Source organism: Metabacillus indicus LMG 22858 (assembly GCF_000708755.2).
GTDB lineage: Bacteria > Bacillota > Bacilli > Bacillales > Bacillaceae > Bacillus_P > Bacillus_P indicus.
Window position 1 is genome coordinate 170738 of sequence record NZ_JGVU02000001.1, and the last position, 230686, is coordinate 401423.

At 44.3% G+C, this 230686-nt stretch carries 219 protein-coding genes, 1 tRNA gene and 2 pseudogenes (1 of these 222 only partly in view); 167 read left to right on the forward strand and 55 right to left on the reverse strand.

The genetic code is table 11. The features are described 5' to 3' along the window. The first annotated feature begins 17 nt into the window (after positions 1-17). The 3 genes from AZ46_RS00865 to AZ46_RS20875 all read left to right on the forward strand — a co-directional run bounded on the left by AZ46_RS00865 (position 18) and on the right by AZ46_RS20875 (position 2803). Positions 18-941, forward strand: a complete 924-nt coding sequence (locus AZ46_RS00865) for an ABC transporter ATP-binding protein (RefSeq protein WP_051826973.1) — start codon at positions 18-20, stop codon at positions 939-941. After that, a complete protein-coding gene (locus tag AZ46_RS00870; RefSeq protein WP_029282405.1) occupies positions 910-1737 on the forward strand; it encodes an ABC transporter permease subunit in 828 nt (275 codons plus the stop codon). Before AZ46_RS00865 ends, AZ46_RS00870 begins: the two co-directional genes overlap by 32 nt. Before the next feature lie 502 nt (positions 1738-2239). After that, positions 2240-2803, forward strand: a complete 564-nt coding sequence (locus AZ46_RS20875; RefSeq protein ID WP_029282403.1) for a cysteine hydrolase family protein — start codon at positions 2240-2242, stop codon at positions 2801-2803. 102 nt (positions 2804-2905) lie between these two features. Here the strand turns inward: AZ46_RS20875 and AZ46_RS00880 are convergent, their stop codons facing one another. Continuing rightward, entirely contained in the window at positions 2906-3673 is a 768-nt protein-coding gene (locus tag AZ46_RS00880) for a SurA N-terminal domain-containing protein (RefSeq protein ID WP_029282401.1), read from the reverse strand. A 202-nt stretch (positions 3674-3875) separates the two neighbouring features. On the opposite strand from AZ46_RS00880, the gene AZ46_RS00885 reads away from it, so the two are divergent. The 5 genes from AZ46_RS00885 (at position 3876) to AZ46_RS00905 (ending at position 9051) form a co-directional block, all read left to right on the forward strand. Continuing rightward, on the forward strand, positions 3876-4244 hold the full coding sequence (locus AZ46_RS00885; RefSeq protein ID WP_029282399.1) for a VOC family protein: 369 nt from the start codon (positions 3876-3878) through the stop codon (positions 4242-4244). Positions 4245-4247: 3 nt separating this feature from the next. Further along, positions 4248-4757: an acyl-CoA thioesterase gene (locus tag AZ46_RS00890; RefSeq protein WP_029282397.1), complete on the forward strand. Its 510-nt coding sequence runs from the start codon at positions 4248-4250 to the stop codon at positions 4755-4757. Positions 4758-4767: 10 nt separating this feature from the next. Then, positions 4768-5310 carry a GNAT family N-acetyltransferase gene (locus AZ46_RS00895; protein ID WP_029282395.1) on the forward strand — a complete coding sequence of 181 codons (543 nt, stop codon included), beginning with the start codon at positions 4768-4770 and terminating at the stop codon, positions 5308-5310. 145 nt (positions 5311-5455) lie between these two features. Beyond that, positions 5456-5923 (forward strand): MarR family winged helix-turn-helix transcriptional regulator, encoded by a 468-nt coding sequence (locus AZ46_RS00900; RefSeq protein ID WP_029282394.1) that lies wholly within the window; start codon positions 5456-5458, stop codon positions 5921-5923. Continuing rightward, positions 5920-9051 (forward strand): MMPL family transporter, encoded by a 3132-nt coding sequence (locus tag AZ46_RS00905; RefSeq protein ID WP_029282392.1) that lies wholly within the window; start codon positions 5920-5922, stop codon positions 9049-9051. Before AZ46_RS00900 ends, AZ46_RS00905 begins: the two co-directional genes overlap by 4 nt. A gap of 56 nt (positions 9052-9107) precedes the next feature. Here AZ46_RS00905 and AZ46_RS00910 read toward each other — a convergent pair whose 3' ends face one another. Then, positions 9108-9449 (reverse strand): YflT domain-containing protein, encoded by a 342-nt coding sequence (locus AZ46_RS00910; RefSeq protein ID WP_029282390.1) that lies wholly within the window; start codon positions 9447-9449, stop codon positions 9108-9110. Positions 9450-9617: 168 nt separating this feature from the next. On the opposite strand from AZ46_RS00910, the gene AZ46_RS00915 reads away from it, so the two are divergent. The 6 genes from AZ46_RS00915 (at position 9618) to AZ46_RS00940 (ending at position 15123) form a co-directional block, all read left to right on the forward strand. Beyond that, positions 9618-10334, forward strand: coding sequence for a YebC/PmpR family DNA-binding transcriptional regulator (locus AZ46_RS00915; protein WP_029282388.1), 717 nt, complete (start codon positions 9618-9620; stop codon positions 10332-10334). 144 nt (positions 10335-10478) lie between these two features. Continuing rightward, the gene (locus AZ46_RS00920) at positions 10479-11828 is read left to right on the forward strand and encodes a hypothetical protein (RefSeq protein WP_029282387.1); all 1350 of its coding nucleotides are present in this window, start codon (positions 10479-10481) and stop codon (positions 11826-11828) included. 84 nt (positions 11829-11912) lie between these two features. Beyond that, on the forward strand, positions 11913-12875 hold the full coding sequence (locus tag AZ46_RS00925) for a class F sortase (protein ID WP_029282385.1): 963 nt from the start codon (positions 11913-11915) through the stop codon (positions 12873-12875). Between the two features lie 184 nt (positions 12876-13059). Next, entirely contained in the window at positions 13060-13383 is a 324-nt protein-coding gene (locus tag AZ46_RS00930) for a DUF6054 family protein (protein ID WP_029282383.1), read from the forward strand. A gap of 73 nt (positions 13384-13456) precedes the next feature. Then, entirely contained in the window at positions 13457-14920 is a 1464-nt protein-coding gene (locus tag AZ46_RS00935) for a phospholipase D family protein (RefSeq protein ID WP_051865058.1), read from the forward strand. After that, positions 14920-15123, forward strand: a complete 204-nt coding sequence (locus AZ46_RS00940) for a hypothetical protein (protein WP_029282379.1) — start codon at positions 14920-14922, stop codon at positions 15121-15123. The genes AZ46_RS00935 and AZ46_RS00940 overlap by 1 nt, the downstream gene beginning before the upstream one ends. A 171-nt stretch (positions 15124-15294) precedes the next feature. Here AZ46_RS00940 and AZ46_RS00945 read toward each other — a convergent pair whose 3' ends face one another. Continuing rightward, positions 15295-15561: a YiaA/YiaB family inner membrane protein gene (locus AZ46_RS00945; protein WP_029282377.1), complete on the reverse strand. Its 267-nt coding sequence runs from the start codon at positions 15559-15561 to the stop codon at positions 15295-15297. 120 nt (positions 15562-15681) lie between these two features. Continuing rightward, positions 15682-16074, reverse strand: coding sequence for a DUF948 domain-containing protein (locus AZ46_RS00950; RefSeq protein ID WP_051826979.1), 393 nt, complete (start codon positions 16072-16074; stop codon positions 15682-15684). A gap of 354 nt (positions 16075-16428) precedes the next feature. Here AZ46_RS00950 and AZ46_RS21670 point away from each other — a divergent pair, with 354 nt between their 5' ends. The 4 genes from AZ46_RS21670 to AZ46_RS00965 all read left to right on the forward strand — a co-directional run bounded on the left by AZ46_RS21670 (position 16429) and on the right by AZ46_RS00965 (position 18455). Further along, a complete protein-coding gene (locus tag AZ46_RS21670) occupies positions 16429-16563 on the forward strand; it encodes an FbpB family small basic protein (protein WP_087946291.1) in 135 nt (44 codons plus the stop codon). Positions 16564-16574: 11 nt separating this feature from the next. Next, positions 16575-16970: a sporulation protein gene (locus tag AZ46_RS00955; RefSeq protein ID WP_029282373.1), complete on the forward strand. Its 396-nt coding sequence runs from the start codon at positions 16575-16577 to the stop codon at positions 16968-16970. Positions 16971-16973: 3 nt separating this feature from the next. Continuing rightward, the gene (locus tag AZ46_RS00960) at positions 16974-17747 is read left to right on the forward strand and encodes a TerC family protein (RefSeq protein WP_029282371.1); all 774 of its coding nucleotides are present in this window, start codon (positions 16974-16976) and stop codon (positions 17745-17747) included. 123 nt (positions 17748-17870) lie between these two features. Next, positions 17871-18455: a YdcF family protein gene (locus AZ46_RS00965; protein ID WP_407656349.1), complete on the forward strand. Its 585-nt coding sequence runs from the start codon at positions 17871-17873 to the stop codon at positions 18453-18455. Here AZ46_RS00965 and AZ46_RS00970 read toward each other — a convergent pair. Beyond that, on the reverse strand, positions 18440-18643 hold the full coding sequence (locus AZ46_RS00970; RefSeq protein ID WP_029282367.1) for a hypothetical protein: 204 nt from the start codon (positions 18641-18643) through the stop codon (positions 18440-18442). The genes AZ46_RS00965 and AZ46_RS00970 overlap by 16 nt on opposite strands. A gap of 177 nt (positions 18644-18820) precedes the next feature. On the opposite strand from AZ46_RS00970, the gene AZ46_RS00975 reads away from it, so the two are divergent. The 6 genes from AZ46_RS00975 (at position 18821) to AZ46_RS01000 (ending at position 25012) form a co-directional block, all read left to right on the forward strand. Further along, positions 18821-19672 carry a DUF1206 domain-containing protein gene (locus tag AZ46_RS00975; protein WP_029282365.1) on the forward strand — a complete coding sequence of 284 codons (852 nt, stop codon included), beginning with the start codon at positions 18821-18823 and terminating at the stop codon, positions 19670-19672. Between the two features lie 159 nt (positions 19673-19831). Beyond that, the gene (locus tag AZ46_RS00980) at positions 19832-20566 is read left to right on the forward strand and encodes a ring-infected erythrocyte surface antigen domain-containing protein (RefSeq protein ID WP_029282363.1); all 735 of its coding nucleotides are present in this window, start codon (positions 19832-19834) and stop codon (positions 20564-20566) included. 84 nt (positions 20567-20650) lie between these two features. Continuing rightward, positions 20651-22162, forward strand: a complete 1512-nt coding sequence (locus tag AZ46_RS00985; protein ID WP_029282361.1) for a spore germination protein — start codon at positions 20651-20653, stop codon at positions 22160-22162. A gap of 12 nt (positions 22163-22174) precedes the next feature. Then, entirely contained in the window at positions 22175-23269 is a 1095-nt protein-coding gene (locus tag AZ46_RS00990) for a GerAB/ArcD/ProY family transporter (protein WP_029282359.1), read from the forward strand. Further along, entirely contained in the window at positions 23266-24336 is a 1071-nt protein-coding gene (locus tag AZ46_RS00995) for a Ger(x)C family spore germination protein (protein ID WP_029282357.1), read from the forward strand. Before AZ46_RS00990 ends, AZ46_RS00995 begins: the two co-directional genes overlap by 4 nt. Positions 24337-24394: 58 nt before the next feature. Beyond that, on the forward strand, positions 24395-25012 hold the full coding sequence (locus AZ46_RS01000) for a spore coat protein (RefSeq protein ID WP_029282355.1): 618 nt from the start codon (positions 24395-24397) through the stop codon (positions 25010-25012). Positions 25013-25523: 511 nt separating this feature from the next. Here the strand turns inward: AZ46_RS01000 and AZ46_RS01005 are convergent. Both AZ46_RS01005 and katG read right to left on the reverse strand, forming a co-directional pair. Next, the gene (locus tag AZ46_RS01005) at positions 25524-26663 is read right to left on the reverse strand and encodes a zinc-dependent alcohol dehydrogenase (RefSeq protein ID WP_029282354.1); all 1140 of its coding nucleotides are present in this window, start codon (positions 26661-26663) and stop codon (positions 25524-25526) included. A 155-nt stretch (positions 26664-26818) separates the two neighbouring features. After that, entirely contained in the window at positions 26819-29047 is a 2229-nt protein-coding gene (katG, locus tag AZ46_RS01010) for a catalase/peroxidase HPI (protein ID WP_029282352.1), read from the reverse strand. A 277-nt stretch (positions 29048-29324) separates the two neighbouring features. Here katG and AZ46_RS01015 point away from each other — a divergent pair, with 277 nt between their 5' ends. The 9 genes from AZ46_RS01015 to AZ46_RS01050 all read left to right on the forward strand — a co-directional run bounded on the left by AZ46_RS01015 (position 29325) and on the right by AZ46_RS01050 (position 36818). Continuing rightward, positions 29325-30308, forward strand: a complete 984-nt coding sequence (locus tag AZ46_RS01015) for a TAXI family TRAP transporter solute-binding subunit (protein WP_029282350.1) — start codon at positions 29325-29327, stop codon at positions 30306-30308. Between the two features lie 61 nt (positions 30309-30369). Further along, entirely contained in the window at positions 30370-30876 is a 507-nt protein-coding gene (locus AZ46_RS01020; protein ID WP_029282348.1) for a DUF1850 domain-containing protein, read from the forward strand. Continuing rightward, entirely contained in the window at positions 30869-32833 is a 1965-nt protein-coding gene (locus tag AZ46_RS01025) for a TRAP transporter permease (protein ID WP_029282346.1), read from the forward strand. Before AZ46_RS01020 ends, AZ46_RS01025 begins: the two co-directional genes overlap by 8 nt. A gap of 62 nt (positions 32834-32895) precedes the next feature. Then, positions 32896-33057 (forward strand): hypothetical protein, encoded by a 162-nt coding sequence (locus AZ46_RS21825; RefSeq protein ID WP_158001591.1) that lies wholly within the window; start codon positions 32896-32898, stop codon positions 33055-33057. A 119-nt stretch (positions 33058-33176) separates the two neighbouring features. Beyond that, on the forward strand, positions 33177-33584 hold the full coding sequence (locus AZ46_RS01030) for a hypothetical protein (RefSeq protein ID WP_029282344.1): 408 nt from the start codon (positions 33177-33179) through the stop codon (positions 33582-33584). 110 nt (positions 33585-33694) lie between these two features. Next, positions 33695-33766 (forward strand) — tRNA-Val (locus AZ46_RS01035). 146 nt (positions 33767-33912) lie between these two features. After that, the gene (locus AZ46_RS01040) at positions 33913-34503 is read left to right on the forward strand and encodes an Imm64 family immunity protein (RefSeq protein ID WP_152554695.1); all 591 of its coding nucleotides are present in this window, start codon (positions 33913-33915) and stop codon (positions 34501-34503) included. A 304-nt stretch (positions 34504-34807) separates the two neighbouring features. Continuing rightward, positions 34808-36181: a VWA domain-containing protein gene (locus tag AZ46_RS01045; protein WP_029282340.1), complete on the forward strand. Its 1374-nt coding sequence runs from the start codon at positions 34808-34810 to the stop codon at positions 36179-36181. A 340-nt stretch (positions 36182-36521) separates the two neighbouring features. Beyond that, a complete protein-coding gene (locus tag AZ46_RS01050; RefSeq protein ID WP_051865061.1) occupies positions 36522-36818 on the forward strand; it encodes a hypothetical protein in 297 nt (98 codons plus the stop codon). Here AZ46_RS01050 and AZ46_RS01055 read toward each other — a convergent pair whose 3' ends face one another. Continuing rightward, the gene (locus AZ46_RS01055) at positions 36819-37814 is read right to left on the reverse strand and encodes a LacI family DNA-binding transcriptional regulator (protein WP_029282336.1); all 996 of its coding nucleotides are present in this window, start codon (positions 37812-37814) and stop codon (positions 36819-36821) included. 215 nt (positions 37815-38029) lie between these two features. Between AZ46_RS01055 and AZ46_RS01060 the strand changes: the two genes are divergently transcribed. The 7 genes from AZ46_RS01060 to AZ46_RS01090 are packed head-to-tail and all read left to right on the forward strand — an operon-like array spanning position 38030 to position 46631. Next, on the forward strand, positions 38030-39031 hold the full coding sequence (locus AZ46_RS01060; RefSeq protein WP_051865065.1) for a TRAP transporter substrate-binding protein: 1002 nt from the start codon (positions 38030-38032) through the stop codon (positions 39029-39031). Between the two features lie 15 nt (positions 39032-39046). Continuing rightward, positions 39047-39568 (forward strand): TRAP transporter small permease, encoded by a 522-nt coding sequence (locus AZ46_RS01065; RefSeq protein ID WP_029282333.1) that lies wholly within the window; start codon positions 39047-39049, stop codon positions 39566-39568. A gap of 18 nt (positions 39569-39586) precedes the next feature. After that, on the forward strand, positions 39587-40882 hold the full coding sequence (locus tag AZ46_RS01070) for a TRAP transporter large permease (RefSeq protein ID WP_029282331.1): 1296 nt from the start codon (positions 39587-39589) through the stop codon (positions 40880-40882). A gap of 24 nt (positions 40883-40906) precedes the next feature. Further along, complete coding sequence (locus tag AZ46_RS01075) at positions 40907-43306, forward strand: glycoside hydrolase family 31 protein (protein ID WP_051865068.1); 2400 nt, start codon at positions 40907-40909, stop codon at positions 43304-43306. Between the two features lie 4 nt (positions 43307-43310). Then, the gene (gene uxaC, locus AZ46_RS01080; protein WP_029282325.1) at positions 43311-44720 is read left to right on the forward strand and encodes a glucuronate isomerase; all 1410 of its coding nucleotides are present in this window, start codon (positions 43311-43313) and stop codon (positions 44718-44720) included. A gap of 5 nt (positions 44721-44725) precedes the next feature. Beyond that, positions 44726-45808, forward strand: a complete 1083-nt coding sequence (gene uxuA / locus AZ46_RS01085) for a mannonate dehydratase (RefSeq protein WP_029282323.1) — start codon at positions 44726-44728, stop codon at positions 45806-45808. Then, on the forward strand, positions 45786-46631 hold the full coding sequence (locus tag AZ46_RS01090) for an SDR family oxidoreductase (RefSeq protein WP_029282321.1): 846 nt from the start codon (positions 45786-45788) through the stop codon (positions 46629-46631). The genes uxuA and AZ46_RS01090 overlap by 23 nt, the downstream gene beginning before the upstream one ends. 128 nt (positions 46632-46759) lie before the next feature. Here the strand turns inward: AZ46_RS01090 and AZ46_RS20880 are convergent, their stop codons facing one another. Together AZ46_RS20880 and AZ46_RS01100 are read right to left on the reverse strand one after the other, a co-directional pair. Further along, positions 46760-47632, reverse strand: a complete 873-nt coding sequence (locus AZ46_RS20880) for an NTTRR-F1 domain (protein WP_051865071.1) — start codon at positions 47630-47632, stop codon at positions 46760-46762. A 115-nt stretch (positions 47633-47747) separates the two neighbouring features. Beyond that, on the reverse strand, positions 47748-48176 hold the full coding sequence (locus tag AZ46_RS01100) for a hypothetical protein (RefSeq protein WP_029282313.1): 429 nt from the start codon (positions 48174-48176) through the stop codon (positions 47748-47750). 244 nt (positions 48177-48420) lie between these two features. Between AZ46_RS01100 and AZ46_RS01105 the strand changes: the two genes are divergently transcribed. From AZ46_RS01105 to AZ46_RS01140, 8 genes are all read left to right on the forward strand, one after another. Continuing rightward, positions 48421-49392, forward strand: a complete 972-nt coding sequence (locus AZ46_RS01105; protein WP_029282311.1) for an ABC transporter permease — start codon at positions 48421-48423, stop codon at positions 49390-49392. Positions 49393-49416: 24 nt separating this feature from the next. Continuing rightward, positions 49417-50307, forward strand: a complete 891-nt coding sequence (locus AZ46_RS01110; RefSeq protein WP_029282310.1) for a carbohydrate ABC transporter permease — start codon at positions 49417-49419, stop codon at positions 50305-50307. Between the two features lie 51 nt (positions 50308-50358). Then, on the forward strand, positions 50359-51999 hold the full coding sequence (locus AZ46_RS01115; protein WP_029282309.1) for a type 2 periplasmic-binding domain-containing protein: 1641 nt from the start codon (positions 50359-50361) through the stop codon (positions 51997-51999). A 97-nt stretch (positions 52000-52096) separates the two neighbouring features. Continuing rightward, positions 52097-53965, forward strand: coding sequence for a sensor histidine kinase (locus AZ46_RS01120; protein WP_051826985.1), 1869 nt, complete (start codon positions 52097-52099; stop codon positions 53963-53965). Continuing rightward, entirely contained in the window at positions 53940-55436 is a 1497-nt protein-coding gene (locus tag AZ46_RS01125) for a response regulator (RefSeq protein WP_029282307.1), read from the forward strand. Before AZ46_RS01120 ends, AZ46_RS01125 begins: the two co-directional genes overlap by 26 nt. 36 nt (positions 55437-55472) lie before the next feature. Next, positions 55473-56486 (forward strand): S66 family peptidase, encoded by a 1014-nt coding sequence (locus tag AZ46_RS01130; RefSeq protein ID WP_029282305.1) that lies wholly within the window; start codon positions 55473-55475, stop codon positions 56484-56486. Next, positions 56486-57049 carry an SMI1/KNR4 family protein gene (locus AZ46_RS20885; protein ID WP_051865072.1) on the forward strand — a complete coding sequence of 188 codons (564 nt, stop codon included), beginning with the start codon at positions 56486-56488 and terminating at the stop codon, positions 57047-57049. The genes AZ46_RS01130 and AZ46_RS20885 overlap by 1 nt, the downstream gene beginning before the upstream one ends. A 100-nt stretch (positions 57050-57149) precedes the next feature. Continuing rightward, entirely contained in the window at positions 57150-57455 is a 306-nt protein-coding gene (locus AZ46_RS01140) for a DUF3784 domain-containing protein (RefSeq protein WP_029282301.1), read from the forward strand. A gap of 6 nt (positions 57456-57461) precedes the next feature. Here the strand turns inward: AZ46_RS01140 and AZ46_RS01145 are convergent, their stop codons facing one another. Beyond that, on the reverse strand, positions 57462-57779 hold the full coding sequence (locus AZ46_RS01145) for a membrane lipoprotein lipid attachment site-containing protein (protein WP_035318963.1): 318 nt from the start codon (positions 57777-57779) through the stop codon (positions 57462-57464). A gap of 114 nt (positions 57780-57893) precedes the next feature. Further along, entirely contained in the window at positions 57894-58076 is a 183-nt protein-coding gene (locus AZ46_RS01150; protein ID WP_029282294.1) for a YolD-like family protein, read from the reverse strand. Between the two features lie 204 nt (positions 58077-58280). Between AZ46_RS01150 and AZ46_RS01155 the strand changes: the two genes are divergently transcribed. The 4 genes from AZ46_RS01155 to AZ46_RS01170 all read left to right on the forward strand — a co-directional run bounded on the left by AZ46_RS01155 (position 58281) and on the right by AZ46_RS01170 (position 62761). Continuing rightward, the gene (locus tag AZ46_RS01155; protein WP_029282292.1) at positions 58281-59093 is read left to right on the forward strand and encodes a uroporphyrinogen-III synthase; all 813 of its coding nucleotides are present in this window, start codon (positions 58281-58283) and stop codon (positions 59091-59093) included. 839 nt (positions 59094-59932) lie between these two features. Further along, a complete protein-coding gene (proB, locus tag AZ46_RS01160) occupies positions 59933-61018 on the forward strand; it encodes a glutamate 5-kinase (protein WP_029282290.1) in 1086 nt (361 codons plus the stop codon). A gap of 15 nt (positions 61019-61033) precedes the next feature. Then, the gene (locus AZ46_RS01165; RefSeq protein WP_029282282.1) at positions 61034-62281 is read left to right on the forward strand and encodes a glutamate-5-semialdehyde dehydrogenase; all 1248 of its coding nucleotides are present in this window, start codon (positions 61034-61036) and stop codon (positions 62279-62281) included. 54 nt (positions 62282-62335) lie between these two features. Continuing rightward, positions 62336-62761, forward strand: coding sequence for an OsmC family protein (locus AZ46_RS01170; RefSeq protein ID WP_029282280.1), 426 nt, complete (start codon positions 62336-62338; stop codon positions 62759-62761). 38 nt (positions 62762-62799) lie between these two features. Here the strand turns inward: AZ46_RS01170 and AZ46_RS01175 are convergent, their stop codons facing one another. Together AZ46_RS01175 and AZ46_RS01180 are read right to left on the reverse strand one after the other, a co-directional pair. Further along, the gene (locus tag AZ46_RS01175; RefSeq protein WP_029282278.1) at positions 62800-63141 is read right to left on the reverse strand and encodes a DUF805 domain-containing protein; all 342 of its coding nucleotides are present in this window, start codon (positions 63139-63141) and stop codon (positions 62800-62802) included. A 102-nt stretch (positions 63142-63243) separates the two neighbouring features. After that, a complete protein-coding gene (locus AZ46_RS01180; protein WP_029282277.1) occupies positions 63244-63603 on the reverse strand; it encodes a winged helix-turn-helix transcriptional regulator in 360 nt (119 codons plus the stop codon). 174 nt (positions 63604-63777) lie between these two features. Between AZ46_RS01180 and AZ46_RS01185 the strand changes: the two genes are divergently transcribed. After that, positions 63778-64986, forward strand: a complete 1209-nt coding sequence (locus tag AZ46_RS01185; protein WP_029282274.1) for an MFS transporter — start codon at positions 63778-63780, stop codon at positions 64984-64986. 96 nt (positions 64987-65082) lie between these two features. Continuing rightward, on the forward strand, positions 65083-65433 hold the full coding sequence (locus AZ46_RS01190) for a DUF4181 domain-containing protein (RefSeq protein WP_029282273.1): 351 nt from the start codon (positions 65083-65085) through the stop codon (positions 65431-65433). A gap of 66 nt (positions 65434-65499) precedes the next feature. Here the strand turns inward: AZ46_RS01190 and AZ46_RS01195 are convergent, their stop codons facing one another. Continuing rightward, positions 65500-66057, reverse strand: a complete 558-nt coding sequence (locus tag AZ46_RS01195) for a hypothetical protein (protein ID WP_029282271.1) — start codon at positions 66055-66057, stop codon at positions 65500-65502. Between the two features lie 82 nt (positions 66058-66139). Between AZ46_RS01195 and AZ46_RS01200 the strand changes: the two genes are divergently transcribed. The 7 genes and pseudogenes from AZ46_RS01200 to AZ46_RS01230 all read left to right on the forward strand — a co-directional run bounded on the left by AZ46_RS01200 (position 66140) and on the right by AZ46_RS01230 (position 71882). After that, positions 66140-66469, forward strand: coding sequence for a hypothetical protein (locus AZ46_RS01200; protein ID WP_029282269.1), 330 nt, complete (start codon positions 66140-66142; stop codon positions 66467-66469). 184 nt (positions 66470-66653) lie between these two features. Then, a complete protein-coding gene (locus AZ46_RS01205) occupies positions 66654-67025 on the forward strand; it encodes a MerR family transcriptional regulator (protein WP_035206464.1) in 372 nt (123 codons plus the stop codon). A 187-nt stretch (positions 67026-67212) separates the two neighbouring features. Further along, positions 67213-68514 carry a hemolysin family protein gene (locus AZ46_RS01210; RefSeq protein ID WP_029282266.1) on the forward strand — a complete coding sequence of 434 codons (1302 nt, stop codon included), beginning with the start codon at positions 67213-67215 and terminating at the stop codon, positions 68512-68514. A gap of 229 nt (positions 68515-68743) precedes the next feature. Continuing rightward, a complete protein-coding gene (locus tag AZ46_RS01215; protein WP_029282258.1) occupies positions 68744-69490 on the forward strand; it encodes a class I SAM-dependent methyltransferase in 747 nt (248 codons plus the stop codon). A 103-nt stretch (positions 69491-69593) separates the two neighbouring features. Beyond that, positions 69594-70661: a bifunctional transcriptional activator/DNA repair enzyme AdaA gene (locus AZ46_RS01220; RefSeq protein ID WP_029282257.1), complete on the forward strand. Its 1068-nt coding sequence runs from the start codon at positions 69594-69596 to the stop codon at positions 70659-70661. 268 nt (positions 70662-70929) lie between these two features. Further along, positions 70930-71307 (forward strand): annotated as a pseudogene (locus AZ46_RS01225) (VOC family protein). Between the two features lie 110 nt (positions 71308-71417). Then, positions 71418-71882, forward strand: coding sequence for a hypothetical protein (locus AZ46_RS01230; protein WP_029282255.1), 465 nt, complete (start codon positions 71418-71420; stop codon positions 71880-71882). 8 nt (positions 71883-71890) lie between these two features. Here AZ46_RS01230 and AZ46_RS01235 read toward each other — a convergent pair whose 3' ends face one another. After that, entirely contained in the window at positions 71891-72484 is a 594-nt protein-coding gene (locus AZ46_RS01235) for a TetR/AcrR family transcriptional regulator (protein WP_029282253.1), read from the reverse strand. 84 nt (positions 72485-72568) lie between these two features. On the opposite strand from AZ46_RS01235, the gene AZ46_RS01240 reads away from it, so the two are divergent. From AZ46_RS01240 to AZ46_RS01265, 7 genes are all read left to right on the forward strand, one after another. Next, positions 72569-73120 (forward strand): hypothetical protein, encoded by a 552-nt coding sequence (locus AZ46_RS01240; RefSeq protein WP_029282251.1) that lies wholly within the window; start codon positions 72569-72571, stop codon positions 73118-73120. A gap of 101 nt (positions 73121-73221) precedes the next feature. Then, the gene (locus tag AZ46_RS01245; protein ID WP_029282249.1) at positions 73222-73413 is read left to right on the forward strand and encodes a hypothetical protein; all 192 of its coding nucleotides are present in this window, start codon (positions 73222-73224) and stop codon (positions 73411-73413) included. Positions 73414-73486: 73 nt separating this feature from the next. Next, the gene (locus tag AZ46_RS21830) at positions 73487-73654 is read left to right on the forward strand and encodes a hypothetical protein (protein WP_161781189.1); all 168 of its coding nucleotides are present in this window, start codon (positions 73487-73489) and stop codon (positions 73652-73654) included. Positions 73655-73909: 255 nt separating this feature from the next. Then, a complete protein-coding gene (locus tag AZ46_RS01250) occupies positions 73910-74278 on the forward strand; it encodes a YwqH-like family protein (protein ID WP_029282247.1) in 369 nt (122 codons plus the stop codon). A 15-nt stretch (positions 74279-74293) separates the two neighbouring features. Beyond that, positions 74294-74575: a YwqI/YxiC family protein gene (locus AZ46_RS01255; RefSeq protein WP_029282245.1), complete on the forward strand. Its 282-nt coding sequence runs from the start codon at positions 74294-74296 to the stop codon at positions 74573-74575. A 7-nt stretch (positions 74576-74582) separates the two neighbouring features. Next, on the forward strand, positions 74583-76598 hold the full coding sequence (locus AZ46_RS21145; RefSeq protein ID WP_081870105.1) for a T7SS effector LXG polymorphic toxin: 2016 nt from the start codon (positions 74583-74585) through the stop codon (positions 76596-76598). A gap of 26 nt (positions 76599-76624) precedes the next feature. Next, complete coding sequence (locus AZ46_RS01265) at positions 76625-77095, forward strand: SMI1/KNR4 family protein (RefSeq protein ID WP_029282241.1); 471 nt, start codon at positions 76625-76627, stop codon at positions 77093-77095. A 330-nt stretch (positions 77096-77425) separates the two neighbouring features. Here the strand turns inward: AZ46_RS01265 and AZ46_RS21150 are convergent, their stop codons facing one another. Together AZ46_RS21150 and AZ46_RS22610 are read right to left on the reverse strand one after the other, a co-directional pair. Continuing rightward, positions 77426-77593 (reverse strand): DUF3934 family protein, encoded by a 168-nt coding sequence (locus AZ46_RS21150; RefSeq protein WP_081870106.1) that lies wholly within the window; start codon positions 77591-77593, stop codon positions 77426-77428. A 304-nt stretch (positions 77594-77897) separates the two neighbouring features. Beyond that, a complete protein-coding gene (locus AZ46_RS22610; RefSeq protein ID WP_459560743.1) occupies positions 77898-78077 on the reverse strand; it encodes a DHHA1 domain-containing protein in 180 nt (59 codons plus the stop codon). A 257-nt stretch (positions 78078-78334) separates the two neighbouring features. On the opposite strand from AZ46_RS22610, the gene AZ46_RS01270 reads away from it, so the two are divergent. The 10 genes from AZ46_RS01270 to AZ46_RS01315 all read left to right on the forward strand — a co-directional run bounded on the left by AZ46_RS01270 (position 78335) and on the right by AZ46_RS01315 (position 90469). Further along, positions 78335-79045, forward strand: coding sequence for a GntR family transcriptional regulator (locus tag AZ46_RS01270; protein WP_029282239.1), 711 nt, complete (start codon positions 78335-78337; stop codon positions 79043-79045). A gap of 58 nt (positions 79046-79103) precedes the next feature. Next, positions 79104-80450, forward strand: coding sequence for a GntP family permease (locus AZ46_RS01275; protein WP_029282236.1), 1347 nt, complete (start codon positions 79104-79106; stop codon positions 80448-80450). Positions 80451-80782: 332 nt separating this feature from the next. Next, positions 80783-81130 (forward strand): hypothetical protein, encoded by a 348-nt coding sequence (locus tag AZ46_RS01280; RefSeq protein WP_029282234.1) that lies wholly within the window; start codon positions 80783-80785, stop codon positions 81128-81130. Positions 81131-81360: 230 nt separating this feature from the next. Further along, entirely contained in the window at positions 81361-83022 is a 1662-nt protein-coding gene (locus AZ46_RS01285; RefSeq protein WP_051865076.1) for a sensor histidine kinase, read from the forward strand. Beyond that, a complete protein-coding gene (locus AZ46_RS01290; RefSeq protein WP_029282230.1) occupies positions 83019-84410 on the forward strand; it encodes a response regulator transcription factor in 1392 nt (463 codons plus the stop codon). Before AZ46_RS01285 ends, AZ46_RS01290 begins: the two co-directional genes overlap by 4 nt. 157 nt (positions 84411-84567) lie before the next feature. After that, positions 84568-86223: an extracellular solute-binding protein gene (locus AZ46_RS01295; protein ID WP_029282228.1), complete on the forward strand. Its 1656-nt coding sequence runs from the start codon at positions 84568-84570 to the stop codon at positions 86221-86223. A 137-nt stretch (positions 86224-86360) separates the two neighbouring features. Next, positions 86361-87245: an ABC transporter permease gene (locus tag AZ46_RS01300; protein WP_029282226.1), complete on the forward strand. Its 885-nt coding sequence runs from the start codon at positions 86361-86363 to the stop codon at positions 87243-87245. 18 nt (positions 87246-87263) lie between these two features. Further along, positions 87264-88148 carry a carbohydrate ABC transporter permease gene (locus AZ46_RS01305; RefSeq protein ID WP_029282224.1) on the forward strand — a complete coding sequence of 295 codons (885 nt, stop codon included), beginning with the start codon at positions 87264-87266 and terminating at the stop codon, positions 88146-88148. 22 nt (positions 88149-88170) lie between these two features. Beyond that, positions 88171-89877, forward strand: coding sequence for an alpha-amylase family glycosyl hydrolase (locus AZ46_RS01310; protein ID WP_051865079.1), 1707 nt, complete (start codon positions 88171-88173; stop codon positions 89875-89877). 157 nt (positions 89878-90034) lie between these two features. Further along, positions 90035-90469 (forward strand): hypothetical protein, encoded by a 435-nt coding sequence (locus AZ46_RS01315; protein WP_029282220.1) that lies wholly within the window; start codon positions 90035-90037, stop codon positions 90467-90469. A 59-nt stretch (positions 90470-90528) separates the two neighbouring features. Here the strand turns inward: AZ46_RS01315 and AZ46_RS01320 are convergent, their stop codons facing one another. Then, positions 90529-91464: a DHH family phosphoesterase gene (locus AZ46_RS01320; RefSeq protein ID WP_029282218.1), complete on the reverse strand. Its 936-nt coding sequence runs from the start codon at positions 91462-91464 to the stop codon at positions 90529-90531. 117 nt (positions 91465-91581) lie between these two features. Between AZ46_RS01320 and AZ46_RS01325 the strand changes: the two genes are divergently transcribed. Then, on the forward strand, positions 91582-91905 hold the full coding sequence (locus AZ46_RS01325) for a nucleoside triphosphate pyrophosphohydrolase (protein ID WP_029282216.1): 324 nt from the start codon (positions 91582-91584) through the stop codon (positions 91903-91905). Positions 91906-92023: 118 nt separating this feature from the next. Here the strand turns inward: AZ46_RS01325 and AZ46_RS01330 are convergent, their stop codons facing one another. From AZ46_RS01330 to AZ46_RS01340, 3 genes are all read right to left on the reverse strand, one after another. Next, entirely contained in the window at positions 92024-92800 is a 777-nt protein-coding gene (locus AZ46_RS01330; RefSeq protein WP_029282215.1) for a YibE/F family protein, read from the reverse strand. Further along, entirely contained in the window at positions 92797-93879 is a 1083-nt protein-coding gene (locus AZ46_RS01335) for a YibE/F family protein (protein WP_051865167.1), read from the reverse strand. The genes AZ46_RS01330 and AZ46_RS01335 overlap by 4 nt, the downstream gene beginning before the upstream one ends. 249 nt (positions 93880-94128) lie before the next feature. Then, entirely contained in the window at positions 94129-94686 is a 558-nt protein-coding gene (locus AZ46_RS01340; RefSeq protein ID WP_029282211.1) for a GNAT family N-acetyltransferase, read from the reverse strand. Positions 94687-94794: 108 nt separating this feature from the next. Between AZ46_RS01340 and AZ46_RS01345 the strand changes: the two genes are divergently transcribed. Further along, positions 94795-95778 (forward strand): DUF3231 family protein, encoded by a 984-nt coding sequence (locus tag AZ46_RS01345; protein WP_029282208.1) that lies wholly within the window; start codon positions 94795-94797, stop codon positions 95776-95778. A 63-nt stretch (positions 95779-95841) separates the two neighbouring features. Here AZ46_RS01345 and AZ46_RS01350 read toward each other — a convergent pair whose 3' ends face one another. Then, the gene (locus AZ46_RS01350) at positions 95842-96195 is read right to left on the reverse strand and encodes a YciI family protein (protein ID WP_029282206.1); all 354 of its coding nucleotides are present in this window, start codon (positions 96193-96195) and stop codon (positions 95842-95844) included. 105 nt (positions 96196-96300) lie between these two features. Next, the gene (locus tag AZ46_RS01355; protein ID WP_029282203.1) at positions 96301-96891 is read right to left on the reverse strand and encodes an MEDS domain-containing protein; all 591 of its coding nucleotides are present in this window, start codon (positions 96889-96891) and stop codon (positions 96301-96303) included. Positions 96892-97047: 156 nt separating this feature from the next. Between AZ46_RS01355 and AZ46_RS20890 the strand changes: the two genes are divergently transcribed. The 7 genes from AZ46_RS20890 to AZ46_RS01395 all read left to right on the forward strand — a co-directional run bounded on the left by AZ46_RS20890 (position 97048) and on the right by AZ46_RS01395 (position 102293). After that, entirely contained in the window at positions 97048-98370 is a 1323-nt protein-coding gene (locus AZ46_RS20890) for a hypothetical protein (protein ID WP_051865082.1), read from the forward strand. Between the two features lie 54 nt (positions 98371-98424). Then, positions 98425-99189, forward strand: a complete 765-nt coding sequence (locus tag AZ46_RS01370; RefSeq protein ID WP_029282201.1) for an aminoglycoside phosphotransferase family protein — start codon at positions 98425-98427, stop codon at positions 99187-99189. 12 nt (positions 99190-99201) lie between these two features. Next, the gene (locus tag AZ46_RS01375; protein WP_029282199.1) at positions 99202-99975 is read left to right on the forward strand and encodes a Cof-type HAD-IIB family hydrolase; all 774 of its coding nucleotides are present in this window, start codon (positions 99202-99204) and stop codon (positions 99973-99975) included. A 21-nt stretch (positions 99976-99996) separates the two neighbouring features. Beyond that, complete coding sequence (locus AZ46_RS01380) at positions 99997-100386, forward strand: YunG family protein (protein ID WP_051865085.1); 390 nt, start codon at positions 99997-99999, stop codon at positions 100384-100386. Between the two features lie 442 nt (positions 100387-100828). Beyond that, positions 100829-101317: an NUDIX domain-containing protein gene (locus AZ46_RS01385; RefSeq protein WP_029282195.1), complete on the forward strand. Its 489-nt coding sequence runs from the start codon at positions 100829-100831 to the stop codon at positions 101315-101317. Positions 101318-101336: 19 nt separating this feature from the next. Continuing rightward, complete coding sequence (locus AZ46_RS01390; RefSeq protein ID WP_029282193.1) at positions 101337-101846, forward strand: GNAT family N-acetyltransferase; 510 nt, start codon at positions 101337-101339, stop codon at positions 101844-101846. Between the two features lie 30 nt (positions 101847-101876). Further along, positions 101877-102293: a hypothetical protein gene (locus tag AZ46_RS01395; RefSeq protein ID WP_029282191.1), complete on the forward strand. Its 417-nt coding sequence runs from the start codon at positions 101877-101879 to the stop codon at positions 102291-102293. Between the two features lie 45 nt (positions 102294-102338). Here AZ46_RS01395 and AZ46_RS01400 read toward each other — a convergent pair whose 3' ends face one another. Beyond that, positions 102339-103364: an NAD-dependent epimerase/dehydratase family protein gene (locus AZ46_RS01400; RefSeq protein WP_029282189.1), complete on the reverse strand. Its 1026-nt coding sequence runs from the start codon at positions 103362-103364 to the stop codon at positions 102339-102341. A 148-nt stretch (positions 103365-103512) separates the two neighbouring features. Here AZ46_RS01400 and AZ46_RS01405 point away from each other — a divergent pair, with 148 nt between their 5' ends. Beyond that, the gene (locus tag AZ46_RS01405; RefSeq protein WP_029282187.1) at positions 103513-104013 is read left to right on the forward strand and encodes a DinB family protein; all 501 of its coding nucleotides are present in this window, start codon (positions 103513-103515) and stop codon (positions 104011-104013) included. Between the two features lie 62 nt (positions 104014-104075). Here AZ46_RS01405 and AZ46_RS22415 read toward each other — a convergent pair whose 3' ends face one another. Beyond that, positions 104076-104204 carry a hypothetical protein gene (locus AZ46_RS22415; protein ID WP_087946292.1) on the reverse strand — a complete coding sequence of 43 codons (129 nt, stop codon included), beginning with the start codon at positions 104202-104204 and terminating at the stop codon, positions 104076-104078. Positions 104205-104316: 112 nt separating this feature from the next. Here AZ46_RS22415 and AZ46_RS01410 point away from each other — a divergent pair, with 112 nt between their 5' ends. Genes AZ46_RS01410 through AZ46_RS01420 form a run of 3 tightly spaced genes read left to right on the forward strand, consistent with a single transcriptional unit; the run spans position 104317 to position 106798 of the window. Continuing rightward, a complete protein-coding gene (locus tag AZ46_RS01410; RefSeq protein WP_029282185.1) occupies positions 104317-105114 on the forward strand; it encodes a GNAT family N-acetyltransferase in 798 nt (265 codons plus the stop codon). A gap of 23 nt (positions 105115-105137) precedes the next feature. Continuing rightward, a complete protein-coding gene (locus AZ46_RS01415) occupies positions 105138-106136 on the forward strand; it encodes an HD domain-containing protein (protein WP_029282182.1) in 999 nt (332 codons plus the stop codon). Continuing rightward, positions 106133-106798 (forward strand): HAD family hydrolase, encoded by a 666-nt coding sequence (locus AZ46_RS01420; RefSeq protein ID WP_029282180.1) that lies wholly within the window; start codon positions 106133-106135, stop codon positions 106796-106798. The genes AZ46_RS01415 and AZ46_RS01420 overlap by 4 nt, the downstream gene beginning before the upstream one ends. Before the next feature lie 125 nt (positions 106799-106923). On the opposite strand, the gene AZ46_RS01425 is transcribed toward AZ46_RS01420, so the two are convergent. Together AZ46_RS01425 and AZ46_RS01430 are read right to left on the reverse strand one after the other, a co-directional pair. Continuing rightward, complete coding sequence (locus AZ46_RS01425) at positions 106924-110094, reverse strand: bifunctional cytochrome P450/NADPH--P450 reductase (protein ID WP_029282179.1); 3171 nt, start codon at positions 110092-110094, stop codon at positions 106924-106926. A 78-nt stretch (positions 110095-110172) separates the two neighbouring features. Beyond that, the gene (locus tag AZ46_RS01430) at positions 110173-110748 is read right to left on the reverse strand and encodes a TetR/AcrR family transcriptional regulator (protein ID WP_029282177.1); all 576 of its coding nucleotides are present in this window, start codon (positions 110746-110748) and stop codon (positions 110173-110175) included. Positions 110749-111236: 488 nt separating this feature from the next. On the opposite strand from AZ46_RS01430, the gene AZ46_RS01435 reads away from it, so the two are divergent. The 7 genes and pseudogenes from AZ46_RS01435 (at position 111237) to AZ46_RS01465 (ending at position 115015) form a co-directional block, all read left to right on the forward strand. Beyond that, on the forward strand, positions 111237-112088 hold the full coding sequence (locus AZ46_RS01435) for a hypothetical protein (RefSeq protein WP_029282175.1): 852 nt from the start codon (positions 111237-111239) through the stop codon (positions 112086-112088). A 29-nt stretch (positions 112089-112117) separates the two neighbouring features. After that, the gene (locus AZ46_RS01440) at positions 112118-112654 is read left to right on the forward strand and encodes a GNAT family N-acetyltransferase (RefSeq protein ID WP_152554697.1); all 537 of its coding nucleotides are present in this window, start codon (positions 112118-112120) and stop codon (positions 112652-112654) included. 25 nt (positions 112655-112679) lie between these two features. Further along, positions 112680-113177, forward strand: a pseudogene (locus AZ46_RS01445) (GyrI-like domain-containing protein); the annotation flags it as partial. Continuing rightward, positions 113174-113578: a VOC family protein gene (locus AZ46_RS01450; RefSeq protein ID WP_029282170.1), complete on the forward strand. Its 405-nt coding sequence runs from the start codon at positions 113174-113176 to the stop codon at positions 113576-113578. The pseudogene AZ46_RS01445 and the gene AZ46_RS01450, both read left to right, overlap by 4 nt. Before the next feature lies 1 nt (position 113579). After that, a complete protein-coding gene (locus AZ46_RS01455) occupies positions 113580-114296 on the forward strand; it encodes a hypothetical protein (RefSeq protein WP_029282168.1) in 717 nt (238 codons plus the stop codon). A gap of 42 nt (positions 114297-114338) precedes the next feature. Next, positions 114339-114713 carry a VOC family protein gene (locus AZ46_RS01460; RefSeq protein WP_029282166.1) on the forward strand — a complete coding sequence of 125 codons (375 nt, stop codon included), beginning with the start codon at positions 114339-114341 and terminating at the stop codon, positions 114711-114713. Positions 114714-114736: 23 nt separating this feature from the next. Further along, positions 114737-115015 (forward strand): hypothetical protein, encoded by a 279-nt coding sequence (locus tag AZ46_RS01465; protein ID WP_029282164.1) that lies wholly within the window; start codon positions 114737-114739, stop codon positions 115013-115015. 122 nt (positions 115016-115137) lie between these two features. Here the strand turns inward: AZ46_RS01465 and AZ46_RS01470 are convergent, their stop codons facing one another. Then, positions 115138-115845, reverse strand: coding sequence for a CPBP family intramembrane glutamic endopeptidase (locus AZ46_RS01470; RefSeq protein ID WP_029282162.1), 708 nt, complete (start codon positions 115843-115845; stop codon positions 115138-115140). A gap of 85 nt (positions 115846-115930) precedes the next feature. Between AZ46_RS01470 and AZ46_RS01475 the strand changes: the two genes are divergently transcribed. After that, complete coding sequence (locus AZ46_RS01475) at positions 115931-116677, forward strand: MerR family transcriptional regulator (RefSeq protein ID WP_029282160.1); 747 nt, start codon at positions 115931-115933, stop codon at positions 116675-116677. A 31-nt stretch (positions 116678-116708) separates the two neighbouring features. Here AZ46_RS01475 and AZ46_RS01480 read toward each other — a convergent pair whose 3' ends face one another. After that, positions 116709-116906, reverse strand: a complete 198-nt coding sequence (locus AZ46_RS01480; RefSeq protein ID WP_161781190.1) for a helix-turn-helix domain-containing protein — start codon at positions 116904-116906, stop codon at positions 116709-116711. 136 nt (positions 116907-117042) lie between these two features. Here AZ46_RS01480 and AZ46_RS01485 point away from each other — a divergent pair, with 136 nt between their 5' ends. Then, positions 117043-117420, forward strand: coding sequence for a DUF2283 domain-containing protein (locus AZ46_RS01485; RefSeq protein ID WP_029282156.1), 378 nt, complete (start codon positions 117043-117045; stop codon positions 117418-117420). 102 nt (positions 117421-117522) lie between these two features. Here the strand turns inward: AZ46_RS01485 and AZ46_RS01490 are convergent, their stop codons facing one another. Then, positions 117523-117765 (reverse strand): hypothetical protein, encoded by a 243-nt coding sequence (locus AZ46_RS01490; RefSeq protein WP_029282154.1) that lies wholly within the window; start codon positions 117763-117765, stop codon positions 117523-117525. Positions 117766-117876: 111 nt separating this feature from the next. On the opposite strand from AZ46_RS01490, the gene AZ46_RS01495 reads away from it, so the two are divergent. Then, positions 117877-118500: a class I SAM-dependent methyltransferase gene (locus AZ46_RS01495; protein WP_029282152.1), complete on the forward strand. Its 624-nt coding sequence runs from the start codon at positions 117877-117879 to the stop codon at positions 118498-118500. Positions 118501-118585: 85 nt separating this feature from the next. Here AZ46_RS01495 and AZ46_RS01500 read toward each other — a convergent pair whose 3' ends face one another. Continuing rightward, positions 118586-119194 (reverse strand): TetR/AcrR family transcriptional regulator, encoded by a 609-nt coding sequence (locus AZ46_RS01500; protein ID WP_029282150.1) that lies wholly within the window; start codon positions 119192-119194, stop codon positions 118586-118588. 198 nt (positions 119195-119392) lie between these two features. On the opposite strand from AZ46_RS01500, the gene AZ46_RS01505 reads away from it, so the two are divergent. From AZ46_RS01505 to AZ46_RS01515, 3 genes are all read left to right on the forward strand, one after another. Continuing rightward, positions 119393-121816: an efflux RND transporter permease subunit gene (locus AZ46_RS01505; protein WP_029282148.1), complete on the forward strand. Its 2424-nt coding sequence runs from the start codon at positions 119393-119395 to the stop codon at positions 121814-121816. A gap of 156 nt (positions 121817-121972) precedes the next feature. Then, the gene (locus AZ46_RS01510) at positions 121973-122602 is read left to right on the forward strand and encodes a GNAT family N-acetyltransferase (RefSeq protein ID WP_029282146.1); all 630 of its coding nucleotides are present in this window, start codon (positions 121973-121975) and stop codon (positions 122600-122602) included. A 36-nt stretch (positions 122603-122638) separates the two neighbouring features. Further along, a complete protein-coding gene (locus AZ46_RS01515; protein ID WP_081870109.1) occupies positions 122639-122923 on the forward strand; it encodes a hypothetical protein in 285 nt (94 codons plus the stop codon). Positions 122924-123613: 690 nt separating this feature from the next. Here AZ46_RS01515 and AZ46_RS01520 read toward each other — a convergent pair. From AZ46_RS01520 to AZ46_RS21675, 4 genes are all read right to left on the reverse strand, one after another. After that, positions 123614-124936: a (Fe-S)-binding protein gene (locus AZ46_RS01520; protein ID WP_029282144.1), complete on the reverse strand. Its 1323-nt coding sequence runs from the start codon at positions 124934-124936 to the stop codon at positions 123614-123616. Continuing rightward, the gene (gene glcD / locus AZ46_RS01525) at positions 124933-126345 is read right to left on the reverse strand and encodes a glycolate oxidase subunit GlcD (RefSeq protein WP_029282142.1); all 1413 of its coding nucleotides are present in this window, start codon (positions 126343-126345) and stop codon (positions 124933-124935) included. Before glcD ends, AZ46_RS01520 begins: the two co-directional genes overlap by 4 nt. Positions 126346-126444: 99 nt before the next feature. After that, positions 126445-127560, reverse strand: coding sequence for a CdaR family transcriptional regulator (locus AZ46_RS01530; protein ID WP_029282140.1), 1116 nt, complete (start codon positions 127558-127560; stop codon positions 126445-126447). Positions 127561-127677: 117 nt separating this feature from the next. Beyond that, positions 127678-147975 carry a carboxypeptidase regulatory-like domain-containing protein gene (locus tag AZ46_RS21675; RefSeq protein WP_035318973.1) on the reverse strand — a complete coding sequence of 6766 codons (20298 nt, stop codon included), beginning with the start codon at positions 147973-147975 and terminating at the stop codon, positions 127678-127680. Between the two features lie 377 nt (positions 147976-148352). Here AZ46_RS21675 and AZ46_RS01540 point away from each other — a divergent pair, with 377 nt between their 5' ends. Beyond that, on the forward strand, positions 148353-151415 hold the full coding sequence (locus AZ46_RS01540) for a pullulanase (protein WP_051865088.1): 3063 nt from the start codon (positions 148353-148355) through the stop codon (positions 151413-151415). 29 nt (positions 151416-151444) lie between these two features. Here AZ46_RS01540 and AZ46_RS21345 read toward each other — a convergent pair whose 3' ends face one another. Continuing rightward, positions 151445-151603, reverse strand: coding sequence for a YozQ family protein (locus tag AZ46_RS21345; protein ID WP_081414040.1), 159 nt, complete (start codon positions 151601-151603; stop codon positions 151445-151447). Positions 151604-151753: 150 nt separating this feature from the next. On the opposite strand from AZ46_RS21345, the gene AZ46_RS01545 reads away from it, so the two are divergent. Continuing rightward, a complete protein-coding gene (locus AZ46_RS01545) occupies positions 151754-152986 on the forward strand; it encodes an MFS transporter (protein ID WP_029282136.1) in 1233 nt (410 codons plus the stop codon). Between the two features lie 511 nt (positions 152987-153497). On the opposite strand, the gene AZ46_RS01550 is transcribed toward AZ46_RS01545, so the two are convergent. Beyond that, positions 153498-153911 carry a hypothetical protein gene (locus AZ46_RS01550; RefSeq protein ID WP_029282134.1) on the reverse strand — a complete coding sequence of 138 codons (414 nt, stop codon included), beginning with the start codon at positions 153909-153911 and terminating at the stop codon, positions 153498-153500. A gap of 14 nt (positions 153912-153925) precedes the next feature. Beyond that, a complete protein-coding gene (locus tag AZ46_RS01555) occupies positions 153926-155287 on the reverse strand; it encodes an amino acid permease (protein WP_029282132.1) in 1362 nt (453 codons plus the stop codon). Between the two features lie 138 nt (positions 155288-155425). Between AZ46_RS01555 and AZ46_RS01560 the strand changes: the two genes are divergently transcribed. Then, positions 155426-156163, forward strand: coding sequence for a ZIP family metal transporter (locus AZ46_RS01560; RefSeq protein ID WP_152554707.1), 738 nt, complete (start codon positions 155426-155428; stop codon positions 156161-156163). 29 nt (positions 156164-156192) lie between these two features. Here AZ46_RS01560 and AZ46_RS01565 read toward each other — a convergent pair whose 3' ends face one another. The 4 genes from AZ46_RS01565 to AZ46_RS01580 all read right to left on the reverse strand — a co-directional run bounded on the left by AZ46_RS01565 (position 156193) and on the right by AZ46_RS01580 (position 158903). Then, positions 156193-157041, reverse strand: coding sequence for a dimethylarginine dimethylaminohydrolase family protein (locus AZ46_RS01565; protein ID WP_029282128.1), 849 nt, complete (start codon positions 157039-157041; stop codon positions 156193-156195). 14 nt (positions 157042-157055) lie between these two features. After that, a complete protein-coding gene (locus AZ46_RS01570) occupies positions 157056-157304 on the reverse strand; it encodes a hypothetical protein (protein ID WP_029282126.1) in 249 nt (82 codons plus the stop codon). Between the two features lie 65 nt (positions 157305-157369). Continuing rightward, positions 157370-157999, reverse strand: coding sequence for a LysE family transporter (locus tag AZ46_RS01575; protein ID WP_029282124.1), 630 nt, complete (start codon positions 157997-157999; stop codon positions 157370-157372). Positions 158000-158339: 340 nt separating this feature from the next. Continuing rightward, complete coding sequence (locus AZ46_RS01580; RefSeq protein ID WP_029282123.1) at positions 158340-158903, reverse strand: DUF2179 domain-containing protein; 564 nt, start codon at positions 158901-158903, stop codon at positions 158340-158342. A 208-nt stretch (positions 158904-159111) separates the two neighbouring features. Between AZ46_RS01580 and AZ46_RS01585 the strand changes: the two genes are divergently transcribed. The 6 genes from AZ46_RS01585 to AZ46_RS01610 all read left to right on the forward strand — a co-directional run bounded on the left by AZ46_RS01585 (position 159112) and on the right by AZ46_RS01610 (position 163998). Then, positions 159112-159795: a sigma factor-like helix-turn-helix DNA-binding protein gene (locus AZ46_RS01585; RefSeq protein ID WP_081870110.1), complete on the forward strand. Its 684-nt coding sequence runs from the start codon at positions 159112-159114 to the stop codon at positions 159793-159795. A 21-nt stretch (positions 159796-159816) separates the two neighbouring features. After that, on the forward strand, positions 159817-160398 hold the full coding sequence (gene clpP / locus AZ46_RS01590) for an ATP-dependent Clp endopeptidase proteolytic subunit ClpP (RefSeq protein WP_029282119.1): 582 nt from the start codon (positions 159817-159819) through the stop codon (positions 160396-160398). Between the two features lie 106 nt (positions 160399-160504). After that, positions 160505-160966 carry a GNAT family N-acetyltransferase gene (locus AZ46_RS01595; protein WP_206539100.1) on the forward strand — a complete coding sequence of 154 codons (462 nt, stop codon included), beginning with the start codon at positions 160505-160507 and terminating at the stop codon, positions 160964-160966. A 1-nt stretch (position 160967) separates the two neighbouring features. Next, positions 160968-161528, forward strand: coding sequence for a DEAD/DEAH box helicase family protein (locus AZ46_RS01600; RefSeq protein WP_029282115.1), 561 nt, complete (start codon positions 160968-160970; stop codon positions 161526-161528). A 120-nt stretch (positions 161529-161648) separates the two neighbouring features. Beyond that, complete coding sequence (locus AZ46_RS01605) at positions 161649-162158, forward strand: RNA polymerase sigma factor (protein WP_051865090.1); 510 nt, start codon at positions 161649-161651, stop codon at positions 162156-162158. A 157-nt stretch (positions 162159-162315) separates the two neighbouring features. Next, entirely contained in the window at positions 162316-163998 is a 1683-nt protein-coding gene (locus tag AZ46_RS01610; RefSeq protein ID WP_152554698.1) for a choice-of-anchor I family protein, read from the forward strand. A 49-nt stretch (positions 163999-164047) separates the two neighbouring features. Here the strand turns inward: AZ46_RS01610 and AZ46_RS01615 are convergent, their stop codons facing one another. After that, positions 164048-165583, reverse strand: a complete 1536-nt coding sequence (locus tag AZ46_RS01615) for a glycine betaine uptake BCCT transporter (RefSeq protein ID WP_029282109.1) — start codon at positions 165581-165583, stop codon at positions 164048-164050. Positions 165584-166110: 527 nt separating this feature from the next. Here AZ46_RS01615 and AZ46_RS01620 point away from each other — a divergent pair. The 12 genes from AZ46_RS01620 (at position 166111) to AZ46_RS21355 (ending at position 175284) form a co-directional block, all read left to right on the forward strand. Further along, entirely contained in the window at positions 166111-166389 is a 279-nt protein-coding gene (locus tag AZ46_RS01620; RefSeq protein ID WP_029282107.1) for a YhdT family protein, read from the forward strand. Beyond that, positions 166386-167816: a sodium/pantothenate symporter gene (gene panF, locus AZ46_RS01625; protein WP_029282105.1), complete on the forward strand. Its 1431-nt coding sequence runs from the start codon at positions 166386-166388 to the stop codon at positions 167814-167816. Before AZ46_RS01620 ends, panF begins: the two co-directional genes overlap by 4 nt. 136 nt (positions 167817-167952) lie before the next feature. After that, positions 167953-168351, forward strand: coding sequence for a peptidoglycan-binding domain-containing protein (locus AZ46_RS20895; protein WP_029282103.1), 399 nt, complete (start codon positions 167953-167955; stop codon positions 168349-168351). Between the two features lie 206 nt (positions 168352-168557). Beyond that, positions 168558-169112: an NADPH-dependent FMN reductase gene (gene ssuE / locus AZ46_RS01635; RefSeq protein ID WP_029282101.1), complete on the forward strand. Its 555-nt coding sequence runs from the start codon at positions 168558-168560 to the stop codon at positions 169110-169112. Positions 169113-169124: 12 nt separating this feature from the next. Further along, positions 169125-169283, forward strand: coding sequence for a YezD family protein (locus AZ46_RS21350; protein WP_081414043.1), 159 nt, complete (start codon positions 169125-169127; stop codon positions 169281-169283). 96 nt (positions 169284-169379) lie between these two features. Then, positions 169380-170564, forward strand: a complete 1185-nt coding sequence (locus tag AZ46_RS01640; RefSeq protein WP_029282099.1) for an LLM class flavin-dependent oxidoreductase — start codon at positions 169380-169382, stop codon at positions 170562-170564. Continuing rightward, positions 170561-171331, forward strand: a complete 771-nt coding sequence (locus AZ46_RS01645) for an ABC transporter ATP-binding protein (RefSeq protein WP_029282097.1) — start codon at positions 170561-170563, stop codon at positions 171329-171331. Before AZ46_RS01640 ends, AZ46_RS01645 begins: the two co-directional genes overlap by 4 nt. A 13-nt stretch (positions 171332-171344) precedes the next feature. Further along, entirely contained in the window at positions 171345-172190 is an 846-nt protein-coding gene (locus AZ46_RS01650) for an ABC transporter permease (protein WP_029282095.1), read from the forward strand. Positions 172191-172201: 11 nt separating this feature from the next. Beyond that, the gene (locus tag AZ46_RS01655; RefSeq protein WP_051865097.1) at positions 172202-173536 is read left to right on the forward strand and encodes an LLM class flavin-dependent oxidoreductase; all 1335 of its coding nucleotides are present in this window, start codon (positions 172202-172204) and stop codon (positions 173534-173536) included. A gap of 26 nt (positions 173537-173562) precedes the next feature. Continuing rightward, on the forward strand, positions 173563-174573 hold the full coding sequence (locus AZ46_RS01660) for an aliphatic sulfonate ABC transporter substrate-binding protein (RefSeq protein WP_029282091.1): 1011 nt from the start codon (positions 173563-173565) through the stop codon (positions 174571-174573). 62 nt (positions 174574-174635) lie between these two features. Then, positions 174636-174923 carry a DUF2325 domain-containing protein gene (locus AZ46_RS01665; RefSeq protein ID WP_029282089.1) on the forward strand — a complete coding sequence of 96 codons (288 nt, stop codon included), beginning with the start codon at positions 174636-174638 and terminating at the stop codon, positions 174921-174923. Between the two features lie 208 nt (positions 174924-175131). Beyond that, the gene (locus AZ46_RS21355; protein ID WP_081414044.1) at positions 175132-175284 is read left to right on the forward strand and encodes a Fur-regulated basic protein FbpA; all 153 of its coding nucleotides are present in this window, start codon (positions 175132-175134) and stop codon (positions 175282-175284) included. Positions 175285-175330: 46 nt separating this feature from the next. Here the strand turns inward: AZ46_RS21355 and AZ46_RS01670 are convergent, their stop codons facing one another. After that, the gene (locus AZ46_RS01670) at positions 175331-176239 is read right to left on the reverse strand and encodes an anti-sigma factor family protein (RefSeq protein ID WP_029282087.1); all 909 of its coding nucleotides are present in this window, start codon (positions 176237-176239) and stop codon (positions 175331-175333) included. Continuing rightward, on the reverse strand, positions 176240-176752 hold the full coding sequence (locus AZ46_RS01675; RefSeq protein ID WP_029282085.1) for an RNA polymerase sigma factor: 513 nt from the start codon (positions 176750-176752) through the stop codon (positions 176240-176242). It lies immediately after the preceding gene. A gap of 311 nt (positions 176753-177063) precedes the next feature. Here AZ46_RS01675 and AZ46_RS01680 point away from each other — a divergent pair, with 311 nt between their 5' ends. Then, complete coding sequence (locus AZ46_RS01680) at positions 177064-177900, forward strand: STAS domain-containing protein (protein ID WP_029282083.1); 837 nt, start codon at positions 177064-177066, stop codon at positions 177898-177900. A gap of 26 nt (positions 177901-177926) precedes the next feature. Here the strand turns inward: AZ46_RS01680 and AZ46_RS01685 are convergent, their stop codons facing one another. After that, positions 177927-178325: a hypothetical protein gene (locus tag AZ46_RS01685; RefSeq protein WP_029282081.1), complete on the reverse strand. Its 399-nt coding sequence runs from the start codon at positions 178323-178325 to the stop codon at positions 177927-177929. A 151-nt stretch (positions 178326-178476) separates the two neighbouring features. On the opposite strand from AZ46_RS01685, the gene AZ46_RS01690 reads away from it, so the two are divergent. Together AZ46_RS01690 and AZ46_RS01695 are read left to right on the forward strand one after the other, a co-directional pair. Then, entirely contained in the window at positions 178477-179481 is a 1005-nt protein-coding gene (locus tag AZ46_RS01690) for an LLM class flavin-dependent oxidoreductase (RefSeq protein WP_029282080.1), read from the forward strand. Continuing rightward, positions 179478-180101, forward strand: a complete 624-nt coding sequence (locus AZ46_RS01695) for a peptidylprolyl isomerase (RefSeq protein WP_029282078.1) — start codon at positions 179478-179480, stop codon at positions 180099-180101. Before AZ46_RS01690 ends, AZ46_RS01695 begins: the two co-directional genes overlap by 4 nt. Positions 180102-180134: 33 nt before the next feature. On the opposite strand, the gene AZ46_RS01700 is transcribed toward AZ46_RS01695, so the two are convergent. From AZ46_RS01700 to AZ46_RS01710, 3 genes are all read right to left on the reverse strand, one after another. Beyond that, positions 180135-180425 carry an AbrB/MazE/SpoVT family DNA-binding domain-containing protein gene (locus tag AZ46_RS01700; protein ID WP_029282076.1) on the reverse strand — a complete coding sequence of 97 codons (291 nt, stop codon included), beginning with the start codon at positions 180423-180425 and terminating at the stop codon, positions 180135-180137. Between the two features lie 224 nt (positions 180426-180649). Continuing rightward, positions 180650-181099, reverse strand: coding sequence for a hypothetical protein (locus AZ46_RS01705; RefSeq protein WP_029282074.1), 450 nt, complete (start codon positions 181097-181099; stop codon positions 180650-180652). 52 nt (positions 181100-181151) lie between these two features. Next, entirely contained in the window at positions 181152-181358 is a 207-nt protein-coding gene (locus tag AZ46_RS01710; protein WP_029282071.1) for a hypothetical protein, read from the reverse strand. 145 nt (positions 181359-181503) lie between these two features. Between AZ46_RS01710 and AZ46_RS01715 the strand changes: the two genes are divergently transcribed. Genes AZ46_RS01715 through AZ46_RS01725 form a run of 3 tightly spaced genes read left to right on the forward strand, consistent with a single transcriptional unit; the run spans position 181504 to position 182665 of the window. Then, positions 181504-181824 (forward strand): ArsR/SmtB family transcription factor, encoded by a 321-nt coding sequence (locus tag AZ46_RS01715; protein WP_029282069.1) that lies wholly within the window; start codon positions 181504-181506, stop codon positions 181822-181824. Between the two features lie 27 nt (positions 181825-181851). Then, entirely contained in the window at positions 181852-182079 is a 228-nt protein-coding gene (locus tag AZ46_RS01720) for a hypothetical protein (RefSeq protein ID WP_029282067.1), read from the forward strand. A gap of 16 nt (positions 182080-182095) precedes the next feature. Further along, positions 182096-182665: a GNAT family N-acetyltransferase gene (locus tag AZ46_RS01725; RefSeq protein ID WP_029282065.1), complete on the forward strand. Its 570-nt coding sequence runs from the start codon at positions 182096-182098 to the stop codon at positions 182663-182665. A 6-nt stretch (positions 182666-182671) separates the two neighbouring features. Here the strand turns inward: AZ46_RS01725 and AZ46_RS01730 are convergent, their stop codons facing one another. Further along, on the reverse strand, positions 182672-183718 hold the full coding sequence (locus AZ46_RS01730; RefSeq protein ID WP_029282063.1) for a lactonase family protein: 1047 nt from the start codon (positions 183716-183718) through the stop codon (positions 182672-182674). 202 nt (positions 183719-183920) lie between these two features. On the opposite strand from AZ46_RS01730, the gene AZ46_RS01735 reads away from it, so the two are divergent. Next, positions 183921-184694: an SDR family oxidoreductase gene (locus AZ46_RS01735; RefSeq protein WP_029282061.1), complete on the forward strand. Its 774-nt coding sequence runs from the start codon at positions 183921-183923 to the stop codon at positions 184692-184694. A gap of 294 nt (positions 184695-184988) precedes the next feature. Here the strand turns inward: AZ46_RS01735 and AZ46_RS01740 are convergent, their stop codons facing one another. Next, complete coding sequence (locus AZ46_RS01740) at positions 184989-185819, reverse strand: STAS domain-containing protein (RefSeq protein ID WP_029282059.1); 831 nt, start codon at positions 185817-185819, stop codon at positions 184989-184991. A 104-nt stretch (positions 185820-185923) separates the two neighbouring features. After that, complete coding sequence (locus AZ46_RS01745; RefSeq protein WP_029282056.1) at positions 185924-186991, reverse strand: DUF3900 domain-containing protein; 1068 nt, start codon at positions 186989-186991, stop codon at positions 185924-185926. A 355-nt stretch (positions 186992-187346) separates the two neighbouring features. Between AZ46_RS01745 and AZ46_RS01750 the strand changes: the two genes are divergently transcribed. Continuing rightward, positions 187347-188561, forward strand: a complete 1215-nt coding sequence (locus tag AZ46_RS01750; RefSeq protein WP_029282054.1) for an acyl-CoA dehydrogenase family protein — start codon at positions 187347-187349, stop codon at positions 188559-188561. Between the two features lie 69 nt (positions 188562-188630). Here AZ46_RS01750 and AZ46_RS01755 read toward each other — a convergent pair whose 3' ends face one another. Further along, on the reverse strand, positions 188631-189515 hold the full coding sequence (locus AZ46_RS01755; RefSeq protein ID WP_029282052.1) for a MerR family transcriptional regulator: 885 nt from the start codon (positions 189513-189515) through the stop codon (positions 188631-188633). Positions 189516-189616: 101 nt separating this feature from the next. On the opposite strand from AZ46_RS01755, the gene AZ46_RS01760 reads away from it, so the two are divergent. The 26 genes from AZ46_RS01760 to AZ46_RS01885 all read left to right on the forward strand — a co-directional run bounded on the left by AZ46_RS01760 (position 189617) and on the right by AZ46_RS01885 (position 216781). Then, positions 189617-190732 carry a serine hydrolase domain-containing protein gene (locus AZ46_RS01760; RefSeq protein WP_051827018.1) on the forward strand — a complete coding sequence of 372 codons (1116 nt, stop codon included), beginning with the start codon at positions 189617-189619 and terminating at the stop codon, positions 190730-190732. A gap of 164 nt (positions 190733-190896) precedes the next feature. Further along, complete coding sequence (locus tag AZ46_RS01765; protein ID WP_029282048.1) at positions 190897-191217, forward strand: DUF3870 domain-containing protein; 321 nt, start codon at positions 190897-190899, stop codon at positions 191215-191217. Between the two features lie 4 nt (positions 191218-191221). Further along, positions 191222-192904, forward strand: coding sequence for a sigma-54 interaction domain-containing protein (locus AZ46_RS01770; RefSeq protein WP_035206596.1), 1683 nt, complete (start codon positions 191222-191224; stop codon positions 192902-192904). A gap of 109 nt (positions 192905-193013) precedes the next feature. Next, positions 193014-193556 (forward strand): DUF420 domain-containing protein, encoded by a 543-nt coding sequence (locus tag AZ46_RS01775; protein WP_029282044.1) that lies wholly within the window; start codon positions 193014-193016, stop codon positions 193554-193556. Between the two features lie 164 nt (positions 193557-193720). Further along, the gene (locus AZ46_RS01780; protein ID WP_029282043.1) at positions 193721-194221 is read left to right on the forward strand and encodes a sigma-70 family RNA polymerase sigma factor; all 501 of its coding nucleotides are present in this window, start codon (positions 193721-193723) and stop codon (positions 194219-194221) included. Further along, the gene (locus tag AZ46_RS01785) at positions 194202-195536 is read left to right on the forward strand and encodes a DUF4179 domain-containing protein (protein WP_029282041.1); all 1335 of its coding nucleotides are present in this window, start codon (positions 194202-194204) and stop codon (positions 195534-195536) included. Before AZ46_RS01780 ends, AZ46_RS01785 begins: the two co-directional genes overlap by 20 nt. A 916-nt stretch (positions 195537-196452) precedes the next feature. Continuing rightward, complete coding sequence (locus tag AZ46_RS01790) at positions 196453-197601, forward strand: acyl-CoA dehydrogenase family protein (RefSeq protein WP_029282039.1); 1149 nt, start codon at positions 196453-196455, stop codon at positions 197599-197601. An 18-nt stretch (positions 197602-197619) separates the two neighbouring features. Beyond that, entirely contained in the window at positions 197620-198885 is a 1266-nt protein-coding gene (locus AZ46_RS01795) for an MFS transporter (RefSeq protein WP_051827020.1), read from the forward strand. A gap of 12 nt (positions 198886-198897) precedes the next feature. Beyond that, positions 198898-200517, forward strand: a complete 1620-nt coding sequence (locus AZ46_RS01800; protein WP_051865100.1) for a long-chain-fatty-acid--CoA ligase — start codon at positions 198898-198900, stop codon at positions 200515-200517. Continuing rightward, positions 200504-201376 (forward strand): 3-hydroxyacyl-CoA dehydrogenase family protein, encoded by an 873-nt coding sequence (locus AZ46_RS01805; protein WP_412768593.1) that lies wholly within the window; start codon positions 200504-200506, stop codon positions 201374-201376. Before AZ46_RS01800 ends, AZ46_RS01805 begins: the two co-directional genes overlap by 14 nt. A 1-nt stretch (position 201377) precedes the next feature. Beyond that, the gene (locus AZ46_RS01810) at positions 201378-202196 is read left to right on the forward strand and encodes a 3-hydroxyacyl-CoA dehydrogenase family protein (RefSeq protein WP_029282031.1); all 819 of its coding nucleotides are present in this window, start codon (positions 201378-201380) and stop codon (positions 202194-202196) included. 12 nt (positions 202197-202208) lie between these two features. Next, positions 202209-203363: an acyl-CoA dehydrogenase family protein gene (locus AZ46_RS01815; protein WP_029282029.1), complete on the forward strand. Its 1155-nt coding sequence runs from the start codon at positions 202209-202211 to the stop codon at positions 203361-203363. 13 nt (positions 203364-203376) lie between these two features. Continuing rightward, positions 203377-204558, forward strand: coding sequence for a thiolase family protein (locus AZ46_RS01820; protein WP_029282027.1), 1182 nt, complete (start codon positions 203377-203379; stop codon positions 204556-204558). Continuing rightward, on the forward strand, positions 204559-204948 hold the full coding sequence (locus AZ46_RS01825) for a PaaI family thioesterase (protein WP_029282025.1): 390 nt from the start codon (positions 204559-204561) through the stop codon (positions 204946-204948). A gap of 5 nt (positions 204949-204953) precedes the next feature. Beyond that, the gene (locus tag AZ46_RS01830; protein ID WP_029282023.1) at positions 204954-205736 is read left to right on the forward strand and encodes an enoyl-CoA hydratase/isomerase family protein; all 783 of its coding nucleotides are present in this window, start codon (positions 204954-204956) and stop codon (positions 205734-205736) included. Between the two features lie 15 nt (positions 205737-205751). Then, positions 205752-206171: a PaaI family thioesterase gene (locus tag AZ46_RS01835; protein WP_029282021.1), complete on the forward strand. Its 420-nt coding sequence runs from the start codon at positions 205752-205754 to the stop codon at positions 206169-206171. A gap of 431 nt (positions 206172-206602) precedes the next feature. After that, entirely contained in the window at positions 206603-207427 is an 825-nt protein-coding gene (locus tag AZ46_RS01840) for a M55 family metallopeptidase (protein WP_029282019.1), read from the forward strand. 13 nt (positions 207428-207440) lie between these two features. Next, on the forward strand, positions 207441-208373 hold the full coding sequence (locus AZ46_RS01845) for an ABC transporter permease (RefSeq protein WP_029282017.1): 933 nt from the start codon (positions 207441-207443) through the stop codon (positions 208371-208373). Continuing rightward, on the forward strand, positions 208373-209326 hold the full coding sequence (locus AZ46_RS01850) for an ABC transporter permease (protein WP_029282015.1): 954 nt from the start codon (positions 208373-208375) through the stop codon (positions 209324-209326). The genes AZ46_RS01845 and AZ46_RS01850 overlap by 1 nt, the downstream gene beginning before the upstream one ends. Before the next feature lie 4 nt (positions 209327-209330). Beyond that, positions 209331-210326: an ABC transporter ATP-binding protein gene (locus AZ46_RS01855; protein ID WP_029282013.1), complete on the forward strand. Its 996-nt coding sequence runs from the start codon at positions 209331-209333 to the stop codon at positions 210324-210326. Positions 210327-210358: 32 nt separating this feature from the next. Beyond that, positions 210359-211975, forward strand: a complete 1617-nt coding sequence (locus AZ46_RS01860; RefSeq protein WP_029282011.1) for a peptide ABC transporter substrate-binding protein — start codon at positions 210359-210361, stop codon at positions 211973-211975. A gap of 58 nt (positions 211976-212033) precedes the next feature. Continuing rightward, a complete protein-coding gene (locus AZ46_RS01865) occupies positions 212034-212963 on the forward strand; it encodes a S66 peptidase family protein (protein WP_029282009.1) in 930 nt (309 codons plus the stop codon). A 5-nt stretch (positions 212964-212968) separates the two neighbouring features. After that, a complete protein-coding gene (locus AZ46_RS01870) occupies positions 212969-214072 on the forward strand; it encodes a dipeptide epimerase (protein ID WP_029282007.1) in 1104 nt (367 codons plus the stop codon). Beyond that, a complete protein-coding gene (locus tag AZ46_RS01875) occupies positions 214069-214989 on the forward strand; it encodes a C40 family peptidase (protein ID WP_029282005.1) in 921 nt (306 codons plus the stop codon). The genes AZ46_RS01870 and AZ46_RS01875 overlap by 4 nt, the downstream gene beginning before the upstream one ends. Next, positions 214986-215999, forward strand: coding sequence for an ABC transporter ATP-binding protein (locus AZ46_RS01880; protein WP_029282003.1), 1014 nt, complete (start codon positions 214986-214988; stop codon positions 215997-215999). The genes AZ46_RS01875 and AZ46_RS01880 overlap by 4 nt, the downstream gene beginning before the upstream one ends. After that, positions 215996-216781: a serine hydrolase gene (locus AZ46_RS01885; RefSeq protein WP_051865101.1), complete on the forward strand. Its 786-nt coding sequence runs from the start codon at positions 215996-215998 to the stop codon at positions 216779-216781. Before AZ46_RS01880 ends, AZ46_RS01885 begins: the two co-directional genes overlap by 4 nt. 499 nt (positions 216782-217280) lie before the next feature. Here the strand turns inward: AZ46_RS01885 and AZ46_RS01890 are convergent, their stop codons facing one another. Next, positions 217281-218531 (reverse strand): ATP-binding protein, encoded by a 1251-nt coding sequence (locus tag AZ46_RS01890; RefSeq protein WP_029281999.1) that lies wholly within the window; start codon positions 218529-218531, stop codon positions 217281-217283. A 178-nt stretch (positions 218532-218709) separates the two neighbouring features. Here AZ46_RS01890 and AZ46_RS01895 point away from each other — a divergent pair, with 178 nt between their 5' ends. From AZ46_RS01895 to AZ46_RS20905, 8 genes are all read left to right on the forward strand, one after another. Further along, positions 218710-219573, forward strand: a complete 864-nt coding sequence (locus tag AZ46_RS01895; protein ID WP_411335075.1) for a dimethylarginine dimethylaminohydrolase family protein — start codon at positions 218710-218712, stop codon at positions 219571-219573. 130 nt (positions 219574-219703) lie between these two features. Further along, positions 219704-220162, forward strand: a complete 459-nt coding sequence (locus AZ46_RS01900; RefSeq protein ID WP_051865105.1) for an RDD family protein — start codon at positions 219704-219706, stop codon at positions 220160-220162. A gap of 113 nt (positions 220163-220275) precedes the next feature. Beyond that, on the forward strand, positions 220276-221190 hold the full coding sequence (locus AZ46_RS01905; protein WP_051865106.1) for a LacI family DNA-binding transcriptional regulator: 915 nt from the start codon (positions 220276-220278) through the stop codon (positions 221188-221190). A gap of 59 nt (positions 221191-221249) precedes the next feature. Next, complete coding sequence (locus tag AZ46_RS01910; protein WP_029281991.1) at positions 221250-223010, forward strand: glycoside hydrolase family 13 protein; 1761 nt, start codon at positions 221250-221252, stop codon at positions 223008-223010. 127 nt (positions 223011-223137) lie between these two features. After that, on the forward strand, positions 223138-224160 hold the full coding sequence (locus tag AZ46_RS01915; RefSeq protein WP_029281989.1) for a M42 family metallopeptidase: 1023 nt from the start codon (positions 223138-223140) through the stop codon (positions 224158-224160). Positions 224161-224313: 153 nt separating this feature from the next. Beyond that, entirely contained in the window at positions 224314-227391 is a 3078-nt protein-coding gene (locus AZ46_RS01920) for a cell wall-binding repeat-containing protein (RefSeq protein ID WP_051865108.1), read from the forward strand. A 152-nt stretch (positions 227392-227543) separates the two neighbouring features. Continuing rightward, on the forward strand, positions 227544-228938 hold the full coding sequence (locus tag AZ46_RS20900; RefSeq protein WP_051865110.1) for a cell wall-binding repeat-containing protein: 1395 nt from the start codon (positions 227544-227546) through the stop codon (positions 228936-228938). 362 nt (positions 228939-229300) lie between these two features. Further along, positions 229301-230686 carry the 5' portion of a cell wall-binding repeat-containing protein gene (locus tag AZ46_RS20905; protein WP_051865112.1) on the forward strand. The gene runs 45 nt beyond the window's last position, so the window shows 1386 of its 1431 coding nt (coding positions 1-1386); it begins with the start codon at positions 229301-229303; its stop codon lies off the right edge, out of view.

The window sequence follows — 230686 nt, forward strand, 5'->3', positions numbered from 1 at the left end:
AAAGGAGATTTACAAATATGATTAACGTCACGGGTGCATCAAAATCGTTCGGCAGTCACTCAGTGCTGAATGATGTGAATTTTAAAGCGGAAGAAGGGAGGATTATCGGGCTGCTCGGTCCGAACGGTGCGGGAAAGACAACGTTTATCCGGATCCTGAACGGCGTCATCAAACCTGACAGCGGCGAAATCTCCATTTTTGGTCATGATCCTGCCACAAGCGGAGATGAGATCAGGAAACTGTCAGGTGTTGTGACAGAAAGTGCCGGCCTATATCACCAGTTAAGCGGACAGGAGAATCTCTCTTTTTTTGCTGATTTATACGGCGTAAAAGAAAAAGCGAGAACGGCAGAGCTGCTTGAGCTTTTTGATCTTGCCGAACATAAAGACAAACCGGCCGGAACCTACAGCACAGGCATGAAAAAACGCCTTGCTCTCGCGAAAGCACTGCTGCATAAACCAAAGCTTCTTTACTTAGATGAGCCGACAAACGGACTGGACCCGGACGGCATCAAGATGGTCCTTTCCTATTTAAAAAAATATAACAAAGAAACAGGTACAACCATCATTATCTGTTCCCATGTTCTTCATCAGCTGGAACCTGTCTGTGACTCTTTTGCGTTCCTTGAAAACCGGACGATTGTTGAACAGGGCACGGTATTTGAGCTTTCAGATAAATACTTGAAGGATGTCAAAGTAAGGGTGTTAACGGAGCCGGCTATGATACAAAGGGATGCAGCCAGTTTTCCTTTTGACCAGCTGAAACCGGGAGAAGCGGTATTTACTCTGCCTTCTAAAGAACACATTTCAGGACTGCTGAAGGAACTATTAAAAAAGCATTCTATTTATTCCGCTGAGATGGTAAACAGCGGACTTGAGGCCATCTATTTTAAAGTAAGGGAGAAGCACAATGAACAGCACAATCATGAAGGCCATCATTAAAAAAGACTTGAGAGACATTATCCGCAGCAAGAATCTGTTTGCCGTACTGATCATTATCCCTGTTCTTTTTTCAAGCGTCATCCCTGCAGCCATTCTTTCTGCCGCTCTCTTTTTAGATCTTGAGGAACTTGCCGGGAGTGACGCGGAGAGGATGATCTCGAGCTTCATGACCCAGCTGAACCGGGAAAGCATTGCTTTTGAGACAGTTGAACAGCAGTTTGTCTTTTTATTTTTAAATTACATGCTTCCATCTCTTTTTCTTCTCGTTCCCATTATCACAGCAAGCGTAGTCGCTGCGAACAGCTTTGTTGGCGAAAAAGAGCGGAGAACACTTGAGAGCCTGCTGTTTTCGCCAGTGTCTGTCAAAACGCTGTTTGTAAGCAAAATCATTGGATCGTTTCTGCCATCGCTGCTTGTATCGTTAGCAAGTTTTGTTCTAAGCGGGATAATTATCAACAGTCTCGGGTATCAGCTGTACGGACAAATGATCTTCCCGTCCGCCAACTGGCTAGTTCTTATTTTCTGGCTGTCTCCGATGGTTTCCCTGCTGACAGTCCTGCTGAACGTGCTGATCTCTTCACGGGTGAAGACGTATCAGGAAGCGCAGAACATCGGAGGGGTTATCGTCCTGCCGGTGGTGGCAATGATGGCCGGCCAGGCAAGCGGACTCTTTCTCGTCGGAGCTGGTGTTACCTTTTTAATCGGGCTTGGCCTGCTCCTTGTTAATCTGCTGCTGGTAAGCAGAATGGCAAAGTTCAGCGACCGGTATATGCTGTTTGAGAAGCAGATTCATTGATATTGAAAATTGGAGAGTTGAATAGTGCCATCAAGCAGGGAGATTTGGAGGTTGATGGCACTTATCCGGAAGAATAGAACCCTCAAACAGAGTAATCTCAGAGTTGATGGCACTTATCCGGGAGAAAGGGACCATCAAGCGGAGCAAACACAGACTTGATGGCACTTATCCGGGAGAATAGAACCCTCAAACAGAGTAATCTCAGAGTTAATGGCACTTATCCAGAAGAATATAACCCCCAAGCAGAGAAATCTCAGAGTTGATGGCACTTATCCAGCAGAAAGGAACCCCCAAGCAGAGAAATCTCAGAGTTGATGGCACTTATCCGGCATAATAGAACCCTCAAGTGGAGAAATCCGAGAGTTGATGGCACTTATCCGGCAGAATGGAACCCTCAAGCGGAGAGAACTCAGAATTGATGGCACTTATCCGGCATAATAGAACCCTCAAGCGGGGAGATTTCAGAGTTGATGACACTAATCAAACAAGGGAGAGCGAATAAATGGATACAGCTATACTTGTACTTGATATTCAAAAGGGCTTTATCAGCCAAAAAGCTCGAATGCCCGCAGCAGCACATCAAATAGAACCGATGCTGGAGAATGTAAATGACATTGTGAAGAAAGCTGATCATAAAAAAATACCTGTAGTTTATATTGGCAATGAATATGAACCAAGACAATTCATGGCCAATTTTTTAACGAAAAAATCAGCATTAAAAGGGAGCGAGGGTGCTGAGCTGGATGAGAGGCTTCTGAGGGTGAATGATTGTTATTTTTCAAAAAGCAAATCAAGTGCATTAAGCAATCCGGAGCTTGTTTCCTATTTAACGGCTAACAGAGTTAAACACTTAGTGATTGTTGGTTTATTTGCAGAAGCCTGTGTGGCTGCAACTGCACTCGATGCCATCCGCAGGCGATTCACTGCAGCAGTTGTAAAAGATGCAATAGCAAGCATGAGTGATGCAAGGAAAGAGAAGTCTTTAAAGTACATGCATTCAAAAGGGGCTGCAATCATTGATTCCTCTCAGTTATTCAAGAATACCTTCATGGAAAACTTGGGATAGTTCTTTAAAGTTTCTGTCAATCAAATCGTACCGGGCGAACTGGTCCTCAGACTGTATAACTATAAAACAACCCCCGCTGATAGATCAGCGGGGGTCTTTACATTAAATCTTTAGATCAATCTTTGCATTTTTCTTAAGTTCTTCCACTTTTTGAGCCAGAAGCTCCTGTTGTTTTTGCTGTTTGAGCGATTGCTCGATTTGCGGTTTTACTTCCTCAAGCTTAGGTACTTCCTGTTTTGCTGCTTTTCCTTGCTCTGCGTACTGGTCATACGTTTTTTGGATCTCTTCATCAGAGATTTCACCTGCAGGCACTTCTTTTTCGATATATTGTCTGAATTTAATGTCATCGGCAATCTGCGACTCAAGAGTTTTCATGTCCATGCCTGATTTTTTGAGTGCTGCTTCAAATTCTTTTTCTGTTTTGAATTGTTTTTTCGTTTCATCAAGCTGTTTTTTTACGTCTTCATCAGATGCTTTGTAGCCTTTTTTGTCGGCTTCCTGCATAAGAAGGGTTTGTCCTACCAAGCTGTCAAGCGTCTGCTTTTTCACTTGTTCGGCAGCTTCCTTGGACGTTGGATCCTGGCCCATTTGCTGCATTTGTCCTTGAGTTGCCTGAAGGACGCTGTTGTAGTCTTTTCCAAGAATCTTTTCATCATTAACGAGAGCGACCGTCTTCTTTTCATCCACTTGCTGTTTTTCTAATTTTTTCTGCATTTCTTCCATTTGCTTTTGCTGTTCCTTCTGCTGATCGGTTTCGGCTGTTTTTGCTTTATTTTCCGTTTTAGCCTCTTTGCTTTCTTCGTTGCCTCCGCATGCGGCTAAAACAACGGCCATCAGACCTGTTATGAGTGAAAACATTATTTTTTTCATCATCGATCTCCTTCCTTTAAGCTAGAAGTATAATTTTTTCTAAAAAAAATCATCTAGTGCGCATTATAAAGGAAATGAATTGAAAAAGAAACCTTATGGGGCAGTTGTAACGAGATGTAATAAGATTGAAACCTTTTTTACGGGCAATATGATGCCGGAAGATATGTTAGAATATGGGTATTGAAAAGGGGGAATCAATCATATGGGAAAAGTGGTCGGTTTTGAATTAAGCAGCCAACATCCGGAAAAAGCGGCAGCATTTTATGAAGCGGTATTCGGATGGGAATCAGGGGAACCGGTTTGGGACTATAGAGAAGTAAAGACTGGACAGGTTGCAGCTGAAATTACCGGGGGAATCAGCAAAGGACCGGAGGATTTTCCTCATGGAACTAGAATCCAGATAGAAGTAGATTCTATTGATCAGACACTTGCCGCTGCAAAAAGGAATGGAGCTGTTATCGTCAGAGAGAAAATGGAATTTGACGATTTTTATCTTGCTTATGCAACAGACCCTGCAGGTATTGGGTTTGGTCTGATTGAAAGAAAGAATTCTTTACATAAAGGAGATTGACCAATGGCTAAACTGCCTCCAAAACCATGCTCAGAATCACGCGTTTTTCAAACAAACCGCGTGCTGCCTCCTGATACAAATAATCATCAGACCCTGTTTGGAGGAAAGCTGATGGCCTATATCGATGTTGTCGCATCCATTTCAGCATCCAAGCACTGCAGAACAGAATGCGTCACTGCCTCAATGGATTCGGTTGATTTCCTGCACCCGATCCGTCCGGCAGATGCGGTCCATCTTGAATCATTTGTGACATTCACTGGAAGGTCGTCAATGGAAGTGTTTGTAAAAGTAACAGCAGAGGATTTAAAAAGCGGGAAATCAAAGGTCGCAGCAACAAGCTTCATCACGTTCGTCTCACTTGACGAAAATGGCCGGCCAAAAGAAGTTCCTGCTGTCTTTCCGGAATCTGATGAGGAAAAATACTTATTTGCAACAGGTGATGAGCGCTCGCAGATCAGAAAATCAAGAAGAAAAGCAAGCATTGCCTTCTCTGAACAAATTAAACAATATTGAGGAATCATTCATGTCTATTCTATACAGAAGACTTCTTGCAGAAGAGGTAAAACCAGGCATGCTCGACCATTTTGTCAGGGATCAGAAAACAGTTCGGGTATGGTATGCGGAAAATGGCCAGTTCAGGGAAAAGGAAGATTCTTTTACCGATGATTGGGACCGTGAAAAGAAGAATGAAGTCATTCAATCCCTCAGGCAATGCATGCGGGCTGGAGGAACTGTCATTGGCGCCTTCCTGGGAGAGCACCTGATAGGTTTTGCCGCGGTTGAAGGAAAGAAGTTCTGGAGAAGCCTGCACTATCTTGAACTGTCATACATTCATGTCTCAAAAGATACGCGGGGGAGAGGGACAGGTCTTGAGCTTTTTAAACTTGCCTGCACAAATGCCAAACAAATGGGTGCTGAAAAACTGTACATTGGCGCACATCCATCCGTGGAAACACAGCATTTTTACCGGAAAGCGGGCTGCGTCCCTGCTAAAGAAATTAATGGGGAGATTTACAGCCGCGAGCCGCTGGATCTCCAGCTTGAAGTGTCACTTGATCCTTTTTAAGGATCTTTTTTTGTTTGAATTCTTAACAGAATCTTCATTGACTTTTTCACTACTGCGCCATATAGTTAAATACGTTAAAAGTTAAATTGTTGAACTATTAATTTTTTGATAGTTGGCGCACAAGACACCAAAGGAGGTATTGAGCATGTCATGCAGCAAAATTACGGAGCTTGTTGACCGGTACATAGCGGTTTCCTATTCTGTGACGAATAACGCGGAAACGCTTGTAAAAGAACAAATCGGCAGTGATCTGACAAATGATCAGCACTATATGCTGAGATATATGAGTCAGGCAAAGACCTGCACATCGACTGAACTGGCAGCTGCTTTTAATGTGAAAAAAAGTGCCATAACGGCCATCATTACACGTCTTCATGAAAAGGGACTGATTGAACGCGACCGGGATGAAAATGACCGCCGAGTGGTTTACTTAACCCTGTCTGATAAGGGGCATGAGCTGTTTGAAAAAGCGGAAAACCGCATACATACGCTCGTGGAATCATTTATTAATAAATTTGATCCCGAAGAAATCACGCAGTTTATTGAAACCTATGAAAAGCTGAACAGACTTCTGCTTGAAAACAAAGAACATCATACGGGGGAATCTGAGTGAATACGATTATTAAACAAAAATGGCTTGTCCTGATTCTTTGGATTGCTGTGGTTGCCGGACTGCTGTTTACAGCTCCGAACATGGCGGACCTGGTCCGGGAGAAGGGCCAGATTGATGTTCCGGAGGGCTATTCCTCTTCCTATGCATCTGAAATTCTTGATGAGGTGCAAAAAGAAGAAGGCGGGGAAGATTCAAGTTCGGTGGCTCTTGTCTTTTACAGTGAGAAAAAGCTGACGAAATCAGAGATTTCCGAAGCTGAAAAGGCAATCCGCACGCTTGAAATGGAAGAAGATAAACTCGGTATAACCGAAATTCTCACCCATTTTAACGAAGAAAGCCTCAAAGAACAGCTTGTCTCAAAAGACGGCAAAGCCATTCTTGCATCTGTCAACGTTGCATGGAACGACCGCGAACCGGAAGAAGTGAGAGATGCTCTCTATGAAGCAATCAGCGATGTGAACGTTGATTATGACTACACCGGCAACTGGATGATCAATGAAGATTTGATCAAGAGCTCTGAAGAAGGGTTGAAAAAGACAGAGGGCATCACGGTGATCTTTATACTCGCAGTGCTACTTCTCGTCTTCAGATCGATCATCGCGCCTATTATCCCGCTTCTTGCGGTAGGCTTTACGTATCTTGCTTCACAGTCTATCGTTTCGTTTTTAGTAGATTCATTGGATTTTCCTATTTCTAATTACACACAAATTTTCCTTGTAGCCGTTCTCTTTGGAATCGGAACAGACTACTGTATTTTGATTCTGAGCAGGTTTAAAGAAGAACTTGCCACAAGTGAGACGGTGACTGATGCCATTGTGGCTACGTATAAAAATGCCGGTCGGACGGTCTTTTTCAGCGGCGTTGCCGTCATGATCGGCTTTGCTGCCATCGGATTTTCACAGTTTAAACTCTACCAGTCTGCATCGGCGGTTGCAGTCGGTGTGGCTGTGCTGCTTATCGCGTTATTTACGATCGTGCCGTTTTTCATGGCCGTGCTTGGCGGGAAGATTTTCTGGCCGTCCAAAAGCAAAGCAGAACACGGGGAAAGCAGACTTTGGAGCATCCTCGGCAGATTCTCGCTTGCCCGCCCGCTGCTCTCCCTGCTAATCGTTGCAGCGATTTGCGTGCCGTTTTTGGCCGTTTATGACGGCGAACTGTCATTTGATTCTCTGGAAGAAATCAGCGGGGATGTATCCTCGATCAAGGCATTTAATGCCATCGCTGACAGCTTCGGCCCGGGTGAATCAATGCCCACACAGATCGTGATGCAAAATGACGAGGAAATGGATTCAGCAGAATATGCAGCATTGGCCGAAAAAATCAGTCAGGAGGTCGAAAAAGTCGACCTTGTTGATAATGTCCGGTCTGTTACCCGCCCAGCGGGAGAGCCGATTGAAGATTTCTTTGTAGCCAAACAGGCGGAAAACCTGAGTGATGGACTTGGCGACGGCAAAGAAGGAATTGATGAAATCAGCAAAGGATTAAACGAAGCCGGCAGTGAACTGTCAAAATCACAGCCGCAGCTGAATGACGCAACAGAAGGAATTAACGGATTGATCTCGGGAACGTCTGAACTCCAGTCGGGCATTAATGAGGTTCAGTCAAATCTCGTAAAAATTGAAGACGGTATCCGCCAAGGCAGTGCCGGCTCGGCGCAAATCAAAGATGGGCTTTTGAAAACGAAGTCAGAGCTGGAAAAGCTTTCGGCAGGGTATGATTCGCTGTTGAAAGGGTACAATGAAGCTGGCACAGGGATAGGAACACTGTTAGCAGAATACGCTAAAATTGAAAATGGACTTGCGGCTGTAAACAGTGCCGTGGCTCAGATTCAGCCTGAAGATTTTGCTGATTTAGAAGGTAAATATCTTGGAATAAAAGATGAACCTCAATACAAGGAGATAAAAGGGGGCGCTCTTACTGCAGCAGATGCACTTCCTGATCTTTCTGCAGGTGTTGCAGAGCTTAACAAAGGTTTAGCTGGTGCATCAGCAGGAATATCCAAGGCAAACACAGGCTTCACCCAGGCAAACAACGGCCTTGCCCAGTTCCCGGGGGGTATCGATGCTCTTATAAAAGGAATCGATCAGCAGCTTGCAGGACTCAATCAGCTTGCTGACGGGCAGGGGCAAATTGCCGGAAACATGCCGAAGCTTGCAAACGGTCTTGGAGAAGTCAATTCCGGTCAAAAGCAGCTGCTTGACGGGTTTGGTGATCTTGGCGGCCAGCTGGGTCAGCTGACGGACGGCTTAAATCAGAGTGCCGACGGGCTTAACCAAGTATCAGACGGAATCGGCTCTGCTCAGGATTACTTGACCGGCCTTTCAAAGTCCTCGGACCAAAATGGTTTCTATCTCCCTGAGGAGGTTCTTGACAGCAAGGAATTTGCACAGGCGCTTGACGCCTATATGTCTGAGGACAGGAAAACGATGACGCTTGATGTGGTGTTTGAAGCAAGCCCGTATTCCAATGAAGCGATTGAACAAGTACCGGAGATTAAAGAGGCTGTAAGCCGTGCTGTAAAAGATACAAAGCTTGAGAATGCAGATGTGGCGGTAGGCGGCATTACAAGCACGAACGCAGATTTGAGTGCTGTTTCTGCACAGGATTACTCGCGTACAGTTATTCTGATGCTTGTGGGAATCTCTATTATTCTCATCTTTATGTTCCGCTCTCTGATTATGCCAATCTACATTATTGGCTCACTCGTGTTAGCCTACTTTACATCCATGGCGATCAACGAAGTGATTTTTGTAGACATTCTTCAGTACACAGGCATAAGCTGGGCAGTTCCGTTTTTTGGATTTGTTATTCTTGTTGCGCTTGGCGTCGACTACAGTATTTTCCTGATGGACCGTTTCAATGAATACCGCGATCTGTCAGTCGGCGAAGCAATGCTGATGTCTATGAAAAAGATGGGGACAGTTATCATTTCAGCAGCCGTTATACTAGGGGGCACGTTCGCCGCAATGATGCCTTCCGGAATGCTTTCTCTGCTGCAGATTGCCTCCATCATTTTAATCGGTTTGTTCTTATACGCATTAGTGATCCTGCCGCTGTTTATACCGGTTATGGTTAAAACATTCGGATCAGCGAACTGGTGGCCGTTTAAGAGAGTGTCGAACGAATAACAACAGACGCAAAAAAGCTCCGGCTGTTATGCCGGAGCTTTTAATGTATTTAAATATTAGAATGTCACTTCATCCTGATTTCTTACCACAAGAAGCGTCTTTCCTTTATCAAGTTCTTCTTCAAGCTTTTCGGCCATTTCAGTATCAAACCCGATTTCTTCCATTTTCACGACGAGTTTGTCATCTTTGCTTCTGAACACATTTTTGATGGCCGTTCCGACTCCGGTAACACCTACGCCGATTTTATTGGCGTCTGTTTCTTTGCGGTCGCGTCTGACGTGATCATTGTCGTGTGAGAGTATGTAAATATCCTCGTCCCTGATGCCGTCATGGCGCAATCTGTCAATCGATTCCTTCAGCTGTTCATCATCGTGAAAAACTTTGAATTTCGGTTTCATCTTTATCGCCTCCATGGTAAAAAGGTACCCGCTCTATGAAAGATTGAAACAAGGAAACAAGTACTCGAAAAAAACGGGAGGAATTTGCTATAATAGATTGAATGTCAATCATACACGTGCTTGTTTAAACAGGCATTTTTATAAGAATGGAAAGAGAGTGAAAAAAATATGGGCCGTAAATGGAACAATATTAAAGAGAAAAAGGCGTCTAAAGATGCAAATACAAGCCGGATTTATGCTAAGTTCGGCAGGGAAATCTATGTAGCAGCAAAACAGGGGGAGCCGAATCCTGAGTCCAATCAGGCGCTCCGTATGGTTCTTGAACGTGCAAAAACATACAGCGTCCCAAAAAACATCGTTGACCGTGCGATTGAAAAAGCAAAAGGCGGCTCTGAGGAAAGCTATGATGATCTGCGCTATGAAGGATTTGGACCAAACGGCTCCATGGTGATTGTCGACGCATTGACAAACAACGTTAACCGCACAGCGTCCGATGTTCGTGCTGCATTCGGCAAAAATGGCGGCAACATGGGAGTGAACGGTTCTGTCGCGTACATGTTTGATGCAACGGCTGTTATCGGTATTGAAGGCAAGAACGAAGAGGATGTTCTTGAACTTTTGATGGAAGCAGACCTTGATGTGCGGGATATTCTTGAAGAAGAAGATTCTGTGATTGTCTATGCTGAACCCGAGCAATTTCATGCCGTTCAGGAAGCATTTAAAAATGCCGGCATTAAAGAATTTACAGTAGCTGAACTTACGATGCTTGCTCAAAATGATGTTGAGCTCCCTGAAGATGCACAGGCACAATTTGAAAAAATGATTGATGCGCTTGAAGATTTAGAGGATGTTCAGCAGGTATACCACAACGTGGACCTGGGATAATAGATGAAAACAGGCGGAAAATCCGTCTGTTTTTTTATACCCAGAAAAAAAATGAATAAAAAAGTGATCCATTTAAAAAATCCTGTCGTTTCCTGTACAAGAAGTTCAAAACGAACTTTAAAAAACGACAGGGAGCGTGTAATCATGAAAATCAGAAAATTGTTAGCACCTGCACTTGGCTTATCCTTACTTGTACCAGCTTTCGGAACGACCGTCCAGGCAGAGGAAATGAAGCCGACAGTCAACACACCTGCAGCGCAGCTCAGAGCAGACCTTGACTACCTATTGTCAGAGCATTTTGTTTTAGCGGTAACAGCCATGACAAAATCCTATGATGGAGCAAAAGATGCAGAGGCAGCAAACAAAGCTCTAGATCAGAACGCAGCTGACATGACTCCTGCCATTGCTTCAGTATACGGGGAAGAAGGGGCAGCTGAATTCGAGCGAATCTTCCGGGAACATAATAATTACACGGCCGATCTTGTAAATGCGGCAAAAGGAAATGACGAAAATGCCCGTGCAGAAGCAGAAAAAGAAGTCGCGGCATTTGTTGAAGAATTTTCAACCTTCCTTGGAACTGCAACAGAAGGAAAGCTTCCTAAAGAAGCAGCTGAAGAGGCAGTGAAAGTTCACGAAGCCCAGGTGCTTGAAGTTTTTGATAACTACGTAGAAGGCGACTACAAGGAAGCAAATGAAACATTCCGAGAAGGATATAAGCATATGTATGTGATCAGTGACGCATTAGCGGGAGCCATCACGACTCAAATGCCTGAAAAATTCGAAAATACAAAATCCGATACACCTGCAGCTGACCTTCGTTCTGCTTTAAACAGCCTTGCAGCCGAACACTTTGCACTGGCAGCAACAGGCATGCAAAAAGGATTTGACCAAACAGAAGATTATGACTTTGTCAGCTGGTCAGAAGATGCCAACACAGCAGACTTTAAAGCGGCCATCGGCTCTGTATATGGAGAAGAGGGTGCGGCACAGTTTGAAAAAGTATGGCAGGGCAACCACATCAATGCACAAGCTGAAATCGTAGCAGCTACGCTTGAAGGCGATGATACGAAAATTTCGGAAGCAAAAGCAAAGCTTGATCAATTTGCAATGGACTTCGGCACATTCCTTGGTGCTGCAACAGCTGAAAATCTTCCGGCCAAAGATGCACAGGCAGCAATTAAACAGCACGAAGCCCTTGTCACACAAACGTTTGACCAGTATGTTGCCGGCGACTACGATGCAGCTTACCAGTCATTCCGCGAAGGGTACAAGTTCATGTTTGGGGTAGGACAGAATCTGGGTAATGCCATCGTGACGCAAATGCCTGATAAGTTTGAAGCTTCAGCTATGCCTGGTGACATGCCTAAAACAGGTATGGGAGGAACAAGCGAATCTCTTCCGGTATCAGCGATGACATTTGCTGGATTGGGTTCACTTCTTGCCTTGACAGCTGTTGTTCTTTTCAGAAGAAAAGCGGCTAACCAGCAGCAATAATGAATGCTTTGGAGTGAAGAGGGGGATAACCTCTCTTCTTTCTCCATATTTACGACAGAGTTCCTAAAAGAGGTGTATGAAATCATGAAAAAAATTATCTTCCTTATCAGCAGCAGCATCATCTGCTTTATCCTCGCAGGCTACAGTTACGGCCTTTTTCCAAGTGCATCTTCCACTCCATCAAATCCCTCACAAAAAAATGAGCAGAAAGAAAAACCTGCCGCTGATTCAGCATCCTCTGAGTCAGAAAAGGCAGAATTCACCTTACTGAAAGCAGAAGTGAAAAAGCTGGTTGAAGCACAAAAAAGAGAAGCAGCACAGATGAAGGGCATTACACCGTCAACTATTGAAATTCCGGCCATCGGAGTGAAGGCAAACATTGAGCAGGTCGGGATACTTGAAAACGGGCAAATGGGCGTGCCGGAAGAGATCAATAACGTCGGATGGTTTGAGCCGGGGGTAAAGCCCGGAGGCAAAGGCAGTGCCGTTCTTGCTGGGCATGTGGACAGCAAAACCGGACCGGCCATCTTTTTCGATTTAAAAAAACTGAAGCAGGGAGACGAAATAATAGTAAAGGACCAGGACGGAACAGCTTTAACCTTTACAGTGAAAAAACAAGAGAGCTACGGGAGGACTTCCGCTCCTATTGAAGACATCTTTCAGACCTCAGAAGGACAGTATTTGAATCTGATTACCTGCAGCGGAACGTTTAACCGTGAAGAAGGAACTCACGAGGAAAGACTTGTTGTGTTCGCAGAGCTGAAGACGGAAAAAGAAATTGAAAAAGAAGAGCCGCCGCAAGCTCCTGAGAATGTTAAAGTAACAGGAACCTTCGTAACCTGGCATGCAGTGCGCAAAGAGACGGTTGTCGGATACCGGATTTACAGAGGAGATAAAGACGGAGGCTTCAAGCAGGTAGGCAGCATATCCGTGCACGAAAGAAAGAGCTTTACTGATAACGAGGCAGAGAAGTATGCCTATTATATAACGGCAGTTGATGCTTTCGGACAGGAATCAGAGCCATCTGAAATTGCAGGTGCTAAATAACGTGTATCATGCCGGCCGTGCCATAGGCCGGTTTTTTATTATGACTGTGAAGCTTCAAAGGATATGCCTGTCTAAATGAGGGGCTGATGGAGACTGCAGGATGCAGAATTATGAACGGCCTGAAACTTTTTCAATCTTCAAACGTATTATCAATGAGACGGCACGAAAGAAAGGAGCCGGGAGAATGAAAGAATTCCGCACCTCGATTCCCCCATATGAAAGTGCATCTATCCTTTTAAAAGAAATTGACAAAGATGATGTCAAACACCAGGAATATCATGATATTGGAGAAGGAAAGCAAATGTGTGTCCTTGTATTTGAACGTTATTACTTCCGCACAAGCGGAAATGCATCTTTAACAGTCATCATGGAGAATATGAACGGAATAACCAATGTAAGATGCATTTCCTCAGGCAGTGCTGAGCAGATGGTATTCAAGTTTGATCTCGGAGCAGGAAAGAATTTTGCGGCCTGGGCTGAACGCGTCCTTTCAGAATATCTTATCTGACAGGAAGGAAAATGGTCCCTGTTTAAAGAAAAACAGATACTGCAGCCAGTATAGGCAAAGGAGTGCCCTTTTGATGAGTCGACCAGTTATCAATGAAAAGACCCAGATTGTAAAAAGAAAAAGAACAATGATTCTTTTGGCCGTGGTGTTTCTTTTTTTGCTGTCATCAGGCGCGGCAGTTTACCACCACACAAAGCCGCTTCCGGAAGGCATTTCCCATGAAGGGGAGATTTATGCCGGCGAGGTGGATTTTTTGTACGACCTGACCTATGAAAAAGGGGAGAACATCAAGCATGATCAGGTGATCTTTGACCAAGTCGGCAAAATGATTGATGAGGCAGATGACTTTATCATGATGGATATGTTCTTGTTTAACGATGAATACGATCGCTCTGCAAGCTATCCAGCCCTGTCCCGAAGCCTTAAAGACGCTTTAATAGAAAAGAAACAGAAGGATAAAGAAGTAAGGATAACGGTGATCACCGACCGCATTAATACCTTTTATGGATCATACCCCTCTCAGATCGCAGAAGAGCTGAAAGAAAACGGCATTGAAGTTGTCTTTACGAATTTATTGCCCCTCAGAGACTCGAATCCCTTTTTCTCCGGGGGCCACAGGGCGTTTTTGCAGTGGTTTGGAACCGGAGGAAGCGGCTGGATTCCGAATGCCTTCAGTCCCGATTCTCCTGATGTAACACTCAGATCTTATTTGGACTTATTAAACTTTAAGGCAAACCACAGGAAGGTCGTTGTAACGGAAAAAGAAGGAATTGTCACGTCCGCCAATCCTCACGACGGAAGCGCGCTTCACTCGAATATCGCCTTTGTCGTAAAGGGAGGGATTTTAAGGGAACTGGTACAAACGGAAAAATCAGTGGCTTCCCTGTCTGGAGCGGATGTGAAAATGAATGAAAGCACAGTTGTGTTTGAGCAGCCGGAGTCGGGCAATTATGATGTTCAGCTGCTGACGGAAGGTAAAATTAAGAAGCATTTAGTAAATGAAATGAAGCAGACTGGAACAGGCGAGAAGATTAAAGTAGGGGCGTTTTATTTATCTGACCGCGATATCATTAAGGAGCTACTGGCAGCCTCAGAAAGAGGAGCAGAGGTGAGACTGATACTTGATGCAAACAAAGACGCCTTTGGCCGGGAGAAGAACGGTGTTCCAAACAGGCCTGCTGCACATGAGCTGGTATCAAAATCAAACGGAAACATTCAGGTGCGGTGGTATAAAACAAACGGTGAACAGTATCATACGAAGCTGATGTTTTTTGAGGGTGAGGAAGAGGATACGGTCATTGGCGGATCAGCCAACTTTACAAAACGCAATCTTGGAGATTTTAACCTTGAGACAGACCTGAAAATTACCGGCCCTTCCAATACTGGAATGATGGCTGAAATGGAAGCGTACTTCGATGAGCTCTGGTCAAATCAGTCAGGAACATACACAGAGGATTACAAGGTATTTGCGGATGATTCCCTCTTTTTGACATTCATGTACCGCTTTCAGGAATGGAGCGGGATCTCAAGTTTTTGATGGGAAACGGCAGCGCAGTGCTGCCGTTTTTTAATGCATTTATAAAAGAGCTTTGGACAAAACGTCTTTATACAATAAATCAGGTTTTAATAGAAAATCTGGAAAAATGGCGCCACAACTGCGCCTCCGATTCTGGTAAAAGTGGCGGCACTAAGCGGCATGACGCCAGCAAGTTGGGATTCATTTTTAGCACTTTAACATAAAAAAACCGGACTAACTATAACCCTAGTCCGGTTTTTGCAAAGTTGCCACCGTCCAGCTGCAGCGCCTAAATCCTCCGTCAGAACAAATCAGAGGGAAAAGTCAAGTTCGGACTTTTCCCTCTGATTCTTTTCTGCCTGTCGGATCTGAGCAAGGCGCTTCCGCTTTTGTTCTTATGAATCCATCGATTTCCCCAGACTCTGCTTGCGCTCCTGCTCAGCAATCAATTCATCGTCTTCGGCATTGTCGCGTGTAACTTTCTGCGTTAGAATCGCTCCAACGGCAACGAGCATCATGACAGCGATGTAGTAGCCTTTTTCATTCAGCTGAAGGTTGTCGGCATTGTACAGTCCGATACAAAACAGCGCGACTCCTGCAAAGAATGTAAAGTAAGCAAGGAATGTAAAGGCCGGTGTATTTCTTCTTCGGTATTTTTGCATGGCAGATCGCCTCCTTTTAATAGGTAATATGGCAGTAATGACTCTGATATCATACCATAATTTCCCTAAAGTGAAACGTGTTATTTGTCATATTTACAGTTTCATTGTGAGGCGGTGAACTTATTTTACATTTATATTGAGAGGTCCTTTAATCCGCACAGGGGGTTCATTGACCGAAATCTCTGTCCGCTGCTGTCGTTTGGCTCCGAAAACAGCTCCTACCTGCTTGATGGAGGATGTGACGTTGTGGAGCATTTCACCTACGTCATGGGCAGATTCAAGGAGCGGATCGACATTGCGGATTTTGCCTTTGACATCTGATGTTAGCTGGTTGGCTGTATGAATCAGCTGCTCGGCTTCTTCTGACAGTCCGTTTACTGCGTTTCTGACTTCTGCAAGCGTCTTGTTGGTTTCATCCAGCGTAACCATCCCTTTTTTTAACGTTCCAATCAGATGGACAGCAAGGCAGATAAACGCACCTGATGCGCCCGCAACACTTAATTTGATTAACATGTTTTCCCTCCTTTTTATATCAATCTATGTTTTCTTTTTTGCGGAAATGCCTTTAACGGACAACCGCCTAATTATTAAAAAATTTAGATTAGTTGTTGACATCATAGCCGCTTTCTTATAAAATAGCAGTATACAAATCGAATAAATGAACCTCCTAAAGGGGAGTAGCTTTTACAATAGAGTCGTCACTTCGAAGCAGAGATGCTTCCGGCCCTATTGGCAACCATGACGTTGTTAGCAAGACCTTTACCTATTACCGGTAAAGGTCTTTATTGTTTTCAGAACAAAAAACCTTTGCCGAATGCAGGCAAAGGTTTTTTTATTCGAAATTTCCTGAATGAGGTGTGAGAGCGAATGAAAAAGATTCGATGGTCCATTGAAAAATTAACCCGTGAAAACAAAGAGGAGCTGCTGAAAGATAAAAACAAGCTTGAACTAATAGAGCAGCGCATTGATGACAAGCACACGAAAAAAATAGGAATGAAATAGGAGGAATGAAGATGATTCTAAGAAAATATATGTCTATTCTAGGTATTGGTTCTGCTCAAATTGATTTAATCCTCAACAAGGAAGAGTTCAGTCCCGGTGAGTGCGTGAAAGGATACTTTTTAATAAAAGGCGGTGTGATTGAGCAGCAGCTTAAGCGGATTGACTGTGATTTGGTTGCGGCAGATCTGTCTGCAGGAAGTGAGGGTGTTCTTGAAACGGCCAATATTTTAACATCAAAGCAAATACAGGCTGATGAACAGAACCGGATTGATTTCGTGTTCCGGCTTCCTTTAAACCTTACGGAGTCAAACGAGGAGAGGTCATACTTCTTTAATACCAGGCTGGTTTTTGATGAAGGTGTCATCAGCAAAGATCAAGACTTTATCACAGTAGTAAAGGGGGACTAACAGATGGAATTAACATTGCTGATGGAATACGGATGGGTATTGCTGCTTTTGATTGCGATTGAAGGACTGCTTGCTGCAGATAACGCGCTTGTGCTTGCCATTATGGTCAAACACCTGCCGGAAGAACAGCGGAAAAAGGCTCTATTCTATGGACTCGCAGGTGCCTTTGTTTTCAGGTTCGGATCCTTGTTTGCAATCTCCTTCCTGGTGGACGTCTGGCAGGTTCAGGCAATTGGGGCTCTTTACTTGCTGTTTATTGCTGCAAATCATATCTTAAGAAAACTTGTTTTTAAAAAGCAGGAGAAAGAAGAAGATCCAAATAAGAAAAAATCAGGATTCTGGGCGACTGTACTGAAGATCGAGCTTGCGGATATTGCATTTGCGGTAGATTCTATTTTGGCTGCTGTGGCACTCGCCGTCACGCTTCCAAATACGAACCTGCCTCCAATCGGAGGTCTTGATGGCGGAAAGTTCCTCGTCATCTTTGCAGGGGGAATTATTGGCCTTGTCATTATGAGGTTTGCGGCAAACTTCTTTGTCGACTTGCTTCATAAACGTCCTGGCCTTGAAATTGCAGCATTCGGAATTGTCGGATGGGTTGGAGTAAAGCTTTCCATCTACACCCTGTCGCATCCTGAACTCGCTGTGCTGCCTGAAGGATTTGCAAAATCCCTGGAGTGGAAAATCACATTCTATGTTGTACTCGTCGGAATTGCAGCAGCGGGATGGTTCTTGTCGAAAGAGAAAAAAGAAGAACATTCTGAAGTCAGTCAATAGGTTTGAGAAGCATCCATTTCATTATGGATGTTTTTTTGCGTTTTTTTTAGAATTCCTTTACCTTTTTCCAAAATTTATCATGTATAGTTAAGGTAGATGACACATGAGAAACGGATGATTATAATGAAAAAATTAATCAAGTACAGTTTGATCGGCTTGCTTCTTTCAGGATTAATCTACACGGCATTTCTCCATTACAGCATTCATACAGCAGCCTCCGGGCAGCCGGAAGATGGAGCGGATTACATCATTATCCTAGGTGCTAAAGTAAATGGCACGGTGCCTTCTCTCGCTCTGCAGTACCGGGCGGATGCAGCAGCTGAGTATATGAAGAGAAATCCGGAGACAATTGCCGTCGCATCGGGCGGTCAAGGACCGGGGGAAGAGATCACGGAAGCTGAGGCGATCAGCAGGATCTTGCGCGGGCATGGTATTGATGAAAAAAGAATTATAAAAGAATCTGCTTCAACGAGCACAATTGAGAACCTGTCTCTTTCAAAAAAAGTACTGCCTGGAAACGCCAAACAGGGACTGATTGCCACAAATGACTTTCATATTTACCGCTCATTGCTTGCAGCAGAGCAGCTTGGCCTAGATGTGGAGGGACTGCCGGCAAAGACTCCGGGTGTCGCCGTTTTGAAATCTTTTTCAAGAGAGTACTTAGCGATAACAAATTACTATGTAAGAGGACGCTATGAGGCAAAATAAAAAGAACCATCTTTTCCGCCGTCCCGGGAATGGTTCTTATGTTTTTCTCTATAAAGCTGTTCTTTTTTCGTTTTCGTCCGTTTCGTGCTCAAATCCTGAAGGGCAAATGGACTTCTGCTGCTTTCGGGATTCCGGTTTCCTTCGCGGATCATTTTGAGGCGCTGTTTTTTTGCTTTTGATAAACCCATTTCATTCACACTCCTGTATTTATTTCTATCAGTATACGCGGAATCAAGTCATTTTGTACAGATGAAGAGACCACTTTTGTTTCGTTGATATGTATTTTTTTCCAGAAGGTTTCTTTTCGCTTGCCAATGGGAAATGTATAGTCAGATAACAACGACTAAAGTGAGGGAGAGATAGATATGGAGTATTCTGCAAAGGTGGAAGCCAAGGCAAAGGCGAATGATGCAGGTGAAGAAACAAAGCCCTGGATCAGGCGGTTCGGACGGTTTGGCTATATGGCAAAAGGACTTGTCTATTTTCTGATTGGCGTTCTTGCGCTGCTTGCTGCTCTTGGACTGGGAGGAAAGATGACCGGAACGAGCGGTATGTTTGAAACCGTCGCAGGAAAGCCATTCGGTGAGATTTTGCTGTGGGTGATCGGCATCGGACTTATTGGTTATGTCTTATGGGAACTCATAAAAGCTTTTCTTGATCCTGAAAGAAAAGGAAAGAAGACAAAAGGCATCCTGGTGAGAACAGGCTATGCCGTCAGTGCAGTCATCTATGGAGCTATAGCTTATAAAGCAATAACGATTGCTATGCACGCAAGCTCAGGCGGGGGCGGATCTGAAAAAACAATCTCTGCAAAGCTGCTCCAGCAGCCCTTTGGCCAGTGGATGATTGGCCTGATAGGCGCCATCATTATCGGATATGGACTGTATGAACTCTATAACGGCTATACCGAGCGTTTCATGAATAAGTTCAGAGTAAGCGAAATGAATGAGCATGAACGCAAGGTTGCCAGAAAATCAGGGAAATCAGGCTTAATTGCAAGGGGAATCGTGCTTGCTATGATTGGCTATTTCTTTATTCAAACGGCCATTACAGCAAACCCGGAGCAATCTAAAGGAATTGACGGCGCTTTGGCTGAGCTTGCCTCTAAACCTTACGGCGGGTGGTTGCTGGGCCTTGCCGCTGCAGGCCTGATGCTTTACGGCATTTACGAAATGATTCGCGGCCGCTATGAGCATATGAGTTTTGGCGGGAAATAAAGCAATCATTTCTAGGGAACATGATTCATGTACAGGAAACCATCTGCTAAGCGGGTGGTTTTTTTTTGCAGTGACAGTTTACTGTCTATGGCCGCTTGGGATAAACACACAGTCACTCCTGCCTCAGCCTGCATAGGTTATGATAAGGGAGTGATACAGGTGTCTAAAAAATCAAATCGGAAATTGAGGGACAGAGTAAGGGTTGTTTTTTTGAATGAAAACGAAGAGGCTGCAGAATTCGGATTGGAGAGCGTAGTGGAAGCTGCAAATGAAGCAGTTGAGGATACGCTTGAAAAAGTGGCGGAAACAATTGAGGATGTACTTGAAGAAGTGGCGGAAACAGTATGGGATACAGTTGAAGAAGTAGCGGAAACCGTTGCAGGTACGATTGAAGCAGTCGCAGAAAAAAAAGAACAAACAGCAAAAATGCGTCCGATTATCAAAAAAGTCGTGAAGAAAGTAAAGCCGCCTATTGCTTTCGGTTCACTGTACAATGCTGATATTGGCGGTTTTGCTGTTCCGGGGGTAAAACTGAATTTCACCTCTGAGGGACCGGAATATAAAACGAGATCCAGTATTTCAGATGATACGATTAGAATCAAAAAAGACGGCGTTTATGAAATCATTTTCTTAACCGATGTCATGACTTTAAATGGAGAAGCGGATTTTGGGATCTTCAGAAATAATACTCTTATCAATGAAGCTAAATTTTCGGTTAAATCAGGTGATCTGCTGCAGACAACGGTAGGCAAAGTTGTACAGCTTGAGCTTGAAAAAGGGGATGAAATTTCTGTTCGAACGATCTTCACTAATACACCGGACACAGGGTATGATTTCCCTGACATCCGTTATATGAATTCTTCCCTCACCGTCAAACTTCTTATGAAGGATTAACTATCATATTTTTCCTGAAACAAGGCACCTTAAGAATGTCTTGTTTTTTTTATGTTTCCTAAAAAAGCGGGAGGAGGCCAGCACATGTTCACTTTTTTCAAAAAGAAACCGCCGCAAAGATCGTCTGATGACCAAAAGCAGGACAGCAGCATGGAAGGCCTGCTGAAAAAGTGCAAGCTTTCTTCAGATTTCACCTCGTACCGCTATTCAGAGGAATGTCCTTATTATATTCATTACTATAAGACGCTTGTTGATGGAAAAGTGCTGCATGATCACGTTCTTCCACATATTATCGAAGGGGAAAAAGGCGCAACATTGTTTGATTTGCAAAAAACGGTTCCAATTGATGATTCAGAGATTATTAAAGATGCCGAAGATGCACAAGGCAAGCTGTTGGCTGGAAATATCGGCATTCAGTGTACATCGAACATGAATGAAATTCTTTTAATCCCTGCCATTACACTTGAGAAAAGGGCAGTCAGTCTGCCTGAAGTGGAATACAGTGTTGTCGGTCCGAAAGAAGCGTTTGTAGAATCGCTTGATGCCAATTTGAATCTCATACGAAAACGGCTTCCGATCCCCGAATTAATTGCTGAAGAAATCAAAGTAGGAAGACTTTCAAAAACGAGAGTGGCTGTTCTTTACATAAAAGATATTGCAGATGATACAAATGTTCAGACTATCATCCAGAGAATCAGTGATATCGACTACGATAATGTCCTGGACAGTTCAGTAATTGCCCAGATTATTGCAGATAACCATCATTCTGTTTTTCCGCAAATGATCGATACGGAAAGGCCGGATCGGGTGGCTGGTGTTCTTACAGAGGGGAAAATTACGATACTTGTTGACGGATCACCGCATGCGCTGACAGGCCCGACAACGCTGATAGAATTTTTCTCGGCATTCGAGGATTATTTCTTATCTTATCCGATTGCTTCAGTCTTCAGGCTAGTGCGTCTGTTTGCCGTTTTTTTCTCGGTTATTTCAACAGCTATGTATGTAGGCGTACTGACGTATCACTATGAAATGATTCCACAGAATCTGCTGAATCCTCTTGTTGCTTCAAGAAGCGGTGTGCCGTTTCCACCCATTTGGGAAGCGATTATTCTGGAACTGACCATTGAGCTGCTGAGGGAAGCGGGAGCAAGACTGCCGACGAAAATCGGCCAGACCATCGGTATCGTAGGCGGGATTGTTATTGGTACAGCAGCTGTTCAGGCAGGCCTGACGAGCAATGTGCTGCTTATTATTGTAGCCCTTGCAGCGCTTGCCTCCTTTACCACTCCCGTATATCAAATGGGCAACGTCATCCGTTTGATCAGGTTTCCATTCATCTTTTCTGCTCAGCTGTTTGGCCTGATGGGGATCGCTTTTTGCTTTGCCTATTTCCTTGGCCACCTGCTGAAGCTTTCTTCTCTCGGCAGACCGTACTTGGCACCCGTTTATCCTCTGAGAATGAAGGATTTGAAAGATTCCCTCTTCAGGCTGCCGATTTATATGCAGACTACAAGGCCGATGCAGATGAGAACAGCTTCACCTGTGCGGTTTGAAACGAAAAAACATAAGCAAAAAAAGCCTGACATTGAAGAATAAGGAGGTGCTGTGATGTTTCCGCTGCCGAAAGAGGATAAAAAAGTCTCAAACTATTTTGTGTTTTATTTAATTCATGCCATGCAAGTAGGGGTTGGGATATTAGGCTTTGAACGGTACATTGCAAAGTCAGCGGGTCACAGCTCCTGGCTTGCAATTATCTTGTCGGGTGTCACAATTCTCGCACTCATCTGGATTTCCTATCAGATTCTGAACAGGGGGAGAAATGATCTGACCGCCATCCATCATGACCTCTTCGGTAAATGGATTGGAGGACTGTTCAGCCTCTATTTTGTTGCCTATTATACGATGTTTGTCATTGTGCTGATCCGGACATATGTGGAGGTTATTCAAGTCTGGGTGTTTCCGGATGTTTACCACTGGGTGTTTGCCGGAATTATTGTATTGATTGCCTATTCGTACGTAACAGGAGGCTTCCGTATTGTAACAGGCATTGCCTTTCTCGGAGTAATTTATGGATTGCCTTTGCTTTTTGTGAAATATTTCCCGATTCGGGAATCATACTGGGGGAGCCTGCTGCCTGTCATTGATTTATCGTTTAAGGAACTCCTGAGCGCCACGAAAACGATGACACTGAATTTCCTTGGTTTTGAGGTCCTATTTATGTTTTACCCCTTCTTAAAAGATCCTCCAAAGTCTCAGAAATGGGCCCATTTTGGTGTCCTGTTCAGTATATTAATTTATCTAATCACAGCCCTGGTATCTTTCGCTTATTTTGATCAAGATCAGCTTAAAACAACGATTTGGGCTACATTGACTCTATGGAAAATTGTCGATTTGACCGTCATTGAACGTTTTGAATATATTGGAATTTCCGTTTGGTTCTTTATTGTTCTTCCAAATATCTGCATTGGACTCTGGAGTGCGAGCAGAGGAATGAACCGTGTACTGCCTTTCATCAAACAAAGAACGGCCCTGTTTTTCATTTGCGCGGCAGTGTTTGCTGCCTCCTATTTCCTGAAGGACAGAGGCCAGATCGACTGGCTGAATAACAAGATGTCACAGATTGGATTTTACACGATATATGGATACATACCGCTCCTTTTTATTCTGCAGTTGATCATCATGAAAGTGAGGAAGCAAATTTGAATGCATTAAAAGCGGCAGGACTTGTTTTTCTCATAGTGATTACCGGAGGCTGCGTGCCTGCTTCAAAAGTGCTCGAGGATGTACAGCTTATTCAGGCGGTTGGATACGATTATATAGGAGAAGATGAATTCCAGGTAACAGACGGTGCAACCTATACACCGCCTGGAATTCAGTCTAAACCAGAAAATGTTGTGCTCACAGCTGTAGGAAAAACGAGCAAGAGCATCAGGCAGAAAATCCAGGCTCAGTCTCCAAGGCCGGTTGAAGTGGGCCGGGTGGGAATCATTATTTTTGATCAGGAAATAGCGAAATACGGAATTGGTCCAATCGTTGATAACCTCCAGCGGGATCCGAATATCGGGAGAGACATCAGCCTTTGTGTTTCTGAAGGGAAAGCCTTTGAAATTCTTTCTTCCGATATTCAGCAGGAAGAATCTGTGTCTCAATATGTGACAGACATTGTATCTCAAAACATGGACCGTACCATTCCAAGCATGAACCTGCATCATTTCCTTTTTCAATACAGGGGAGATGGCTTCGATCCGTTCCTTCCGTTAATAAAAAATAAAAATCAGGCAGTCGAAGTAATTGGAGTAGCCCTTTTAAAAGATGATAAGCTCGCAGGCACACTGGATCTTCAAGAAAGCTACATGATGAAAGTCCTTTATGAAAAAGCGAATAAAGGTATTATCGAAGTGGATTCGAAAAAAAAAAACCCGGTCAGCATTCAAAATCTCTCCTCAAAAGCTAAGTTTCATCCGCGAAAAGAGCTGACTGGATTCACGATGTCTGTATCAGTCAAAATAGATGGGCGGGTAATGGAAGCCGGAGGGCTTGATTTAACAAAACAGCCAAACATAAAAAAACTTGAAAAGAAAACAGAAAAAATGCTCGAGGAGGAAGTGCTTTCACTGCTGAAAAAACTTCAGGAGCTCGATGTCGATCCTCTTGGTATTAAAGAACAGTTTCGCCAGGAGGGATACAAAGACTGGAAAAAAATTGGGCAAAACGTCCAATTTGACGTGCGTGCAGATGTAAGGCTGATCCAGGCTGGGATCATGGAATAAGTGAATAGAATCTGTTTCCTGATAGAGAATAGAAAGGTAAAAAAAAGGAGGATGAAATATGACTCAGCAAATAAATGGAGATCCAAACGAAAATATGCAGACAGGGATGGTAACGCCGCAGCATAATCATGGCGGACATGAAATGTTTGATGTATCAGAAATATTGTCGGGAGCGGTGAATGCTTTAAATCTTTATGCCCTTTTAAAACCGCATGTTAAAGAACCGGAATTGCTTGATTTGATGAACAGGCAGGAGCAATTTATGATGACGGAATATAACACGATTGTAGAATGCTTTCAGACGGGAGTTAAGCCTTCTGTTTCGACACAAGTCTATAACATGAAACAGGGCAATGACTTTTTTTACGGCCTGAAACAAACTCCCCCAGTGAAGCCAATCGGGATGCCGGGTGAAATTACGGATCAGGTAATTACAAGTTTAATGCTGAATATGGTGAAATCAAATGCTTCCCTTAAAGGAATGGCGACTACAGAGGTAACCAATCCGACAGTCAGGCGTGTATTGGCAGACACAATTCCAAACTGTATAGAGATGGCCTATGAGATTTCCATTTATCAGAATAAGCACCACTATTACCAGGTGCCGCAGCTTCCGGAAGGGGACATGCAGCAAATGGTAAATGCGTATGCTCCTGTTCAGATGAAACAGCATTAAAAAAGGATGTAGGCATAGATTGTTTAGAACCATTAAGGGGCAAGAAGAGGATGCTTGAGGGAACTTATCGGCTTTATAGTAACCATCAAAGGACGGAAGTAGCAAGCTTGAAGGTACTTATCGCCTTGATTAGAACCACCAAGGAAAGTAAGAAGCGTGCTTGGGGGTATTTATCGGCTTTATTAGAACCATAAAGGAAAGGCAGAAGCATGCTTGAGGGAACTTATCGGCTTGATTAGAACCATCAAGGAAAGGCAGAAGCATGCTTGAGGGTACTTATCGGCTAAATTAGAACCACCAAGGAAGCGAAGAAGCATGCTTGGGGGTATTTATCGGCTTGATTAAAACCATCAAGAAAAGGCAGAAGCATGCTTGAGGGAACTTATCGGCTTGATTAGAACCATCAGGCAACCGAAAAAACCTGATTGAAAGTACCTGTTCGTTAAAAACTCAATCGCACAATAAAAGGGTGAATGTGACCGTGCTCACATTCACCCTTTTTGCTGTATGCTTAAGGCTTCAATACAACCTTCACACACTCATCTTCATGATCATTAAAGATTTTATAAGCTTCACTTGCTTTGCTTAAAGGCACTTTGTGTGAAACAATTTCGGTCGGATCGAGCTTTCCTGAGGCAATCATATCAAAAAGCATTGGCATGTAATGGATAACCGGTGCCTGTCCCATTTTTAGATTGATGTTTCGTTCAAAGATATTTCCCAGGGGGAACATGTTGTATTTTGAACCATAAACTCCGGTAAGTTGAATAGTTCCGAATTTTCTGACGGAATTCATGGCAATTTCAAACGGGCTTAACGTTCCTCCCTGAAGCTTCAGCTTTTGGCCGATTTCTTCAAGGGCTGATTTTTTGCCGTCCATTCCGACACAGTCAATCACAGCATCTGCGCCTCCGCTTGTCAGTTCTTTTATGTGGGAGCCCGTGTCTTTAAAATCATCAAAATTAAGTATTTCAACATTGTTCATTCGTTTTGCCTTCTCAAGCCTGTACGGCAGATTATCTACAGCAATAACCCGTTTGGCGCCTTTCATCCAGGCAAACTTCTGTGCCATTAGTCCAACCGGGCCGCATCCGAGGACAACAACCGTATCGTCAGCTTTCACGCCGGCATTTTCAATGCTCCAGTAGGCTGTAGGAAGGACATCAGACATAAATAGGAGAGCTTCATCCTCAAGTTCAACCGATTCAGGAATAACAAACGGCATAAAATTTCCGAAAGGAACTCTCAAATACTCCGCCTGACCTCCGGGATGATTGCCATAACGTTCGGTAAATCCAAAATACCCGCCTGTATCAATTTCAGGATTTCCATTTGAATTGTCACACTGGCTCTCGAGATCATGTTTACAGTAGTAGCATTCTCCGCAGGAAATGTTAAATGGGATAACCACGCGGTCACCCTTTTTAACTTTTGTTACTTCGGGTCCGACCTCTTCGACAATTCCCATCGGCTCATGCCCGACCACATAGTCTTTCTCAGCAGGCAGTGCGCCTTGGTAGATATGCAGATCGGAGCCGCAGATGGCAGTCGATGTAATGCGGACAATGATATCATCATTTTTCTGAAGCACCGCATCCGGGACCTCTTTCACTTCCATGTCTTTTGCACCCTGAAACGTCACAGCTTTCATCATTACAGCCTCCCAAATAGTGATAGTGGTGTTATACCCTTCTTTCCTCTAAATAATGGACTTATTGGAAAAATGAGACTTTGGTAGGGGGCGCTTTTGTATGAAAAACATAAATAACCCGGTGGACTTAAAATCCACCGGGTTTAATCCTGTCGTTATTGTTTTACATCAAATCGGTCAGCATCCATTACCTTCACCCAGGCAGCAACAAAGTCATTCACAAATTTCTCTTTGTTGTCGTCTTGAGCATACACTTCCGCAAGTGCGCGGAGGATGGAGTTGGAGCCGAAGACAAGGTCAAAGCGGGAGGCGGTGCGCACCACTTCGCCTGTTTTGCGGTCACGGCCTTCATACTGGTTAAAGCCGGCCGGTTTCCATTCAATGCCCATGTCTAAAAGATTGACGAAGAAGTCATTTGTTAATTGACCGACGCGATCTGTGAACACGCCATGCTTTGTGCCGCCATGGTTTGTCCCAAGAACACGCATGCCTCCAAGAAGAACGGTCATCTCCGGTGCTGTCAGACCAAGAAGCTGTGCTTTATCAACAAGCATTTCTTCAGGGCTGATGGAGTATTCCGCTTTCTGATAGTTGCGGAATCCGTCCGATACCGGCTCGAGCACTTCAAAACCTTCAACGTCTGTTTGTTCTGCAGTGGCATCTCCGCGGCCAGGTGTAAACGGAACGACAACATCAAAGCCTGCATCCTTCGCTGCCTTTTCAATGGCGGCACTTCCACCGAGAACAATCAGGTCGGCAAGGCTGACTTTTTTGTCAAGCTGGCTCTGGAGGCTTTCATAGGCATCAAGAGCTCTTGCCAGTTCGGCAGGCTCATTTGCTTCCCAGTCTTTTTGAGGAGCGAGGCGCACGCGGGCACCATTTGCTCCGCCGCGCATATCGGAACCGCGGTATGTGCTGGCAGAAGCCCAAGCCGTTTTAATAAGCTCACTCACGGAAAGACCTGAGTCTAAGATTTTTTCTTTTAAGTCTAGAATTTCAGCGTCAGACAATGTGTAATCAGCTGCCGGAACCGGATCCTGCCAAATAAGATCTTCCTGCGGCACTTCAGGACCCCAGTAGCGAACTTTTGGTCCCATGTCACGGTGAAGCAGCTTGAACCATGCGCGTGAAAATGCATCTTCAAACTCTGCCGGATTTTCATAAAAACGGCGTGAAATTTTCTCGTAGTCCGGATCAGTACGGAGTGCCATATCTGCTGTTGTCATCATCGTTTTCACTTTGATGGATGCATCTTCCGCATCAGGTGCCATGTGATCTTCTGGAAGATCCACTGCCTCCCACTGATAGGCACCGGCCGGGCTCTTAGTCAGCTTCCACTCATAGCCTAACAGCTGCTCGAAATAACCGTTGTCCCATTTCGTCGGATTAGCTGTCCAAGCGCCTTCAACTCCGCTTGAAATTGTATCGCGGCCTTTTCCTTTGCCGTGTTCACTCAGCCAGCCGAAGCCTTGCGTTTCAAGTGTTGCTGCTTCAGGATCATCTCCGACAAGAGACGGATCACCTGCGCCGTGAGCTTTACCGAATGTATGACCGCCGGCAATCAGGGCGACGGTTTCTTCGTCATTCATACCCATGCGGTAGAATGTATCGCGAATGTCACGGGCACTTCCCTGTGGATCCGGCTTGCCGTTCGGGCCTTCAGGGTTTACATAGATAAGTCCCATCTGAACGGCTGCAAGAGGATTTTCCAGCTCCCGGTCTCCTGAATAGCGGTTATCTGCGAGCCATTCCTTTTCATTTCCCCAGTATACGTCTTCTTCAGGATGCCAGATGTCCTCACGGCCGGCACCAAATCCGAAGGTTTTCAGTCCCATAGACTCAAGTGCCACGTTTCCAGTCAGAACAAGCAAATCTGCCCAGGAAATTTTGTTCCCGTACTTCTGTTTGATCGGCCACAGAAGGCGGCGGGCTTTGTCCAGGTTTACGTTATCAGGCCAGCTGTTCAGCGGAGCGAAACGCTGAGAGCCGAAAGCACCGCCTCCGCGGCCGTCAGCTGTCCGGTATGTACCGGCTGCGTGCCAGGACATGCGGATGAAGAAAGGACCGTAGTGACCGTAATCAGCCGGCCACCAGTCCTGGCTGTCTGTCATCAGATTATGAAGATCTTGCTTTAAAGCATCATAGTCGAGTTTTGAGAACTCTTCTTTATAATTAAAGTCCTCTCCGAACGGATTAGATTTTTTATCATGCTGGCGAAGGATGCCAAGGTTCAGCATATTCGGCCACCAGTCTTTGTTCGTTGTACCGTGCGGACTTCTTGAAGTCGTGATCGCGCTGTCTGCGTGACCTCCCTGAGCTCCAGTAAAAGGGCACTGGCCTGCAGCTGTGTGGCTCTTTTGATCTTGGCTGTTGTTTGATTCCATTTTCATTTCCCTCCCGATAAAGTCATTTAAGAGTACTTGCTTTTAATGATTGTGACTATTCAGATGAATATAATCATTATCAGTTTATAATTATACTAAATAAAAAAATAATAAGAAAGCAATATGACTCTCAGAAGTGAACTATTTTTAATTCATGCAAAATGTATAATCCTGTTGTTTTAATTTTAAGAATTAATTGACAATTATCTTTCCTGCTATGTTAATATAAAAATGGTAATATTACAAATTTATGACAAATAGAGGGGGAGAGAAAGACATGAAAAAATATTTGCTCGTTGTAATGATGCTTGCCGTTGCCATGATTGCAGCTGCCTGTGGAGGCAGTGAGGGTACAAGCGGCTCGGGTGGAGGTTCAGGAGAATCAAAACCTAAGACGCTCCGTATTCTGACAGGAGGAACAGGCGGTACATATTATCCTCTCGGCGGATCTTTCGGTGATATTATCTCTGACAGCACAGACTATAAAGCTACGGTTCAATCATCCGGGGCTTCTGTTGAAAACATGCAGACATTAAAAAGCGGCGACGCTGAAATGGCATTCTCTCAAACGGACATTGCCACTTATGCCCTTACAGGCGAAAGCATGTTCAAAGACAACAAAATTGACAACGTTCTTGGCATTGGAACACTTTACAATGAGACAGTTCAGCTGATCACAACAGATAAAAGCGGTATCAAATCTGTTGAAGATTTAAAAGGCAAAAAAGTTTCAGTAGGAGCAATCGGATCTGGAGCTTATCTTAACGCCGTTCAAATTCTTGAAGTACACGGCTTGACGGTAGAGGATATTCAGGCGCAGAACCTCTCATTTGATGAGTCTACTGAAGGCATTCAGGGCGGAAGCATCGATGCGGCGTTCGTTACGGCAGGAACTCCGACTGCTGCAGTTGAAACCCTTTCAGCTCAAAACAAAGTAGTTGTTGTACCGCTTGAAGAAGATAAAGTGAAAGCGCTGATTGAAAAATATCCTTTCTACTCTGAGGATGTTGTTCCAAGCGGCACATATAAAATTGGTGAAGACGTGAACACAGTAGCTGTCAAGGCGATGCTTGTTGTACAGGATGAGCTTGATGAAGAGCTCGTTTACGAGATCACAAAATCCATTTTTGAGAACACAGACAAAATTGCCCATGCAAAAGGAAAGCTGATCAAAGCAGAAACAGCGCTTGACGGTATTGGCGATTTGAAACTGCATCCTGGTGCAGAGAAATACTTTAAAGAAAAAGGCGTATTGAAATAAGAGGATGTGAGATAGGCCGCAGATTTCTGCGGTCTATCACTTCATTATGGAGGAATAAGGGATGAAAAGAGTGCTTATATCCGTCCTTGTCTCAATCATCGTGCTCATTTTCATCAGCTTGTTGCCTTTTTTTAAGGCCGTTGTCTTTCAATATGAAGATACTGGCCGTCTGCTCGCATATCTTATGATGGAAGATGAGGATCACTTTCAGATGAAATACACCCATTCTATTCATCTGACCGATGTTATTGAGACTTACAAAGTATCTGAAGGGGAAATCAGACAAACTGAACTTTCCTATGAAACGTTTGCTGTCGGCATGCCTTCAGGACCAGAAGGCAATGAAACATTCGAGAGAAAAGACGGAAAATACATTCTGTCAAATATGGACAGAAGGTTTCCGTTCATCGATCTTGCCACAGGACAAGTTGTCGCAAACCACAGAGTCATCCTGAATGGGAAGGAATATGAACTGAACGATTACATAAGACCGGGAACATGGGTCAGAATCAGCTGCAGCAAAATGAGTCTTTTTCAGCTTTTGAAAGGAGTGAAAATCAATGAGTGAGGAAAACAAAACGTTATCAGCAGAAGAACAGCAGGCGATTCTGGAAAAGTATGACCCGGAATCTGCTACCAGAAAGCTCACAGGCATCGTAGCATGGATTGTCTTTTTTGGGCTGCTTGCTTTTTCACTCTTCCAGCTATACACAGCCATTGTTTCTGTCTTTACCGCGCAAATCCAGCGCTCTGTTCATTTAGGCTTTGCTTTATCACTAATCTTTCTCTTATTCCCGATGACGAAATCTAAAAAAAGAACGGGAAGGTGGCAGGTCAGTCCCCTTGATATTGTTCTTTCGCTCCTGAGCATTGCGGTAGGTGCGTATTGGCCATTATTTATGGGGGATATCGCCATGAGGGTCGGCATCCTGACATCTACCGATTTTGCCATCGGCCTGATCGCCATTCTGCTCGTACTTGAAGCGACAAGACGTGCCGTTGGACTGCCGATTACGATCATTGCCGTTATTTTCATGCTTTACGGATTGTTCGGACAATATATGCCGGGCTTCCTGCAGCATGGCGGACTGAGCCTTGAGCGCCTTGTGCAGACCATGTTTTTTACAACCGAAGGGATTCTTGGAACACCTCTTGGCGTGTCTGCCACATTTATCTTTTTATTTCTTCTGTTTGGTTCGTTTTTAATCCAGACAGGTGTCGGTCAGTATTTTAACGATTTATCTGCAGCAATTGCAGGCAAGCGCGTCGGCGGACCTGCGAAAGTGGCGATTTTCTCAAGCGCCCTGCAGGGGACGATCAGCGGAAGCTCTGTTGCGAACGTTGTAACATCGGGTTCATTTACTATTCCGATGATGAAAAAGCTTGGCTACAAAAAAGAGTTTGCCGGAGCAGTTGAAGCGGCCGCATCTACTGGCGGACAGCTGATGCCGCCAATTATGGGAGCAGCTGCGTTCCTGATGGTCGAATTTATCGGCAACGGTATTACTTACTGGGACATTGCAAAAGCGGCAGCCATACCAGCAGTTCTTTACTTCACCGGCGTCTGGATCATGACCCACTTTGAAGCGAAAAGACTCGGTCTTAGAGGATTAAAAGACGAGGAAATGCCAAACCGGAAGGAAGTCGCAAAGAAAATCTACCTGCTGCTTCCGATTGTGGCAATTGTCGTACTCTTAATGAGCGGAGTACCCGTTATGCATGCGGCGCTTTATTCCATCCTCATAGCTATTGCAGCAGGGATGTTCAACAAAGATACCCGAATGGGACCTAAAGCGATTGTGCTGGCACTTGTAGATGGAGCAAGATCTGCGCTTTCTGTTGCCGCTGCAACTGCTGCAGCTGGAATCATTGTGGGAATTGTCACAAAAACAGGACTCGGGCTAACACTCGCCAACGGCCTCATTGATTTGGCAGGAGGCGCTATTATTCCAACGCTGTTCCTCACAATGATTGCAGCCCTTATACTCGGGATGGGCTCACCTACAACAGCAAACTATGTCATCACATCAACGATAGCGGCCCCGGCGATAATCTTCCTTGGATATCCGGACCTGTCAGCTCATTTATTTGTATTCTACTTCGGAATTATTGCTGATATTACGCCGCCGGTTGCACTAGCTGCAATCGCTGCAGCAGGAGTATCAGGGGGAGAACCGATTCGTACCGGAGTACAATCTGCAAAACTGGCCATCGCAGCATTCATCATTCCGTACATTTTCGTTCTCCAGCCGCAGATGCTGCTGATTGATACAACGCTCCCTGAAATTGCGTGGGTAGTCTTCACGGCTGTTTCAGGAATGATCGCGATCGGAGCCGGGATGATCGGTTTCTGGATGAGAAAACTGCACTGGATTGAAAGACTGCTTGCAATTGCAGCAGGTCTGCTCCTGATTTATCCGGAAGGTGTGTCTGATACAATCGGATTAATTATTTTTGGCGGATTGTTTGCTGTGCAGGTGTTTTATAAGAAAGACAAGGATCAGAGTATAGCAGGGCAAGCATAAATGAATTAGTTATTAGATTGGTTCTAAAAAAAGGACATAGAGCAATAATAGGTGGTGCTATCTTGAACTGGTTTCTTCCAATCGGCTTATCTATCGGAACTTTCATAGGGCTGTATTTATCAACTCAATCGTTTCTACGCTCCTTAACCGGAGCACTGGCAGCATGGGCAGCCGGCTTCATCCTTTCTCTGATTTTAAGAAAACAGAAGGGTGCAGGGAAGTAATAGGGGAAATTTTTCACACCGACTGCATCGCCACCGACCTTTTAAACATTTAGATGTGAAGTTGGTCATGTAAATTATTGTCTGGGAAATAAGTCGAAAGATGGAAGAGGAAATCCTACATGCATTATACTCAAGAAGACTTTACGGAAGAACTATTACAGACAATATCTTCAATTGAAAAAGAACTGCTGGACTTTTCAGAAGACTTTCTGGATAAATATGATCCTGAGCTGGTGCGTAAATACAAAATGGAAGCAGAGTTTGAACTGAGCGGGACTCACCCATTTAAACCTGGCTATCACTCAGCTGTTTCAGTTCTAATTGCTGATGTAGAAGATTCTATGCTCATCCGCACAATATCCATTTGGAGCTGTACAGCTCATTTCTTAGGTATTCCGGTTTCAGCAAAAATAATAGGAAGCAAACTGGTCGGGGAACTTCTTGATAATTCTGCAGAATCTGTGAAAAATGAGCTGAGAAGTTTTATTAGAGAGAATATGGGGATACAAGATAAAAGAATGGTATAACACTGAGCTGCTGCCATCAGTCATATAAACGAGGAGCGTGCGCAAAAAATTATTGACTTTGCGCACATATCCTCATATAATAAAACTTGTCAGCAGCACTTACATATTGCGACTTGTTAGCTCAGTGGGAGAGCACTTCCTTGACAGGGAAGGGGTCGGGGGTTCAAGTCCCTCACAGGTCATAACGTTTGAAAGAGTTTCCCGGAATGGGGAGCTCTTTTTTCTTGTTTTCCTCTAGTTTTGTGGAAGATTTTATACAACAGCCAATAGACACTTGTTTATAGGTGAAATAAATTTTAGTCATTAATGAAAAAAGGTCGTGTGCAAAATGGGTGGATTTTTTTCAATTGGTATCGTTTATTCAGGAGTAATGAACGTCCATAGGATAGAAGAATTAATCAAGTACCTAAAAGAAAATTATAATGCGTGCAGCCTGAGTCTAGAATACTCGATGAATGAGAACGGTGAGTATTGGGAAGAAACAAATCAAATCATCACTAGTACAATAGAGAGATTTTCAAGGTCTTACTATGGAATTATGAATCTAAAAGTCGTGTTCTTAGGTTTGGATGGTTTAAACTTAATGATTGAGAAAATAATTAGCAAGCATTTCTTCGGATTTTTATTATGTTTCAGAAATGATGAAATCTTTTTGAACAAAATGGATAAAGAATATATAAAAATATCAGTAGTAAATGAACTGATAAGAATGGGTGAATCGTTGGATTTCTCATATGCAATTGCAGGGTTAGATGCTGAAATTGAATACTCCCCAGAGGAATTTAACAGTTTCAAACATCTCCACTCACTATCGGTCATTAAAAATCATGGCCATTATGAAATTCGGCACGGTGAGTTCCAATTGGACGGAATCTCTTTTCAAAAAGAACAGGTTGAAGTGATAATGAAAAGCACCTGATGCATGGAAAATGCATTGGGTGCTTTTTTATTAATCATCTTATATAGAAGTATAGTTTTTTGAAAAAGCATCCGACTTTCGAACCGCCAAATCGCCTATTGGAATTTTTTTCTGCTAAGGGGTGTAAAAGTCATGAAGAAGGGTAATAAATGGATGGTTCATTTTTACTGATTTTGTTCCATTTGCTAATTATTTTCCATTTCGTCTTTTTTCCCATTTTCATCAAAGGTATAATTTAAAAGTCTTTTAAAAGACCTGGAATTATTCCTTAATGATAGAAAAAATTGATAGGAGAGTGGTAAGTATGAAGAGTACTAAGAGGGCTTGTCTTATGCTGCTTTCAGCTCTTTTCGTCTTTTTAGCGCTTGCAGCATGCGGAGGCGGGGAACAGGCTTCCGGCGGAGAGGATAAGAAAGAGAATGCTAAAAAGGAAGAAGCGGCTTCTGAAAAAGAAAAAGAGGACGAAGTTGAAATAGCAGGCAGCGTTGAGGACATTGTAAAAGAAGAACCTGGAAAATACTCAGGGAATGCTTACAATAAAGCGGTTATACATAAAGCTTTAGATGAAAAGTCGTTTGCGGATAAAGACAGCTTTCAGATTTACCGCGAGCTGCTCAATCTGGTGAACGAAGGGGAAAACTACAAGCCATTTTATGACTTTTATAAAGAATTCAACCCGAGCATTGAGACCTCTTTAAGCAATATGCCCGGAGGAATGACGCTAGAGAACGGTGAGATTGGACTTAATACGAATATCTCAATCCTGCTTGATGCAAGCGGCAGTATGGCCCAGAAAATTGGCGGCCAAACGAAAATGGATCTGGCAAAAAAAGCTGTAAATGACTTTGTTGCTTCCATGCCTGAAGGAGCGAACGTGTCACTTAGAGTTTATGGTCAGGAAGGCAGCAACAGCGACAGTGATAAGAAACTTTCGTGCGACAGCACAGAAGTGGTCTATGATTTGAAGCCTTATAATGAAGCAGACTTTAAAGATTCACTTGGAAAGTTCAAGCCAACTGGCTGGACGCCAATCGCTAAAGCCATTTCAGAATCAAAAGCAGACTTTGAGAAATCAGATAAGCAGGGACAAAATATTATTTATGTAGTTAGCGACGGGATTGAAACATGTGACGGAGATCCTGCCAAAGCAGCAAAAGAGCTGCATGATTCAAACATTGAAGCGGTTGTAAATATCATCGGTTTTGATGTGGACAGCAATGGTCAAAAACAGCTCATGTCTGTAGCTCAGGCAGGCGGCGGACAGTACGAAACGGTTGATACGGCTGAAGATTTCCAGGAGTTATGGGAAGATGAACGCCAGCGTCTGTGGAACGAATGGTGGGACTGGGGCAACAAAAACTGGAATAAAGTATGGGAAGAGCAAAGCGAAAAGCAAAATGAGCTCTATGAGAAAAAAAGAGATTTGACGAACATGATTTACGAGGAGAAAAAGAGACTGAATGATGCAGCTTTATATCTCCAAGAAAAAGAACAAATTGAATATGATGTTCGCCAGGAGGTAACAAGCTTAGTCGATCAGCGCCATGAAATCCTCAAAGATTATGCTGAAGATACGCACGAAACAATGCTTGATACAGTTAAGACCGAAGGCGAAGACCTTAAGGATTCCATTCAGGAGAAAAAAGAGGAAATGACGGATAAATACAAGAAAAATTAGGTTTTTCTTTCCATAAAATTGTTCAAAATCAGACAAGGCCGTAAATTGCCTTGTCTTTTTTTCTTCTTAATAGAAAAGCGCTGCAAAGCAGTACCTCAAAAGGCTCCAATTAGAGCAAGAGGCTTGCTTACAGTCCGAACGGTGAGTTTAACAATCTAAATTTCACGGTCTAACAATCCAAATCAAGCATCTAACAGTCCAACCAAGCTTTTTAACAATCCAAACCAAAAATCGTTTTCAAATGCTTTACAAATACTTATCACGTTTTCCCTGGTAACTCCCGCTTACTGGAAATATAATAGATGTATGCTTCCTACTAACCAATTGCGAGGGGATATTCGTGGAAAACAGGGAACTTCTGCTGGCCATTACAGAATTGAAATCCAGTATGGACAAACGGTTTGATGCACTTGAAAAACAAGTAGATTCTAGACTTGATAAGGCAGAGGAACAGCTGTACAAGCTTTCAAGGGCCATACATTCAGGCGGAGATGACCACGAAGAGGATATTCATAAACTTGGTGAAGAAGTAAGAGATTTGAGATTGTCAGCAAAGTATTTACTGTCTAAGATCAGTGAGCATGACGTGGAACTTTACAAAGCAATGAATATGCTGAAAAACACCTCCGATGAATAGTCAGAGGTGTTTTTTTGGAGGGGCTGCAGATTTTCCTGCTGCAAGCTCAGGTTCCATCAGCTGAGTATGGCTGATGGAATCCGGCTGCTGAATAAGCGACAGAAGGGACGAGACCATCTTTTCTGCGAGGCTGTCAATCGGAACACCGACGCTTGTCAGCTCGGTTTCAAGGCTTGCCATCTGCGGGATATTGTCGTAGGAAATGACAGAAAGGTCTTCGGGAATCCGGATGTTCAGCTCTTTTGCCGCCCGAAGGATCCCGACACTGATGTCATAGCTTCCGCTGATGAGAGCTGTCGGCTTCGTGTCAGTGAGAAGCTTCTTTGCTGCAAGGTAGCCGTCATACCAGCCAAGTCCGTTTGTACTGCCAATTCTTTCTTCACTAACCGAAAGCCCGGAGAAATTCATTGCTTCATAGAACCCGCTCAGTTTTTCCTCTTGGCGTTTATCGCCCGGGTTTGTGCTTCCGATGAAGCTGATGCTAGAATGGCCGAGCTCTGTCAGATGCTGTACGGCCAGATGAATGGCCTTCCGGTGATTAACATCGATAATCGGATGGACGTGTTCACCTGAAACTCCGTACGTAAGGATGGGAACAGACGCAGCAGCCTGCGGTGGCAGTTTCGTTTCCTTTCCTTCTTCAAAAATAACGATGCCGTCAACCTGAAATCCTTTGAACATGCCGACAGCTTTATCAGCGGCGTCTACAGAGAGGATCATAAAGTAATTTTGGGCAGTAACCAGCTCATTTATTTTTGACACCAGGGCAGTCAGTGCGGCGCGGTCAATGGCAGGCCAGACGAGCCCGATTGTTCTGCTTTTTTTTGAAACAAGGTTTTTTGCTGCGAAGTTTGGTGTGTATCCAAGCATTTCTGCTGCCTTGAGAACTTTTTTTTTCGTGTCAGGCTTTACAAGGGGGCTGTCATTTAAAGCCTTTGAGACGGTAGAGTAGCTGACTCCTGACTCTTTTGCTATGTCTTTAATCGTTACACTCATAAGAAATCCTCCAAAAGGAATTGTTGAAAATTTTCGGAATACGCTTTATACTTAGCAATAACAACGTTGTTACTAGTAGTATAGTACAATTTCTGCTGAAAAGACATGAATTTAGCGAAAAATAACAACGTTGTTATTTTTGTGGGGTGAAATAACAACGTTGTTAACAAAAATGTAATCGCTGTCAAAGGGAGATCATTCAGGGGGGATGGGAATTGAAGAAATGGATTTTACTTGCTGCCGCTTTGCTGCTAGTGTCGGCTGTTTTATCGGGATGCGGCTCAAAGGCATCAGGAAGCGGAGTTATTACTATGAGGCTTGCCCACAATCAAAGCGAAACGCACCCAGTGCATAAATCATTGGCAGAGTTTGCAAGATTAACAGAAGAGAAGACCGGAGGAGAAGTCAAGATTCAGCTGTATCCTAACGGGCAGCTTGGATCGGAGAGGGAAGTTATTGAACTGACACAGACCGGTGCGGTTGATGTTGCTAAGGTTAGTGCAAGTGCCCTGGAGAGTTTTTCAGAAGTATATTCTCTGTTCAGCCTTCCATATTTATTCGATGACCGTGATCATTACTATAAGGTGATGAACAGCAGTATAGTGGATGGAATCTATGAATCTACTAAGGATATTGGTTTCAGAGGCGTAACCTTTTATGACGGGGGTTCAAGAAATTTTTACACGAAAAAGCAAGCCATTATGCATCCGGATGATCTGAAAGGAATGAAAATTAGGGTACAGCCGAGTGCAACGGCGATTAAAATGATTGAATTGATGGGCGGATCCCCAACACCCATGTCTTTTGGAGAAGTATACACTGCTCTTCAGCAGGGAGTTATAGACGGTTCGGAAAACAATGAAACTGCTTTAACGGATAACAATCACGGGGAAGTTGCAAAAGAATATTCCTACAGTGAACATGCTATGGTGCCTGATATCCTGATTATGAATCAGGCAATATGGGAGGAACTTTCAGAAGAGCACAAAAAAGCGATTTCTGCAGCTGCGAAGGAATCTTCTGCTTTTCATAAGATCGTTTGGGAAAAGTCTATTGCCAAAGCAATAAAGGATTCAAAAGAAAATGGTGTGACGTTCAGCAATCCTGACAAAGAGCCATTCCAAAAGGCAGTGGAGCCGCTTCATAAAGAATTTGCCAAGAAGCAGTCAACGGCAGAGTATTACAAAAGGATCCGCGAAGCTTCCGAAGGCGAATAGAGGAGGGGAAAGAAAATGAAAGTGAGAAAAACAGTTGATCAGACGATCGCTTTTGTAACGTGCACAATGCTCGCTTTTATGGTACTTACTGCAGTTTGGCAGGTGTTTACAAGATATGTTCTGAATTCACCAAGTACAGTATCCGAGGAAATCCTGAGATATTCCCTGATTTGGGTTTCCATGCTTGGTGCTTCTTATGCTTTCGGAAAGAAAAAGCATATTGCGATTGAACTGCTGGCAGAGAAACTGCCAAAAAACAAAGCACTTGCATTAAGCATAATGATTGAAACTCTTATTCTTTTGTTTGCAATGCTTGTTATGGTGATTGGAGGATCAAGAATCGTTGCACTGACAATGGCACAGTCCTCAGCATCATTGGGATTGCCGATGGGATATATTTACCTTTCGCTGCCAGTAAGCGGAGTACTGATTATTGGGTACAGCCTTATGACGATTTATGAAGCCGCTTTCAAAAAGAAAACAAATCTATATGCTGATCATCTTGATACAGCTTCAAATTCTGGAATAGAGGGCTAATCAAAAGGAGTGATTACATTGACCTTAACAGCGGGGCTACTATTATTGAGTGTGTTTTTCGTCCTTTTAGTTATTGGAGTGCCGATTGCCATAAGCATTGCTGGAGCATCCATTGCAACAATGCTGATTCTGTTTCCGTTTGATGTGGCTGTGTTTACTTCTGCGCAGAAAATGGTAACCGGGCTCGACAGCTTTGCATTACTAGCCGTCCCTTTTTTCGTGTTGTCTGGAATCATTATGAATAACGGGGGGATTGCAATCCGTCTCATTAATCTGGCCAAGCTTCTTGCGGGAAGGCTTCCGGGGTCCCTGGCACACACGAATGTCATGGGAAACATGCTTTTCGGATCGATTTCAGGGTCGTCTGTTGCTTCTGCCGCAGCAATCGGGGGCGTGATGTCTCCGCTTCAGGAAAAGGAAGGATATGATCGTACATATTCTGCGGCTGTTAACATTGCATCTGCACCAACGGGACTCCTTATTCCTCCAAGCGGACTGCTGATCATTTATTCGCTTGTGAGCGGAGGGACGTCTGTTGCGGCGCTGTTCATTGCCGGCTACATCCCAGGAATTTTATGGGGACTTGCAACAATGGCCGTTGCATACTTTATAGCAAAAAGAAAGAACTATCCAGTGGCTCGAAAGGTGACGTTTAGCCAGGGATTCAAGGTGTTTCTGGATGCCGTTCCCAGTCTCCTGCTGATTGTCATTGTTCTTGGCGGAATTATAGCAGGTGTTTTTACGGCTACTGAAGGAGCAGCGATTGCCGTTGCATATTCTTTTATTCTTTCGGTCATCTACCGGACATTCAGTTTTAAGCTGCTTCCGAAAATGCTTCTTGAAACGGTGGAAGTCACAGCTGTCATTATGCTGTTGATCGGAACATCAAGCATGTTATCCCTGGTTATGTCCTTTACGGGTATTCCTGAGGCAATAAGCGCTGGTCTGCTGGGATTGACAGACAGCCCAATTATTATCTTGCTGATTATGAATATCATTCTTTTAATCATTGGAACCTTTATGGACATTACACCTGCGGTCCTCATTTTTACACCAATTTTCCTTCCTGTTGTATCAGCGTTCGGGATGGATCCGGTTCATTTTGGCATCATGATGGCATTTAACCTTTGCATCGGGAATATTACGCCGCCGGTTGGAAGCGCGCTGTTTGTAGGGTGCAGTGTTGGAAAAGTGAAGGTGGAGCAAGTATTTAAACCGCTGCTCCCTTTTTACGGAGCCATTATCCTCGTCCTTTTAGCTGTAACGTTCATTCCAGCGCTCAGCCTGAGCCTGCCGAAACTGTTTGGATTATAACTATATCAGAGAGAAGGGATAGCGTTGACTATTCATGAAGCATATCAATTTAACTTAATAGAAGAAGACCGGAATATCCTGACCTTTCAGCATGAACAGATAAAAGCACATGTCTTTATTTTGGAAAAGGATATTATGCGGGTGCTTTTTACAGAGAATAACCGATTGAAATTGAAGCAAACATGGAGCATTGCACCTGGAATGGAAGATGTGCCATATGAAGGGCGTGACAGATTTGATGTGACCGGATTTTCTCTTCCTGACTACGAATGCATTCATTCCGGTACTTCAGTGACTGTGGAGACTGACTGTCTTCGGATGGTTATTGATTTGAACGGCTTCAAAGCCAGCTGGTTTGTCAAAAAAGGGGAAGAGTGGGTACTGCTCGCAAAAGACCGATCTACACAGGCGTATCACTTCGATTATTCCAGAAGCAGCGGGCCTGCTCATTATCTAGAGCGTAATTTGGAGGAACAGTATTTTGGATTCGGTGAAAAAACAGGCTCTGTGGACAAGCACGGTAAACGGTACCGCATGCAGACAATTGATGCAATGGGGTACGATGCGGAATACACGGATCCTCTATATAAACACATCCCATTCTACATGACAAGAAATCAGCAGACGGGTGTCACATTCGGCCTGTTTTATGACAATCTTTCCAGCTCCATTTTTGAAATGGGGTCAGAGCTTGATAATTATCACGGCCTGTACCGCTACTTTCAGGCGGAAGACGGTGATCTTGACTACTATATTCTGGCTGGTCCGAGGGTGCAGGATGTAACGGAACGATTTGCCTGGATGACAGGCAAGACCATTATGCCGCCGAAATGGAGTCTTGGCTATTCAGGTTCTACTATGAGCTATACAGATGCACCAAATGCACAGGAGCAGCTGATGGAGTTTCTCGAGTTATGCAGGAAGCATGATATTCTGTGCGATTCGTTCCAGCTTTCATCAGGATACACTTCTATTGAAGATAAACGGTATGTGTTTACATGGAATGAAGGGAAATTTCCGGATCCTGGGCAATTAATCCGTGATTTCAAGGAGAATGGCTTGAAGCTGTGTGCCAATATTAAGCCGTGCCTGCTGAAAGATCATCCCGTCTTTCATGAACTTTCAGAAAGAAAGATGTTTATAGAAAATAAGTTGTCCCAAGAGACTGAAATGGCTCAGTTCTGGGATGAAACCGGAGCGTATCTGGACTTTACCAATAAAGAAACGTACAGCTGGTGGAAGGAGCAGGTGAAAGAGAAGCTTCTCTCATACGGCATTGATTCAACCTGGAATGACAACAATGAGTTTGAGATCTGGAGCAGGGAAGCTGTCTGCAGCGGGTTCGGGGAAAGAATTGATTTTGAAGCAATCCGTGCGCTTCATCCGCTCCTCATGATGAAAGCATCTTATGAAGCCCAGCTTGATCACAATCCTGAAATGAGGCCTTACTTGATTTCACGTTCAGGAAGCCCCGGTATGCACAGATACGTCCAAACCTGGACGGGAGACAACCGCACAAGCTGGAAGACGTTAAAGTACAACATCAAAATGGGAATCGGGATGAGTCTTTCCGGCCTGTATAATTTCGGGCATGATGTAGGGGGATTTTCAGGTCCTGCTCCGGAACCCGAGCTCCTTGTCAGATGGATACAAAATGGCATCATGCACCCGAGATTTACGATTCATTCCTGGAATGATGACCAAACAGTAAACGAGCCGTGGATGTATCCGGAACTGCTTCCTGAAATCAGGAATCTGATTAAATTCAGAACAAAGCTCCTTCCGTATTTTTACACGGCTCTCTATGAGGCTCATGCAGAATACAAGCCTATGATCCGGCCGACGTTTTATGAATTTGAACACGATGAGCAGACATTTAGAGAAAACGACGACTTTATGGTGGGGGAAGCTCTATTGGTAGCGTCTGTAGTTGAAAAAGGAAGCAGAGCGCGGGGTGTTTATCTGCCTGAACATACAGCAGGCTGGTATGACGTTCATACAGGTGAATGGTATGAAAGCGGCCAAACAGCTGTGATTCCTGCTCCGCTTGACTATGTGCCATTGCTTGCAAAAGCCGGCAGCATAATCCCTGTAAACACGGCGGATGTAACATTTTCCGATAAAAACAAAGATGAGCGGGCATTCTTATTATTCCCTGCTAAAGATAAAGGTGAATCTTCTTTCAGACTGTATGAGGATGATGGGGAAACCACTCTCTATAAAGATATTTTTACTTATGTAACTGTTGTAATGAAAACGACGGATACAGACATTTTTATTACGGCAGAAAAAGAAGGTTCATATGTGCTGCCTTATGAGACGGTGGCATTCCTTCTTCCGGAGAACGAAAGCAGACGGCTTATTGTAAATGGAAATAAATGTGCGAGCGGGGAGCAAGTTTTGCTTTCTGGGAGAGGAGCCTGATTATATGAAGCCTTTTATGGATGAAGATTTTCTTTTAGATTATGAGAGTTCGAGAATACTCTATCATGAGTTTGCAAAAGAGATGCCGATCTTTGATTTTCATTGTCACCTCAGCCCGAAGGAAATTGCGGAAAATAAACAGTTTCGCAGCCTGACTGAAATTTGGCTGAACGGCGATCATTACAAATGGAGAGCACTGCGTGCAAATGGGGTACATGAAGAGTTGATAACAGGAAACGGAGGGGACAGGGAAAAATTTAATGCATGGGCAGAAACCATGCCTTCCTGTCTTGGAAATCCCCTCTATCACTGGACTCACCTTGAGCTCAAGAGATATTTCGGAATTGACCTTCTTTTATCAGGGGATACAGCAGATGAAATATGGGAGCGCGGAAATGCGATGCTGAATCAGAATGACTTTTCTGCGCATTCGATCTTAAAGAAATTTAACGTCGAGGTAGTCTGCACAACAGACGATCCTGCAGACAGCCTGGAATACCATAAGCAAATTAAACAAAACCCGGGGGTTGAAACAGAAGTACTGCCGACATTCCGACCGGATAAAGCGGTTGAAATTGGAAAAGAGGAATTTACAGAGTATATCTCCAAGCTGTCTTCAGCTTCTGGAGTGGAGATTGTATCCTACAAAAACCTTTTGCAGGCACTTGAAAACAGAGTGGATTTCTTTCATGAGGCTGGGTGCAGAATCTCTGACCACGGTCTTGAACAGCTTTTCTATGAACAAACAACGTTTGAAGAAGCATCAGCCATCTTTGAAAAAGGAATGAATGGACAGCGACTATCCTTTGAAGAAGAAAAGAAGTATAAAACATATACTCTGATACATTTAGGCAAGCTGTATCATTCACGTGGGTGGGCCATGCAACTGCATATAGGGGCCCTGAGAAATAATAATGAAAGAATGCTGAAGAAGCTCGGTCCTGATTCTGGCTTTGATTCAATGAAGGATTTTGAGCTTGCAGGACCGTTAAACCAATTTCTCAATCATCTTGACCGGGACAGCGAACTGCCAAAAACGATTATCTATAATCTCAATCCTGTCCATAATGAAATGATTGCCTCAGCAATCGGCAATTTTCAGGGGGCAGGGACAAAAGGCAAGGTTCAATTCGGGTCCGGCTGGTGGTACAACGATCAGAAGGACGGCATGATCCGTCAGATGAAAGATCTTGCCAATATCGGTTTCATCAGCCATTTTGTTGGCATGGTGACAGATTCGCGGAGCTTTCTTTCCTATACGAGACATGAGTATTTTCGCAGGATCTTATGTAATCTGATTGGCAGCTGGATTCATAAAGGCGAGGCACCCGCAGATTATGAATGGATGGGGAAAACCGTTCAGGATATATGCTATTACAATGCCAGAAATTACTTTGACATTAAGAGAGGATGACATAAATGGAAATGACATTTCGCTGGTACGGAGATCAGGATCCTGTTACGCTGCAGAACATCAGGCAAATTCCGGGGATGAAGGGAATTGTTTCGGCCATTTACGACATTCCCGCCGGGGAAGCTTGGCCGTATGAAAAGATAATGGAATTAAAAGAGAAAATCGAGAAACACGGCCTTACGCTGAGTGTGATTGAAAGTGTACCCGTTCATGAGGATATTAAACTTGGTCTGCCTTCCCGTGACCGGTATATTGAGAACTACAAAACGACCATTCGAAATCTAGCAAAAGCGGGAGTTAGCATCGTCTGCTACAATTTTATGCCTGTTTTTGACTGGACGCGTTCATCCCTCGATTTTGAGCTGCCTGACGGATCAACAGCTTTGATTTACGAAGAAGAAAAAGTAAAGCAAATGGACCCGCTCCAAGGCAAGCTGTCACTTCCGGGCTGGGATTCAAGTTATGAGCCTGAACAGCTGAAAAATCTTCTATTAAGCTATCAAAGTGTCTCAGAAGAGCAGCTTTGGAACAATCTTGCTTATTTCGTAAAAGCCATTATGCCGACAGCGGAAGAGGAAAATGTGAAGATGGCCATCCATCCGGACGATCCGCCATGGTCCATCTTCGGCCTTCCAAGAATCATAACGGGCAGGGAAAATCTTGAGCGGTTTACCGCACTATATGACAGTCCGAGTAACGGATTATGTCTTTGCAGCGGTTCACTTGGTGCGAATCCTGAGACTGATCTTCCAGAATTGGCACGTTACTTTGGCGGGAAAGAAAAAATCAATTTCGTTCACCTGAGAAATGTGAAATGGACAGGAGAAAGATCCTTTGAGGAATCTGCTCATTTATCTTCTGAGGGTTCTCTTGATATGTACGAGATTGTCCGGGCGTTGCGTGAAGTGGATTACACAGGGCCGGTGAGGCCCGACCACGGAAGAATGATCTGGGGAGAAACCGGGAAGCCGGGATACGGCTTATACGATAGAGCGCTTGGAGCAACTTATTTAAACGGACTGTGGGAAGCGGCTTCTAAGGAGAAAGGCAGACAGGAGGCCGGCAATGAACATACCATTTCAAGTTGATCTAAGCGGAAAAACGGCAGTTGTCACAGGAGGAAGCGGAGTTCTCTGCAGCCAGTTTGCAAAAGCACTTGCAGCATGCGGGGCAAATGTTGCAGTCATCAGCAGAACACAGGAATCTGTTGATTCGGTTGCTTCGGAGATTCGTTCAGCAGGAGGACAGGCCATTGCTTTGTCAGCTGATGTACTTGATAAAGATAGTCTTGAAAAAGCCAACGAAGAAGTAATCCGTTCATTCGGTCCGTGCAGCATCCTGATCAATGGAGCAGGCGGAAATCATCCTGCAGGCAATACAGATAAAGAATATTTTGAGAGAGAAGATGCAGATAATCCCGAAATCCGGACCTTTTTTGATCTTGACCCTGCTGGCATAAAATCAGTATTTGATTTAAATTTCTTAGGCACGCTGCAAACAACTCAGGTGTTTGCGCGTGAAATGGCAGAAGGCGGCGTTATCATTAACGTATCTTCTATGAATGCATTCACGCCATTAACGAAAATACCTGCTTACAGCGGAGCAAAAGCATCCATCAGTAATTTCACGCAATGGCTTGGAGTGCACATGTCAAAAGCGGGAATACGCGTTAATGCAATAGCACCGGGGTTTTTTCTGACCGAGCAAAACCGGAGTCTGCTAACAAAAACAGACGGAAGCTATACGGACCGGGCAATAAAAATCATTAGTCAGACACCGCTTGAGAGATTCGGTGACCCGGAAGACCTTAACGGAACGTTGCTGTGGCTTGTCAGTAATGAAGCTTCAAGGTTTGTTACGGGAACAGTCATTCCAGTAGATGGAGGATTTTCAGCCTATTCCGGAGTTTAAAGAGCCCTTAAAGGGTTCTTTTTTCGATTAAAAGAGAGAAAGAATTAATTAAATCAGATCACGGCTATGACCATACAAAAAATGACCTGGAACGAGTCCAGGTCACTTCTGTAAAAATTTGCTTCAGATCACGGCCCAGTTGGTCCCGTAGGTCCAGCAGGTCCGGTCGCGCCTGTAGCACCTGTAGGTCCAGCAGGTCCGGTCGCGCCTGTAGCACCTGTAGGTCCTGCAGGTCCGGTCGCGCCTGTAGCACCTGTAACGCCGGCAGGTCCGGTAGCGCCCGTGGCGCCAGTAGCTCCAGCAACACCAGTGACACCAGCAGGTCCAGTAGCTCCATCAGCACCAGTGACTCCAGCAGGTCCCGTAGCTCCGGCAGGTCCCGTGACTCCACCAGCAGGTCCCGTAGCTCCAGCAGGTCCCGTAGCTCCAGCAGGTCCCGTAGCTCCAGCAGGTCCCGTAGCTCCCGCAGCCCCCGTGACTCCGGCAGGTCCAGTAGCTCCGGCAGGTCCAGCAGGTCCAACTCCGCCACCTTCCATGAAGAACAGGGAAATGTCATCAACAATGATGTCAGCAGATCCTGCAAGAGGCAATTTGTTCAGTAGAAGTAATGCTTGCGTTGTGCCTTCTGGTGCTGCTACGGTATTTTCGTAGATATTGCGCCATTGAAACTGGCTTGCATCAGGAATTCGGTTAGACGGTATATTGATGATTGTTCCGTATCCCAGAAAGTTAAATGCCTCATCATAAAAACCAAGCGTTACTGAAATGAGAGGACTGGGAGAAGCACCAGCTTTTGCAAGCGAAATTCCCAATAAAAAAGTCTCACCCGGGTTCGCTTCGACAAATTGATAGAGAAATGCGTTGGCATTTCCGCCTGTTAATCTGGCTGCTGCGAAACCGCTGTGAGAAAATTGTGTGGTAATGACAGCGTTGACAGCTGTCCATGGAGGAAAGCTTCCTGTTTCAAAGCTATCATTATTAATTCTGTTTTCAATACTCATTTAGTAACCTCCTTTCTATCTTTCATTTTTTGCTTTACATGAAGTAAAGCTTTTATAGCTTATGAGATTGAAAGATTTGTGACCGTGCGTTTTCCTTAGGGTCTTTGCCCTTATTTCATTTTATTTTTTCCCCGAGTTCCAATAGGACCGCATACATTGTCTTCGTTTGATCATGAAAGCCCGCAGGTTCGTTCTTCTGTTTTTTGAAGTAATCAAGAAATCTCTTCTTTTGTTTCGGTTTCTGACTGCTTAGTTCATTTACATCTTTTAGAAAGCTTTCAGCGATTTCTGAATCAGCAATGATCATTCTCACAATGACATGCAATGTGCTTTCAATAGCAGCACGTGTGACAATTTCGTCCTGCAGCATGAGAGTGTTTGCATCAATCCCTGTATCGTCAGCCTCTTTTTTTCCTTGAGGCTTGAGAACCTTTCCTGTCTGCTCTATTTTTTCCTGGAGATGTTTTTTCGTTATAGTTGGCACTCTGCTGTAGTCCATATGCTGATCATAGTTTGCAAATAGATCGTTTATTCTTTTATCCACGCTATTCCCTCCCTTCAAAAGCAGTTTATGTCAGGAAAGAATACTGAGCGTGGGGGAATAACCGCTTTACAGCGCACATTTTCCTCTATGCTTCCAGTACTTGTGACACCCTCCATTTCAGAGGAAATATACCCAATCCAAAATTCTGATACCTTATATGAAATTTCCTAACTTATGCAGGAGGGCACTTTTTCTTACAATGAGGACAGATAGAAAACATCATAGAAATCGGGGTGGTGAGCAGATGGAAGCGAAGATTGTACGGGCAGAGGAGCAAGTGATTGCGCCCAGTACAAAAAAAGGAAGATTAAAACGGGATCTAAAGAGGATGAATTCTCAAAAATATTTGCAGATTATGGCGCTGCTCGGTATGGTTTGGATGTTCATTTTCAATTACGTGCCGATGTATGGACTGATTATAGCTTTTAAGGAGTTCAGCATTATCAGCACAATCAGAGAGGCACCGTGGGTTGGACTTATGCAGTTTAAAGAATTTCTGCAGGATGAGAATTTCTGGACTGTACTTAAGAACACTCTTGGCATCAGCTTGATTAAGCTGCTTATCGGATTTCCGCTGCCGATCATTTTTGCCTTGATGCTGAATGAATTGACTTCATTGAAGTTTAAGAAAATGGTTCAGACGATTACGTATTTGCCTCATTTTCTTTCATGGGTTGTTCTCGGCGGTATTTTAACAACATGGTTATCTGACATTGGCATTATTAATGACATTTTACTTAATCTCGGATTTATCAATGAACGCATCAGCTTTCTGGCTGAACCGCAGTACTTCTGGGGCATTGTGATTATCTCGGATATCTGGAAAGAAATCGGCTGGTCTGCAATCATCTATCTTGCAGCAATAGCGGGCGTATCTACTGAACTCTATGAGTCTTCAACGATTGACGGGGCAAATCGTTTTCAGAAAATGTGGCATGTCACACTGCCTTCGATCCGTCCAACGATTACGATTCTTTTCATCCTGGCAGTCAGCGGCGTGCTGAATTCAAACTTTGACCAGATCCTGGTTCTACGTAATGCATTAAATGAAAGCGCTAGCAATGTTATTGATATCTATGTGTATCAAATGGGTGTTCAAAATGCGCGCTATTCTTATGCAACGGCAGTCGGTCTTTTAAAAGCAATTATTGCCTTTATTCTGCTTTACACGGCTAACAGAATTACGAAAAAGCTTGACGGCACTTCATTATTCTAAGGAGGGGGAGATCACGTGCTGAAACTGTTTAAACTAAACCGCAGAACAAAAAGTGAATACATCTTCGATAACTTCAACATCATTATTATGTTTTTGATCTGCGGAATTACGCTTTACCCAATCTGGTATGTTATCGTCAACTCCCTGAATGAAGGTGCAGATGCAGCTAACGGCGGCATTTACTGGTGGCCAAGAGAGTTTACGCTTCAAAACTATGAAGCTGTTTTTGCCAATTCAGGTATTCTGACATCATTCGGAGTAACGATTGCGAAAACGGTTATAGGAACCATCACACACGTTTTCTTCACGGCGATGGTAGCCTATGCGATTTCAAGAAGAGATTTATATGGAAGAAAACTGTACATGATGATCGGGATTGTCACAATGTTTTTCAGCGGGGGACTGATTCCTTACTTCCTTCTGATTCGTGACCTGGGTTTATTTGATAACTTCCTGGTTTATATCATTCCGACCATGTTTAACTTTTTCCATCTTATTATCTTTGTCTCGTTCTTCAGAGAGCTGCCGCCATCACTGGAAGAGGCAGCAAAAATTGACGGAGCCAATGACTTTATGATTTTCATCAAGATTATTGTGCCGCTGTCGATGCCGGTTATTGCTACAATCGCTTTATTCCAGGGTGTTTATCAATGGAATGATTATTTCGCAGGGGTCATCTTCGTCAATAATCCTGATCTTCAGCCGATCCAAACCTATTTGTATAAGGTTGTTGCAGAATCAAGTTCCAATCAGATGATGATGAATGCTCCAGGCAGCATCACGACAAAAACGGTAACCTCACAATCGATCAAGCTTGCAACTATGGTCATCACCACCCTGCCGATTGTTCTTGTGTACCCGTTCCTTCAGAAGTACTTTGTAAAAGGGATGCTTATCGGCTCTGTAAAGGGCTGATGCATATAGAAAGAAAGTCTATTATAATTAGGTACTAGAGAGGGGTTTACTATGAAAAAGTTTAAGAGTCTGTCCATTTTCCTTATAGCGGTTCTTCTTCTTTCCATGCTGGCTGCATGCAATAATGAAACCGCTTCATCAGGGGAGAAAGAAAACAAAAAGCCTGTTTCAGCAGATGAGCCTGCATGGAAAGCAGATACATCTCCGATTACATTTGACTGGTATGTCAACTTTTCCTGGTTTGCATCAAAATGGGGAGAGGACGCCGTTTCAAAGTATGTAACAGATAAAACAGGCGTTTCGATCAACTACATTTCTCCTGCTGGAAATGAAGCAGAGAAAATGAATACAATGATTGCATCCGGCAAGCTTCCAGATTTTATTACTCTTGGCTGGTGGGAAGATGCTGTTAAGAAAATGCAGGAAGGCGAACTGGTTCTTCCATTAAATGAACTTGCTGAAGAATATGATCCATACTTCTTTAAAGTAGCAGATAACGCAAAGCTTGAGTGGTACAAACAGGAGAACGGAAATGTATACGCTTACCCGAATGCATCATCTTCTCCAAAGGATTTTGAGAAATACAAAGACCTAAAGCCTTCTAACCAAACATTCTTAGTAAGAAAAGATATGTACGAAGCACTTGGAAGTCCTGATATGAGCACACCTGAAGGGTTTGTTTCAGCTCTGAAAGCTGCAAAAGAAAAATTCCCTGAAGTAAATGGTGCACCACTTATTCCGCTTGGTCTTCATGAATTTACAGATGTAGGAAATACATCACTTGAAGCTTATCTTCAAAATTTCCTTGCCATTCCTATGGAAAAAGACGGCAAGCTGTATGACCGCACAGAAGATAAAGAGTATGTAAAATGGCTGAAAACATTCAGAGAAGCTAATGAAGAAGGATTGCTTGCAAAAGATATTTTTGTAGACAAACGTCCGCAAATGGAAGAGAAAATTGCTCAAGGCCGCTACTTCGCTATGCTTTATCAGCGCAGTGACATGGCTGCTCAGCAGCAGGCTCTTTATGCGAAAGATCCAAATTCTGTCTATATCGCTGTTGATGGCCCTGCTAACGCTGCAGGTGATCAACCGACACTTGCAGGGGACAGCATTTCCGGCTGGACAGTTACTCTTATCTCCAAAGATGTAAAAGACAAAGACCGTGCAATTGCTTTCTTAAGCTACCTGATCAGTGAAGAAGGACAAAAAGATTTCTTCTTCGGTGAAAAAGGCGTTACGTACGATGAGACAGACGGAAAACCTCAGTTCAAACCGGAAGTTCTTGACCTTCTAACAAAGGACAGAACAGCTTTCGACCAGCAATACGGTGCTTCTTATAAACACTGGATGCTGATGGATACGAATATGAGTCTTCCTTGGAACCCGCCTACTGCGGAGCCGTTCAAGCAATTGGAAGACTGGACAAAAGGCAAAACAGTCAGCTTTGCAGCTTATGACGGCCTGAATCCGACAGGTACTTCTGCAGAAGCCATTGCAAGTACAAAAATCAGCCAGGAATGGGGAAAAACACTTCCGAAGCTGCTTCTTGCAAAATCAGACAAAGAGTTTGATAAGGTGATGAAAGCTTACTTGAAAAAACGTGAAGATTACGGCTATGACAAAGTAGAAGAGTACCAGAAGAAAATGTTTGAAAAGAATAATGAAAAACTGAATGCTGGAGAAAAGTAATGAAAAAGGGCTGCTTCGGCAGCCTTTTTTTTCCCTATTATCCGGGAAAGAAATCCCTTATACTAAAAAGAACGTCAAAAGAACAGCAGGTGTCCCCATGGCAGGAAAGATAAAAACAAAGATCTTCGAAATGTTCCTCAAACTCTCATTGCAGCAAAAATTCATCGCCTTATATATTTTCATCATTATGATTCCAGTCGTTGCATTTACCCTGATTTATACGAGGCAAGTGGATGAAAGTGCAATAAAGGACATTACAACAAAAAATGAATATCTCCTTGAAGTAGAAAAAGTTCATATTGAGAACAATATTGAATCGATGAGGAGAACAGCACAGATGGTCGTCTCTGATAATGAATTTATCGATTTTGTGAAATCAAGAGATGAGACAAATGTGGACGAACTGCTGAACTTTAAAATGAATGCGTTCTCAAATGTATCAAGGCTTCAAGTGAATAATCCAACTATTGAAAACATTCATCTTTACACAAACAATCCCTTCGTAAACGAAATGTGGCCAATCCTTTTCAGTGAGGAGCGGATTGCTGATAAACCATGGAAGCAGGAAGCCATCGACCGCAACGGCATGGAAATGTGGTGGTATGAACAGCAGGATTACGATATCCTCGGACGCTATCCATACCGGGCGAATGCCAAGATTTCAGTCTTGCGGGAGCTGGATTACCCGAAGGATGAACATTTGGGCATCATTGAAATCAGCATGCTTCAAAAGAACTTTTTCCCGAAAATGTTCAGCACGGTTGACGCAGGTGATTCTGCGATGATGGTCATTGACCAGAACAGCAATTATATAGTCAATCCTGAGAACCGCTTTTTAAAAGAAAATGAGATTCGTATAGATACACTTACAAGCCACTTTGAAAAGGAAAAGAAGAAAGAATCCTTCTCTTTTTACTATGAGGACCACGGCCTTCCGATTCTTGCAGGAGCTGTCTATATTGAAGCGATCGACTCCTATATGCTGAGCCTGGTCTCTCTTGAAACGATTTTTGCAGATACAGAAAACACAAGAAATCTTGTTCTTGGGGGCATTGTGTTCCTCGTGCTGATTCTCTCATTTTTAACATACAAAATGATCTCGTATTTGCTGAAAGAGATGTACAGGCTGATGAGCACGATGAAAAAAGCAGAAGCGGGTGACTTCGGTGTGAAAGTCGAAGTGGATGAATACAGCGAAATCGGACAGCTTGCCTACCATTTCAGAAGCATGCTGGCAAAAATCAACCGCCTGATCGCAGAAGCCATTCATAAAAATGCGGTAACAAAAGAAGCAGAGCTTAAAGCTCTCAAAACTCAAATCGATTCTCATTTTCTATTTAATACACTTGAAAACATCAAGATGATGGCGGAAATAAAAGGAGATTACGAGACGTCCGATGCCGTGACATCTCTAGGTTCCATGATGCGCTACAATCTGAAATGGAAAAACGACTTTGTGCTGCTTCAAGAAGAACTGACGCATATCAAACATTATATCGAAATTATGAATCTGCGGCTTGACAACAGACTGACGCTAAAAGTCGATGTGCCGGACCATCTGCTGGCATCAGAAGTGCTGAAGATGTCTCTTCAGCCAATCGTGGAAAATTCAGTCAAGCATGGTCTGATTCCATTGCTTGCTGAAAAGCAGGGCGTTATCAAATTAAGTGCAGAAAGAACGGACAGCGGAATATTGATCGAGATAGAAGATAACGGGACCGGTATGAATGACAAAGAGAAAGAACGCTTGGCTGAAAAAATTACAGCAGGACAGCATACCGAAACGCTTCACGGGTCTGGAATCGGGCTTGTAAACGTAAATGAGCGGCTGCTCCTGCATTACGGAACAGATCATGGACTTCAAATAGAAAGCGAAGAGGGAGCTTTTACAAAAGTTTCATTCCTAGTACCAGACTTGCAGACAAAGGGGGACTTGCAGCATGTACAATCTGTTAATAGCGGATGATGAATCTAATATCAGGCTTGGCATTAAAGCCATGATTGAAAGGGAATTCCCGGGCGAAATGAATATTTTCCTAGCGGGAGACGGTCTTATGGCACTGGATATCATGAACAGGGAACAAATCGATCTTCTCATCACAGATATAAAAATGCCTCGCATGAACGGAATTGAACTGATCCGCACCCTGCAGGACGCGGACGAAAAACCGATCCTGATCATTTTAAGCGGTTATGATGATTTTGAATATACAAAGGCAGCCATCAAATGCAAAGTAAAGGATTACCTTTTAAAACCGGTGAACAGAAACGAGCTGTTCCAGACCGTCCGCAGCTCGATGGAGGATATGGAAAAGACAAAATCACTCGTTCAGCAGGAACTTGAAGAGGAACAGCTAAGACAAATTCAGTACATCCTGCTGAATCCGCTTTTGTCAAAAGAACGAATTAAAGAAATTTGCGGGGAATCAAAGCTTGAAGCTAAGAGCGGTCACTATTTCATTGCCGTTATGAATCAGGGGAGAAACCTCTTCGAAAAAGCAGAGCAGGTACTGAAAAAAGAAATCCTGTTCCTGGACCAGAAAGACCGGACCGTCATTCTGACAGAAGATCAAACTGTTCTCGATATGCTTAAACAGCACATCCCTGAAGCCGAGATAGGCTGCAGCGGGCAGAAAACCGATTTTGCTGAAATCAGAGAGGCCTATCTGGAAGCTGCTGAGGCAAGTAAATATTCGTTTGTCCACCCGAGACACTCATTTATCGATTACAAGACGGTTACATCTAAACCTGCAGCAGACATGCTTCCCATTGAGGAAATCAAGAAAATCAAAAACATGCTAGGGACTATCAGAGAACAGGAAATCAAGTCTCTGCTGCTTAAAGTACTTGATCATGAAAGAATCACGGCCTATTCGATCGACTATCTCGAAAGCATCCATCATGAAATAAACAGAATCATTTACGAACCTTTTTTTGAGCGGTTTGGAGAAGAATCAAAAGCCGCATTTAAAAAGCTTTCCCATATGGAGGATCTCTACAGCTTCCGCGATTTCTATCATTACTTTCATGAAACACAGGAACTGATCCTGAGGCTTCATGAATATATGAAGCAGCTGAAGTCGATTTCCACTGAACAGACCTATATGGAACAGGCACTTGCATTTATCGGCGAAAACTATCAAAAAGACCTGAATCTTGCCGTTGTTTCCAATCACATATCCCTGAACTACTCCTATTTCAGCCATGTGTTCAAGGAAAATACCGGTCAAAATTTTGTCGATTACCTGAAAAAGGTCCGCATTGAAAACAGCAAGAGACTGCTTAAGGATCCTGACTTGAAAATCTTTGAAGTCAGTGACAGGGTCGGCTACAAAAACCCCAAGCAATTTGCCCGCGTATTCCGTGAGCTTGAAGGCATATCACCAAAGGAATTCAGGGAGGCGGCCGGCATTTCAGCCGCGAAGGAACAGACATAATCTTATTTTCCAGGAAATCATCGGGAGGCAGATAAAATGATTACATATCCAATGTTAAAATCGAATGCCGTAATAGGAGTGACGGCCCCGTCGTCTGGTGTTCCGCAGGAATTACACGGACTGCTGAAGCAGGCCTCCGGAAAAATGGAATCCAGGGGATATACAGTTATTACAGGCGAAACAGCCTGGACGCAGGAAAAAGCAAAATCCGCACATGCGGCAAAACGGTCAGAGGAATTCAATCAAATGATGCAGGATGATCGAATTGACTTCATTCTTCCTCCGTGGGGCGGTGTGCTTGCGATGGAAATGCTTGAAGGTGTCGATTACGATGCCATAAAGGAAAAGTGGATTTTGGGATACTCCGATGTCAGCGTACTTACACTTGCTATTACTCTTAAAACGGGAATGGCAACAGCTCACGGAACGAACCTGATTGATTTAAGAGGTGAATCGTCCGACCCAACCACTGCCATGTGGGAAACCGTCCTGAAAACAGAAAGAGGAGGGAAAGTGACTCAAATCTCCTCAGAAAAGTACCAAGAAAAGTGGCAGCACGAGAACCCGACACCCCATGTTTATCATCTGACAGAACCAACCGTCTGGAAAACAGTGTCCGGTCAAGATGAACAGGTCAAGGGACGCCTGCTCGGCGGCTGCATTGATGTGATTAAACATCTGGCAGGCACGCCGCTTGGAGATGTTAAAGCCTTTTCCCAAACACATATCGGGGGCGATCCGATCCTCTGGTATTTTGAAAACTGCGCGCTTACTGCAACAGATTTGCGCATATCGCTTGTCCAGCTGAAAATGGCCGGATGGTTTGAAAATTGCTCAGGAATCCTTTTTGGAAGAAGCCCTGCCAACCATCCAGTAGAGGGGTATACGGCAGAGGATGTCTATGAGGATCTCGCATCAGAACTTGGAGTACCTGTCATCTACGACATTGACTGCGGTCATCAGCCGCCGCAGCTGACCCTGATTAATGGTGCTTTTGCGGAGGTGACAGTGGAGAATGGAAAAGGGATTGTTGTTCAGGAGTTTAGATGATGGGAGGAAACGTTCTATACGAAACTATTAAAAATGAAATTGTTGGCATTTACGCCGGAAGTCATAAAAAACTGCGAAACGGGACCACGCTTTTTGGGGAACTCGATGAGGGAAGATGGCATACTTATCTTCTGCATCCCCTTACCTCCAGTGAAATTGCCCGTTTTGAGGAACAAATGCAGACTGTCTTTCCATCTCAGTACAAAGATTGTTTATCCTTCACAAACGGCTGCTGGCTCTTTGACCTTTTGAGGATTGCAGGCAAAGCGCCTGACACATACCGGGGAATGAGTGAGGAAGAAGAGTCTTTTTCACCTTTCCCTTTGGAAGATTTGCAGCAACTTTATAAACGAAAACGGACCCCTCCAGACCACTTTATCTTTGCCGACTCGTTCGTCAAGCAGGCTTATTACGCAATTGACAGCAGCGGACACGTACATGAAGTGTCATACAAAACGAAAAAAACGGTTCGAAGCTTTGACTCAATCCCACAATTGCTCCAATCCATCGTGGAAGAAGGAAAAGAGCAGATTGAGAATGATCTTTACTATGAATTTACGTGAAGCACGCCTTTAACGGGTGTGCTTTTTCTTCATTTTTATTTGGAACTTTACTCAGGTTTAACCGTATAAGTAGTTATCTATTTCAGAAGGAGGATAACAAATGATATTCTACCTGATCATGGCCGTTTTCATCATCGCAGGCACGATGCTCTATCAAGGAAAATGGGCAAATTTAATAGCGGGGTATAACACACTTTCCAAAGAAGAAAAAGAAAAATATGACTCGCCTGCTCTTTGCAGGTTTTACGGAATAATGATGTATGTCATCTCGTTCAGCATCCTTCTGTGGGAGATTGGCGACGCACTTGGAAGCTTGCTGATTTTTATGGTCGGCACCTTACTGTTTATTGCTGCTGTTGTTTTCACACTTGTCTATTCGCACAGCGGCAGCCGCTTCAAAAAATAAGCTGCCTTATTCGGCAGCTCTAAAAACTTCTATTTTTTCTCCTTTTTTCACCAGAATCACCGATTCTTCCTCTTTGGCTCGGTACAGGACTGTCCCTTTATCGAGATAATTCGACCAGAAATTCTGCGATGGTTTTACATTCGCATCCACTTTATTTGAGATTGTACCAAGCTCTTTTCCAAGGGAATACTCTTCAGATAAACCCTCTGCATGATAATCTTTTCCATCTGCCATAAGCAGAGCTACGTAGGACTGTTTGCTCTCCTGCTTGCTGCACCCGGCAAGTACGATACAAATACATGCAGCTAAAAGAATCTTCTTCATTTTTTCCTCCTTCTGGAAACAGTGTGTTACAAAAGTAGACGGAGAAAAACGCATTTCGTTTCACCTGAGACACAAAAAAAGAGCATCAGCTTTCTTGATGCTCTTTTTCAGGTATCAATAAATTTCTTTAATTCCCGCCAGCCTGATTGAAAAGACATTCTTATCTTCGTCTTCAAGTGACAGGGTCTGATCGCTCAGGTCGAGATTGCGGACGCGGCCTTTCAATGTCTGAACGGCACCGTCAATGTAGTAGTTTACAGTTACAAGCTTATTGCGCCTCAATGCTTTTAAAATCATGAGAATGTCTCCTTCCGTTTCGTGTTTATTTAAAGGGATTTATTTAAAATGTAATCGCTTTCTATGAATATATTCCTATTATACTACAGGTTTGTGAAAGCGATTACATAAAGTTTGAACACTTTGTGAAAAAAAACACATTGAACAGGTTCTCTGCACGTGATACCTTTAATAAAAAGACCGCAGGAAATGGGGACTCACAGCATGGGAAGAGGTTTAGAAGGAAAAAAAGTTGTCATTGCAGGATCTAGAAAAACAGACGAAATCAGTACGCTGATTGAAAAACAGGGAGGCACTCCGCTTGTCCGCTCTCTGCAGGGAACCGTTTTTCTGGCTGAAGAGCAGGTGGAACCTGATTTGCGCAAGTACATAAATGAAGGAGCGGACTGGACCATCCTCACTACAGGTATTGGTACAGAGACGCTTGTGAAGCTTTCCCGTCAGCTGGGGGAGGAAGAAGCGTTTTTAAGGCAGCTCCGGGAGTCAAACATTGCTTCAAGGGGATACAAGACCTTCGCTTCGCTCAAAAAGCTTGGATTGGCTCCAATAAAAAAGGATGATGACGGAACGACCAGGGGCCTTGTACGTGCTTTGGAAAATGAAGACTTTTCAGGAAAAAGAGTCATGGTGCAGCTCCACGGTGAAACAGCACCTGCACTGATCAGGTTTCTTGAAGAAAAAGGGGCATCTGTCCACCAGGTGCTTCCGTACCGCCACATTTCCCCTGATGAAAAAGCCGTCAGCCTGCTTTGTGAAGAACTGAAAGCAGGAGAAATTGATGCGGTATGCTTTACCGCTGCCATCCAGGTCCGCGAATTTTTTCAGTATGTGAAGGAGCATGATTTAACGACGGATGTACTTGAAGTCTTCAAAACGCGCACACTTCCTGTAGCTGTTGGAAAAATTACAGCCGAAGCTCTTACAGAGGAAGGGGTAGAGAATCCGCTTGCTCCTGATCTTGAACGAATGGGTGCGATGATTATCGAACTTGCCAATTATTATGAAAAAAACAATTGACATAAGCCGTCCGACTGCGCATAATATATAAAAATCAATGAACGCTGAAGCGGGACTAGTATGCGGGACTTTGTGCAAAAGAGAGCGGGGTTTATAAGCTGAGAGACCCCGCAGCAGCAAAGCCGCAGAACCTGCCTGCCGAGTCCTGTGCCAAACACACAGGCGCCATCAGCCTGGCGTTATCAGGCAAAGCGGGATGCCACGTGCATCCAACCAAGGTGGTACCACGGAGAGCAAAGCCCTTTTCGTCCTTATTTTACAGGACGGGGAGGGCTTTTTTTATTCCATGAAGCTGAAGGATTAAAATGCGTCGTGAATGAACCCTTCGTACAAAGAATCAGAAGCTGAAGGGTCAAAAGGCGCCGTGAATGAACCCTTCGTACGAAGAATCAGAAGCTGAAGGGTTAAAAGACGTAGTGAAAGAACCCATCGTACGAAGAATCAGGAGCTGAAGGGTTAAAAGGCGTCGTGAATGAACCCTTCATACGAAGAATCAGGAGCTGAAGGGTCAAAAGGCGTCGTGAATGAACCCTTCATACGAAGAATCAGAAGCTGAAGGGTCAAAATGCGTCGTGAATGAACCCTTCATACGAAGAATCAGGAGCTGAAAGGTTAAAATGCGTCGTGAATGAACCCTTCTTGCGAAGAATCAGGAGCTGAAGGGTCAAAAGGCGTCGTGAATGAACCCTTTGTGCGAAGAATCAGGAGCTGAAGGGTTAATATTCGTAGTGAATGAACCCTTCGTACAGAGAATTAGGTGCTGAAAGGTCAATATCCACCGGGAACTATGCCCAATAAACTCTCTCATCCCCCAACTAAACTAAAGGAGGCCAACCCTCATGAAAAAACGGATTGTTGTTAAAATCGGGAGCAGTTCTCTTACGAACAGGAAAGGAGAAATCGATCAGGAAAAGTTCACCGATCATATTGCAGCGCTTGCGCGGCTGAGACAAGCAGGGCATGAAGTGCTGCTCGTTTCATCGGGTGCTGTTGCGGCAGGTTTCCGCAAGCTTGGTTATCCGGCCAGACCCCTTACGCTTAAAGGCAGGCAGGCCGCGGCTGCTGTCGGCCAGAGCCTGCTGATTCAGGCGTATATGGTTCAGCTTGGGGCATATGGCTTTGTTCCTGCCCAGATCTTGCTGACCCGGACGGATTTTTCATCAAAAGAGCGTTACAGAAATGCTTTTGCAACAATTCGCGAACTGCTAGACAGAGGCATCATCCCGATTATCAATGAAAATGATACGGTTTCTGTTGAGGAGCTGACGTTTGGTGATAATGACATGCTGTCTGCACTTGTCAGCGGGCTTGTTCAGGCCGATGAGCTCGTTATTTTAACGGATATCAACGGACTGTATGACAAAAATCCGCGCGATCACACAGATGCGAAAAGGTATGACCGTTTGACCGGCATTACGGATGAAATGATGCTTGGAGCAGAAGGAGCGGGGTCTTCAGTCGGAACCGGCGGGATGAAATCCAAGCTTTCTGCGGCGAAAACTGCCATTGAGCTTGGGGTATCCGTTTTTATCGGTACGGGAAGAGGCGATGATAAGTTCCTCCGAATCCTGAATGGTGATGGCGACGGAACCTACATAGAGGCCCGCTCTTTCCTTAAAAGCAGTAAACAGTGGATTGCCCTTCATTCCCTAGTCAAAGGGAAAATTTTTATTGATGAAGGAGCAGAATCTGCCCTCATTATGAAGGGGAAAAGTTTATTGCCTGCAGGTGTTTGTGACATTTCGGGAACATTTGAAGCCGGAGAAGTGGTGGAGGTTCACGGACCGAACGGGATGCTCGGAAAAGGAGAGGTTCTTTGTTCCTCTGAAACGTTAAAGCAGGTAATGGGAAAACGGACAAAAGAAGCAGGAGCTGTGCTTGCATCCATCGAAGTGATACACCGTGACCGATGGGTGAAAGCGTGAAACGGAGGGATAACTATGAGTGAGGTTATGAGGAAAGGGAAAATCGCCAAGGCTGTCAGCTATGACATGATGCAGGTGCCGACCGAAGAAAAAAACCGTGCACTGGAACAAATAGCGGGGCAGCTTGAAGCAGAGCGTGATTTTTTAATAAAAGAGAATCAAAAAGATATTGAGGCCGGAAAAAAGGCGGGCATGACAGATTCCATCCTTGACCGCATGCTGCTGACTGAAAATAGAATTGATGATATGGCTCTTGCCATTCGCCAGTTAATCAGTCTTGAGGATCCTGTTGGAGAAGTGCTTGAGACGATTCAAAAAGAAAATGGGCTGCTTATCCAGAAAAAACGCGTGCCGCTCGGCGTAATCGGAATGATTTATGAAGCGCGGCCAAATGTGACGATTGACGCTGCAACTCTGTCGCTGAAAACAGGAAATGCCGTCATTTTGAGGGGAAGCTCTTCTTCCATCCATTCAAATAAAGCGCTCGTCAGCGTGATCCACCGCGCTCTTGAGCAGACTTCGGTCCCTCATGAAGCGGTTCAGCTTATTGAAGACACGAGCAGAGAAACGGCCAAACAGCTTTTCACGTTAAATGAATACTTGGATGTGCTGATTCCCCGGGGCGGTAAAAACCTGATCGATACCGTCGTGAAAGAGTCATCTGTACCTGTTCTCGAAACAGGAGCGGGCAATTGTCATCTTTTTATCGATGAAACGGCAAACCCTGAAATGGCACAAAAGATTGTTCTGAATGCAAAAATACAGCGTCCCTCTGTCTGCAACGCCATTGAATCCATTTTAATTCACGAAAAATGGCTTGAGCAGCATGGCATGAACCTGCTACAGAGCCTGCATGACCATTCCGTTGAAATCATTGCAGATGAACGCATCGTGTCACTTTTTCCTCAGGCAAAACCGGCAAGTGAGGAAGACTGGGCCACAGAATATCTGGCACTGACCGCAAGTGTGAAAACGGTGAAAAATACAGATGAAGCTATTAAACACATCAACACATACGGAACAAAGCATTCGGAAGCTATCATTACAGATGACCTGAAAAATGCGCATGAATTTCAATCCCGCGTAGATGCGGCAACTGTTTATCACAATGCATCGACCCGTTTTACAGATGGCTTTGAATTCGGCTACGGTGCGGAAATCGGCATCAGCACGCAAAAACTTCATGCACGGGGACCAATGGGATTGCCGGCGCTGACTTCAACAAAACACTTCATTTCGGGAAACGGACAAATCAGGGAATAGAAGGCGGACGTTGAGAAAACATAAAGGGACCAACGACACGAAGGAGAATGAGCTATGGATACGTCAATAAAGTGGAATGGCAAAATGAGCTTTTCCGGCAGCACCCCGTCCGGACACGAAGTAAAAATGGATGCCTCTGAAGAAGTTGGCGGAGAGAACACAGGAGCGAGACCGACTGAGCTACTGCTTCATGCTGTTGCCGGCTGTACAGGAATTGATATCATCAGCATCCTGCAGAAAATGCGCCTCAATCCGTCGGCATTTGAAATGGACCTAACCGGCACACGGGCAGAGGACCATCCAAAACGGTTTAAAGCCATCCATATTCACTACAAATTGGAAGGCGATCTTCCTGAAGAAAAAGTGATCAGGGCCATTCAGCTTTCCAAAGATAAATACTGTTCCGTCTCACAATCACTCAATGCTGAAATCACAGCTGAGTACTCGATTAACGGAGTAAAGGGCAGCAAGACCATGTAAAAAAGCGAAATCCTGAAAAATGGATTTCGCTTTTTTTCTTATTTTGGGCTTGGCCCATATTTATTTGCTCCAGGCTCGCTGTCCAAACAGTTGAAAACAAGCAGAACAATTCCGCCGACAACCGGGATAAGGCTGATAAGCAGCCACCATCCGGTTTTGCCGATGTCATGAAGTCTGCGCACAGCAACACCAAGTGAAGGCAAAAGAACAATAAGAGAATAAATAATAACTAAAACAGACGGAAGTCCGATCATAAGTTCAACCATTGTTAAAAGCATAGTTACGATAAAGTTAAATAAAAAGAACATCCAATATTCCTTACGTCTTGCACGGCCTTGAAAAACCGCATATTTCTTAATAACGTCTAGATACCAATGCATGTGATTTCCTCCTTTCTCAAAAAAATGAACGACTTATTAAATATACCATTTTCTTCTGACATTAAAAGCAAAAAAATAGCGAAATCCCCAATGGAATTCCGCTTATTTATTCAAAATGCTTTCTTCAAGCACCGCTGATTTATCACCGTATACTTTCGTAATGTGATTTTCTCCCCAGGCACAAAGGGAATCCAGAATGCTTTGGAGGCTCCAGCCATATTCACTCAATTCATACTCGACTTTCGGCGGTACTTCCGGATGGACAATACGGTTGATCACGCCGTCATCTTCAAGCTCGCGCAGCTGCTGTGTGAGCATTTTTTGCGTAATGTTCGGCATCAGCTTTTTCAGCTCATTTGTCCGTCTCTTGCCGTGGGTCAAGTGACAGAGGATGACGCATTTCCACTTGCCGCCGATAATCTCAAGTGTTGCTTCAACGGGAATGTTGTATTTCTTCTCCATATAAATCCTCCTATCTAATAGGCACCAAAAAGTGCCTACCTAACTTTTTAGTTCCTACAGCACTTGAAAGTACGTACTTTTCATTATGTTTGATATATCTCATAATAACATTTGCCGGCTGATCTTTACCATACACGTTTTAAAATAAATATCAATGACCAGGAGGAGAAATAAATGAGCTTAGATAAAAAAAGAAGTATGTGGGCGCTGCTTGCTCTTGCAGTCAGTGCATTTGCCATTGGAACAACGGAGTTTATCAGTGTCGGCCTGCTGCCGATGATTGCAGAGGATTTAAATATACCGGTTACAACCGCAGGTTTGACCGTCACCCTTTATGCGGTCGGAGTCATGTTCGGGGCACCAGTTTTAACATCTTTAACCTCAAATATGTCACGTAAGACGCTACTGCTTTGGATTATGATTGTCTTTATTCTTGGAAACAGTCTTTCAGCCGGAGCTTCAAGCATTGAAATGCTTCTTGCCGGACGCGTAATTGCGGCGCTGTCTCATGGTGTGTTCATGTCGATCGGTTCAACGATTGCAGCGGACCTTGTTCCTGAAGACCGACGTGCAAGTGCAATTTCAATCATGTTTACAGGTCTTACTGTCGCGACAGTAACAGGCGTTCCATTCGGAACATTCATCGGTCAGCAGTTTGGATGGAGAGTTGCGTTTATCGTCATTATTCTTATTGGTATACTTGCTCTAATTGCAAACAGCATTCTTGTCCCGTCTAACTTGAAAAAAGGCAATCGCACAACGTTTGGCGATCAGCTGAAGCTTGTGAAAAACGGTCGTCTGCTCCTTGTCTTTTTGATTACAGCACTTGGATACGGCGGAACATTTGTCGTCTTCACTTATCTTTCACCGCTTCTAGTTGAAGTGACCGGTTTTAAAGAGAGCACCGTTGCTGTTATTCTGCTTGTATACGGAATCGCCATTGCCATCGGGAACATGATCGGCGGTAAGCTGTCCAATAAAAATCCGATCAAAGCCCTTTTCTATATGTTTGTCGCACAGGCAATTGTACTATTTGTCCTTACACTCACAGCACCATTTAAAATTGCCGGATTAATCACCATTTTAGTTATGGGACTGTTCGCATTCATGAACGTTCCAGGTCTTCAAGTTTACGTCGTGATGCTTGCAGAACGCTTCGTGCCAAGTGCCGTGGACGTTGCATCAGCCATCAACATTGCTGCGTTTAACGCAGGAATTGCCATCGGAGCCTTCCTTGGAGGCATCATCACAGACTCCATCGGCCTGATTCACACAGCATGGATCGGCGGTGTGATGGTCGCGGGAGCTGTCATCCTCACTGGATGGAGCCGTGCCCTTGAAAAGAAAGATCAAAAGGTTCGAAGCCATAAGATGGCTGGATAAGCAATGAAGCTCAGGGCATAGGCCCTGGGCGTTTTTTAAGTAAAAAAGCACCCATTCATAAGTTGAAAGGAATATAATGGAATGGGAGGTGTTTGTATGCTGAAAGGATTGCTTTTTTTTGCAGGCGTCATCCTCATTGGAACGCTGTCAGAGAGCTTGTTAAGAAAGAAATTGGAAATTCCAAAATCAAAGGGATTCATTTACAGAGGTGTCAGCTCGGCGCACCGGTGGACAGAAAGAATCCTGCTGCTGATCTATATAATCTGTTTAATGATTTTTGATTTTTCTATTGGACTGTTTTTAGCATTTATTATTCCATTCTTTGCTTTTAGAACGTTCATGGAATGGAAGTATGAAAAAGAGAGAAAAGAGTATCTGATCACACTGCATTTTGTTACAGTCTTTCCTTTGCTTATTGCAGGAGGGTATCTGGTGAATATCCTTTAAAACGGTGGACAAGAAGTGAGTTCTTCATAATAATTGCGTTGCTACAGCGGATACCACAATTATTCCTCACGATGCATGATCTCCCGTGAACGCAATTTCATGATACTTCACTTTCTGCAGAAACAAACTGTAATTCGCTGTAAAGTGTTTGTCTTTTAATAAGGAGACACTCTCTCCGTCTTTGAATTCAATTTCAATAACAGAGGGTTCTCCTTTTTCCTTGGACAAATGAAAGACAGCGCTCTCCACTTCATCCCATGTGTATTGGTGCTGTTCGATTCCTCTGCTGAAGGAAATTCCTTCATCACTGAGCTGTTTATGCTGAATGGCTCCGATTGTAAACGGCACAATGCTGAGAAAAATAATAATCAAACCAGATATAAGGGAAGTGCGGTCTGCTTTCCTGAAAGCAGCAATTAAAGCAGCAATTGCCCACATCAGAAATCCGGCTCCATACAAAAAGTACGTTCCATTAGAAAGCTGGATAAACCACGTCAGATTTGTCGCATAAAGCACATCGGCGACCATAAATGGGAAGAGGATTGAAGAGTAAGGAATCAGGATGAGAATGAGAAAACCAATTACTCCGAATACATGTTTCTTTTCATAATTTTTGTAGTTCATAGTCACGCCCTCCTTGTCTTAAATAAGTATACGCATAAGAATCGGCATAAGTTTCAGAATATTTAAATAGAAGGAGTTTGTTATGAAAAGAACAATTCTGCTTCTGCTTTGCCTGCTGCTGACAGGCTGTTCTAATTCTGAAGAAGATGGATATAAGGAAGTAAGAAAAGCAGGATGGAACTTCATCAAACAGAATAAATGGGAAAACAGGGTAAGCGGGGGCTGGGAACAGGCAAAAGTGGAAGCGTACACGGTGGATAAGGGGCAAGCACAATTTATGGACGAACAGTACATAGGCGACGAAGTCTTAAGAGTAGAGTTTGAAGACCGTGCGAATACGGCTGCAGGTGCGCCTGTTATTCTGGTTGATCAAGAAACGAAAAGAGTGATTGGGTATCTACCTGGAGAATAAAAGAGGTATTCAAGGAAAAATAAAATCTGAAAATTAATATGGTGTATTAGGAACAGACTTTTTGACAATTTTGCGAAGTCTGTTCCTTTTTGGTTGTAATCATAAACTGTCACACATATAATAAAACCATCACGTTACGGTTAGGGGGGATTGACTTGGGGCTGAGAAACTGAAAATTGGAGAATTGGCTGAAATTACCGGAGTGACTAAGCGGACAATTGACTATTATACGACACTGGGATTACTTAAAGCGGAACGTTCTCCTTCAAATTACAGGTACTATGATCATTCCTCTATAGAACGAATTGCTTTTATTGAAAAATGCAAAGCAGAAGGGCATTCTCTTGAAGAGATTAAGAAAATGGTTATCAGCCGTTTTTCGGAGGAAGTAGATGTGCTTGAGCTCCGCCTTAAAATACAGGGGCTGGAACAGGATGTCACAAAAGCACTCGAACAGCTGAAAGAGTCAGATCCTGAAAAGTATGAGAGTCTCAAAAAGAATATCTCAAGTGAAAGCTTATCCTTAATTCAGTCATTGCTTCTGCTGCTGCATTGATGTTTTTTTCATCTAGGAGTACGTGCATTGGGAATTGCAACTTGGGCACAATCCAGAGTGAAAGACTTACACGCATTTGCAGCTGCTAATTTAAATTTGTCATGATTTTTATAAAAATGAAGTCAGCCAGAAGAAGGCTGAAAAACATAACTGGAGGTGTAGGTCTTACTTCGCGTAAGACTGTTCGTTGACAACCATAAATCTTTTATTAATTGCATTATTAATTGCACTGACTGCTTTTTTCGTTGCGACGGAATTTGCCATTGTTAAGGTCCGGAGTTCAAGAATTGACCAGCTGATTGCAGAGGGCAAAAAAGGCTCGCTTGCAGCAAAAAAAGTCACAACACACCTTGATGAATACTTGTCAGCCTGTCAGCTTGGAATCACCATAACAGCACTCGGGCTTGGGTGGCTTGGAGAGCCGACAGTTGAGAAACTCCTGCACCCATTGTTTGAACGATTTGATATAAACGAAACGATGACCCATATTCTTTCGTTCGGAATTGCATTTGCGATTGTCACGTTTCTTCACGTCGTTATCGGCGAGCTTGCTCCGAAAACGGTAGCGATTCAAAAAGCCGAAGCGGTAACACTTGTATTTGCGACTCCAATCATCTGGTTTTACCGTCTCATGTTCCCATTTATCTGGTTCCTGAACGGTTCAGCAAGAATTCTGGTTGGCCTGTTCGGTTTGAAGCCTGCTTCTGAGCATGAAGAAGCGCACTCTGAAGAGGAGCTTAGAATTCTCCTTTCAGAGAGCTATAAAAGCGGAGAAATCAATAAGAACGAACTGAAATATATGAATAATATCTTTGCGTTTGATGAAAGAGTCGCAAAAGAAATCATGGTTCCAAGAACGGACATTGTATCTATTTCGATAGATGATTCTTTTGAAAACATTTTTGAGATTGTCAAAAATGAAAACTACACACGTTATCCGGTTGTTGACGGGGACAAGGATAACATTAAGGGCTTTATTAATATCAAAGAACTGCTCACAGCTGCAGTCATGACCAAGCAGGAACCGCACACTTTAAAAATCGCCGACTACATTAATCCTGTCATTAATGTAATTGAAACCATCGCAATCCACGATCTTCTTGTAAAAATGCAGAAAGAGCGTACACACATGGCCGTGCTGATTGACGAATACGGAGGTACTTCAGGGCTTGTGACAGCTGAAGATATCTTAGAAGAAATCGTCGGGGAAATCAGAGATGAATTCGATGAAGATGAGGTTCCCGAGATCCGCAAGCTTAACGAAGGACACTACATCCTGGATTCAAAACTGTTGATTGAAGATGTCAATACATTGCTTGGAACAACCTTTAATACGGAAGAGTTAGATGTCGATACAATCGGCGGATGGTTCCTGACGCATCATCTCGATGCTGAAACCGGAACCGAAATTGAAGCTGAGGGCAATTTGTTTAAAGTCTTTGAGAAAGACGGAAATCAGCTGCGCTACTTGGAAGTTATCAAATCATAATTAAAAGAACCAGTTCAATTCATTGGACTGGTTCTTTCGTGTCTGGATTATTGAAAAATATGAATTGTGCAAATTCTATTCTTTTGACATAATTCTAGTAACAAAACTTTTAACAGACAGGAGACTGACATGAACCCATTTCATCACGAACGATAACAACACTTTGCATCAATCAGAGGTCCTCCCCAATTCATTGAATAAGCCATAAAAATGACAAGGAGGAAACAGGATGAAGTTTAAGGAGTATATGAAAGAAGTGGAAAGACCCTTCACAGGATGGGACTTTTCCTCCATCACAGAAACCGGAAGAATGCAGAGCGGTCTGCTCTCATGGTCTTACGGCAGCATGGCGCACGCCCTTATTTCTGATTCAGCATCGATGCTTGACATGGGTACAGGAGGCGGTGAATTTTTATCAAAACTGCAGCCGTTCCCTGCATCTGTTACTGCAACAGAAGGATATGAACCGAACGTTTCGGTAGCCAAAAACAAACTTGAGCCATTGGGCGTGACCGTTGTTCCCGTTGATAACGATTCAGAACTTCCTTTTCCTGACGGGACATTTGATTTGATACTGAACCAGCATGAATCCTTTGACCCTGAAGAAGTCAGCCGCATCTTAAAAGAGGGAGGGCTCTTCCTTACACAGCAGGTTGGCGGTGAGGATTGTCTCGGAATAAATGAGGCTCTTGGTGTAAAGCCAAATGAGGAATATCTTCAGTGGAATCTTTCGAACGCCGTGCATGGACTAAAAGAAGCCGGCTTTACCATACTGTTTGCAAAAGAGGAGCATCCTTCTCAGCGTTTTTATGACATTGGGGCTCTCATCAATTATTTAAAGGCGATTCCTTGGCAGGTTCCGGATTTTGCCCCTGATCTTTTCAAAGAGCGGTTACTCATGATTCATAATGAGATTGCAGAAAAAGGCTATTTCGAAGTGAAGCAGCACAGGTTTGCGGTGAAAGCTAGGAGATAATCCTTTAGGGTGAGAAAAATTGATGTTCATTTTTCTGGTTTTCGATTCGATTCCTTTTGATAAGATACTAGTACCATTAGTCTTTATAAAGGAGAAAAACCAAATGATACACGATCAAAAATTGATTGATCACTATTACAGCATGCTGGTTGAGAAAAATTCATCGTACGAGGGAACGTTCTTTGTCGGGGTAAAAACAACGGGCATCTTTTGCAGACCGACTTGTCCTGCGAAAAAGCCTTTAAAAGAAAACTGCGAGTTTTTCAAAACAGCTCAGGAAGCAGCGCTTGCTTCTTACAGGCCCTGCAAGAGATGTCATCCGCTCAGCACACCGAGCACGCTGTCGCCGGAAGTGAAAAAACTCGTTGCTGCTATAGAGGAAAATCCGCAGCGAAAGTGGACAGACAAAGATTTTGATGAATTGTCTATTACTGCGCACACGGCCAGAAGGCAATTTAAGAAGCAGTTCGGCATGACCTTTATCGAATACGCGCGTTCAAGGCGCCTCGGGATGGCTTTTCAGCACATTCGCAACGGAAAACCGTTGATTTACACTCAGCTCGACAGCGGCTATGAATCAGGAAATGGCTTTCGGGACGCCTTTGCCAAAACAATGGGGGCGGTCCCGAAGAGAAACAGGGACATCCGGCTATTTACGGCAAAATGGATCGAAACCAAGCTTGGTCCAATGGTTGCTGTTGCAGACGAAGATGTGCTGTATCTAGTTGAATTTGTAGACCGCCGGGGGTTGGAAAAAGAACTGGAGAACCTTAGGGCAAAGCACACTGCAGCCATCGTTCCTGGGACCAATTCGGTTCTTGAACAGATCGAACGTGAGCTGAACGATTACTTCGCGGGTAAATCTCTTACGTTTGAAACCCCCATATTTTGTGAAGCGGGCTCTGCTTTTCAGCAAAACGTCTGGAGGCTGCTGAGAGAAATTCCGCCAGGCGAAACGATCAGCTACAAGGAACTCGCCATCCGGGCGGGCAATCCGAAAGGTTACAGAGCCGTCGCCCGGGCCAATGGCGCCAATCAGCTTTGCATTCTGATCCCATGCCACAGAGTGATAGCTTCTGACGGCGGTCTCGGCGGCTACGGAGGCGGGATTCAGCGAAAAGCATGGCTGCTTGAATGGGAGAGGGAGCATGCTGAGGCTGCGGTTAAGTAATAATTTTATGAAGAAGCTGCCTGGGCAGCTTCTTTTTTGCGATCTGAATTATGGCTGGTAAAGATGTAATTAGGAAGCGCCTGGAAGATTTAAAGTAAAGGCAGCAATTCGGCAAGTAAAGGTTGTGCATTTTCAACTAAAAGAGGCATTCTTTCAAGTAAAACAGTTGAGTGTGCAAGTAACACCCGTTGACATCTCCCATGAATAGCCTTAGCTTATACTTATGGAAGAAATTAACGAAACTATAATCGGAGAGAGGGATGTGCGAGTGAACTTATCGATGAAATACGTCATTTTGTATGTAACTGATTTCGAAAAATCATTGAATTTCTATCGTGATCAACTTGGTTTGAAGGTGAAAATGCAACAGGGAACATATGTTGAATTTCACACCGGGGCGACAACTTTATCAATCAATACGCGTTAGTCCGTACAGGAACTAATTGGACTGGACATGCCCGAGACCGATGCGCCCCAGAGCTTTGAAGTTGGATTTACCGTTGAGAATGTTGAATCAACAATTGAAAAGCTGCGCAGCGCCGGCGTACCTGTAGTAAAGGAACCGACAGTCAAACCATGGGGACAAACCGTAGCCTATGTAACAGATCCGGACGGTCATTATATTGAAATTTGCACGGCTATGTAACAAAAAGAGCGGTCACTGACAATTCAGCGGCCGCTCTTTTTGTTCTATACCCGAATGATTTTCCAGGGATAGGAAAGATTAAACCTATCAATCCTGTGAGGAGAAACGGTATGCTCAATGACTTTATCATCTGGTCGTCGTTTATTGTTCCATGGCTGTCACTGTTTTTCTTGGACAAGCAAACCATCAAACGGTTCATGCCGGTCGCCATCTTTGCATCGCTCCTTGTAACGGTGCAGAATGAGCTCGCCTATACATACAAGTGGTGGGTGGTCAAAGAAACCATTTTGCCGCAGATTATTACCTATTTTCCGTTCGTTTACGGAGCATTTTTGGTCGGAACGATCTGGATTTTTTATTTCACCTTTGGAAACTTTAAGCTGTATTTGCTGATCAACCTTGCAATCGATGCTTTGTTTGCTTTTCCCTTGAATGAGTGGTTTGAGAGCCTTGGCCTGTATAAGCTTGTGAACTATACAAACTGGGAGATCTATTTGACCTTTACGCTCATGGCAGTGCTGATCTATCTCTATCAGCTCTGGCAGCAGGAAGTACTGAAGGGAGGACCGGAATAGTCCTCCCTTTAAAACGTGCAAATGGATTTCAAATGATACTGTAGCGCATCCATCATCTTCTGCTGCGGAAAAGAAACGGGATGCAGCAAATGATGCATGGCTAGGCCATCGACCAGCACATGCAGCCTGACAGCTTCTTCATCCGGATCACACTCTTCTTTCAGCATCCCAAGATTAACGAGCAGCTGAATAATGGTGCCGATTCCTTCTTTCATTTCCAAGTAAACATCCTCGCTCAAAGCGCGCAGTTTTTCATCTACGAGTGTTTTAACGGAGAAAACTAGCCATACCTCCATTTCCAGTCTTCTCTCATCATCAATTGGAAGCAGCTCCGAAATGGCCTCTTTTATAAGATCAATCGGATCCCCTTGATACGTTTTGGACATTGTCCGTTCTTTCACCCGTTCAGAAACAAGGTTCATGGAATATAAAAGCAGCTCAGATTGTGTGGAAAAGTAGTGCCTCAGGGCTCCTGCAGACAGACCGGTCGCCTGGGCAATTTTCCGGACCGTCGCCTGCTCGATGCCTTCTTCGGCAATCACTTTCCAAGTGGCTACTGCTATTTGCTGTTTTCGTTTATCATGATCAATTATTTTTGGCATGTCTTTATTATAACACAGTTGTATTATAAAAAACATTCTGCTAGTATGAAGTCATACACTTGTGTTAAATAAGGGGGAGCTTACTTGATTGGCTGGCTGATTATTGCATGTGAAATTGGATTTTGGATTTTTGTATTGGCAGGTCTAGGTGCAAGATATCTTTTAAAAAAGAAGAAACTTGGCGCATTTTTACTGATTTGTACGCCTGTTGTTGACCTGGTGCTGCTTGCAGCAACTGTGCTTGATTTGAAAAATGGTGCAACTGCCACAATGGTTCATGGAATTGCGGCGATCTACATTGGCATAAGCATTGCTTATGGCCACAGCATGATTAAATGGGCGGACCGGCACTTTGCCTACAGATTTGCCAATGGGGAAAAACCCCCGAAGAAGGCTAAGTACGGAGCAGAACATGCGAAGCGTGAACGGGAGGGCTGGCTGAGACATCTCCTTGCATGGGGAATCGGCGCAGCCTTTCTTTTAGCGATTATTTTATATATCAACAATGGACAGCAGACAGATCAGCTGTTTAGAACACTGCAGATTTGGACGCTTGTCCTTGGCGTTGATTTTCTCATCAGCTTCAGCTACACGCTTTTTCCGAAAAAGATGGAGACGAAGGGAAGAGAGATGTAAATATAAAGGCGCACATTCTTCCTTGAATGGCGCCTTTTTTGCATGATACAAATTGTCGCTTGCATAGGCATAATTAAAAGCTTTAAAAAGGGCTGATCAACTTGAAGCGAAATCCATATGTTCCGCTCATTGCCGGACTGAGCCTGATTTTCTTCGTTTATGTGATCGTCACGACCATCAAGCATGTGAAAGTATATCTTGTCTACAGTTCGGGTCTTGGGCCGTTTATTCTTGGAGGGTTAATACTTGCGGCAATATTGGTTCTGATTGTAAAGGGGAGCGGGTACAGGTAGTTTCTAAAAATGAAACTTTCTCTTACTGGAAACGTATATTCATTATACTTGTTTTCGGAAAGGAGACTGCTCTATGGCAAACACAGGGGACATACTCTTTCAGCTTTTTACCTTTGCTATGGTATTCGGCATCCTGTCACTTATTTTTAAATCTAGAAACACAACGAAAAAGCGAATCGATAAACTTGAAAAAGAGATCATTGAGCTAAAAGCATATATGCAGAAAGAAACAAATCAATGATTTTTTCAAAGCACCTGATTGTCTCATCAGGTGTTTTGTTCATTTCACCAAAGAAAATTGCGGCCCCTTTTGCGGATTCTGATAAAAAACTGCGGTGTTTTTGGTAAGTCCATCACGCTAAGTGTTTGGGGGATAGGCAGTAAGACTCATTAAAAAATGTGTCGAATTCTCAAACTGGGACTAATAGCTAATAGTTACGTTTGGTAAATAGTGTTAAAATTTTGAGAGGAAAATCTATACAGAAGGTGCAAACCTTTGTCTTTATCAGCCCAAAACGCAAAGCTGCGTGACTTGGAAGAGAAACTGCAGAGGCTGCGTACATGCAGCAACCAATTGTCCGATCATCAGTATGACTTTTTCAGCAGCCGGCACCTCGCGGCAGAACCGGAGTTAACGTCTAATACGTGGTACGGTGAGCTGTCCAATGAGTTTACTAGAATTCGGGAAAACGATATACAGCCGGCACATGAGGAGATTCACATGTCTCAATTTCGTGATGTATTCCAGGTGCTGGATCAAAAAATTCAGCAGATTATGACGGAGATTAACCATGTAAAAGCAGCCATTGCCTCACTTGAAGCAGAAGAGCGAAGAGAAGCATTGCTTTCGGAAAAAACCCGGTAAAGGGAGAGGAACGGATTGGGAACGGAAATAAAAATCCATTACGGAGAAATAGAAGAAGCTTTATCCGCGATGAAAGCGGCTATACAGGCTTTTCAGACAGATTTTCCGGCAGGCATCGGTGCGGGAAATGACCTTGAAGCGATAAAAAAGCTGAACGAAGTAAATGAAGCCTGTCAAAAAGCGATGGAAACCTATAAAGAATTGCTGATTCTTAACGCAGACGCAACCCGGCAATCAGTCGATCAGATGAAAAAAGCAGACGAACATCTTTCCGCTGCGATCGCCGGAGGAAGGTGAGGAACGGATGACACATGTACTTGATGCTGATGCCTTTCACTCGGCCATTGAAAAGACGAAAGAAAAAATAACGTCACAGACAGCGCAGATCAAGCAGCTTGAAACAGCGGTAAAGGGAATCATTGATCTCGAAGATGCCTTCAGAGGCGAAGGCGGGGAAGCGATCCGCTATTTCTATGAGAAACATCACCTCCCTGTCATGTCGAGCTACTCTGCCTTTCTCGCACACTATCAAACAACGCTCGACAGCATGAAAAAATCGCTTCATAACCTTGAGCCCTCCCGTTCGGGCTATATCCGCCGGAGTTTTCTTGACCAGCAGGTAGAGCAGGATTTAACCAGAGCGAGAGAGCGGACAAGCCAGCTGACAAACGAAGCGAACGCCACCATTAACAGAGTCGCTGACATCGTAGCACTGCCGAAAATAGACGACACCTTCTTCGCTGAAATGGTGGAGAAAGCGAGACGAGAAAAAAATCAAACGAGCGAACAGCTCTCAGAATTTGACCATCGCCAAGCTTCTCTCCTGACAAACCTTGAGAATGAACTGCAGACGGTCGTAAAAAAAGTAAACGACTTGCAAAATCTCTTCCAGCCGGCTACTGTAAAAACAGATGGACAAGTCCAAGGGGCAAGCTGTGAAAAACCGGCCAACACAGATGTGAAAGAGGATAAAAATATCCTCCAAATTATCGGAGATGTCTTTGTCGGAATAGCTGAAGGGATCTACCAGTTTGTCAGGGATCTCTTCGTAGGCATATCCGATCTGATCAACGCCATTCTCACGGATTTCCCGGGACTGGTCATGGGCATCGTCAACGCCGTCATTCACATCGACGAAACCATCGGCGCCATGATAGGGGCCCTTGAAGCTGCATGGGAACGGGACGTCATCAACGGCGACGCCCGCAGCAGAGCCCGGTTTTTCACCTACGGCATCGTTTCGGGCGTCGCCACCTACTATACACGCGCCCTAGACAAACTCAGCACAGTCACCAAACTGAGCAAACTCGGAAAACTGGCTGAGGCAGAAAAACCAAAAAGCATTCCCTTCAACGTCATGGACACTGCAAAACTCAAAGACTATATGAAGGAAAACGTCATAAAAGAAGCCCACCGCTACAAAAAACAGATCAGCGACTTTGTCCAGTCCAACCTGTTCAAAACCATCGTCAACATGAAAGCCCTCAGCAACCAGGCAGCGGACATCTTCAGGAAAGCCAAGCATGTGTTGAACCCTGAGAAGATTAACGTTCTTTTGAAGAAAACTTATGAGGATGTTGTGAAGGGGCCGCTGGTTCGGACGAAGATGGGGATTGGGCGGATAGTGGATGGGTTTTTGGATACCAAAATGGGTGAAGTGTTAGATGCCAGCGGTATGCCTATTCCTTTTATGATGCGCGATATAGTTGAAAATTCCCGAGAGTCATTCGTAAAAGCTAAGGATACGATTGTTAATGCTACTGAGAGTGTTGGGAAGGTTGTAGGAGATATAAGTGGTAAGATTGGTGAAGTATTTAAGACATCGAATAATATAAATACAAAAAAAATTGATGAATTTATTGAAGGTACTATACCTTTTGATAATGTTGTTGATGATTTTGCAAGACTTTACAGCGAAAAGATTCAAACAAATAAAACTTGGTCATGGAATAAGTCATTTCATGGCGGTGAGCATTTAACAGCTCGTCAAAAAAAGTTGATCAAAGAAAAGGCTATCGCAGATGGTCTAATTCCCAATGTTAACATTATTAAAGCAGATGGGATGAGGTATGGATACGCTGATTTTAAAAATGCTGGACTTGTCGTAGAAACGAAAATTTTACCAGAAAAACTATGGTTGAAATCTGACGATGAACAATTTGAGTGGCTTGACAATGCAATTGGTGGAAGACCAGAAGGTATGACATGGCATCACACTGAAGTTCCTGGTACAATGGAACTGGTCCCTTTTGGAATACACAATATAACTATTCATAATGGCGGCAGATCAACAGGGTTGTGGGCAGATGCCCCGAGATAGTTCACTCTAAAGTAAGGAGATAAACTATGAAAATTAAACATAACACTATAGTAAAACCTTTGCCAACTGATGAATTGATAAAAAAGCATGAGAAGTTCTGGCGGCTTAAACTTCCAGAGTCCTTTTTGAGATTTATAAAAGAGAATAATGGAGCAGAGATTGATGATGGAACATTCGAGTATAGTAACCGCGGTTATGCAGTTGAAAGGTTTTTATGTATGTTAGATGATATTGAGGATAATCCAAATGGAATTTACGACATAGATGTTGTTTTCACTCAAATTGGTGAAAGGTTAACTGATAACGAAGACTTATTAGGGGCGGAAGTATTGCCAATAGCTAGTATATTTGCTGGGGATTTTGTCTGCTTGGATTATAGAGCAGATAAGAATAATCCTAGTGTATGTATTTGGTCTCATGAAGAATCCGGTGAATTTGATCCTGTAACATATAAGGTGGCAGATAGCTTTTCTGAATTTTTGAATATCCTTGAATGAGACTAGAAACATATAAATCAAAAAAATATAAAACATTGAATATAATTATTGATTGAGCTTTCAGATATATAATTATTTTTCAGACCAATATGAAAAATTAAATTAGTAGATGACTTCTTTCCGAGGTCATCTATTTTTTATTTCAATGTGAATTTTGTAAGTATTTTAGGGAAGCAGGGAGATGGTTTTAACGCTTTCTTAGAATCAGGCATCCAAGGCGCCTCCTGTCAAAACCGGCCAACACAGATGTGAAAGAGGATAAAAATCTCCTCCAAATCATCGGAGATGTCTTAGACCCAAAAAGGATCCATGTGCTGTCATTCCTATTATTCATTTTGAACTTTTTTCATCGTTCTGCTGTTTCGTGCCCTTACTTGTATAAGGTTTAAAACTCTTCTTTTTATTGGCGCTAGCCTGCCAGCGATTCCAGCCCTTTTTGCCTGTTCCTCCGCCTGTCCCGCCTTTACTGCTCTTTGTTTTTGCTTTAGCTTTACCCATACGATCACTCCATTATAATTGAACGCTGACTTGCAGCGTGTTTATTTAATAGGCTGTTTTCGCTTAAATTGTTGTTAAATGTTGCCGTTCCTTCCGCTGCAATCTACATTAGGCTTTTAACATTCATTAGCAACAATATTTTCGAAAATAGCCAAGAAATCATTAAATCATGCGAATCGTTATCTTGTTCAATCGCCAAAGGCCTCGGCCAGAACAAATCCGCTCTTCTTATAAGCATAATAGTACTACACTACCACAAACACCTAGCCTTATGTAAAAACCAAAAATAGTTCCAATATTCGGTTTAAGTCTTACGATTCAACGCTTCAATCATTTTATCCGCATTTTCCCATGATCCAAACGAGGCACTTGAAGCAAAAGATTGCCCTCCGCCGCCAAACCTCCGGGCAGTGTCATCAATCGGGATGTTCCTTGAACGAATCCTAATGCGAATTTCATTCGGATATTCAATAAAGAAGACCAGATTCTAACCCGTGCCATCGAAGACAGGACATTCACAAGATTTGCCGCTTCCGTATGATCCACCCCGTAACAACAAGTTTCTCCTCCGTTAAATATATAGGCATCCCCCTTGCTAAATCAATGGATAGTGTATTCTTGTTAAAAACAAAATCTCATAAGTTAAGCGTTTGCAAAAATGAACTTTCATGTTACTATACTTGTATACAAGTATACTTGTCTTATGAGTGAGGTGGCATTTTGGAGAACAACACAGAATATATGTATCCGGAAAAATGGATATTAAAAGGTTCCATAGGGGATCGCATCACATCAGAGCTTCGGATGCGTATTATTTCAGGGTTAATTGAAAGCGGAACCATTCTCTCTGAAAATAAGATAGCGGCTGATTTTTCTGTAAGCCGATCACCAGTTCGCGATGCAATGAAGACGCTTGCATCGGAAAATATGATTCGGCTGGAACGGATGGGTGCCGTTGTTGTCGGACTGTCTGAAAAGGAAATTCAGGAGATATACGATGTGCGTCTGCTGATTGAAACGTTCGTGTTTGAAAGGCTTGTCAAAGAAGATACAAAGGAGCTAGAGAGAGAGCTTCATAAAATTGTGGAAATGATGAAGGTTGCAATCAAGTATGGGGATGCAGATGAATTCTCTTTTCAGGATGTCCTTTTCCACGAAACCATCATTAGGGCTGCAGGTCATTCCTATATCATGATGATTTGGAACAATTTAAAGCCTGTTATGGAGAGCTTGATCCTTCTTTCAATGCGGGCCAGGTTCAGGGAAAAATACGAAGATTTTGAAAGGATTCTCAATAATCACGAACTTTATATCAAAGCGATCACAACAAAGGACCGTGAGCTTATGAAAATGTCGCTGCATCAAAACTTCGATGATGTACAGGACAAAGTGGATGACCTTTGGATGTCTCAGGAACTGCTCAATAAAGGTGTTGGAGACAGAAAAGAGTAGAATGTGTACAACATAGATATCGGTACCTCGAGTACCAGACACTAGGAGGAAGTAAGACATGCCTTTAATTATAGTAGGAATTGGAATTATAGCCTTATTGGTGCTGATCATGGGCTTAAAACTGAATACGTTTGTTTCTTTAATCATCGTATCATTCGGTGTTGCACTTGCACTTGGAATGCCTCTTGAAACAATCGTCAAAACGATTGAAGCCGGTTTAGGCGGAACACTTGGACATCTTGCGCTTATCTTTGGTCTTGGTGCAATGCTCGGTAAATTAATTGCAGACTCGGGCGGAGCACAGCGTATTGCTATGACTCTAGTGAACAAATTCGGTGTGAAGAATATCCAGTGGGCTGTTGTCGCTGCATCTTTCATCATCGGAATAGCTCTTTTCTTTGAGGTTGGACTTGTCCTTTTAATTCCTATCGTTTTCGCCATTGCACGACAGCTGCGAGTTTCCATTCTTTATCTAGGTATACCAATGACAGCGGCTCTGTCTGTAACTCATGGCTTCTTGCCTCCACATCCGGGTCCGACTGTTATATCAGGTGAATACGGGGCGGATATTGGCCAGGTTCTTCTTTACGGAATCATTATTTCCATTCCAACAGTTCTTCTGGCAGGCCCTGTTTTTACAAAAATTGCGAAAAAGATTGTTCCCGATTCATTCACGAAGACCGGAAGCATTGCCTCTTTGGGAGAACAAAAAACGTTTAAGCTTGAGGATACTCCGGGCTTTGGCATCAGTGTATTTACTGCTTTGCTTCCAGTGATCCTGATGTCCATTGCAACCATTATTACTCTGGTACAAAATACAGTCGGGCTTGATGACAATAGCTTCCTTGCAGCCATTCGGTTCATTGGTGAAGCTGGAACGGCCATGCTGATTTCCTTATTGTTTGCCATCTATTCAATGGGAATCGCCCGCAACATTCCAATGAAACAGGTAATGGATTCTTGTACGACCGCCATAACTCACATTGGGATGATGCTTTTGATTATAGGAGGCGGCGGTGCTTTCAAACAAGTATTAATTGACGGAGGTGTCGGAACTTACGTAGCCGATCTTTTTGAAGGCACTTCCATGTCACCGATCCTGCTTGCCTGGATTATTGCAGCAATCCTTCGCATCTCGCTTGGGTCAGCGACTGTGGCTGCACTGACAACAGCCGGTCTCGTTATCCCGATGCTTGGCGCGACTGACGTAAACCTGGCTTTGGTTGTCCTTGCAACTGGCGCAGGAAGTCTGATTGCCTCCCATGTTAATGATGCAGGTTTCTGGATGTTCAAGGAGTACTTCGGCCTGAGCATGAAAGAAACGTTTGCCACTTGGACCTTGCTTGAAACTATCATTTCAGTAGCTGGACTTCTATTTATTTTGTTGCTGAGCCTGTTTGTTTAATACCTTATGTAAAAGGCGATAGGACCCCCTGAGTTCTATTGCCTTTTGATTTTTTATGTTTTCGGTTAGGCGAGCACCTTTAACATCGACGTCCGCAGGAGATTTTGATCCTTCACGGGTTGCATCGTTTTACTTTGTGGCTGACTTCTTTTTTACATGCATCAGCCTCGAAAAAGTCAACAAAGCCGGTAATCTGAGGGAACTTGGAATATAATATATGAATCTTTTTAATTAGGACGAAATGTTGTGATACATTTTATATACAAAAAGAAAACCAAAAAGTTCCATGAATTTAAGTTGAAATAATTATAATAAACTAGAGGTTGATAGTTATGCATAAAGATATTGAGAGCATATTAGATAATTGGATTGAAAAAATAAATAAAGACGAATTTTACCTAGCTCATTCATTTGATAAAATCATTGAGAAAAAAAGCAGTGCTGAAGCATTTGAGTATATCCCTCATATGATCGATGCGATACTAGAAACTAATGATGACTTTATAGCTTCTCAATTAATTTTTTATTTAAATTGTCTATATGGAAAAGCTGATACTGCAGAAATTCATCATGCATTTATTTCAAAAAAAGAAGAAATGGAATGGCACATTAATAATCTTGATGGAGAAGATTCCAAACGAGAATATCTAGAATTTAAAAGAGATCTCAAAATTAAATAGAAACTTTGTATTACTTTTAGTAAAAGCGCTATCTTTTAGATAGGGCTTTTTATATTTTAGGCGCCATATGCTCCGATTGTTGGCACCTGCAAATACCTTCTCTCAAGCTAGTATTCAAAGCGCTTTCATGATAACATAATTTCAAAAAACACCTTAAGGAGGGGAGTGCTATGAATAAAAGACAGATTTGAAAGCGTTTTAGAAATGTGACGTTCAGGAAAAGGATTATTATGATTTTTATGATCAGCAGTTTGATTCCTTTTATTTGTTTGGGCTTTCTCTCCTTCTTTACAATCGATTCTATTATCCAGAACAAAGTGGAGACCTCTTTGCAGAATAATTTAAAGCAGGATTTGATGACGCTTGAAAATACGCTGGATAATTTGAATCACGTGTCGCAGCAGCTTTCTGTTGGGGGCGGTGCCAACCGGATTCTTGAGGATCTGCTGCTTGAAAAGGACGGCTACAGGAAAATTCAGCTGACGAAAGAATTGAAAAGCGAATTAAATCTTCTTTCTTTTTCCAATCCGAATATAGGTCTCATGATGTATTATCATGCCAATACCGGAAACTATGATTTTGAAAATTTTCGTGTTCGCAGCGGTTTTTCCCCGTCAGAGCTTCCTGTGATGGCAGAATTCCCCGAGATTACATATTACGGGCCTCATAAATCATTTAATGGCTCCATCAATCAAGTGGTGTTCAGTACGATGAGAAAGGTGAATATTCCGGGGAGGAACATTTATCTTTATATTGAATCCGGGAGAAACGCACTAGAGCCGCTGTTTGCTCCGGAGAATAGAAAAGATACATCGAGGCGTCTGGTCATCCTTGATCCGCAAGGGCGAATTGCTTTTAGTGAAAATCAGGATGTGTATCCAGTGAACAGCCAGTTTTCGTTTGATGGAAAGTCAGGTTACTACAGGTCGTTTTTTTGGACGAAAGAAACGAGCAATCAAGGTTTTAGCATCGTCTCTATCACTCCACAAAAAGAGCTGACAAAAGAGCGTAATCAATGGATTCTTCAAGCAGCCTTTATTTTTGTTTTCTTTCTGGTGGTTGCATCTTTGTTTGCCTGGCTTCTTTGGAAAATGGTCTATCATCCTTTAAACAAATTCAATAGAGAGATTACCAATCTGATGAATTCTGATATTGAACTTGGTGAAATGACGAATATTCCTGAATTTGATGATCATTTGAAGAAGGTCAGAAATATGAAAACGAAGATTTGGGACTTATACGCTGAAATTGAAGAAAAGGAAAAGCGCAGGGCTGATCTGGAAGTAGAAAAGCTTTTGTATCAAATCAATCCGCATTTCTTGATGAATACGTTAGATACCGTTCATTGGCTGGCTGTATTCAGCGGGAATAAGCAAATTGATAAACTTGTGCTATCACTCAATAAGCTGCTTGGATACAACCTTGGGAAGATGGGAGAAACAACTACCGTTGAAAAAGAGTTGGCGGCAGTAAGGGAATATTTAAGCCTGCAGCAGGTGAAATACGATTTTCAGTATGACATAGATGCAGACCAGGCCGCACTGAATTGCCGGGTTCCGCGTTTTATCATGCAGCCGGTGGTAGAAAATTCACTTTATCATGGAGTAAGCGATAATGGATACATCCATGTGAATGTCAGGGTAGCTGAACGTCTGGAAATTACGATTCAGGATAACGGAACAGGTATGACTCAGAATGAGAAAAATCAGATTCTTGAAGAGTTAGGGAATGAAACCCAAAAGGTAGGAATGGGAATCGGTTTGAAGTATGTAAAAAAAATTCTTGAAGCTGAGCATGGGAACCTGGCTGAATTCCATATCAAAAGTGAAAAAGGCAAGGGAACAGTTGTAACAATCAGTATACCGCCGGAAAGGGAGGCAGAAGCTGTATGATTCGGGTCTTAATAGCAGATGATGAGAAGATTGTCAGGATGGGGCTCGTATCGTGTATGCCCTGGGCGGAATTTGGCATGGTTGTAGCTGGTGAAGCAAACAACGGTGAGAATGCCCTGCGATTTATGGAAACAAATGAGATTGATTTACTTTTTACAGACTTATCAATGCCGGTCATGTCAGGAATCGAACTGATGCGAGAAGTTACTTTACGGTTTCCGCATGTGAAGATTGTTGTTTTAACACTACATCAGGATTTTGAGTATATCCAGGAGGCTCTCAGACTGGGTGCAATTGACTATGTTTCGAAAACACAGCTGGAAAAGGAAAATTTTCATGATGTGCTTGGGAGAATATCCGAGATAATGAAGAAAAAGGAATTAACAGGCCTTGCGATTTCTAAAGAAAGTCTTGTGAAAAAAAGTGGGTTAGTTCTCTACTGTATGAAATCTGCAGGAGAACCAGCTGATTACGATTTTCCTTTAAAAGGAGCAGCTGAAACTGATTTTGGAGTGTGGTACTGGAATGATTATACGCAGCAGGATCTTGCAGGTTTAACAGAATGGGCCAAAAACCGCATGACAGCAGGTGAAAGCTGGGCAGTTGTCTGCATCTCAGGATTTGAAAAAATGGATAAGCGACAATGGCTTCAGCTTATCAGGTCTTATAAAAAAATGGACTTATTTTACACATTCGATCCTTCAAATCCTTATATTTACGTGCGGGCAGATACAATATCTCTTGATAATGAGACCTCACTTTATAAGCTTGATGATGTTAAAGAGAAGTGGCTGACTGGAGATTGGATAAATAATGAGGAGTACTTTATGCTTCTTAAAGAAGAACTAAAAGGGCTGAGGCTCCCGCCGATAAGACTGACTCGAATGATCTATTCGATGACAGATGAATGGAACAGAATCTATAAGGAGATTCTGCCGCAGCCAATTGAAACAGATGATTTTCTTACTAGTTGGCATCAGCTTGAAGAGTGGCTTTCTCAAGTAAGAGTAATGATTAAAGGCATTAGTGATACGCCGGCATTTTCAGCTGAAATTCAGGAGAGCATTCGAAAAGCACTTGTTCTTATGCAGGAGTTGCTCAGCGATTCTTTATCAGCGGGAGATGTTGCGAGACTGGTCAATATGAGCAGCAGTTATTTCAGCATTTGCTTTAAAGAGATTGTTGGAAAAACGTATTCGGAACATTTACGTGACCTCCGCATGAAACGTGCAAAGGAATTAGTTAGAACAACGTCAAAACCCATACACTGGATAGCTGAGCAAGTAGGTTATCAGGATGAAAAGTATTTCAGCAGGCTGTTCAGGGATCAAACAGGATGTTTGCCAAGTGAATACAGACAAAGAAACCGAAGGGTAAAAGTTGAATAGGGTAGAAAACGTTCAAAAAACAGGTAGATGTATTTTTGAACGTTTTTTTATGTTTTGAATGATTTTCCCACCATTCATGTAATCGTTTTCTATCCAGCAGGTTAACGTTTCAATGATATAGTGAAAGTGTTCAAAAGCAAAAGGGGGATGGCTTGAGATGAAAAAGAAAATGAAACTTCTGCTTGCAGGCTTTTTGGCAGCTGCTGCAATGAGCGGTTGTGTAAGCAAAGATGTAAGCGATACCACTGAGGGCGTCAACGCGAATATGGAGCCGCTTGGAGGATATTCTGAGCCAGTTGAGGTTTCAATTGGTAAAGGAATTGATCCGAATTATAAGTTTAATGGAGAAGATACTGCCGAGAATAACGTGTATACACGATGGCTGAAAAAAGAATATAACATTCATGTCAAACATGAATGGGAAGCAGCTTCCGCCGATTATGAGCAGAAAGTCAGTTTGTCTATAGCAAGCAACGATTTGCCAGATGCCATGATGGTAAATGAATCTCAGCTGAAACAAATGATAAAAGCTGATCAGCTTGCAGATCTTTCTGAAGTATACAAAAAAGCAGGAGCCCCAAGATTAAAAGCCATTTATGACTCAAATCCGGGACTGCTTGAAAATGTAACATATGAGGGGAAGCTTTACGCTCTGCCTGAAACAACGCTCCCTTCAGCACCAATGACATGGATAAGAAAAGACTGGCTTGATGAGCTTGGCTTAAAAGAGCCTAAAAGCCTCGAAGATCTAAAAACAATTGCAAAAGCATTTATTGATAATAAAATGGGCGGAGAAAACACGGTAGGAATTGTAGGAACAGCCCAGGGCGGATCCCTTTATTCAACTTTCCTGACTTCAGGCGACCACTCCTTTAACCTTTCTCCATTGTTTTTTGCAAATGATGCTTACCCTGGAATATGGGTTAAAGACAAAGACGGACAGGCAGTATACGGTTCAACCACACCTGAAACGAAGAAAACATTGGGTATGCTAAGAGACTGGTATAAAGAAGGATTGATTGACAAAGAGCTTGGCTTGAGAAAAAGTGCACAAGAAGTGATCGTCAGCGGAAAAGCAGGGATTTTCTTTGGTCCATGGCACTCTCCGTACAGTATTCAGGATGCAATTAAGAATGATCCAAAAGCGAACTGGAGGCCTTACCTTGCTCCTGTTGATGATTCGGGGAAGTTTAATTCAAATGAGACAACCGGCAGCCAGTATATCGTTGTGAATAAGAACTTTAAAAATCCTGAAGCGATCATTAAGATGCTGAATATCCACGTGAGTGAAAAAGCGAAAAGCTACGAGAAAGAAGTAGCGGACAGACAGATGACCTCACAGGAAATCCCGCTTTTTATTATTGCAGGACACGGAGATCAGCTTGAATATGCAGTAAGCTCGACTCAGAAGCATCTTGCAGGTGAAGTAGAGCTTGAAGAGATTGATAAGATCAACTACGGGTTCGCATATGATCTTTCAGCACATGCGAAAAATGTGAAGAAAGAGCCGTATGATAATTACGATATTCAATACTGGGACAAACAAGGGGACGAGGCGTTCTTCAGTCATGTTTATGCTCACTTAAATGGCGGCTCAACATTTGTGAATGCTGATATTAATTACGTGAGAAGTCTTGCAACAGCTAAAACGAAAACAATGGAATCAAGATGGGCAAATTTAAGCAAGCTTGAAGATGAGACATTCCTGAAGATTATCTTCGGAACGGCGCCCCTGAGCGAGTTTGACTCCTTTGTTAAGAAATGGAACAAACAGGGCGGTAAACAAATCACAAAAGAGGTCAACGAGCAATAGAGTTCTTGAGACGGGTGAAAGCTGCTCGTCTCTCTGACTTTAAGGAGGATATCTAAATGAAAAGTAAAGAAGTTTACAATGGTGAACCGCTCACAGTGCCTCATGTGAAAGTGCGTGCAGGAGTTTTGCCGAAATTCATGAAATCCAATGGCTTTCACTATTCATTGATGCTGCTGCCGGGCTTGATCTGGCTGATTTTTTTCAACCTTCTCCCAATGTACGGAATTCTGCTTGCCTTTAAGGATTTTAACCCGGGCCTTGGTTTATTAAAGTCCGCCTGGATCGGGCTTGAGAACTTCCGCTATATGTTTGAACTCGAAGACAGTGCTCAGATTTTCAAAAATACGATTTTCATAGCCATTGCAAAAATGGCATTAAACCTTATTGTTCCGTTAGTGTTTGCGCTAATGCTGAATGAAGCAAAGAATCGGTTATTTACCAGATCTGTGCAAACGATTGTGTATCTTCCTCACTTTTTATCGTGGGTAATCGTCGCAGGCATTCTACTCGATTTATTCTCTTTTACAGGACCTGTGAATCAGATGCTCGGGCTATTTGGTGTAGAACCTGTTCTATTTTTCTCAAATCCTGATATTTTCCCATCTATTGTTGTAGGAAGTGATGTATGGAAAGAATTTGGATTTGGGGCAATCATCTACTTCGCAGCTCTAACTTCTATCAGTCCTGAACTTTATGAAGCAGCAGCCATAGATGGAGCTTCACAGTTCAAGCGGATTATTCATATTACGTTGCCAAGCATTCTGCCTGTAGCTGTCCTCCTCGGAACATTAAGCTTGGGAAATGTTTTAAATGCAGGATTTGATCAGATTTTCAATTTGTATAATCCTTTGGTCTATTCAACCGGGGATATTATTGATACCTGGGTGTACAGAACTGGATTAATAGATATGCAATACGGTCTTGCTACAGCAGTAGGTCTTCTTAAATCAATTGTCAGTCTGATTTTAATTGCTGTTTCTTACCTTCTTGCTTACAGATTTGCAAACTATCGAATTTTCTAAGGATTGGAGGCATCATCCATGGTAGAAGAGCGGTCATTTCTCACAAAATTTTTTAATGGTCTCAATATCTTTATTTTGCTTCTGATCACCCTTCTTTGCATATACCCAGTCTGGTACATGCTCGTTGTTTCATTCAGTGACAAAGCAGCAGTCGCTGCCGGACAGGTGTTTTTCTGGCCAAAAGAATTTACTTTAAGTGCTTATGCGATGATTCTTGAAGATGCTCAGTTTTTTAAATCGTTCTCCATTTCAGTGACAAGGGTATTTTTAGGAGCCATTACAACATTTGTTGTCGTTGTCCTGATGGCATATCCCTTATCCAAAACGTCTAAAGATTTTCGCCCGCGGAATGTGATTATGTGGACGCTCATATTTGCCATGTTGTTCAACGGAGGATTGATTCCGTGGTATATGACTATGAAATCTCTAGGCATGACCAATAACATTTGGGGACTGGTTCTTGGTGGAGGGCTTCCTGTTTTTAATGTCATTCTCGTCATGAATTTTTTTAGAAATCTGCCAAAAGAACTCGAAGAATCTGCCATTATGGATGGAGCAGGACCTTGGCGGATACTGTTCCAAATCATTTTGCCGCTCTCAAAACCGGTTCTTGCTACCGTATTAGTGTTCACCATTGTATATCATTGGAATGAATTCTTTCAGGCTCTTGTACTCATGACGAAAAATGATAATTATCCTCTGCAAACCTATATTAGGCAGGTTACGGTAATAGCGGACGCTTCGAAACTAGACGCCGAATCAGCGAAGCGTCTTACCAATACGTCCAATCAGACATTGAATGCCGCTAAAATTTTCATTTCAATGATACCGCTTTTAATTATTTATCCATTCTTCCAGAAATACTTCATTAAGGGGATAACGCTTGGTTCGGTTAAAGGATAACGTAAATGAGGAGAGGATAAATATGAAAGTAAGGTTAAAAAGAATGGTCATGCTGCTACTGATAATGTCATTGATTGGATCACTTACAGTATCAGCAAAAGATGCTCAGCCTGCTGAAATGTCTGAAAATACAATTCGAATCTATTATGAAAGAGCAGATCAGTCCTTTGATGAATGGGGTCTCTGGCTGTGGGGAGATGTTGAGGTGCCTTCTGATCAAATGGGAAGCTGGCCTATCGGGGCCACGGCTTTTTCCTCTGAACAGCTTGATCAAAATCGCGCATATATAGATATAAAACTAAAAGAGAATGCATCGAGTCTGAATTTTATTGTAGTCAATCGGCAGACAGGAGAAAAAGATGGAGGAAACAAAGTCTTTACACAATTTGAAGAAACGGGGGAAATCTTTGTGAAAGAAGGGGATGACACAGTTTATCTTAACTCAAAAGGTGTGCATAAGCCGGGAAAAAGCAAAGCACATTTTCCCAAGTGGTCAGATGACAGCGTCATTTATGAAGTGAATGTAAGACAGTATACGAAAGAGGGAACGTTTAAAGCATTTGAACAGCATTTACCCCGTTTGAAAAAATTAGGCGTTGAAATTCTATGGTTTATGCCAATACATCCGATATCTGAAGAAGGAAGAATAGGAACTCTTGGTTCTTACTATGCAGTACAGGATTATAAAGCGGTCAATCCGGAATTTGGATCGATGGAAGATTTTAAAAGACTTGTAGATAAGGCACACAAAATGGGATTTAAAGTGTTGCTTGACTGGGTTGGAAACCATACAGGAAAAGACCATATCTGGACTCAAAACAGAGATTGGTACACCCTGGACAAGGAAGGAAATATTACTCATCCTCCAGGAACAAACTGGCTTGATGTATCAGATTTAAATTATGATAATCGGGAAATGCGCAACGCCATGACAGAGGCCATGAAATTTTGGGTGGAAGAAGCTGATATCGACGGCTATCGTGCGGATTACGCAAGCGGCGTGCCGGTTGATTTCTGGGAACAGGCCAGAAAAGAACTGGATAAAATCAAGCCAGTATATATGCTTGCAGAAGATAATATAAAACCTAACCTGTTAAATGAGGCTTTTAATGCAAACTATGGGTGGGAATTAAATCACATCCTGCGTGAAGTTGCATCGGGCGGCAAAGAAATCAGTGCCATCGAAGCTTATCTTTCAAAAGTGAACGCACTCTATCCAAAGGGTTCCTATCCTATGCACTGGACATCGAACCATGATGATAATTCGTGGGAAGGCACCACAGCTGAACTTTTTGGAGAGGCAGAAAAAACAATGGCAGCATTAACCTTTGTCATGCCGGGTGTACCTCTTATCTATTCAGGACAGGAAGCAGGGCTTAACAAGCGCCTCGCATTTTTTGATAAAGATGAAATATCATGGAACGACATCTCTATGCAGGATTACTATACTGAACTTGTGAAACTGAAAAAAGAAAACAAAGCATTGTGGAACGGATCAGCCGGCGGGAACGTAGAAAAAATTGAAACGGCAAGTGACAAGGTATTAGCTTTTTCCAGAAGCAAAGGAAAGTCAAAAGTCATTGTTTTCGCAAACCTTTCATCGTCTTCTGTTGCCTTTACAACAGATGCTGCAGCCGGGGAGTATAAAGTTTTTGGTGGGAATCAGTATACTTCTGTAAACAAAGAGGTTCAATTAGACCCATGGGAAATTCTTATTTTATCCAAATGATCTGAAAGATGTTAAAAGGAAACCTGCGGGCTAACTGTTCGCAGGTTTTTCAGTTGCTATAAAAAAGGGATATACATATAAAACGGAGAATAATTACCTCTAAATAAGACAAAACCGAATAGATCAGTTATCTGCCGGGACTTGGAGGTTCGAGAACATGTTCACAAAAAAGAAGGTGGAAACAAAAGAAAACCTTTATTGTATTGCTATTTTCACAGACAGAGAGTTGAGTGATAAAGAGTATGACGATCAATTAGAAAAAATCTATGATGGAGCAGATGAAAATGTGGCGGTTGTGACTGAGATTGAACCGCCTGATGAAATGGTGGAGGATTTAAAGGCTGCTTTTCCTGACATTAAAATAGAAGTGCCGAGTTACGGCGTCTACAAGTTTGACCCTGAAAAATTAGATGAAGAAACGAAGAAGATGGAGAAGAGGCACAAGTGGAAGAAATTTTTTAATACAATTCCTATTACTGAGTACCTTATCGTTGAAAATAAGGTCATGTATGATATCAACCAGGTTTTATTATTTACGACAGACATTCATGAGGTCATATCTTATATTAATGAAAATAAAGAGATGAGTTAAAGGGAACACAAATAGGGAAGTATCTGCATTTTCCTCGAAACTTGCTGAAGGAAAGAGGTTTACCTCATTCTCTTCTCCCCCAACTCTTCGATCATCTCCTCAGTTTCCTCCCACGATGAAAGCAAGGCACCGGCTGCCAGCCTGTGTCCGCCTCCGCCGTAGTTCTTTGCGATTTCGTTTACAGCGATTGTTTTTGAACGGATTCGGACTCGGATTTTGCCGTCCTCCTCAATGAAAAGCACCCAGATGCGTGCAGGTACGTACGCGGTAAGGGCATGAATCAAAGATGCTGCTTCAGAGGAATCAAGACGAAGGTTTACAAGCATTTCCTTTGTTACACGAAGGCTCGCGATTCCCTGTTCAGTTACCTGTGCGCGGTATGAGACAAATGGTTTCCATTTTGAAAAATCAGTGCCGCTCTTCTTCATCAGACGATGGATGCGATCGGATTTAAAGGCGAATTTCTTTATCTGTGAAACAATCCTCAACGTTCGTTCACCGGCCATTCCATTCTTAAGCATGCCTGTATCTCCCATTATCCCCGCGTATAATGCAGAAGCTGCCTCATTTGTGAGTTTAAATGTCTCCGGATAGGAAAAAAACAAATCCCCCAGCATTTCGCACACGGAACTATATGAAGGGTCAATCCAACGCAAATCCCCATAGCTTTCCCCATCGGAATGATGATCGATTTTAACAAGGGTTTCCCCCATCAGACAGCGCTGGTCACTGATCCGCTTCGTTTCTGCCGTGTCACAGACAATGACAAGAGCGTCTCTATATTGATCGTCTTCAATCATATCCATGCTGCCGATCCATTCAAGGCTTTTCTCCGCGCCTCCCATTGCAAAGACTTTCTTTTCCGGAAACGATTGCTGCAGCGTTTTTTTCAGGGCGATCTGTGAACCGATGGCGTCAAAGTCAGGATGAATGTGGCGGTGGATGATGATGGTGGGGTGGGTGGTGATGGCTTTTAAAATGTCTGATTGTTCCATGGATTACACCTCATTCAGTCTATTCGTAACCATTCTATCATAATTTTTTCATTTTCCATTCAAAGACTCGGTTTGTAAAATAGGAAGTAACAAGAAATAAAAGAAGAGGTTTATATGATGCCAATTTACAACAAACTGGTTCGCGACAGAATACCGGAAGTCATTGAAAAGACAGGGAAAAAATTTCATGCCACAGTCTTGTCTCAGGATGTATATATAGAAGAGTTAAAAAAGAAAAGCTTTGAGGAGTTGGAGGAGTATATAGCAGCGGAAACCGGTGCTGAAGCGTTGGAGGAGCTGGCCGACATGTTTGAAATCCTACATGCATTTGCTGCCGTTCACGGTTCAACCATTCAGGGAGTGGAGAAGATCAGGAAGGAAAAGGAACAGAAGCGGGGCGGGTTCAATGAGCGGATTTTCCTTGTGGATGTTGAGGATTGAGCAGATTTGAAGTAGATATTCACACTTTGAGAGTGAGCTCTATAAAAAATTGTAATGAAAAAGGCTGTTCAGAACGCTAAACAGACATCCCAAACAGCCTTCTTTTCATTTCAATCTATCATTCCTCAATCCGTCTCGGATCGCTCTTTTTTATATAAAATGCTGCGGCAATCCAAGAGGTAATCGGAATGACAATGGCAACTCCTATTCCAGCACACATGATGGTGATGATTTCGGCACTGAAGACTTTTGAATTGACGATATCACCAATAGAATAAGATAAATCTTTAAACCAGATCAGGAGTCCGAGGTAGCTTCCAAAAAAGGCGAAAAACAGTGTGTTTGTGTTTGTGCCCAGAATGTCTCTTCCAATGGATAAGCCTGATGTGAACAATTCTTTTCTTTTTATGTTCGGATGATGCTTTACTATTTCGTGCATCGGGGATGTAATCGAGATGGCAATGTCAGTAATGGCGCCGATTGTACTCATGATAATTACAGAGGCTCCAATTTTGACAAAGTCGATTCCAATGAAAAGGGAAAACATGCTTAATTCTTCTACTTCTTCTTCTCCAAAACCTTGGATCATGAACTTATCGGTCAGAATAACAATGAGAAAGTAGAGCATAGCCAGCGTAATAATTGTTGAAATAAAGGCTGCAGTTGTTTTTTGATTCACTTCATTTATAAAAAATAAGTTCACGCAGCTGATAATAGCAGATGCAGCAAGCGTTAAAACAAGTGGATCAAGATTTGGATCAGCCATGAAAAGGATAGCGAGAAAGAGGATGGCAAAATTCAGGAATAAAGCCGCAAATGATCTTGCCCCTTTTCTGCCTCCTATCATAATCATTAACAGAAACAAGATGGCAGCAAAACATACTAATGTATTCATATTCTTGCCTTCTTTCTGTTAATAAAATAGAGAGAGGTATAAAGACCAATTGGGATCGTGAGCACAATTCCAATCCCTCCTGCCATAGCCCGGGCTAATTCCAATGATAGATTCATGGACAGTGTATATCCAAGCGGTGATGCATTTTTAAAATACAAAATCAGCATGGGAATGGATCCGCTTATGTAGGCGAAAAACAGAATATTGGTCATAGGCCCCATAATATCTTTTCCGATTTCCAGACCTGATGCTTTAAGTGCTTTTATAGATATTTGAGTGTTTTTTTCGTAAAGGCCAAAGATAGAGGAGGACATGGTGATTGCTACATCCATGACGGCTCCAAGGGATCCGACCATTACCCCAGCAATAAACACGACCTTCGGTGGGCGTGTTAAAAACTGCATTTCTTCATATCTAAGTCCAATACCAGATGTGAGCTTTAAAACGATCATGGCTATAAACAAAGAAATAAACGTCCCTAAAAGGGTCGCAGTAATGGCTGCATATGTTTTTCCGTTAAAGCCGTTGACGAGCAGCAAAGAAATCACGGTAAACAAGATGGCGCTTATGCTGCAGACGGCCAGCAAGCCTAACCCATTTTTATTCAGGTAAACGTCTAATGCATAGGACAAGAGCAATCCATTGACAGCGAGGCTGATGACAGAGAAAAATCCTTGTTTTTTCCCTACAAGCAGCAATGTGAAAATAAACAGCCATGATGCGATCATGATATATTTATCACGCTTTACATCTTTTACCGTACCTGTTAAGGAGTTGTCAGTACTGCTGTCAATTGCAACAAACAGTTCATGTCCTGCGTGATATTTTTGATCGAAGGCCCCGGATAAGGAATATTCATTGGTAAGAGTGATCAATTTTCCTTTATCTTTTCCATTTTTCAGCTTTGCTGTAAGCTGCTGTGTGTACAGGCGGTCTTTATTATTATGCATGTCAGTTTCTTCAGATGAACCTGTCTGAGATGTCTTTATGACTTCTGCAATGGGCCGGTCATAGAATGAATGGTTATGATGCACGAACAAAAGGGAAGCTGCACAGCAAAATAATAGCACAGTCGCCATCAACCATTTGTTAGAAAATAAACCGAGTAATCTTCTTGTAACTTTCAATACAAAACCTCCAGCCATCTCCCAAACATATTGAGAGGTGCCTCTAATCTACTGAGACACTATCCGATATTCCTCTGCAAAAAAACGGGACATGCAGAATACACGGCATGTCCCGTTTACAATGGATTAAGAATAACAGTGCGGGTTTTGTTTCGTCAATGAGAGCTTTAAAAATCAGAAAATAAGCTGAAAGCAGAAGCTTCAGCCTTGCTCTCCCTCGCAGTCTTCAGGATTCAAAACCGCCAGCATCACATGATCCTCCCACTTCCCGTTGATCAGGACGTTCTTCTTTGCCAGTCCTTCTTTATGAAAGCCGGCTTTTTCAAGGACGCGGATGGAGCCAAGGTTGTGCGGCATGACGCCTGCTTCAATACGGTGGAGTTTGAGTTCGTTAAAGGCATACTCCAAAATGAGTTTGACGGCTTCTGTTGTATAGCCTTTTCCGTTGTGGTCCTGGTCGAGAAAATAGCCAAGGACTGCGCTTTGGAGAGAGTGGCGCATGACTTGGAAAAGGCTGATGGTGCCTAGCAGCTGATTGGTTTCGTTCAGGTAGATGCCAAATTGATATTCGGCGTCTTTTTTTGCTTGGTGTTCGTAATCTTCTATCATTTTTTGCTGTGTTTCGAGTGTGTAGAAATCTTCTGCGCGAATCATGGAGTATTGCTCAAAAAAAGAACGGTTTTTTAGCTGAAGCTTCAGTCTGTCTTCCGCATCCTGTTTTGTAAAAGGTCTTATGTGAATCCGGTTGCTCCTGAGCATATGTACGTCATCTCCTTCACTCTGTATTTTAGCGCAATCAGCGTAAATAAAGAATGATTCTTGAGTATATACTATACGTAAAATTTTAAAATCGGGAGGAACCTCACTGTGACGAAGCAGCTCGCCTCATCTGAAATCGGAAACCTTTGGATGACCTATCAGCAGAAAACGATGTTTGCACGGATGCTTGAGCATTTTTTACATACGCAGGAAAATGAAAAAATTAAGCAGCAGCTCCAAAATTATTACGATCAGGAGACTGCTTTTATCCAGGAGATCAGCGGGATCTTTCAGGATGAGAAGATTGTTATGCCTGTTGGATATAACGAAAGCGATGTGAAGCCTGATACGCCTAGGCTGTATGATGAATATTTCGATATTCTTTTCTTAAGAATCATGATGAAAGTGACGATTGGACTGAATGCGCTCCACCTCAGCATGACCTACCGGAGCGACATGTCTGACCTGTTTATGAGGATGTCACAAACCTCTCAGCAGACCTATACGGATGCGACTCAGTTCTTGCTTGATGAAGGCATTTTGACGAGGCCGCCGATGATTCCTATGCCTGATAAGGTTGAGTTTGTCAAAGAGAAAAAGTACATGGCAGGGTTAGATGCGTTCAGTGCGAAACGCCCGCTGAATGCGATTGAACTCTCGCTGCTCTATCAGGGAGTTGAAACCAACATTCTTGGGTTTCAGCTTTTGAAAGGTTTTGAACAGGCTTCTGATGACAAAGAGCTGAGACAATATTTTAAAGAGGGAAAAGATCTCGCTAAACAAATCATTGAATCGTTCAGTGAGACATTGCTGAAAAGCGATATTCAGCCTCCAGCTGTTGCCTGGGGAAATCCGACATTTTCACAGACGTCCCCTTACTCGGAGAAGATGATGATGTATTTGACCAATTTACTGAGCAGCTTTGGTCTGACGAGCAATGCCCTTGGCACTTCCTTCAGCCTGCGGTCTGATTTGCCGGCGAAAATGACCATTATTGCAAAAGACATTTTCACCTATGCCAAAAAGGGCGGTAAGCTCATGATTAAAAATGGATGGATGGAAGAGCCTCCGCAGACTTCAAGGCAGAGCTGAATGCATGAAAAATAAAAGCACTGCAAATCGCAGTGCTTTTAACATGTCTATACTTGTTTCAGCTCACTCAAATACCTGACGCAACTCAATCTGGCCTTCCCCGTTTCCTTGCGGGTCGGGCATTCTTAAGGCCCATTTGACGGCTTCTTCCCTTGACTCCACATCGATTAAAATAAATCCTGCCACTAAATCAGTTGATTCTGTAAAAGGACCTTCTGAAATGACGGGGTTTTCTCCGGGTACCGGAAACGAAATGCGGATGCCGTTTGAACTTGGATGCAGCCCTTTAGCAGCTATCCTTACGCCTGCTTTTATTAATTCTTCGTTATAAGCGGTCATGGCTTCCATGAGGTCCGAGCTTGGAAGATTTCCGGCTTCTGAATTTTTTGAGGCTTTGACAATCAGCATAAACAACATAACCATTCCTCCTGCCATTAATCTTCTGCCCTTATAGGTTCGTTGAAGCATCACCGAATCCTTTTATGAAAAATGAAGCATCTTCTTTCAAAATGAAAAAACTGCTCAGCATCCATCACACTGAGCAGTTTTTTCTAGTTTTATATAGTTTTGGGAAAGTTGAAATTGATCATCTGTCATGACGTATTTATGGCTTTGTTCAAGCGCAGCGTTAGCATCATCTGTCAAAGATGCGTCACGGTAGGCACAGACAGACAGGATGTTTTCATTCAGTATAAATTCGTCAGATGAGGTTTCAAAGCTTTTCAGCAGGGCTGCATCAGACATGTCAGACATCCACTCCACATGTGCCCACGTGCGCAGCCGGACATTTTTATCTGAAAGACTTCTTAAATCTCTGTCAAAATAAGCGAGAATGGAAGCAATATTGAATTTGGAACTTCCTGAATAGTAATCAAAGTTGTTCACTAACCTGATCGAATTCTGTTCTTCTTCTGAAAAATGATCCTCTATATAACGACTCACTTTATCCGAGAATTTCATGCTTTCAATCAGCAGAATCTGATCTTTATTTTTAAGGCCAGCATGAATATATGAAGCTACCTTCTGCAAGTAGATTTCTTCATCCTTAAAGTGGTAATATACATGTCCTTTATTCAAATCAGTCAAGGTAACGGGTCTATAAAATGTGTTCATGTTTTCACCCCTGTTCCAGTCAAGCGTAACACACTTGGCGGAAATTAGCGAACGCACGGTCGCGTCATTCTCTTTCTTTAACGAATCTTAACAAGGAAATGGCAGGTATATGCAGAATATAGGGTGTGGGAGAAACCAGCTGAACGGAGGAGTAAAATGAACCAGCCAAAAGCATACGGTACGTTTTATAAAAACCGGAATTTAACGTTCCGGGAGTCGGCATATTTGCAGTTTGGAAGCAGTGAAACCTCGATAGGAAGTTTTCTTATGCTCAACCCGGGAGGTGCAAGCTGTGAAGATGTCAGAAACCTGCTTCATGGTGAGCGTATTTTTACGGAAATGGCACTGGATCCGACGATGCACCAGATTGTCAGGCTGATGGAAGCATTTAAACCGCTTGAACCGCTGAACGGAAGGGTGCATCTTTTCAATTTGTTTACTCTTCAGAACACAAAGGATAAAGAGGCAATTTCTCATATCGAGTACCTGGGCGGAAGGGGAATTGTGACAATTGGAGATATGGTCGCATCAATGGAAGAGCTGAAACGCCACCCCTGGATCTGCATCGGCTGGGGCGTAGGGGCGTCTGACTCACATACATTTTTAAAGCAGCTGAAAGGAAAATGGCTCGAGCAGATTGAGCAGGCAGGAATTCCTCTCTTTGGAAAAAAGAATCCTTTTGGCGATTATTATCATCTGTGCCCGCATCTTGCTTCAAAGAAGAATTTGCTGGCAGAGGAACTGAGGGAGATGTATGTTCAAAAAGTGAAATCAGCGGCATTTACTGAAGTGACAGAATTCACCTCATCAGCCGTTAAGCCAAACCTTTATTGCGGGTATGAGATGGATTTGCATGAACCCATAAACGGGTGGAGTGTTTCAAGTCAAAATCCAGAACGGATTGTGAAAAGCTTTTCAGGACTTGCCATTCAGAAAGGGTATAAACTCAGGGCCTATTCATACAAGGCTGAAGGCCAATCATCTTCTGCTGTTTATGCCATTCCCCAGGATAAGGAGCTGACGATGCCTCCGAATATCATTGAAAAGGGTGAAATACCGATCCCCCAATGCCAGTCTGATCATTTTATGTTTGCAGTAGACGGTGACCGTACTCCGCTTTCCTATCTCCAGGCAGCGGTCGTTTATCATGAGCTCGGGGAGTTCGGAATCAGCCGTCAAACCAGCTACTGGAGTGCAGACGATATTCTGCCGCTTGATGAAAAACTATATGAACAGGCAGACAGTGTTGTGGATTATTTGTACACTCTTGGCGACTGGAATGAATTTAAAACGATTCCGCCAACTTTGAGACCGATATTTTATTATGAAAATGATCACCCGACTGTCGTCTTCTACACCAAAAACGATGTGGGCATGATCAAGCTCAGCCGCTACACCCATACTTTTGAAAAAGACAGCTATAAACAAAAGGTACATTGTGAAGAACTCGCTTTTGCGGGGATTGGGATTTTGTTTTAGGCGGCGGTAAGCGGACATAGAGCACAGGAGGCGGACAACATAGCTGAAACCGTATTGGGCACAGGCAATACAGCCAAGGTCATCGTCCGTGATGGCGGGACAGTGGCAAAAGTATTCCACAGACACATTGGAAGGGACTTTATTGAATACGAATATGCGATCTACAAAGAAATAGCAAAGATTCCATTACACGTGCCAAGACTGTACTCTTTTGAAAAAGAGAACCATGCTCTTATTTTCGAACGTGTCGATGGAACTTCCCTGATGGCTGAAATGAAAAGAAGTCCATTTCTCCTGCCTATTCACATGAGGCGGCTGGCAGAATGGCATGGTGAGATTCATCAATGCCAAGATTTGAAGCTGCCTGTTCTCACAGACAGGCTAGCCTCGCGAATCAGTCAAAGCGATGACTTGAACGAGAGTGAAAAAGAGAAAATACTCTCTCATTTGGACGGGCTGCCTGATCATGAAAGAGTCTTATGCCACGGTGATTTTCATCCTGATAACGTCCTGATTTCTAAAAAAGGACACGTCATTATTGACTGGGCGGATGCAGCGGTTGGAAATCGGCTGGCGGACATTGCGCGGTCCGTTCTTCTCATTCACTATGGTGGGCTGACTTCAAGTCCAGTTCAAGGAATGTTTCGCGGTTTATTGGCCGGACACTATGAAAGGTGCTATAGAAAAACAGATCCATTTGACATGTCAGAGCTTAAGAACTGGATTCTTCCTGTTGCAGCGGCAAGACTCTCGGAGAGTATCGGTCAGACGGAGAAAGAAGTGCTTCTAAAGCTGATTCATGCAAGGGTGAATGAATAAAAGGAGAATGGCATGACGTACAAGATCGTGTTTTTTGACATCGATGGAACGATTACGCATCATGAGAATGGAACAATTTCTGAACCGACCAAAGCAGCTGTAAGAATGCTGCTTGAGAATGGGACTGCGGTAGTCGCAGCTACAGGCAGGCCCCTTTCAATGTGCGGTGAACTTATGGAAATGGGGATCGAAACCTTTATCACTGCAAACGGCGGGTACGTGAAGCATAAAGATGAGGTCATCCATAAGGTCCCTCTGGACAAAACGATTGTGAAGGAAGTAGCGGCATTTGCAGCAAAAGAGAAGCACGCCCTTTCTTTTTATACGGAAGATTTCAGGATGAATGGCATACAAAATGCGTCCGTTTTGCGTTCGTTGAAGGAAACGCTTTCGCTGACTGAATACCCAGGCGTTTTCCCTTCTCCTTGTCTTGAAGAGGTGTTTTTACTGTGTTTATTTGCGAGGGAAACAGAAGCGGATCTTTATAGAGAAGCTTTTCCACATCTGACTTTTAAAAGGTGGCATCCGTATGTGCTGAACGTCCTGGATCAGGATGTCTCAAAATCTCTTGCTATTTTAAAAACGCTGGAATACTTTGGGTGTGAGCCGGCTGATGCCGCTGCCTTCGGTGACGGTGACAACGATATCGATATGATTGAACTTGCAGGCCTCGGGATTGCAATGGGAAACGGAAGCGAAGGAGTGAAGAAAGCGGCGGATTTTGTTACAAATAGATCTGGGGACGATGGCGTCGTTTTTGCCCTGAAGAAATTCGGGATTATTTAATATAGAAAGGCGTGGCCAATTATGTCCGCAGGAGATTTAAAGCTTTTACACCGTGCGCTATTAAACTCATGGTCTTTGAATTCAAGCTCCAAATGGACTCCTGAAAATCCGGCAAAAGGGCAATGCGGAGTGACGGCTCTTGTGGTTCATGATCTTTTAGGCGGAGAAATTAGGAAAACCTGTGCAGCAGAGGGATGGCATTTCTATAACGAGATAGACTCTGCCAGAGTTGATTTCACAGCCTCTCAATTTGAGGGTGACGTGCAGTACGACGATCTCCCATCAAGCAGGGAAGAGGCGTTTGCGGATACGAATCAGCTGCAGTATGATGATTTGAAGAAGAAGGTAGTGGCTGAATTGGAGCGGATGGAATCGTACCCTATAAATCAGAGAAGCGAATTTATAGGGTAAGCAAACGCCAGAATCGTACCCTATAAAACCGAGAAACGAATTTACAGGGTAAGGAAACGCTGGAATCGTACCCTATAAAACTGAGAAACGAATTTATAGGGTAGGAAAAGGCGGAATCGTACCCTGTAAAACTGGAAAAAGATTTTATAGGGTAAGCAAACGGTGAAATCGTACCCTGTAAAACTGAGAAATGAATTTATAGGGTAAGGAAACGCTGGAATCGTACCCCATCAAACTGAGAAACGAATTTATAGGGTAAGCAAACGCCAGAATCGTACCCTGTAAAACTTAGAAACGAATTTATAGGGTAAGGAACCGCCGCAATCGTACCCCATAAAACTGAAAAACAAATTTATAGGGTAAGCAAACCCATTAATCGCACGCCATAAAACGAATTTATAGGGTAATGCAATTTCAACTAAAACAAGAAAGGCGAAAAACAATGACCTACCACATGCGAGTAAGGGCAGGGGGCTTAATCATTGAAGATGACTCCATTCTCCTTGTTGAATTTGACGATGAAAACGGACTGCATTACAATCTGCCTGCCGGCGGGGTTAATTCAGGTGAGTCGGTAAAGGATGCCGCTAGGCGGGAAGTAAAAGAGGAAACGTCTGCTGATGCTGAGGTTGGGCCGCTCGCTTTTGTTTATGAGTATGCCCCGCATCTGAACGCAAATAAGTACGGGGAAACTCATTCCATCGCACTCATGTTTGAATGCATGCTGCAAAACGGTTCAGTACCTGCTATGCCGGCAAATCCAGATCCAAATCAGACGGGTGTCAAGTGGGTGAAGCTTGCTGATCTTGAAAAGGTAGTGCTGTATCCCAACCTTTGCGGGCATATCAGATCCTATTTGGAAAACAAGAGAAACATAGAGTTGATTGAGGAGCAGTCGCTCGAGGAATATGATCCTGCGATCATGACATGAAAAAAGGAGTACATACAGCGTGAGAACAGATTTGCACATACGATTGGCTGTACTGGATGAAGCCAGTCACATTATAAAATTGTTAAGAGATACAGCTAAATGGATTCAAGAACAGGGAATTAATCAATGGAGCTATCTTTTGGACGGCGGAGAGGATGAAGAAATCGTCCGATGTATAGAAAACAATCAAACGTATGTCGTCGAGAAAAATGGCGAACTTACCGCAACTTTCACTCTTTATCCTTCACAAAATGAATGGGATCAGGAGATATGGGGACACCAAGAGGAAAACGCGGTATACCTTCACAAGCTTGCAGTTAATTCAGCCTATATGAAACAGGGAATTGGAAATGTCATTCTTTCATGGATTCCGGAGGCTGTCAGCGGGGACTGGATTCGACTTGATTGTGTAGCCGATAATGAAAAACTGAATGCTTTTTACAGAGAAAATGGGTTTGAATGGGCCGGAGCAACTAAAGGGCACAGCAAATTTCAAAAGCACGTACATAAAAAGTCTCCTTTGTTATAATAGGCGATATGGATGGAAGGGAGTGCTCCTATGCTCTACATATGGACGATTGAAAAAATTATTGAATCAGAGTTAAAAGAATTAAAGATTTATATCGACTATGAATTTGACAATCAGCTGCCTGCCCCTATGAGCTACAACATTTCAACCAGGACGCTTAAATTTAATTACCTGCAGATAAACGGATACAGAGGAAAGATACGAGTAAGAGAAACCGATGAGGACTTTGTCAGACTGATTCTTTATCATACTGTCGGGTACTATCTTGATTATCAGAAAAACAAGCATGACATCCGGACGCTCGTTTATGGCGGGGATGAGGAAAAGCAGGAGCTCTTGTCCCAAATTGAAAGAAATGCCTGGGAGTATGGCAGAAGCCTTGTGCCTGAGCGTTTGCTCGACTCTTACGATAAGATGAGGGAGCTTGACAGTTTGCTTGTTAAATAATGAAGAAGAAACGGCCATTCCTTTTTAGGATGGCCGTTTCTGTTTTCAGAGTTTTAGTTTCATTGACCATTTCTGCAGCAGTTCCTTTTCTTTCTCTCTTGAGATTCCTGCTTTCAGATCGGAAGGTTCCCGGTTCTTTTCCCAGTGATATACATCGCGGATGGTCTCAGCGAGTGATCTGAACGTGAGACCGGCCCCGACGGCTTTTTCTATGCTGATCTCAAACGTCCCTTTCCAGGGTTCCTTTTCACCTTCCAGGGGAAAGTATTCTGGGATCCATAAAGGCATATCTGTCCAAGGTTTTATGTTGTTTTCAAGCAGGAATGCTTCGTCGGCCCATACGAAGTCCGTCGTGCTTGACGACACCGATTTGCAGGTTTCGAGGATCTCTGCCATCGTCTCTTTTTGACCTGTGGCGTTGTAGGTGCCTGCCCTTCCCTGAAGAATCATATTGAAGACCCACGCAGCAAGATCTCTCACATCAATTATCTGCACGGGACGGTCCGGACGGCCGGGAACGATGGCCTGCCCTCCTTGTGAAACTCTTTGAACCCAATAAGGAAGCCTGTCTGTGTAATCGAACGGCCCGACAAGCTGTCCGGCTCTTACATTCAGCACCCGTCCTGGCCAGTGCTTTTCAGCCTCCTCTTCACTCAGTGCCTTCAACGCACCATAATGTTCATACGGTGAAAGCGTTCTTTTCTCACTTTCCGCAAGCTTTTCATCGGAAATCGTCTGCAGCGGATAGTCTTCCTGAATACCTGCTGGAATCCAGTCCCTGTAAACAGAAATGCTTGAGATGAAGGTGTAATGACCGATATCTCCGAGAACTTCTGCTGTTTTTCTGATATGATGCGGGGCAAAACCGGACGTGTCAATGACAGCGTCCCAATTTCGGTTCTGAAGCGCCGTCATATCACCGTTTCTGTCCCCGGTCAGCTCCTCCAGCTCGGCAAAAAGGCCTTTGTTTGTGCCGCGGTTAAACAAGGTAACACTATAACCCCTTTTTAAAGCTTCTTCTGTAAAAGCTCTTCCGAGAAAACGTGTGCCGCCTAAAATCAAAATGTTCATTAGATTCCCTCCCGTCATGTTCATACCATTCTCTGTTTATAACGATTACCCCTTTTAAAAAGATACGGGTAAATCAAATAAAGGAATTTATGGTTTTTACAAGAAAGTATAAAAGATTATTCTCTTACAGAAGAGGGAGGTACAGCTAATGCGTGACAGTCAATTGTTAAAAGGGTTTACTGCGGACCTTCAACAGTATCCTGACCATAAACTAAGTGAAATTCCATCTGACGGAAGCTGGTCACTTGGACAGATGTATCAGCACCTTATTGAGGTTTCCATTGAGTATTTAGAGAACGCGGAGGCGTGTAAAAAAGCTGCAGCCGATCCTGATTTAGAAAAGTCTGATGGAGGCAAAGCTCTGTTTGAGAGAGGCGGTTTTCCTGCCATTAAAATAAAACTGCCTGATCTGCCTGGAAATACGCCGAGCAATAGCCGCACAAAACAGGAGCTTTTGCAGGGGCTTCTTGAAATAGAGAAAAGAATGGAGCAGCAGGAAAAGAGTGCAGCGGAAACGAACCCTGCCTGCAAACAGCGTCATGGCGGGTTTGGCTGGCTGAATGCGAAGGAGTGGTATGAACTTGTTGACATGCACCTACGCCATCATCTGAGGCAGAAAAAAGAGATTGAACAGAAAATTGGACTTTAATCATTGGATTAAGTTTACCTTCAACGTAAAAAGGACTGACTCAAGCAGTCCTTTTTCATTCCTTAGTACTCGATTTCGTCATAATCCTTCGGCTGCGGGACGGGCTGTCCATTTTCAACGCGGGTAATGTCTTTCACCGTTTCCATTTCTTCCTGTGATTGCGGTTGGTTATTTTTGTTTTCTTTTTTCATAAGAGGCTCCTTTCTAGAAATAATCAATCTGTATTTACTGTTTCTTTAGGTTTGAAAAATATGCAGGGTTTATTGTTGAATTTGTCACTGAGTAACCGGGAGAGGTGTACATATGTCATCTGTAGTAACGAAAGAATTGGCCATCCTTCTTGAAAAATCGGAAATTGAGGCACTGGAATCGAGGCTTACAGCTATACGGAATACGGAAGGAAATCCAATGGATGTTGTGATAGAAAAGGCTGGAGGCACTGCAGCCTTTTCTGTGAAAAATATTCCCGGACCAGCCTATAATACTGTGAGAGGTGCGTCAGTCGAAACGCTGGATGACATTCTGCGTTTTTATGAAGAACGGGAAATTTCTCCAAGGTTTGAGGTAACTCCTGCTCAATCCTTACCAGAGCTATTTAGAAGCCTTTCAGCAAGAGGTTTTTCTCAAAGCGGTTTTCATACGGTGCTGTATGGGGAAGCAAAGATTCTTTCAACCAGACCGGTATCGGAAATTAGTGTGCGCCCTCTTGAAGCCAGCGAATTTGATTTATTTGGGGAAATTTATACAAAAGGCTTTGGCATGCCTGAATTTTTAAAGCAGCCTGTAGCACAGAACAATCTGGTTCTTCATGGTCATGAGGACTGGCGGTTTTATCTGGCAAGTATGGATGGAAAAGCTGCCGGAATCGGTGTGCTGTTTATGAAAAAACGCATCGGTACGATGGCAGCCTCAGCTGTCCTGCCTGAATTCAGGAACCGCGGAGTGCACCGTGCATTGCTTGATGCAAGGATAGATGAAGCGAAACAGCATGGCTGCTCCATCATAGCCGGACAGGCCTCATTTGGAAGCGGCAGCCAGCGGAATATGGAACGTGCCGGGATGAAAATTGCTTATACAAAGGCGATTTGGGATCCTTTATAAGGACGAAGCAAGGAGGTTTTGTGTTGCTGATTAAAGACAGTATTTACGGTGAAGTAATAATAGATGGTGTTTTAGAAGAACTGATTATGAGCGGACCTCTTCAACGGCTGAAGGGAATTCATCAGGGCGGGGCCGGATACCTTGTTAATGAAAAATGGAATGTTACCCGCTATGATCATTCTGTAGGCGTTATGCTTTTAATCCGCATGCTCGGAGGCACTCTTGAGGAACAAATAGCAGGATTGCTGCATGATGTTTCCTACACTGCGTTTTCGCATGTAGCAGACTATGTGTTTGAAAACAGGGATGAGGACTACCATGAGATCATTTTCCGCTCAGTAGTAGAAAGCTCGGAGATACCTTCTATTCTTGAAAAGTATCGGTTCGACTACAGAGACATCCTGCTGGATGACTCCCAGTGGCAGCTGCTCGAGCAGCCGGCACCGGATCTCTGTGCAGATCGAATGGATTATACGTTGAGAGATATGTTTGAGTATGGTGTGATTTCTTCTGATGAAATCAACTGGTTTTTAGATAAAGTGACGCTTGCTGACGGGAAAATAGCTGTGAAGGATATCCAGTCAGCTGAATGGTTTGTGAAAACCTACTATCAGGAGGTCATCGATTTTTTTATGGACCCCCTGAACATATACGCTAATGACATTTTGTCCAGAGCGTTGAAAGCAGCCAAGTCAAAGGGTTTCATATCTCGTGATGATTTTCTGGATGAGGATGAAGAACTGATGTCACAACTAAGGGCTGTAAATGACAGTGAAGTAAAAGAGCTCATTTCAAAACTGCACGATCATGTAAGAGTTATGGAAAATGAACTGGAATACGATCTGCACCAGAAAAACAAAGTCCGGATCATTGATCCCTTGACATATGATGGCGCAGATATCAGAAGAGCTTCCGTATTATCTGAAAAAGTGAAGACGATGACCTCTGAAGCGTTAAAGAAAGCTTTAAGCGGAGTGTATGTAAAAATCTTATCCGATAAAAAGGAGAGACATGCGACATGAAACCAACGCTACTTTTATTCGACCTTGACGGCACTCTTTCTGAACCTGGGGAAGGTATAACTAAATCAGTTCAATACGCCCTTTTAAAGATGGCAATCGATGAGACGGATTTAAAAAAGCTGGAGGGATTTGTGGGCCCGCCTCTGCAGGTTTCATTTGCTGAGCATTATTCTTTTTCAGACCAGGAAGTAGAAAGAGCGGTCTCTTACTACAGGGAGCGATTTAAAGAAAAAGGCATGTTTGAAAATAAGGTATATGACGGCATTCCTGAACTTTTGAGCGCGCTAAAGCAAGCTGGGTACAAGTCAGCTGTTGCCACCTCTAAGCCGAGTGTATTTGCTGAAGAAATTCTGAGATTTTTTCAGATTGACCAATTCTTTGACCTTGTTGCCGGCAGCAGCCTTGACGGTACAGGAGCTTCAAAAACTGAAATCATCCATTCTGTCATGAATCACTTTCCAGGAGTGCAGCAGGAAGATATGGTGATGATCGGGGATAGAAAACATGACATCATCGGTGCTGTTAACACAGGCATTCGCTCAATCGGCGTGACGTACGGATATGGATTAAAAGAAGAACTTGAGGAAGCACAAGCAGGCGTAATTGTTTCATCTGTACAGGAGCTAAGGGGGCTTCTTCTGAGGAATACTGTAAAGTTATAAAACGTATTTAATAATATTTCTTATTTTAAGGTTCATAGAGTGGCATTGTCTCTATGATATATCCAGAAATATCAATTGTTAAAAAAGCAGCGAACCAGGTAAAGGTTCGCTGCTTTCATCTTTCATTAAGCTCCTGCCCAGACATCCTTTGCATAACGTCCGTCTTTTTCCATTAACTCCAGCCATGCGGAGGCTTCTTCTTCCGTCGTTTGATAAAAATACATGTAGCACTCTATCAAGGTTTGCTCAACATCCGGTGCCATTTTGCTTCCATCTCCGCAAATATATAAACGGCCTGCATCTTTCAGCAGAGGAAGAATGATGTCTGCATTTTCCGCCAGTCTGTGCTGTACGTATACTTTCTCACTGCCGGAATGTCTTGAAAAGGCAGTATGGAGGGTGACAAGGCCATCTTGTTCTGCTTTTTCCAGTTCTTCCTGATATAAGAAATCATGCTCCGGGGTGCGGCAGCCGAAGAAGAGATGGGCCGCTCCCAGTGTTTCTCCTCTTTCTGTGAGACTGCGGCGGGTCTGGATAAAACCTCTGAAAGGTGCGACTCCCGTGCCGGGTCCAACCATAACGATCGGGGTGCCTGTTTTTTTGGGAAGCTGGAAGTTTGATTTAGGTGTTGAAATAAAGCACGCAATTTTATCTCCATTGGAACGGTGTGCAAGATAGTTTGATGCAATCCCTTTATATTCGCCATTTCCGCTCCGAGCGTCGCCTCTGACGACACTGACCGTGATGCTTGCTTCTCCCTTTTTATGAAGGGGAGAGCTTGAAATGGAGTAGTATCTTGCCTTCAGTGCCGGGAGCAGCAGAAGGAATTTTTCAAACGGAATCTCACATGCAAGGTACTTTTCCGCCAGTTCAAGCATGGTGATCCGTTTTGCGAGTATTTCCGTTTTGTATATGTCGTCCTCAAGCAGTTTTTCAAGCTCGAAAACATGAGGAGGACATACTGTATGGGCAGCGAGAGCACGGATTTGAGAACGTGTGGCAGGCTCCTGGAATTCTGCATAATTCGAGATGAGCTCCCTGAGTTTCACAGGCTTCTCTGCCGGAAGATGCACGGCTTTTCCAGGATCACCTGTCAGTTTCACATAGTCTTCACCGTTCAAGTTGAACCGTCTGAGCACACGTTCAACCAGAGCGTCCGGATTGACCGGGAGAACTCCCAGATGGTCTCCCTCTTTATAGGTGATTCCCTCCGGGAGGACCAGCTCGATGTGTCTTGTATTTCTGCCGCTTTCCTCATGCTGGAGTTCGCCGTTTTTGCTCACTTCCGCTGTAAAAGCATGATGTGTGCGGGCGAGCGGGGTATCACTGACATCACTGACGACCTGCAGGGTGAGTGAGCTGCTGTCCTGCTCCTTTTGATCAAGTTCAATTGCCAGCCCTTTTGCAAGATTTGGCCAGAGAGCCTCAGTCCATTTCTCATAATCTCCTTCAAAGTCTTCGCTTGCATCCCCATGACCGGTTTCTGAAAGACGGCGGGCGCCTTTTTGCTGAAGCTGCTCATCTATAAAGTCAGGAATGCGCTGGTACGTAGTCGCCCAGTTGTGGTCTCCGCATCCGAAAACGGCATAGTTAACGCCGTTCAGTGTATCTTCCCCTGTTTCGTGAAGCCAGGAAACAAATTCATCTGCATTATCAGGAGGATTTCCGTTATAAGAAGCGGAGACAATGAGCACGGCCCCTTCAGCAGGAAGACCGCCTGCATACTCATTTAACGGAGCCGTTTTCGTATTAAAGCCGTGCTGACGGCCAGTTTCAGCAAGTTCACGGGCGATTCCTTCAGCTGTTCCCATGTTAGACCCAAACAGGACAAGCAGGGGAGTACCATGTGCCGTTACAGCAGCGGGTGCAGCTTTATTTATTTCGGGCTTCGTTTCTTCTGCAGCTGTGGAGGCTGTAAAAGAAATACCCGGCTTTCGCGGAGCAACCCGAATGGTGAGCCCGTCCGGTTTGAGTGTGAGTGTTTCTTTGACGTCCAGCTGATATCCCTTATGATCGATAAAGTCAAAGTGCTGCAGAATCATTCCTAGCACCAGTGTAGCTTCGTGAAGGGCAAACTGCTGCCCGATGCATGCACGCTGTCCGTTCCCGAAAGGTTTATAGGCATGATACGGGATTGAAGAAGCATCCTCAAAACGTTCTGGTCTGAACTGCTCGGCATCATCTCCCCAAACGGAAGAATCCCTGTGAAGTTCCGGAACTAAAAGCGTGAAGACGTCATCTTTTTTAACTGTATATTTTCCATTCAGAGTGGTGTCCTGCTTGGCATAAACAGAAAATGCAGGGGCAGTCGGCCACAGGCGCAGAGCTTCATTAAGGACCATGCGGACATATTTCAATTTTTTTACCTGCTTATAGTCCGGAATTTCGCTGCCAAGCACTTCATCTACTTCCTGCTGAGCCTTTTTTAAAACATTCGGATGGTTCATAAGATAGTAAATGGTGAATGAAAGGAGGCCGCTTGTCGTTTCATGCCCCGCGATTAAAAACGTAATAATTTGATACCGGATGTTTTCATCATCCAGCGTTTCCCCGGTATAGGGATCAGTCCCTCTAAGCATATGGGAGAGCAGATCATCCTCGCCCTGATCGCCGTTTTGTTTGCGTTCCGCAATTAGTTCATCAACCAGGCCGAACATGTACTGAATATCTTCATTAAATTGCTTCTTGGATTTAACCATCAGTTTATCATGGATGCCGAGACGCTGAGTCTGGTTCATGGCTTCATCGAGCGCCCTCACCATGCTGTCAACAAACGGGTGGGCGTTTTCCCTGTAAAAGCTGTTAAAGCGGTAATTAAATCCACAAAGGCCAATCGTATCAAGGGTTAAGCGGGTCATATCCTCAGGTACATCAATTTCCTCAGCAGGATTTAAACGTGCCCATTTTTGAATAAGCTGAGTGGCGATGTCAATCATCTTGGCATGGTAGCCTTTCATCGCCTGCTGGCTGAAGCTCGGGAGCAGAATGTTGTGCGCTTTTTTCCAATTCGGTTCGGCCGTTTCGCTTGTAAACAGGCCGTCGCCTCCGAATGCTTTTACTTTTTGGAGAGCGGGTCCAACCTTTTTATCAAAACGCGTCTCGTCGCAGATTTCTTCTGCAATGGCTGCACTCGACACAAACGTGCTCATGCGTCCGGGAAATTGAAACTGAAAAATCGGGCCAAGCTCCCTTGCAAGCTTCATGTAGGATTGGAGCGGTTTTTCTTTATTAATAACCGGCAGACTGCCGAGAGGTCCATAAGTCTTTGGCTGAGGAAGTTGAGCTGAGTTTGTCATTTACTAGCACCTCTTATTTTATAATGATTTGCGGAATGAACGTTCATTCCGTTTAAAGGATGAGAAACAGATCATTTCTCATGCATGTAGCCGTACAGCGTCCCAAATGCTTTCTTCAACGTCTTCAATCAGCTTTGTTTCCGGTTCAATTTCTCCTATTTGGACCAGCCGCTGAAGTTCAAGAAAAGCTCCGTAAACGATGGCAATTAAAGCAGAGGAAGGGAGCTCCTTGATTTCTTTTTTCTCTTTACCCAAATCAAAAAAGGTCTTCAGAATATCCAGCAGACCCTGAAAGCACTGATGACTTACATCGTTTAAAAAATGTGCGCTGCTGTGTGTTTTAATGAAATAAAGTGCATGTGCTTCCTTTAATGTAAATTGGATCATGGATTGGAAAATGTGATGAAATTGATTCCTGACCGTCTCCTGATATGGAAATTCGTGCTGAAGAGTTTCGGTAAAAATTCCAACATACTCCTGAAAAAGGCTGTTCCCAAGCACTTCTTTATTTTCAAAGTAACGGTAGATGGTGCCGGCTCCAACTCCTGCCGACGCTGCTATCATCGGAACCGTAGTTGCATCAAATCCTCGTTCGGCAAAAAGAGCCAATGCGCCGGAGAGAATGCTGTCCCGTTTTGTACCTGCAGTTGCCATAATTGATTCAGCCTTTCGTGGAATGGAATAAGGGAATGAATATTCATTCCTCTGTAGTGTATACCCAGTAATAACCAATCTCAATCGCACGATTGACCTAATATCTGTGAAGATTTTGTTCAAACATTCGCACAGGAATCCGTTTGAAAGAGGATTTAGCGGCCATAAGTGATAATATATAAGCAAAAAAGATTGGGGCAAAATGGTTAAAGATGCTCAATTAAAATGAAAACAGATAAAATTCTGGCATAAATGGCTCATTTTAATGGTTTTTATGATGGAAATAGGATTTGAAGAGGGCAATCTAATAGCTGTTTATATTTTTTTAGACAGACTCCAAGGAGAAAAAGGTACTCAGCTGACTGCTGAAAATCTAATGATAGGTTGATCACCGTCATATCAATTTAATGACGGTTTTCTGTTTACCAAAATTTGATAGAAACGTATAATTTAATTAATAGAAGTTTTATAGATTATAGGGGGCATTAATGAACAACATGAAAAGAACAAAAACGATTGTTTTATCCATCATCATTTCACTGCTTGTTTTTCCAGCCGTTTTAGGATTTGAAAACAGCGAGAATCTGCTGATGGAGTATGCCAGAAACTTTGTATTTTGCACCGTTTACGGAGGGCCATTCCTGCTGATAGCTGGTGTGCCTGTTCATCTGCTGGCAGGATTTATTGTTGAGAAGATAGAGAGATTTAAACTCACTGTCAGTTTTCTGATTCATATTCTTCCGGCTGCTGCTATTGGATTTGCTTTGTTTGGAGAAGCTGCGTTTCTAATTGGAATTCCGGTCATCTCCGCAGCTGTCTTTTTCGCGGTGGACGCTCTGATCTTTCGCAGAGTGATCCACCCTGCCAAGATTGCAGGTATTGTCCTTCTTCCAGTCTTGATTTACGGCCTGATGTGCATTCCTCAGCTCATTCAAAAGGCAGAATTTCGAGACATTAAAAACGAGCCTAGGCCTATGGCAGAGCTGACAGTTAATGAGCAGACAAGCTCTATCAGGCTTGGTTCGTGCTGGGACAGTGACGACAGCAGCGGGTGTCCTATTGACCGGGAACCTTATCTTCTCCCTACAGATGATGTGGGAGTGACAGAATTTCAGGTGGATGGAGAGGCCTTTGCTGAGCTGAACTTTTTAAATACAGACCGGTCTTTTACGTTAGAAGTCTACTACCTTACGGACGATGGCGTGGAGCAAATCAAGACAGATCAAAATGGATTTACACTGCCTGATGGGATCAAAGAGCAAGTGATTAAAGGCACGGCTACGATGGACAATTCTCAGAAAGTATCGTTTTCGGTTGGAATCAGGAGCGGGAACAGGTAAAGCAATATAGTTGTGATGGGGAGATTCAAATGAATCCAAATGTATATATAATGCGTGACGTGCACTACATAATCCGGGCTGCAGAACCTGAAGACGCAAAAGAATTATCAGAAGTGCGATGGAAAATTGACGGCGAAACTGAGAACCTTGACCGGGTTCAGGGGGAAGCCCATCTGAATGAGCACCGCTTCCGGCAGCTTATAATGGATGATTCGGAAAAAGCGTGCAACCTCTTTTTGGTAGCTGAAGCGGATGGCAAAATAGCCGGCTTTTCAAGATGCGAGGGAAGCTCTCTGCAGCGGCTGGCTCACCAGGCTGAGTTTGGTGTTGGCGTCTTACAGGAGTACTGGGGGCTGGCTATTGGAAAAAACCTTCTGAAAGAATCGATTGCCTGGGCTGAAGAAGCGGGACTGAAGAAAATGACTCTAAAGGTGCTGCAGACAAATGATAAAGCCATTAAGCTGTATGAGTCATGCGGATTTGAAGTAGAAGGTGTTTTGAGAAATGATAAATTCCTTTCAGACGGCAAGTATTATCATACGGTTGTGATGGGGAAGATTTGGTAGCACTTACTGAAAATAAAACGGATAGATCAAAGGGGATAGGGCCGTGGACTACAGAATCGAACATCTTGACTTTGAATTAAGACTCGCAGGGAAAAGCAAGCCGGTAAAAACGAGCCGGGCGTTTAAAACCATTCCTGGTTTGTGGAGTGCTGCAAAAAAGGACGGATTCATGCAGCAGCTGAAGGACATGGCCTGGGAGGAGCCAAAATGCACGCTGGAAAGTCTGCTTGGCGTCTGCGGAAAAGAGGCAGCTATTATGGACGATGAATTTGACTATTTTATGGGCGTCAGATATGACGGTGAAGCACCGGAGGGAACGGAGATTCTGACGATTCCGCCGAGCTCGTGGGCGGTTTTTCCGAATATTCCTGATGCATGGAAGCGTTTGTATTCAGAATGGGTGCCAACCTCAGGCTATGAACTTGCCAGTCTTCCATGTATAGAGTGTTTTTATGCTCCGGGGCATAAGCCGAGGCATGAGTTATGGGTTCCGATTGTTGTAAATGATAGACAGGGGGAATGAGCACTTTGATTAAAAGAGTAGGCACGACCTATCTTCCGGTAGGAGATCCAAAAACAGCTTCCCAATGGTATCAGGAAAAATTGGGTGCCGTGGAGAAGTACCTCGACAATGAAAAGGCCATTTTGGATTTTGCAGGGCAAAGTTTTTTTCTTGTTAAGGCCATGCCAGGCGAGCGAACGGGATTCACTGCCTCTGACGGTCACAGGCATTTTTCAATGACCTTTGAAGTAGATAGCCTTGAAGCATTGGAAGCTTTGCGGAAAGACCTGTTATTGAAAGGGGCAGAGACTGGCGAATTTGAAAATAGAGGGCATGCAGGCCGCAATTTTATCTTTCATGATAAGGACGGAAATGCTTTTGACGTTTGGAGTGAACTGAGTCCGAGCTATAGGGGGATATGAAGTGCCAGTTATAAGAAACATAGAACTCTATGTTCCAAAGCAGGAATGGAACTGGGCCTTTGTCAGAGAGACGCGTTGCATGGCGTTTCTGTACAGCCGCCTTTTGCCAAAGCTGAAAACGGAAGACTATAAAGGAATCCAGATTTTTTGCTTGGAAAATATGGAAGAGAAGCAGAAGATGGACGTATATGAACATCTCATGTTTGACTATTTTCCGGTATTTTTAGTGACAGACGTTCGGAGATTTTTTGAATTGAGCGATGCAGACAAAAAGCGAGAAGCGGCAGCTATTGTCCATGAGGGTATGAAGATTGCAGCAGAAACATTGGATTGGGATGGAGCGGTTTTTGATGAGATTTTCCGGCAGATCAAAGACATGAATTACCAGAATATCTATCCCCTGATGAAAAAAAGCAGTCCAAACCGGAAATATGTCTGCAGAATCATGTGTCATCATGAAGTGCACGGAATCGACGTATACATGGAGCTTGCCAGAAGGAATGGAAGAGTGATCAAAAGTGAGAAGCTTTTTTCGTCAGATTACACGGATGAACTGTCTCTCCTGCAGGCAGAATGGTCCCTATTATGGAGGTTGAATCATAAAATTGAATTCGCTAATGATACATACCAGAAAATATGGCGGCTGACATTTTTGGAAAAGGAAGATCCTGATGAGCTGGTTTGGAGGATGCAGCGGGAAGAGCAATCTCAGACATAACAGTTAACAAATATATGCTGAAAATGAAGGGGGAGTAATGAAATGAACAGCCCAATACATAACAAAATAAATACTGTTTTTGTTCATGTCAGTGATTTGAAGAATTCCGTTGAATGGTATACCCAATTGCTTGGCCAGACGTATGACTCAGAAAAAATTGAGGACCCGGTTTACACGATACAACTTTCAGAATATACCGGACTGACTCTTGATGCCGGACCTGCAGGCATGATAAAAAATGATTGTTCCACAGAGCATCCCCTTTTTAATTTTCATACGGATGATATAGAAAAATCATTTGCATATGTAAAAAAACTAGGGTACAGCATTGAAACAGAGATAGTCAGCTATAAGGATTTTTCATTCTTTACAATCAGCGATCCGGATCAGCATATCATTATGATATGCACAGGTTAATAGAGAAATAGGAGCTGTTTCAAATGTCAAAGAAATCCCGTTCACTTCTTTCCGGTATTTGTTTTGTGATTGCCGTTTTACCGCTTCTGGCCGGCTTAACAAAGTGGGGAAACTCTCTATATATAGGGGTTCTTGAGGTTAGCGTCTTTCTTCCGCTTCTTTTTGCCTCAGCTGGACTGCTTTTTGCACTTATTGGAGCAGGAGGAAGGTTAAAAGGCATTCTAGTTAGTTTGAACGCTGCAGGTGTTTCTCTTGCTGCTTTTTTGGTTTTTATCGCACTGTTCGGGTTTCAGCAGCCATAAAACTATGTCTAAAACTGAAGAACAGATGAGGGGAGCGGCTCAAGCTTCTTCTTAATGAAAGGATCTTTATAGAAATGGCCAAAAAGACAAAACACCATAATGATACGGTGTTTTGTCTTTTTTTACATAAGTACAACCAATAACACGGTTACCGCATTAACAACCCCATGAATAATAACTCCAGGCCAGATAGAATGTGTCTTCTCATAAGCCCATGCAAAGACGATTCCATCAAGAAAATTGACCGGCATGGCATTTGTTACAGGGTAGTGGGCAGCGGTAAAAATCAGCGAAGAAAGCAGGATTCCCGCCCCGAGCCCAAGCCTTGTGCGCAGCCACCTGTATAAAAATCCCCGATAAAAGATTTCTTCGTACACAGGAGAAATGACTGCAGCGCTCACAAGCGCGAGCAGGATGGCAGAAGGCGCAATTTCTCCAGTAAGGGTATCTGTTTTGCTGTTCTCATAACTGACACCGAAAAAACTGACGGCAGCCATTACCGCTGCACCTGCAACAAGTAAGAAGAGCACGCACAAGATAATGATTCCCCAGTCTTTTTTGCGGAAAGAACGCACCCCCACTGCAAGCCAAGTTTTATTATGTGGCCTGAGCGCTAAAAAATAGACTCCTGCTAATAGAATGAGAGCAATCGTCGCACCAGTCAGCGTACCCGCGTATAAAGAATGGCTCAGCCATTGATCATATAGGGACTGCAGATGGCCTTTTACAAGAATCATAACCAAACCAAATTCAAGCAGCATCAGAAGCAGAAATGTCTTTGCATTCCAAGGGTCCTTTCTCTTCCAATCTGCGATTTTTCCATTTTCCATATTCATCTGTCTCCTTCTTAATTGTGATATACTTCCAGTATAAAAGGTGACGCTGCGTCACAATCAAGAGGTTTCGGAGGAAATAATGAAACGATGGACCACCGGTGAGGTTTCAAAAGAACATGCTGTATCTGTAAGAACTCTCCGCTATTACGATCAAATCGGCCTATTAAAGCCGAGCGGCAGGCAGGATAATGGCAGAAGGCATTATTCCGAGCAGGATCTTTTGACGCTCGAGAAGATTCTGCTCTTGAAATCGCTGTCCCTGTCGCTTGATGACATCAGAATGATGATGGATAAGCTGTCATTCCGTGATATTCTGATTGCGCACCATCAGCATCTGCAGGAACAATTGGACACTCTTGAGACAAGCATCCAAAATACGTCTTCTCTGATTAACATGTATGACCTTGAAGGCAGCCTTTCCTGGGAGCGTGTCTCAAAGCTTGTAAACTCCTCTAAGGCAGTGAAAAAAAAGTGGGTTGATTATTTTGCTGAAGATGAAAAGCAGTTCCTGAAAAAGAATCTCCCGGATCTTGGAGACAGCGGCAAACAAACACAACTCTATCTATCCCTTTTGCGAAGGATGGAATGGTGCATCAGCAGGGGCATTTCTCCTGAAAGCGATGCAGGCATGGAAATTGGACTTCAGCTGCTGGAAGCAGCGCGGGAAACGTTTGGAGAAGATGAAGAACTTATGGAGAAATTCTGGGAGGTGCGGAAAAAGCCTTCAAAAGAGTCAGGCCTTTATCCTGTCTCAGAAGATGTGCTCCTGTTTGCAGAAAAGAGCATGGAATATGCGGCAGTCAGTGATGTAAACTCCGGGCGATGAGCGCAGAAAACACTTATCGCCCGGGTTCTTTTTACTTTCTGGCGATCAATTCGGCGATTGTCATGTTGAAAATCCCGGATATAATAGAAAGTTGATCTCTTGTGAGCTGTTTTTTCCCTCTTTCAATTGCAACAAGGGCGCTGATGGAAATACCGAGAGCGTGGGCGAGATAGGCTATTGGGATCCCTTTTTCCTCTCTCAGCTTCCTTAAAATCGATCCTTTTATCATAAACACCATTCCTTTGTACCATCCTCTCTGTATATCATCGGTCCCGGATGCTTTCATTTAAAGTTTGGATGTGTTTGATTGGTTGAAGAGAGCTCTGACTACATAAATCAAGCATCCATGAAAAGGAGATTAAAAAATGAAAGCGAAAGTAAGCTATGACAGCGATGCAGACATGGGCTATATTTATTTGTATGCAATTGAGAATTTCAGTATTAAATCAACAGAAGAGCTGGATGTGAATCCTTTTGTCTCTTTGGATATCGATAAGAAGGAAACGATAACAGGAATTGAATTGGCAGGAGACGAAGCAGCGGGGTTAAAGGATCTGCTTTATAAGGGAGAATCCTATAGTATGGCAGAACACCTCTATTCAGAAACTGGTAACGGATTGTCTCTGCGGATCAGCGAAAAAGCAGTCAAGAGCAGGTATCGTGTTTCGGGAATTACGCTTTGTTTCTCGGAAGAGGAGTATAAAGGGTTTGTTGGATTTGATTTGGATATTCCTGAAAAGTAATCTTTCAAAAAATTTTTTTCATTTTAAGCATGTTAAAAAGCCACCACCTAAGTCCGAAGACAGACTTAGGTGGTGGCTTTCACTTTATAACAGCTTATTGAATCACGGACGCTCAAGAACCCTTACAAGCATCTCGTGCACAACCTCATGATCACGCACATCATGCAGGCGGTATTCCTCACCAGGAAGAGTGTACCATTCCGCAGCCCCATTGTATGTAATGGAAAGAGTCAGTATGCCGTCTTCTCCGCAAGCTGTAACAAGCTCAAGCTCGCCGCTGATGACGCCGACTTCTGCAGTCATGACACCGTGGGTTGCTGTAAAAACAGTTGATTTCTTCTCCATGCTGTCACCTCCATCATTTGTATAAATTCTAGCATAAACGAGCAGCCGCTTTTGGCTGCCCGTTTTTTTAGTTAAATATTAGTAAGAGCAGGTGAAGCGGGGGGTATAAAAATGATTAAGCTGATTAGACAATTAATTGATCAACAGTATGGGAAGCCGCATGGAATATTAGGGACTTATATCGGCGAAAAGATGGTAAGGCAACATAAACCTGAAACTCTATGGACGATTAAGCTATTAAACATTGAGCATGATGAACGTGTTTTAGAATTAGGATGCGGTGCTGGCTACGCAATGAAACTCATTCTGGACCAAACCCCAGCAGAGCAAGTGGTAGGTGTGGACATTTCACCTACAGTCATTCGGTCGGCAGCAATTAGAAATAAAAACGCGTTAAATACTAAAAAAGCACAGCTGATTCAAGCGAGTGTTAATAGGCTGCCACTCGAAGATGAAAGTTTTCATAGAGTGTTTAGCATACATACCATTTATTTTTGGGACGATTTATCTGAAACTTTATCTGAAATTTACAGGGTACTAAAACCTGGTGGTTCTTTCATAATTACTCTTTGTGACGGCAAGGATGATGAAATATGGGAGGGTATGAGAAGTCTGGTAGAAGAACGACTAATTCCTGTTGCTAAGGAAATTGGATTTTTCAATGTTAGTATGCTAAAAGGTCCAAACTCCAGACAATTTCATACTATCGCTGTACTGGGTCATAAACATAACTAAATGGGTAACTGGTTTTAAAGAAAAATTTGAACTTTATTGGAATCTAACAAAAGGACCTCCTGGGTCCTTTTGTTTTTGCCGTTTTTTAATCTAATTGGACTTTCATGCCAAATAAAGTTAAAGGTCCTTGAACAAAAAGAGCAGCCATTTTCTCAGCCATATATTCAGCAGAGAATTTCATGTTATTCTGCAGCCACCAATCAATAATACCCACTACAGAACTGGACAAATAACTGAAAAGCATATCATGAGGGAAATCCAATTGATTTACATCTATTTCTAAATTATGAAATTCTATTTTAAACTTTTCGAATAAAAATTTGGTTAGATGCTGCTGGAAATTAGGGATATCTTCTGCTGTCAGCATTGTTTTATAGAACATTGAATTGTCTTTAATCTGATTAAAGACAATCACCAGCATGTCTTCAAGTGCTTTTACATAAAAAACGCCATTTTGTATGTGTAAGGAAGTTTGAATACATGATGCTAAATCATTCAAAACTTCATCTGTCAGTTTTTGAAGCAAATCATATTTATCTTGATAGTGCAGATAAAAGGTTCCTCTTCCAATTTGAGCCTCAGCCGCTATATCTTGCACGGTTATTGACGAAAAACCCTTTGAACCAATAAGACTGATAAATCCACGGCGAATGAGAGCCCTTGTTTTGATGACTCTAAGATCTTTTTTAGTCAATTTTATTCCTCCTGTTCAAAAAATAAAATTTAATAAACAGTTATAACTTTATTGTTCAAAAGTATACACTCCATTCTTCTCTGATTATTGAATGTTCCTCTTTATCATACTAACATGAAAATGAACATTGTGTTTAATAAAATTAGTTAATATCATTTTATTGAACAAAATGTCTATTTAAAATAGGAGGAATAACATATGAACAAACTTTTTCAGAGAATAGCTGATGCTGTCAACTCCAAACCAAAGCAGATTATTATGTGGATTTTGATTGCGACGATTTTGGTTGGGTTCGGTGCATCTAAAATAAAAGTTGATTTAGGGCAGGAAACGATGATAGCTCATAATGATCCCATCTACAAAGCTACAGAGGAGTATCAGGATAAATTCGGAAGTGATACCCTGTTCATTCTTTTGTCAGAAAAAGATGGTTCATTGTTAACTGAATCAACGATTCAAAAAATCAGTGTACTTCAAGAAGAATTAAAGGATATTGACGAAATACAAACTTCTTTCAGCTATGTGAATCTTTTGGAAAATTCTGTCAGTGAAGCTATAATGATGAAAAAGACTGCAGAAGAAGGTTTGGAAAATGATGTTTCAAAGGCAGTAAAAGAAGCGGCCGAAAAAGGAGCATCCCCTCTCGAACAACAGGAGACAGCAAAGCGTGTGCAAGGAAAGTATCTTAGTGAACTGAAGGAGAAATACGGCACACAGTTTGAGGAGATGCAAAAAGCGGGAGAGCCGGGACTGAATAATTCGGCATTCATCCAAAGTGTGATTTTTAACCAGAATGGAGATATAAGAGACGAATTAACAAAATTAATGCCTCAAAATGGTGAACATGCCATGATCACCATGAAAATAAAAGGCGGAATTCCTTACAGCGAACTTCCCGCACTTGTGAAAAAAGTAGAAAACAATGTAAGTGAAGCATCTTTGGAGGGAATTGAAACGAAAATTTCAGGGACTCCCAAAATTTACGGAGCAATTTATAACAGCATGATCAGTGATATGTCTCTCATGCTTGGTTTATCCATTGTTCTTATGGCCATTATCTTATTTGTTATTTTTCCGGTGAAATGGAGACTTCTGTCATTGCCTGTCGTTCTGATTTCCCTTGTATGGACAATCGGTATCATGGGATACTTGGGCGTACCGATGAGTATGGTCACTATGGCCATTCTGCCGATTTTAATTGGTCTTGGAACAGACTTTGCCATTCAATTTCATAACCGTTATGACGAAGAGCTCAAGGCAGGGAAACATGTAAAGCAAGCAATCTCTGAATCTATTCGCAAGATGGGGCCATCAGTAGGGATTGCTGTTTTTTCTATGACACTTGGTTTTATCACGCTGCTGATTTCAAAGGTGCCAATGATTCAGCATTTCGGTATTATGCTCTCTGTCGGTGTCATTGTGTCGTATTCGCTTAGTTTCGTTCTCATGTTTGCTATTTTTAAGCTGAGAGACAAAGAACATGTTTCTCATAAAACGGTTGCTCCGAGTAAAGTTGAGCACTTAATGAGCAAGGTAGCAGGTCGCGTTATTAAAAGACCAATCATCATCATAGTAACTGGTTTGCTGCTTGCAGCTGCGGGCTTCTCCATGGATCATTCGCTTAAAATCGAAACCAATATGGAAAACCTCATGCCACAGGATGCACCGGAACTAAAAGAGCTGGACTCAATAAGGGAAATTGTTGGCGGCACAAACGAGTTGACGTTTATGATAAAGGCTGACGATGTAACCAAAACAGAAGTCGTTGAATGGATGGACAGCTTTCAGGAAAACCAGCTTGAAAATCATCCTGAACTGGAAGAAGGAACGAGTATCGTTAATGCCGTTAAGCAAGGAAACAACGGTGAAGTACCTGCAGAACAAGCAAATATCGATATGTCACTTAAGCGTATACCTTCAGAACTAAAAGAAAATATTCTATCCGAGGATGGAAAAGCTGCATCTATGTCTTTCTCGATAGGGGACATGGGCATGAAAGAACAAAAGCTTCTATTAGATGAAATGACGAAAAATATAGAAACCCCGGAAGGAATCTCCATTGTTCCGGCAGGCTCTCAAATTATCAACATTGAATCAGTCGGGTCTATGACTGAAAACCGTCATTTCTCTACATTAGTAGGAGTAGCAGCCATTATAGCAGGCCTGCTTGCGGTATACAGAAGCATAAAAATGTCTCTGTATCCCGTTATACCGATCCTGCTTGTGATTGGCTGGTCATCAGGTGTCATGTATCTGCTCAATGTGGAAATTAATCCTTTAACAGCTGTGTTGGGTTCTCTTGTTCTTGGAATAGGAAGTGAATTCACTATTCTTGTTATGGAACGTTATCAGGAAGAAAGAGAAAAGGGCTTAAATCGTGATGCCGCTCTAGTAAAAGCTCTCTCAAAAACAGGAAGAGCCATTACTGCTTCCGGATTAACGGTTATAGCGGGATTCAGTACGCTGATGTTCTCTGATTTTGTCATGCTCCGCTCTTTTGGAATTACTACCGTGTTAGATACACTGCTCTGTTTAATCAGTGCTTTAATCATTCTTCCTGCAATCATTGCCATCACTGATCGTAAAAAGGAAGAAATTAATACAGGTGTAAAGTCCGAATAACTTGATTTACAAAAGGAACTCCTGAATCATAAAGGAGTTCCTTTTGTACTTAATGGGGATTCGGAGAACTCTTTTATTAAAAATGAAGGAAATACACCTAAACGAATTGTACTAGTTATATAGACAAAACCATTTATACAGATGTCAGGAGGAGACATGAATCAAACGATTTTTCAAATTCAGCAAACTCTGGACCATGAAAAAATCAAGTTAATCCCCTTGGAAATTCACCATTCTTCATCTTTGTTTGAAGCAAACCACCCGGAGATATGGCGTTTTATGCTAAGTGAGATTCAAACTCTGGATGAAATGGAGCAGTGGGTAAGGTCAGCTGTACGCTTGAGGGAACAAGAAAAGGCATTGCCATATGCCGTCTTATTAAAGGACGAAAATCGTATCATTGGAACGACAAGATTATTTGATATCAATCTTGAGCAGAGATCCTGTGAACTGGGATCTACCTGGTACGCTAAAGAGTTTCAAAGAACGTTTGTAAACTCAGTCTGTAAATACTTGCTTCTGAGTTACTGTTTTGAAGATTTGGGAATGGTAAGAGTTCAGTTCAAAACAGATGAAAGAAATATCCCTTCCGAAAGAGCAATTGAAAGGTTGGGGGCAGTGAAAGAAGGGGTTTTGAGAAATGAAAGAATTCTTTCTTGCGGATACATACGAAATGCCGCAGTATATTCAATTGTTAACGAAGATTGGCTAAAGGTTAAACAGGGGTTTGCTGACAGGGATCAAAAGTATCAGACTATGGGTATAGGGAATAGCCCCGCTGAATAAATTAGAGTCATCAATCAGCAAAAGGGAGGAAGTACCATGCTCTATCTTGCAGGGATGACTGCTGTTACGTTTGCAGCGCTTGCCGGTGCGTATTGGCTGGTTTTAAAAAGCATCAGGAAGAAAACTAAGATGAAGCTTGCACTTGTGGTAGCAGGCTTTTTAATCTCTGCGAGTCCAGTTCTGTATGCGCTTTACGATGAGGCTGTCACTGTTTATGTGGATGCAAACATCGGGCTTGGTCTTGCTTTTAGCACGACTTGGGCGCTGACCGTTGTGTCAGCACTGGCAGGAATCGTACTCCGCAGCAGGAAAAGAATGTAGAAAAAGTGGATCTGACCTAAATATAAAAGGGTGAATTTGAGTATAACCAGTCAAATTCACCCTTTTTCGGTTTTTATTCGTGTTTATTTATGCAGATTATTATGATTAGATAACAGATTCCTATAGTGTAAGATTGATTTGCTTTTTAAGCCGTAATCAGTGGCCGTTAAAAAAGTTGTAGTATAAGAGACAACCTAAAATACTCTATCATCTCAAGCCAGTGTACAAATAGCATAAGATAAGCACGGAATCATACGCTATTATCTTCAGCCAGTGTACAAATAGCATAAGATAAGCAAGGAATCGTACGCTATCATCTCAAGCCAGTGTTTAAATAGCATAAGATAAGCAAGGAATCGTACGCTATAATCTGAAGCCAGTGTACAAATAGCATAAGATAAGCACGGAATCGTACGCTATAATCTCAAGCCAGTGTACAAATAGCATAAGATAAGCAAGGAATCGTACGCTATCATCTCAAGCCAGAGTTTAAATAGCATAAGATAAGCACGGAATCATACGCTATAATCTTCAGCCAGTGTACAAATAGCATAAGATAAGCACGGAATCATACGCTATAATCTTCAGCCAGTGTACAAATAGCATAAGATAAGCAAGAATCGTACGTTATAATCTCCTGCTCGTGTACAAATAGCATAGGATACACGTCTTCTTATTTCTGCTCAACCTTCATCCTTCAACCGCCTCAAGCAGCAAATCAGCGATGTGTACAGCCCTGATTTTATCCGATAGCCCCTCGCGCTCGATGCCGAGTTTCATTTGGAGCAGGCAGCCGGGGTTGGCGGTAACGATGGTTACTGCACCTGTTGCTTTGGCGTTTTTCATTTTCGTGTCCAGGATCTGCATCGACATCTCTGACTCGACTATGTTGTAGATGCCGGCCGACCCGCAGCAGCTGTCGGCGTTTTTCATTTCGCGGTAGTCGATATCTTTGATGGCTTTCAGCAGCCTGCGCGGTTCGCTGGATGTTTTCATGACATTCCGCAAGTGACACGAGTCCTGATAGGTGACGACCTGGTGCGGCAGTTTCAGTTTCATTTTATGAAATTCAAGTTCGGCCAGAATGCTTGTAAAGTCCTTCAGTTTCCCGGAGAAGTCTTTTGCGCGTTCTGACCATTCTGCGTCGTCCTTCAGCAGGTGGTCATAGTCGATCAAAAAGGCGCCGCAGCCTCCTGCATTTGTGATGATGTAGTCAACTTGCAGGTCTTCAAAGGCTTTGATATTCCGCTTTGCAAGGTCTTTGGCCGAGTCTTTTTCTCCGCTGTGGCCATGCAGGGCCCCGCAGCAGGCCTGATTTTCCGGGATGACAATTTCACAGCCCGAGAGCTGGAGCAGCTTCATGGTGGCATCATTTGTTTTCATAAACATCGTGTCCATAAGACAGCCTGAGAAAAAGGCGACGCGCTTTCGTTTCTCCGGTTTGGCAGGAAGGTATGTTGGCCGGTTTTTCATTTCTTTTCGTGTTGGAATTTCCGGCAGCACTTTTTCCATTGATGACAGACTGTCGGGTAAAAGCTTCATCATTCCAGTGGAACGGACGGCTTTCTGCAGACCTGATCGCTGATAAAATCCGATTAATCCTGTTAACGTACGCATGCGCTCCTGATGAGGGAAAAGGCCGTCAAATACGACTTTGCGGACCGTCCGCACAGGCATCGAGTGTTTTTTATTCTGGTTGATAATGTCCCTTGCTTCTTCAAGCAAGTGGCCGTAATTGACTCCTGACGGGCAGACCGGCTCGCACGCTCTGCACCCGAGACACATGTTTAGTGATTTTTCAACGTCCTCATCAGGTTCAATTAGGCCATCCACTACCGCTTTCATCAGGGCGATTCGTCCTCTTGGGGAATGGGATTCCTGAAAGCCCGACTCGATATAGGTCGGACAGCTCGGAAGACAGAATCCGCAGCGCATGCAGTTCAGAAGCTCGTCTTCGTTCATCCGCTCTTTAAACTGCTCCTGAATGGTTTCACGTTCTTTAACCGTTGTCATTTCGAAACCACCACCCGTTTTCTGGAGTCTTTTGCAAACATTTTACCCGGATTCATAATGTTATTTGGATCGAAGGAGGTCTTAATGGCTTTCATCGCGGCAATTCCTTCTTTTCCGGCCTTTAGTTCAAGATAAGGAGCTTTCATGACTCCGACTCCGTGTTCTCCTGTAATAGTCCCGCCGAGTTCAATTGCTTTGATGAAAATTTCTTCAAACGCTTTTTCCACACGTTCGATTTCTTCATGATCCCTTACATCGGTTAAGCAGGTAGGATGGAGGTTCCCGTCACCGGCATGCCCGAATGTACATATGTTTAAGCTGTATTTTTCAGCAATTTCGTTTGTGGCCACGACCATTTTGGCGATTTCAGAACGGGGGACGGTTGCATCCTCGAGGATCGTTGTCGGCTTCAGCCGTGCGAGAGCGGAAAGGGCGGAGCGGCGGGCTGTCCGGAGTCCGTCTGCTTCTTCTTCTGATTCTGCGACTCTTACAGATACCGCATGTTCCTCTTCGCAAATGGCAGCCATTTTCAGCATATCTCTTTTCACGACATCAGTCGGACCGTCCTGCTCGATTAAAAGGACGGCTTTTACGTCAGTAGGCAGTCCGATTTTCGCAAAATCCTCCACCACTCTTAATGTTGGCTGATCAAGGAATTCGAGTGTGGTCGGAATGATTTTGCCGGCGATGATCTTGGACACCGATTTCGCAGCCGCTTCCAAGTCCTGATAGAGGGCGAGCATCGTCATTTTATCCTCAGGCATCGGAATGAGCTTGAGAATGGCTTTTGTGACAATGCCAAGCGTTCCTTCCGAGCCGACGAAAAGACGGGTCAAATCATAGCCCGCCACATCTTTTGCAAGCTTTCCTCCTGTTTTGATGATATCTCCATTTGCAAGAACGACTTCAAGTCCCATCACATAATCGCGTGTTACGCCATACTTGAGGCCGCGCAGTCCTCCGGAGTTTTCATTAATATTTCCGCCGATGGTCGAAATTTTCATCGAGCTTGGGTCAGGCGGATAGAACAGGCCCTTTTCCTCAACGGCATGAATCAAATCAAGGGTGATGACACCGGGCTCTACAGTAGCAGTCAGGTTTTCTTCATCGATCTCAAGAATCCGGTTCATATATTTAAACAGCAAGACGATTCCGCCTTCTGTCGGGCATGTTCCAGCACAAAGGTTGGTTCCTGAGCCTCTCGGGACAAGTGGAATTCCGTTTTCATTGCATAGTTTAACGATTTCCGCCGTTTCCTGAGTAGTTCTCGGAGCGATTACAGCGTCAGGAAGGGATTGAAATTGAGGTGTCGCATCGTAGGAATAGACGAGTCGGCCTGCACGGCTGTCATCATAGTTTTCCGCACCTGAAATGGCCTGAAGCTTTGCTTTTAATTGTTCGGATATCATAAAACAGTCCTCCTCTATAAATGAACGAATAAGTACCTTTATCATAAAAAAGAGAAGGAGGATTAACTATGGTTAATCCTCCAAATATTTGCGGCTTTTTTATTCTTTTTTTGGCTGTTCATCTAAAAAGAGAAGAGCGAGATATAAGATCGTCATGTCATGTGTATGGCGGGGATTCAATCCCGTAAGTTCCTCGATCCGTTTCATCCTGTAGTGAAGGGTATTGATGTGAATATGAAGAACGTCTGCTGCAGCTTTAAAGGATTGATTTTGCAGGATGAATGTTTGAAGTGTATCGACAAGTTCTCTCTCATGTTCCATTGAACGGATTGTTCTGCTGACAAAGTCCATTTTAGTTTCCTTCTTAATCTCCTTCAGAAGCATTTCCAGGCGCAGGTCATCATCAAACACAATCCCTTTTGTTTTTTTCGCCGTGTTTAAAGCCCGGTCTGCCTGCTGAAATGAAAGGGGAACGTGCTGTGGGGAAGCTGGCTGACCTATTCCAATTGACAAATCAAGCCCGTACCGGTTTTTGAGGTAATCACGGATTTGTCCGGCGAAATGGTGTGTCCGTTCTTTTTTCTTATGACCGGCCATAAGAATGACGAACCGGTCGTTTCCCCAGCGGACAAAGACGTCAGCTGTTTCATTTGTGAAGAAATGCATCAGATCAAGCAGGGTTTGCTGGCTGATCAGTCCTTCTTTTTCGCTTGAACAGTGACCGATAAGAACCTGTCTTTCAAGCGTCAGATCGATCCCAAGCAATTCCGCCTGACTGATAAATTCCTCTGTCCAGTCTGACTTTTGAACCCAGTCAAAGACAAAAGCTTCAATTGCACGCGCACGCCATTCAACCTGCTCGGAATAATAGCGTTCATTCATTAAAAGCTCGGTCATTCTTCTCAGGATTTCCCCGTATGGCGATACTCGTCCGGGATCACCTGTAATCCCGATGACCCCGGCAATCTGGTTCTGAAAAAAGACAGGAAGATTGATGCCTGCTTTCACACCTTTAAGTGTTTTTTGATCTTCTTCTGTTATCACCCGCGTGTTTTTTTCCCGTATACAGATGAGCGCACCCTCATGAAAAGTCCCGACTCTGCTTTTATCCGTGCTGGCAATGATCGTACCTGATGTATCGGCAACGATTAATTCCTCCTGAATAAGGTGATTCATTTCTGAAATGATGCTTTCTGCAAGTTCGGGTTTGATCATGATTGTTCCTCCGGTCCTGTTTGTACCATTAGTTTAGCATGTGTGCAGAACGTTTTTAAATAGGGCATGCCTTTTCATAAAAAAACAGCCCTCACAAGAGAGCTGTTCCAGTAACGATTAGAAATGACTGAACGGACTTGGCTGCAGTCTGATGGACGCGGTTGAGATTTCCCCTGCTGTAACGGTGATGACGGTTGTGTCTGTGACAAAGCCTGCTGCAATCGTGACAAGTGAGTACGTGCCAGGGAGGAGATCAGGGATGATGAAGTTGCCATCTGCATCTGTAAAGCCTGTTGCGACGACTTCTCCCTGTTCATTTCTTACTTCTATCAGGGCTCCTGCTATCGGTGCCTGTGTGAAAGCATTCCGCACCTGGCCGCTGATTGTTCCAAAAGCAGTCCGTCTGATAAGAGCAAAGTCGGCGTCAAGAATGGACTCATTTTCTCCAAGTGTCAGAATACGCTGAGCCTGCTGGTAACCTTCAGCTGCAGCGAAGACTGTGTACACATCCGGTGTGAGTCCTTCAAAGAAGTACTGGCCGTTTGCATCTGTAAAGACGAATGTTACAAGTTCCCCTTGGCTGTTGGTGATGTCGACTCTTGTGCCGCCGATTGGCGCACCTGTATCAAAGTCTGTAATTCTTCCTGCGATGACTCCGCTCCGTGTCTGCGCGAGGCCGAGCTGGAAGTCCTGAACGGTTGTTTCTCCGGCAGTGAGCAGGACAGAAGCAGATTCTGATACATAACCAGGTGCTGAAGCTGTTGCTGTGAATGTTCCCTGCGGCAATCCCTGGATCACATATTGACCGTTCTCATCAGTGAGGCCGAAGGCGATGGAAAGTCCATTTGAGTCAAACACTTCGACTAATGCTCCGATTATCGGAAGGGCAGTCAATTCGTTTGTTACCGTGCCTGTCAAAGCGGACGGATTTGCGAAAAGGGCAAAATTGACAATGGCTGCATCTCCAGGGTTTAAGACGGCGGTTTGTGACTGGGCCTGGAAGTTTACATTCAGTGCAATAACCCCATACGTTCCAGGTGAAAGATTTGGAACAAGATAGGCTCCGCTGTCATCTGTCTGGGTTGTAGCTATTGCTGCGCCTGATGAGTCTATGACTCTGATTCTTGTATCAGGCAGCGGCGCGCCGGTTCCTTGATTCGCAACCGATCCCTGAATGGATGCCGTCTGTTGCAGGAGACGGAAACCGACTGTGACTGTTTGACCTGTAAAGACGGTAGCGGTGAGCGTTTGCGTACCGTAGCCTGATGCTGTAGCCACGATGGAAATCTGTCCTTCTGTAACCCCTGGAATTTCAAAGAATCCGTTTGAATCTGTCAAAACAGTGGCAAAGATCGGTCCTGATGGACTTTGATAGCGAATTGTGACGGCAGCTCCCTGGATCGGTGATCTCGATTGAGCATTTAAAACTGTGCCGTTCACCGTTCCGAATGCCCCGTTCAGCTGAACGTTCAGCTGTGTCGTCTGACCGGCTGCGATAACAGCACCGGCAGCCAATCGTTCAAAGCCTGCTGCGGTGAAGACAGCCCTGTACGTTCCAGGTGTCAGACCATCAATCCGGTAAGATCCTGTGTTATCTGTCAATACACTTGCGACAAGACCATTTGTGATGTCAAAAATTTGAACGGCAGCCCCAGGAATCGGCAATGAATTCCGGTCGCTTACAACTCCAGTCAAAAAGCCTGGATTCGCACTGAGCGAAAGAGTTGTTTGAGCAGTTGTATTGGCAGCGAGAATGACAGATTTAGAGTCAGTACCAAAATTAGAAGCGGTCGCTGTCAGGATAACGGTGCCCGGCTGCAGGTTAGAGATGGTGAATGAACCGTCAGCAGCACTTGTTGAAATAGCCAGCACCTGGCCGTCAACGGTTGTTGCTGTTACAATAGCGCCTTGAATCGGATCACCTGTTGCGGCATTAGTGACAAAGCCTGCAATAGAAGCCGGTCCGGTCTGCAATAGCAGCGTAACATTTGCCGTTTCATCCGGGAAGACAACTGCACCAATAATTCCCGTAACGAATCCGCTGGCAGATGCCGTAATAACATAGTTGCCTGGTGCCACCTGCGGGAATGTGAAGCTTCCATTTGAGTGCGCATTCGTTGTGAAAATGAGGATGCCATTCTCATCAAACAGGGACACTGCAACAGAAGCAGTCGTAATCGGCTGAGCAAGGTTATTCAGGACAACTCCTGTTATAGAACCAAAAATGCCTATAAGTGCAACGTTTGTTGTAGTAGTAGTATCTGACTGGACAATCGCTCCAACCGTCCGCGTTTCAAATCCTTGAGCTGTAACCGTTACAGTATAGGAGCCCGGCGGAAGGCTTCCGGCCGTGTAATTTCCGTCAGAATCGGTAACTACTGTGGCTACAACCACACCGCCGGCTCCGATAATTCGGACGGTCACAACTGCTCCTGTAATTGGATTGCCGAATGCATCAGTAACGCTTCCTGAAATCCTGCCGGGATTAGCGGAAAGAGAAAAGTTTACATTTGTCCGCTGCTCTCCCGCTGAAAGACTGATTCCGGAAAGTGCAGTCTGATAGCCTTCTGCTGAAACGACGAGTTTAAAGCTGCCTACCGGGATGTTCCCAATCGCATACGTTCCGTCAGCTCCGGTTACGGCAAAACCAACAAGTGTCTCATTCTGGTCAAGAATCCGCACAGACGCATTGTTAATCGGTGATCCAAATGCATCTGTCACCTGGCCGGAAATAGAAGCAGGATTTGGCTGAAGCAGAATATTTGCCTGCACCTGCTGATTTGCAGCGACTGTAGCCCCAATTGATGAACTCGCGTAATTAAATTCAGAAGCTGTAACAAGATAGCTGCCTGGCTGAATACCGCTAAAGGTGTAGGACCCCTGCTGATCCGTGACAGTAAACGCGATCGGGGTCAGACTTTGACTTTGGAACAGCTGCACAATGGCTCCGGGAACCGGCTGAGTGGTAACAGCATCCCTTACAATACCCGTAATTGACCCGGGACTTGCCTGCAGGGTGAAGTTCACGGCCGCGGTCTGACCAGGCAGTACCTCAAATCCGGCTGATGATGACTGGAAGTTTTGCTGAAGAACAGACAGCGTGTAGCTTCCCGCTGTAAAGCCGGTAATAGAGTAATTGCCGTCTGTATCTGTTTGGACTCTTCTGATTAATCCTCCCTGAAGGCTGAATAGCTGAACAAGAGCACCGGAGATCCCAAAGCCTGCCTCATCGATGACTTGACCTTGTACTGTACCTGGCTGAGGGGACAAAACGGCACTGACGAATTCCGTTTCACCAGGGTCAATCGTTACGCTTGCAATTTCAGAACCAAAAGACGGAGAACCGCTGAAGATAACACTGTAAGCACCTGGTGCAAGACCTGTGACCTGATAAAACCCATTGCTGTCGGTCAGTGTTGTCGCAATGATTGGACCGGCAGGACTGAGAGCGCGAACGATAACACTTACACTCGGTATGGCAGCGCCGCCCGCAGCATTTGTGGCAAACCCCTGAATGATGCCAGGATTCGGTGTCAGGTCAATGGCAAGAACGGTATCTGTGCCTGCCGTAATGGTGAAGCCTCTGAACTCGCTGCCAAAGTCCTGCGCATTAATAATGGCTGTATACTGGCCCGGGGAAAGGGCAGGAACTGTGAAATTCCCCCGTGCGTCGGACACGACTGTCAAAATGAGTGTGCGGTTTTCATCAAATAACTGGATGACAGCTCCTGCAATCGGTGCCAGGTCTTGTGCACTTGTCACTTGCCCTAAAAGACGTCCAGTAAGCTGGGATAATGCAAGCGAAGCAGTTGTCGTTTCTCCTGCCGTCAGGATGATGGACGTTGTGGCGTTTCCATATCCCGGGGCCTGTGCTGTCAGGAGGAAAGTACCTGCAGGCAGATTCGGGAACGTAAATACCCCTTGATCTCCGCTGAATCCTGTCGCTAGAATGACGCCATTTGATCTTGAGATAATGATCGATGCACCTGAAATGCCAAGTCCCGTGCCGCTGTCAGATATAACTCCAGTTACTGTGGCAGGCAAATTTGTCAGTGTAACGGACGTTGAGGTCACCCCATTGGCAAAAACGATGGAGCTGACCGTATTTGAACCGAATCCAGGAGCGGAAGCATTGACCAGATATGTTCCCGGTATCAGATTAAAGACAGAGAACGTTCCATCAGCTTGAGCAGTCAGCGCCTCGACTAATACAAGGTTTTCATTGAAGATTTTCACAAGAATATTCTGGCCTGTGACCGGATTTCCCTGTTGATCTACTACTGCTCCGCTTATGCTGCCAGTGAGTGCAGAAAGTGATGCGTTAAGCTGAACGGCCGTACCTGAAATGATTTGTGCACCAATGACAGCTGAACCATACCCTTCTGCCGTAAACACAGCGCTGTAAGTTCCCGGTGCAAGATTTTGAATCGTGTACCTGCCGTCTGTATTTGTAAAGGCAGATGCGATGATTACACCTGAACTGTTGCGGATGATAATGCTTGCTCCGGCTAATCCGGCTGCTGTCGCTTCATCTGTCACAATGCCTGTAAGTGAACCGGGATTTGCTGCCAGAGAAAAATCAATGCCGGACTGGAATTCACCTGGAGTCAATGTGATTGCTGCAGTAGAAGAGCTGAACCCTCCTGCTGAAACAATGATGTTGAAAATTCCCGGCGGCAGGCCGGAAATGGTATACGTTCCGTCTCCGCCGGTAATGCCTGTGCCAATGACGGTTTCGTTCCCGTTTAATAACCGCACGGTTGCATTGCCAATCGGATTACCTGCTAAATCTCTCACCGTACCCGAAACAGCTGCCGGATTAGGAGACAGTGCAAGATTTGCCGTTGATTCCGTATTTGATGTGACCGTCACCCCGACAATGGCTCTTGCAAAATTCACGGAATCCGCTGTTACGGAATAAGTCCCGGGCTTAATGCCGGCAAACGAATATCTGCCGAGTGAATCGGTGACAGCACTGGCAAGAGGCTGCAGTCCCTGAGAAGGAAAGAGCTGGACAAAAGCTCCTGAGAGCGGCGTTCCTGCAGCAGCATTTGTGACAGTGCCTGTAATGGAACCAGGGTCAGGCTGCAGCTCAATATCAAGCGTTGCTGTCTGTCCGGAGACAATCGTTGTGCCAATTGTCTGCTGCTGAAAATTGGTGTTGCTTGCTGTAACGGTATATGAACCTGGCGGGAGATTTTGAATACTGTATCTTCCGCTTGAATCCGTTTGGCCGACAGCTGTGAGCACACCGTTCACGTCTACAATCCGAATCAGGGTATTCACTAAAGGTAATCCTGTTCCTTCTTCTGTCACAATCCCTTGAACAGTACCTGGGTTTGGCGGCAGGGAGAGCTGTACAATAGATGTCTGCCCCGATTCAACAACCGTTGATCCAGCCTGCGTTCCGAAACCTGGAAGTGTACCAAGAACTGTGTAGGAACCAGGTGTAAGGGTAGGAATTGTAAAGGATCCATTGGCATCTGTTGCTGAGCTTGCGACGACCGGACCGGTAGGAGAGAACTGTCTTACTACGATGCTCACTCCGCTTAGCGGAAGTCCTGTCACCTGATTAATCACGGTTCCCTGAATGGTGCCGGGATCTGCAGGTAAATTAAAATCCAGAACCGTTTGAGCATTTGCAGAAATCTCCGTTTCCTGAACCACAGTACCGAAATTGGCAGAAGAAGCTGTAACTCTGACGATTCCCGGGATCAGGTTATTTACCAAATATTGACCGTTTTGATCCGTAACCACCGTTGCAACAAGTGCTCTTGTAGAATCAAAGACCTGAACCGAAGCACCCTGTACCGGGTTTTGAGTCTCTGCATCCCTGACTGTGCCTGTAAGTGAACCTGAAACAGGAGGCAGGGAAAGGGTGACATTGTTTACTGCACCAGGTCCAAGCTGAACAGATACCGAAGCAGAGCCGAATCCCGGCTGCGTTGAAGAAGCAGAGACGTTCAGTGTATTCGGCGGCAGATTTTGAATCGTAAATTGACCATTTTGATCACTGACCGCGTTGCCGACAATCAGTCCGTTTAAGTCTGTGACCGTTACAATAACGCCAGGTAAAGGATCTAATGTTACGGCATTGATGACCTGCCCTGTTACAGTTGCAGGGTTTGGTGAAAGAATGACAGGCAGAACCGTAGTTTCATTTGCAGCAACGACTGCACTTGCCACAGCAGTCGCATAATTCGGTGCTGTAATTTGAATGAGGTACGTGCCTGGTGCAAGATCCATGATTGTAAACGTTCCATCAGAATCTGCAAGCAGAGTTTTTACAAGAATTCCATTGATATCAAACACCTGAACAGCAATGTTTGACCCGGTAACAGCCATTCCGGCCGTGTCTGTCAGTGAGCCGGAAATCATGCCTGTATCCGGCGGAAGGGCAATATTTGCAGTGGTCACAGCATTAGCCTGAACGATTGCGCCTACAGTAATCGAGCCAAAACCTGCTGCTGTACCCACTACCGAGTAAGAACCTGGTGAAAGTCCTTCCAGCAAGTAATTGCCGTTTACGTCAGTTGTATCTGCTGCAATGATGACGCTTGTTCCGCCCACTGTCCTTACAACTGCAATGGCCCCAACAATCGGGTCACCTGTCGCTGCATTTGTAATTTGGCCGCTGATGCTTCCAAACAGCGAACTGAGAACAATGTTTACGTCAGTCAAAATCTGTCCCGGCGTCACGGTAACAGCTGTCAGATTTGCGGCAAAATCAGGCGCAGATGCGAGTACTGTTAAGGTTCCCTGAGGCAGGTTGCTGACAGAGTAATTCCCAAACTCATCTGTGATTGCTGTACCGAGAACTGTTTCATTTTGATCAAGAATTCTGACCGTTGCATTTGTTACGGCTGCTCCTCCGGTATCTGTGACAGTACCAGAAATCGTCGCCGGATTTGGAGAAAGCTGAATGGAGACATTTGTCGTCTGTCCTGCAAAAATAACGGCTCCTGTACCTCTTCTGGCATAGTTTGATGCCGAAGCGACGACATTGTATTCTCCAGGTGCGAGACCCTGAACAGAAAACTGTCCGTTTTGATCCGTGGTTGCCTGTGCAATAGCTATAATCCCCTGTGATGGGAAAACAAGGACAACAGCCCCTGCAATTGCACCGCCTGAGAACAGGTCTGTTACGGTGCCTGTCAATACTCCTGGATCTGCTGCAAGGAATACATTGACCGTTGTCGTCTGTCCCGGCAGAATCGTAAAGCCGACAGACTGATTCTGAAAAGCCGGACTTGAGACGATAAGCGTATACGAATCAGCCGGTAGCCCTTCAACCGCGTAGAATCCAGCTCCATCTGAAGTGACTTCATCTACAAGAGTGCCGTCACGGCGTATGACTTGGACTGCAGCTCCTGAAATCGGATCGTTTGTATCTGAGCGGCGGACTGTACCCTGAACGGTTCCAGGAGCTTGGGTGAGTCCGATTGTCACATTTGAAATTTCATTTGCAAAAACAGCGGTTGAAGCCGACTGTGTGCCAAAACCGGCAGATTGAGCAATGACTGTGTAGGATCCAGGTTCAAGATTCGCTGTAAGGAATGTCCCTCCAGCATCTGTAACAGCAGTCGCAATGACAGGGCCGACCGGTGAAAATTGACGGATGGTAATGATGGCACCTGCAATCGGATCAGATGTCAGCTGATTGATAACCGTCCCTGAAATGGACCCGAGCAGCGGACTTAAAGATACGGTTACTTGCTCCGTTTCACCCGGATCAAGTATGACTGCCTGAACGTTGTCAGCAAATCCTGTCTGAGAAACAGTAAGCGTAATGGTGCCGGCAGGAAGATTTGTGAGCTGGAAGTTCCCTGATGCATCCGTTACAGTGGAAGCAATCACCTGTCCGGCGACACTGGCTGTGACCGCAGCCCCTTGGATCGGCGTATTTGTGCCCTGGCTTAAAACCTGCCCGGTGATTGATGCAGGCAATGGCGCCAGCTGAAGATCAAGAGCTGTTGTCTGATTGGCAACCACTGCTGCAGCGGCAGATGATGCCGCAAAACCAGGAGCTTGTGCAACGACTGTATAATTCCCCGGTGCAAGATCAATAACTGAGTAAGTTCCATCTGGTTCAGCAGTGATTGATGTTACGAGAAGGCCATTCCCATCAAATACTCTGACAAAAATATTGTTTCCGGTAATTGGATCACCGTTGCCGTCCCGGACGGTACCCGAAATGCTGCCGGTCTCCGCAATCAGAGCAAAATTTGCAGTTGCTGTCTGGTTGCTTGAGACAGTTACCGTTTGTGTCTGTGAGGCAAAATCGAACACAGCGGCCGTGACCGAATAAGAACCTGGTGCAAGACCTTGAACAAGATAGTTTCCGGCTGCATCTGTATTGACTGTTTGCACTACTGCATTGCTGTCGCCCTGAAGCGTTCGAATTGTCACAATTGCTCCGGCCAATGGATCCGCTGTGGCACTGTTTGTCACTGTTCCTGAGATGGATCCGGGATTTGCCGTGAGCGCAAGGTTCACGCCTGTCAGCGTTTGGCCAGCTGCAACAGAAACACCCTGAAGGCCCGTTCCGTAATTAGGGGCAGAAGCACTTACTGTATACGTTCCCGGTGCAAGATTTCCAATAGAATAGTTGCCGTTCAGGTCCGTTGCGCCGGTACCAACAACGTTCTGATTTTGGTCAAGAATGCGGATGACAGCATTCGGCAATGGATTTCCGGATTGATCGGTGATTTGTCCCGATACTGCTGCCGGAAGCGGAGAAAGAGACAGGACCACAGCTGTTGCTGCTCCAGATGAGACTAGTGCACCGACTGAAACGGTTCCGAAATTGGATGCAGCGGCTGTAACCGTGTATTGACCCGGCTGAAGGCTTCCGGCCGTGAAACTTCCATTTTGATCGGTGACAGTCTCAAAGACTGGAACCAGGCTGCCAGATGGATAAATCAGGATAGAAGCTCCGGCAATTGGCGCTGCTGTTTGGGCGCTCACCGCTGTTCCGGTGATGCTTCCCGGATTTGGATTTAGTGATGCGTTTAATGTGACGGTCTGATCAGATACGGCAGTGAATCCAAGTGTCTGGTTCTGGAATTCGGAATTTAGAGCAACAAGTGTATAACTGCCTGGAGCGAGTCCGTCAATTCTGTAATCTCCATTTACGTCTGTTTGAGAAAGAGCAACCAGTATTCCGCCTGAATCGATGACCCGAATCAGTGTATTTGGCAGAGGTGTTCCCGTCTGTGCATTGAAAATTGTTCCCTGAACAGAACCCGGATTTGGCGGAAGATTCAGCTGCACAACCGCGGTCTGGTTTGACTGAACAGACACAGAAGCCGCCTGTGTGCCGAAATTCTGCTGAGAAGCGATGACGGTATACGTTCCAGGCGAAAGGTTAAATACAGTAAATTCTCCTTGGGCATTCGTTGCCGTTGTTGCCACTGCAGGACCGGCGGCGGAAAATTGCCTGATGACCACACTTGCATTCTGAATAGGCGCACCGGTCTGCCCGTTATAAACGGTTCCCGTAATGCTTCCCGGATTTGGCTGAAGCTGGAACAGCAGCGTCGTTACTGCGTTTGATGCAATTGCTGCATCCTGAGCGGCAGAGCCGAAATTTGCTGCTGAGGCTATAACCCGGTACGTTCCCGGAGCCAAATTTTGAACCTGGTAAAAACCGTTATCATTTGACAGGACTGTAGCAGCGAGAGCGCCTGTAAAATCGAATACCTGCAGCACAGCACCTGCAATCGGCTGATTATTCAGCCCATTTACGACAGAACCCGTTAAAGTTCCAGGGTTCGGCGTAAGAGAAAGGGTGGTTGTTTCAGTTTGACCTGGTGCTAGCAAGACGGCTTTAGAGTCCGTGCCGAAGCCCTGTGCAACGGCTGATACGATCAAAGTAGCAGGAGGGAGGTTCTGGATTGTAAAACTTCCATCGATTCCGCTTGCTGCAGATGCCAGGACAAGGCCGTTTAAATCTGTTACGGTAACCAGCGCTCCGTTAATGGCATCTCCTGTGCCTGCATTCAATACCTGCCCTGTGATTGCCGCAGGGTTTGGAGTCAGTGCGATATTTGCCTGAGTTGTCTGGTCAGAAACAACAATCGCTCCGATTACAGCAGCGGCAAAATTCGGTGCAGTGATGACAAGTGTATAGCTGCCAGGGAGCAAATCCAGAATGGAATAGGAGCCATCCGAGCCGGCCAACAAGGTTTTTACGAGTGATCCGCTTTGATCATAGACCGCAACTTGTGTTCCCATTCCAAGAATTGGACTTCCTTGCAGGTCTGTGATGATCCCTGAAATCGCTCCTGTGTTAGGGCTCAGCTGCAGGTTTGCTGAAGTTACCGTATTGCTGAACACAACAGCACCTACAGAAGCTGTTCCAAAACCTGTCTTTGAAGCAGTAACTGTATACGTTCCAGGCGCTAGACCGGCTACGGAATAGAACCCGTCTGAGTCCGTTACGTCATTAGCTACGACTACTCCCGTTCCTCCTGTAAGACGGATGATGGATATGGCGCCTGCAATCGGAACACCTGTCTGGGCATTGCTTACAAATCCTTCGATGGTTCCAGGGTTGGGAGTCAGGACAAAGTTAACATTTTCAATGAAATCTCCCGGTGCAAGAGTCACTCCGCTGATCTGACCTGCGAACGTCTCTGACGTCACAATCACGGTTTGAGAACCTGGCGGGAGGCCGCTGATCACATAGCTGCCGTTTTGGTCTGTCAGAGCGCTGCCAAGCACTGTCTCATTTTGATCAAGGACTCTGACGCTTGCATTTGGAACTGGCTGCCCTCCTGTACTGGTGACCGTTCCGCTGATTGCAGCGGGATTTGGCATAAGCTCAAGATTGGCAATTGATGTCTGATCTGCCGTTACAATGGCACCTACAGCTCCGCGTGCATAATTGGACAAATCTGCAGCGGCAATATACTCTCCAGGAGCAAGACCGATGACCGAGTAGTTTCCATTTTGGTCTGTAAGAGCATTCGCAATCGGAAAGAGACCTTGAACAGGGAAAATCTGAACCGAGGCGCCTTCAAGAGCTCTGCCGGTCTGCTGATCTGTCACTCTTCCGGTAATGGAACCAGGGTTAGGATCGAGTGCTAAATTGACAATCGCTGTTGCATTGGAAGCAACAGTGAAGCCGACTGATGAACGCTGGAACGTCTGGGCAATACCGATGAGCGAGTAGTTTCCTGGTGCAAGCCCGTCAATTCTGTAGACGCCGTCACTGTCTGTTTGAATCTCCTGGACAATGGCCCCATTGCTGTTTTGAATTCGGATAAGAGCTCCAGCGATAGGTGTGCCCGTCTGGGAGTTCGTAAGCGTGCCTTGAACAGATCCAGGGTTAGGAATAAGTGCAAGATTAATAGTTGAAACAGCATTTGACGAAACGAATACGGAACCTGCCTGTGTGCCGAAGTTCTCAGCAGAAGCAACAGCAGTGTAAGCTCCAGGAGCCAGATTATTCACGGTAAACTCGCCGTTTTGATTCGTAAAGACAGAATCTACAGCAGGGCCTGTCGGTGAAAACTGCCTGATGACAACAGCAGCGCCTGAAATTGGATCACCTGTCTGCTGGTTGACAATGGTTCCCTGAATGGAGCCGGGGTTTGGCGGCAGTGAAAAATTAAGAACAGTTTGCTGATTGGCAAAAACGGTTGCTTCCTGAACGGTTGAGCCAAAGTTATCCGCTGAAGCAATCACACGGTAGACACCTGCAGAAAGATTTTGAACTTGATAGTTTCCGAATGCATCTGTCACGACAGTTGCAATTAACCCTCTAGTAAAATCAAAAACCTCAACAGTTGCACCCGCAATAGGCGCAGATGTGCCGGCATTTACCACTCTGCCTGACAACGTGCCGATCTGTGCTGCTAAAGAGACAGCAGTATTTAAAGTCTGGCCCGGTGACAGATTTACAGCCTGCGAGAAGCTTGAAAAATTCTCTGCTGTAACAGACAGGTTAAGAGACTGAGGAGGCAAGCTCCCAATTGAGGTAAATCCGTTTGCATCCGTTACCCCAATGCCGACAACTGTCCCGTTTGGAAGTGTAATTGTTACGATGGCTCCTGATATAGCAGTGCCGGTATCAGTGCTTGTGACAGTGACATTCACTGCTGCAGGGTTTGGCTGAAGGACAGGGTTTAAAGCAGTAGTTTGTTCAGAAACAACGGTGCTGCTGAATGTTCCCGTCGCATAGTTTGGTGCTGTTACGACAACCTGATACGTTCCAGGTGCAAGGCCGTTTACGATGAAAGTACCGTCAGAACCTGCAAGAACCGTTTTAACGAGCTGGCCATTCTGATTAAAGACTTGGATTTGCAGATTGTTTCCGGTAATCGGATTGCCTTGCGGATCTGTAATTGTGCCCGCAATCGTCCCAGATAACGGCGTCAGGACTATTGGAGCGTTCGCTGTGGCGTCACTGACAACCGTTGCACCTGTTGTCGCTGCCCCGTACCCATTTCGGACAGCTGTAATTGTATACGTTCCGGGTGCAAGACCGGAGACAAGGTAAGACCCGTCTGTCCCTGACGTCGAATTTGCAACAACAATTGGTGCAGCGCCAGTCCGTCTGACGACAAGATCGGCGCCGGCAATTGGCAGTCCAGTCTGCTGGTCTGTAACGGTTCCTCTGATGGAGCCTGCATTCGGCGTTAGCTGTGCGTTCAGCGTCGTTGTCTGGCCAGGGCTTAACGTGACACCTGTCAGCAGTGTTCCAAATCCTGAAGCAGAAATTACGGCCGTTTGTGTTCCTTGAGGAAGATTGCCAATTGTATAGTTCCCGTTTTGATCCGTAATACCTGTACCAAGGACGGTTTCATTCTGATCAAGAATGCGGACTGTTGCACCGCCTACTGGTGTACCGCCGTTTTGGATGATGGTTCCAACAACGGCTGCCGGATTTGGAGTCAGACCCAGGTTCACGGTTGCCTGTGCATTAGGAAACACAGTTGCCCCAGCAGTTCCACGCGCGTAATTTTCTGCACTTGCAGCGACGATATACTCTCCAGGCTCAATTCCGGCAAACGAGTACCGCCCGTTTTGATCAGTAGCTGCATTTGCAATTGGTATCAAGCTTTGAGAAGGGAAAAGCTGAACAATGGCTCCTTGCAGCGGATTTCCGCTTACAGCATCTGAAATAATGCCTGTAATAGTTCCCGGATTCGGAGCGAGAGCAGCATTTACGGTAACAGTCTCTCCTGCACCGATAATTGCCCCTATCGTTCTGCTTTGAAAATCTGCATTTATCAGGACGATTGTGTAGGTGCCCGGCGTCAGTCCCTGCACAAGGTATACACCATTTAAATCCGTCTGCACTACGGCAGCTAAAATGCCGTTATCATTTAAAACGCGCACTTGCGTATTAGCAAGCGGATCTCCTGTCTGAGCAGATGTCACCGTGCCGGTAACTGCGCCAGGGTTTGGAGGCAGGGCAAGAGATGCGTTCGTGACAGCATTTGATTGGACAAGGACCGTTGCCGTCTGTGTGCCAAAATTTGTGTTTGAGGCTGTAATGGCATACGTTCCCGGCTGGAGGTTCAGTACAGTGAATTGCCCGCTGCTGTCTGTCGCAGTTGACTGCACAATAGGCCCTGAAGGTGAAAATTGACGGATGACAATGGCGGCTCCAGTTATAAACGCTCCCGTCTGCTGATTAACAACCGTCCCGAAAATAGACCCAGGATTCGGAGCTAATGCGAAATCTGCGCTTGTTGTCTGATTGGATAAAACCGTTACATCCTGAACATCAGTGCCAAAATTAAAGGCTGAAGCTATTATTCTGTACTGGCCTGGTGAAAGGTTAGCAAATTGATAGAATCCGGCAGCATCAGTCGTAAGCGTGCCAACGATGGCCAATGTGCTGTCAAACACTTGAAGAACAGCTCCTGAGAGCGGATCTCCGGATTGTCCGTTCGTTACAAAACCGCTGATGGTACCAGGATTCGGCGTTAAGCTCAGAATCGATGCAGCCGTGCCTCCCGGCGTTAAAATAATGGAACGCGAGTCAGATCCGAAATCAGGTGCAACAGCTGAAATCACAAGTGATCCCGTCGGCAAATTAGGAATAATAAAGTTTCCGCCGCTGTCTGTTACTGTGCTCCCGATCGGCAAACCATTGGTGTCTGTAACCGAAACGATTGCTCCTGGTATCGGCGTACCAGTTTGAGCGCTCAGAACCTGACCTGTAGCTGTACCTGGATTTGGCGTAAGAGATACAGATAGAGTTGTCGTTTCATTGGCTGTAACAGATGCTCCAACCATCATTGCAGCATAGTTTTCTGCCAGAATTGTCAGCTGATAGGAACCAGGAGGCAAGTTTGTGATGAGAAATGTTCCGTCTGATTGGGCAGCAAGTGTCTGCAAAAGAATGCCGCTTTGATCAAAGACCCGTATTTGAATAGGAACGTTGAGCAGGGCATTTCCCTGAATATCTGTAACCGTTCCTGAAATCGAGCCGACAAGACGGGGCAGACTGATATCCGCCTGAGTTGTCTGATCACTGACGACAATGGCTCCTACAACTGAAATGCCAAATCCGGATGCAGAACCTGTAACGGTATAGGACCCCGGCTGAAGGTCCGGAACAAAGTAGTTTCCATTTTCATCAGTAGAAGTAGATGCAACTACAACAGGTACGCCTGCAATTGTCCTTACAACGGCTATGGCTCCTGTTATTGGCTGGCCGGTATCAGAAGCCGTAATGAGCCCTGCTATGCTTCCGGTATTCGCAGTTAATACAAAGTTAACATTTTCAGTCATCTGTCCCGGTGTTAAAATAACTCCTCCGAGCTGCGTGGCAAATCCAGGTGCTGAGACAATGATCTGCTGGTTGCCTTGAGGCAGATTGGTAATGCTGTACTGTCCCAATTCATTCGTAACGGCTGTAGCAAGAACTGTTTCATTCTGGTCAAGGATCCGGACAGTAGCATTGATAATCGGCTGACCGAATTCGGATGTAACTGTTCCAGATACTGAAGAAGGATTGGGTGTTAAAACAATATCCGAGCTGGAAACGGCATTTGAACGTACTGTTATTCCTGTTGAAGACGTTGCATAGTTCGTGTAAGAGCCCACAAGAATATACGATCCCGGCGGAAGACTGTTCAGCGTATAACGGCCTGTTCCATCTGTTACAAGAGACGCAATCGGGTTGATGCCTATAGCCGGATAGACAAGTACGGAAGCACCTGCAAGCGGAGTAAATGTCTGACCGTCAAAAACCTGGCCTGTAATGCCGCCCGGGTCTGCAATCAGTGCTGCGTTAATAACGGACGTCTGATTTGGCTGGGCTGTGAAGCTGAACGACTGTGACTGAAAATCAGGATTTGTAAAGGTATTTGTATAATTTCCCGCAGCAAACCCGTTTATCTGATAGAAACCATTAATATCCGTCTGAGTTTGTGTGACTAAAATGCCCGTATCATCAAATAGGCTTACTAACGTATTGATTAAAGGCTGGCCGGTATCTGCATCTGTGATGGTACCTTGCACAGTTGACGGAAGCTGCTGCAGGGCAAAGTTTACCGTTTCAATTTCACCAGGTTCAAGTGTCACAGTTGAAGCCTGAGAACTGAACGCTGGGTCGATAACGATGACAGTAAATGTTCCCTGAGGCAGATTAGGCGCTGAATAAAAACCAAATGAATCTGTAGCCGTTGTGGCAATAATCGGGCCTGTAGAAGTAAACTGCCGGATTGTGACACTTGCTCCTGCGATTGCGTCTCCCGTACCTGCATTCGTAACTGTTCCGCGGATTTGGGAAGGATTCGGCTCCAGAGCAAAGCTTGCAGTCGACTGAGTATCTGAAAAAACGATAAAGCTGATGGTCTGACTTGTAAAACCCTGGACAGAGGCGATAGCTGTATAACTTCCAGGTGCAAGACTTGCCGCCGTGAATTGGCCCTGGGCATTGGTGACAACGGATACGACAGGCGCCCCGGTCTGATCAAAGATCTGAATACTGGCACCAGGAAGGGCATCTCCGTTTTCTCTATTAACGACAGTACCTGCAGCACTTCCCGGATTTGGAGTGAGGGAAAGGAGTGTATTCGCTGTCTGTCCTGCCGTTAAAATAACAGCGACAGATGCCGTGCCAAAGTTTTGTGCATCGGCACTTGCAAGAAACGAGCCGGCAGGAAGATTTCCAATTGTAAATGTGCCATCCTGATTCGTCGTGCCGCTGCCGATGAGAATACCCGTATTCGGATTGGTTACGGACACTATAGCTCCTGCAATGCCTGTAGAAGTCTGCTGGTTAAGAACCTGGCCTGTTAAAACAGCTGGAGATGGATTCAGGGTGACGATGGCTTGTGTTTCCTGGTCAGCGGCCACTTGCACTCCGATAGAAGCTGCCTGAAATCCAGCGGCAGAAGCATTCAGAATATAGCTGCCCGGCAGGATGTCTAAAAAGACAAACGTTCCGTCCGGCTGCGCCACAAGCGTTTGAATGAGTACACCGTTTAAATCGAGAAGCCTTACCTGGAGATTTTCGCCCGTAATGGGATTGCCGTCCGGATCGCGAAGCTGTCCGCTGATTGAACCTCTTAACTGAACAAGAGAAATATTTGCCGTTGTCACTGTGCTGCTTACAACAGTAGCTCCAGTCGTTCCTGTTCCAAAGCCAGATAGAGAGGCAGTGACTGTATAGCTCCCCGGTGCAAGACCCTGAACCAGGAAGTTTCCGTCAGGACCCGACGTGACTGTTGCGGCAATAACGCCTGAACCAGTAGCCTGGCGGACTACAACCGTTGCTCCCGGAAGCGGAGCACCATTTGCCCCATTGGAAACTAAGCCGCTTAAAGAGCCTGGATTCGGTGTTAACGTAAAATTGACGTTCGGTACGTTTCCGCCAGGCTGAAGCGTAACACCGGTCAGGGCGGAACCGAAATTAGATGCTGAAGCAAGAACAGTGAACGAACCTGGAGGCAGGTTTCCTATCGTGTATGCGCCGTTTGCATCTGTCCCGGCCAAGCCAAGGAGTGTTTCATTTGCATCCACTACACGTACAACTGCATTAGGAACAGGAGCGCCATTAGGATCAAGCACAGTTCCGCTGATAGTGGCAGGATTTGGATTTATCGTGAGATTGACAGTCGTCTGTGCGTTTGAAACGACAACAGCTCCTGCGGTTTCTGTTGTATAATCAGGAGCTGACGCCGTCACGATGTAGCTGCCTGGAGCAAGATTTAAAAATTGATAGTTCCCGCTGTTATCGGCAAGTGTACTTTGAATGAAAATCCCTTGACCTGTATACAGCTGGACGATCGTGTTTTGAACGACAGGAGAAAGGGTTCCAGTAATGGACCCTGGATTTGGCGTCAAATTCACATTGACTACAGTTGTTGCATCCGCAGTAACAATAGCTCCAGTAATAGAAGATTGAAAATTCTGAGCGTTAACGACGACATTGTAATTTCCCGGAGGCAGACCGGAGGCCGTATAATTCCCCTGACTGTCTGTGATGACGGATACTATTTGAACATTGTTCTGATCAACGACACTGACAGAAGCTCCGGCAACAGGATTTCCTCCGCTTGAGACGGTTCCTGTAATGAATCCCGGGTTCGGGGCAAGAGCAATGGCCAGATTTGCCTGACCGCCTGGAGGAATAGACACAGACGCAATGTTTGTCTGAAATCCCAAAGCTCCGGCTACAACAGTGTAAGTCCCCGGTGCAAGCTGCTGCGCCTGAAACGTGCCTTGCAGGTCAGTGAACAGGGTTGTGACAACTGCACCGTTGGCATCAAGAATACGAACTTGTATTTGAGCACCCGCAATCGGCTGGCCGGTCTGCTGATTGGTGACGGTTCCGGCAATGGAGACGGGGTTTGGAGAAAGAGTAAAATTAAGGGTAGTGGTCTGATTGGATTGAATGGCAGCACCCTGACTCTGAATTTGAAAGTCCTGCGCGGCTGCGGATACAAAATAAGTACCCGGTGCTAGGTTTGCAACAAGGTAAATTCCATTCTGATCTGTAACAGTTGTTGCAACGACAGCGCCACTTGCAGATGTTCTAACATTAATGACAGATCCTGGTACAGGTGTCCCGCCGTTTGCTGTCACAGCGCCTGTTAAAGATCCCGGATCTGGAGAAAGGGAGAAATTTACAAGAGATGTTTGGAAACCGATCACTTGAACACCCTGCACTTGTGTCTGGAAGTTTTGTCCTGAGGCGGAAACGGTGTAATTTCCCGGTGCAAGATTTGGGATGGTATAGGAACCATTTCCATTCGTATTTACAGTGGCTACTAAACTATTATTTAAAAAGACATTGACAGTCGCATTGGAAATGGCTCCGCCCTGATTGTCGGTCACGGTTCCGCTGATTGCGCCGACAATCCTGCTTAGTGATGCATTTAAAGTCGTTGTCGCATTTGGCTGGATAACGGCTCCAATCGTCTGACTTGCATATCCTGAGTTGCCAAACGTGACAGAGTATGTGCCCGGCGCGAGGTTTGAGACCGTGTACTGCCCCTGTGCATTCGTCAGAACAGAAGCGACTGTCGCACCGCTTTGATTGACTACAGTGACAGATGTTCCTGAAAGAACCGCTCCGTTAGCCGCATCTGTGACTGTGCCGCTCAGCGTTCCAGGTGAAGGCTGCAGCACCACATTCTGAGTCGTTGTCTGACCTGCAGCGACTGTAAAACCAAGAAGTCCTGTCTGGAAATTTGCAGCTGTAACGCGCAGCTGATACGTCCCCGGCGCGAGCTGGCTCACTGTGTACTGTCCACTGGCGTTTGTCACGGTCTGGGCGATGACATTGTTTGCTGCATCAAGAACTTCCACGAGCGCACCCTGAACAGGCGTGCCGCCATTTACCGTTACGGTCCCAGTGACGGTACCGGGAGACGGGGCAAGCGTAAAGTTTTCTGTCGTTGTCTGGCCGGAAACAATGGTCGTCCCGCGCGTTTGGGACTGGAAGTTTGCTGCGCTTGCCGAAAGTGTATATTGACCGGGTGTAATGCCGGTAACCGTATACTGACCGCTTGCATTTGTTGTGACGGTCGCAATCACGGCATTAAACTGATCAGTCAATCTGACAGTTGCTCCTGCAATTGGGGCGCCGCCTTGAGCTGTAACAGTTCCTGTTAGAGTTCCGGGAACCGGCTGGAGAATGACATTGACCACTTGTGTCTGTCCTGCGGCTACTGTCGCAGATTGCGTGAGAGTCGTGAATCCTGCTTGTATGAAGGTTAGTGAATAAGTGCCGGGAGAAAGCTGAGTGAAGCTGTAATTTCCCTGTGCGTTTGTTGTCGCTGTGCCGACAAGAACGTTACTTGAATTGCGAAGCTGAACAGTCACGTTTGTTAGAGGCAGTCCTGTCTGCCCTGAAGTTACCTGACCTGTAATCGAGGCTGCCGCTGTAACAGTAATATCGTTAAAGGCAACAGCGTTTGCAAGCTGGGCTCCTGTCTGATCATCAATGCCTGAAGCTGTTACTGTGTTCAGCCTTCTGGTTCCTGCTGAAGTGAACGTGCCTGCGACGGTATAAGTTAACGTAACAGCCTGCCCTGCTGCCAAGTTGCCGATATTCCAGGATAATGTTCGGTTTGAGCTGTTAAAAACTGCAGAGCCTGCTGAAGCTGTTATATTTGTGACAGACGAAAGCTGGTCGATGTTAAAAACATCGGCCACTGTGACAGACCTTGCGAGAGCACGGCCGGTGTTTGTAACCGTGACTGTCTGATTCCATGTTGCGATACTTCCTGTCACAACTGATGCCGGTCCAAATGTAATAACTTTTGATGCTGCAAGCTGCGCACGAATATCCACATCATTTGGTGTAACTGGGTCTGTCAGGGTATCAATGAACTGGAATCCTTCAGACGTTCTTAAAGAGTCTTTGTTATAGTTGTTGGCATTTGCAGATGAGAAAATAACGAACTGAAGAGAAGAATTGGCCGTAATGCCAAGCGTCTGAAAAAATTGTGCAGCAGAAAACTGGTAATCTATAAAATAATCAGGGTTCCCCCCGAAATTGGAGCCGTCATTAGTCAGCGTCACTCTGGCCACATCAAAATTCACAATCGGAATTCTTACATTTGGCGCGCCGCGTCCATTTGTTCCTTCCGCAGGATCGTTCCATGAGTTAAAAATCTGCTGTGTATTCTGGACCAGGTTAATGGAATTATCCAGGCCATTAACATTAGTCAGCCAATTATATATCCCCGGAGTACCTGAGGTATTCACCAAAAATCCCCAGCCGAAATTAGCAAATCCCGTGTTTTGTGAATTTCTCGGATCCCCGTTTACACGAATCCTGAAATAAATCGTAGTTCCGTCATAAGCTACATATGCTGCCGGAAATGTCGTATTCCCCACTATATCCGTAGAAATTGGTGATTCATCACCAACCACATCAAAGATCGGCTGACCGTTCAGAATAATTGGCTGAAATTGTGTGTTTGATGGAAATGCCATGCAGAACTCCCTCCTTAAAATAAAAATACTTTTATTACCTTATCAGGCAGACAAAATGTCTATAACCTGATTTCTACTAAAAAATAATTCCGTTTTTATTTTATTGTTTTAATAGAACAAGAGTGACAGGCTCATTGCTTAAAATAGAGAGAATGGGTCAGAGCGGAAATGACAGATACCGTTATTTAAAAAACAATCCGTGCTAAAAAAACATTCACGAAATGCCGAAAAATAGCAAGAAAATTCAAAAAAACGTTGACACATGATGACATATTCCTTTTAATTAAAGATGTAAACGCTTTATGAAAACGTTTGCGCATTAATTTTGAAGTTACATAGTCAGCCAGGGGATAACGATTAAAAACGGGGGTTGAGACATGACAAAATGGGTAAAAAGCGCATTGATTTTAGTTTTGTTGCTGGGAGCAGTGTTTCCTGCGCTGCATTTGCCGGCAGCAAAAGCTGCTGAAAAGGATCCGGAGCTTCCGGAAAACACAGTACGGATTCATTATGTAAAGGATGACAAAAATTATAAAGATCTTGGACTGTGGCTTTGGGAAGACGTAGCCGAAGCACCGAAGGAATGGCCGAAAGATGCTGTACCATTCACAGATGAGCAGTCTGATGAACACGGCCGCTATATAGATGTGAAAGTGAAGGAAGGCGCAAAGAAGCTCGGTTTTCTTGTTGTAAACCGCGTGACGGGGGAGAAAACCGGCGGCGACAAAGTGTTTACGATGCTTGAAGACTATAATCACCTTTGGATTAAAAACGCAGATGATACGATTTACACATCATCCCAGTGGGAAAATCCAGTGGCGATTATAAGCGCTGAAATCACATCAAGCCAAAAACTGCTTGTAGGTTTAACAAGAACGGAAGGACTGACGGAGGAAGAGCTCGTATCTTCTATAAAAGTACAAGATGAAGCAGGGGCAGAAGTACCTGTTCAAAGTGCGAAAATCACGTCTGCTTCAACAGTTGAAGTAACCGTTGGCAGCGAGCTGAATGGGGATGCCTACACGGTCACATATGGAACAAAGTCCGTAACGGCCACAAGAGGCTGGAGAATGATTGATGAGCTTTATTCCTATGAGGGCGATGATCTTGGTGCATCATACAGCGGCGGACAAGCTGTTTTGAAGCTTTGGGCTCCAAGAGCAAGCAAAGTGACAGCTGTTTTTTACGACAAAAACGATGCATCTAAAGAGATCGGCAAACTCGATTTAACGATGGGCGATAAAGGAGTCTGGTCTGTTGAAGCCAAACCGGGCGATCTTGGAGTCAGCGATTTAAAAGGATACTACTATCAGTATGAGGTAACAAATGGAGGCGAAACGAAGAAGGTTCTTGATCCTTATGCCAAATCAATGGCGCCTTTTACGGTTAACACGAAAGGTGAAGCAGGACCGGACGGGGATCTTATTGGTAAAGCAGCCATCGTTGACCTTGCAGGCACAGATCCTGCGGGACTTGATTTTGCAAAGATTGACGGTTACGAAAAGAAAGAAGATGCCGTCATCTGGGAGATTCACGTCAGGGATTTCACATCTGATCCTTCAATCGAAGGCGATTTATCTTCTGAGTGGGGTACGTATGACGCGTTTAAAGACAAGCTGGATTACATTAAATCACTTGGTGTAACGCACGTTCAGCTTCTCCCTGTCATGGCATGGTATTACGGTGATGAAACGAACATGAGACAGCGGGAAATGGAATATTCTGCTGCAAATAATGAGTACAACTGGGGATATGACCCTCACAGCTATTTCTCACCGGACGGAGCTTATTCAAAAAATGCGGCAGATCCGGAGCTTAGAATTAAAGAGCTGAAAGGCTTGATTGATGCTGTTCATGATGCGGGCATGGGTGTTGTGCTCGATGTTGTTTACACGCACATGGCCAAAGCAAGCATGCTGAATGATATTGTTCCGAATTACTACGCGTTCCAGGATGCAAACGGCAATTTCATCGGCGGATTTGGCAACAACCTTGCGACAAATCATTACATGGCTGAAAAATTGATGATTGATTCTGTGAAGTACTGGTTTGAAGAGTATAAGATTGACGGCATGCGTTTTGACATGATGGGGGATGCCACTTATGATTCCATCCAAAATGCGTACAATGCAGCTGCCGGTATCAATAAGGATGCCCTTTTCATCGGGGAAGGCTGGAGAACATTCGGAGGACAGCTTTCAGATCCTGCGCTTGCCGGTAAAGGTGCTGATCAGGACTGGATGAACAAAACGAATGATGTTGGCGTTTTCTCTGATGAGATCCGAAATGAGCTGAAATCGGGATTCGGTTCTGAAGGTGAACCGCGATTCCTTACAGGCGGTGCGAGAAGCATTGACCTCATTTTGAAAAACATCAAAGGCCAGCCAACGAATACACCGGCTGACGATCCTGGCGACATGGTTCAGTATATTGAAGCGCATGACAATCTTCCATTGTATGACGTTATCGCGCAATCCATCAAAAAAGACCCTGCGGTTCCTGAGAACAACCAGGAAATTCATGACCGTATCCGCCTTGGAAACGCGATGATCCTGACTTCGCAGGGAACAGCCTTCCTGCATGCGGGACAGGAGTATGGACGGACAAAACAGTGGTTTGGCGAAGGAATGCCAGAGCAGAAATTCCATGAACTCAAAGACGAGAACGGAAAATCGTTCGGCTACTTCATTCACGATTCCTACGACTCGTCTGATGCCATTAACAAATTTGACTGGACAAAAGCAACAGATGCAGGTGCGTATCCGATTAACAATACAACACGCAAATACACAGCAGGTCTCATTGAACTGAGAAAATCAACTGACGCCTTCAGGCTCGGCAGCAAAGAGCTTGTAGATTCCAACGTTACGATGATTGAAGCTCCTGAGATTCAGGCATCTGATTTGATGATCGGGTACAAAGCTGTCTCCTCGGACAAAAAAGAAGAGTACTCTGTGTTTGTCAATGCAGACTCAAAAGAAAGAACCCTGACGCTTTCTGAAGATCTTCGGAAAGGAACAGTTGTCGCGGATAACGACGAGGCAGGAGCAGAAAAGGTTAAGAAAGAATCAGGCTTTAAGCTGAAAAAAGATTCAATCACAATCGAGCCTCTGACTGCAGTTGTTATTAAAGTAACCGATGAAAAGACAAATGGACCGAAAGACCCGGCACCGCCGGCTCCAAAGCCAAACAAACCGGAAAAGCCTGAAGTGAAACCGGCTGAACCGAAAAAGAACGAACCAAAAAAACCTTCTACTTCAGAGAAAACGGAAGATGAGCAGGAAGCAGCAGTTCCAGCCAAGTCTGATAACCATTCAGGCGGGAGCTCACTGCCGGCGACTGCGACCAATCACTATATGCTGATTCTGATTGGAGCTGCAGCGATGGCTGCGGGAGCAGGGTCGTATTTCCTTATTCGCAGAAGAGCAGCTTTGGCATGATAAAAGACCAGACGGAATTTCCGTCTGGTTTATTTTTTACTCTCTTCCTGATCAATTGTACCTTCGTAATAATCATCGCTGACCTGTTCGTGCGTCTCTGCAAGGCCTTTTTCAAGCTGTGATTTTCCTTCGTAGTCAGAAACCTCGAACTGCCTTCCTGCAAGCTCTTCTGATGGCTGTTTTTTCAAGTTCTACACCTCCGCATCGTTCGTTCGATATTAGATTGCTCCAGGATGGAACAAACCATTCACAGCACATAATTCATCATCAAAAGGAAACACTAATACAGTCATTTTAAAAAGCATTTTGCAGCGTATATTCTGATATGAGGTGCGGCTATGGCTGAACAATGTAAGAAGGTAAGTATTTGGTGCTTAATCAGCATGGCTTCCATCCCTTTGGTCATGACCCTTGGAAATTCCATGCTGATCCCCGTTCTTCCGGTTTTTGAAAAAGAGGTGGGCATTACCTCTTTTCAGTCCAGTATGGTCATCACAAGCTATTCCATCGCTTCCATAATCCTCATTCCGATTGCAGGGTATCTTTCAGACCGGGCTGGAAGAAAAGCAGTGATCATACCAAGTTTGATCATTGCCATGATTGGAGGACTGATTGCAGGATTTGCCTCCTGGAAACTGCCGGATCCCTATTTGCTAATCATTGTCGGCAGGGTACTGCAGGGCATTGGGGCAGCGGGTGCGTCGCCGATCATCTTGCCGCTTGTCGGTGACTTGTATAAAAATGATGACGAAAAGACAAGCTCATGTCTTGGAATTATTGAAACATCAAATACATTCGGCAAAGTGCTGAGTCCGATCATCGGTTCATTTTTTGCATCCATTCTCTGGTTTGTCCCATTCTTTTCAATCTCTTTTTTCAGCCTGATTTCCATCGTTTTGGTCTTTTTTTTCGTAAAGGTGCCAAAAAAGACAGAAACACCGCCTGCTTTCAGCGAGTTCCTGTCAAAAACGAGAAAGACGTTTAAAAAAGAAGGGAAATGGCTTTATCTGGTTTTTCTGCTCGGTGCTTTCATTATGCTTATTCTGTTTTCCATCTTGTACTTTTTGTCCGATTATCTGGAAAAGGAGTACGGTGTGACGGGCATCAAAAAAGGTTTCATGCTGGCTATTCCGCTGCTTGTCCTTTGCATCTCAGCGTATGTTACAGGGAAAACCATTAAAGGAAATGTAAAAGTGATGAGGACAATCACGATACTCTGCCTGGTCATTTTATCGGTCAGTACCGCATTTGTAGGCTTTGTGAAGGATGAATGGTTTTTGCTGTTTCTCGTGACAAGCATCGCTGGCCTCGCGATTGGCGCCATGCTGCCAACCCTGGATGCGATGGTGACAGAAAACATTGAAAAAGAAGAGAGGGGAACAATTTCTTCTTTTTACAGCTCAGCAAGGTTTATAGGAGTAGCAGCCGGCCCGCCGATCATGACGGCTGTTATGAAAAATTACTTAACGATTTCCTTTATCGCAGCAGGCTGTGCAGGTATTCTGCTTTTGATCTTTGTTTTTAAAAATTTTAAAGCCAAGCCTAAACCGCTGAAACCTAAGTTTTTCTAAAAAGCATCCTTTATCAGGGTGCTTTTTCTCATGAAAAAGAGGCTGGGATGAATCATATTATATCGGGGTTCAATTGAAAATCCGGATGAATGCTGTCACACCTATGAATGACGACATAAACGGGCATCCATTCCTGTTAAAGTGGCGTCACTAAGGGGAATAACGCCACAAATAAGCCTCCATCATTGGTAAAAGTGGCGTCACTCCGGCGAATAACGCCACAAATAAGCTTCCATCATTGGTAAAAGTGGTGTCACTAAGGCGAATGACGCCAGAAATGAGCCTCCAACTTAGGTAAAAGTGGCGTCACTCCGGTGAATAACGCCAGAAATGATCCTCCATCATTGGTAAAAGTGGCGTCACTATGGCGAATAACGCCACAAATAAGCCTCCATCTCTGTTGAAAATGGCGTCATTAACGCGAATGACTCCTACAAATCCAATCAGAAAAACCGAACTAGCTGTTATACCCTAGTCCGGTTTTGTTGGCTCAAACAGTTACGTTCCAGCCTCATATTAACGAATCAAAAGAAAAAGCATCAACGGATGAAACTTTCCCCCGCCACCATGCAGGATGGGCCGGCTGTGTATGCTGATATTTTGCATTTCTCAAGTGAATATAAGCAGGTGGTTCTTGTTCGTCTTCTTTTTTATCACCCTGCTCTTGTTTTTGTTTCACATATTCATCTTTTAAATCTTCAAACCGCTTTCCGATAATGCGTGACATCGTATCATCCCGGAGATCGTGAGCGGACTCTGTAATTCCGTCGTAATAAGCCCTGGAACCGATTAATACTCCGGAAACCAATGTTCCCTGGACATTCAGGGTGACGTTCATTTCAATCCCGTCATTCTCTGCAAGCGAGAGGAACATCAGCAGGACTGCATCCTCTGTTGTTGCCTGCTCTTTTTTGGCATTTGCCATGGTTCGCACCTTCCTTAAAAATATTTAGGGGCAGTCTTTTTCACTTTCCATTTTTTCTTCATAAACAGACAGACAACGGCTATGATCATCACAAAAAGCAGGCTTACATAAAATCCCGGTCTTACTTCATGATCAAGCAGGGTGCCGCTGACAGCAAACACAATCAGCCCAAGTCCAATCCAGGAAGCAATCTTCATGAGGACAGATTGCTTCAGCAGCTTAAGCGACGAGATCACAATGAAGAACCAGTTGTATAAAAGCAGAATGCCTGCTGCCGTTGTGATATACTCATAAATTTTCCCGGGCAATAGCAGCGCCGTAATAATAGAAGCAATCAGACCGATGACGGCGAGTCCAAGCGAAGGCAGGGGCAGATCTTTTAGTTTCCTGCTCTTTTTGGAAAAAAAGGCCGGTGCGTCGCCATCGTCAGCCAGTATGACAAGAAGATTTGTTACGCCGAACAAAGATGCCGTCATGGCAGAAAAGCCTGCAATAATAATGGCCCCGTTAAAAACATGAGGGAAAAAGGGCAGATTGTATGCTGAAAGGGCAGTGACAAAAGGACTTTCATTTTCGTGAAACACATCTGCAGAAACGATGAGAACGGCAAGTGCCAGGGATGCAACATAAACGGCCGCAAGACAGATCAGCATCACTGTTCCTGATTTGGGTGCATCTTCTTTCTTTTTCAGCTGCATGGCCATTAGTCCAATAACTTCAATTCCTCCATATGCATAAAATGCGTAGGTGAGGGAGGCCCAAAAACCTGAAATTCCTCCAGTAAAAAGCGGTGGAAGTCCGCTCCGGACAACAGGTTCCTTTGAACTTGACAGTATTCCTGCAAGAGCCGCCACAGCGAGCACGATGAACATGAGGATGGCCGCAAACTTAATCACGGCAAACAAGTTTTCTGTCTTATCAAACCCCTTTGTTCCGGTCAGCACGACAAGGATGGACAATATGGCGTAGCCGGAGGCAAAGATCCACAGCGGGACATGCGGAAACCAGAACTGCGAAAGAATCGAAAGGGCGGTGAGCTGACTGCCCATAATCAGGATGTTTGAAGCCCAGTAATTCCAGCCGCAGCTGAAGGCAGCCCACTTGCCGAACGCTTTTCCTGCATAGTAGCAGAAACTGCCTGTCTGGGGGTCGGCTGCTGTCATTTTTGCCAGTACGTTAAAAACGATGTATGTACCGAGTGCTGCCAAAAGAAAAGAAAGAACAATTGACGGCCCGGTGATTTTAACTCCGATGCCGGACCCGAGGAAATACCCTGTGCCGATCGTGCATCCGATGCCGATCAGGGATAATTGCCACCATGCAAGATCACCTTTAGCCGGGCTTTTGTTTTTGCCTGCTGGTGTACAGCTGCTCATACAATCCCTCCTATACAGTGGTATTGTTCGAATATGGGGGGGCAATTATGTATGAGGCGAAAAAACAGGAGGGGGGCAATTTTAAACAATCATACATACCATGGAGTCGTGAATACATTTAAGCAGGAAGGTGATCTCTTGCTGGATATGATAATCGGCAGTTCCATCTCTGCGTTTGCCACTGCTCTCGGTGCTCTGCCCATATTGCTTTTTAACCGTCTGTCGCATAAGTTCAGGGATATGCTGCTTGCCTTCACAGCAGGCATCATGGTGACCGCGTGCAGCTTCAGTCTGATACCGGAAGCGCTTGCCAAGTCAAATGTATGGGTTGTTTTAACAGGCCTTTTGATTGGGACATTTGTGCTTGACCGCATGGAAAAATACATCCCGCACAGCCATCCCGAACGTGAAAATCTCAGTTATATGCCTAACCTTGATAAAAAGACGTTTTTAATTGTTTCCGCCCTTACGCTTCACAATATTCCGGAGGGACTTTCTGTTGGAGTGAGCTATGCCGGTGATTCCGGAGAGCTTGGAGGAATCATTGCGCTTGCAATCGGCCTGCAGAATGCCCCGGAAGGTCTGCTTGTTGCCCTGTATCTTGTAAATCAGAACATGTCTAAAGTAAAAGCCTTTTTATTTGCTGCTTTAACAGGAAGCATCGAAATTGCAGCAGCGCTTCTCGGCTACTCGCTGACAAACTATATTGATGATTTAATTCCCTACGGTTTATCGTTTGCAGCAGGTGCCATGCTCTTTATTGTCTATAAGGAACTGATTCCTGAAAGCCACGGGGATGGAAACGAACGGTATTCGACCTATGCGTTTATAGGCGGACTTGGGATGATGCTTGCGATCATCAGCATTTTCACATGAAAAAGCCAGGGATTTCCCCTGGCTTTTCCTCATGCTTCAGATTTCCTGCTTAAAGGCATTGTACAGCACCTGAATGACCCGCCCGATTTTATAATTTCACTGAAATCAACTTCAATCACGTCATATCCCCGTTTTTGCAGTTCGCCATTGACCCCTTTATTCTGAGGAAGACTGATGACTTTTTTATGGCCGATGGAAAGGACGTTTGCCCCCATAGCAAACTGCTCTTCCTCTGATACTTCAATCAGGTCAAAATGTGATTTGAGCAGCTCGTATTCTGCTTCTTCCATCCCTGCTTTATGGATAAGGGCTTCGGTAGGGGACAGGATGTTGAAAATGCAGTCCAAATGCAGGATTTCCTGCTTTATTGGGATTGGGATGATTGTATAATCAGGAATGCCTGCCTGAATATGTTCGATGGCATGCTCGGTTGTCCGTTCGCTGATGCCTATGTAAACGGTCTTTTGATGAATAATGACATCTCCGCCCTCGGTCTGGTCTTCTGTCAGATCAATATAAGAAATATCATGGTTTTTCAGCCAGTCCTTCAGAATCTGCTCTTCTCCCTGCCTGACCGGCATGCTCATGGCTGAGATGAAAATGGTATCCCCGATTGTAAAACCAATGTCTCTGGTGAAAACCTGTTCCGGGAATTCTTTTTTAGGAGGCAAATGGTGCACTTCAATGCCATTTTCCTTCAGGACATTCATAAACGCGGTATGCTGGGCAATCGCCGTTTCTACATTAATATTTTCCTTATGGTAGCGACGCTGTGTTTCATTGATCACATGATGGATTCTCATAAATTGGGGTTTGCACAGCACGACGCTTTCCATCACATCGTATTCAGTATGACAGCTTATTTTAGACGGATTCATAGATTCAGGGCTCCTTAGAAAGAATTCGTGCTTTGTAGGGCAGTCAGCGTTTCGTTTAAATGCATCAAATGCTCGCTCGCATGAAGCAGAGCAGGCGTCTCTTCCTCATGTGCCCTGGCAGCGTTCACATGCTCTTTTGCCAGAGTCAGTGCTTTAAACGCTTTTTGATATTCTTCCGGATTAAAATTCATCTGAGCGTGAATGACAGCTTCACGTGCCTGCTTGACCAATTCCTGCATCTGATTCATTTCAGATTGTTCCATGACCATTCCTCCTGCTGATTTGCTCTTTCTAGTCTGTACAGGCAAAAGAAGCCTCATACAAAAACTCAGAAAAACAGCACAATCAGAGCATGCCATCCAAAATAGAGGCCAAAGCCGATCATCGATACAGAAGACAGGATGGAAATGAGAATGAGCAGCTTAGAATGGAGAAAACGCCTCGCAAAGCTTGAAGCGAGGGCCATGGCGAAATCCCAGAGCAAAATGCCGAGGATAATCGCTGCACTATAGCCGATTAAATCCTGCACGCTTGATTCCGAAGCCGTTTTTGCAAGAACAGACCCGAAAATTCCGAGCCAGAACATCACCGTAAGCGGATTTGAAATGGACATAATAAAACCGGAAGAAAAAGAGCCAAAAAGGGAGTCTCCTGCATCTTTCCGGTTATCAATATGTATTTCTCCGGCGCCTTTTAGACCTTCACATCCTGAATACATAAGGACAAAAAAACCAAATAACCAAAGAAACACCTGCATGAAAGAATTTTCAATCAGCTGAGACACACCTAAAAAAACAAGGAGCATGTACAAAATATCAGCTGATAAAGCTCCTATTCCAAACACCCACGCATGAAAAAATCCTTTTTTAATTCCGCGGTTCAGCTGGGCAGCATTCACGGGGCCAACAGGTGCCGCAAGCGAAACTCCAAGAAGGATGTACGTCAGAAAAACGGTCATTTAACAGCCTCCTAAACACTCTCTATATGTCATCCTATTCTTGAAAAAGTGCCTGTACGACATTTTTTTGGAAAACACAAAAAGGCCGTGAGCGGCCCCCCTGAGATTTTTCTATAGGAAGCAAGGATCATTAAAATAAACAATCTCAGATAAAAATTTGCACCCTTTTAACTGTTTATACGCATCCCTGGCTTCTTCTTCTGTACTGAATTCATACATTTTGACCGATTCTTTCAAAAAAAGGGTGATCACCCACATGAAAGATCCCTCCTGTTTGATGTCCTTATTACAAGCTATTGCATGTTCCGCCAAATATGCATGCAAAAAAAAAGGCCGCTGCTTATATTGAGTGGCCTTCCTGTTTTACCGATTTATTTTTTTTCATACTCTGCCTTTTTTTCATCGACTTTGTTAAGTAACCGCCTTTAAAAGAACGGATTTCATAAGACATCATAAAGGCTGAAGGCTCCCTCAAGTGGATGATTTCCTGAAGCTCTTCTTCACGTGATCTCTTGGATACAATGTCAAGACGATAGCGGACAGAATTCATTCCCTGTCCTTCAAAAACCGTCACGCCAAAACCAGCATTTCTTAAGTCACTGACCAGCTCCGTGTTTTTTTCGGGTATGTTTACCTGATACGTTATATAGCCAATTGCAAGCTTCTTTTCAAGCATGCCGCCGAGCAAGAGCCCAATGCTGAACCCGAGTACATAGGCACTGATGTTATAGAAGTTTGATAGATCCTGAAAAACAATTCCCAGACTGATGATGTAGATGATTGCTTCAAGCAATCCTACGCCGGCGGCTGATTTCGTTTGATTTTTCACCAAAAGGATGGTCCTCATCGTCAAAACCGGTACGAAAATCAGCTGCAGAATAAAGATTAACAGCGCCTGCAGCAGCATACAAAAACTCCCTCTCCTGAAGATACGGCAAGCTTACCATAATTCTCTGCCCATTTCATGTCATATCAGATATTCTTGAAATTACCAATTTTACTGTCTCTGGTCATATCAGTTGGCAATTGTATAAAATAAAAAGGATCATACCCGTATCTTTTTACCCGTCTTCATCCGTTTATAAAGCAGAGAGGCAAAAAGGAGTGAGAGCATGCAAGGCAACAGGCTGTCAACTAATCTGGAAAAGAAGCAGAAGAATCCCGATATGAAGGAGCTGTACCTTAAGCTTCAGCAGTACTGCCGGTTTTTGACCCAGGATAAATACGACGGGGAGGATGCAGCCCAGGAAGTGATGCTGAAGGCGTACTTGACCTATGATCAGAGTGCCTTAAGCTCTGCATTGTTAAATAGGATGGCTTATCATCACTGGATAGATGTAGTCAGAAAGCGAAAGAGAGAGACTCCGTGCGAACCTCCTGAAAGGGGAGGTGCGGATCATGCGAATCAGATGATTGAACGGCGGAGTTTGCTTGAGCATCTTCTGTCAAAGTGCACACCAAAGCAGGCGGTTCTCTTTTTACTCAAAGAAGCCTTTCACTATCAGGCGAATGAACTGGCGGAGCTTCTTGGAACGACAGAAACGTCCGTCAAATCAGCTGTATTCAGAGCGAAAAAGCGTTTATCCAAGGAAAAGGGCGAAGCAGATTCGTATTGGGATGAGGTGGAGAGGGAGTGGCTGTCTGACCTGATGTACACGTCACTGCAGTTTCAGGATCCTGCACCGCTGCTGAAGGCATTGCCTGATATCCTCACCTTTGAAAGCACTGACAGCCCTGCCCTTGTGTACATTCCGTTCAGACAGCTTTCGTCTGCTTCTCTGAAAATGGCTGCATAGCCTTATGAAGGAGGAAAAAGGATGAGTACGATCCCTTACGTTATTGAAAGTTCAGGCCGCGGTGAACGGTCCTATGATATTTATTCCCGTCTGCTGAAAGACAGAATTATTATGATTGGCGATGAAATTAATGATCACACGGCAAACGTGACAGTGGCTCAGCTGTTATTTTTGGCAGCAGAGGATCCTGAGAAGGATATATCCATTTACATTAACAGCCCAGGAGGATCGATTACAGCAGGCTTTTCCATTTTTGATACAATGCAGTATATCAAACCTGATGTCAGAACAATCTGTACAGGTATGGCCGCATCTTTCGGGGCCCTGCTGCTTTTGGCGGGGACAAAAGGAAAACGGTTTGCTCTTCCAAACAGTGAAATCATGATCCACCAGCCGCTTGGCGGGGCAAGAGGCCAGGCGGCAGAAATTGAAATTTCAGCTCGCCGCATATTAAAGCTTCGCGAGCATATCAATAAAATCATTGCTGAACGGACGGGACAGCCGATTGAAAAAGTAGCCCGCGATTCCGACCGTGATTACTATTTGAGTGCAGCGGAAGCGAAGGAATATGGCATTATTGATGAGATTATTGGGGGGAAGTAGATCAAAAACATGTCGGCTTTTAAGCTGACATGTTTTTTCTTCTTGTAATTGTCTTTCTGTTGCCTGAAAATAGAAAGTATTCTAATTTCCGGGGTGGAATATGACAATGAAACTAGTTAAAACAAATGGACGCAATCATGATTTTCTAAGCCTTGTTAAGCTGCTTGATCAGGATCTGCATGAACGATACGGGGATCTGCAAAAGGAATACACTCCCCATAATCAGCTGGATGATATTCACGATGTGGTTTTGATTTATAAAGATGGCGTGGCAGCAGCCTGCGGAGCCTTTAAAGAATTCGACAGCAGCACCATTGAACTGAAGCGGATTTTCGTTGAAAAAGCGTTCCGCGGACAGGGGCTGTCAAAGGAGATTGTGCGTCAGCTCGAACAGACAGGAGCAGAAAAAGGGTATGTTGATGCTGTTCTTGAAACAGGCACAAAGCAGCACGAAGCTATTAGTCTATACAAAAGTGCCGGATACAGCGCCATTCCAAACTATGGCCCCTATATCGGCAAATCCGCCAGTTTGTGCATGAAAAAGTCCCTGATAAATAAGGAGAATTAACATGAAATTTGTTTTGCTTTTTGGCCCGCAGGCTGTCGGAAAAATGACGGTTGGACAGCAGCTTGAAAAAATAACGGATTTGAAGCTTTTTCATAATCATATGACGATTGACCTTGTAAGTCCTTTTTTTGATTACGGGACAGAGAAGGGGAGAAAATTAGTAGGCGAATTCAGGAAGAGAATCTTCGAGGAAGTGGCAGGGAGTGATTTGCCCGGTTTAATTTTTACATATGTATGGGCGTTTGATCAACAGGGTGATTGGGACTATGTGGAAGAGGTCTGCGCTGTTTTTGAGTCAAAAGGTGCGGACATATACTTTGCAGAACTTGAAGCGGATACTGATGCAAGACTCCTCCGCAACAAAAGTGAACACCGCCTTGCACATAAACCAACTAAGCGCAATCTTGATTGGTCAGAAAATGATTTGCTGTCAAGCATGGAGATCTTCAGACTGAACTCGGACGAGGGAGAAATAAAAAGAGCAAATTATACGAGGATTAATAATACGAATCTGGCGGCTGAAGAAACAGCTCTCCGCATTAAAAACACGTTCAATCTATGATTTCTTAAATCTTCTTTAAAAAATCTTAAGAAAAAGTTTCCTTTAACGCCCCGTGCTGCTGGCTTATAATCAAACAGGAAGAGAGAAAAACAGAATATGAGAAAGATGGGTGAGTGTCTGATGCCCCCAGCAGCACTGGTGTATGAAAAGCCGTCATTTAACGAAATCTACCAAACTTACTATACCGCGATTTACAGAATTGCTTTGAGAATGACAAGAGACCCGCACATGGCGGAGGATATTGTCCAGGAAACCTTTATTAAGGCATTCTTGAAGCTTGATACCATTTTTGAAAAAGACAAACTGAAAAACTGGCTGTCCTCGATTGCCAGAAGAACGGCGATCGATCTGTTTATCAGGAAAAAGAGAAATGAGACTTCCCTCGAAGACCTTGTTCTTGCGGATGGAAGAGAGTGCGTGGAGGATACCGCTGATTATGCGTTTTTGAAAGAAAAAGCAAAAGAAGCGCTGAATGAGCTGAAAGCAGAAGAACGCGAAATTATGATGATGAAGCTGTTTCTTGGCATGAAGGATCAGGAGATAGCCGAACAGCTTTCCCTGAAACTTCCGACTGTTAAAACGAAAATACATAGAGCGAGAAAGCAGCTGAAGACTGCTCTTGCGTCATGACAAAAGGGCTTCCTATTGGATAAGCCTTTTTTGTGTTGTATGTTTTTATTTATTTTTTTACAAAGCCTCAACATTTCTTTACAGAATCTTAACCGTAAACGATACCTGTTTTCCGCTACTCTTAAGGTAGGTTTTTAAATGGACAGGAGGAATGAAATTGAAACGTTCAAGTCTGTATTGTAAATTAGGTGCTTTGTCATTAGCAGGTGTGATGCTATCAGCGGGATTTTTGGGCAATGTTCCTGCAGAAGCCAAATGGAAAGGAGATTCTTCAGCTGACACTCGCTTTACGGACAGCCTTCAGCTTGAGAAGATTGGAAACTTCAGTACCGGAATGACAGATAAAGACGGCGGAGTCGCTGAGATTGTTAAATACAATTCTGACAACAGAAAATTCTATGTAATTAACGGAAAGCAGCAGACAATCGATATAGTAAGCCTTGCAAAACTTGCTTCAGGGAAAAAGCAGGAGCTTATAAAAGAGAAATCTTTGGATATGGCAGGTGCTGTAAACTCAAACACCTTTCAGTATGGAGATGTAACAAGCATTGACATCCATACGAAAAAGAACATCATTGCTGTTGCCATTCAGGAAGCGGACTACACAAAGCGGGGAAAAATTGTCGTATTGGACTATGAAGGGAATTTGCTTAAAACATTTGATGCCGGCGTTCAGCCTGATATGGTCAAAATCTCGGAAAACGGCCGCTACATCGTATCGGCTGATGAAGGCGAGCCGCGCGAAGGACTGGAAAAGGGGATTGATCCTGAGGGTTCTGTAACAATTGCAGATCTTAAATCTGGAAGTGTAAAACGGACACTATTTCATGACAAGAATGTTATTGATGATAAAGTTCATATCCGAAATCATGGAACAAAAGCAGATGCTGTAAGGGATTTTGAACCTGAATACATAGCCCTTGATGAAAATGGAAGCACTGCTTATGTGACACTGCAGGAAAACAATGCGATTGCAGCCGTTGATCTGAAGGAGGGGAAGGTCAAATCTGTTAAATCACTCGGTTATAAAGACCATTCCCTGCCTGGAAACGAGCTTGATGCAGCGCGGAATGACCAAATTGAGCTTGAACGGCTCCCGGTCCTCGGAGCATACATGCCTGACAGCGTCGCTTATATGAAGATCAAGGGTAAGGAGTATCTTGTTACCGCAAACGAAGGAGATGCTACAGAGTGGGAAGAGTTTGAAAACATCTCTGATTTCAAGGATGTAAAAAACAGCCTTTCCCTCGACTCATCGCTTTTTAAAGGAATGTCAGAAGCAAAAGCAGAAGAAACATTTCACTATATGAAGAAATCAGGCAAGTTCGACAAGCTTGAGATACTGACAGACCGCGGGAAGGATGCCGTCTATACTCTTGGAGGAAGATCTTTCTCTGTCTGGAAGGCTGACACGATGGAGCTCGTTTATGACAGCGGCAGTGACTTTGAGACCGTGACCTCAGAGCGCTATCCGGATGTCTTTAACTGGTCAAATGAAGATACCGCCTTTGAAAAGCGCAGTGCGAAAAAAGGACCTGAACCTGAGGATGTAAAAATCGGAAAAATCGGGAAAGACGTGTATGCTTTTATCGGACTTGAGCGGATTGGGGGCGTTATGGCTTATAACGTCTCGAATCCTGCCTCTCCGGAGTTTGCCAATTACTTTAACACACGGGATTTTTCAGCAGCTATCGCGGGGGATGTTTCACCGGAAGGACTTGAATTCATTTCGGCAAAGAACAGCCCGACAGGCAAAGCGATGGTCTTAGTTGGGAATGAAGTCAGCGGGACAGTTTCAGTGAATGAGATAGAGAAAGTGAAAAATAAAAAGAATGAATAAAGACAAAAGGCTCAGAGCGGATGCTCCTGAGCCTTTTGCCTATTTATTTTTATGCAGGAGTCTCAACTTTCTTCTTCTGCTTTTTAACAGGAACTTGTGTCATTCCCAGTTCTTTTGCTTCTTTTGATAACGATTTGATTAAGCTTATGGTCATCAGCGTCATAATGACTGAGAACGGAAGAGCAGCAATAATCATCGTGTTCTGCAGGGCCTGCAGTCCGCCGGAATAAAGAAGGACAAGGGCAATGGCAGCAAGGAAAATTCCCCAGACCACTTTGACACTGTTGCTCGGGTTTTGCGAGCCGTTTGTTGTCATCATGCCGAGCACGAATGTTCCGGAGTCAGCAGATGTGATAAAGAATGTTCCAACAAGCAGCATGGCGATAATGGAAAGAACAGTTCCCATCGGATAGTTTTCAAAGACACCGAAAAGAGATTCTTCTGTGGCAAGTGCAGAAATTTTTGCAATTCCTTCATGCTCAAGTAAAATAGCCGAACCGCCAAACGTTGAAAACCAGAGGAATCCGATTAGTGATGGAATGAGCAAGACGAACACAACGAATTCCCTGATGGTTCTTCCTTTTGAGACGCGGGCAATAAAGATGCCGACAAAAGGTGACCAAGCGATCCACCATGCCCAATAGAAAATAGTCCAGCCGTTAATCCAGCTGCGGTTTTCTTCGTCAAGGGGCGAGATGCGGAAGCTCATGTTCAGCAGGTTCTGAAGATAGGTTCCGATTGTATCTGTAAATAAATTAAGTGTAAAGAGCGTTGGGCCAAAAACAAACATTAGAATAAAAAGGGCAAATGCCAGCACCATATTGGCGTTGCTCAGAATCTTGATTCCTTTTCCAAGTCCGCTCAAGGCAGAAAGGATGAAAAGGATGGTGAAAACAGCGACAATAGCGAATTGCACCCAAATAGTAGTCGGAACTCCGTATAAGAATGAAAGTCCTCCGTTAATCTGAACAGCACCAAAGCCAAGGGTCGTTGCTACTCCGATGACAGTAGCGATAACGGCAATCACATCAACGGCCTTCCCGATAGGACCATCTGCATGGCGGCCGATTAAAGGCCTCAATGTTGCGCTTATGAGTCCGCGCTCACCTTTGCGGAAGGTGAAATAAGCAAGTACGAGTGCAACGATTCCGTAAATAGCCCAGGCGTGAACGCCCCAATGGAAAAATGTAAACCGCATCGAATTGCGGATTGCCTGATCTGTGCCTGTCTCTCCTGTAGGCGAGCTGATTGCATAATGGCTGATAGGTTCAGCTGCTCCCCAGAAAACAAGGCCTATTCCCATTCCTGCACTGAACAGCATGGCAAGCCAGGTTGGACGTGAAAACTCAGGCTTATCCTCCTGTTTCCCAAGTTTAATCCGGCCAATCGGACTTACGAGCAAATATAAACATACAAACACAAACGCGGTCACGACAATCAAATAATACCATCCAAATTTATCTGTAATCATTCCTTGCAGACTTCCAGTCACGCTCTCAAGTGTTTTAGGTGCAGCGACACCCGCAAGCACAAGAAGAGATAGAATGGCAGCCGATACGTAAAATACTGCTGAAACTTTTTTCATATTCAATTAAAAACTCCCATCTTTGATAGATTCGCAGAGGGTTTACTTCAATTGGAAAACACAAAAACATGCAAAACCAACAATTCTCTTTTTTCATTTCTATGAAGCAATAGTAACTAACCCTTAAAGATTGCGTTAAAAAAATGCATTAACCAAATCATTTTCACTTAGCTATTATTTGCTCATGAACACTAAGCTGCCTGCATTTGCAGGCAAAAATACTGGATGGATGATTGCGCCGTGCGCGCCTGTAAACATGATGTCCGCTGCAGGAAGGGGCAAAAAAGGCACTCCAACAGTATAACGCATCTTTCCGGACTTGTCTCATTGTGACTTTAAAGTGACAGAAAGCGAGATAGATTTTTTGCATGTTTTTGTGTTTTTGAAGCAGACCTCTGAGTACAATTCCCTATGCCGGAGGGCTCTAAACCTGTTTCTTTTGAAAGACTGCCCGAAAAACCTTGATGATTCTTCCAGTGAAGATAGCTATAATAAATACTAGAATTTCTTTTGAAAGGAGAGCGGGAATGAAAAAAAGCAGTGACTGGCGATTTAAAATTGCCCACAGGGAAGCGAAAATCGGACTTGTTCTTGTTATTTTTAATTTTATCTGGTGGTTTGGCTTTGCGTACGGCCTCGGTTCGGGCGATCCTGAATCCTACAAATACGTGCTCGGTTTGCCGGAGTGGTTTTTCTACAGCTGTGTGCTTGGATTTATTGTGATGCTTGTCCTTGTTGTGCTTGTTGTTCGCTTCTTTTTTAAAGAAGTGCCGTTTGATGATGCAGAAGAGGGGGATTCGAATTGAACTGGTCTGTTATTTTTCCTCTTTTGCTGTTTTTGGTTCTGATTTTTTTCATTGGATTCTGGGCAAACCGTCATGTGAAGTCCGCTGATTCGTTCCTGCAGGAATATTTTCTTGGAGGGAGACAGCTCGGGGGATTTGTTCTTGCGATGACCATGATTGCTACATACGGAAGTGCAAGCTCCTTCATTGGCGGTCCGGGTGTTGCTTACACGAAAGGCCTCGGATGGGTGCTTTTGTCAATGGCCCAGCTTGCGACAGGTTATTTTGTCCTGATGGTGCTCGGCAAAAAATTCGCCATCATGGCAAGGAAATATAAAGCGATCACGCTGATAGATTTTCTGAAAGAACGGTATAAGAGTCATGCCGTTGTCATTCTCTCCGCTATAAGCATCATCGTCTTTTTATTTTCAGCGATGGCAGCCCAATGGGTTGGAGGGGCGCGATTGATCGAATCTCTCACGGGATTGTCTTATACGTCAGCCTTATTTATTTTCGCGGTGGCCGTGCTTGTTTACGTCATCATCGGCGGTTTCAGGGCAGTCGCACTCACAGATGCTGTCCAGGGTGTCATTATGTTTATCGGGACTCTTGTCCTTCTGATAGCAGTGATCATAGCCGGAGGAGGGATTCCAGCCATAATGGCAGATCTCACAGCCGAAAATCCGGATTTTGTGTCTCCGTTCGGCGCTGAGAGAGACTTGACGCCGCTTTATGTGTCCTCCTTCTGGATTCTTGTCGGGGTTGGAGTAGTGGGCCTCCCGCAAATTACGGTCCGTGCTATGTCTTACAGGGATTCAAGGTCGATGCACAAGGCCATCATTATTGGGACGGGCGTCATCGGCTTCATTATGCTCGGCATGCATCTGATTGGCGTTTTTGCACGTTCCGTTCTTCCCGGAATTGAAGTAGGAGATCAGGTAATGCCGATGCTGACGCTCGAAGTGCTTCCACCGCTGCTTGCAGGTCTTGTACTGGCAGCGCCGATGGCAGCCATCATGTCAACGGTTGACTCCCTGCTGATTCTTGTCAGCTCGGCTGTTGTGAAAGATATTTACCTGAATTACATCAAGCCTGATGCGAGTGAAAAACAAGTGAAAACAGCGAGCTTCTGGGTGACGACTATTATAGGAGTATCTGTTGTGCTGTTTGCCCTGAGTCCTCCGGATTTGCTGATCTGGCTGAACCTGTTTTCTTTTGGAGGTCTGCAGTCTGTCTTTATCTGGCCTGTGATTTTCGGGTTGTACTGGACCCTTGGAAACAAATACGGAGCGCTTGCATCGATGATTTTCGGAATGGGGTCCTACATTCTGTTTGACAGGTTGTATCCGAATGCGCTCGGCATGCACACAGTCGTTCTGCCTATCCTCATTTCACTCTGTGCTTATGTCCTTGCGAGCTTGTTTACACAGCGGGCATCTGAGAATTAATCATATGGAAATTTGAAACCAATCAGCCCCATCATTCGTACCTATATGGAGGTTCAAGTACTTTCTGGGAATACATAAAGAATGGAACGGCAGTCAGAGTACCTGAACGGAATGATTTTTTCAGGGGGAAGTACATATGTCATTAGATGCAAAAGCGTATTCGTGCAACGGGAGAAGTGCATGGGAAGAAAATGCCCGTACAGAAAATGAAGGTTATCAGTGGATCATCAGCAAGTCGGATAAAGGCTTTGTCCGGTCCGGCGGTATCATCTGCGGAGTCGTCCTCAGCAATACCGTGATTGATTTCAGCCATGCGTATCTTGCCAAGAACGGTTATTCGGGCAACAAGTCCGCCTATGTCGCCGCCATTCAGAGGACGCTCTCCTGTCTCGGCTATTCGCCGGGTGCTGCTGACGGAATTTTCGGAAGTATGACTGAACGTGCCGTGAAGGCATTTCAGGCTGGTAAAGGCCTGTCATCTGACGGCATTGTCGGGAAAGATACGTATTACTGTCTGTCTATTGCGAGGTATTAAGTTTCGTCCAGCTTTGCTGTTTACATGCAGAGCTGGATTTTTTTTATATTTTTAAAAAAACATAGTTGACTTATCGGATTAATAAGTTATAAAATACAGACAATTACAAAAAAATATGATATGCTAATCGGAAAACCGAAGGCTCCATTCTCTGCTTTTTTAAACAGATATTGGGGCCTTTGTACTTATTGGAAAGGATGATGGTAGTGAGTTATCTTGTATCAATTTCCGGGAGCCCGTCTGAAGCATCAAGGTCATCAGTTGTATCTGCCTATATTAAAAGGAAAGCAGAGGAAAGAGGATTATCTGTAAGAGAGATTTCAGTGCTTGATTTTGATCCGGATGTTTTAATCCGGGGGAAATATGATGATCCGTCCATCACAGAAGCAATTTCGGTTCTTCACGGAGCCAGCGGAGTTGTCATTGTCTCGCCTGTATACAAAGCGGCCTATACAGGCGCATTAAAAACTCTATTGGATTTGCTTCCTCAGGACATCTTCAAGAATAAACCCTTATTTCCTTTAATGGTCGGCGGAAGTGCTGCGCACTTACTTGCCATTGATTACGCACTTAAACCGCTGCTAGCTGCTTTAAGTGCACAGACCATTCTTAAAGGAGTCTATGTACTTGATAAGTATGTAGATAAATCAGATGCCAATGAGCCAATAAAGGATGAAGAGGTTCAGGAGAAGGTTGACGTTCAATTTGAACAATTTGCAGAAATTGCCCAAAATCTGAGCATTCAAAAAGAATTGAAGTAAGGGGGAACACGGATGGCCAATGTAAAAGAATCACATCTTCAGCAAATTTTAACCGCCGTTAAGAAAATCGATTATGGATCTGTGCTGATTACCATTCACGGAGGGGAAATCACCCAGCTCGACAGCACCGAAAAGAATAGGTTTACGAAGCCGAAGCCTGTTAAAAGCTAAGCTGAAGTCATTCGACCGGTCATCCGGAGAAGACACGAATTCTACTTGTAGAACGTGTCTTTTTTTAATGAGAAAAATGAGAGAGGATGATGAGGTATGAGTATAACAGGACACCAGATTGAGTTTGGCTGGTTTATTCCAACGACGGGGGACGGAGCCTACATAGGAGTAAAACCGGAAAGGGAGTCAACAGCAGAATATATGATCAGTGTAGCAAAAAAAGCTGAAGAAGCAGGATTTACATTTGCTTTAATTCCTACAGGCGGCTCTTGCCTAGACGCATGGATAACGGGGTCCATGATTGCTTCGCATACAAGTATCCTAAAGCCTCTAGTAGCCATGAGACCTGGTCTGATTGAGCCTGTTCTTGCAGCGAGAATGGCAGCAACTCTTGATGTCTTATCGAAAGGACGTGCCCTGGTGAACATAGTGACAGGCGGTTCTCCTGATGATTTGCGGGCAACCGGAGATCCTCTAGCTGACCATCATGACAAAAGATATGACAGAACGCTTGAATTTTTGCAAATCGTAAAAGGACTGTGGGACCAGCAGGCTCCAGCAGAAGGAAATGAGTTTTTAGCGGCTCATGCCGCCGGCAGCGGAAAGGGACTTTTTTATAAAGGCGACTATTATGCGATAGAGCGGGGTGCAAGCCAGCCCGCACCCGTCCAAAAACCACATCCTCCCATTTACTTTGGAGGCAGTTCAGCTGCAGGTAAAAAGACGGCAGCTAAAACGGCAGACGTATATCTAATGTGGGCTGAGCCGCTTGAGTGGATTAAAGAGCAGATGGAAGAGATGAGAGACTTGCTAAAAAAAGAAAAGGAAGAAACTGGGGTTGAGCGCAGTCTGAAATTCGGTTTGCGGGCACAGGTGCTTGTAAGGGAGACTGAAGAAGAGGCATACCGTGCTGCATGGAACATTATCAGTAAAGTTGATCAACGTGCAGTTGAACAGTCTTCTGTGCGGTTCAACCGCAGCGATGCCGTTAACCAAAAAAGACAGAATAAGCTTAGGGCTCAGTCGGCGGATCAAGATTATTTTGCAGGTCCCAATCTTTGGACCGGCCTGTCATCAGTCAGGGGAGGCGGTTCCCTGCTGCTTGTAGGTACGCCGGATCAAGTTTCAGATCGAATATTGGAGTACGCTGATCTAGGCATCTCATCCTTTATTTTATCTGGATATCCAAATCTTGAGGAATCTGAAATAACAGGGAAACTGCTGCTACCGCTTATAAAAGAAAAACGAAAGGCTGCCGCCCTGGAAGGTGGGCATGTATGACGCTGCTTGAAATCAGTCAGTTAAACAAACGGTTTCGATCTGAAAAGGGTGTAACTCATGCTTTGAAAGATATTCAGCTTACTGTTCATAACGGAGAATTTATCACGATTATCGGTCCGAGCGGGTGCGGAAAAAGCACCCTGCTCAAGATTATTGCGGGACTCGACACGGACTTTACGGGAAGTGTGCAAATTGCTGGGGAAGAGGTGCAGGGTCCAAGCATTGACAAAGGGTTCATCTTCCAGGAGCCAAGGCTATTTCCGTGGCTGAACGTAGAAAAAAATATAGCGGCCAATCACTCCCTCTTTGAAAGGGAAACGTGGAAAAAAGTGAAAGAGCTGATTGAACTTGTGAAGCTTGCCGGTTTTGAAAAAGCCTTTCCAAAAGAACTGTCAGGGGGAATGGCTCAGAGGGCAGCTATAGCAAGAACCCTCCTCAGAAACCCTAAAGTATTGCTCCTTGATGAACCTTTTGGAGCCCTTGATGCTTTTACACGTTCACATATGCAGGAAGTTCTTCTTGATATCTGGCAAAAAAACAGAACAACAATGCTGTTTGTCACTCACGATATAGATGAGGCTATTTATCTCGGGGGCCGAGTTGTCATTATGAATGCAAGACCCGGTTCCATTCGGAACATCGTCAGCATTGACCTTCCTCATCCAAGAAAAAAAACGAGCCGATTCTTCCAGGAATACAGGCAGCTGATCCTGAACGAATTTGAAAAAACAGATGAACTTGAGCTTGTAGACAGTGCGGGAATATAAGGAGGAGGTCAATTTGAGCCAAAAAGCATTATGGATTTTTGCACCCGGTCATAAATCACAGCAAGGGGAAGCCGCCATAGATGAAGTGAGAAAAAAAGGGAAATCATCAGCGGTCGCAAGAGGGATGCTGCTTCCCGCAGCTCTACTGGCATTGTGGGAGCTCGCGGGGTATCTCGGACTGATTTCCCCGACTCTTCTGCCGAGGCCGACCGATATTTTCCTTTCTTTTCTTGATCTTCTGACAGGAGGGAATCTTCTTTATCATTTTCAGGTGAGTCTGCTCCGTGCTATTGGAGGCTTTGTGATTGGAGGATCTCTTGGACTTCTCTTTGGACTGGTAGTTGGCTTTTCCAGTAAGGCAGAAGAAACGATTGATCCCACCATGCAGATGCTGAGGACCATTCCTACTCTTGCTGTCATTCCGCTATTCATTCTCTGGTTCGGTTTTGGTGAGGCATCAAAGCTCTTGTTAATCGCTAAAGGAGCGTTTTTCCCGCTTTACGTTAACACATTTTTAGGAATACGGAGTGTAGATGTAAAGCTGTTTGAAGTTGCTAAAGTCCTTGAATTCAGTAAATGGAAGCAAATCAAAAACCTGATCCTGCCTTCGGCCCTCCCGAATATACTCCTTGGAATAAGGCTCTCGCTTGGCGCAGCATGGCTTGCACTTGTGGCTGCAGAATTAATGGGATCAAGCGAGGGGATCGGGTATTTAATTACAGATGCAAGGCAGTTCTCGCAGACCACGGTTGTATTTGTCGGAATCATTATCTTTGCTGTATTTGGTAAAGCATCTGATTCTTTCGTGCGTCTTTTTGAAAGAAGGCTGCTGAAATGGCGAGACAGCTACAAAGGTTGAGGAGGAGACGTATGGAGAAAAAAAAGCAGATGCATCTGAATTTGTTTCTTTCGGGCATGGGACATCATGAAGCGGCATGGAGACATCCTTCAGCAGAAATTGAACGTATTCATGATATCTCCTATTACAAAGAGATTGTTCAAAAGGCTGAAGCAGCAAAGCTTGATTCTATTTTTCTCGCAGACAGATATTCTGTTTCCAAAATAGGAGCAGCCTTCGGCGAGTTTGGAGGGGGAGGCCTCGAACCTCTTACTCTCTTATCCGCCCTTTCAGCAGTTACATCAAAGATAGGCTTAATAGCCACTGTATCAACGTCTTTTAACGAACCTTATAATGTTGCGCGCAGATTTTCATCACTCGATCATATCAGCAAAGGCAGAGCCGGGTGGAATGTGATTACGTCAGGTACTGATGAAGAAGCACAAAATTTCAGCCTGCAGCAGATTCCTCCACACAGTGAAAGGTATTTAAAAGCTGAAGAATTTATGGATATTGCTCTCAAGCTGTGGGACAGCTGGGAGGAAGATGCGTTTATCGGGGATAAAGAAAACGGCAGGTACGCAGACTCATCGAAAGTACATGAAATTCATCACAAGGGAACGTATTTTTCTGTTAAAGGTCCTCTTAACAGCTCCAGGTCCCCTCAGGGACGCCCGGTCATTGTGCAGGCAGGCTCCTCCAAAACAGGAATCGGTTTTGCTGCAAAATATGCTGATGCCATTTTTACGGCGCAATCGTCTATTGAAGATGCACAAATGTTTTACAAGGCATTAAAAGCCAAAGCTCTGGAGTTTAGGCGCACAAAAGAAGAAACCATTGTTCTTCCGGGTATTTGCCCTGTGATAGGGAGAACAGAGGAAGAAGCGAAAGAAAAGCAAGCGCAGCTTCATGAACTTGCTGATCCGGAGTACGGACTGATTCAGCTGTCAAAGCGTGTGGGAGCAGATTTGACAGGGTATCCGCTTGACGGTCCGCTTCCCGAGCTTCCGGCTGTTATTCAGGGGCATAAAAGCAGAACACAGCTCATCAGTAATTTGGCTGGAAAAGAACAGCTGACAATCAGACAGCTTCTGCAGAGGCTTGCCGGCGGAAGAGGGCATTTTACACTGGCGGGAACTGCCGTTCAGATTGCTGATGAGCTTGAAAACTGGTTTGTTTCTGAAGCAGCGGACGGATTTAACATAATGCCGCAGATAATGAGCGAAGGATTTGATGCCTTTGTCCATCAAGTCATTCCGGAACTGCAGCGCAGAGGCTTATTCAGACACGAATATGAAAGCGGCACCTTGCGCGGACATTTAGGACTTTCAGCAGTGAAAAAAATGAAAAGACAGGGAATCAGGTAAACTCGTAACCAGGAGGGAGTTTGTATATGGAAAGAAGAAAATGGTTTAAATGGGGCACAATTGTCAGTTTACTGGTCATGATCCAGCTAATTCTGACGGGGTGCGGCAACGGCGGAAGTTCTGAAAAGGATGCAGCTGCATCAAGCGGTAATACAGTCGTCCATATAGGGGTGCAGGGAAGCACGGGAATACTTCCATACGCCCGTGAGAAAAAAACGTTTGAAAAAGCATTTAAGAAAGCAGGAGCAAAAGTTGAATGGAATGAATTTGCAAGCGGCCCCCCGCATTTTGAAGCACTCGTATCGGGAAAGCTTGATTTTGGTGCAACAGGAGGCACGCCTCTTATTGCAGGACAATCGGGCGGAATTGATTTTAAGGCTATTGCTGTCACAACAGACGGAAAAAAAGGAAACTCGATTGTCGTTCCAAAGGGAAGCACAATTAAAGAACTTAAGGATTTAAAAGGAAAGAAAATTGCTGTTGCAAAAGGAAGCAGCGCCTACAATTTTTTATATCTTGCGCTCGATCGTGCAGGATTAAAAGACACCGATATAAAAGTCGTTCAGCTGCAGCCTGATGAAGCAAGACCGGCACTCGACAACGGATCCATTGACGCGTGGTCCACATGGGAGCCGTATGTGACAACAGCAGTATTTCAAACTGGAGCTGAGATATTGGCCAGTGGAGAAGATTTAAACATTAATGCCCCGGGATTTCTGATAGCACGCTCTGGTTTTACAGAAGAACACCCGGAACTGACCGTTCTTTTCCTGAAAACATATGAAGAAGTCAGAAAGCATTTCACAGAAAATCTTGATCAAACAGCAAAAGAAATAGCTGATGCAGAAAAGGTGGATGTTGAGATCATCTCTGCTGTATTAAAAAATACAACTCAAATCTTATCACCCGCCACAGATGAATTTAAAAAAGCCCATCAGGATCAGGCAGACTTTTTATACAAGGCAGGCGGAATCAACAAAAAACTGGATACATCAGAGGTCATTGATAATCAATATGTGGAGAAGGCTTTGAAATAAGAATTGTAAGTTCTCTCCACCGCAATGTTAATCGAACTCGTTTATTTTAGGAGGAAACCGTGATGAAGAACGTATTAATTGCAGGAGGGGACAGAATAGAACCCATTATTTCAAAGCTTGGGCAGCAGGGAGTGAAAGTCATTTCTCATATGGACGGCAGAAAACCCAAAATTAAGTTGAAGGCAATTCCAAGCAATGTAGACATCGTTTTAATTCTCACAGATTATATTAACCATAATTTGTCTTCTGTCATAAAAAAGAAAGCACAGGAACAAGCGATACCTATCCTATTTTCCAAGCGGTCCTGGACATCGATTTCCACCGAAATGAAAAAAACAGGTAATGCCTAGTAAAGTCAGGTATTAAATCCGACTTAACACATAGTAATAATAAAGTATGGTGGTTATTTCCGCTGATCGGACAGCCGAAAGCTCATGCATATTATGCATGGGCTTTGTTGATGAAAGAATTCATCATCAGCAGCAAACCGCATTAACCATTTTCAGGCATCAGCCAGTAATTGACCAATCCATTAGTAACGGTGAAAGGGGTGCAAAGATGGGGCACATGATCCGCCGGGCAATTGAAAAGCGGAAGAATCATCTGATAAAAAAGCTATTAAGCTCCGGAATCTACAAAAGAAATGATTTGCATTTATTTCAATTAACTTTGTCAGAACTTGAAGAAGAGTGCAAACGTGCTGTGAAATAACTTAAACCCCTGATCGACAGTGATCAGGGGTTTATAAATGTGCCAGTTAATCTTCCAGCTTCAAAATCCTCATAGGATCAAACTCGATTTCTTTTGCTCCCTCTGGCGGAACGGCATCGAAAAGCGTATGATTCTTCTCTGCTTCAATCACCTTGAATTCAACAAGCTGAGGCAAGTCATCGTTCGATATCTTTACTCCGTCTTCATATCTGAACTCATTGATCACCCAATCCGTTTCCTGGTCAAACCAGTATTCAACCTTCGAACCGTCATTAAACGTAATTTCGTACATGTCTGCCTTTCTTCCGACATACGTGGTCTCTCCCAGTTTATTAATTTGATCAGGGCCCAGTCCTTCAAAAATATCCTGTGTCATTTGGGAGATGGAGTTATCAAGTTTTTCAGATGTGTAGACATGGTCATCTTTATAATAAGTAAGGCGTGTGGTTCCATCTGAGACTTCGTAATTCCCGTTTTCGTACTCCTGCCTGTTTTTTCGGCCTGACATATAGGAAATTGTCTTTTTTCCTTCGGGTGATACTTTAACTGTATAGATGACAGGCACAGTCTCTTTTTCTTTCTCTTTGTCACTTTCTTTGTGCTCAAGAGGTTTGTCCATTTCAAGGAATTTGTCCCCAATCAGCTCGTTCAGCGTTTTTTCGATGGCTGCTTTTACCGGAGGGGTATTCCAGGCTGCAAGGCAAAGGATGAAAAGGGATGCGCATATGAGAGCTGCACGTTTGAAATAGGTGTATGGCTTCTTTTTCTTCCTGGCTGAAATCATGACAGCTTCATCTTGTAAAACGAGATCAAGGGCTTCTTCAAGCTGCAGATATTCCTCAAAAGCCTGAGAACATCCGTCACACTCTCCAATGTGTTCAAGCAAGGCATCCTGTTCTGCTTCAGAAAGCTGGTCGAATAGGAGAATCCGGTCCCGGCACGTTTCGCAGTTCATTTAGAGCACCCCCTTACTTTTAAGTGCTTCCAATAGTTTCTTGCGTCCCCTGAATACCCTTGTTTTGACCTTTGCTAGAGTAATATTGAGCAGAGAGGCGATTTCATCATACGAATGGCCCTGGTTTCGCAGAATCAGAATGTTTTTCGTTTCTTGATCAAGTGATTGAAAAACTTCTTTTACTTCGAGCATCATTTCTTTTGAGAGAAAAGCACGTTCAGGAGTTTCGCTGTCCATGGAGCCATGGCGTTTCAATTCTTCGCTTGCGTGCGAAACAGCATCCTGAGTGCGTTTAAGTTTCCGCAAGTGATCATAGGCTGTATTTTTAGAGAGGATGGTAATCCAGGCTTCCATGTTTTCAGGGAGTGTTCTCGTTGAATCCGAGAAATACCGGAAAATCTTGATGGAAGCATCCTGGATAATATCATCGGCCAGAGAGGGATTTTTTATGATTTTTCTGATCGTTCTCTCCATTCTGGGCCGGTGCGTTTCTATCAGCTTTTCAACATTCACGTTCTTCTTCCCACCCTTTTGCCTTACTGACATGACGTATTTCGTTTCATATTGTTTCGGTTATATGTAAAGAATGCAGGAAATTTATCAAACATCTGTCATTATAGCAGAGGAAAACGCCTTTATTGGTCCTTTTTTCTATAAAAAATTCAATTTTTAGGTTTAAGGTGATAGAAAACAGGGAAATTAAAATATTGCCCAATTTATTGGAGTTATTTGGCATGCCTTACAAAATCATTCATTTGGCGCTTTTTTCAAGATTGAAGTAAAATAAGAGAAGGAAATGAGCTAGAAGCAGGAGGAGAAACATCGTGCACAGAAACCAGAAATTCTACACCTATTTGCAGCAGCGTGCTCCGCAGTTAACAGAGGAATGGTATGAATCCATTGACCGGTCAGAAACTGGAGGGGTTTATACATCCAATGATCCGGAAGTCATTAAAGCGCTTAAAGCGCAAAATCAGGAATTTCACCAGCGGTTTATTCAAGTCTTCTCAGAAGAAGATGTGGACTTTATGGAATTGTTCGAGGAGTGGATTGTACGCATTGCAAAGGACGGCGAGCATTTAAGCACACCGATTCAATTTGTGATCAAAGAGTTTATGCGTACACGAAGCCAGTATTTAAAAGAGGTCGCAGCATTTATTCGAATGTATCCAAATGAGTATACAAGCGAGAAAATAGAGGCAATAAAAGATCTGATCGTAAGAGCTCATGACAGAGTGATTTATCATTTTGTCGTTGAAACACAAAGAACGTCAGAACTGCAGCTTAAAGCCCAGCAGGAAATGATTTATGAACTGAGTTCACCCGTGATTAAATTGAAAGGTGAAACGGCACTTCTTCCTCTAGTAGGAGATATAGATACAGCACGTGCAAAAATGATACTCGAAAATACACTGAAGCAGTGCACAGAAAAAGGTGTCGCTCATTTATTCATCGATCTGTCAGGGGTAGTGATGATCGATACAATGGTTGCACACCAAATCTTCCAGCTGATTGATGCTCTGAATTTAATCGGCATTAAATCCACGCTCTCAGGCATCCGTCCGGAAATTGCCCTTACGTCGATGCAGCTTGGACTTACGTTTGAAAACGTTTCGATCAAATCAACCTTGTCAAAAGCGCTTGAAGAAGAAAATAAATAAAATGAGAGCGGACACGTCGTCCGCTCTCATTTTATTTTCTCAAGAACTGCAGCTTCAATTTTATGCAAAACCGTCGTCATTTTCCCGTCTATATCCTTTTCCGTTACACCGACTACTTTCCAGCCCTGTTTCCGTAGATAATTCCTTTTGCCGAGATCTTCTATTTTTTCTGCATCCATCAGGCAGCGGAGAGCAACTCTGTAATAGGGAAGAACCAAATCAAGCGTGTAAGGCCCGCACTTTTCTTTGACCCTGACATAGTAGCCATTGTTCCGGAGAGCTGTGTAGAGGCGCTTTTGCACCCTGTTTTCAAAGGTGATTGCCTCTTTGTTTAAATGGGGATCAGGGTTTTTGTGAAAACGGAACAGGACAATAAATAACGGCATCCATATTAAAATAAGAAAGATAAGGGTAATCTGTGTCAAACCTGTCACCTCTGTCTATACGTTCTTTTAACAGGATGTGCCCTGTATTCCGCTGTTATTCGTGGTAAAATAATGAAGATCATGCCGTTCATCATTTTAGTCTGTCAGTGTGTTTAAGCAACTCAACTCACATTAGAAAGAAGTGGAAGGATTGAAACTAAGTATACTCGATCAGTCCCCGATTTCATCCGGATCCTCAGCGGGAACAGCTCTGAGGGAATCAGCCCGTCTTGCCAGGGCAGCTGAAAAAATGGGCTATCACCGCTACTGGATAGCAGAGCATCATGACATGCCCGGTCTTGCCTGTCCTGCTCCTGAAATTATGCTGAGTTATATCGGAGCAGAAACAGAAAAAATCCGCATAGGTGCCGGTGCTGTTTTGCTCCCGCATTATAAGCCCTATAAAGTCGCAGAAACCTTTCATATGCTCTCTGTGCTTTTCCCGGGAAGGATAGATCTTGGCATCGGCAGGGCACCAGGGGGATCGGCAGAAGCAACAATGGCGTTATCAGACAATTTCCTGGAAAATGTCCGGACAATGCCGCACAAATTTAAAGAGCTGCTTCATTTTATTCACGGTGATTTTCCTGAAGAAAATTTCTATTCCAGTCTGAAAGCAGCACCGGTGCCTGCGGTCCCGCCTGAAGTGTGGCTTCTTGGGACAAGCATAAAGAGCGGAAGGCTTGCTGCGCAGACGGGAACAGCCTATGCATTTGGAGAGTTTATGAGTGACAAAGACGGGGTTGACATGCTAAAAGAATACAAAACCCGCTTTCAGCCAAAATATGAGCTGAAACAGCCGAAATCACTGCTTACTGTGAGTGCTGTATGCGCTGATTCCACTGAAAAAGCAAAAGAGCTGGCCGGGAGTCTCAGACTTTGGCGAATTCAGCAGCTGAAGGGCATCACCGGTGGCATTCCGTCGGTTGAAGAAGCAAAATCCTATACATACAGCCGGGAAGAACGTGAGATGCTGAAGAGCTCAGAAGGCAAATTAATCGCAGGCAATCCCGCAGAAGTGAAAAGGAAGCTGATTGGCATGGCGGGAAAATACGGCGTGAACGAAATCATGATTGTTACGATTACACACAGCTATGAGGACAGGCTGAGATCGTATGAACTGATTGCAAATGAAATGGGAGAGATGATGACATGAAAAAGACGGCAGTACTCATCATGGCCATGCTTTTGCTCATCCTGACAGCATGCGGAAACAAAGATCAGGAGCAAAGCGCTGACAAGCCAGTTAAAAAAGTAGATAAAAATCCAATTGTCACCATTACAATGGAAAATGACAAGCAAATCAAAGTAGAGCTGTATCCGGAAGTCGCGCCAAATACGGTTGCAAACTTTATTTCACTGATTAACGATAAGTTTTATGACGGACTGATTTTTCACCGTGTGATTCCTGAGTTTATGATTCAGGGAGGAGACCCTGACGGAAATGGAACAGGCGGTCCAGGCTATTCGATTAAAGGAGAGTTCAGTTCAAATGGCTTTGAAAACAGCCTGAAACACGAACGTGGCGTTATCTCAATGGCGCGCTCACAGCAGCCTGACAGCGGAGGTTCGCAGTTTTTTATTATGGTGGCTGACTATCCAAGCCTTGACGGCGAGTACGCCTCTTTCGGGAAAGTAACGGAAGGTATGGATGTGGTCGATGAAATTGTTTCAGTTGAAACGGAGAACGATAAGCCGCTTGAAGACCAGAAAATGAAATCTGTTACTGTTGAAACATTCGGCGAGAAATACAGCGAGCCGGAAAAAGCAAAATAAAAAGTTTACCCCCTGCCATGATGGCAGGGGGTTTTATGGCCGTATGATAAAGCTCGTGCTGCCGCCCAGTCTGTTTTTTAAGATATCTACTCCCTCAGGACTGAGGACAACTTTTCCGTCGCAGCAAACAAAATTGTCCGGATCGATTTTCCCTGTAATGAAGCATTTTTTCTGTGGCTCAAATTTTCTGATCGTGATGGAATGGTGGTCTGCAAATATTTCAACATGATCATAGCGTTTAATGCCTAAATACTTTCTCCATTTTTGAGGCAATGTGACTCTGCCTTCTGAATCCATTTTTCTTAGCACGGTCTGTGTTCTCATTGTATTCCATCCTAATATGTATTTGCACATGCCTTAAGCGCTTTCTTTCTGTTTTCTGCATGTACGGCTCTATTGAAAAGTTTATTTCATGACCATTAAACCGTGCTGAATGAAACCTTAAAATTTGCTTAAATATGTGACAAATTGCCCGGAATTCATATGAAATAAAGGGAATCGGGGCTTTCCGGCCTGAAAGGGTGATGAACATGCGTGAAAAAACTGATTTACCACCAGGTGAAATCAGTTTCAGATGGAACTATTTTCGTGATAAATGCATGATCTTCTTCTGAAAGTCCGTAAACGGCAAGTTCAGTTCCCCAGTGACCGGAATGCAGAACTGTCTCACCGCTGCTGATCAAATTTACCGTAAACCATTTAAGGCGGCCGTTCGTTACGTGGTTCTTTATGAGAAAATCAGAAAGAGCATGTGTTTTCTTTTCGGTGAAAATACAGAGGTCCCCGTCATCGGTCATAACAGTTATTCCTTCAAATTCCTTGAGTTCATTGATTGCAGCTTTCTCATCTTTCCAGCAATGAATCTCAACCGTATCTGCCTTTGTGAGGAAATAAGATATGATTTTTTCCCAATAGGTATATGTTTCTCCGACGGGACTCTGAAAGCCTGAATCATCAGGCGAATAGGAAGGAATTGCAAGCAGTACATTTCGGTTCAAATTACATATGCTCCTTTTCAATGTTTTTACACAGAAATAAGGAAGGAATTTCTTATTTTCTCTCCTCGTATTCTTCATATCTTGCTTCATGTTTGCTTTCATTTAAGGGAATTTCATTCTGATAGTTTCGAACGAGGCCGTTGTCAATATCATTCATGGGTGTGTACTCATTGTTAGGCAGCCTGCGGTTTTTTCTAAGGAGATTAAAAAGGAAAAACCCGACGGCAGCAACGACGCAAATCAGATAAACAGTTTCCAAGCACAGCACCTCCAAATGTTTGTGAGTTAATAGTTCTTGTTAAATGTACGTGAATCCTGCATGATTTGTAACCGACTTCAAAAATAAAGAAATAATACCAATATTTTCTTGATTATCAGTTACACCTGTCATAAAATTATTACATATGAAAAAACAAATGAATGGAGACAGTTTACTTAAGGTTCTGGATGCTCTCTCCAATCCTTACCGGCTGAAAATTATAGCCGTCCTTCATAAGGACCGGCAATACGTCAGCCAGATGGCAAGGGAGCTTGGCATCAGCCGCCCGCTATTATATTTGCATCTCAAGAAGCTTGAAGAAGCGGGACTGATACAGGGAGAGCATGAAATTTCAAACGATGGGAAAGCAATGAAGTATTTTGAGCTTCTGCCCTTCAGTGTTCCGCTCGATGCCGGAATCATTGCAGAAGCATCAGAAAGCATATCTGATAAAAAGAAAGAATAATTGTGCAGAACGAAAAGGAGATATTTTATGGGGGATATTATTACTTTAGTAGGGCCATTGTTATTCTTGATCATCTTCATCATTCTTCCCTTAATTTTTATTATCCGCTATTTCAAACGGATGGAAAAAAGAGCCGAAGAGAGACTGAAACTGGAGAGAGATCATGCGGCTTTTCAGCAGGAACAAGTAAAAGTAAACGAAGAGATAAACCAAAGACTGACTTCCATTGAAAAAATGCTGAAGGAAGTGGAATGAAAAGGAGAGGAGCGCAATGGCTGAAAATAGCAGCATCTGGCAGGGGGAGCTTGTCAGACTCAGGCCTGTTCAGCCGTCTGACTGGGTGAAGTTTCACAAGGACGGGATGGATTCAGAGATAGCTAGACTCAATGATGCTGTCTATGGCCCAAGATCAGAAGAGGGAACAAGACGATGGACAGAAGCTGAGACGGAAAAGGGCTGGAACGGGGATTCGGTCAGACTTTCAATTGAGAATGCAGCGGGGGAATTTGCAGGCAGCATCAGCACGGATAAGTGCGATCCCCGAAACGGCACATTCAGCTATGGCATCAGTATATTCAGAGAGTACTGGAGAAAGGGATATGCAGGAGATGCCATCAGAATTGTGCTTCGGTATTTCTTTGAAGAACTGCGCTATCAAAAAGCAAATGCCCATGTGTACAGTTACAATGAGGCTTCGATCAGCCTGCACAGAAATCTGGGCTTTCAGGAAGAAGGCAGAATGCGGAACATGATCTATACGAAAGGCAGCTATCATGACCTGCTGCTGTTTGGAATCACCAGGGAAGAATATAAAAAAATCTCAGAGCCGCTCAGGCTCTGAGACTTTTTATTGATTTAAGAATTTTACGCAAACCGGATAAGGCACATGAACACCTGACTGCAGAAGAGACAGTTTGCCTGTTTCGCGGTTTCTTTCAAACAGGATCAGGCTGCTGCTTTCCTGGTTGGATGCAATCAGGAAGTTTTCAGTTGGGTCGAGTGCGAAGTCACGCGGCCAGTTTCCTTCAGTGGACGTTCGTTCGACGAATGTCAGTTTACCTGTGTCGCTGTCTGTTTTGAAAACGGCGATGCTGTCATGCCCGCGGTTGCCGGCATACACGAATTGTCCATCAGATGAAATGTGAATCGCAGAACCCTGGCTGTTTTCTGTGAAATCCTCCGGAAGAGTCGAGATATACTGAAGCTCTGTGAAGCTGCCGTCTTCCTTGTAGTCAAGTACAACTACTTCGTTGCTGAGCTCTGTCAGCAGATAAGCAATTTTCCCGTTCGGGTGGAAGGTTAAATGTCTCGGTCCGCTTCCTCTTTTCAGGTGAAGGCTGAAAACTTCATAAAGTTCACCGTCATTTAGTTCATACGTATAAAGTTTGTCAGTGCCAAGATCAATTGCAGCGACGTATTTTTCATCCGGCGTGAAGCCTGCATAGTGGGCGTGGGGAGCGTCCTGTCTTTCTTCATTAGGCCCTGAACCTTCATGCTTGCGGATAGAGAGGGCGGATGAAAGAGTTCCGCTTATCACATCCATCTCATGTGATTCAATCGTTCCGTTATGGTAATTTGCAGATACAACAAACTGGTTGCTTGAATCGACACTTACGTGGCATGGTGATGCTCCTTCGCGAAGCTGCCTGTTAAGCTCCGTCAGTTCCCCTGTTTTCTCATTTCTGGAGTAGGCAACCAAGCCTCCTGCTTCGCCGTCTTTTCCAATCGCATAAACGAAACGGTTATCTTTGCTTAAATTTAAGTATGTAGGACTGCCGATCTCAGCTGCAACGACTGGTTCACTCAGTTTCTTTGCATCTGTATCCAGTGTAAAGGAATAAATCCCTTTGCTGTCTCCCTTTGTATATGTACCAATATACCCGCTGTATTTCATCTTTTATCCTCCTCTAATTGGTATGTCTTTATTTTAGCATAAATCCCGCCAAATCAAGCTATTAACCGTATACCCATATCCTTGTGTGCGGAAAACGTCTGTTTTTGTCGAAAGGGGCGGGGGCTAACGCATCAAATAGTGTAACCTCTTAGACAAACTCTTACTAAGATATAAAGTACTGCACTGCTTTTAGAAAGGAGCAATGAATTTGGATCTATTCAGCTTGAAAAATAAAACGGCAATTGTTACCGGCGGAGGAAAGGGGCTCGGCGCACAAATGGCAAGAGTGCTTGCACTTGCGGGAGCTAATGTTGTCGTATGTTCAAGGGATTTGGAGGCATGCGAAAAGGTCAGTGGCGAACTGGTTTCTTTCGGCGCCCAGTCCCTTGCGATTGCCTGTGATGTAACAAGCCAGAAGGATATCCAGAATGTCATCGACCAGACGGTAGCTCAATTTGGAACAATTGATATCTTAATCAACAACAGCGGTACCTCATGGATGGCGCCTGCGCTTGAACTCCCCGCCGATAAATGGGACAAAGTCATGAATGTCAATGTCAGGGGGGTCTTTCTTTTCAGCCAGGCAGCTGCCAAAGTAATGAAAAGCCAGGGCTCGGGCAAGATCATCAATATCGCCTCAGTGACAGGAATGGGAGGGACTCCCGCAGAGCTTATGGATACGATTGCCTACAGCACAAGTAAAGGAGCTGTCATCAGTTTTACGAAGGACCTTGCAGTAAAACTCGCTCCGGACAATATTCAGGTAAATGCAATCGCACCGGGCTTTTTCCCGACGAAAATGACAAAAACGATTTTAGAAAAAGAGAATGCGGCCATATTAAAAGGGGTGCCTGCCCGCCGCTTTGGTACAGAAGGCGACCTTGACGGTGTTATTCTGCTGCTCTCGGGAAAAGCATCCGATTATATAATCGGCCAGGTATTAGTTGTGGATGGCGGAATAACTGCACTAGTTTAAGAAAAGCCTGTAAATGTCGCCACAAATGAGTAGGTATCACATGTAAAAGTGGCATTACTCCATGTAATGGCGCCACTAATAAAGGTTCCTCAAGTAGAAAAGTGGCAGCATTCTGGTGAGTGGTGCCACTAATCGGGGTTCCTCAAGTAGAAATGTGGCATCACTCCGAGTAATGGTGCCACAAATGAGGGTTCATTATCTAGAAAAGTGGCATCACTCCGAGTAACAACCCGAAACAGAAAAAATCCGAACTGATGAAATCTCAGTTCGGATTTTATTGTATATAAGCTTCTTTTATTGTCGTCTGAAACCAAGGTCATATAAAGCTTTTCTCATGTTAAACTTTGTTTCGATATGATTAAAATCAAGGCCGAGACTCATGATGGTCTGTGCGATTTCAGGACGAAGGCCTGTAAGCACAGTATGGATGCCGCTGATTTTGAGTGCACTGACGATTTTGAAAATCTGATCTGCCACCATAGTATCAATAATGGGAACTCCGGATACATCCAGGATGACTTCTTCAAGATTCAGGCGTGCGCCTTCTCTAAGGGAAACTTCCATGATCAGTGCGGCCCTTCTTGTGTCAACCGCTCCAACAAGAGGAATGACGGCGATTCCTTCTGCCACAGGCACAACGGGAACAGACAGCTCTTCCAATGCTGAATAAGCCACTTCCATTAACTCATTGCTGTGGTTTTCATACACACTGCCGGTCACACTGCACGCTCTGTCAATCAGCGGATCAATCATTTTGGAAACATCCAGCATGGTAATTGCATAAAAATTGTTTTTATGAAGCTCTTCTGTCAAAGTGTCCCAAACAGCCGTCCTGTATGCCCCGATCGCACGGAGGCACTGGGCCAGCGGGACGTCATAATGGATGGCTCTCTTTGCTATTTTCATGCTCCACTGGTCTACTTTTCCCTCAACTTTCACATCACACAGAGCCTGTCCCAAATAACCGATCAGTTCTTCCCGGTAGGCAATTCGCTCTTCTAATGGGAATCCCGAATTCTCCAGCTGCTTAGTATGCTTGGCATCCTGGACGTTCGGAATATTCAAAGTAATTTCACGTGCGTTTTCCTGAATCTTATTGCCTATATAATGCAGTTCGTCTTTCATGAAAGTTCCCCTTTTAACCGATTGAATAGATTAAGTATATAGGATTGAAAGGGAAATAGACAGGTGAGGGGGAGAGAAAATTTAATCGTGCAATCAAGCGGGAGTTATGACTCCCCTTTCCTTGAAATTCTCTCAATAATTGCTCCCAGCTCGTCAGGACGGTGAAATTCAATAGGAGATACCCCTTTTTCAAATTGAATGCTGTCCGCTTCTACGAGGAGGACATATCTACCGTTGATTTTTCCTAAATGAATGTTTTCCCCGTAGTCTGCAAGGAGTCCTTTAATAGAAGTTTCCCCGAGCTTCATCTTCAGCTCGGCTTCAGGTGTATGCTCCACAATTTGCGCAGCCGCTTCAATGACCTGATGGGTATCCAGACGCTCCTGAATTTCCCGCTTCTCGCTTGCTTCCCAGATTTCCATGTCTTGTTCGAACTGCTGGCGTTCCTGGCTGTTCTCTTCATACGTCTCAAGGACATGCTCCTGAACCATGCTCATGACTTGAGTTTTCATGATCTCAGGCATGGATTCGCCGTATTCGACAAACTTCAGAAAATCTTCAAAGTAGCGTGCATGTGACGCCTGATGAATTTTAAGCTCGCCGGGCTCTGTCATTCCTTCTTCAGGCATGTGGGGATATTGGATGGATTTCATATTTTTCGTCGTAATTGCCATCTGCACATTGCGGATCAGAGTTGATTCATCCGAAATGGAAGCCACTTTAGGTTCAAAATCACATTTTAAAATAAACACAAATGAATCCTCAAAATACTTCTCAGGTGTTGCCGACAAAACAAGGAATGCTCCGCCACGGACGGCGCTTGCATCGAGATAGGCAGAAACGAACTTTTCGCCGGCTTCTTTAAAAGCTTCCTTTGTTTCCGCTGTCAGTGCGCGGTGAAAGAGATTATAGTTCGGGTTTGAATCGAGTTCATAACCGGGTTCGACTACGAAGTGTCCGAGTTTTGTAGGGACCTGTTCGCTCCGGGGATGTTTTTCGACCTTCCGTTTTACTATTTTCTTCAGCTCGCCGTCCAGAAAGTCCTTCAGGGCGTTCTGCTCGTACTCTTCCGCCGTTAATGTTTGAAAGTGCTTGTACTGTTTATTGGCATTCTCGTCTTTTCCGTCCACCTGGATCAGATAGAATGAGAGATAATTAATCTTGAATTCCACTGGAATCACCTGCTTCTTTTTTCAGTTCTTCAAGTGTAAAAGATTGGCCATAGGGAGTCAATCGGCAGGATGGAAAATGGAGAAGCGGAAGTCTGATAGAATCTAAATGTATAGAATTTTCAAAAAAAGGTTGCCTGTTTTCGGAATACTGGATATACTTCTAATAACTAATCGCATTTCACGCCTATGGAATTAGCCTTCCTGTGATCCGTGATGACGGTTAGCACCAGTGAACATATGACTAACTCTTATTGCTGTTTTGTCTATGGAAGAGATTTCTTAACGTTGACAAAAGCCGGCTGCCTTTTTGCGCAGCCGGCTTTTTTATATCTACTAAAAGGGGATGAAGCAAATGATGAATTTTAACTTGTCTGAAGAACAGAACGCTGTAAGAAAAATGGTCCGTGATTTCGTTGATAAAGAGATTAACCCGTACATTGCCGAGTGGGATGCGGAAGGTCATTTTGAACCGTCTATTTTGAAAAAACTTGCAGATCTTGGATTGATGGGAATCTGCGTGCCGGAGGAATACGGCGGCAGTGCCATGGATTATAACACTCTAGCGATTGTGTGCGAGGAGCTTGAACGCGGGGATACAGCCTACCGTACTGCCGTTTCCGTTCACACCGGCTTAAACAGCCTGACGCTGCTGCAGTGGGGAAATGAAGAACAGAAGCAGAAATACCTTACTCCGCAGGCAAAAGGGGAAAAAGTTGGAGCGTTCGGCTTAACAGAACCGAATGCAGGGTCCGACGTTGCGGCTTTGCAGACTTCAGCGGTTTTGGAAGGCGATCATTACATACTGAATGGTCAGAAGACGTGGATTTCTCTTTGCGACTATGCTGATCACTTTCTTGTATTCGCTTACACAGATAAAAGCAAAAAGCACCACGGCATTTCGGCGTTTATCGTGGAGCGCACGATGCCTGGCTTTTCGTCCAAAGCCATTAAAGGCAAGCTTGGCATTCGCGCAGGGAACACAGGTGAAATCTTTTTTGACAACATCCGGGTGCCGAAAGAAAACCTTCTTGGCCAGGAGGGGGATGGCTTTAAAATTGCCATGTCCGCTCTTGATAATGGACGGTTTACCGTTGCAGCCGGCGCCTGCGGACTCATTCAGGCGTGTATTGAACAGAGCGTCAACTACTGCCATGAGCGGAAAACATTCGGAAAAGAGATTGGCAAACACCAGCTTGTTCAGCAGATGATCGCCAAAATGGAAGCCGGGTATCACATGTCCCGCCTCCTTGTCTTCAGAGCAGGATGCCTTAAAAACGAAGGAAAACGAAACACAAGGGAAACGTCCCTCGCCAAGTGGCAATCCTGTGATTTCGCAAACGAAGCGGCAAACGATGCGGTACAGATCCACGGTGCGTACGGTTATTCCAATGAATATCCGGTTGAACGATTCCTTAGAAACTCTAAAGCACCTGTCATTTACGAGGGAACAAGAGAAATTCATACCGTGATGCAGGCGGAGTATGTGTTAGGGTACAGAGAAGATAAAACGCTTAGCCATATGCTTCCGAGCTGGCCGTTTGAGGAAGAGAGGGAGAAGGTTAATAACTGAATAATACTCTTTCAGGTAAAAGAAGCAGGCTAAAACGTTCAGCCTGCTTCTTTTTCTATTATGTTTGAATTAATCCTTTTTCTCTATAAGGATCTGAACCTCTGTTAAAATGTTCTCAACAATTTGATCGGGCTGAAGGCTGATCATGTCAGTGTGCAGCAAATCAATCAGCGGACCTGTAGCTCTGTAGTTGTTTTCAATCAGCCATTTTTGAATACGCGAATAAATGTCAATGAACGTATCTTTTCCTGCCATTCCTTTTGTAATCATCGATAAGTACATTCCTTCAGGTATTTCACTTAAAAAGGGAGAATCCTGGAGCTGTCCTGCCGGCATACCGACCTCAAGATCTTTCATCAAACTCTGAAATTCCTTCTGATTGAATCGTTGATTCACATTTATATGATGATGAATTAACAGAAGGTTTCCTGATGGAATCATCTTTTCTTTTTTCGCCAGTTCAATCAGTTCATTAAAATAATGGACATACACACTTAAATTAGCACGCTCAGTCTGCTTTCTCAAAGAAAGAATCTTCCTTGCAGGCTGCCATGAAGTCGTAATAATGGAATCAGAGGGAGAATCAGAATGGATGATTGTTAATTCCTTTTCCATATTTTCAATTCGCTGATTGATGGATGCAGCTGTTTTCTTTAATTCGTATATTTCATCCTCGATTTCATCACGCTTCTTTTTCATGACAGACAGCTGATTTGATAGGCTGTCTTCCTCAAGCATTTTGCTTATGTCCCCAATGGAAAAATTCAGCTCTCTCAAATTTTGGATGATTCTGATCTTGGCAATATCCTTAAAGGTATAGTAGCGGTAGTTTGTGATCTTGTTCAGCCCTGCTGGTTTTAACAGGCTGATTTGATCGTAATAGCGTAATGTTGAAGCAGCTGTGCCGCATAGCTTGGCAGCCTCACCGATTGTGTAGTAGTCTTTTTCATCCATTTTGACACCTCTTGTCTTCTTTTGCGCCTGAGAAAAGTATAACAAATCATCCTATTTTTAAAAAAGAGGTTGACCTTAAAGCTGCTTTAAGGCTGATAATCATGCTTATCAATCAACAAGGAGAAGATTTTACAGTGAAGAAAACAGCCATAATAGTAGCAGCAGTTCTATTTTTTAGCACAGCAGGAGCTGCCGGTTATTTATCCATTCCATTTACAATTTCAAAAAACAATCAATTTCATAAACAGCTGAATCAGTCTGATTATGACAGTCAGAATACAATGAACAGGTTAACTGAAATCATGGACAAAAATGAGGCGGACTCGTTGTTTATTATGGAAGGCCAGAACGTGCTTGCCGAATACGGAGAGAGTGATCAAATTTCAAATGTTGCCTCCGTCAGAAAAAGCCTCATTAGTGCTCTTTTTGGAATTGCCGAGTCAAAAGGATTAATCAATGTAGATCAAACACTGGAGGAGCTGGGGATTGATGACACGAAAAATCCGCTTTCTGAAAAGGAGAAACAAGCGACAGTAGAAGATTTGCTGAAAGCACGGTCCGGTATTTACATTACATCCTTGGGCGAATCAAAAGATATGAAAGAAAAAAGACCTGAGAGAGGCACCTACAGCCATAACGAGCATTACTACTATAACAACTGGGATTTTAATACTCTAGGCGTCATTTTTGAACAGGAGACAGGTACATCCCTAGGTGAAGCTTTCTACGAATGGATTGCCAAACCAACAGAGATGAAGAAATTTCAGCCGTCAAATGTGGTTTATCAGGAGTCAGAAGAAACTTCCATGCCAATGTACAGATTCTACATGTGCGCAGAAGACCTTGCGAGGTTCGGCTCGCTTTATGCCAATGACGGGAAGTGGAGAGATAAGCAAATCATTCCTGAAAATTGGATTGATGCCAGTTTTGAAGCGTACTCTGAAATAACCGATGTCGACAGATTTACGGGGTACGGCTATTTATGGTGGCTGGAAAAGCAAAAGGATCAAATGCTGCAATGGGCGGTTGGCGCAGGGGGACAGTATGTGGTTGTAGATAGAGAAAGCAAGATCTCTCTTGCGATGATGAACAACACGGGGACGTCTCCATTGGGAGTGTTCTGGTACCGTACATTTGATGGAGGGGAAGAACCTTATTCAGATGTCAGGGACGTTTTTGAGCTCGCTAAAAACAGTATAATGAAAAGACAAAAGTAAACTGCTGCCCCTTATGCTTATGCTGAGGGGCATTTTTTATGAGATGCTGTTTTTTCAGAAGGTAACGACTGTACGTTTTTGATACAAAAGGAAGGAGATTCGCGGATTGTAAAGAAGTAAGGTTAGAGAAGCGAAATCATTTACTGAAAGAGAGGGACCTCACCATGCATTCACAGACGATGTTTATTGCGGGACATGCGCGCCTGCCTGCAGGAATGGCGGCGAAGAACGTATACGATATGCTGACCATTACGGTTGAAATTGATAAAAGATATGCGGTGATTCTTGAAGCCTCCTGCACCCTTGCAACGGAGCACGGAAGAGATTTTGTCGGACGCCTTCTCCGGGGCTACAGCCTCCAGAACGGGGTGGATGAAGTCACTGAGCATGTCAGGGAACATTACTGCGGAAAAGCCATCCATGCCATCATCGCTGCGCTGTCTGATTTGCATTTTCAATATCAGCAGCTGAAGATTGAACGGTGAGGACATGAAAACAGAAACGCTGATGAATATCCCTTTTCCGTGCATGATGACTACGGACGAGCAGGTGATTGTACAGGCCAATGCCTCTTTAAAGAAGCTGAGTGGCGGTATGGAAACTGATGGACGCCATATCAATCAAGTATTTGACGTGTGGGATGAGCTTGGCGGCGGGAAGCTGATTCAGGCTGCATGCGGCAACACCAGCTGTATTTTCATAAAAACGTCCATACAGGATTCAGCGGACTGCCTTTATATTGGCACGATTTCGACTGAGCTTGTTTCATTGATTGATGAACTGAAGGAATCAAAGCGGATTAACCGGGAACTGGATGCGATTATTGATAATTCCTATGACGGCATTTACATAACAGATAAAGATGGGGTCACTCTCAGGACGAACCGTGCCATCGAGCGGATTACAGGCATACCAAAGGAATATTACACAGGGAAAAATGTAAACGCTCTTATTGAGCGCGGGATTCTTGAAAATTCAGTGACCCATAAAGTGATGGAAAAAAGAAGAAGCGTGTCAGTGGTGCAGCTCAACCGGACAGGAAAAGAAACGCTGCTGACAGGAAACCCTGTCTTTAACGACAAAGGGGAAATTGAGAGCATTGTTACGAATATCAGAGATCTGTCTGAGCTGAACGATTTGCAGAATGCTCTCAGAAAAGCAACGAAACTCAATGACAGCTATAAAAGGGAAATTGAACGGCTGAAGAGTAAAAACAGCAGCATCAGTGACGTTATCATTGAGAGCGAAGAGCTTGCGGCCATTTATGAAACAGCCGACAGAATTGTCAACGTGGAAGCGACCGTCCTCATTCTTGGTGAGACAGGTGTCGGGAAGGATGTGCTTGCCCGCTACATTTACAGCAGGAGCGGGCGGTCAGATAAAGGGCGGTTTATTAAAGTGAACTGCGGGGCCATCCCGGCGGATCTTCTGGAATCCGAACTGTTTGGCTATGAAGGCGGAGCCTTTACTGGCGCAAATAAACATGGAAAGCCCGGGATGTTTGAACTTGCAGACGGAGGCGTCCTGTTTTTGGATGAGGTGGGCGAGCTTCCGCTAAATCTGCAGGTTAAGCTGCTTCGCGTGATTCAGGAGAAAGAAATTCAGCGGGTCGGTGCAACGGTTTCTAAAAAAGCAGATGTCCGGATTCTTGCTGCGACAAATAAGGACTTGAAAGAAATGGTTCAAAACGGAGAGTTCCGCGAAGATTTATTTTACCGTCTCAATGTTGTTCCAATTTTCATTCCTCCTCTCAGGAACCGGAAAAACGACATACTGCCGATTGTTACTTTCTTTTTGGAAAAAGCCAATCTGAAGTACGGCAAGAGCAAACGGATGGATGCAGCGCTGAAAGATTTCTTTTACACCTACAGCTGGCCGGGAAATGTCCGGGAGCTTGCCAATTTGGTTGAGAGGCTTGTGCTGATCAGTGAAGAGGATGTGCTGACACATGAGAATCTGCCGGCCGAGTACAAAGGGGAAGGGCCGATTAAGCTATCTGAAATTGTCACGTTAAAAGAAGCTGCTGAACTCGCGGAAGAAAAAATCCTGACTCTTGCCGTCCAAAAATACCGGACAACCTATGAAATGGCAGAAGCTCTGGACAGCAGCCAGCCGACGATTGTCCGAAAACTGAAGAAGTACGGACTTGCTGTCAGGCAGCCTGTCCACTAATTTGCCTGAGGAACGGCCTGTCGCCGGCACATCCTTCATACAATTGTCGAATATTCTGCGCTCTCCCCGTGGTACAATAAAGCATATTGAAACACAAGGAGAGAATTTTATGGAACAGACACATCGCTCAGGCAAGAATTACACGGCGATTATCGTAACCCTTTCCCTTGTCGTCAATGCCATCATCCTAGGCTTGTTCTTTTTGCCGATCGGATACGGCGGCGAGGTTACATTCGATATTCATATTTTTCCGCGGATCAATGCCGTACTGAACAGCTTCACCTTTGTCTTTTTAGTCATTGCGCTCGTATCGATTATTAAGAAAAACGTCAAGCTTCATAAAGGCTTCATACTGGCAGCCTTTACTACAACTCTGCTTTTCTGCGTGTCGTATTTGACCTATCATTACCTTTCAGTTGAAACGACCCGGTTCGGCGGAGAAGGAATCATCCGCAGCGTGTACTTCTTTATTTTAATTACACACAGCTTCCTCGCAGCCATCATTGTGCCGCTTGCGCTTTTCTCACTCGTGTGGGGATGGACTGGCCAGCTTGACAAGCACCGCAAAATTGTCCGCTGGAGCATGCCGATCTGGCTTTATGTAAGCTTTACAGGTGTTGTTGTGTATTTGATGATTTCCCCATACTATTAGGGAGCTCAGCTTTTGCTGGGCTTTTTTTTATGTTTTCAAAAGACGGAACTATTTTTAAAAGTATAATGACTATAATAGAACTTTTTTGAAACTTTTCCAGCATGTGTTTCCTCTAACAGCTGAAAGGAGAGGAAGAAGTGGACATACATACAGTAAAAAAAGCGATGAAAGGCAATGAAAAAGCCTTTGAAAAACTTATCAAACAGGAAAGTACAAAGCTGTATAAAACCGCGTTTATATATGTGAGAAACAAAGAAGACGCACTGGATGTTCTCCAGGACACAGTCTGCAAAGCGTTTATCTCGATCGGAACGTTAAAGCAGCCCGAATATTTCAGTACGTGGCTTATGAAAATTTTAATCAGAACAGCCTTTGAGCTGCTGAGAAAAAAGAAGAAAGCCGTTGCCATGGAAAGTGCGTTCCTTGAGAACGTTTCTTTTGTGCAAAAGGAAAATGACCTGGATCTTGTCCGTGCGATAAGCGGACTTAGTGAAAACTACCAGACCGTTATTCTCTTGTTTTATTATCACGATTTACCAATAAGGACGATTTCAGGCATGATGGAAAAACCGGAAAACACAGTGAAAACCTATTTGCGCAGAGCTAAAGCTGAGCTGAAAGCAGCCCTTGAAGGAGGAAAAGACCATGAACAAAAGCTGGTTTGACAGTCAGATCGATGATATTGCCGTACCGGAAGACGACATAATGGCCGCCGTGTCCCGCGGAATACATGAAGGCAAAAAACAGAAAAAGAAGAAAATGTTCGCTTCTGCCGGAGTTTTGTCAGGATCTGCAGCTGCCATCATCCTTGGAACAGGGTTTTTCTTTGCGCCAGTCAATGGGGTGCTCGCGAGTGTTCCACTGATTGGATCACTCTATGAACCGTTCTCTTCCTTTAAGATAGGAAAAGAACTTGCTTCAGCAGGACTGGTCAAGGAACTGAACGAGAAGGCTGAAAGCGGCGGAATAAGTATTACGCTGACAAGTGCTTATTATGAAGGAAATGTTGTCGGAATCACGTTTAAAGCCGAAGGGGAAAACCTGCCGGAGAAATGGAAAGAAGGCCCGAATGATCCCGCTTCCGGCTACAGCCTGTCATTATTTGACGGCAAAGAATCCAGTCAGCTGGCGGGCAGTCATTCACTCGTTGAAACAGAAAATGGATACATTGGAACGGCTGAGTATTACTTGGATGAAAAGAAGCTTCCCTCGGACTTTACTCTTCCGTTGACATTCACTTCAATTGCCGGAGAAAAAGGTGACTGGAAATTTGAAGTACCTTTAAAGCGGATTGAACCTAAGGTACTTGCCGTAAACGGAGTGTCGAAATCAGGAAGCGAATCGGTAACTATTCAAACTGTCGCAAAAGGGAAAGCGACGACAGTGATTGAATACAAAACGATTCTTTCAAACGAATATGACCAACTCTCTTTTAAGATAAAGGATGCAGGAGGCAAAGAACAGTTTCCAGTGAGCAGCGAGGTGATCCGTTCTGAGAAAAAAGCTGGAATGATCGTCACAGACTGGCGCGTGTTATATACAGATGATCTTTTAAAAAATGAAGATGTGTTAACAGTTCTTCCTGTTATTGAAAGGGATGAGTCTCCGACAATGGCTAAACTGTCACCAGCGCTTGTCGTTGAAAGCAGCCGGTTTGGCTATCAGCTGCGCGTGGAACAGTTGAAAAGAGATGGTGATCAGCTCATTGTTGATTATCATCTTTCAAATGCTTCTGGTGAGGCATTCAAAAAGGATGTACTCCAGAACTTTGCAGAAGGGGTTTCCATCAAAAACACAGAGACTTTTATGAACGGTAAAATAAGTATAGCTGCTGATCAGAAGGAACTCCGCTTTCAGTCGGTCTATGCCATTCCCTCTGAAACCGATATGAAAGATTTAACACTGTCTGTGCCGTTTGGTGTACTTAGCATGAACCGGCCTTCTGAAAAAATGGAGCCGATTAAAATAGAGTTGGAATAGGACGGTTTGTACCTGATATAAAATGATGCTCCCAACCTATAGTTGGGGGCTTTTTTAGTGGTGAAAACAGCAATCAGCCGCAGCAAAAAAAGAGCGAAGATGCCTCTTTTCTAGAAACCTTGTGACCAGGATACCTGCTCCATTAAAAAAAGAGGTCATCTCAGAGTCTCTAAACGAGCTAACAGTCCGAATCCAGTGTCTAACGATCCGAATCGCACCTCTAACAAGCGCGATACCCGGTCTAACGATCCAACTAGGCTTCTAACCGTCCAACGCCAAATCCATGCCGCACCGAGTTTGTGCTGCTAACTCAAGATTAGAACACTATCGGCTGGGCCTCGCACCGAGTTTGTGCTGCTAACTCATTTATACAACACTTTCGGGCTGGCCCCGCACTGAGTTTGTGCTTCTAAATCATGTATAGAACACTTTCGGTGGGGCTCCGCACTGAGTTTGTGTTGCTAAATGATTTATAGAACACTTTCGGCGGGGCTCCGCACTGAGTTTGTGCTGGTAAATCATGTATAGAACACTTTCGGCCGAGCCCCGCACCGAGTTTGTGCTGCTAACTCAAGTTTAGAACACTATCGGCTGGGCTTCGCACTGAGTTTGTGCAGCTAACTCATGCATAGAGCACTTTCGGCTTGGCCCCGCACTGAGATTGTGCTGCTAATTCATAATAGTCTAAAGCCAGCACCAATCAGCCCTTGATGCTCCCGAAGGTTTGGCACAGCACCCTCCATCATTCATTCCTGAATCCTCTGATTCAAAAATGAATCGCAAATACCCCGTAATCTCGACAAATTCAATTCAAAAATGAATCACCTCATTCTTTAAATCCTTTAAGATTCCCGTTTTACATCTTGGCACACTTCTTGCATCTATATAAGCAACAACAAAAAAGGGGGATTTAAGGATGCAGGCAACCGTCACACCGGAAATTGAACAAATGAGGAAAATGGTTAGGAGTTTTGTTGATCAGGAGGTTGAACCGTACGCTCAGCAGATTGAGGATGAGGACAGGATTCCGGATCATCTTGTGGAGCAGGCGAAGGATCTGGGACTGTTTGGGATCAGCATTCCTGAGGAGTACGGCGGTATTGGGCTGAATGCGGTCGGAAAGGCGGTCGTGCTTGAACAGCTCGGTCATACCCACAATGGGTTTGTCAGTCTGATCAGCGCTCACACTGGCATCGGAAGCACAGGACTGGTGAAGCTCGCATCAGAGCACTTAAAACAAAAATATTTGCCGGAAATGGCAGCGGGGAAAAAGATTGCTGCTTTTGCATTATCTGAGCCGGGTGCGGGATCTGATGCGACGAATCTTTCAACTCGTGCAGAAAAAAGAGGCAATCAGTGGATCTTGAACGGAACGAAGCATTTCATTACGAATGCGCCAGTTGCGGATGTGTTCACTGTTTTTGCTCTGACGGACAAGGATAAGGGAGCAAAAGGCGGAATCACCGCGTTTTTAATCGAAAAGGATTTTCCGGGATTTTCTCTTGGAAAAAAAGATAAAAAAATGGGTCTTCGCGGGTCTCATACGGCACAGCTGATTTTTGAGGACTGTATCGTTCCTGAGGAAAATGTGATTGGTGAGGTCGGGATGGGATACATGTCGGCACTGAAAATTCTCAGTGAAGGCAGGGTTGGCCTTGCTGCTAGGGCTGTCGGGTCATGCGACAAACTGATAGCGCTTTCAGCATCTTACGCAAAAGAAAGGGTACAATTCGGAAAACCGATTGCCGACAATCAGGCGATCCAATGGATGCTTGCGGATATGGCAACTGAAACAGAGGCAGCACGTACTTTGACTTACATGGCAGCATCTATGATTGACGAAGGGAAAAAAGTAATCAAAGAAGCATCGATGGCTAAGCTTTTTGCATCCGACGTTTTTAACCGCGTTGCGGACAAAGCGGTACAGATTCACGGCGGGATGGGCTATGTTTCCGACTATCCGGTTGAGCGCTTTTACCGTGATGCGCGAATTACTAAGATTTATGAAGGAACGAACGAAATTCAGCGTCTGATCATTGCTAGACGCGTGCTTGAAGAAAATTAGGCGACTGGGGGAATCAACATGCGCTGGACTGTGCTTGTACTGCTGTTTTTCGGAATGTTCATTAACTTTGCTGATAAATCCATTACTGGACTTGCGGCTGTGCCGATTATGAAGGAATTTAATCTTTCCTATGCCGACTGGGGTCTTGTGGGAAGCAGCTATTACTGGCTGTATCCGGTGACGGGTATTTTCGGGGCTGCCTGGGCAGACAGAGTCGGAGCGAAGAAGGTTCTCGGTTTTCTGATGCTTACGTGGGCTGTGCTGCAGATTGGAGTACTGGCCATTGCCGGTCTTCCGCTTCTTTTGCTTTACCGGTTTTTGCTCGGAGCCTTTGAAGGTCCGTTCAGTCCGATTGCCTATAATCACGCCAATACGTGGTTTCCGCCGAAGCTTCGCGGCCTGGCAAATTCCGTTGTCGTTTCAGGAGCAACTCTTGGAGCCATGGTCGCCGCTCCGATTTTAGTCGCCCTGATACACATGTTCGGCTGGAGGGTTGCGTTTGCAGTTCTTGGTCTGGCAAGCATTGTGTGGTTTGTGGCGATTCAGTTTACTAGAGATGTTCCTCGTGCAGATGAGCTTGAAGAAGAGGAAAAGCCAAAAGTGAAAAAACTCGAAAAACTTGATTTGAAAGCATTTATGCTGATGCTGTCAAAACCTTCCGCCCTTTTTACGACGCTTGCTTATTTTTCAACCTATCTTCTTGTCGTCTGGTTTGCCGTCTGGCTCCCTGTTTACCTTGTGAAGGTTGTCAATATGAGCAGCATGGAGATGGGTTATGCCGTTTCTGGCATTGGTCTCGTTTCAGTCGGCGTTTATATCGGAGTATCTGTTTTATCAGACAGAATGTTTAAGAAAAACAAAGACTGGAAGACCTCGCGTGTTTATGTTGTCGGTTACGCCATGATTATCGGGGCAGTGCTTCTTGCTTCTACTGCTCTTGTCACAAACGCTGTCTGGGTCATCATCGCGATGTGCCTTGCTAAAGGTCTTACATACGCCATCCTGACGATAGGACCGACGATCATGATTCAGCTTCTGCCTGACAGGGGAAATCTTATGACGAGTATTCTGACGTCTTCAGGGAATCTTGCGGGAATTGTAGGTCCGCTTATTACAGGGTATATCGTTGCTGCCGGCGGAGAAAACAGTGCAGCAGGGTTCGACTGGTCCATCTTGTTTATGGCCGGACTGATCGTTTTGTTCGGAGTCTTATTTACTGCATTTGTCAGACCGCAGCAGAAAATCGATTTTGCGCCCGAGCAGCAGGCCGCAATTGGCAAGTAGGGGGTATACATTGTGAAAAAAGGAATAGAACGGCCCTGGCACTCTTTTTACCAGCACAGGGATGTCCATCTGCCTGAGCAATCTCTCTACATGATGCTGCAGGATACAGCAGAGAGATACGGAAATCAGACGGCCATTTTGTTTGAAGGAGAAGAGACGTCATATTTGGAGCTTAAAGACCGTGTTGAAAGGCTGGCAGGAGCCTGGAGGGAACTGGGCCTTGTAAAAGGGAACCGTATTGGCCTGATGCTAGCCAATCACCCTGATTATGTTGTTTCGTACTATGCCGCACATGCACTTGGTCTTGTTGTGGTTCAGATTAATCCGATGTATACGGCCCGGGAGCTTCTTCAGATTGTGATGGACGCGGAAGTGACCGCTATCGTCGCAGATAAAGCGGGAAGAGAAACCATCAGGAAAATCAGTGATATCTTCACTTTCTCTTATACATTTGGTTCTCAGCCGGACGGGCAGGACGATTCATTTTCCAGTCTTGATCACTTGATTGAATCCGGGAAGCCTCTCCATCAGCCGGAAGAAATTGATGCAGCGGAAGATGTGGCGGTGATTCAGTACACAGGCGGGACAACCGGAAAAATGAAAGGCGCCATGCTCACTCACTACAACCTGACCGCAAATGTCTATCAAAGCTACCTGATGTATGGCGACTCTATGATTCAAGGAGAGGAAACCGTACTCATTGCAACGCCTCTCTACCATGTTTACGCGATGACAAGCGGGATGAATCTTGGCATTTTCATAGGCGGAAGGCTTCTGCTTTTCCGAAAATTTGAGATTGATGATGTTCTGGAAAAAATCAAAGTGTACAGACCGACTTTTTTTCCCGGTGTTCCAAAGATGTACATTGCGTTTGTCAATCATCCCCAAATTGAGGAAGCGAAGCTCCATTGCTTAAAGTTGTGTTCCTCAGGGTCTGCACCGCTTCCGGTGGAAATCATTCAGCGCTTTGAAAAGCTGACAGGTACAAGAATCGGAGAAGGGTTCGGTCTTTCCGAAGCTTCACCTTCCACCCACCGCAATCCGCCTTTTGGAAAACGGAAAATAGGGAGCATCGGCATTCCTGTTCCCCTGACAGACTGCATGATTGTAGATGAAGACAACAGGGAGCTCGGTCCAAAAAGCGTGGGGGAACTGCTGATTAAGGGACCCCAGATTATGAAGGGCTACTGGAAAAATGAAAGCGAAACGCATGCAGCACTTCAAAACGGCTGGCTGTATACGGGAGATCTCGCGACGATGGATGAAGAAGGCTATTTTTACATCGTCGGGCGGAAAAAGGAAATGATCATTCTTGGCGGATTCAATGTTTATCCTCAGGAAATTGAGGGTGTCCTTTATGAGCATCCGGATGTAAAAGAAGCTGCTGTAGTAGGGCTGCCTGATGAAGAACACGGGGAGAGAGTCAAAGCTTACGTTGTTCCTAAAGATGGAAGACTAATAGATGCAGAGGAATTAAAAGGATACTGCTATACAAAGCTGACGCCTTATAAAGTGCCGAAGCAGTTTGAAGTCAGGGAGAGCCTCCCGAGAAACACAGTGGGAAAACTGCTGAAGCGGCTGCTTATTAAAGAAGAGAGTTTGAAAGGGGAGAATGGAAATGAAGATTCATGAGATTGCTGTTATTGGTTCAGGAACAATGGGGTCGCAGATTGCCATGGTGTGTGCACTTTCAGGCTATCCTGTAACGCTTCAGGATGTGAGCGGAGAAAGTCTGGCAAAAGCAAAGGATTTTCTTCATCAGCAGATGGATAAGCGGGTGAAAAAGGGGAGGTATACAGCTGAAGAAACGGATGCTGCATTCAGCAGAATTTTATTTACCTCAAACCTGGCGGATGTAAGAGATGCCGACCTTGTCATTGAGGCCATTGTTGAAAAGCTGGATGTAAAAAGAGAACTGTTCAGGCAGCTGGATAAAATCACGCAGCCGCATGCTATTTTGGCTACAAACAGCTCAACGATCGTAAGCTCGAAACTTGCTGATGCGACCAGCCACCCTGACAAAGTCTGCAACATTCACTTTTTTAACCCAGCCCTTGTCATGGAGCTTGTAGAAGTCGTAAAAGGGCCGCACACGTCAGAAGAAACAGCTCATACAGCCATGGAATTTGTTAAAACGATTAAAAAGACTCCTGTTTTGCTGAAAAAAGAGATTTCTGGTTTTATAGCCAACCGCATATTAGGCAAGCTCATGGATGAAGCTGTCTTTCTGCTTGAAAACGGTTATGCCTCTCACGAAGAAATTGATCTTGTGTGCACAAAAGCGCTGAATCATCCGATTGGTCCTTTTGCCCTGATGGACCTGACCGGTATTGACGTCAATTACTTTGTCCGCATGCAGCGCTATGAAGAGAGCGGGGACGAACGCGACATGCCTGCAAAGATAGTCCGTGAAAAAGTACAGAACGGAGAACTCGGCCGGAAGACCGGAAAAGGCTTCTATACGTATGAAAAGGCCGCTGTGGAGGGATAGGGTGAAAAAAATCAGTGTGATCGGTGCAGGTACAATGGGGCGGGGAATTGCTTATGCATGTGCTGCTGCAGGCTATGAAGTGACCATACAGGACATATCAGAACAATCTTTGGAAACAGCGCGCTCTTATATCAGCAAGCAAGCCGCAAAAGCCGGATTAAGCATAGAGAACGCAAACCTTGAATTTACAACTGACCTGAAATCAGCTGCTGCGGACGCCGACTTAATCATAGAAGCCGTTCTTGAAGTAATGGATCTTAAAATCAGCGTGTTTAAAGAGCTTGACCGATATGCAAAGCCTTCAGCCATTCTTGCGACGAATACATCAACCATGAGCCCGACTGAAATTGCCGCGCAGACAGGCAGACCGAAGCAGTGTATTGCCCTGCACTTTTTCAACCCTGTCCCTAAAATGAAGCTGATTGAAATCATATGCGGTCTCGAAACATCAGATGAAACGGTTGAAAGCTGCTTTCATTTCGGCGAAAAGCTTGGAAAAGAATGCGTGAGAATCAATGAATACCCGGGTTTTGCGGTCAGCCGGATGAATTGCCTGATCGGCAATGAGGCGATGACGATGCTTATGGAGGGTGTCGGATCTGCAGAAGACATCGATAAAGCCATGAAGCTCGGATTAAATCACCCTATGGGGCCTCTGGAATTAGCCGATTTGGTGGGACTTGATACAAGGCTTCGCAACATGGAATATCTGCACCGGACACTCGGTGAAAAATTCCGACCTTGTCCGATTCTTGTGAAATACGTGAAAGCCGGATGGCTCGGAAAGAAAAGCGGACGCGGTTTTTATACTTACAGCTAGGAGGCCATGCATATGAATTTTCAATTGGATGAGGATATTCTTCTGTTAAAGCGGGGTGTCCGCGACTTTGTTCAAACAGAGGTTGAAGCGGCTGCAATGGAAATTGAAGAATCGAATGCAATCCCTGAACGGATCATTGCCATGTCAAAAGAGCTTGGATTATTTGGTTTAAGTATTCCTGAAGAATACGGGGGCCTTGGCATCGGAATGGTTGGAAAGTGTGCTCTGTACGAAGAGATTGGCGCCACACATAACGGGTACACCACGCTGATTGGCGCCCATACAGGAATCGGCACCGTTGGAATTGTGGAAATGGGGAATGAAGAGCAAAAACAAAGATATCTCCCTAAAATGGCAGCCGGAGAGCAGATCGGAGCGTTTGCCCTGACTGAGCCGAGCGCCGGATCCAATGCGACAAACCTGAAAACAACAGCTGTAAAAAGAGGTGATAAATACATCCTGAACGGGACGAAGCATTACATTACAAACGCGACGGAAGCAGGTGTTTTTACGGTAATGGCTGTGACGGATCCCGCCAAAGGTCCGAAGGGAATCACCTCCTTTATTGTGGAAAAAGATTTTCCCGGCTTCCAAGTAGGAGCTGTTGAAAAGAAAATGGGCCTTCGCGGGTCTCATTCGGCTGAAATCATCATGGAGGATTGTGAGGTTCCAGCAGAAAACGTTCTCGGTGAGGAAGGGCAGGGGTATGTGAATGCCCTGAAGATTCTGGCCAACGGAAGAGCGGGGCTTGCTGCAAGGAATCTTGGTTCATGTCAAAAACTGCTCGATCTTTCCATGCTTTATGCAAAGGACAGAGTGCAATTTGATGTTCCAATCTTTGAGCATCAGGCAGTTTCCCACATGATTGCGGAGATGGCCATGGAAATTGAAGCATTGCGTTCTTTTACCTACAGGGTCGCCTGGATGGTTGATGAAGGCATGAAAGTCATAAAAGAAGCAGCCATGCTGAAGCTGTTCGGGTCAGAGGTGTACAACAGAATTGCAGACAAAGCGGTTCAAGTGCACGGCGGGATCGGGTACATTGCGGATTATCCGATTGAACGTTTTTTCCGTGATGCAAGAATCACAAGAATTTATGAAGGCACGTCCGAAATTCAGAAGAACATCATTGCAGGCCAGCTGAAAAAGCAGTATCAGCAGCAATAGAAAGGGTGAGGGTATGGATTCAATTATTATTGCAAGTGCTGTCCGGACAGCGATTGGGCGCTACGGGGGAACGCTTAAGGACGTTGAGGCAAGCATGCTCGCAGCAAGGGTCATTCAGGAATCCGTTGTCCGCGCTGGGATTACGCCCGAACAGGTGGACGAAGTCATTTTAGGCGAAGTCAGGCAAACGACAATGGCTTCAAATGTTGCCAGGGTGGCAGCGCTCCGTGCGGGGATTCCTGAAACTTCACCCGCCTTTTCCATCAACCGCCTCTGCGCATCCGGCATGCAGGCCATCGCATCAGGAGTTCAGCAGATCATGTCAGGCCAAGCCGAGATTGTAATTGCCGGCGGAACCGAAAACATGAGCCAGGCTCCCATTTATTTACGGGGATCACGCTTTGGCGGGGATGCAGCTGTACTTGTTGATTCAAACAAAGAAAATGGCCAGCAGCCTAAAGAGATCTATGGCGAGCACCTCGGAATGGGAATAACAGCTGAAAATGTAGCCGAAAAGTATGGCGTTTCAAGGGAAGATCAGGATGCTTTTGCAATTGAAAGCCAGCAGAGAACAGCGAGAGCGGTTCATCAGCAGCTTTTTGAAGAGGAGATTGCACCTGTTGAAGTGCCGAATAAAAAAGGCCCGGTTACATTCAAGACAGATGAACACCCCCGTCCGGAATCAACCTATGAAAAGCTGTCACAGCTAAAGCCCGCTTTCCGCAAATCAGGCACGGTCACGGCAGGGAATGCGTGCGGCAGAAATGACGGGGCTGCAGCCGTTGTCCTGATGAGGGAGAGTAAAGCCAAAGAGCTTGGAATTACGCCAATGGCAAGAATCACAGATTGGGCAGCGGCAGGTGTTTCCCCGGAAATTATGGGAATCGGACCCGTCCCTGCCGTAAGAAAACTGCTCGAGAGGACGGGGAAATCCATAGAAGACATCGATTTATTCGAAGTGAATGAAGCCTTTGCTTCCCAGGCTCTGGCCGTCATAAGAGAGCTTGGACTCGATTCTTCGAAAGTGAATGTAAACGGGGGAGCGATAGCACTCGGTCATCCGCTTGGGGCTACTGGTGCAAGAATAACGGTCTCTCTGCTGCATGAAATGAAGCGTTCCGGCAAAAAGACAGGAATTTCAACACTGTGCATCGGCGGCGGACAGGGAATGGCCCTGATGCTGGAGCTCGTTTAAATGAAAGCTCCGGACATGGTGCATTCCTCGTTTTTCAGCCATTTATCAATGAAAAGAGAAGAGAATCAAGGAGACTCTGTTGTTATTTCGGTTGCGACGTGCAGGGAGCATCTGCTTGATGAGGATACGGTTGGGTCCGGTGTGTTTTACACACTGCTTGATATTGCCATGGGGACTGCAGCATCACTCGCAGGAGCAGCTCCCACTGCAACCATCGTTCTGAGTTCAACGATCATAGACCCGACACCTGCTCCATTTTTCACTTGTACAGCTAAGGTTATCTGCTCCAGGGACGGGATAGCATCTGCAGAAGGCTGGGTATACAAATCAAATCAGACATTGGCAGCTATTGGACACGGAGATTTTAAATTGCTGAAAACAAGGGGCTGAAATAAATGAATGCTTTTGCAAATATTGAAGTGAAAAAATCAGGGCAGCTTGCCTATTTGATCATTAACCGTCCTGAACGCAGAAATGCATTAAATAAAGAAACACTTGATGAAATGACCGAGGCTCTTCAGGAACTGGCAAAAGACGATGAAACAGGCTGCATCATCTTTTCAGGGAGCGGCGAGAAATCATTTGCCGCCGGAGCTGATATTGGCCAGCTAAAAACACGGACTGCTCTGGATGTCTTTAATCCTGGTGGGATGCAGCAGGTATACGACTACATAGAGACATATGAAAAGCCGACGATTGCCATGGTCAATGGATTTGCATTAGGAGGAGGCTGCGAGCTTGCTATGGCTTGTGACATCCGCATTGCCTCTGAACTTGCAAAGTTCGGATTGCCCGAACTGAATCTCTCCATTATCCCGAGTGCCGGCGGGACGCAGCGGCTTGCAAGACTGATTGGAAAAGGGCCCGCGATGAACATGATTCTGAGAGGGAAAATCATTGATGCAAACGAAGCCTATCGCATCGGCTTAGTGTCTGAGGTGGCAGAAAGCGGACAGCTGCAGGCTAGAACAGAAGAAACGGCAAAGGAAATTTTATCGAAAGGGCCGCTTGCTGTAAAGCTTGCCAAACTTGCTGTACATGCAGGATTTGATGCCGATCAGAGAACGGGTCTTCTTATTGAGAAGCTCGCACAGGCCGTCCTGTTTTCCACAGAGGACAAAAATGAGGGAACGGCAGCTTTCTTAGAAAAAAGAAAGCCGCAGTTTACGTCCAGATAGAAGGGGTGGCTTTTAATGGCAACGGCAATGGATGTGAAAGAAATAAGGCGGAGCTTTGAGGAAAGTCCTTTTTTTCAGCACATGGGAATCGACATCGTGCACTTTGAGGAAAATGAAGTGAAAATTAAGCTCCAGATGAAAGAGTATGTCCTGAATGCAAACGGCACACTGCACGGCGGCGTACATGCCACCATGCTTGATTATGTACAGGGGATGCTTCTCAGATCTGTGTCCAAAACAAGGTGTGCCACCATCAATTCCAGCATCCAGTACCTTGCACCGAGCACACGAGGCGAGATCTATGCCGAAGGAAAGATCCTTCAGCTTGGATATAAGACTGCTTTTATGGAAGGTGTAATAAAAGATTCACAGGGAAAGCTGCTTGCAAAAGGCTCTGGTACGTTCAAACTGATCAGGGATGGGGAAGATCATTAGGCAGCCGAAATTTATGCACGGAAAACAGTCGGGGAGTCTAATTGACTGTTTTTCGGCTGCCGAAACAATAGGCCGATAATCCAAAGTATGCTGATGGGAAAAAGGGAAACAGCCGTCTTGAAAACAAATGCCAATCCTGTGAAAAAGAGAAAGAGTTCCTTTATTATCAAGGATTCTTTCTCTTTTTTTGAACATTATTGTTTTTTGAAACAGCTCTCAAACTCATTCTTTTACTCTATCAAAGGGGAGAGGAAATAGGATGGTATTCATGTTTGAATCTAGTAAAACAGGAATGAATTAGGTCTTATTGACTATGGGAGAACAAGGAAGTTCATTCGTATTTATGCATGTTTATGTAAATGTTATTGTAAAGTAATGATTTTTAATTTATAATTTTAAGAAAATTAGAAATAAAAACAGGGGGAATACAGGTGAAGGTATATGTCTCAGTTGACATGGAAGGAATCACTGGACTCGCTGATGAGACACATGTGAATTCATCTAAGCTCAACTATGAAAGAGGCCGGAAAATCATGACAGAGGAAGCGAATGCTGTCATAGAAGCGGCGTTTGAAGCGGGGGCGAATGAAGTCGTTGTCAATGACAGCCACTCGAAAATGAACAACCTCCTGATTGAAAACCTGCACCCTGATACGCAGCTGATCACGGGTGATGTAAAGCCGTACAGCATGGTTCAGGGCCTCGACGGCAGTTTCAGCGGAGCTGTTTTCACGGGCTATCATGCACGTGCTTCAAAAAAAGGGGTCATGTCACATACAATGATTTTCGGTGTGAGAGAAATCTGGATCAATGATGTGGCCGTCGGTGAACTGGGATTTAACGCCTATGTTGCAGGCTATCACGGAGTTCCGGTCATTATGGTTGCAGGAGATGACCAGGCAGCTATGGAAGCGGAGGCTCTTATCCCAAACGTCACGACTGCCGTTGTAAAGGAGACGATTTCACGATCAGTCGTTAAATCTCTTACTCCTTCAAAAACACAGCAGCTGATAAAAGAGAAGACGGCACTTGCCATTAAGAATAGAGAACATGTAAAACCGCTCACTCCTCCAGATCGACCGCTTATGGCCATTGAATTTGCCAACTATGGACAGGCTGAATGGGCAGCGCTCATGCCGGGAACAGAGCACAAAGAAAATACCACGATTGTCACGTTCCAGGCAAGGGACATTCTCGAAGCCTACCGCGCGATGCTTGTGATGACGGAACTGGCTATGAGAACGACATTCTGTTAGGAAGTGGGATAGCATGAATACATACTTTATAAAACGCCTGATTTCTATGATTTTGACAATCTGGCTGATTATTACTTTGACGTTTGTTCTGATGCACACAATCCCGGGTTCTCCTTTTAACGAAGAGAGAGGGACGAGCGAAGCTGTCCAGCGTAATCTTGAAGCTTACTACCATCTTGATGAACCGCTTCCGGTTCAATATGCGATGTACATGAAGTCGCTTGTCACATTTGATTTTGGTCCTTCGATTAAAAAGTCGTCACAGACAGTTAACGAGCTTCTTGGGCGCGGTTTCCCGGTGTCGTTTGAGCTTGGAATCGTCACTTTGACAGTTGCCGTTATTTCGGGAATTGCTCTCGGCGTGATTGCTGCATTGCGGCATAACGGATTTATTGATTATCTTGCCATGACCATAGCGGTGCTTGGAATTTCTGTTCCAAACTTCATTATGGCCACACTGCTTATTCAAAACTTTGCGGTCAACTGGAATATCCTTCCTGCTGCTACGTGGTCAAGCCCGCTGCATATGATTTTGCCGACCCTCGCGCTTGCAACGGGACCAATGGCGATTATTGCCCGTCTGACGCGCTCAAGCATGCTTGAAGTGCTCACTCAGGACTACATAAGAACAGCTCGGGCCAAAGGGCTTTCGCCAGTCAAAATCGTTTTCAAGCATGCCTTAAGAAATGCGCTTTTGCCGGTTGTAACTGTCCTTGGAACGCTCGCAGCAAGCATTTTGACAGGAACATTCGTTATTGAAAAAATCTTTGCGATACCGGGTATGGGAAAATATTTCATTGAAAGCATCGGAACGAGAGACTATCCCGTTATTATGGGAACGACAGTCTTTTACAGCACCATCTTGATCGTGATGCTGTTTTTAGTAGACATTGCGTACGGAATTCTTGATCCGAGAATTCAAGTGTCAAAACGGGAGGGACGATAATGGAACTGAACAAACAGCACGATCCGCATCTGTCCCGGGATATTCCTGATGCGTGGTTTGCCCCTAAAGGCAAAGACAGCAAAGCAGCAGAAGCGGTTGTAAGACCGAGTCTCTCCTACTGGCACGATGCCTGGAGAAGGCTCCGGAAAAATAAACTGGCAATGACAGGCCTTATCTTTTTAATTTTTATCACATTAATGGCGATTTTCGGCCCATTGATTTCACCTCACTCCGTCAGAACCCAGGTGCTGACAGATCAAAACCTGCCTCCGTCTGCGAAATACTGGTTTGGTACAGACGAGCTTGGCCGCGATGTTTTTACAAGAACGTGGTACGGGGCAAGAATCTCCCTTTTTGTAGCGGCCATTGCTGCTCTGATTGATTTTGCAATCGGTGTTCTGTACGGCGGTATTGCAGGCTATAAAGGCGGAAAAACAGATCATTACATGATGCGCGTGGTCGAAGTTCTATACGGGCTTCCGTACCTTCTTGTCGTCATTCTCCTGATGGTTGTGATGGGCCCGGGTCTTTTCACCATCATCGTGGCACTTACAGTGACAGGATGGATCGGCATGGCACGGATTGTACGTGGACAGGTCCTGCAAATCAAAAACTATGAGTTTGTCCATGCTTCAAAATCGTTTGGCACAAAAACAAGCAGGATCATCAGGAAAAACCTGCTTCCGAATACGATGGGTCCAATCATCGTTCAAATCACGCTTACTGTCCCGTCTGCCATTTTCGCAGAAGCATTCCTAAGCTTTCTCGGTCTAGGCATTCAGGCTCCGTTTGCGAGCTGGGGTGTTATGGCAAGTGATGCCCTCTCGACAATTTTAACTGGACATTGGTGGCGCCTCTTTTTTCCTGCCCTGTGCATCTCCCTGACAATGTTTGCGTTTAACGTGCTTGGAGACGGACTGCAGGATGCGCTTGATCCAAAGCTAAGGAGGTAGCAGCATGACGAAAGTACTTGAAGTAAATAATCTCCATGTTTCGTTCCAGACGTATGGAGGCACTGTAAAAGCTGTCCGCGGAGTAACGTTTGACCTCCGCAAAGGAGAGACGCTTGCCATCGTCGGAGAATCAGGCTGCGGAAAAAGCGTGACATCCCAAAGCATTATGCGCCTGATTCCCGAACCGCCAGGCAGCATTGATTCAGGCTCCATTCTCTTTAAAGGGAAGGATCTGACAAAACTGAAGGAAAAGGACCTCCGGAAAATCAGGGGTGCTGATATCTCCATGATTTTTCAGGATCCGATGACAGCACTGAATCCTACCCTGACAATCGGCGATCAGATCATGGAAGGCATCATGCAGCATGAGAGCATGTCAAAGAGCGAAGCAAAGAAAAAAGCGCTTGAGATGATGAACCTCGTCGGCATTCCAAGTCCTGAAAGCCGACTGAAGCAATATCCTCATCAGTTCAGCGGAGGGATGAGGCAGCGGATCGTCATTGCGATGGCTCTTGTGTGCGAACCTGAGGTTCTGATCGCAGACGAGCCGACAACAGCCCTTGATGTCACCATTCAGGCCCAAATCCTTGATCTGTTCAGGGACATTCAGAAAAAAACGGGTGTCTCCATTATCCTGATCACGCATGACCTGGGGGTTGTTGCCCAAGTCGCTGACAGAGTGGCGGTCATGTATGCAGGTAAAGTAGTGGAAGCAGGATCCAGAAGAGAAATCTTCTATCAGCCTCAGCACCCATACACTAAAGGGCTTCTCCGCTCGATACCGAGACTTGATATCGAAGGGGAAGAGCTTATCCCGATTGCGGGTTCGCCTCCTGATCTGTTTTCGCCTCCGCAGGGATGCCCGTTTTCCGCAAGATGCGAGCATGCAATGGAGGTTTGCGACAGGGTTTATCCATATACTTCAGCCCTGAGCAAAGAGCACCACGTAGACTGCTGGCTGCAGGACAGCCGGGCTTTAGCCGCAGCATCAATGAAATAACATATAAATCAAACAATAAGAGGGGGAAGATTATGAAAAAGTGGTTGGCAATGTTCCTGACGGCCATGCTTGTATTTGTGCTTGCAGCATGTACAGCTAATGAGAGTGCAGGAAAAGAAACAGGCAAAAAAGAAAAAGACGAAGAGAAGATTTTGCATTTAAACAACGGGGCTGAACCTACATCCTTTGATCCGGTCATCGGATTTGATGCGGTTTCCTGGAATGCTCTGAACAACCTTATGGAAGGTCTTACCCGTCTTGGCAAAGACCACGAGCCTGAAGCGGCAATTGCTGAGAAATGGGATGTGTCGGAAGATGGCAAAACATACACATTCCACATTCGCGAAGACGCTAAATGGTCAAATGGCGACGATTTGACAGCAAACGATTTCGTTTTTGCCTGGAAGCGTCTATTAAACCCTGAAACTGGATCTGGTGCAGCTTTCCTCGGTTACTTCATTGAAGGCGGAGAAGCTTATAACAGCGGAACTGGAACAGCAGATGATGTAAAAGTAAAAGCAGTTGACGAGAAGAAATTTGAAGTGACATTAATCAGCCCGCAGGCTTATTTCCTTAGCGTGATTGCAAATCCTGCCTTTTTCCCGGTAAACGAGAAAGTGGCAACAGAAAATCCTGAGTGGTTTGCAGAAGCCGATTCATTTGTAAGCAACGGACCTTTCACACTTGAGTCATGGGAGCATGATAAAGAATTTGTCATGAAGAAAAACGATCAGTACTGGGATGCAAAAAACGTGAAGCTTGACGGCGTTCACTGGGCAATTGTAGAAGATACAAACACAGAATACCAGCTTTACGAAACGGGCGAACTTGATTCATCCGATGTGCCTGCAGATCTTGCAGACAAACTGTTTGAAGAAGGAAAAGCAAATGTTGAGGAGCAGGCAGGAGATTATTTCTACCGTATGAATGTCACTCTTGAGCCGTTCCAGAATAAAAACATCCGCAAAGCTTTTGCTATGGCGGTTGACCAAAAACAAATCGTTGATTTTGTGACGAAGAACCAGGAAACAGCAGCTTACGGCTTTGTATCTCCTGGATTTAAAGATCCTTCAGGAAAAGATTTCCGTGAAGTCAGCGGCGACCTTGTCAAAACGGACGCAGCTGAGGCAAAAGCACTTTTAGAAAAAGGCATGAAGGAAGAAGGCTATGAGACACTTCCTGAAGTAACACTTACGTACAGCACAGATGACACACACAAAAAGATTGCAGAAGCTCTGCAGCAAATGTTCAAAGAAAATCTTGGCGTGGACGTGAAGCTTGCAAATCTTGAAGCAAACGTATTTGCAACAGACCAAAAAGCACTTAAATTCCAATTGTCACGCAGTTCGTTCCTTGCTGACTATGCAGATCCTGTGAACTTCCTTGAGAACTTCCAGACTGGCCACAGCATGAACCGCACAGGCTGGACAAACGCTGAGTACGATAAACTTATCAAAGACTCAAAAAATGAGTCAGATGAAACAAAACGCTTTGAAATGCTTTACAAAGCTGAAAAGATCTTATTTGACGAGGCACCGATCATTCCAATTCATTTCTACAACCAAGTGTACCTTCAAAATGAAGATGTATCAGGCATCGTCCGTCACCCTGTCGGATACCTTGAACTGAAATGGGCAGATAAGAAGTAAGCTGTGCAGAAGGGGTGTTCATACGAACACCCCTTTTGTCTATAAAGGAGAATGAACGATGATCAAAGCTCAAGTGTTAAAAAAAGGAGACACGGTCGGAATTATTTCCCCGGCAAGTCCCCCGAATAAAGAAAACCTGAAACGCTCTCTCTCATTTCTTGAAAAAAACGGTCTGTCGTACCAGTTTGGAAAGCATGCTCAGGACGAGTACGGCTATCTTGCAGGCAGAGATGAAGACAGGGCAGCAGACGTGAACAGCATGTTTGCAGACGAAAACATCCAAGCGATCATTTGTGCATGCGGAGGATTTGGAACGGCGAGAATGGCATCTCTTCTAGACTATGAGCTTTTAAAAAAGAATCCTAAAATCTTCTGGGGATACAGTGATATTACGTTTTTACATACAGCCATCAGGCAAAATACCGGCCTTGTCACCTTCCACGGACCGATGCTGAGTTCTGATTTCGGAGAAGAAAAAGGCGTTTTGCCGCTGACAGAATCCTATTTTCAGCAGCTGTTTGACGGCAGCGGCATCACATATGACGAATCGATTTCTCCTCTTGAGATCATGACAGAAGGAGAGGCCGACGGGGAGCTTGTTGGGGGAAATCTTTCCCTGCTTGCAAGCTCACTTGGAACTCCTTTTGAAATTGATGCTGCCGGAAAACTGCTTTTGATCGAAGATATTGATGAAGAGCCTTATGCGATTGACCGGATGATGAACCAGCTTTATTCAGCAGGCAAGCTGACAGAGGCAGCAGGCATTGTCGTGGCAGACTTTCATAATTGCGTTCCTCAAAAACGGAAACGCTCTATTCCGCTTGATGAAGTGCTGGCTCACTATGTTGCACTGTCAGGCAAACCTGCCATGAAAGGGTTCAAAATCGGACACTGCAGTCCCAATATTGCTGTGCCGCTCGGAACGAAAGCTGTCATGAATACAAAAACAAAAACCTTAACCATCCAAAGCGGAATCTCAGGAGTCTGATGATGATGAAAATTGAAAGAATCGAAACATTCAAAGCAGCGGTGCCTCTTATCAAGCCTTTTAAAACTGCGCTCAGAACGGTTGTGACTGCCGAAACCGTTCTTGTGAAAATGACTTGTTCGGAAGGTATAACCGGGTGGGGTGAAGCACCCCCTACCCACGTCATTACAGGTGACAGCACAAGCAGTATTGAAGGCGCCATCCATCACGTTCTCAAACCATTTATAATCGGAAAAGATCTAGTAAACTATGAAGGTATTTTCCAGGGAATTCAAACAGTTCTTGCAGGTAATTCCAGTGCAAAAGCGGCAGTGGATATCGCTGTTCATGACTGTCTTGCAAAATACAGCAAGCTTCCTCTCTATCAATATCTCGGCGGATACAGGCAGGAGCTTGAAACCGATTTTACAGTGAGTGTAAATGATGTCCAGGAAATGGGCGAGGATGCCGTTTCGTACGTCCAAAAGGGCTTCAACGTTCTGAAAATTAAAGTCGGTCTCGGCGACAGCAGTCTCGACATTGCTAGAGTGAAGGAAATTCGGAGCAGGGTTGGCCAGGATATTAAGATCCGCCTTGATGCCAACCAGGGATGGAAGCCGAAAGAAGCTGTGAAGGTTATACGGAAAATGGAGGATATGGGTCTTGATATTGAACTTGTGGAGCAGCCGGTTAAAGCACATGATATCGAAGGTCTTAAACAAGTGACAGATGCCGTGGAAACACCGATCATGGCGGATGAAAGCGTGTTTACTCCAAAACAGGCATTTGACGTGCTGAAAACGCGTAGTGCGGACATGATCAACATCAAGCTTATGAAAGCAGGCGGAATCTATCAGGCATCAATGATCAGCCGGTTTGCAGAAGTATGCGGGGTGGAATGCATGGCCGGCAGCATGATCGAAACGAAAGTCGGCATAACCGCTGCTGCCCATTTTGCGGCAGCAAAGAAAAACATTACCCGCTTTGATTTTGACGCTCCTCTGATGCTTGCTAAAGAAATCGTAGAAGGCGGAGTCAAATATGACGGCAGACATATGACTTTTTCAAAAGGAAATGGACTTGGCATTACAGATGTATGGATAAATGACGGGGAGGCCCTCTCGATATGACAGGAAAAAAAGGAAGAGTAACAGTTGCAGCAGCAACCATCTGGACAGATAAGAACTCACCAAGGGAACTGGATGAAAAAGCAGTATCAAATCCGGCAGACCTTGATGGCTGGCTGAAGGGGTTAACGCATGAAACAAGACTTGCGCTGTGTGATGAAAACCGGATTCAGACGCAGGCACTTTTTGGAGAAGAGGTTCTGATTCTTGAAGAAGAAGATGGCTACGCGCACGTCATCGTGCCGAGTCAGGCTTCCTCAAAAGATGACCGCGGATACCCGGGCTGGATGCCGCTCGCCCAAATTGCCGCAGGCGAAGAGGAGAGCACCGGACCGATCGCCGTTGTGCAAAGCAAGAAGACGATGCTGTACTCTAAAGAAATATCCCCATTATTTGAGCTGAGCTTCCAGACCATTCTGCCGGTTGAAAAGGAAGACACTGAATGGATCAGAGTGAATACGCCACTTGGCACCTGCCTGCTGAAAGCAGAAGATGTATCCATTTCCGGTTCGTTTGAGGAGATCCCTAAAGGAAACGGTGCAGATATTGTAAAAGATGGCGAGCAATTTCTAGGCCTTCCATATCTTTGGGGGGGAATGAGCAGTTTTGGGTTTGACTGTTCAGGATTCAGCTATACGATGTGCAAAGCAAACGGGTATATCATTCCCCGCGATGCCCATGATCAGGCAGCATCAGGAGAGAAGGTTGAACTCCATCAGCTTGAGCCTGGGGATTTGCTGTTTTTTGCCTATGAAGAAGGAAAAGGCAGCCTGCATCATGTCGGAATCTATTATGGAGAGGGGAAACTTCTGCACTCCCCTAACACAGGAAAAACAATTGAAATCCTTGAAATGGCAGGAACGATTTACGAGAAAGAACTATGTGCAGCCAGACGCTACTTTCAGAAGACGGAGGGATAACAGTGGAGAATTTGCTTGAAGTGCGCAATCTGAAAAAACATTTTCACCTTGGCAAAGGGGCAACGCTGAAAGCGGTAGACGGAATTACCTTTTCAGTGAAAAAAGGAGAAACATTCGGAATCGTAGGTGAGTCAGGGTGCGGCAAATCAACAGCCGGAAGAACCATACTCGGACTTTACGATCAAACAGATGGAGAAGTGATTTTTAACGGAAAAAACATTCATCAGCTCAAAGGAAAAGAGAAGTTTTCCTTTTACCGCCAAATGCAAATGATTTTTCAGGATCCGTATGCCTCACTGAATCCAAGGTCCACCGTTCTTGAGATTATTTCTGAACCGATGGAAGTTCACGGGATGTACGGCAGCAAAAAAGGGCGAACAGAAAAAGTGTATCAGCTCCTCGAGGATGTTGGCCTGAACCGGGATCATGCCAACCGCTATCCGCACGAATTCAGCGGAGGCCAACGACAGCGGATCGGAATCGCGAGAGCCCTCGCCCTTGATCCCCAGCTGATCATTGCGGACGAGCCGATTTCAGCACTGGATGTTTCCGTCCAGGCTCAAGTCGTCAATTTGATGAAACGCCTGCAAAAGGAAAAAGGACTGACATATGTATTCATCGCGCATGATTTGTCCATGGTGAAACAAATCAGCGACCGCATTGGGGTAATGTATCTTGGGCAGATGGTCGAGCTTACGGAAAGCAGCAGCCTTTATAAAAAGCCGCTTCATCCATATACACAGGCACTCCTGACGGCTATCCCGATACCGGACCCTGATGTTGAAGATAAGCGGGAGAGGATTATTCTTCAGGGAGAACTGCCGAGTCCAATGAATCCTCCAAGCGGATGTGTCTTCAGAACACGCTGCGCCTATGCGATGGAAGCATGTTCTGTCAAAAAACCGGAGTTTCGGGAAGTGGAAGAAAATCACTACGTTGCCTGCCATTTATATGATGCCGGCATAGTCGGCAGCAGCGGCTCAGAGCAGATTGCAGCTGCAAAAAAATGAACGATTTCGTAAAGAATGCAGCTGACATTTTATCGAGTTGTCCTGGACGGGCGGGTGCATGTTTCTCGTGGAACGGTGAATGGCTCGAAGCCGGAAGCAGTGATGTTTTCTCATCTGCAAGCCTGATTAAGCTGCCGATTCTTCTCACAGCATTCAGGCTTGCTGAAAAGGGAAATCTGGATTTGAATGAAAAGGTGAAGCTGCGTGATGTTGAAAAAACCGGCGGTGCCGGTGTCCTTCAGGCTTTATCAGAGGATGCCGTCTTATCAGTACAGGATCTTTTAACACTTATGATCACTGTTTCTGACAATGCCGCGACCAATTGGGTGATTGAAAAAATCGGCATGACTAAAATCAATGAAACTATTGAGGGTCTCGGCCTTGTCGATACGAAGCTTAACCGGAAAATGATGGACCTTGATGCCATCCAATCTGGAATGGATAATTTCACATCACCGGCAGATATGGTGAGATGCCTTCAGGCTATTAACGAGGGTGATTTTGTCTCTGAAGATAGCAGACAGAAGATGCTTGCCATCCTGCAAAAACAGCAGTTTACTGATAAACTTCCTTATAACATGGATAAAGACCTGATTTACGCAGGTAACAAAACAGGCGAACTCCCCGGAATTGAGCACGACTGCGCGATCATAAAGTACAGAGATACAACGGTGTATGCTGCTGTAATGATTGATCAGCTCGAACAGAAAGAATGGGGAAGAAAAACAATTAGTGAAGTTGGAAAGCTGATTTATGAGAAGCTGCTGGTCGGGAAGGGCTGATGAGTTCTGATAGGAACCGTCAAGCGGTGTGAAAATCTGATTTGATGGGACTTATCGGTGAGATTGGAACCATCAAGCGGCGGAGAATCTGATTTGATGTCACTTATCCGTGAGATAGGAACCATCAAACGGCGGGAAATCTGATTTGATGTCACTTATCGGTGAGATAGGAACCATCAAACGGCGGAGAATCTGATTTGATGGCACTTATCGGTGAGATAGGAACCATCAAGCGGCGGGAAATCTGGTTTGATGGCACTTATCGGTGAGATAGGAACCATCAAACGCAGGGAAATCTGATTTGATAGCACTTATCACGGAGTTTGGAACCATCAAGGGGTGGAAAACCTGGTTTGATGGCACTTATCGTTAGAGCACGGTACCATGATTGACTGAACTATACCAAATGAATGGTGTACCGGTATTGACACTATCAGTAATCAAAATGATCCCATACAAAAAACAACCGGCAGCTGTTACCCAGCTGCCGGTTGTTTTTTTATGAAGAGAACTTGCCTGTCACCAAAGGAAATTCCATATAGAAAACCGTTCCGTTTTCATCGCTTTCTGCTGACATTGTTCCCTTATGATTCTCAATGATTTTTTTCGAAACGGACAGTCCAAGGCCTGTGCCGCTGTCTTTTGTTGAGAAGAAAGGATCGAAAATATGACGGATCGCAGACGGGATGATCCCGCTGCCGTTATCCTTGAAAGCAACCTGCAGGCGGTCACCGGTCACAGCCGCAGTTAGTTGTATGATGAGCGGCTCTTTCTTTTTAGCCTGAAACGAGTTTTGAAACAGGTTGAGAAAAACTTGAAGCAGTTCATCTTTATTTCCGAGAACTGCCGCTTCTCTAGCCTGTGAATCAATGACAATTTCAACTTCAACCCCATACAATAGAGCTTCACTTTTCAAAATTCTACCGAGGTGAACTTCCAGAAAGTCAGCTATTTTAAACGTTTCAGACCTGATCTCTGCAGGCTTTGCGATACTTAGAAAATCGGTAATGATTTTATTGGCGCGGTCGATTTCTGGAATTAGCACAGACTGAAACAGCGCTTTTGTATCCGGATCAGCAGATTCCTTCAGCACCTGCAAAAATCCCCGCACCGTTGTAAGGGGGTTGCGGATTTCATGGGCAATGCCGGCTGCAATCCTTCCTGCGATTGCCTGCTTTTCTGCTTCTTTAATGGCATTCAAAAAGTAAAAGGTGCCTATGACGCGCATAATCGTTCCATCTGAGTCCCGAAGAATGCGCGTGTTCAGGATGCCGTAATTTTTATCAAGCACTTCCCTGTCTACGAACTCAATGCCAGTACGGGCAGTTTCGAGGGTCAGCAGCTGCTCATCAGGAATCTGGACGAGCTCGCGCAAATGTTTTCCTATGATTGTATCTCTGTCAACGCCGTGATCTTTGGCTGCCTGAAGATTGCATAATGTAATGATGCCCGATTCGTCGATGAAGACGATATGATGGGCAACGAGGTCAAAAATATCGGATAAGAATTCTTCTGTCTGCAAAAAAGAACCGGATTCAGATGCAGATAAATAGATTCGCTGGTTAGTGTGAGCCTGCTTCTCTTCATATGTAAGCGCACGGATTACGGGATGGCCATCCTTCTGTGTCTTGCTGACTGAAAGTTCGTGCTCAGGATTCACATACGTAAAGGCGGCGGGCCATTCGGCAAGAAGTTCTCTTAACATCTGATTTTCTTTTTTCAGAGCTTCCATTTCATTTTCTGGTTTCATGTACCTTCCTCATTAGGAAAAAACTAGTTTAACCTATAAGACTATATAACATATTGGGTTGGTTGACAATTCCTAACAGTCCAGTTTGCGAAAATAGGCGTAAGATTTTATAACAAGGTAGTTTAATATTTTGCAGGAATAGGGAATAATCTCATAAAAGCATACTTTTTATGGGGGAATTCATTTGACAGCCATCAGAAAACCGGAAGAAACATTAGCTTGCTTCAGTGAATATGATTCTTTAAAGAGGGTGCTGGTTTGTGAACCTCACTATATGAGGATTACTGAAGTCATTAACGAAACACAAAGGCATTATGCCAATGAAAATATTAACGGGAAGCTTGCAGCAGAGCAGCACCGCCAATTTGTCCGTGCTTTAACTGAAAACGGAGCAGAAGTGATAAAGCTTCAACCTGATGAGCGGTATCCAGAGCAGGTTTTTACTAGAGATATAGGCTTTACAATCGGAAAGACGGTCTTTGTTTCCGAAATGGGCCAGGATATCAGAAAAGGTGAGGAGACGGTGCTCAGAGAATGGCTGGATGTTCAGGGATATCCAATGGTCAGCCTTAATGACCACCGGATTGAAGGCGGTGATGTGATCATAGACTGCACAACCATTTTCGCAGGCGTAAGCGGCAGAACGTGCATGAGCGCCATCGAAAAACTTCAGGCGGAAGCGCCGGCGTTCCAGGTGATACCGGTGCCTTTTAAAGAAAAATATCTCCATCTTGACTGTGTGTTTAATGTTCTTTCAGAAAAAGAAGCGCTCGTATATAAACCGGCTTTTGAAGAGAAAGAACTTGCCATGCTTAAGAATAGATACACGCTGATCGAAATAAATGAATCCGAACAATTTACAATGGGAACAAATGTCCTTTCTATCGGAAACAGAACCGTTATCAGCCTTCCAGTCAACAAGGAAGTAAACAGCAAGCTCAGGGAAAAGGGTTTTAATGTCATCGAAGTGGACATCTCAGAAATCATAAAATCGGGAGGTTCGTTCAGATGCTGTACAATGCCCATCTTAAGAACGGTATAGTTGAAACAGCTGCTTCACGCAGCTGTTATTTTTTTTTGAATTTATAGGAAAATAGTCAGTTTTAATAATGGTAAAAAAGGGTAAAAGATTTCCAGATTCAAGAAAATAAACATGAAAGAGGATTGATTTTATGAATGAACAAAGACCTGCAGGATTCTGGATTCGGTTTGCCGCCGCAACGATCGATGGGCTGATAACGAACAGCGTGTTAATTTTGCCTAGTATTTTTTTATTGGTATCGGGAGTAAGAGAGGGACTCATTCCTGGAATTTTAGGGTTTCTAACCCTTGCACTATTAATAGGTACAATCCTGTATTTTGGAATTATGCCAGCAACCTCCTTCCAGGGAACGATTGGTAAAAAGATGCTGGGTCTTAAAGTGGTAAACGACAGCGGCGGGAAAATTTCCATGGGCCAATCATGGATCAGATACCTCGGATACATAGTAAGCAGTATTTTTTATGTTGGCTACATCATGGCTGCTTTTACGGACAGAAAACGAGCCCTGCATGATATGATGGCAGATACATATGTGGTTAAAGCGGAACCGGATTTTCAGGCAGCTTCTGAAAAAAGACTTCAGGCATGATGGTCAAAAGCCGGCTGTACTCCAGCCGGTTTTTGTCAAAGGAAGATCAGCTGGACATTGACTAAATGATGCTTTATAATCAACTTAAACGATTAAGTGAAAATGGTGAAATAATGAAAAAAGCAACAATGAAAGATATTGCGGCAGAAGCAGGTGTGTCAGTTGCGACGGTCAGTTATGTACTGAACGGCGCGCAAAATCAGACCATTCCGTCAGAAACGAAGGAACGGGTGCTTGAAATTGCCAAAAAACTGAACTATGTCCCGAATCTTGCAGCGAGATCACTCGTGAAACAAAAAACAGGTCTTGTCGGCATCCTTTTGAACAGGGGAGCTGATGAAGGGGTATGGAAACGGTCCCATCAGGCAGAATTTCTCTTTGAACTGGAAAAACTTCTGACTAAACAAGGGTACCATGTTCTGCTTTCAAGTATCGATGTTGAAAAGCCGAATCTTGAAATTATTGCGGAACGGAAACTTGACGGGGTCATTCTTGTTGATGTGAAGGAGGACTTCTTCTACAGCATCTCAACCACCGTTCCATCAGGGGTCCCGCTGGTCATAGTCGACAGCATCATTGATGATGATCTCTTTTATAAAGTCATCTTTGATTATCAGGCTGCATTTCAGGCTGCGAGAAAAAAATCGCCCGAGCCTGCAGTTTTAATCATGGAAGCCTTTCACAATGCAGGAATCACCGGGAAAATTATGAAGGATTCGGGTTTTCACAAGGATGATATTCATATTACTTCCGATGAACAAGACCTTCTAACGTTCCTGTACAAAAAGAATGAAAAACCTGCGGTCATTCTCAATGAATTTCTTGCTTCTTCAATAAGCAGGCACAGAAATATTGAAAAGGACACGGTCATATGCACATCCGGATGTCCATCCATTCTGCCGGCAGGAGTGAACTGCGTCGAATTTAAAGAAACGAAGGCAGCCGCCGCGTTCAACGTTCTGTCCGATTTGATGAAAGACAACCGCGGTCTCCATCTGGAAAAATATACGTCTATTCAAGCAGAGTAAAATCTGCTCTTTTTTCACCGATACTTAAACGTTTAAGTTATTAACAGGGGGAATCTACAATGTTAACTAAAGAAGCAGTCTATCACCGTCCAAAAAACAATTTTGCTTATGCTTACGATAAAGACACTTTGCATATCCGCTTGCAGGTTAAAAAAAATGAGGCAGAAAGTGTGCGCCTGATATGGGGAGATCCATTTACATGGGACCAGGACAAAGACGGTGTGTGGAAATGGAAATCAGAAGAGCATGCTGAAATGACGCTGCTTGGAAAGACAGAACTGTTTGATATTTGGACAATTGCTTTAAAGCCTCCGCACAAACGGCTGAAATACGGATTTGAAATCATTGCGGGCGGCGAAAAGCTGATTTATACAGAGCAAGGTTTTATTGAAAAGAAACCTGAACATAACGGCGGCTATTTTACCTTCCCTTATCTTAATGAAGAAGACATTTTCACTGCTCCTTCATGGGTGAAAGATACAGTCTGGTATCAAATTTTTCCTGAACGATTTGCAAATGGAGATGAGACGCTGAATCCTGCAGGAGCTTTGCCGTGGGGAAGCACGGAGCCGACTGCAAACAACACGTTTGGCGGGGATTTTGAAGGCGTCATTCAGAACATTGATTACCTCGTTAAGCTTGGCGTAACGGGCATCTATTTTACACCGATTTTTAAAGCTTTCTCGAATCACAAATACGACACGATCGATTATATGGAGATTGATCCGCAGTTTGGAGATAAAGAAACGTTTAAGCGTCTTGTTGACATCTGTCATGAAAATGGAATTAAAGTCATGCTTGATGCAGTATTCAATCATTCCGGCTATGAATTCCCGCCTTTTCAGGATGTCTTTGTAAATGGAGAGCATTCCAAATACAAGGACTGGTTCCACATTAACAGCTTTCCTCTGAAAAAAGATGGAAAGGTGCAGTATGAAACGTTCGGTTTCTCTGAAAATATGCCGAAACTGAGAACTGGCAATCCTGAAGTAAGAGAATACCTTCTTGAAGTTGGCCGGTACTGGGTGAAGGAATTTGGCATCGACGGGTGGAGACTTGATGTTGCAAATGAAGTGTCCCATGATTTCTGGAGAGAATTCAGAAAAGAGATCAAGGCCATTGATCCAGAGGTCTATATCCTTGGTGAAGTTTGGCATGACGCCATGCCGTGGCTTCAGGGAGATCAGTTTGATGCGGTCATGAACTATCCTTATACAAGTGTTGCGATTGAATATTTCGCTGAAGGGAAAGTAACGGCTAGCGAGTTTATCAACCGTACATCTGAAGCTTTGCTCATGTATCCTGAGCAAATATCAGCAGTTGCCTTTAACCTGCTCGGCAGCCATGATACGCCGCGCATCGCGACCGTCTGCGGAGAGAGCACGGACAAAGTGAAGCAGCTCTTTACGTTTCTTTTATCTTCACCGGGAGCACCGTGCATCTACTACGGAGATGAAATCGGCCTGACGGGGGCAATGGATCCGGGCTGCAGAAAATGCATGGTCTGGGACGAGGAGGAGCAGGATACCGAACTGCTCAGCTTTATTAGACAGCTGATTTCGCTCCGGAAAACGAATCCTGCATTCGGGAGCAAAGGGCGGATTCAGTTCATGGAAGCGGCAGCAGAGGATGAGGTTGTCATGTACACAAAGACATATGAAGAACAAACCATATTGTTTGTTCTAAACGGAACAGACCGAGATGCAGAAGCGGAGCTGCCGGAGAACGCTGCAGGCGGACAATGTGTGCTGACAGGTGAAAAAGTGAATGGACCATCCATTAAGCTAAAGCCGCACGGAATTGCTATGATTGCATACTGAACACAAAATTAATTGTCATTGATAAACCGATGTTCCGTGCGGAATATCGGTTTTTTCTATATAAAGGATAAAAGAACCTGCTATACTTGAAAAAAAGACAAAAGAGGTGTCTGCGGTGAAAGATACAATGCAGCTTATAAAAGAACTCGTCTCCATACCGAGTCCGTCTGGAAATACGAATGAAGTGATTACATATGTTGAGAACTATTTATCCGACTGCGGCATAGAAACAAGACGCAACCGCAAAGGCGGCCTGATTGCAACAATTCCAGGCAAAGATCAAAGCCGTCACCGGATGCTTACTGCTCATGTCGATACACTTGGGGCTATTGTAAAAGAGATAAAAGGCAGCGGAAGACTGACAATCGACCTGATTGGCGGATTTACATACAATTCCATCGAAGGCGAATGCTGCAAAATTGAGACTTCCTCCGGAAAAATGTTCACGGGTACGATTTTAATGCATCAGACATCTGTACATGTGTATAAAGATGCCGGCAAAGCTGAACGCAATCAGGCGAATATGGAAATACGCCTTGACGAAAAAGTGAAGAATGCTGATGATGTCAGGGAGCTTGGGATAGAAGTCGGGGACTTTGTTTCATTTGACCCGCGGGTTGAAATCACAGACGGCGGTTTCATCAAATCAAGGCACTTAGACGATAAAGCGAGTGTGGCTTTACTTTTAGAACTGATGAAAAAAGTAAAAGAAGAGCAGACCGAGCTTCCCTTTACAACCCATTTTTTAATTTCAAACAACGAGGAAATCGGGTATGGCGGCAACTCAAATATCACACCGGAGACGGTAGAATACCTGGCTGTCGATATGGGAGCCATGGGTGACGGCCAGTCAACAGATGAGTATACCGTATCCATTTGCGTGAAGGATGCAAGCGGGCCATATCATTACGGACTTAGAAAGCACTTAACGAATCTGGCTCAAAAGAACGGGATCGGCTATAAGCTTGATATCTACCCGTACTATGGCTCCGATGCCTCTGCTGCCATCCGTTCAGGCCATGACATCGTCCACGGACTAGTGGGGCCGGGCATTGACTCTTCCCATGCATATGAAAGAACTCATAAGGATTCACTTGAAAATACGGCTAAGCTTCTATACCATTACGTCCTATCTGAAATGGTTCTTTAATCCTGCTAAGACCCGGAGCTCACCCGGGTCTTTTGTCAATCCTTTCTACAATATTAAATCTTCCTTAAAAAAGTAGAAAAGTTTTCCATATTATAAATTTCTGTGATTTAATAGATTTGTATTAGCAATGAATCTATTAACGGAGGTAGTTAAATGAAAAGAACCATCAGCAGCTTCATGGCATTTGTCATGATTTTTTCCCTGTTTTTCAGCCAGGCCGCAGGTGCAGCCGGGGCGGATGTTCCTAAAGAAGAAGCCCTTCTCAAAGCAGGAACACCTGTTGAAGGACAGTTTGAAGAAGGCGAGAATGTAAAATGGTATACTGTGGATCCTTCTGCAGCAGAAGTTAAGGATTTCACTCATCTCAGAGTGAAATTTCAATCAGAGCTTGAGATGAACATCACCGTTTATTCAAGTCTTGAAAACGCCGTAGATAACCGTGCGTTTGACAGATATATGGGATATTCCTATGCGAATGAACCGGTACAGCTTGATTTCCCGGTAGCATGGGCAGGCCCTTTCTATGTGAAAGTAGAGCATTATCCGTATGAAGAAGAGTACATAGAAGGAGAAGAAGCACCGGAAGCACCGGCTGCAGCCTATACTCTTTCTTATGACGGGGTAACACTTCCTCCTTCAGAATACATGAGTTCTGACGAGTGTCCGGCTGAGCTGAGCACGAAGGAAAGAGAAAACGGCAAGGCGATTTTGAAAGACCTTAGATCAATCCGTGAAGATGTGCTTGCAAAAACGGAAAACGGCAAAGAACTTTCCGCTATGTATTATAAAATCGCGCCATTTTTGAGCACGAAAATGGTTTTCAGCAAAACAATCCGCGATCAGGTCTACCAAGATCTTGTTCAGCTTAAAGGTCTATTTGCTGAAGTCGCTGAAAAAGGAAGCAGCAGTGCGTACAAAGTGACAAAAGAGGACCAAGATGCAATTAACCGTCTCTACTCGACAGCACTTGATTCAGTTCCATCATTCCTTCAGGATTCTATTAAGAAAACCGGCAATGCTGTCGGCATCAGCAATTTAACAAACAAGACGGTATCATCCATTCTTCAAAAGGGTGGTTATAGTGTCCCTTCAGCAGGAAGCACTGAACACCGTGTCATCGTTAAACTCAAAGAAGGCAAAAAGCTGAGCAGCATTCAATCGAAAACAAAAGCATTCGGCATTCAGTCTGCAGCACCTTTAAAAGCAGACAAATCCATCATTCCAGATACGTATGTCATGGAAGTTGAAGGCAGCACAGGAGGCTTTAAAGCATCTTCAAGCAGTCTGAAATCTGCAGTAAGCAGTCTTTCAAAACTCCCTGAAGTAGAATATGCAGAGCCTGTTCAGCGCTATCAGTCATTTACAGCCGACGCCCAATATCCTTACCAGTGGTCACTTAAAAACGAAGGCCGCGACGGAGGAATTCAAGGCGCAGACATCAAGTTTGAACAGCTCCAGGAAGCGCTTAAAGGCAAAGACCTTAAAGATACAGTCATTGCCGTTGCCGACACAGGAGTTGATCACACGCTTGCTGATTTAAGCGGTCAAGTTCTGACAGACAAAGGCTACAATTTTATTTCTAAAAATACAGATGCCATGGATGACAACGGTCACGGTACGCATGTATCCGGCATCATTGCCGCTAAAGCGGGCAACGACTATTCTATGGCCGGGATTAACGCGCATGCAAAAATCCTTCCGGTAAAAGTCCTTGACGCAGCAGGAAGCGGTGACACAGAAGGAATCGCTTTTGGCATCAGATATGCGGTAGATCAGGGAGCGCAGGTTATTAACCTGAGCCTTGGCGGAGGATACAGCCGCGTGATTGAGAGTTCGTTAAAGTATGCATATGATCGCGGGGTAACAGTAGTTGCTGCCAGCGGAAATGACGGCATGGAGGAGCTTTCTTATCCGGCTTCATCAAAATATGTTATTTCTGTCGGCGGAACAAACAGAATCGACCTGGTTTCAGACTACTCCAACTATGGAAAAGGCCTGGATCTTGTAGCACCTGGTACAGATATTCCAAGTTTAATGCCTGACGGAAACGTTACAAACATGACTGGTACGTCTATGGCGACACCGCATGTTGCAGCAGTTGCAGGCCTGCTTCTTTCACACAAGCAGGATCTGACACCTGATGAAATTCAAAAAATCCTGACGAAGACAGCACAGGACATCGCATTTGATGAGCAGGATAATCCATGGGAAAACTATGAAGATTACCCTTATGAGGAAGAAATCCCTTACGAGGAAGAAGAAGTCATTCCTGGATATGACAGAGTTTCCGGCTGGGGCCGCCTTGATGCTCCTGCAGCAATCAATGGCATCGGAAAGAACTTTACTGAATGGGCGCGTATTTCGGGTGAGAACCGGTATGAAACAGCGGTAAAACTCTCTGAAGAAGGATTTGAAACGGCAGAGACCGCAGTTATTGCCACAGGCCGCAACTTCCCTGATGCGCTGAGTGCAACGCCTCTAGCCTACAAAAACGATGCCCCGCTTCTTTTGACAGACACAAATGAAGTTCCGGAAGTTGTCAAAGATGAACTGGTTCGTCTTGAAGCAGAGACAGTCATTCTTGTTGGAGGCAAAAATGCTATTTCTGCAAATGTAGAAAAGCAACTGAAAGAACTTGGCGTGAAGAAAATCAAGCGTATTAGCGGCGACGACAGATATGCTACATCAGTCAAGATTGCTGAAGAACTCGATGGCATGGGTATTGCAGCAGTGGCAACAGGTGAAGGCTTTGCAGATGCGCTGTCTATAGCACCGATTGCTGCATCACTCGAAATGCCGATTCTCCTTACGAAGAAAAACAGTACACCGGATGTTGTAAGAAGTTATGTGGAGGAAAGCGGCATTGAAGTTTCTTTCATTATCGGAGGGACAAGCGTCATTTCTAAAAAAGCGGCTGACGCATTCCCCGAGCCTGAAAGAATTGGCGGTGATGACCGTTACGAAACAAACAGCAACATCATTTCGTATTTTGAAGATATGCTGAACATGTCAACTCCTTACATTGCCACTTCCAAGAATTACCCGGATGCCCTTGCTGGATCTGCGCTGGCAGCCAGAAGCGGAAGTCCAGTGATTCTCACAAATCCTGAAGGAGCTAAGCAGACTACAAAAGATACAATCGCTGATTATGCTGACACAGCTTCCATGTATTACATCATCGGCGGAGAAACAGCTTTACCTGAAGCTTCTATTCTTTCACTATTCGAATAAGAGTTTATGAATCAGGCCCTGGCACTTCCCGGGGCTTTGTTTGTGTCAAAAAAAGTCGGAAAAATAGTAAAATATACATAATATCTATTACATTAGGTATATAAAAAGAGTATAATCTAGTAGATTTGATACATAAAACCCAGGAGGATACTATGAAAAAAGAATTATTGCTGGCCTGCGGGCTCATGCTAGCTTTACCAGGCGTACAGGGATTTGCTGCAGAAAAAACAGATGAATGGTCTGCTTTGAACTATCATAAAGAGAGTAAGAATTATTATTATGAGTCAGAGCCAAATGATACACTTTCAAAAGCTACAAATATCCAAATCGATTCAACGATTGAAGGCAGAACGGATAATGAACCTTCCTACGAAGACTTTGATTACTTCAAGTTTTCTATCTCAGAGAAGAATATGACTTACTCACTATATGCTGAAAACGATGGAAGAGAACTTACAAAGGCCTTGAAAGTAAGAGTTCTTTCAGAAGACGGCAAAGAAGTTGCAAAAAGTACAATCTATAATGAAGAAAAATGGGATGCCTATCAGTATATTGAGGCAAATCTCTTACCAGGGACCTATTACATAGAAGTTACTAACTCATATCCAAGAGATATATACCTACCATATGCATTTAGACATTTAACTTCTCCAAAGCAAGAGCCATCAATTGAAAGAATTGCAGGAGAGTCGAGATATGAGACTGCTGTTGAAATCTCAAGAACAGGCTGGGAGTTTTCTGATGTGGCGGTAATTGCAACAGGGAAGAATTACCCTGATGCATTAAGTGCAACTCCTCTTGCATATAGCAATGAAGCTCCTTTATTGTTGACAAATCCTGCAGAACTTCCTGATCTTGTTATAGAAGAGCTCAAACGTCTAGGTGTTAAAGAAGTGTACCTTGTAGGAGGTACCTCAGCCATTTCAGACAATGTTAAGACTCAGCTTTCAAAAATGAACATCAAAGTAAATAGAATCAGCGGTGCAAATCGCTATGAAACATCTGTTAATATTGCCAAGGAAATTGGAACAGAAGGGTCAGTAGTACTGGCTACAGGTAAAAATTTTGCAGATGCTCTTTCCATTGCTCCTATTGCAGCACAGCTAAACATGCCTATTTTACTGACTGAAAAAGAAAATGTTCCAAAAGAGGTATCAAATTATATAAGAGATTGGAAAGCAAATAAGGCGTTTGTCATCGGAGGGAAAGAAGTAATCACAGATTCTGCTTTAAAAAATATACCTGGAAAAGAAAGAATCAGCGGTTCAGACCGTTATGAAACTAACAGTAACGTAATCAAACGTTTCCAGTCAGATATTGATCCAACAGAAACATTTATTGCTACGGGGAAAAATTTCCCTGACGCCCTTTCAGGTTCAGCTCTAGCATCACTGAACATGAGCCCTGTAGTATTAACAAATCCTAAGACTGCGAATACTTATACAAAAAATATAATTAATGAGTTAAGTGGGGCAACATCATATTATTACATCCTCGGCGGAGAGACAACTCTCCCTCAAAACGCAATCGACCAGCTTTTTGAATAAAGCCATTACTCTCCGGACTTTTTAATGTGAGATTATTTAAAGCATTTTTCTTAAAAGCGGAAGTCTTATCACCCTTACAAGCCCTGAAGGAGCTAAGCAGACTGCAAAAGATAAAATTGCCGATTATGCTGACACAGCTTCCATGTATTATATCATCGGAGGAGAAACAGCTTTACCGGAAGATTCTATGCTTGCATTATTTGAATAAGAGGATCATGAAAAACCCTGGCTTCTGCCAGGGTTTTTCATATGTCAAAAAAAGTCGAAAAAAATAATTCCAAATAATAGATAATCACTATTACATTCTTTGGTGATAGGTTGTATAATCTAGTAGATTTGATACATAAAAACAGGGGGATACTATGAAAAAAGAATTATTGCTTGCCTGCGGGCTCATGCTGGCTTTACCAGGTGTACAGGGATTTGCTGCTGAAAAAACAGATAAATTGTCTGCCTTTCAGCATCAGACGACACAAATGAAGGCCCTGGGTATGGATGACGAGATTCAGTCTTATTATGAAGTAGAACCGAATGATACTATGGCAAAGGCAACAAATGCTAAAATCGATTCAGTTCTGGCAGGAGAGAACAAGAACAGGAATGCAAGTAATGGAAAAGACGTTGACTATTTCAAGTTTGATATAACAGAAGAAGATATGGCGTATTCATTAATAGCTGAAACTATGTTGGATACAACTTCTGAAACGTTGAAAGTCCGTGTGCTTTCTGAGAATGGCAGTGAGGCTGCAAAGAGTATAACTGAAGATTTTGACGGGGATATTTATCAGTCGATAGAAACAGAACTTTCACCTGGGACCTATTATTTAGAAGTGACGAATTCCTATTCATCAGAAGCTAATGTGGAGTATTCTCTTTTTCATTTTACATACTCAGACGGTCCATTTGAAACTACAATGGAAAGACTTTGGGGAGACACGAGATATGATACAGCTGTGGAAGTCTCGAAAAATGGCTGGGAATATTCAGATGTGGCAGTAATTGCAACAGGTAAAGGTTATGCGGATGCCTTAAGTGCTACGCCTCTTGCCTTCAGATATGATGCTCCTCTTTTATTAACAAAACCAGAAGGTCTTCCTGAAAGTGTTAAAGAAGAACTCAACCGTTTAGAGGTTCAGGAGGTTTTTCTTATCGGAGGCACTTCAGCCATTTCAGACAACGTTAAAACAGAGCTTGGAAAAATGAACGTAAAAGTAACGAGACTAAGCGGGGGAACCCGCTATGAAACATCTGTTAAGGTTGCTGAGGAAATTGGAACAGAAGGATCAGTAGTACTGGCTACAGGCAAAAACTTTGCAGATGCTCTATCTATTGCTCCTATTGCAGCTCAGATGAACATGCCTATTTTGCTGACTCAAAAAGATAATGTCCCACAAGAAGTAACAAATTATATTAGAGACTGGGACGCTGACAAAACTTTTGTAATCGGTGGAGAAGCAGCAATTACAAGCGCTGCTGTGAAGAATTTGCCTGGAAAAGAACGAATCAGCGGTGAAGATCGTTATGAAACCAACAGTAAAATTATTAACAGATTCCAAGACAACATTGATCCGTTTTTCACGTACATTGCTACCGGAAAAGGTTTCGCTGATGCTCTTGCAGGCTCAGCCCTTGCATCAAGATATATGAGCCCAATCATTTTGACTAGTCCAACTACTCCAAGTGATTTTACAAAAGAAACAATCAATAAGTATAAAGAAGATACTTTTACTTATTACATCCTCGGTGGA

Excerpts from the sequence above, each read along its gene's own strand:
- AZ46_RS01280 (WP_029282234.1), top strand. The coding sequence starts at position 80,783 with ATGCATAAAGATATTGAGAGCATATTAGATAATTGGATTGAAAAAATA.
- AZ46_RS01715 (WP_029282069.1), top strand. The coding sequence starts at position 181,504 with ATGAAAAAACAAATGAATGGAGACAGTTTACTTAAGGTTCTGGATGCT.
- AZ46_RS01910 (WP_029281991.1), top strand. The coding sequence starts at position 221,250 with ATGTTAACTAAAGAAGCAGTCTATCACCGTCCAAAAAACAATTTTGCT.
- AZ46_RS01320 (WP_029282218.1), bottom strand. The coding sequence starts at position 91,464 with ATGGAACAATCAGACATTTTAAAAGCCATCACCACCCACCCCACCATC.
- AZ46_RS01510 (WP_029282146.1), top strand. The coding sequence starts at position 121,973 with ATGAATCAAACGATTTTTCAAATTCAGCAAACTCTGGACCATGAAAAA.
- AZ46_RS01640 (WP_029282099.1), top strand. The coding sequence starts at position 169,380 with ATGAGTATAACAGGACACCAGATTGAGTTTGGCTGGTTTATTCCAACG.
- AZ46_RS01025 (WP_029282346.1), top strand. The coding sequence starts at position 30,869 with ATGAGTGAGGAAAACAAAACGTTATCAGCAGAAGAACAGCAGGCGATT.
- AZ46_RS01695 (WP_029282078.1), top strand. The coding sequence starts at position 179,478 with ATGAAAAAGACGGCAGTACTCATCATGGCCATGCTTTTGCTCATCCTG.
- AZ46_RS01300 (WP_029282226.1), top strand. The coding sequence starts at position 86,361 with ATGAAATCCAATGGCTTTCACTATTCATTGATGCTGCTGCCGGGCTTG.
- AZ46_RS00895 (WP_029282395.1), top strand. The coding sequence starts at position 4,768 with ATGTCTATTCTATACAGAAGACTTCTTGCAGAAGAGGTAAAACCAGGC.
- AZ46_RS20900 (WP_051865110.1), top strand. The coding sequence starts at position 227,544 with ATGAAAAAAGAATTATTGCTGGCCTGCGGGCTCATGCTAGCTTTACCA.
- AZ46_RS20880 (WP_051865071.1), bottom strand. The coding sequence starts at position 47,632 with ATGAGTATTGAAAACAGAATTAATAATGATAGCTTTGAAACAGGAAGC.
- AZ46_RS01065 (WP_029282333.1), top strand. The coding sequence starts at position 39,047 with ATGAAAGTGAGAAAAACAGTTGATCAGACGATCGCTTTTGTAACGTGC.
- AZ46_RS00910 (WP_029282390.1), bottom strand. The coding sequence starts at position 9,449 with ATGAAACCGAAATTCAAAGTTTTTCACGATGATGAACAGCTGAAGGAA.
- AZ46_RS21350 (WP_081414043.1), top strand. The coding sequence starts at position 169,125 with ATGGCCAATGTAAAAGAATCACATCTTCAGCAAATTTTAACCGCCGTT.
- AZ46_RS00900 (WP_029282394.1), top strand. The coding sequence starts at position 5,456 with ATGTCATGCAGCAAAATTACGGAGCTTGTTGACCGGTACATAGCGGTT.
- AZ46_RS01115 (WP_029282309.1), top strand. The coding sequence starts at position 50,359 with ATGAAAAAGTTTAAGAGTCTGTCCATTTTCCTTATAGCGGTTCTTCTT.
- AZ46_RS01235 (WP_029282253.1), bottom strand. The coding sequence starts at position 72,484 with ATGCCAAAAATAATTGATCATGATAAACGAAAACAGCAAATAGCAGTA.
- uxuA (WP_029282323.1), top strand. The coding sequence starts at position 44,726 with ATGGAAATGACATTTCGCTGGTACGGAGATCAGGATCCTGTTACGCTG.
- AZ46_RS01550 (WP_029282134.1), bottom strand. The coding sequence starts at position 153,911 with ATGGCAAATGCCAAAAAAGAGCAGGCAACAACAGAGGATGCAGTCCTG.
- AZ46_RS01285 (WP_051865076.1), top strand. The coding sequence starts at position 81,361 with ATGATTTTTATGATCAGCAGTTTGATTCCTTTTATTTGTTTGGGCTTT.
- AZ46_RS01145 (WP_035318963.1), bottom strand. The coding sequence starts at position 57,779 with ATGAAGAAGATTCTTTTAGCTGCATGTATTTGTATCGTACTTGCCGGG.
- AZ46_RS01340 (WP_029282211.1), bottom strand. The coding sequence starts at position 94,686 with ATGCTCAGGAGCAACCGGATTCACATAAGACCTTTTACAAAACAGGAT.
- AZ46_RS01530 (WP_029282140.1), bottom strand. The coding sequence starts at position 127,560 with ATGATCAAACCCGAACTTGCAGAAAGCATCATTTCAGAAATGAATCAC.
- AZ46_RS01200 (WP_029282269.1), top strand. The coding sequence starts at position 66,140 with ATGAAAAGAACAATTCTGCTTCTGCTTTGCCTGCTGCTGACAGGCTGT.
- AZ46_RS00970 (WP_029282367.1), bottom strand. The coding sequence starts at position 18,643 with ATGGGTTTATCAAAAGCAAAAAAACAGCGCCTCAAAATGATCCGCGAA.
- AZ46_RS01180 (WP_029282277.1), bottom strand. The coding sequence starts at position 63,603 with ATGGAGAAGAAATACAACATTCCCGTTGAAGCAACACTTGAGATTATC.
- AZ46_RS01815 (WP_029282029.1), top strand. The coding sequence starts at position 202,209 with ATGAATTTTCAATTGGATGAGGATATTCTTCTGTTAAAGCGGGGTGTC.
- AZ46_RS01735 (WP_029282061.1), top strand. The coding sequence starts at position 183,921 with ATGAATTTGGATCTATTCAGCTTGAAAAATAAAACGGCAATTGTTACC.
- AZ46_RS01400 (WP_029282189.1), bottom strand. The coding sequence starts at position 103,364 with ATGAACATTTTGATTTTAGGCGGCACACGTTTTCTCGGAAGAGCTTTT.
- AZ46_RS01575 (WP_029282124.1), bottom strand. The coding sequence starts at position 157,999 with ATGACCGTTTTTCTGACGTACATCCTTCTTGGAGTTTCGCTTGCGGCA.
- AZ46_RS01595 (WP_206539100.1), top strand. The coding sequence starts at position 160,505 with ATGAAACTAGTTAAAACAAATGGACGCAATCATGATTTTCTAAGCCTT.
- AZ46_RS01090 (WP_029282321.1), top strand. The coding sequence starts at position 45,786 with ATGAACATACCATTTCAAGTTGATCTAAGCGGAAAAACGGCAGTTGTC.
- AZ46_RS01465 (WP_029282164.1), top strand. The coding sequence starts at position 114,737 with ATGTCAAAGAAATCCCGTTCACTTCTTTCCGGTATTTGTTTTGTGATT.
- AZ46_RS01470 (WP_029282162.1), bottom strand. The coding sequence starts at position 115,845 with ATGGAAAATGGAAAAATCGCAGATTGGAAGAGAAAGGACCCTTGGAAT.
- AZ46_RS01585 (WP_081870110.1), top strand. The coding sequence starts at position 159,112 with ATGCAAGGCAACAGGCTGTCAACTAATCTGGAAAAGAAGCAGAAGAAT.
- AZ46_RS01005 (WP_029282354.1), bottom strand. The coding sequence starts at position 26,663 with ATGAAAGCTGTGACGTTTCAGGGTGCAAAAGACATGGAAGTGAAAGAG.
- AZ46_RS01485 (WP_029282156.1), top strand. The coding sequence starts at position 117,043 with ATGAAAGCGAAAGTAAGCTATGACAGCGATGCAGACATGGGCTATATT.
- AZ46_RS01805 (WP_412768593.1), top strand. The coding sequence starts at position 200,504 with ATGAAGATTCATGAGATTGCTGTTATTGGTTCAGGAACAATGGGGTCG.
- AZ46_RS01215 (WP_029282258.1), top strand. The coding sequence starts at position 68,744 with ATGAAGTTTAAGGAGTATATGAAAGAAGTGGAAAGACCCTTCACAGGA.
- AZ46_RS01325 (WP_029282216.1), top strand. The coding sequence starts at position 91,582 with ATGCCAATTTACAACAAACTGGTTCGCGACAGAATACCGGAAGTCATT.
- AZ46_RS01515 (WP_081870109.1), top strand. The coding sequence starts at position 122,639 with ATGCTCTATCTTGCAGGGATGACTGCTGTTACGTTTGCAGCGCTTGCC.
- AZ46_RS01720 (WP_029282067.1), top strand. The coding sequence starts at position 181,852 with ATGGGGGATATTATTACTTTAGTAGGGCCATTGTTATTCTTGATCATC.
- AZ46_RS01015 (WP_029282350.1), top strand. The coding sequence starts at position 29,325 with ATGAAAAAATATTTGCTCGTTGTAATGATGCTTGCCGTTGCCATGATT.
- AZ46_RS01605 (WP_051865090.1), top strand. The coding sequence starts at position 161,649 with ATGCCCCCAGCAGCACTGGTGTATGAAAAGCCGTCATTTAACGAAATC.
- AZ46_RS01045 (WP_029282340.1), top strand. The coding sequence starts at position 34,808 with ATGAAGAGTACTAAGAGGGCTTGTCTTATGCTGCTTTCAGCTCTTTTC.
- AZ46_RS01140 (WP_029282301.1), top strand. The coding sequence starts at position 57,150 with ATGATATTCTACCTGATCATGGCCGTTTTCATCATCGCAGGCACGATG.
- AZ46_RS01670 (WP_029282087.1), bottom strand. The coding sequence starts at position 176,239 with ATGAACTGCGAAACGTGCCGGGACCGGATTCTCCTATTCGACCAGCTT.
- AZ46_RS01770 (WP_035206596.1), top strand. The coding sequence starts at position 191,222 with ATGAAAACAGAAACGCTGATGAATATCCCTTTTCCGTGCATGATGACT.
- AZ46_RS01155 (WP_029282292.1), top strand. The coding sequence starts at position 58,281 with ATGGGAAGAGGTTTAGAAGGAAAAAAAGTTGTCATTGCAGGATCTAGA.
- AZ46_RS21355 (WP_081414044.1), top strand. The coding sequence starts at position 175,132 with ATGGGGCACATGATCCGCCGGGCAATTGAAAAGCGGAAGAATCATCTG.
- AZ46_RS21675 (WP_035318973.1), bottom strand. The coding sequence starts at position 147,975 with ATGGCATTTCCATCAAACACACAATTTCAGCCAATTATTCTGAACGGT.
- AZ46_RS22415 (WP_087946292.1), bottom strand. The coding sequence starts at position 104,204 with ATGAAAAAAGAAAACAAAAATAACCAACCGCAATCACAGGAAGAAATG.
- AZ46_RS01835 (WP_029282021.1), top strand. The coding sequence starts at position 205,752 with ATGGCAACGGCAATGGATGTGAAAGAAATAAGGCGGAGCTTTGAGGAA.
- uxaC (WP_029282325.1), top strand. The coding sequence starts at position 43,311 with ATGAAGCCTTTTATGGATGAAGATTTTCTTTTAGATTATGAGAGTTCG.
- AZ46_RS01885 (WP_051865101.1), top strand. The coding sequence starts at position 215,996 with ATGAACGATTTCGTAAAGAATGCAGCTGACATTTTATCGAGTTGTCCT.
- AZ46_RS01850 (WP_029282015.1), top strand. The coding sequence starts at position 208,373 with ATGGAACTGAACAAACAGCACGATCCGCATCTGTCCCGGGATATTCCT.
- AZ46_RS01290 (WP_029282230.1), top strand. The coding sequence starts at position 83,019 with ATGATTCGGGTCTTAATAGCAGATGATGAGAAGATTGTCAGGATGGGG.
- AZ46_RS01870 (WP_029282007.1), top strand. The coding sequence starts at position 212,969 with ATGAAAATTGAAAGAATCGAAACATTCAAAGCAGCGGTGCCTCTTATC.
- AZ46_RS01000 (WP_029282355.1), top strand. The coding sequence starts at position 24,395 with ATGACTCAGCAAATAAATGGAGATCCAAACGAAAATATGCAGACAGGG.
- AZ46_RS01185 (WP_029282274.1), top strand. The coding sequence starts at position 63,778 with ATGAGCTTAGATAAAAAAAGAAGTATGTGGGCGCTGCTTGCTCTTGCA.
- AZ46_RS01220 (WP_029282257.1), top strand. The coding sequence starts at position 69,594 with ATGATACACGATCAAAAATTGATTGATCACTATTACAGCATGCTGGTT.
- AZ46_RS01450 (WP_029282170.1), top strand. The coding sequence starts at position 113,174 with ATGAGCACTTTGATTAAAAGAGTAGGCACGACCTATCTTCCGGTAGGA.
- AZ46_RS01555 (WP_029282132.1), bottom strand. The coding sequence starts at position 155,287 with ATGAGCAGCTGTACACCAGCAGGCAAAAACAAAAGCCCGGCTAAAGGT.
- AZ46_RS20885 (WP_051865072.1), top strand. The coding sequence starts at position 56,486 with ATGGGAGGAAACGTTCTATACGAAACTATTAAAAATGAAATTGTTGGC.
- AZ46_RS01905 (WP_051865106.1), top strand. The coding sequence starts at position 220,276 with ATGAAAAAAGCAACAATGAAAGATATTGCGGCAGAAGCAGGTGTGTCA.
- AZ46_RS01150 (WP_029282294.1), bottom strand. The coding sequence starts at position 58,076 with ATGATTTTAAAAGCATTGAGGCGCAATAAGCTTGTAACTGTAAACTAC.
- AZ46_RS21670 (WP_087946291.1), top strand. The coding sequence starts at position 16,429 with ATGAAAAAGATTCGATGGTCCATTGAAAAATTAACCCGTGAAAACAAA.
- AZ46_RS01545 (WP_029282136.1), top strand. The coding sequence starts at position 151,754 with ATGGCTGAACAATGTAAGAAGGTAAGTATTTGGTGCTTAATCAGCATG.
- AZ46_RS01665 (WP_029282089.1), top strand. The coding sequence starts at position 174,636 with ATGAAGAACGTATTAATTGCAGGAGGGGACAGAATAGAACCCATTATT.
- AZ46_RS01410 (WP_029282185.1), top strand. The coding sequence starts at position 104,317 with ATGTCATCTGTAGTAACGAAAGAATTGGCCATCCTTCTTGAAAAATCG.
- AZ46_RS01620 (WP_029282107.1), top strand. The coding sequence starts at position 166,111 with ATGAAAAAAAGCAGTGACTGGCGATTTAAAATTGCCCACAGGGAAGCG.
- AZ46_RS00920 (WP_029282387.1), top strand. The coding sequence starts at position 10,479 with ATGAAAATCAGAAAATTGTTAGCACCTGCACTTGGCTTATCCTTACTT.
- AZ46_RS01295 (WP_029282228.1), top strand. The coding sequence starts at position 84,568 with ATGAAAAAGAAAATGAAACTTCTGCTTGCAGGCTTTTTGGCAGCTGCT.
- AZ46_RS01170 (WP_029282280.1), top strand. The coding sequence starts at position 62,336 with ATGGATACGTCAATAAAGTGGAATGGCAAAATGAGCTTTTCCGGCAGC.
- AZ46_RS01395 (WP_029282191.1), top strand. The coding sequence starts at position 101,877 with ATGCTCTACATATGGACGATTGAAAAAATTATTGAATCAGAGTTAAAA.
- AZ46_RS01845 (WP_029282017.1), top strand. The coding sequence starts at position 207,441 with ATGAATACATACTTTATAAAACGCCTGATTTCTATGATTTTGACAATC.
- AZ46_RS01760 (WP_051827018.1), top strand. The coding sequence starts at position 189,617 with ATGCTTATCAATCAACAAGGAGAAGATTTTACAGTGAAGAAAACAGCC.
- AZ46_RS01405 (WP_029282187.1), top strand. The coding sequence starts at position 103,513 with ATGCGTGACAGTCAATTGTTAAAAGGGTTTACTGCGGACCTTCAACAG.
- katG (WP_029282352.1), bottom strand. The coding sequence starts at position 29,047 with ATGGAATCAAACAACAGCCAAGATCAAAAGAGCCACACAGCTGCAGGC.
- AZ46_RS01655 (WP_051865097.1), top strand. The coding sequence starts at position 172,202 with ATGGAGAAAAAAAAGCAGATGCATCTGAATTTGTTTCTTTCGGGCATG.
- AZ46_RS00890 (WP_029282397.1), top strand. The coding sequence starts at position 4,248 with ATGGCTAAACTGCCTCCAAAACCATGCTCAGAATCACGCGTTTTTCAA.
- AZ46_RS01175 (WP_029282278.1), bottom strand. The coding sequence starts at position 63,141 with ATGCATTGGTATCTAGACGTTATTAAGAAATATGCGGTTTTTCAAGGC.
- AZ46_RS01855 (WP_029282013.1), top strand. The coding sequence starts at position 209,331 with ATGACGAAAGTACTTGAAGTAAATAATCTCCATGTTTCGTTCCAGACG.
- AZ46_RS01890 (WP_029281999.1), bottom strand. The coding sequence starts at position 218,531 with ATGAAACCAGAAAATGAAATGGAAGCTCTGAAAAAAGAAAATCAGATG.
- AZ46_RS01120 (WP_051826985.1), top strand. The coding sequence starts at position 52,097 with ATGGCAGGAAAGATAAAAACAAAGATCTTCGAAATGTTCCTCAAACTC.
- AZ46_RS01265 (WP_029282241.1), top strand. The coding sequence starts at position 76,625 with ATGAAAATTAAACATAACACTATAGTAAAACCTTTGCCAACTGATGAA.
- AZ46_RS00870 (WP_029282405.1), top strand. The coding sequence starts at position 910 with ATGAACAGCACAATCATGAAGGCCATCATTAAAAAAGACTTGAGAGAC.
- AZ46_RS01755 (WP_029282052.1), bottom strand. The coding sequence starts at position 189,515 with ATGGATGAAAAAGACTACTACACAATCGGTGAGGCTGCCAAGCTATGC.
- AZ46_RS01565 (WP_029282128.1), bottom strand. The coding sequence starts at position 157,041 with ATGAATCCGTCTAAAATAAGCTGTCATACTGAATACGATGTGATGGAA.
- AZ46_RS01425 (WP_029282179.1), bottom strand. The coding sequence starts at position 110,094 with ATGACAAACTCAGCTCAACTTCCTCAGCCAAAGACTTATGGACCTCTC.
- AZ46_RS01645 (WP_029282097.1), top strand. The coding sequence starts at position 170,561 with ATGACGCTGCTTGAAATCAGTCAGTTAAACAAACGGTTTCGATCTGAA.
- AZ46_RS01860 (WP_029282011.1), top strand. The coding sequence starts at position 210,359 with ATGAAAAAGTGGTTGGCAATGTTCCTGACGGCCATGCTTGTATTTGTG.
- AZ46_RS20875 (WP_029282403.1), top strand. The coding sequence starts at position 2,240 with ATGGATACAGCTATACTTGTACTTGATATTCAAAAGGGCTTTATCAGC.
- AZ46_RS20890 (WP_051865082.1), top strand. The coding sequence starts at position 97,048 with ATGAACCAGCCAAAAGCATACGGTACGTTTTATAAAAACCGGAATTTA.
- AZ46_RS01310 (WP_051865079.1), top strand. The coding sequence starts at position 88,171 with ATGAAAGTAAGGTTAAAAAGAATGGTCATGCTGCTACTGATAATGTCA.
- AZ46_RS01130 (WP_029282305.1), top strand. The coding sequence starts at position 55,473 with ATGATTACATATCCAATGTTAAAATCGAATGCCGTAATAGGAGTGACG.
- AZ46_RS01825 (WP_029282025.1), top strand. The coding sequence starts at position 204,559 with ATGAAAGCTCCGGACATGGTGCATTCCTCGTTTTTCAGCCATTTATCA.
- AZ46_RS01775 (WP_029282044.1), top strand. The coding sequence starts at position 193,014 with ATGGAACAGACACATCGCTCAGGCAAGAATTACACGGCGATTATCGTA.
- AZ46_RS00930 (WP_029282383.1), top strand. The coding sequence starts at position 13,060 with ATGAAAGAATTCCGCACCTCGATTCCCCCATATGAAAGTGCATCTATC.
- AZ46_RS01540 (WP_051865088.1), top strand. The coding sequence starts at position 148,353 with ATGACAAAATGGGTAAAAAGCGCATTGATTTTAGTTTTGTTGCTGGGA.
- AZ46_RS01780 (WP_029282043.1), top strand. The coding sequence starts at position 193,721 with ATGAAAGGCAATGAAAAAGCCTTTGAAAAACTTATCAAACAGGAAAGT.
- AZ46_RS00940 (WP_029282379.1), top strand. The coding sequence starts at position 14,920 with ATGGGAAACGGCAGCGCAGTGCTGCCGTTTTTTAATGCATTTATAAAA.
- AZ46_RS01785 (WP_029282041.1), top strand. The coding sequence starts at position 194,202 with ATGAACAAAAGCTGGTTTGACAGTCAGATCGATGATATTGCCGTACCG.
- AZ46_RS01315 (WP_029282220.1), top strand. The coding sequence starts at position 90,035 with ATGTTCACAAAAAAGAAGGTGGAAACAAAAGAAAACCTTTATTGTATT.
- AZ46_RS01750 (WP_029282054.1), top strand. The coding sequence starts at position 187,347 with ATGAATTTTAACTTGTCTGAAGAACAGAACGCTGTAAGAAAAATGGTC.
- AZ46_RS21145 (WP_081870105.1), top strand. The coding sequence starts at position 74,583 with ATGACACATGTACTTGATGCTGATGCCTTTCACTCGGCCATTGAAAAG.
- AZ46_RS20895 (WP_029282103.1), top strand. The coding sequence starts at position 167,953 with ATGTCATTAGATGCAAAAGCGTATTCGTGCAACGGGAGAAGTGCATGG.
- AZ46_RS01700 (WP_029282076.1), bottom strand. The coding sequence starts at position 180,425 with ATGAGAACACAGACCGTGCTAAGAAAAATGGATTCAGAAGGCAGAGTC.
- AZ46_RS00950 (WP_051826979.1), bottom strand. The coding sequence starts at position 16,074 with ATGTTAATCAAATTAAGTGTTGCGGGCGCATCAGGTGCGTTTATCTGC.
- AZ46_RS01385 (WP_029282195.1), top strand. The coding sequence starts at position 100,829 with ATGACCTACCACATGCGAGTAAGGGCAGGGGGCTTAATCATTGAAGAT.
- AZ46_RS01475 (WP_029282160.1), top strand. The coding sequence starts at position 115,931 with ATGAAACGATGGACCACCGGTGAGGTTTCAAAAGAACATGCTGTATCT.
- AZ46_RS01440 (WP_152554697.1), top strand. The coding sequence starts at position 112,118 with ATGAATCCAAATGTATATATAATGCGTGACGTGCACTACATAATCCGG.
- AZ46_RS01725 (WP_029282065.1), top strand. The coding sequence starts at position 182,096 with ATGGCTGAAAATAGCAGCATCTGGCAGGGGGAGCTTGTCAGACTCAGG.
- AZ46_RS00975 (WP_029282365.1), top strand. The coding sequence starts at position 18,821 with ATGGAGTATTCTGCAAAGGTGGAAGCCAAGGCAAAGGCGAATGATGCA.
- AZ46_RS01040 (WP_152554695.1), top strand. The coding sequence starts at position 33,913 with ATGGGTGGATTTTTTTCAATTGGTATCGTTTATTCAGGAGTAATGAAC.
- AZ46_RS01335 (WP_051865167.1), bottom strand. The coding sequence starts at position 93,879 with ATGGCGACTGTGCTATTATTTTGCTGTGCAGCTTCCCTTTTGTTCGTG.
- AZ46_RS00965 (WP_407656349.1), top strand. The coding sequence starts at position 17,871 with ATGAAAAAATTAATCAAGTACAGTTTGATCGGCTTGCTTCTTTCAGGA.
- AZ46_RS01795 (WP_051827020.1), top strand. The coding sequence starts at position 197,620 with ATGCGCTGGACTGTGCTTGTACTGCTGTTTTTCGGAATGTTCATTAAC.
- AZ46_RS00985 (WP_029282361.1), top strand. The coding sequence starts at position 20,651 with ATGTTCACTTTTTTCAAAAAGAAACCGCCGCAAAGATCGTCTGATGAC.
- AZ46_RS01305 (WP_029282224.1), top strand. The coding sequence starts at position 87,264 with ATGGTAGAAGAGCGGTCATTTCTCACAAAATTTTTTAATGGTCTCAAT.
- AZ46_RS01915 (WP_029281989.1), top strand. The coding sequence starts at position 223,138 with ATGCAGCTTATAAAAGAACTCGTCTCCATACCGAGTCCGTCTGGAAAT.
- AZ46_RS01480 (WP_161781190.1), bottom strand. The coding sequence starts at position 116,906 with ATGATAAAAGGATCGATTTTAAGGAAGCTGAGAGAGGAAAAAGGGATC.
- AZ46_RS00960 (WP_029282371.1), top strand. The coding sequence starts at position 16,974 with ATGGAATTAACATTGCTGATGGAATACGGATGGGTATTGCTGCTTTTG.
- AZ46_RS01740 (WP_029282059.1), bottom strand. The coding sequence starts at position 185,819 with ATGAAAGACGAACTGCATTATATAGGCAATAAGATTCAGGAAAACGCA.
- AZ46_RS01165 (WP_029282282.1), top strand. The coding sequence starts at position 61,034 with ATGAGTGAGGTTATGAGGAAAGGGAAAATCGCCAAGGCTGTCAGCTAT.
- AZ46_RS01020 (WP_029282348.1), top strand. The coding sequence starts at position 30,370 with ATGAAAAGAGTGCTTATATCCGTCCTTGTCTCAATCATCGTGCTCATT.
- AZ46_RS01865 (WP_029282009.1), top strand. The coding sequence starts at position 212,034 with ATGATCAAAGCTCAAGTGTTAAAAAAAGGAGACACGGTCGGAATTATT.
- AZ46_RS00990 (WP_029282359.1), top strand. The coding sequence starts at position 22,175 with ATGTTTCCGCTGCCGAAAGAGGATAAAAAAGTCTCAAACTATTTTGTG.
- AZ46_RS01830 (WP_029282023.1), top strand. The coding sequence starts at position 204,954 with ATGAATGCTTTTGCAAATATTGAAGTGAAAAAATCAGGGCAGCTTGCC.
- AZ46_RS01520 (WP_029282144.1), bottom strand. The coding sequence starts at position 124,936 with ATGACAACGGTTAAAGAACGTGAAACCATTCAGGAGCAGTTTAAAGAG.
- AZ46_RS01790 (WP_029282039.1), top strand. The coding sequence starts at position 196,453 with ATGCAGGCAACCGTCACACCGGAAATTGAACAAATGAGGAAAATGGTT.
- AZ46_RS01615 (WP_029282109.1), bottom strand. The coding sequence starts at position 165,583 with ATGAAAAAAGTTTCAGCAGTATTTTACGTATCGGCTGCCATTCTATCT.
- AZ46_RS01490 (WP_029282154.1), bottom strand. The coding sequence starts at position 117,765 with ATGGAGAAGAAATCAACTGTTTTTACAGCAACCCACGGTGTCATGACT.
- AZ46_RS00925 (WP_029282385.1), top strand. The coding sequence starts at position 11,913 with ATGAAAAAAATTATCTTCCTTATCAGCAGCAGCATCATCTGCTTTATC.
- AZ46_RS00885 (WP_029282399.1), top strand. The coding sequence starts at position 3,876 with ATGGGAAAAGTGGTCGGTTTTGAATTAAGCAGCCAACATCCGGAAAAA.
- AZ46_RS01030 (WP_029282344.1), top strand. The coding sequence starts at position 33,177 with ATGCATTATACTCAAGAAGACTTTACGGAAGAACTATTACAGACAATA.
- AZ46_RS01505 (WP_029282148.1), top strand. The coding sequence starts at position 119,393 with ATGAACAAACTTTTTCAGAGAATAGCTGATGCTGTCAACTCCAAACCA.
- glcD (WP_029282142.1), bottom strand. The coding sequence starts at position 126,345 with ATGATATCCGAACAATTAAAAGCAAAGCTTCAGGCCATTTCAGGTGCG.
- AZ46_RS01660 (WP_029282091.1), top strand. The coding sequence starts at position 173,563 with ATGGAAAGAAGAAAATGGTTTAAATGGGGCACAATTGTCAGTTTACTG.
- clpP (WP_029282119.1), top strand. The coding sequence starts at position 159,817 with ATGAGTACGATCCCTTACGTTATTGAAAGTTCAGGCCGCGGTGAACGG.
- AZ46_RS00935 (WP_051865058.1), top strand. The coding sequence starts at position 13,457 with ATGAGTCGACCAGTTATCAATGAAAAGACCCAGATTGTAAAAAGAAAA.
- AZ46_RS01460 (WP_029282166.1), top strand. The coding sequence starts at position 114,339 with ATGAACAGCCCAATACATAACAAAATAAATACTGTTTTTGTTCATGTC.
- AZ46_RS01375 (WP_029282199.1), top strand. The coding sequence starts at position 99,202 with ATGACGTACAAGATCGTGTTTTTTGACATCGATGGAACGATTACGCAT.
- AZ46_RS01820 (WP_029282027.1), top strand. The coding sequence starts at position 203,377 with ATGGATTCAATTATTATTGCAAGTGCTGTCCGGACAGCGATTGGGCGC.
- AZ46_RS01105 (WP_029282311.1), top strand. The coding sequence starts at position 48,421 with ATGGAAGCGAAGATTGTACGGGCAGAGGAGCAAGTGATTGCGCCCAGT.
- AZ46_RS01190 (WP_029282273.1), top strand. The coding sequence starts at position 65,083 with ATGCTGAAAGGATTGCTTTTTTTTGCAGGCGTCATCCTCATTGGAACG.
- AZ46_RS01350 (WP_029282206.1), bottom strand. The coding sequence starts at position 96,195 with ATGTTGTTTATGCTGATTGTCAAAGCCTCAAAAAATTCAGAAGCCGGA.
- AZ46_RS01430 (WP_029282177.1), bottom strand. The coding sequence starts at position 110,748 with ATGGCAACTGCAGGTACAAAACGGGACAGCATTCTCTCCGGCGCATTG.
- AZ46_RS01730 (WP_029282063.1), bottom strand. The coding sequence starts at position 183,718 with ATGAAATACAGCGGGTATATTGGTACATATACAAAGGGAGACAGCAAA.
- AZ46_RS01435 (WP_029282175.1), top strand. The coding sequence starts at position 111,237 with ATGAACAACATGAAAAGAACAAAAACGATTGTTTTATCCATCATCATT.
- AZ46_RS01920 (WP_051865108.1), top strand. The coding sequence starts at position 224,314 with ATGAAAAGAACCATCAGCAGCTTCATGGCATTTGTCATGATTTTTTCC.
- AZ46_RS01055 (WP_029282336.1), bottom strand. The coding sequence starts at position 37,814 with ATGAGTGTAACGATTAAAGACATAGCAAAAGAGTCAGGAGTCAGCTAC.
- AZ46_RS01330 (WP_029282215.1), bottom strand. The coding sequence starts at position 92,800 with ATGAATACATTAGTATGTTTTGCTGCCATCTTGTTTCTGTTAATGATT.
- AZ46_RS00955 (WP_029282373.1), top strand. The coding sequence starts at position 16,575 with ATGATTCTAAGAAAATATATGTCTATTCTAGGTATTGGTTCTGCTCAA.
- AZ46_RS00915 (WP_029282388.1), top strand. The coding sequence starts at position 9,618 with ATGGGCCGTAAATGGAACAATATTAAAGAGAAAAAGGCGTCTAAAGAT.
- AZ46_RS01570 (WP_029282126.1), bottom strand. The coding sequence starts at position 157,304 with ATGGAACAATCTGAAATGAATCAGATGCAGGAATTGGTCAAGCAGGCA.
- AZ46_RS01270 (WP_029282239.1), top strand. The coding sequence starts at position 78,335 with ATGTATCCGGAAAAATGGATATTAAAAGGTTCCATAGGGGATCGCATC.
- AZ46_RS01355 (WP_029282203.1), bottom strand. The coding sequence starts at position 96,891 with ATGAACACATTTTATAGACCCGTTACCTTGACTGATTTGAATAAAGGA.
- AZ46_RS01875 (WP_029282005.1), top strand. The coding sequence starts at position 214,069 with ATGACAGGAAAAAAAGGAAGAGTAACAGTTGCAGCAGCAACCATCTGG.
- AZ46_RS21150 (WP_081870106.1), bottom strand. The coding sequence starts at position 77,593 with ATGGGTAAAGCTAAAGCAAAAACAAAGAGCAGTAAAGGCGGGACAGGC.
- AZ46_RS00865 (WP_051826973.1), top strand. The coding sequence starts at position 18 with ATGATTAACGTCACGGGTGCATCAAAATCGTTCGGCAGTCACTCAGTG.
- AZ46_RS00945 (WP_029282377.1), bottom strand. The coding sequence starts at position 15,561 with ATGCAAAAATACCGAAGAAGAAATACACCGGCCTTTACATTCCTTGCT.
- AZ46_RS01195 (WP_029282271.1), bottom strand. The coding sequence starts at position 66,057 with ATGAACTACAAAAATTATGAAAAGAAACATGTATTCGGAGTAATTGGT.
- AZ46_RS01230 (WP_029282255.1), top strand. The coding sequence starts at position 71,418 with ATGCTCAATGACTTTATCATCTGGTCGTCGTTTATTGTTCCATGGCTG.
- AZ46_RS01420 (WP_029282180.1), top strand. The coding sequence starts at position 106,133 with ATGAAACCAACGCTACTTTTATTCGACCTTGACGGCACTCTTTCTGAA.
- AZ46_RS00880 (WP_029282401.1), bottom strand. The coding sequence starts at position 3,673 with ATGAAAAAAATAATGTTTTCACTCATAACAGGTCTGATGGCCGTTGTT.
- proB (WP_029282290.1), top strand. The coding sequence starts at position 59,933 with ATGAAAAAACGGATTGTTGTTAAAATCGGGAGCAGTTCTCTTACGAAC.
- AZ46_RS21830 (WP_161781189.1), top strand. The coding sequence starts at position 73,487 with ATGGCAAACACAGGGGACATACTCTTTCAGCTTTTTACCTTTGCTATG.
- AZ46_RS01125 (WP_029282307.1), top strand. The coding sequence starts at position 53,940 with ATGTACAATCTGTTAATAGCGGATGATGAATCTAATATCAGGCTTGGC.
- AZ46_RS01275 (WP_029282236.1), top strand. The coding sequence starts at position 79,104 with ATGCCTTTAATTATAGTAGGAATTGGAATTATAGCCTTATTGGTGCTG.
- AZ46_RS01765 (WP_029282048.1), top strand. The coding sequence starts at position 190,897 with ATGCATTCACAGACGATGTTTATTGCGGGACATGCGCGCCTGCCTGCA.
- AZ46_RS01900 (WP_051865105.1), top strand. The coding sequence starts at position 219,704 with ATGAATGAACAAAGACCTGCAGGATTCTGGATTCGGTTTGCCGCCGCA.
- AZ46_RS01600 (WP_029282115.1), top strand. The coding sequence starts at position 160,968 with ATGAAATTTGTTTTGCTTTTTGGCCCGCAGGCTGTCGGAAAAATGACG.
- AZ46_RS01380 (WP_051865085.1), top strand. The coding sequence starts at position 99,997 with ATGTCCGCAGGAGATTTAAAGCTTTTACACCGTGCGCTATTAAACTCA.
- AZ46_RS01495 (WP_029282152.1), top strand. The coding sequence starts at position 117,877 with ATGATTAAGCTGATTAGACAATTAATTGATCAACAGTATGGGAAGCCG.